At 68.3% G+C, this 229,788-nt stretch carries 215 protein-coding genes, 5 tRNA genes, 4 pseudogenes and 2 riboswitches (2 of these 226 running past the window's edge); of the genes and pseudogenes, 117 read left to right on the plus strand and 107 right to left on the minus strand.

Annotation, left to right across the window (positions count from 1 at the left end):
* Window positions 1-830 carry the 3' portion of an IS701 family transposase gene (locus KXC42_RS03040; protein ID WP_039584526.1) on the plus strand. 427 nt of this gene lie to the left of the window's left edge, so 830 of the gene's 1,257 nt are visible here — the last part of the coding sequence; its start codon lies off the left edge, out of view; the stop codon is at window positions 828-830.
* A gap of 104 nt (window positions 831-934) precedes the next feature.
* Here the strand turns inward: KXC42_RS03040 and KXC42_RS03045 are convergent, their stop codons facing one another.
* The 3 genes from KXC42_RS03045 to KXC42_RS03055 all read right to left on the minus strand — a co-directional run bounded on the left by KXC42_RS03045 (window position 935) and on the right by KXC42_RS03055 (window position 2,468).
* Window positions 935-1,765 (minus strand): ABC transporter, encoded by an 831-nt coding sequence (locus KXC42_RS03045; protein WP_219129909.1) that lies wholly within the window; start codon window positions 1,763-1,765, stop codon window positions 935-937.
* 62 nt (window positions 1,766-1,827) lie between these two features.
* A complete protein-coding gene (locus KXC42_RS03050; RefSeq protein ID WP_006551875.1) occupies window positions 1,828-2,142 on the minus strand; it encodes a multidrug efflux SMR transporter in 315 nt (104 codons plus the stop codon).
* Window positions 2,143-2,155: 13 nt separating this feature from the next.
* A riboswitch (guanidine-III (ykkC-III) riboswitch) is annotated at window positions 2,156-2,221 on the minus strand.
* A 40-nt stretch (window positions 2,222-2,261) separates the two neighbouring features.
* Entirely contained in the window at window positions 2,262-2,468 is a 207-nt protein-coding gene (locus tag KXC42_RS03055; RefSeq protein WP_006551874.1) for a hypothetical protein, read from the minus strand.
* 47 nt (window positions 2,469-2,515) lie between these two features.
* Here KXC42_RS03055 and KXC42_RS03060 point away from each other — a divergent pair, with 47 nt between their 5' ends.
* The gene (locus KXC42_RS03060) at window positions 2,516-2,839 is read left to right on the plus strand and encodes a hypothetical protein (protein ID WP_071936275.1); all 324 of its coding nucleotides are present in this window, start codon (window positions 2,516-2,518) and stop codon (window positions 2,837-2,839) included.
* Here KXC42_RS03060 and KXC42_RS03065 read toward each other — a convergent pair.
* Genes KXC42_RS03065 through KXC42_RS03080 form a run of 4 tightly spaced genes read right to left on the minus strand, consistent with a single transcriptional unit; the run spans window position 2,836 to window position 6,464 of the window.
* Window positions 2,836-4,335 carry an MDR family MFS transporter gene (locus KXC42_RS03065; protein WP_228044852.1) on the minus strand — a complete coding sequence of 500 codons (1,500 nt, stop codon included), beginning with the start codon at window positions 4,333-4,335 and terminating at the stop codon, window positions 2,836-2,838. The genes KXC42_RS03060 and KXC42_RS03065 overlap by 4 nt on opposite strands.
* A 56-nt stretch (window positions 4,336-4,391) precedes the next feature.
* On the minus strand, window positions 4,392-4,817 hold the full coding sequence (locus KXC42_RS03070) for an HIT family protein (protein WP_006551872.1): 426 nt from the start codon (window positions 4,815-4,817) through the stop codon (window positions 4,392-4,394).
* Between the two features lie 25 nt (window positions 4,818-4,842).
* The gene (locus tag KXC42_RS03075; RefSeq protein WP_019290073.1) at window positions 4,843-5,358 is read right to left on the minus strand and encodes a helix-turn-helix transcriptional regulator; all 516 of its coding nucleotides are present in this window, start codon (window positions 5,356-5,358) and stop codon (window positions 4,843-4,845) included.
* Window positions 5,355-6,464 carry a serine hydrolase gene (locus tag KXC42_RS03080; protein WP_219129910.1) on the minus strand — a complete coding sequence of 370 codons (1,110 nt, stop codon included), beginning with the start codon at window positions 6,462-6,464 and terminating at the stop codon, window positions 5,355-5,357. Before KXC42_RS03080 ends, KXC42_RS03075 begins: the two co-directional genes overlap by 4 nt.
* Before the next feature lie 131 nt (window positions 6,465-6,595).
* Between KXC42_RS03080 and KXC42_RS03085 the strand changes: the two genes are divergently transcribed.
* The 4 genes from KXC42_RS03085 (at window position 6,596) to KXC42_RS03100 (ending at window position 11,638) form a co-directional block, all read left to right on the plus strand.
* Complete coding sequence (locus tag KXC42_RS03085) at window positions 6,596-7,261, plus strand: nucleoside/nucleotide kinase family protein (RefSeq protein WP_024102972.1); 666 nt, start codon at window positions 6,596-6,598, stop codon at window positions 7,259-7,261.
* A 10-nt stretch (window positions 7,262-7,271) separates the two neighbouring features.
* Complete coding sequence (purD, locus tag KXC42_RS03090) at window positions 7,272-8,525, plus strand: phosphoribosylamine--glycine ligase (protein WP_219129911.1); 1,254 nt, start codon at window positions 7,272-7,274, stop codon at window positions 8,523-8,525.
* A gap of 84 nt (window positions 8,526-8,609) precedes the next feature.
* A complete protein-coding gene (locus KXC42_RS03095; RefSeq protein ID WP_255028486.1) occupies window positions 8,610-10,406 on the plus strand; it encodes a CocE/NonD family hydrolase in 1,797 nt (598 codons plus the stop codon).
* A gap of 32 nt (window positions 10,407-10,438) precedes the next feature.
* Entirely contained in the window at window positions 10,439-11,638 is a 1,200-nt protein-coding gene (locus KXC42_RS03100) for a pyridoxal phosphate-dependent aminotransferase (RefSeq protein WP_219129912.1), read from the plus strand.
* 27 nt (window positions 11,639-11,665) lie between these two features.
* On the opposite strand, the gene KXC42_RS03105 is transcribed toward KXC42_RS03100, so the two are convergent.
* A complete protein-coding gene (locus tag KXC42_RS03105; RefSeq protein WP_006551865.1) occupies window positions 11,666-13,309 on the minus strand; it encodes a GMC oxidoreductase in 1,644 nt (547 codons plus the stop codon).
* Between the two features lie 145 nt (window positions 13,310-13,454).
* Here KXC42_RS03105 and KXC42_RS03110 point away from each other — a divergent pair, with 145 nt between their 5' ends.
* The 9 genes from KXC42_RS03110 to KXC42_RS03150 all read left to right on the plus strand — a co-directional run bounded on the left by KXC42_RS03110 (window position 13,455) and on the right by KXC42_RS03150 (window position 20,985).
* On the plus strand, window positions 13,455-14,069 hold the full coding sequence (locus KXC42_RS03110) for a TetR/AcrR family transcriptional regulator (RefSeq protein WP_006551864.1): 615 nt from the start codon (window positions 13,455-13,457) through the stop codon (window positions 14,067-14,069).
* Window positions 14,070-14,113: 44 nt separating this feature from the next.
* Window positions 14,114-15,535, plus strand: coding sequence for an adenylosuccinate lyase (purB, locus tag KXC42_RS03115; RefSeq protein ID WP_006551863.1), 1,422 nt, complete (start codon window positions 14,114-14,116; stop codon window positions 15,533-15,535).
* Window positions 15,536-15,649: 114 nt separating this feature from the next.
* Entirely contained in the window at window positions 15,650-16,252 is a 603-nt protein-coding gene (locus KXC42_RS03120) for a TetR/AcrR family transcriptional regulator (RefSeq protein WP_033096851.1), read from the plus strand.
* Complete coding sequence (locus tag KXC42_RS03125) at window positions 16,249-16,677, plus strand: HIT family protein (protein WP_039585870.1); 429 nt, start codon at window positions 16,249-16,251, stop codon at window positions 16,675-16,677. Before KXC42_RS03120 ends, KXC42_RS03125 begins: the two co-directional genes overlap by 4 nt.
* 4 nt (window positions 16,678-16,681) lie before the next feature.
* Entirely contained in the window at window positions 16,682-18,283 is a 1,602-nt protein-coding gene (locus tag KXC42_RS03130; RefSeq protein WP_219129913.1) for an L-lactate permease, read from the plus strand.
* A gap of 76 nt (window positions 18,284-18,359) precedes the next feature.
* Complete coding sequence (locus KXC42_RS03135; protein WP_024102977.1) at window positions 18,360-19,388, plus strand: Dyp-type peroxidase; 1,029 nt, start codon at window positions 18,360-18,362, stop codon at window positions 19,386-19,388.
* Entirely contained in the window at window positions 19,385-20,203 is an 819-nt protein-coding gene (locus tag KXC42_RS03140) for a family 1 encapsulin nanocompartment shell protein (protein WP_006551857.1), read from the plus strand. Before KXC42_RS03135 ends, KXC42_RS03140 begins: the two co-directional genes overlap by 4 nt.
* 216 nt (window positions 20,204-20,419) lie before the next feature.
* Window positions 20,420-20,710: a type II toxin-antitoxin system Phd/YefM family antitoxin gene (locus KXC42_RS03145; RefSeq protein WP_006551856.1), complete on the plus strand. Its 291-nt coding sequence runs from the start codon at window positions 20,420-20,422 to the stop codon at window positions 20,708-20,710.
* A gap of 53 nt (window positions 20,711-20,763) precedes the next feature.
* Window positions 20,764-20,985 carry a type II toxin-antitoxin system RelE/ParE family toxin gene (locus KXC42_RS03150; protein WP_033096848.1) on the plus strand — a complete coding sequence of 74 codons (222 nt, stop codon included), beginning with the start codon at window positions 20,764-20,766 and terminating at the stop codon, window positions 20,983-20,985.
* Between the two features lie 56 nt (window positions 20,986-21,041).
* On the opposite strand, the gene KXC42_RS03155 is transcribed toward KXC42_RS03150, so the two are convergent.
* From KXC42_RS03155 to KXC42_RS03165, 3 genes are all read right to left on the minus strand, one after another.
* Window positions 21,042-21,521 (minus strand): MarR family winged helix-turn-helix transcriptional regulator, encoded by a 480-nt coding sequence (locus tag KXC42_RS03155; RefSeq protein ID WP_006551854.1) that lies wholly within the window; start codon window positions 21,519-21,521, stop codon window positions 21,042-21,044.
* Window positions 21,522-21,579: 58 nt separating this feature from the next.
* Window positions 21,580-22,332 (minus strand): cutinase family protein, encoded by a 753-nt coding sequence (locus KXC42_RS03160; RefSeq protein ID WP_064060432.1) that lies wholly within the window; start codon window positions 22,330-22,332, stop codon window positions 21,580-21,582.
* A gap of 149 nt (window positions 22,333-22,481) precedes the next feature.
* Entirely contained in the window at window positions 22,482-23,144 is a 663-nt protein-coding gene (locus KXC42_RS03165; protein ID WP_219129914.1) for an alpha-ketoglutarate-dependent dioxygenase AlkB, read from the minus strand.
* 120 nt (window positions 23,145-23,264) lie between these two features.
* Between KXC42_RS03165 and KXC42_RS03170 the strand changes: the two genes are divergently transcribed.
* Both KXC42_RS03170 and KXC42_RS03175 read left to right on the plus strand, forming a co-directional pair.
* Window positions 23,265-24,095, plus strand: coding sequence for an SDR family oxidoreductase (locus KXC42_RS03170; protein WP_006551851.1), 831 nt, complete (start codon window positions 23,265-23,267; stop codon window positions 24,093-24,095).
* 44 nt (window positions 24,096-24,139) lie between these two features.
* Window positions 24,140-25,111, plus strand: coding sequence for a phosphotriesterase (locus KXC42_RS03175; protein ID WP_006551850.1), 972 nt, complete (start codon window positions 24,140-24,142; stop codon window positions 25,109-25,111).
* A 36-nt stretch (window positions 25,112-25,147) separates the two neighbouring features.
* Here KXC42_RS03175 and KXC42_RS03180 read toward each other — a convergent pair whose 3' ends face one another.
* Together KXC42_RS03180 and KXC42_RS03185 are read right to left on the minus strand one after the other, a co-directional pair.
* Window positions 25,148-25,867 carry a 2OG-Fe(II) oxygenase gene (locus KXC42_RS03180; protein WP_033096970.1) on the minus strand — a complete coding sequence of 240 codons (720 nt, stop codon included), beginning with the start codon at window positions 25,865-25,867 and terminating at the stop codon, window positions 25,148-25,150.
* Between the two features lie 82 nt (window positions 25,868-25,949).
* Entirely contained in the window at window positions 25,950-26,378 is a 429-nt protein-coding gene (locus tag KXC42_RS03185; RefSeq protein ID WP_219129915.1) for a MarR family winged helix-turn-helix transcriptional regulator, read from the minus strand.
* 89 nt (window positions 26,379-26,467) lie between these two features.
* Here KXC42_RS03185 and KXC42_RS03190 point away from each other — a divergent pair, with 89 nt between their 5' ends.
* Window positions 26,468-28,366 carry an ABC transporter ATP-binding protein gene (locus tag KXC42_RS03190; protein ID WP_200359402.1) on the plus strand — a complete coding sequence of 633 codons (1,899 nt, stop codon included), beginning with the start codon at window positions 26,468-26,470 and terminating at the stop codon, window positions 28,364-28,366.
* On the opposite strand, the gene KXC42_RS03195 is transcribed toward KXC42_RS03190, so the two are convergent.
* Genes KXC42_RS03195 through KXC42_RS03205 form a run of 3 tightly spaced genes read right to left on the minus strand, consistent with a single transcriptional unit; the run spans window position 28,317 to window position 31,931 of the window.
* Window positions 28,317-29,966, minus strand: coding sequence for a (2,3-dihydroxybenzoyl)adenylate synthase (locus KXC42_RS03195; protein ID WP_071936283.1), 1,650 nt, complete (start codon window positions 29,964-29,966; stop codon window positions 28,317-28,319). The genes KXC42_RS03190 and KXC42_RS03195 overlap by 50 nt on opposite strands.
* 43 nt (window positions 29,967-30,009) lie before the next feature.
* A complete protein-coding gene (locus KXC42_RS03200) occupies window positions 30,010-30,792 on the minus strand; it encodes a 2,3-dihydro-2,3-dihydroxybenzoate dehydrogenase (RefSeq protein ID WP_006551845.1) in 783 nt (260 codons plus the stop codon).
* The gene (locus KXC42_RS03205; RefSeq protein WP_024102991.1) at window positions 30,789-31,931 is read right to left on the minus strand and encodes an isochorismate synthase MenF; all 1,143 of its coding nucleotides are present in this window, start codon (window positions 31,929-31,931) and stop codon (window positions 30,789-30,791) included. The genes KXC42_RS03200 and KXC42_RS03205 overlap by 4 nt, the downstream gene beginning before the upstream one ends.
* Before the next feature lie 178 nt (window positions 31,932-32,109).
* Here KXC42_RS03205 and KXC42_RS03210 point away from each other — a divergent pair, with 178 nt between their 5' ends.
* The 5 genes from KXC42_RS03210 (at window position 32,110) to entS (ending at window position 51,887) form a co-directional block, all read left to right on the plus strand.
* On the plus strand, window positions 32,110-39,873 hold the full coding sequence (locus KXC42_RS03210) for a non-ribosomal peptide synthetase (RefSeq protein ID WP_219129916.1): 7,764 nt from the start codon (window positions 32,110-32,112) through the stop codon (window positions 39,871-39,873).
* A gap of 94 nt (window positions 39,874-39,967) precedes the next feature.
* Window positions 39,968-40,996 (plus strand): ABC transporter substrate-binding protein, encoded by a 1,029-nt coding sequence (locus KXC42_RS03215; protein ID WP_219129917.1) that lies wholly within the window; start codon window positions 39,968-39,970, stop codon window positions 40,994-40,996.
* A 109-nt stretch (window positions 40,997-41,105) separates the two neighbouring features.
* Window positions 41,106-50,483 (plus strand): non-ribosomal peptide synthetase, encoded by a 9,378-nt coding sequence (locus tag KXC42_RS03220; protein ID WP_219129918.1) that lies wholly within the window; start codon window positions 41,106-41,108, stop codon window positions 50,481-50,483.
* A complete protein-coding gene (locus KXC42_RS03225) occupies window positions 50,405-50,626 on the plus strand; it encodes a phosphopantetheine-binding protein (RefSeq protein ID WP_006551840.1) in 222 nt (73 codons plus the stop codon). The genes KXC42_RS03220 and KXC42_RS03225 overlap by 79 nt, the downstream gene beginning before the upstream one ends.
* Window positions 50,627-50,636: 10 nt before the next feature.
* The gene (entS, locus tag KXC42_RS03230) at window positions 50,637-51,887 is read left to right on the plus strand and encodes an enterobactin transporter EntS (RefSeq protein ID WP_219129919.1); all 1,251 of its coding nucleotides are present in this window, start codon (window positions 50,637-50,639) and stop codon (window positions 51,885-51,887) included.
* A 68-nt stretch (window positions 51,888-51,955) separates the two neighbouring features.
* On the opposite strand, the gene KXC42_RS03235 is transcribed toward entS, so the two are convergent.
* On the minus strand, window positions 51,956-52,354 hold the full coding sequence (locus tag KXC42_RS03235) for a hypothetical protein (RefSeq protein WP_006551838.1): 399 nt from the start codon (window positions 52,352-52,354) through the stop codon (window positions 51,956-51,958).
* A 74-nt stretch (window positions 52,355-52,428) separates the two neighbouring features.
* Window positions 52,429-53,862: an MDR family MFS transporter gene (locus KXC42_RS03240; RefSeq protein WP_033096840.1), complete on the minus strand. Its 1,434-nt coding sequence runs from the start codon at window positions 53,860-53,862 to the stop codon at window positions 52,429-52,431.
* 108 nt (window positions 53,863-53,970) lie between these two features.
* Between KXC42_RS03240 and KXC42_RS03245 the strand changes: the two genes are divergently transcribed.
* Together KXC42_RS03245 and KXC42_RS03250 are read left to right on the plus strand one after the other, a co-directional pair.
* A complete protein-coding gene (locus tag KXC42_RS03245; protein ID WP_219129920.1) occupies window positions 53,971-54,858 on the plus strand; it encodes a phosphoribosylaminoimidazolesuccinocarboxamide synthase in 888 nt (295 codons plus the stop codon).
* A gap of 6 nt (window positions 54,859-54,864) precedes the next feature.
* A complete protein-coding gene (locus KXC42_RS03250; RefSeq protein ID WP_219129921.1) occupies window positions 54,865-57,012 on the plus strand; it encodes a S9 family peptidase in 2,148 nt (715 codons plus the stop codon).
* An 83-nt stretch (window positions 57,013-57,095) separates the two neighbouring features.
* Here KXC42_RS03250 and KXC42_RS03255 read toward each other — a convergent pair whose 3' ends face one another.
* Together KXC42_RS03255 and KXC42_RS03260 are read right to left on the minus strand one after the other, a co-directional pair.
* Window positions 57,096-57,788, minus strand: a complete 693-nt coding sequence (locus tag KXC42_RS03255; protein ID WP_006551834.1) for a response regulator — start codon at window positions 57,786-57,788, stop codon at window positions 57,096-57,098.
* Window positions 57,785-59,338: a sensor histidine kinase gene (locus KXC42_RS03260; RefSeq protein ID WP_019290037.1), complete on the minus strand. Its 1,554-nt coding sequence runs from the start codon at window positions 59,336-59,338 to the stop codon at window positions 57,785-57,787. The genes KXC42_RS03255 and KXC42_RS03260 overlap by 4 nt, the downstream gene beginning before the upstream one ends.
* A 262-nt stretch (window positions 59,339-59,600) precedes the next feature.
* On the opposite strand from KXC42_RS03260, the gene KXC42_RS03265 reads away from it, so the two are divergent.
* The 3 genes from KXC42_RS03265 to bluB all read left to right on the plus strand — a co-directional run bounded on the left by KXC42_RS03265 (window position 59,601) and on the right by bluB (window position 62,349).
* The gene (locus tag KXC42_RS03265; protein WP_039958022.1) at window positions 59,601-60,965 is read left to right on the plus strand and encodes a cation:dicarboxylate symporter family transporter; all 1,365 of its coding nucleotides are present in this window, start codon (window positions 59,601-59,603) and stop codon (window positions 60,963-60,965) included.
* Between the two features lie 228 nt (window positions 60,966-61,193).
* Entirely contained in the window at window positions 61,194-61,688 is a 495-nt protein-coding gene (locus KXC42_RS03270; protein WP_016695454.1) for a glutathione peroxidase, read from the plus strand.
* Between the two features lies 1 nt (window position 61,689).
* Window positions 61,690-62,349: a 5,6-dimethylbenzimidazole synthase gene (gene bluB / locus KXC42_RS03275; protein ID WP_219129922.1), complete on the plus strand. Its 660-nt coding sequence runs from the start codon at window positions 61,690-61,692 to the stop codon at window positions 62,347-62,349.
* An 82-nt stretch (window positions 62,350-62,431) separates the two neighbouring features.
* On the opposite strand, the gene KXC42_RS03280 is transcribed toward bluB, so the two are convergent.
* Complete coding sequence (locus KXC42_RS03280) at window positions 62,432-64,558, minus strand: FAD-dependent oxidoreductase (RefSeq protein WP_219129923.1); 2,127 nt, start codon at window positions 64,556-64,558, stop codon at window positions 62,432-62,434.
* A gap of 138 nt (window positions 64,559-64,696) precedes the next feature.
* Between KXC42_RS03280 and KXC42_RS03285 the strand changes: the two genes are divergently transcribed.
* Window positions 64,697-65,401 carry a DUF2334 domain-containing protein gene (locus KXC42_RS03285; RefSeq protein ID WP_200359420.1) on the plus strand — a complete coding sequence of 235 codons (705 nt, stop codon included), beginning with the start codon at window positions 64,697-64,699 and terminating at the stop codon, window positions 65,399-65,401.
* A gap of 58 nt (window positions 65,402-65,459) precedes the next feature.
* Entirely contained in the window at window positions 65,460-67,103 is a 1,644-nt protein-coding gene (locus tag KXC42_RS03290; protein WP_219129924.1) for an FAD-binding dehydrogenase, read from the plus strand.
* 94 nt (window positions 67,104-67,197) lie between these two features.
* Here KXC42_RS03290 and KXC42_RS03295 read toward each other — a convergent pair whose 3' ends face one another.
* Entirely contained in the window at window positions 67,198-67,842 is a 645-nt protein-coding gene (locus KXC42_RS03295) for an MBL fold metallo-hydrolase (protein WP_006551826.1), read from the minus strand.
* A 188-nt stretch (window positions 67,843-68,030) separates the two neighbouring features.
* Here KXC42_RS03295 and KXC42_RS03300 point away from each other — a divergent pair, with 188 nt between their 5' ends.
* The 12 genes from KXC42_RS03300 (at window position 68,031) to purM (ending at window position 80,309) form a co-directional block, all read left to right on the plus strand.
* The gene (locus KXC42_RS03300; protein ID WP_006551825.1) at window positions 68,031-68,426 is read left to right on the plus strand and encodes an LLM class flavin-dependent oxidoreductase; all 396 of its coding nucleotides are present in this window, start codon (window positions 68,031-68,033) and stop codon (window positions 68,424-68,426) included.
* A gap of 126 nt (window positions 68,427-68,552) precedes the next feature.
* Window positions 68,553-68,798, plus strand: coding sequence for a phosphoribosylformylglycinamidine synthase subunit PurS (gene purS / locus KXC42_RS03305; RefSeq protein WP_006551824.1), 246 nt, complete (start codon window positions 68,553-68,555; stop codon window positions 68,796-68,798).
* Window positions 68,795-69,472 carry a phosphoribosylformylglycinamidine synthase subunit PurQ gene (purQ, locus tag KXC42_RS03310; RefSeq protein WP_006551823.1) on the plus strand — a complete coding sequence of 226 codons (678 nt, stop codon included), beginning with the start codon at window positions 68,795-68,797 and terminating at the stop codon, window positions 69,470-69,472. The genes purS and purQ overlap by 4 nt, the downstream gene beginning before the upstream one ends.
* Window positions 69,473-69,820: 348 nt before the next feature.
* Entirely contained in the window at window positions 69,821-70,171 is a 351-nt protein-coding gene (locus tag KXC42_RS03315) for a VOC family protein (RefSeq protein ID WP_033096835.1), read from the plus strand.
* Between the two features lie 72 nt (window positions 70,172-70,243).
* The gene (locus KXC42_RS03320; RefSeq protein ID WP_219129925.1) at window positions 70,244-71,539 is read left to right on the plus strand and encodes a M18 family aminopeptidase; all 1,296 of its coding nucleotides are present in this window, start codon (window positions 70,244-70,246) and stop codon (window positions 71,537-71,539) included.
* A gap of 80 nt (window positions 71,540-71,619) precedes the next feature.
* Entirely contained in the window at window positions 71,620-72,210 is a 591-nt protein-coding gene (locus KXC42_RS03325) for a Uma2 family endonuclease (protein WP_006551820.1), read from the plus strand.
* A gap of 67 nt (window positions 72,211-72,277) precedes the next feature.
* Window positions 72,278-74,557: a phosphoribosylformylglycinamidine synthase subunit PurL gene (gene purL, locus KXC42_RS03330; protein WP_219129926.1), complete on the plus strand. Its 2,280-nt coding sequence runs from the start codon at window positions 72,278-72,280 to the stop codon at window positions 74,555-74,557.
* A gap of 2 nt (window positions 74,558-74,559) precedes the next feature.
* The gene (locus tag KXC42_RS03335; RefSeq protein ID WP_006551818.1) at window positions 74,560-76,335 is read left to right on the plus strand and encodes an alpha/beta-hydrolase family protein; all 1,776 of its coding nucleotides are present in this window, start codon (window positions 74,560-74,562) and stop codon (window positions 76,333-76,335) included.
* The gene (locus KXC42_RS03340) at window positions 76,332-77,018 is read left to right on the plus strand and encodes a CPBP family intramembrane glutamic endopeptidase (protein ID WP_082937734.1); all 687 of its coding nucleotides are present in this window, start codon (window positions 76,332-76,334) and stop codon (window positions 77,016-77,018) included. The genes KXC42_RS03335 and KXC42_RS03340 overlap by 4 nt, the downstream gene beginning before the upstream one ends.
* 11 nt (window positions 77,019-77,029) lie before the next feature.
* A complete protein-coding gene (locus KXC42_RS03345) occupies window positions 77,030-77,416 on the plus strand; it encodes a sterol carrier family protein (protein ID WP_024103011.1) in 387 nt (128 codons plus the stop codon).
* A gap of 98 nt (window positions 77,417-77,514) precedes the next feature.
* Window positions 77,515-79,098, plus strand: a complete 1,584-nt coding sequence (gene purF / locus KXC42_RS03350; protein ID WP_006551815.1) for an amidophosphoribosyltransferase — start codon at window positions 77,515-77,517, stop codon at window positions 79,096-79,098.
* 137 nt (window positions 79,099-79,235) lie between these two features.
* Window positions 79,236-80,309, plus strand: coding sequence for a phosphoribosylformylglycinamidine cyclo-ligase (gene purM / locus KXC42_RS03355; RefSeq protein WP_006551814.1), 1,074 nt, complete (start codon window positions 79,236-79,238; stop codon window positions 80,307-80,309).
* Window positions 80,310-80,534: 225 nt separating this feature from the next.
* On the opposite strand, the gene KXC42_RS03360 is transcribed toward purM, so the two are convergent.
* The 4 genes from KXC42_RS03360 to KXC42_RS03375 all read right to left on the minus strand — a co-directional run bounded on the left by KXC42_RS03360 (window position 80,535) and on the right by KXC42_RS03375 (window position 83,729).
* Complete coding sequence (locus KXC42_RS03360) at window positions 80,535-80,726, minus strand: DUF3073 domain-containing protein (protein WP_006551813.1); 192 nt, start codon at window positions 80,724-80,726, stop codon at window positions 80,535-80,537.
* Between the two features lie 194 nt (window positions 80,727-80,920).
* Window positions 80,921-81,901: an asparaginase gene (locus tag KXC42_RS03365; RefSeq protein ID WP_006551812.1), complete on the minus strand. Its 981-nt coding sequence runs from the start codon at window positions 81,899-81,901 to the stop codon at window positions 80,921-80,923.
* Complete coding sequence (locus KXC42_RS03370; protein WP_033096832.1) at window positions 81,898-82,602, minus strand: MOSC domain-containing protein; 705 nt, start codon at window positions 82,600-82,602, stop codon at window positions 81,898-81,900. The genes KXC42_RS03365 and KXC42_RS03370 overlap by 4 nt, the downstream gene beginning before the upstream one ends.
* Window positions 82,599-83,729, minus strand: a complete 1,131-nt coding sequence (locus KXC42_RS03375) for a folate-binding protein YgfZ (RefSeq protein ID WP_019290027.1) — start codon at window positions 83,727-83,729, stop codon at window positions 82,599-82,601. The genes KXC42_RS03370 and KXC42_RS03375 overlap by 4 nt, the downstream gene beginning before the upstream one ends.
* A 56-nt stretch (window positions 83,730-83,785) precedes the next feature.
* On the opposite strand from KXC42_RS03375, the gene KXC42_RS03380 reads away from it, so the two are divergent.
* From KXC42_RS03380 to cydC, 5 genes are all read left to right on the plus strand, one after another.
* Window positions 83,786-84,640, plus strand: a complete 855-nt coding sequence (locus KXC42_RS03380; RefSeq protein ID WP_024103013.1) for an aminodeoxychorismate lyase — start codon at window positions 83,786-83,788, stop codon at window positions 84,638-84,640.
* A gap of 240 nt (window positions 84,641-84,880) precedes the next feature.
* On the plus strand, window positions 84,881-86,380 hold the full coding sequence (locus tag KXC42_RS03385) for a cytochrome ubiquinol oxidase subunit I (protein ID WP_006551808.1): 1,500 nt from the start codon (window positions 84,881-84,883) through the stop codon (window positions 86,378-86,380).
* 12 nt (window positions 86,381-86,392) lie between these two features.
* Window positions 86,393-87,430 (plus strand): cytochrome d ubiquinol oxidase subunit II, encoded by a 1,038-nt coding sequence (cydB, locus tag KXC42_RS03390; protein WP_006551807.1) that lies wholly within the window; start codon window positions 86,393-86,395, stop codon window positions 87,428-87,430.
* Window positions 87,431-87,432: 2 nt separating this feature from the next.
* Window positions 87,433-89,160 (plus strand): thiol reductant ABC exporter subunit CydD, encoded by a 1,728-nt coding sequence (gene cydD, locus KXC42_RS03395; protein WP_019290026.1) that lies wholly within the window; start codon window positions 87,433-87,435, stop codon window positions 89,158-89,160.
* A gap of 17 nt (window positions 89,161-89,177) precedes the next feature.
* Window positions 89,178-90,824, plus strand: coding sequence for a thiol reductant ABC exporter subunit CydC (cydC, locus tag KXC42_RS03400; protein ID WP_219130430.1), 1,647 nt, complete (start codon window positions 89,178-89,180; stop codon window positions 90,822-90,824).
* Window positions 90,825-91,133: 309 nt separating this feature from the next.
* On the opposite strand, the gene KXC42_RS27045 is transcribed toward cydC, so the two are convergent.
* The gene (locus KXC42_RS27045) at window positions 91,134-91,271 is read right to left on the minus strand and encodes a hypothetical protein (protein ID WP_228045205.1); all 138 of its coding nucleotides are present in this window, start codon (window positions 91,269-91,271) and stop codon (window positions 91,134-91,136) included.
* Here KXC42_RS27045 and KXC42_RS03405 point away from each other — a divergent pair.
* On the plus strand, window positions 91,210-92,907 hold the full coding sequence (locus KXC42_RS03405; RefSeq protein WP_257606149.1) for a BCCT family transporter: 1,698 nt from the start codon (window positions 91,210-91,212) through the stop codon (window positions 92,905-92,907). The two genes, KXC42_RS27045 and KXC42_RS03405, sit on opposite strands and share 62 nt — an antisense overlap.
* Before the next feature lie 75 nt (window positions 92,908-92,982).
* On the opposite strand, the gene KXC42_RS03410 is transcribed toward KXC42_RS03405, so the two are convergent.
* The 7 genes from KXC42_RS03410 to KXC42_RS03435 all read right to left on the minus strand — a co-directional run bounded on the left by KXC42_RS03410 (window position 92,983) and on the right by KXC42_RS03435 (window position 96,990).
* Complete coding sequence (locus KXC42_RS03410; RefSeq protein ID WP_006551803.1) at window positions 92,983-93,645, minus strand: FABP family protein; 663 nt, start codon at window positions 93,643-93,645, stop codon at window positions 92,983-92,985.
* A 184-nt stretch (window positions 93,646-93,829) separates the two neighbouring features.
* Window positions 93,830-94,135, minus strand: a complete 306-nt coding sequence (locus KXC42_RS03415; RefSeq protein WP_006551801.1) for a DUF1416 domain-containing protein — start codon at window positions 94,133-94,135, stop codon at window positions 93,830-93,832.
* A gap of 2 nt (window positions 94,136-94,137) precedes the next feature.
* Entirely contained in the window at window positions 94,138-94,974 is an 837-nt protein-coding gene (locus KXC42_RS03420; RefSeq protein ID WP_006551800.1) for a sulfurtransferase, read from the minus strand.
* A 105-nt stretch (window positions 94,975-95,079) separates the two neighbouring features.
* On the minus strand, window positions 95,080-95,544 hold the full coding sequence (locus KXC42_RS03425) for a DUF4395 domain-containing protein (RefSeq protein WP_064852792.1): 465 nt from the start codon (window positions 95,542-95,544) through the stop codon (window positions 95,080-95,082).
* Between the two features lie 118 nt (window positions 95,545-95,662).
* The gene (locus tag KXC42_RS27695) at window positions 95,663-95,746 is read right to left on the minus strand and encodes a putative leader peptide (RefSeq protein WP_363887211.1); all 84 of its coding nucleotides are present in this window, start codon (window positions 95,744-95,746) and stop codon (window positions 95,663-95,665) included.
* Between the two features lie 45 nt (window positions 95,747-95,791).
* Window positions 95,792-96,211, minus strand: coding sequence for a co-chaperone YbbN (locus KXC42_RS03430; RefSeq protein ID WP_039587664.1), 420 nt, complete (start codon window positions 96,209-96,211; stop codon window positions 95,792-95,794).
* A complete protein-coding gene (locus KXC42_RS03435) occupies window positions 96,208-96,990 on the minus strand; it encodes an LmeA family phospholipid-binding protein (protein ID WP_219129928.1) in 783 nt (260 codons plus the stop codon). The genes KXC42_RS03430 and KXC42_RS03435 overlap by 4 nt, the downstream gene beginning before the upstream one ends.
* A 165-nt stretch (window positions 96,991-97,155) precedes the next feature.
* Here KXC42_RS03435 and KXC42_RS03440 point away from each other — a divergent pair, with 165 nt between their 5' ends.
* From KXC42_RS03440 to pstB, 6 genes are all read left to right on the plus strand, one after another.
* Complete coding sequence (locus KXC42_RS03440; RefSeq protein WP_033096826.1) at window positions 97,156-97,965, plus strand: response regulator transcription factor; 810 nt, start codon at window positions 97,156-97,158, stop codon at window positions 97,963-97,965.
* On the plus strand, window positions 97,962-98,873 hold the full coding sequence (gene mshD / locus KXC42_RS03445; RefSeq protein WP_033096825.1) for a mycothiol synthase: 912 nt from the start codon (window positions 97,962-97,964) through the stop codon (window positions 98,871-98,873). The genes KXC42_RS03440 and mshD overlap by 4 nt, the downstream gene beginning before the upstream one ends.
* Before the next feature lie 276 nt (window positions 98,874-99,149).
* On the plus strand, window positions 99,150-100,274 hold the full coding sequence (pstS, locus tag KXC42_RS03450; protein WP_006551794.1) for a phosphate ABC transporter substrate-binding protein PstS: 1,125 nt from the start codon (window positions 99,150-99,152) through the stop codon (window positions 100,272-100,274).
* An 88-nt stretch (window positions 100,275-100,362) separates the two neighbouring features.
* A complete protein-coding gene (pstC, locus tag KXC42_RS03455) occupies window positions 100,363-101,418 on the plus strand; it encodes a phosphate ABC transporter permease subunit PstC (RefSeq protein WP_033096963.1) in 1,056 nt (351 codons plus the stop codon).
* 3 nt (window positions 101,419-101,421) lie between these two features.
* Window positions 101,422-102,345 carry a phosphate ABC transporter permease PstA gene (gene pstA, locus KXC42_RS03460; RefSeq protein ID WP_006551792.1) on the plus strand — a complete coding sequence of 308 codons (924 nt, stop codon included), beginning with the start codon at window positions 101,422-101,424 and terminating at the stop codon, window positions 102,343-102,345.
* A 45-nt stretch (window positions 102,346-102,390) separates the two neighbouring features.
* Window positions 102,391-103,167, plus strand: a complete 777-nt coding sequence (gene pstB / locus KXC42_RS03465; protein WP_006551791.1) for a phosphate ABC transporter ATP-binding protein PstB — start codon at window positions 102,391-102,393, stop codon at window positions 103,165-103,167.
* An 88-nt stretch (window positions 103,168-103,255) separates the two neighbouring features.
* Here the strand turns inward: pstB and phoU are convergent, their stop codons facing one another.
* The 6 genes from phoU to KXC42_RS03495 all read right to left on the minus strand — a co-directional run bounded on the left by phoU (window position 103,256) and on the right by KXC42_RS03495 (window position 110,340).
* Window positions 103,256-103,978 (minus strand): phosphate signaling complex protein PhoU, encoded by a 723-nt coding sequence (phoU, locus tag KXC42_RS03470; protein ID WP_006551790.1) that lies wholly within the window; start codon window positions 103,976-103,978, stop codon window positions 103,256-103,258.
* Between the two features lie 85 nt (window positions 103,979-104,063).
* Window positions 104,064-105,926 carry an LCP family protein gene (locus KXC42_RS03475; protein WP_257606151.1) on the minus strand — a complete coding sequence of 621 codons (1,863 nt, stop codon included), beginning with the start codon at window positions 105,924-105,926 and terminating at the stop codon, window positions 104,064-104,066.
* A 770-nt stretch (window positions 105,927-106,696) separates the two neighbouring features.
* A complete protein-coding gene (dusB, locus tag KXC42_RS03480; protein ID WP_024103024.1) occupies window positions 106,697-107,839 on the minus strand; it encodes a tRNA dihydrouridine synthase DusB in 1,143 nt (380 codons plus the stop codon).
* 191 nt (window positions 107,840-108,030) lie between these two features.
* Entirely contained in the window at window positions 108,031-108,984 is a 954-nt protein-coding gene (locus tag KXC42_RS03485; RefSeq protein WP_024103025.1) for an acyl-ACP desaturase, read from the minus strand.
* Window positions 108,985-109,189: 205 nt separating this feature from the next.
* Entirely contained in the window at window positions 109,190-109,792 is a 603-nt protein-coding gene (locus tag KXC42_RS03490; protein ID WP_219129929.1) for a DUF937 domain-containing protein, read from the minus strand.
* Window positions 109,793-109,878: 86 nt separating this feature from the next.
* Window positions 109,879-110,340, minus strand: coding sequence for a hypothetical protein (locus tag KXC42_RS03495; RefSeq protein ID WP_006551784.1), 462 nt, complete (start codon window positions 110,338-110,340; stop codon window positions 109,879-109,881).
* A gap of 187 nt (window positions 110,341-110,527) precedes the next feature.
* Between KXC42_RS03495 and KXC42_RS03500 the strand changes: the two genes are divergently transcribed.
* Window positions 110,528-111,166, plus strand: a complete 639-nt coding sequence (locus KXC42_RS03500) for a hypothetical protein (RefSeq protein ID WP_024103026.1) — start codon at window positions 110,528-110,530, stop codon at window positions 111,164-111,166.
* An 84-nt stretch (window positions 111,167-111,250) separates the two neighbouring features.
* Here KXC42_RS03500 and KXC42_RS03505 read toward each other — a convergent pair.
* Window positions 111,251-111,323, minus strand: a tRNA-Lys gene (locus KXC42_RS03505).
* Between the two features lie 333 nt (window positions 111,324-111,656).
* On the opposite strand from KXC42_RS03505, the gene KXC42_RS03510 reads away from it, so the two are divergent.
* The 8 genes from KXC42_RS03510 to KXC42_RS03545 all read left to right on the plus strand — a co-directional run bounded on the left by KXC42_RS03510 (window position 111,657) and on the right by KXC42_RS03545 (window position 116,158).
* On the plus strand, window positions 111,657-112,316 hold the full coding sequence (locus KXC42_RS03510; RefSeq protein ID WP_006551782.1) for a TetR/AcrR family transcriptional regulator: 660 nt from the start codon (window positions 111,657-111,659) through the stop codon (window positions 112,314-112,316).
* Window positions 112,317-112,416: 100 nt separating this feature from the next.
* Window positions 112,417-112,489: transfer RNA gene (locus tag KXC42_RS03515), tRNA-Glu, on the plus strand.
* A 54-nt stretch (window positions 112,490-112,543) separates the two neighbouring features.
* A tRNA-Asp gene (locus KXC42_RS03520) sits at window positions 112,544-112,617 on the plus strand.
* A 39-nt stretch (window positions 112,618-112,656) separates the two neighbouring features.
* A tRNA-Phe gene (locus KXC42_RS03525) sits at window positions 112,657-112,733 on the plus strand.
* Between the two features lie 85 nt (window positions 112,734-112,818).
* Window positions 112,819-112,892, plus strand: a tRNA-Asp gene (locus tag KXC42_RS03530).
* 224 nt (window positions 112,893-113,116) lie between these two features.
* Window positions 113,117-114,355, plus strand: coding sequence for a glycosyltransferase family 4 protein (locus tag KXC42_RS03535; protein ID WP_024103027.1), 1,239 nt, complete (start codon window positions 113,117-113,119; stop codon window positions 114,353-114,355).
* Window positions 114,349-115,080: a class I SAM-dependent methyltransferase gene (locus KXC42_RS03540; protein WP_024103028.1), complete on the plus strand. Its 732-nt coding sequence runs from the start codon at window positions 114,349-114,351 to the stop codon at window positions 115,078-115,080. The genes KXC42_RS03535 and KXC42_RS03540 overlap by 7 nt, the downstream gene beginning before the upstream one ends.
* Window positions 115,067-116,158, plus strand: coding sequence for a prenyltransferase (locus KXC42_RS03545; RefSeq protein ID WP_041803549.1), 1,092 nt, complete (start codon window positions 115,067-115,069; stop codon window positions 116,156-116,158). The genes KXC42_RS03540 and KXC42_RS03545 overlap by 14 nt, the downstream gene beginning before the upstream one ends.
* 1 nt (window position 116,159) lies before the next feature.
* Here KXC42_RS03545 and KXC42_RS03550 read toward each other — a convergent pair whose 3' ends face one another.
* A complete protein-coding gene (locus KXC42_RS03550) occupies window positions 116,160-116,822 on the minus strand; it encodes a class I SAM-dependent methyltransferase (protein WP_219129930.1) in 663 nt (220 codons plus the stop codon).
* Window positions 116,797-117,030 carry a hypothetical protein gene (locus tag KXC42_RS03555; RefSeq protein ID WP_219129931.1) on the minus strand — a complete coding sequence of 78 codons (234 nt, stop codon included), beginning with the start codon at window positions 117,028-117,030 and terminating at the stop codon, window positions 116,797-116,799. Before KXC42_RS03555 ends, KXC42_RS03550 begins: the two co-directional genes overlap by 26 nt.
* 792 nt (window positions 117,031-117,822) lie before the next feature.
* Between KXC42_RS03555 and KXC42_RS03560 the strand changes: the two genes are divergently transcribed.
* Genes KXC42_RS03560 through KXC42_RS03580 form a run of 5 tightly spaced genes read left to right on the plus strand, consistent with a single transcriptional unit; the run spans window position 117,823 to window position 121,229 of the window.
* Window positions 117,823-118,221, plus strand: coding sequence for a helix-turn-helix transcriptional regulator (locus KXC42_RS03560; protein ID WP_033096821.1), 399 nt, complete (start codon window positions 117,823-117,825; stop codon window positions 118,219-118,221).
* Window positions 118,218-119,315, plus strand: a complete 1,098-nt coding sequence (arsB, locus tag KXC42_RS03565) for an ACR3 family arsenite efflux transporter (protein WP_019290010.1) — start codon at window positions 118,218-118,220, stop codon at window positions 119,313-119,315. The genes KXC42_RS03560 and arsB overlap by 4 nt, the downstream gene beginning before the upstream one ends.
* A 3-nt stretch (window positions 119,316-119,318) precedes the next feature.
* Window positions 119,319-119,732, plus strand: coding sequence for an arsenate reductase ArsC (locus KXC42_RS03570; RefSeq protein ID WP_200359439.1), 414 nt, complete (start codon window positions 119,319-119,321; stop codon window positions 119,730-119,732).
* 14 nt (window positions 119,733-119,746) lie between these two features.
* Window positions 119,747-120,808 (plus strand): ArsO family NAD(P)H-dependent flavin-containing monooxygenase, encoded by a 1,062-nt coding sequence (locus KXC42_RS03575; RefSeq protein WP_006551771.1) that lies wholly within the window; start codon window positions 119,747-119,749, stop codon window positions 120,806-120,808.
* A 13-nt stretch (window positions 120,809-120,821) separates the two neighbouring features.
* A complete protein-coding gene (locus tag KXC42_RS03580) occupies window positions 120,822-121,229 on the plus strand; it encodes a low molecular weight phosphatase family protein (RefSeq protein ID WP_217580170.1) in 408 nt (135 codons plus the stop codon).
* A 52-nt stretch (window positions 121,230-121,281) separates the two neighbouring features.
* Here the strand turns inward: KXC42_RS03580 and KXC42_RS03585 are convergent, their stop codons facing one another.
* A complete protein-coding gene (locus tag KXC42_RS03585; RefSeq protein WP_033096961.1) occupies window positions 121,282-121,773 on the minus strand; it encodes an ArsI/CadI family heavy metal resistance metalloenzyme in 492 nt (163 codons plus the stop codon).
* Window positions 121,774-121,870: 97 nt separating this feature from the next.
* On the opposite strand from KXC42_RS03585, the gene KXC42_RS03590 reads away from it, so the two are divergent.
* The gene (locus KXC42_RS03590) at window positions 121,871-122,230 is read left to right on the plus strand and encodes an Rv2640c family ArsR-like transcriptional regulator (protein WP_006551768.1); all 360 of its coding nucleotides are present in this window, start codon (window positions 121,871-121,873) and stop codon (window positions 122,228-122,230) included.
* A gap of 118 nt (window positions 122,231-122,348) precedes the next feature.
* On the opposite strand, the pseudogene KXC42_RS03595 reads toward KXC42_RS03590, so the two are convergent.
* From KXC42_RS03595 to KXC42_RS03625, 7 genes and pseudogenes are all read right to left on the minus strand, one after another.
* A pseudogene (locus KXC42_RS03595) lies at window positions 122,349-123,008 on the minus strand (LLM class flavin-dependent oxidoreductase); the annotation flags it as partial.
* Entirely contained in the window at window positions 122,918-123,286 is a 369-nt protein-coding gene (locus KXC42_RS03600) for a carboxymuconolactone decarboxylase family protein (protein WP_016693004.1), read from the minus strand. The pseudogene KXC42_RS03595 and the gene KXC42_RS03600, both read right to left, overlap by 91 nt.
* Window positions 123,283-124,182 (minus strand): NAD(P)-dependent oxidoreductase, encoded by a 900-nt coding sequence (locus tag KXC42_RS03605; RefSeq protein WP_219129932.1) that lies wholly within the window; start codon window positions 124,180-124,182, stop codon window positions 123,283-123,285. Before KXC42_RS03605 ends, KXC42_RS03600 begins: the two co-directional genes overlap by 4 nt.
* Window positions 124,179-124,928 (minus strand): SDR family oxidoreductase, encoded by a 750-nt coding sequence (locus KXC42_RS03610; RefSeq protein ID WP_219129933.1) that lies wholly within the window; start codon window positions 124,926-124,928, stop codon window positions 124,179-124,181. Before KXC42_RS03610 ends, KXC42_RS03605 begins: the two co-directional genes overlap by 4 nt.
* Before the next feature lie 26 nt (window positions 124,929-124,954).
* On the minus strand, window positions 124,955-126,424 hold the full coding sequence (locus KXC42_RS03615) for an aldehyde dehydrogenase (protein WP_219129934.1): 1,470 nt from the start codon (window positions 126,422-126,424) through the stop codon (window positions 124,955-124,957).
* Between the two features lie 160 nt (window positions 126,425-126,584).
* Entirely contained in the window at window positions 126,585-127,415 is an 831-nt protein-coding gene (locus KXC42_RS03620) for an oxygenase MpaB family protein (protein WP_219129935.1), read from the minus strand.
* Window positions 127,416-127,461: 46 nt separating this feature from the next.
* Entirely contained in the window at window positions 127,462-128,058 is a 597-nt protein-coding gene (locus tag KXC42_RS03625; RefSeq protein WP_219129936.1) for a TetR/AcrR family transcriptional regulator, read from the minus strand.
* 87 nt (window positions 128,059-128,145) lie between these two features.
* On the opposite strand from KXC42_RS03625, the gene KXC42_RS03630 reads away from it, so the two are divergent.
* The 9 genes from KXC42_RS03630 to KXC42_RS03670 all read left to right on the plus strand — a co-directional run bounded on the left by KXC42_RS03630 (window position 128,146) and on the right by KXC42_RS03670 (window position 137,057).
* On the plus strand, window positions 128,146-129,372 hold the full coding sequence (locus tag KXC42_RS03630) for a cytochrome P450 (RefSeq protein WP_219129937.1): 1,227 nt from the start codon (window positions 128,146-128,148) through the stop codon (window positions 129,370-129,372).
* Window positions 129,373-129,448: 76 nt separating this feature from the next.
* Window positions 129,449-130,009 (plus strand): TetR/AcrR family transcriptional regulator, encoded by a 561-nt coding sequence (locus KXC42_RS03635; RefSeq protein ID WP_016693012.1) that lies wholly within the window; start codon window positions 129,449-129,451, stop codon window positions 130,007-130,009.
* A gap of 75 nt (window positions 130,010-130,084) precedes the next feature.
* Window positions 130,085-131,272, plus strand: a complete 1,188-nt coding sequence (locus tag KXC42_RS03640; protein WP_219129938.1) for a cytochrome P450 — start codon at window positions 130,085-130,087, stop codon at window positions 131,270-131,272.
* Window positions 131,265-132,050, plus strand: a complete 786-nt coding sequence (locus KXC42_RS03645) for an SDR family oxidoreductase (RefSeq protein ID WP_006551757.1) — start codon at window positions 131,265-131,267, stop codon at window positions 132,048-132,050. Before KXC42_RS03640 ends, KXC42_RS03645 begins: the two co-directional genes overlap by 8 nt.
* Entirely contained in the window at window positions 132,047-133,435 is a 1,389-nt protein-coding gene (locus tag KXC42_RS03650; RefSeq protein ID WP_219129939.1) for a cytochrome P450, read from the plus strand. The genes KXC42_RS03645 and KXC42_RS03650 overlap by 4 nt, the downstream gene beginning before the upstream one ends.
* Window positions 133,436-133,442: 7 nt before the next feature.
* Window positions 133,443-133,637 (plus strand): ferredoxin, encoded by a 195-nt coding sequence (locus KXC42_RS03655; RefSeq protein WP_006551755.1) that lies wholly within the window; start codon window positions 133,443-133,445, stop codon window positions 133,635-133,637.
* Between the two features lie 15 nt (window positions 133,638-133,652).
* A complete protein-coding gene (locus tag KXC42_RS03660; RefSeq protein ID WP_219129940.1) occupies window positions 133,653-134,204 on the plus strand; it encodes a nuclear transport factor 2 family protein in 552 nt (183 codons plus the stop codon).
* The gene (locus KXC42_RS03665; RefSeq protein ID WP_006551753.1) at window positions 134,198-135,457 is read left to right on the plus strand and encodes a hypothetical protein; all 1,260 of its coding nucleotides are present in this window, start codon (window positions 134,198-134,200) and stop codon (window positions 135,455-135,457) included. The genes KXC42_RS03660 and KXC42_RS03665 overlap by 7 nt, the downstream gene beginning before the upstream one ends.
* A gap of 22 nt (window positions 135,458-135,479) precedes the next feature.
* Entirely contained in the window at window positions 135,480-137,057 is a 1,578-nt protein-coding gene (locus tag KXC42_RS03670; RefSeq protein ID WP_219129941.1) for a GMC oxidoreductase, read from the plus strand.
* Window positions 137,058-137,106: 49 nt separating this feature from the next.
* Here KXC42_RS03670 and KXC42_RS03675 read toward each other — a convergent pair whose 3' ends face one another.
* Both KXC42_RS03675 and KXC42_RS03680 read right to left on the minus strand, forming a co-directional pair.
* Window positions 137,107-138,570 carry an FAD-dependent oxidoreductase gene (locus KXC42_RS03675; RefSeq protein ID WP_219129942.1) on the minus strand — a complete coding sequence of 488 codons (1,464 nt, stop codon included), beginning with the start codon at window positions 138,568-138,570 and terminating at the stop codon, window positions 137,107-137,109.
* Window positions 138,571-138,593: 23 nt separating this feature from the next.
* On the minus strand, window positions 138,594-139,439 hold the full coding sequence (locus KXC42_RS03680; protein ID WP_024103036.1) for an LLM class F420-dependent oxidoreductase: 846 nt from the start codon (window positions 139,437-139,439) through the stop codon (window positions 138,594-138,596).
* Window positions 139,440-139,602: 163 nt separating this feature from the next.
* On the opposite strand from KXC42_RS03680, the gene KXC42_RS03685 reads away from it, so the two are divergent.
* The gene (locus KXC42_RS03685; protein WP_006551749.1) at window positions 139,603-140,286 is read left to right on the plus strand and encodes a TetR family transcriptional regulator; all 684 of its coding nucleotides are present in this window, start codon (window positions 139,603-139,605) and stop codon (window positions 140,284-140,286) included.
* Between the two features lie 47 nt (window positions 140,287-140,333).
* Here the strand turns inward: KXC42_RS03685 and KXC42_RS03690 are convergent, their stop codons facing one another.
* The 6 genes from KXC42_RS03690 to KXC42_RS03715 all read right to left on the minus strand — a co-directional run bounded on the left by KXC42_RS03690 (window position 140,334) and on the right by KXC42_RS03715 (window position 148,072).
* On the minus strand, window positions 140,334-141,161 hold the full coding sequence (locus KXC42_RS03690; RefSeq protein ID WP_037217111.1) for a hypothetical protein: 828 nt from the start codon (window positions 141,159-141,161) through the stop codon (window positions 140,334-140,336).
* Window positions 141,162-141,330: 169 nt separating this feature from the next.
* Window positions 141,331-141,438, minus strand: a complete 108-nt coding sequence (locus KXC42_RS03695) for a methionine/alanine import family NSS transporter small subunit (RefSeq protein WP_006551747.1) — start codon at window positions 141,436-141,438, stop codon at window positions 141,331-141,333.
* The gene (locus KXC42_RS03700) at window positions 141,435-143,039 is read right to left on the minus strand and encodes a sodium-dependent transporter (protein ID WP_019289992.1); all 1,605 of its coding nucleotides are present in this window, start codon (window positions 143,037-143,039) and stop codon (window positions 141,435-141,437) included. The genes KXC42_RS03695 and KXC42_RS03700 overlap by 4 nt, the downstream gene beginning before the upstream one ends.
* Before the next feature lie 84 nt (window positions 143,040-143,123).
* Complete coding sequence (locus KXC42_RS03705; protein WP_219129943.1) at window positions 143,124-144,242, minus strand: YbhN family protein; 1,119 nt, start codon at window positions 144,240-144,242, stop codon at window positions 143,124-143,126.
* Window positions 144,243-145,673, minus strand: coding sequence for an HAD-IB family hydrolase (locus tag KXC42_RS03710; protein WP_033096812.1), 1,431 nt, complete (start codon window positions 145,671-145,673; stop codon window positions 144,243-144,245).
* Window positions 145,670-148,072: a glycerol-3-phosphate 1-O-acyltransferase gene (locus KXC42_RS03715; protein ID WP_052227413.1), complete on the minus strand. Its 2,403-nt coding sequence runs from the start codon at window positions 148,070-148,072 to the stop codon at window positions 145,670-145,672. Before KXC42_RS03715 ends, KXC42_RS03710 begins: the two co-directional genes overlap by 4 nt.
* A 162-nt stretch (window positions 148,073-148,234) precedes the next feature.
* Between KXC42_RS03715 and KXC42_RS03720 the strand changes: the two genes are divergently transcribed.
* Window positions 148,235-149,746, plus strand: a complete 1,512-nt coding sequence (locus KXC42_RS03720; RefSeq protein WP_219129944.1) for a bifunctional aminoglycoside phosphotransferase/ATP-binding protein — start codon at window positions 148,235-148,237, stop codon at window positions 149,744-149,746.
* Between the two features lie 70 nt (window positions 149,747-149,816).
* Here KXC42_RS03720 and KXC42_RS03725 read toward each other — a convergent pair whose 3' ends face one another.
* Together KXC42_RS03725 and KXC42_RS03730 are read right to left on the minus strand one after the other, a co-directional pair.
* Window positions 149,817-150,710, minus strand: a complete 894-nt coding sequence (locus KXC42_RS03725) for a universal stress protein (RefSeq protein ID WP_064062131.1) — start codon at window positions 150,708-150,710, stop codon at window positions 149,817-149,819.
* A 148-nt stretch (window positions 150,711-150,858) separates the two neighbouring features.
* On the minus strand, window positions 150,859-152,391 hold the full coding sequence (locus tag KXC42_RS03730) for a CYTH and CHAD domain-containing protein (RefSeq protein ID WP_219129945.1): 1,533 nt from the start codon (window positions 152,389-152,391) through the stop codon (window positions 150,859-150,861).
* A 163-nt stretch (window positions 152,392-152,554) separates the two neighbouring features.
* Between KXC42_RS03730 and KXC42_RS03735 the strand changes: the two genes are divergently transcribed.
* Window positions 152,555-153,100 carry a flavodoxin domain-containing protein gene (locus KXC42_RS03735; RefSeq protein WP_217580163.1) on the plus strand — a complete coding sequence of 182 codons (546 nt, stop codon included), beginning with the start codon at window positions 152,555-152,557 and terminating at the stop codon, window positions 153,098-153,100.
* A gap of 46 nt (window positions 153,101-153,146) precedes the next feature.
* Here the strand turns inward: KXC42_RS03735 and KXC42_RS03740 are convergent, their stop codons facing one another.
* Together KXC42_RS03740 and KXC42_RS03745 are read right to left on the minus strand one after the other, a co-directional pair.
* Window positions 153,147-153,653, minus strand: coding sequence for an SRPBCC family protein (locus KXC42_RS03740; RefSeq protein ID WP_006551738.1), 507 nt, complete (start codon window positions 153,651-153,653; stop codon window positions 153,147-153,149).
* A 28-nt stretch (window positions 153,654-153,681) separates the two neighbouring features.
* Window positions 153,682-154,602, minus strand: coding sequence for a pseudouridine synthase (locus KXC42_RS03745; protein ID WP_219129946.1), 921 nt, complete (start codon window positions 154,600-154,602; stop codon window positions 153,682-153,684).
* 174 nt (window positions 154,603-154,776) lie between these two features.
* Here KXC42_RS03745 and KXC42_RS03750 point away from each other — a divergent pair, with 174 nt between their 5' ends.
* Together KXC42_RS03750 and KXC42_RS03755 are read left to right on the plus strand one after the other, a co-directional pair.
* Window positions 154,777-155,766 (plus strand): alpha/beta hydrolase family protein, encoded by a 990-nt coding sequence (locus KXC42_RS03750; protein WP_051121583.1) that lies wholly within the window; start codon window positions 154,777-154,779, stop codon window positions 155,764-155,766.
* Window positions 155,756-156,622 (plus strand): oxidoreductase, encoded by an 867-nt coding sequence (locus KXC42_RS03755; RefSeq protein ID WP_006551735.1) that lies wholly within the window; start codon window positions 155,756-155,758, stop codon window positions 156,620-156,622. Before KXC42_RS03750 ends, KXC42_RS03755 begins: the two co-directional genes overlap by 11 nt.
* A 50-nt stretch (window positions 156,623-156,672) precedes the next feature.
* Here KXC42_RS03755 and KXC42_RS03760 read toward each other — a convergent pair whose 3' ends face one another.
* The 5 genes and pseudogenes from KXC42_RS03760 to KXC42_RS03780 form a co-directional block, all read right to left on the minus strand.
* Window positions 156,673-157,107, minus strand: a complete 435-nt coding sequence (locus KXC42_RS03760; RefSeq protein ID WP_219129947.1) for a GNAT family N-acetyltransferase — start codon at window positions 157,105-157,107, stop codon at window positions 156,673-156,675.
* A gap of 110 nt (window positions 157,108-157,217) precedes the next feature.
* Window positions 157,218-157,889, minus strand: a complete 672-nt coding sequence (locus KXC42_RS03765) for an aspartate/glutamate racemase family protein (RefSeq protein WP_219129948.1) — start codon at window positions 157,887-157,889, stop codon at window positions 157,218-157,220.
* A 6-nt stretch (window positions 157,890-157,895) separates the two neighbouring features.
* A pseudogene (locus tag KXC42_RS03770) lies at window positions 157,896-159,244 on the minus strand (NCS1 family nucleobase:cation symporter-1).
* Window positions 159,245-159,384: 140 nt separating this feature from the next.
* Window positions 159,385-159,819, minus strand: a pseudogene (locus KXC42_RS03775) (GntR family transcriptional regulator); the annotation flags it as partial.
* Window positions 159,820-159,921: 102 nt separating this feature from the next.
* Window positions 159,922-161,097, minus strand: a complete 1,176-nt coding sequence (locus KXC42_RS03780; RefSeq protein WP_219129949.1) for an RNA polymerase sigma factor — start codon at window positions 161,095-161,097, stop codon at window positions 159,922-159,924.
* A gap of 165 nt (window positions 161,098-161,262) precedes the next feature.
* Here KXC42_RS03780 and KXC42_RS03785 point away from each other — a divergent pair, with 165 nt between their 5' ends.
* Window positions 161,263-162,150, plus strand: coding sequence for an oxidoreductase (locus tag KXC42_RS03785; RefSeq protein WP_219129950.1), 888 nt, complete (start codon window positions 161,263-161,265; stop codon window positions 162,148-162,150).
* Window positions 162,151-162,179: 29 nt separating this feature from the next.
* On the opposite strand, the gene KXC42_RS03790 is transcribed toward KXC42_RS03785, so the two are convergent.
* From KXC42_RS03790 to KXC42_RS03800, 3 genes are all read right to left on the minus strand, one after another.
* Window positions 162,180-164,480 (minus strand): RNA helicase, encoded by a 2,301-nt coding sequence (locus KXC42_RS03790; RefSeq protein WP_033096807.1) that lies wholly within the window; start codon window positions 164,478-164,480, stop codon window positions 162,180-162,182.
* Between the two features lie 103 nt (window positions 164,481-164,583).
* Window positions 164,584-165,006: an organic hydroperoxide resistance protein gene (locus KXC42_RS03795; protein ID WP_006551727.1), complete on the minus strand. Its 423-nt coding sequence runs from the start codon at window positions 165,004-165,006 to the stop codon at window positions 164,584-164,586.
* Entirely contained in the window at window positions 165,003-165,467 is a 465-nt protein-coding gene (locus KXC42_RS03800; protein WP_006551726.1) for a MarR family winged helix-turn-helix transcriptional regulator, read from the minus strand. The genes KXC42_RS03795 and KXC42_RS03800 overlap by 4 nt, the downstream gene beginning before the upstream one ends.
* Window positions 165,468-165,617: 150 nt before the next feature.
* Between KXC42_RS03800 and KXC42_RS03805 the strand changes: the two genes are divergently transcribed.
* Complete coding sequence (locus KXC42_RS03805; RefSeq protein ID WP_039587633.1) at window positions 165,618-168,047, plus strand: ATP-dependent Clp protease ATP-binding subunit; 2,430 nt, start codon at window positions 165,618-165,620, stop codon at window positions 168,045-168,047.
* A 65-nt stretch (window positions 168,048-168,112) separates the two neighbouring features.
* Here the strand turns inward: KXC42_RS03805 and KXC42_RS03810 are convergent, their stop codons facing one another.
* On the minus strand, window positions 168,113-169,447 hold the full coding sequence (locus KXC42_RS03810; RefSeq protein ID WP_228045099.1) for a phosphotransferase: 1,335 nt from the start codon (window positions 169,445-169,447) through the stop codon (window positions 168,113-168,115).
* Between the two features lie 56 nt (window positions 169,448-169,503).
* Window positions 169,504-171,327, minus strand: coding sequence for a maltose alpha-D-glucosyltransferase (gene treS / locus KXC42_RS03815; protein ID WP_033096804.1), 1,824 nt, complete (start codon window positions 171,325-171,327; stop codon window positions 169,504-169,506).
* Window positions 171,328-171,452: 125 nt separating this feature from the next.
* Here treS and KXC42_RS03820 point away from each other — a divergent pair, with 125 nt between their 5' ends.
* Together KXC42_RS03820 and KXC42_RS03825 are read left to right on the plus strand one after the other, a co-directional pair.
* Complete coding sequence (locus KXC42_RS03820; RefSeq protein ID WP_219129951.1) at window positions 171,453-172,637, plus strand: acyl-CoA dehydrogenase family protein; 1,185 nt, start codon at window positions 171,453-171,455, stop codon at window positions 172,635-172,637.
* Window positions 172,638-172,785: 148 nt separating this feature from the next.
* Window positions 172,786-172,902, plus strand: coding sequence for an ANTAR domain-containing protein (locus KXC42_RS03825; protein ID WP_019289975.1), 117 nt, complete (start codon window positions 172,786-172,788; stop codon window positions 172,900-172,902).
* A 5-nt stretch (window positions 172,903-172,907) separates the two neighbouring features.
* Here KXC42_RS03825 and KXC42_RS03830 read toward each other — a convergent pair whose 3' ends face one another.
* The gene (locus tag KXC42_RS03830) at window positions 172,908-173,369 is read right to left on the minus strand and encodes a PPOX class F420-dependent oxidoreductase (RefSeq protein WP_071934383.1); all 462 of its coding nucleotides are present in this window, start codon (window positions 173,367-173,369) and stop codon (window positions 172,908-172,910) included.
* 23 nt (window positions 173,370-173,392) lie between these two features.
* The gene (locus KXC42_RS03835) at window positions 173,393-173,797 is read right to left on the minus strand and encodes an SRPBCC family protein (RefSeq protein ID WP_219129952.1); all 405 of its coding nucleotides are present in this window, start codon (window positions 173,795-173,797) and stop codon (window positions 173,393-173,395) included.
* 591 nt (window positions 173,798-174,388) lie between these two features.
* On the opposite strand from KXC42_RS03835, the gene KXC42_RS03840 reads away from it, so the two are divergent.
* On the plus strand, window positions 174,389-175,486 hold the full coding sequence (locus KXC42_RS03840; protein ID WP_071934394.1) for an ISAs1 family transposase: 1,098 nt from the start codon (window positions 174,389-174,391) through the stop codon (window positions 175,484-175,486).
* Here the strand turns inward: KXC42_RS03840 and KXC42_RS03845 are convergent.
* Window positions 175,474-176,682, minus strand: coding sequence for a DDE-type integrase/transposase/recombinase (locus tag KXC42_RS03845; RefSeq protein WP_219129953.1), 1,209 nt, complete (start codon window positions 176,680-176,682; stop codon window positions 175,474-175,476). The two genes, KXC42_RS03840 and KXC42_RS03845, sit on opposite strands and share 13 nt — an antisense overlap.
* A gap of 317 nt (window positions 176,683-176,999) precedes the next feature.
* Here KXC42_RS03845 and KXC42_RS03850 point away from each other — a divergent pair, with 317 nt between their 5' ends.
* On the plus strand, window positions 177,000-178,097 hold the full coding sequence (locus KXC42_RS03850) for a 3-deoxy-7-phosphoheptulonate synthase (protein WP_006551720.1): 1,098 nt from the start codon (window positions 177,000-177,002) through the stop codon (window positions 178,095-178,097).
* Window positions 178,098-178,178: 81 nt separating this feature from the next.
* Window positions 178,179-179,063 (plus strand): glycosyltransferase family 2 protein, encoded by an 885-nt coding sequence (locus KXC42_RS03855; protein ID WP_071934396.1) that lies wholly within the window; start codon window positions 178,179-178,181, stop codon window positions 179,061-179,063.
* Between the two features lie 64 nt (window positions 179,064-179,127).
* On the opposite strand, the gene thpD is transcribed toward KXC42_RS03855, so the two are convergent.
* The 3 genes from thpD to KXC42_RS03870 form a co-directional block, all read right to left on the minus strand.
* Window positions 179,128-180,018: an ectoine hydroxylase gene (gene thpD / locus KXC42_RS03860; RefSeq protein ID WP_071934397.1), complete on the minus strand. Its 891-nt coding sequence runs from the start codon at window positions 180,016-180,018 to the stop codon at window positions 179,128-179,130.
* Between the two features lie 193 nt (window positions 180,019-180,211).
* Window positions 180,212-181,216, minus strand: a complete 1,005-nt coding sequence (locus KXC42_RS03865; RefSeq protein ID WP_006551717.1) for an AraC family transcriptional regulator — start codon at window positions 181,214-181,216, stop codon at window positions 180,212-180,214.
* Window positions 181,217-182,410, minus strand: coding sequence for a pyridoxal phosphate-dependent aminotransferase (locus tag KXC42_RS03870; protein WP_033096801.1), 1,194 nt, complete (start codon window positions 182,408-182,410; stop codon window positions 181,217-181,219).
* 112 nt (window positions 182,411-182,522) lie between these two features.
* Here KXC42_RS03870 and KXC42_RS03875 point away from each other — a divergent pair, with 112 nt between their 5' ends.
* Window positions 182,523-183,107: a carboxymuconolactone decarboxylase family protein gene (locus KXC42_RS03875; RefSeq protein ID WP_006551714.1), complete on the plus strand. Its 585-nt coding sequence runs from the start codon at window positions 182,523-182,525 to the stop codon at window positions 183,105-183,107.
* A gap of 3 nt (window positions 183,108-183,110) precedes the next feature.
* Here the strand turns inward: KXC42_RS03875 and KXC42_RS03880 are convergent, their stop codons facing one another.
* A complete protein-coding gene (locus tag KXC42_RS03880) occupies window positions 183,111-184,037 on the minus strand; it encodes a sigma-70 family RNA polymerase sigma factor (RefSeq protein WP_024103063.1) in 927 nt (308 codons plus the stop codon).
* Window positions 184,038-184,139: 102 nt separating this feature from the next.
* Here KXC42_RS03880 and KXC42_RS03885 point away from each other — a divergent pair, with 102 nt between their 5' ends.
* Window positions 184,140-184,781: a GyrI-like domain-containing protein gene (locus KXC42_RS03885; protein ID WP_071934398.1), complete on the plus strand. Its 642-nt coding sequence runs from the start codon at window positions 184,140-184,142 to the stop codon at window positions 184,779-184,781.
* On the plus strand, window positions 184,781-185,275 hold the full coding sequence (locus KXC42_RS03890) for an NUDIX domain-containing protein (protein ID WP_071936305.1): 495 nt from the start codon (window positions 184,781-184,783) through the stop codon (window positions 185,273-185,275). Before KXC42_RS03885 ends, KXC42_RS03890 begins: the two co-directional genes overlap by 1 nt.
* Here KXC42_RS03890 and KXC42_RS03895 read toward each other — a convergent pair.
* Window positions 185,257-185,859: a TetR/AcrR family transcriptional regulator gene (locus tag KXC42_RS03895; protein ID WP_083543549.1), complete on the minus strand. Its 603-nt coding sequence runs from the start codon at window positions 185,857-185,859 to the stop codon at window positions 185,257-185,259. The genes KXC42_RS03890 and KXC42_RS03895 overlap by 19 nt on opposite strands.
* Window positions 185,860-186,148: 289 nt before the next feature.
* Between KXC42_RS03895 and KXC42_RS03900 the strand changes: the two genes are divergently transcribed.
* Entirely contained in the window at window positions 186,149-187,261 is a 1,113-nt protein-coding gene (locus KXC42_RS03900) for an oxygenase MpaB family protein (RefSeq protein ID WP_232238027.1), read from the plus strand.
* A gap of 75 nt (window positions 187,262-187,336) precedes the next feature.
* The gene (locus tag KXC42_RS03905; protein ID WP_064257581.1) at window positions 187,337-188,530 is read left to right on the plus strand and encodes an IS110 family transposase; all 1,194 of its coding nucleotides are present in this window, start codon (window positions 187,337-187,339) and stop codon (window positions 188,528-188,530) included.
* Between the two features lie 32 nt (window positions 188,531-188,562).
* Here the strand turns inward: KXC42_RS03905 and KXC42_RS03910 are convergent, their stop codons facing one another.
* The gene (locus tag KXC42_RS03910) at window positions 188,563-189,042 is read right to left on the minus strand and encodes a GNAT family N-acetyltransferase (RefSeq protein ID WP_064257580.1); all 480 of its coding nucleotides are present in this window, start codon (window positions 189,040-189,042) and stop codon (window positions 188,563-188,565) included.
* A gap of 84 nt (window positions 189,043-189,126) precedes the next feature.
* On the opposite strand from KXC42_RS03910, the pseudogene KXC42_RS27050 reads away from it, so the two are divergent.
* Window positions 189,127-189,393: pseudogene (locus KXC42_RS27050) on the plus strand (DUF2236 domain-containing protein); the annotation flags it as partial.
* Between the two features lie 56 nt (window positions 189,394-189,449).
* Here the strand turns inward: KXC42_RS27050 and KXC42_RS03915 are convergent.
* Complete coding sequence (locus tag KXC42_RS03915; protein WP_039587618.1) at window positions 189,450-189,863, minus strand: DUF302 domain-containing protein; 414 nt, start codon at window positions 189,861-189,863, stop codon at window positions 189,450-189,452.
* Window positions 189,864-189,895: 32 nt separating this feature from the next.
* Window positions 189,896-190,165, minus strand: a complete 270-nt coding sequence (locus KXC42_RS03920; protein ID WP_016695659.1) for a metal-sensitive transcriptional regulator — start codon at window positions 190,163-190,165, stop codon at window positions 189,896-189,898.
* A gap of 196 nt (window positions 190,166-190,361) precedes the next feature.
* Here KXC42_RS03920 and KXC42_RS03925 point away from each other — a divergent pair, with 196 nt between their 5' ends.
* Window positions 190,362-191,129, plus strand: coding sequence for a hypothetical protein (locus tag KXC42_RS03925; RefSeq protein ID WP_198040593.1), 768 nt, complete (start codon window positions 190,362-190,364; stop codon window positions 191,127-191,129).
* On the plus strand, window positions 191,126-191,434 hold the full coding sequence (locus tag KXC42_RS03930; RefSeq protein WP_052227411.1) for a hypothetical protein: 309 nt from the start codon (window positions 191,126-191,128) through the stop codon (window positions 191,432-191,434). The genes KXC42_RS03925 and KXC42_RS03930 overlap by 4 nt, the downstream gene beginning before the upstream one ends.
* 21 nt (window positions 191,435-191,455) lie before the next feature.
* Here the strand turns inward: KXC42_RS03930 and KXC42_RS03935 are convergent, their stop codons facing one another.
* The 8 genes from KXC42_RS03935 to KXC42_RS03970 form a co-directional block, all read right to left on the minus strand.
* Entirely contained in the window at window positions 191,456-192,802 is a 1,347-nt protein-coding gene (locus KXC42_RS03935; protein ID WP_071934400.1) for a rhodanese-like domain-containing protein, read from the minus strand.
* Window positions 192,803-192,879: 77 nt separating this feature from the next.
* Window positions 192,880-193,653, minus strand: coding sequence for a sulfite exporter TauE/SafE family protein (locus KXC42_RS03940; protein WP_071934401.1), 774 nt, complete (start codon window positions 193,651-193,653; stop codon window positions 192,880-192,882).
* 26 nt (window positions 193,654-193,679) lie between these two features.
* On the minus strand, window positions 193,680-194,162 hold the full coding sequence (locus KXC42_RS03945; RefSeq protein WP_039587612.1) for a hypothetical protein: 483 nt from the start codon (window positions 194,160-194,162) through the stop codon (window positions 193,680-193,682).
* The gene (locus KXC42_RS03950; protein ID WP_083543719.1) at window positions 194,159-194,704 is read right to left on the minus strand and encodes a thioredoxin domain-containing protein; all 546 of its coding nucleotides are present in this window, start codon (window positions 194,702-194,704) and stop codon (window positions 194,159-194,161) included. The genes KXC42_RS03945 and KXC42_RS03950 overlap by 4 nt, the downstream gene beginning before the upstream one ends.
* Window positions 194,705-194,824: 120 nt before the next feature.
* Entirely contained in the window at window positions 194,825-195,139 is a 315-nt protein-coding gene (locus tag KXC42_RS03955) for a rhodanese-like domain-containing protein (protein ID WP_039587717.1), read from the minus strand.
* A gap of 57 nt (window positions 195,140-195,196) precedes the next feature.
* The gene (locus KXC42_RS03960) at window positions 195,197-196,075 is read right to left on the minus strand and encodes a sulfite exporter TauE/SafE family protein (protein WP_039587610.1); all 879 of its coding nucleotides are present in this window, start codon (window positions 196,073-196,075) and stop codon (window positions 195,197-195,199) included.
* 2 nt (window positions 196,076-196,077) lie between these two features.
* On the minus strand, window positions 196,078-196,677 hold the full coding sequence (locus KXC42_RS03965; RefSeq protein WP_039587607.1) for a rhodanese-like domain-containing protein: 600 nt from the start codon (window positions 196,675-196,677) through the stop codon (window positions 196,078-196,080).
* Window positions 196,678-196,793: 116 nt separating this feature from the next.
* Complete coding sequence (locus KXC42_RS03970; RefSeq protein ID WP_071934402.1) at window positions 196,794-197,063, minus strand: metal-sensitive transcriptional regulator; 270 nt, start codon at window positions 197,061-197,063, stop codon at window positions 196,794-196,796.
* Window positions 197,064-197,202: 139 nt separating this feature from the next.
* On the opposite strand from KXC42_RS03970, the gene KXC42_RS03975 reads away from it, so the two are divergent.
* From KXC42_RS03975 to KXC42_RS03990, 4 genes are all read left to right on the plus strand, one after another.
* Window positions 197,203-198,582 carry an MBL fold metallo-hydrolase gene (locus tag KXC42_RS03975; protein WP_071934403.1) on the plus strand — a complete coding sequence of 460 codons (1,380 nt, stop codon included), beginning with the start codon at window positions 197,203-197,205 and terminating at the stop codon, window positions 198,580-198,582.
* A gap of 31 nt (window positions 198,583-198,613) precedes the next feature.
* Entirely contained in the window at window positions 198,614-198,988 is a 375-nt protein-coding gene (gene trxA / locus KXC42_RS03980) for a thioredoxin (RefSeq protein WP_071934404.1), read from the plus strand.
* Between the two features lie 44 nt (window positions 198,989-199,032).
* Window positions 199,033-199,206: a hypothetical protein gene (locus tag KXC42_RS03985; protein WP_162836426.1), complete on the plus strand. Its 174-nt coding sequence runs from the start codon at window positions 199,033-199,035 to the stop codon at window positions 199,204-199,206.
* A gap of 76 nt (window positions 199,207-199,282) precedes the next feature.
* The gene (locus tag KXC42_RS03990; RefSeq protein WP_039587574.1) at window positions 199,283-200,563 is read left to right on the plus strand and encodes an MFS transporter; all 1,281 of its coding nucleotides are present in this window, start codon (window positions 199,283-199,285) and stop codon (window positions 200,561-200,563) included.
* Window positions 200,564-200,566: 3 nt separating this feature from the next.
* Here KXC42_RS03990 and KXC42_RS03995 read toward each other — a convergent pair whose 3' ends face one another.
* Window positions 200,567-201,616, minus strand: coding sequence for a patatin-like phospholipase family protein (locus KXC42_RS03995; protein WP_071936306.1), 1,050 nt, complete (start codon window positions 201,614-201,616; stop codon window positions 200,567-200,569).
* Between the two features lie 166 nt (window positions 201,617-201,782).
* On the opposite strand from KXC42_RS03995, the gene KXC42_RS04000 reads away from it, so the two are divergent.
* The gene (locus KXC42_RS04000) at window positions 201,783-202,769 is read left to right on the plus strand and encodes an LLM class F420-dependent oxidoreductase (RefSeq protein ID WP_071934405.1); all 987 of its coding nucleotides are present in this window, start codon (window positions 201,783-201,785) and stop codon (window positions 202,767-202,769) included.
* Window positions 202,770-202,850: 81 nt separating this feature from the next.
* On the opposite strand, the gene KXC42_RS04005 is transcribed toward KXC42_RS04000, so the two are convergent.
* Window positions 202,851-203,414, minus strand: a complete 564-nt coding sequence (locus KXC42_RS04005) for a GNAT family N-acetyltransferase (RefSeq protein ID WP_039587568.1) — start codon at window positions 203,412-203,414, stop codon at window positions 202,851-202,853.
* 17 nt (window positions 203,415-203,431) lie between these two features.
* The gene (locus KXC42_RS04010; protein WP_024103075.1) at window positions 203,432-204,100 is read right to left on the minus strand and encodes a DUF3239 domain-containing protein; all 669 of its coding nucleotides are present in this window, start codon (window positions 204,098-204,100) and stop codon (window positions 203,432-203,434) included.
* Between the two features lie 272 nt (window positions 204,101-204,372).
* Here KXC42_RS04010 and KXC42_RS04015 point away from each other — a divergent pair, with 272 nt between their 5' ends.
* Genes KXC42_RS04015 through KXC42_RS04025 form a run of 3 tightly spaced genes read left to right on the plus strand, consistent with a single transcriptional unit; the run spans window position 204,373 to window position 208,107 of the window.
* Window positions 204,373-205,743 (plus strand): CitMHS family transporter, encoded by a 1,371-nt coding sequence (locus KXC42_RS04015; RefSeq protein WP_024103076.1) that lies wholly within the window; start codon window positions 204,373-204,375, stop codon window positions 205,741-205,743.
* Between the two features lie 49 nt (window positions 205,744-205,792).
* Window positions 205,793-207,463, plus strand: coding sequence for a sensor histidine kinase (locus KXC42_RS04020; protein WP_219129954.1), 1,671 nt, complete (start codon window positions 205,793-205,795; stop codon window positions 207,461-207,463).
* Window positions 207,445-208,107: a response regulator gene (locus tag KXC42_RS04025; RefSeq protein WP_006551688.1), complete on the plus strand. Its 663-nt coding sequence runs from the start codon at window positions 207,445-207,447 to the stop codon at window positions 208,105-208,107. Before KXC42_RS04020 ends, KXC42_RS04025 begins: the two co-directional genes overlap by 19 nt.
* Window positions 208,108-208,147: 40 nt before the next feature.
* Here the strand turns inward: KXC42_RS04025 and KXC42_RS04030 are convergent, their stop codons facing one another.
* The 4 genes from KXC42_RS04030 to KXC42_RS04045 all read right to left on the minus strand — a co-directional run bounded on the left by KXC42_RS04030 (window position 208,148) and on the right by KXC42_RS04045 (window position 210,741).
* Window positions 208,148-209,806 carry a DNA repair helicase XPB gene (locus KXC42_RS04030; protein WP_006551687.1) on the minus strand — a complete coding sequence of 553 codons (1,659 nt, stop codon included), beginning with the start codon at window positions 209,804-209,806 and terminating at the stop codon, window positions 208,148-208,150.
* Between the two features lie 132 nt (window positions 209,807-209,938).
* Window positions 209,939-210,097: a hypothetical protein gene (locus tag KXC42_RS04035; RefSeq protein WP_019289943.1), complete on the minus strand. Its 159-nt coding sequence runs from the start codon at window positions 210,095-210,097 to the stop codon at window positions 209,939-209,941.
* Window positions 210,098-210,120: 23 nt separating this feature from the next.
* A complete protein-coding gene (locus KXC42_RS04040; protein WP_019289942.1) occupies window positions 210,121-210,288 on the minus strand; it encodes a hypothetical protein in 168 nt (55 codons plus the stop codon).
* Between the two features lie 15 nt (window positions 210,289-210,303).
* The gene (locus KXC42_RS04045) at window positions 210,304-210,741 is read right to left on the minus strand and encodes a hypothetical protein (RefSeq protein WP_144376970.1); all 438 of its coding nucleotides are present in this window, start codon (window positions 210,739-210,741) and stop codon (window positions 210,304-210,306) included.
* Between the two features lie 188 nt (window positions 210,742-210,929).
* Here KXC42_RS04045 and KXC42_RS04050 point away from each other — a divergent pair, with 188 nt between their 5' ends.
* The 4 genes from KXC42_RS04050 to KXC42_RS04065 are packed head-to-tail and all read left to right on the plus strand — an operon-like array spanning window position 210,930 to window position 214,939.
* Window positions 210,930-211,994 carry an ABC transporter substrate-binding protein gene (locus KXC42_RS04050; RefSeq protein WP_200359466.1) on the plus strand — a complete coding sequence of 355 codons (1,065 nt, stop codon included), beginning with the start codon at window positions 210,930-210,932 and terminating at the stop codon, window positions 211,992-211,994.
* The gene (locus tag KXC42_RS04055; RefSeq protein ID WP_039587562.1) at window positions 211,991-212,854 is read left to right on the plus strand and encodes an ABC transporter permease; all 864 of its coding nucleotides are present in this window, start codon (window positions 211,991-211,993) and stop codon (window positions 212,852-212,854) included. The genes KXC42_RS04050 and KXC42_RS04055 overlap by 4 nt, the downstream gene beginning before the upstream one ends.
* Window positions 212,830-213,555, plus strand: a complete 726-nt coding sequence (locus tag KXC42_RS04060) for an ABC transporter ATP-binding protein (RefSeq protein ID WP_219130432.1) — start codon at window positions 212,830-212,832, stop codon at window positions 213,553-213,555. The genes KXC42_RS04055 and KXC42_RS04060 overlap by 25 nt, the downstream gene beginning before the upstream one ends.
* Window positions 213,556-213,583: 28 nt before the next feature.
* Window positions 213,584-214,939 carry an LLM class flavin-dependent oxidoreductase gene (locus KXC42_RS04065; RefSeq protein ID WP_019289937.1) on the plus strand — a complete coding sequence of 452 codons (1,356 nt, stop codon included), beginning with the start codon at window positions 213,584-213,586 and terminating at the stop codon, window positions 214,937-214,939.
* A 70-nt stretch (window positions 214,940-215,009) separates the two neighbouring features.
* Here KXC42_RS04065 and KXC42_RS04070 read toward each other — a convergent pair whose 3' ends face one another.
* Window positions 215,010-217,289, minus strand: coding sequence for a helicase-associated domain-containing protein (locus tag KXC42_RS04070; RefSeq protein ID WP_219129955.1), 2,280 nt, complete (start codon window positions 217,287-217,289; stop codon window positions 215,010-215,012).
* Window positions 217,290-217,348: 59 nt separating this feature from the next.
* On the opposite strand from KXC42_RS04070, the gene KXC42_RS04075 reads away from it, so the two are divergent.
* The gene (locus tag KXC42_RS04075) at window positions 217,349-217,537 is read left to right on the plus strand and encodes a hypothetical protein (protein ID WP_006551681.1); all 189 of its coding nucleotides are present in this window, start codon (window positions 217,349-217,351) and stop codon (window positions 217,535-217,537) included.
* Between the two features lie 159 nt (window positions 217,538-217,696).
* Here KXC42_RS04075 and KXC42_RS04080 read toward each other — a convergent pair whose 3' ends face one another.
* The 3 genes from KXC42_RS04080 to KXC42_RS04090 all read right to left on the minus strand — a co-directional run bounded on the left by KXC42_RS04080 (window position 217,697) and on the right by KXC42_RS04090 (window position 219,382).
* Window positions 217,697-218,278: a transglycosylase family protein gene (locus tag KXC42_RS04080; protein WP_006551680.1), complete on the minus strand. Its 582-nt coding sequence runs from the start codon at window positions 218,276-218,278 to the stop codon at window positions 217,697-217,699.
* A 10-nt stretch (window positions 218,279-218,288) separates the two neighbouring features.
* Window positions 218,289-218,423, minus strand: a riboswitch (cyclic di-AMP (ydaO/yuaA leader).
* A gap of 327 nt (window positions 218,424-218,750) precedes the next feature.
* A complete protein-coding gene (locus KXC42_RS04085) occupies window positions 218,751-219,143 on the minus strand; it encodes a YccF domain-containing protein (protein ID WP_006551679.1) in 393 nt (130 codons plus the stop codon).
* Entirely contained in the window at window positions 219,140-219,382 is a 243-nt protein-coding gene (locus KXC42_RS04090) for a hypothetical protein (protein WP_024103084.1), read from the minus strand. The genes KXC42_RS04085 and KXC42_RS04090 overlap by 4 nt, the downstream gene beginning before the upstream one ends.
* Before the next feature lie 193 nt (window positions 219,383-219,575).
* On the opposite strand from KXC42_RS04090, the gene KXC42_RS04095 reads away from it, so the two are divergent.
* Entirely contained in the window at window positions 219,576-219,983 is a 408-nt protein-coding gene (locus KXC42_RS04095; RefSeq protein ID WP_006551677.1) for a cold-shock protein, read from the plus strand.
* 68 nt (window positions 219,984-220,051) lie between these two features.
* Here KXC42_RS04095 and KXC42_RS04100 read toward each other — a convergent pair whose 3' ends face one another.
* The 3 genes from KXC42_RS04100 to KXC42_RS04110 all read right to left on the minus strand — a co-directional run bounded on the left by KXC42_RS04100 (window position 220,052) and on the right by KXC42_RS04110 (window position 223,125).
* Complete coding sequence (locus KXC42_RS04100) at window positions 220,052-220,540, minus strand: DUF2771 domain-containing protein (protein WP_033096784.1); 489 nt, start codon at window positions 220,538-220,540, stop codon at window positions 220,052-220,054.
* 1 nt (window position 220,541) lies between these two features.
* Complete coding sequence (locus tag KXC42_RS04105; protein WP_219129956.1) at window positions 220,542-222,218, minus strand: MFS transporter; 1,677 nt, start codon at window positions 222,216-222,218, stop codon at window positions 220,542-220,544.
* Between the two features lie 91 nt (window positions 222,219-222,309).
* Entirely contained in the window at window positions 222,310-223,125 is an 816-nt protein-coding gene (locus KXC42_RS04110) for a glutaminyl-peptide cyclotransferase (protein WP_006551674.1), read from the minus strand.
* A gap of 135 nt (window positions 223,126-223,260) precedes the next feature.
* Here KXC42_RS04110 and KXC42_RS04115 point away from each other — a divergent pair, with 135 nt between their 5' ends.
* From KXC42_RS04115 to KXC42_RS04125, 3 genes are read left to right on the plus strand one after another with little or no spacing between them, the layout of a single operon-like run.
* Window positions 223,261-224,172: a DUF3027 domain-containing protein gene (locus KXC42_RS04115; protein ID WP_219129957.1), complete on the plus strand. Its 912-nt coding sequence runs from the start codon at window positions 223,261-223,263 to the stop codon at window positions 224,170-224,172.
* Window position 224,173: 1 nt separating this feature from the next.
* Entirely contained in the window at window positions 224,174-226,984 is a 2,811-nt protein-coding gene (locus tag KXC42_RS04120; RefSeq protein WP_219129958.1) for a sacsin N-terminal ATP-binding-like domain-containing protein, read from the plus strand.
* Window positions 226,981-227,520, plus strand: coding sequence for a phosphatase PAP2 family protein (locus KXC42_RS04125; protein ID WP_219129959.1), 540 nt, complete (start codon window positions 226,981-226,983; stop codon window positions 227,518-227,520). The genes KXC42_RS04120 and KXC42_RS04125 overlap by 4 nt, the downstream gene beginning before the upstream one ends.
* 39 nt (window positions 227,521-227,559) lie before the next feature.
* Here KXC42_RS04125 and KXC42_RS04130 read toward each other — a convergent pair whose 3' ends face one another.
* Window positions 227,560-227,811, minus strand: coding sequence for a DUF2530 domain-containing protein (locus KXC42_RS04130; protein ID WP_006551670.1), 252 nt, complete (start codon window positions 227,809-227,811; stop codon window positions 227,560-227,562).
* 80 nt (window positions 227,812-227,891) lie between these two features.
* Between KXC42_RS04130 and KXC42_RS04135 the strand changes: the two genes are divergently transcribed.
* Both KXC42_RS04135 and KXC42_RS04140 read left to right on the plus strand, forming a co-directional pair.
* Window positions 227,892-229,361 (plus strand): NCS2 family permease, encoded by a 1,470-nt coding sequence (locus KXC42_RS04135; RefSeq protein WP_219129960.1) that lies wholly within the window; start codon window positions 227,892-227,894, stop codon window positions 229,359-229,361.
* A gap of 44 nt (window positions 229,362-229,405) precedes the next feature.
* On the plus strand, window positions 229,406-229,788 hold the 5' portion of the coding sequence (locus KXC42_RS04140; RefSeq protein ID WP_006551668.1) for a MarR family winged helix-turn-helix transcriptional regulator. It continues 49 nt past the right edge of the window; the window shows 383 of its 432 coding nt (coding positions 1-383); its start codon is at window positions 229,406-229,408; its stop codon lies beyond the right edge, outside the window.

Here is a 229,788-nt window from a genome sequence, read left to right on the forward strand (position 1 = left end):
ATTGGCGGCTGTATCTGCCCGAGAGCTGGGACGATCAGCGGTGCGACGATCCGGAGACGGCCGCGGTGATCACCGCTCGCCGGCGACGCAATGCGATCCCGGACGAGGAGCGGTACCGCTCCAAGGCGGTCATGGCTCTCGAGATGCTCGACGAGCTGATCTCGTGGGGCCGGACCCCGCCGGTGATCGTCGCCGACGCCGGCTACGGTGACTCGGCCACCTTCCGTCAGGGTCTGACCGACCGCGACCTGGTCTACGTCGTGGCGGTCAAGGGCGCGACCCTCGCCCACCCGGGTGATGCGGTGCCGGTCGCCGCCGCGTATTCCGGGCGCGGGCGGCCGCCGACCCGGCGCTACCCGGCGGCGGTGACCTGCAAAGATCTCGTCTTGGGGGCAGGCGTCGAAGCACTGACCGAGATCAACTGGCGCTGCGGCACCAAGACCGGCCCGGCCAATCCGGCCGCGGCGATGCGCTCACGCTTCGTGGCGCTGCGCATACGCCCGGCCAACCGCACGATTCCCCGCGATGAGGACGGTGTGCTGCCGCAGGCCTGGCTGCTCGCCGAATGGCCGATCGGAACGGCCGCCCCTACCGACTTCTGGCTCGCCACCCTGCCTGATGACACCCCGCTGTCGGAGTTGGTGCGCCTGGCCAAGATCCGTTGGCGCATCGAACACGACTACCGGGAACTGAAAACCGGTCTCGGACTCGATCATTTCGAAGGGCGTTCCTGGCTCGGCTGGCACCATCACGTCACCCTCGTCACCGCCGCGCACCTGTTCCTGACGTCACTGCGACTGACCGACCCAAAAGCGACCGGGCGGGACTGACCCTCTACGGCATCGTGCGCGAACTCCAACGCGCACTGGCCTATTGGATCGGTACCTGCCCGACCTGCCACCACACCTTCCCGACCTAACAAAGTCCTACTAGGTCAGGGCGGCGGAAGCAGCTCGCCCTTGCCGCTGCGCAACCAGCGCCCGGGAAGCCGGCCGGCGAGGTCGCCGAGCGGACCGACGGCCCCGCGCAGCAGCTCGACCGTTTCCTGCAACATGTCGATGCTCGCGTTCATCTGCGAGATGCCGGGCGTGAGATGCGCGAGGGTCTCCGAGAGCGAGACGATCTGATCGAGCGGACCGCCCTCGGCGAGCAGTCGTTCGAGGGCGCCCCGTTCGGAGAGCAGGACGTCGAGGACGCCGCCCTGGGCGAGGGCCCGCTCGACGACCCCACCGGGCCGGATCGCCACATCGACGATGCCGCCCGGCGCGGTGAGCCGTTCCACCGCGCCGTCCTGGGCGAGCAGCCGTTCGAGCGGGCCGTCGTGCGCGGTGAGGCGATCGAGCAGACCCCCTTCCGACACGAGGCGGTCGAGGGCACCGTCGTCGGCGAGGATCCGGTCGAGGGGACCACCCGGTGCGGTGAGCCGGTCGACGGGTCCGCCCGGTTCGAGCAACCGATCGAGCAGACCACCCGGCTCGGTGAGCCGATCCACGGGACCGCCCGGCGCGAGCAGCCGGTCGAGGGGACCGCCGGGACGCAACGCGTGACCGAGTCCACGGTCCTCCGACGTGAGCTTCGAGATCTGCTGCAGCAGACCCACCGAACTGCGGGTGTCGGGCAGGCCGACCGCGCCGAGCGCGGAGTAGGTGGTGGGCGATACCGCGACCCGCACGGTGCCGACGACCGTCTCGGCGACGCTCAGGGCGACCTCTGCGGCGGTCAGACCCACACGCATTGGCATCACGAGTACGGACCCGAGGTTCATGGAACCGACTGTAACGGTCAGTGCTCGAGAACGTCAGTCCGAGAACGTGAGGCCCGAGAACGTCAGTGCACGAGTTTGAGACCGACCACGCACAGCACGATGCCCGCGATCAGTGCGAGCTTCAGCAGCGAGGCGGTCTCGGTGCCGGTGACCATCGCATATCCGACCGTGAGAGCGGCGCCGATACCCACCCAGATCGCGTAGGACGTCCCGACCGGCAGGGTGCGCAGGGCATACGCGAGCCCGGCCATGCTCAGGACGAGGGCGACGACGAACACCAGTGTCGGGGTGAGCCGGCTGAAACCGGCAGATCTGCCGAGGGCTGTAGCCCACACGGCTTCGAGCACACCGGAGAGGACGAGAACGATCCAGGCCATGACGTACAACGCTCCTGCACCGTCTTGTCGCTGGCCGGGTACGGTGCGCTCGTCCGGGAGGCCGACCGGCGGCCACCTCCGTCGAGGTTAGGAATTCCGGGCGAGTATTGGCAAATTGCTCAGGACACGCGCAGTAGCTGCGATTCCTGCGCAATCACCGTGCACGAACATCCGCCGTCCAGTTCGATGCAGTCGAGAACGAGGGTGTGCCGCACGATCTCGAAGTCGACGCAGTCGGGTTCGGTGCAGTCGACCCGAGTATCGGCGTGGAGCACGAGTGTGCCGTGGCAGTGGTCGAGGTCGTGGTTGCACTGTGAACACGTCATGCATCACTTGATAGCACTGCCGTCGGACAGGTTCTCCGAGCTCATACATGGGGATCACGGACGTGGTCGGGAAGGCCGCGCGGAACGCGTGGTCGTTGTTCGTCGCCGAGCCCGCACTCGGCCTGCTCGACGCCGTCTTCGGCGGGGTGCCCGCACCCATCGTCCGCACGGCCTACCACCTCACCGCGATCGAACGCGAGATCCAGCGTCCGTCCGGCAGCGCCGCACGCGACACCTCGTGGGTCGAACTGGACGCCTTCCTCCACGAACCGTGTGCGGACAGCAACGCGCCGGCCGCCACGCTTCCCGTCGAACAGGGAAGTCATGACGACCGGCGCGTGAGTGCCGGGCCGGTGTGTACTGCCGGCTAGTGCGTTCCGGCGGTCTCGGGGGCCGACACCTCCACCGCATCCGCCTCGGGCTCCGGGGCCCGTCGGACGAACAGGGAGCCGACGACTGCGATCACCGCGATCGCCGCGCCCCACGTGAACGCGCCGTGGACACCGTCCGCGAGCGCACCGGCGGGATCGCCCGCGCTCTCGGCGCCCGCGACGGTCGTGCGGGTCAGCACCGTGATGAACAACGCCGTACCGGCCGCACCGGCGACCTGCTGCATGGTGCTGACGATGGCGCTGCCGTGGGAGTACAACCGCCGCGGCAGCGCTCCGAGTGCCGAGGTCAGCAGCGGCGAGAACATCAACGCGAGGCCGATGTTGAGCAGCACGTGCCAGGCGATGACCGTGCCGATCGTGGTGGTCGCGTCGAAGGTCGTCATGCCCCACATCGCGACGCAGGCGATGATCGCGCCCGGTGCGACGAGCGGCCGCGGACCGAACCGGTCGAACAGGCGTCCGACGATGTAGCCGAGCAGACCCATGACCAGACCACCGGGCAGCAGCATCAGGCCGGTGGTCAGCGTCGACTGACCCAGCACGTTCTGCAGGTAGATCGGCAGCAGGATGAGGGTGCCGAACAGCGACATCATGCTTACCGAGACGAGTGCAACCGCGAGCGAGAACGCCGGGGTACGGAACGCTCGCATGTCCAGCAGGGCGCCGTCGCCGAGGCGGATCTGACGCAGGACGAAGACCGTCAGCGACGCGATGCCGACGACCAGCGGCAGCCACGGCGGCATGAGCGGATCGCCCTCGGCGGCCTCACCGAGACTGCTCAGACCGAAGACGAGACCGCTGAACCCGAGGGCCGACAACACCACCGACGGGGCGTCGAGCGGAACCGCGACCGGTTCGGTGACGCTGCGGATCCAGCTCAGGCCGAGCGCCGTCGCGACGACCGCGATCGGCAGCACCAGCCAGAACATCCACCGCCAGCTCAGCTGGTCGAGCACGACGCCACCGATGGTCGGGCCGACCGCGGGAGCGACCGCGATGACGATCGAGATCACGCCCATCGTGCGACCGCGACGATCGGCGGGAACCAGGTTGAGCACCGTCGTGAACAGCAGCGGCAACATCACCGCGGTGCCCACGGCCTGGACGACACGACCCAGCACGAGGACCGGGAAGATCGGGGCACTCGCGGCGATCAGGGTGCCGAGCAGGAAGCTGCCCATCGCGATCGCGAAGACCGTGCGCAGCGACAGCCGGGTGAGCAGGTAACCCGTGATCGGGATGACGACGGCCATGGTCAGCATGAACGCCGTGGTGAGCCATTGGGCGGTGGCTGCGCCGACGTCGAACTCGACCATCAGCTTCGGCAGCGCGACGCTCATGATCGTCTCGTTGAGGATGACGACGAATGCGGCCCCGACGAGAACGGCGATCAGAAGACCGGCGCGCGGTGCGGCAGCGGCCTGCGGCTCGGCCGTACCGGCCGGGGCTGGGGAACTCGGTGGAGTAGAAGACACGAGGAACACAACGGGATACCGGTCGGAATTGTTCCGCCGATATCCCGTCGAGCGGATCAGTCGGGGACGTGCTCGCCGTGACCCTGTTCGCGCAGGGCGTCCTTGATCTTGCGATGCGCGCGGTCGAGCGATTCGGGCGACGGATCCTTCTCTGCCGTCGCGAAATCGAAGTCGCCGAGGGAGTAGGCGGGGAAGACGTGCAGGTGCAGGTGGGGGACCTCCAGGCCGGCGATCATCAGGCCGGCGCGCGGGGCGTCGAAGGCGGCGGTGACGGCGCGACCGAGGATGCGGGCGACGTCGTTCACCTTCGCCCACAGGTCGTCGTCCACGCTCTGCCAGTGATCGACCTCCTGCCGTGGCACGACCAGCACGTGCCCCTCGGTGAAAGGGTTGATGGTCAGGAAGGAGACGACGTCGTCGTCCTGCCAGACGAAACGGCCCGGCAGTTCACCGGCGATGATCTTGCTGAACACGGAAGTCATACCGGGAGGATAAGGGACACCGGGTTCACCGGAGCTGTTCCCCGACATCGGCCGCCGCGACGGTGAGGACCAGCAGCGGCACGACCTTCTCCGGCGCGATCCGGTAGCGGTTTCGGCTTCCCTGCTCGACCACCCGCGCAGCCGACAGAGCCCGGAGATGGTGGTAGAGCCGGCCGGTCGACGTGAGGTCGGTGGCCTCCTGGAGTTCGGTGGCGGTGGCGGGCCCGCGCAGCAGAGTCCGCACGATCGCCAGCCTCGCGGGGTTGCCCAAGGCGTCGAGGACGGCGGCGACGGGAACGGGATCGAGTGCGAGGGATGCGCCCGCGTCGTACTCGATGTTCCAGCGGACGTGGCCGTGCAGGGAGACGAAGCCCCCGTAGGTCACGGACCCCGTGCTTCCTGCCACGTCCGCCACGGGACCGGTGCCACCGGGACCGTCCCCGGCGCCCCGGCGGGTCGCGTCGCCCTCGAGGATCCGCACACGGCGTTCGAGATCCGCGAGCCGGGCCTCGTACTCGTCGTTCACGTCGCCGTCGCTCACATCGCGCAGCGTATCCGCTCGAGAAAATCGGGATCGTTCGCTGCCGCGGCGAGCATCTCCTGATGGGCGAACGATTCGAGGGCTTCCGCGTAGTCGCTGTCCGACATGCCGGACGCGAGCATCACCGTGGTCGCGATCGTGTCGTCATCGCGGCGGAAGGTGACTGCGTCGGTGAGGATGCCGGGCAGGCTACCGCCCTTGAATCCGACTCCCTCGAATCCCGGAACCGTGGACGGTTGCCATTCGAGGTGGGTACGCGCGAGGTCGCCGCCGGCACCGAACGAACCGTCGGCGATCGCGCGATGCAGGGCGGTGAGCTCGGCGGCCGATCCGGTGTTGTCGAAACGCTGGACGCGGTCGACCCGGGCGAACAAATCCTCCGGCGCCGGGTGCTGCACCGCTTCGGCGCGGTAGGCGGGTTCGGAGGCGTAGCGGCGCGCGGCGTCCCAGACCGCCGACGAATCGTCGAGTGTCGGGTCGAGCAGCGCGAGCGTGTTGCCGAGCATCGTCGGCGGCGTGAAGTCGTCCCAGCCGCCCTGGGCGGCGGCCTCGCGCAGCGCGTCGTCGCCGAGGCGGTCGCGCAGGTAGTCGGGGACCGCGTTGTCGCTCTCCTGGATCATCGCCGACACCATCTCGTCGAGAGTGACGGTGTCCTCCGGGTCGTTCACACCGAGCCGTTCGAGAGCCCGGGGGTGTGCGCCGCCGTCGGTGCCCGGGAGATGCCAGCGTTCCCAGTCGGCGAGCGGTACGCGCTCGTCGGGGGAGAGTTCACCGGCTGCGACGGCGCGGGCATAGGCGGCGAGATGCACGACCTTCACAGCCGACGCGAGCGGTTGCCGCTCGTCGGGTCGTTGTTCGAAGGTCCCGCCGTTGCCGTCGTCGACCGCGATGGCGACCGTGTCGGGGTTCTCGGCGAGGTAGCCGATCCAGCCTTCGGCGGTGCTCACGTCCGCGGCGGGGGTGGGCATGCATTCACCGGCCGGGGCGGACGCGTCCGCCCCGACCGGTGCAGGGATGTCGGACTCCGGTGGAGTGCTCTGCCCGCATCCGGCCAGAGCGATCACGACGCTCGTCGCGGCGAGGGTGGTTCCGATCCTGTTCGGCATGGCGGTATCCGTCCGTGTCGGGGTGACAGTTCGAAATTCCGAACTTTCGAAATAACGATAGATCAGTCGGGTGGGCGTGTCGAGAGCTCACGGCGACTCCGACGGTCGCGGGCGGTCGTATCGTCGGGCTCATGGAAGGTGACGGGAGCGTGCGGGAGGCGCCGCTGCGCGTGCTCGTGGACGAACTCGTCACACACGTCCTCGTCGGGCTTCCCGCGGATCGGCGCACGGTCGTCGGTCTGTGCGGGCCGCCGGGTGCCGGGAAGAGTCGCGCCACGGCGCTGCTCGTCTACGCCCTCCGATGCGCGGGGGTCTCCACCGGACAGGTGCCGATGGACGGCTACCACCTGTCCAACCGGCAGCTCGACACCTTCGGCGCGCGGGACCGGAAGGGGGCGCCCGACACCTTCGACGTGGCCGGCTTCCGCGACATGCTGAGTCGGGTGCGGCAGTGCCGCGACGAGACGATCTACGCCCCGGATTTCTCCCGGCCGCTCGACGAACCGATCGCGGCGGTGCACGCTGTGCCGGCCGATGCCCGGGTGATCGTCACCGAGGGCAACTACCTGATGTTCGAGACCGGGGGATGGGAACACATCCGCCCGCTGCTCGACCTCGTCATCTACATCGACGCACCCCGCCGCACGCTCACGCGACGTCTCGTGCGCCGGCACCGCCACCACGGACGGGACGAGGACGGCGCACGCGAATGGGTGCGGACCGTCGATCTGCCCAATGCGGAAGCCGTTCAGCGCACGCGTTCCCGCGCCGATCTCGTGTGGAGACCGGTCCCGTAGTCTGTCCTGCGTGCGCGTACTCGTTATCGGCTCCGGTGCCCGTGAACATGCTCTTGCTCTCGCCCTGTCCCGCGACCCCGGCGTGACCGCCGTGCTGGCCGCGCCGGGCAACCCCGGTATCGCGAACGTCGCCGAGCTGTTCCCCGTCGATGCGGCCTCCGCCGACAACGTCGTCGCCCTCGCCACCGGGCAGAAGGCCGACCTCGTCGTCATAGGTCCCGAGGTTCCGCTCGTCCTCGGGGTCGCCGATGCCGTCCGCGCCGCGGGCATCCCCTGCTTCGGACCGTCCGCCGCCGCCGCACGCATCGAGGGATCGAAGGCGTTCGCGAAGGACGTCATGGCCGCCGCCGGTGTGCGCACCGCCCACAGCGAGGTCGTCGACACACCCGCGACCCTCGACGAGGCGCTCGACCGGTTCGGACCGACCTGGGTGGTCAAGGACGACGGTCTCGCTGCCGGTAAGGGCGTCGTCGTCACCACCGATCGCGCCGCCGCCCGCGACCACGCCGCCGAGATCCTCGAGAACGGGCACCCCGTCCTGCTGGAGTCCTTCCTCGACGGCCCCGAAGTCTCGCTGTTCTGCCTCGTCGACGGCGAGACGGTCGTGCCGCTGCTCCCGGCGCAGGACCACAAGCGCGTCGGCGAGGACGACACCGGCCCCAACACCGGTGGCATGGGTGCCTACACGCCGCTGCCGTGGTTGCCCGAGGGTAGCGTCGAGCGGATCGTCTCCGAGGTCGTGGAGCCCGTCGCGGCCGAGATGGTGCGCCGCGGATGCGGTTTCTCCGGACTGCTCTACGCGGGTCTGGCGATGGGCGCCGAGGGCCCGGCCGTGGTCGAGTTCAACTGCCGTTTCGGCGACCCGGAGACCCAGGCCGTGCTCGCTCTGCTCGAGTCCCCGCTGGGCGAGGCCCTGAAGGCGGTCGCCGCCGGCACGCTCGCCGAGCTTCCGCCGCTGCGCTGGAAGGACGGCGCCGCGGTGACCGTGGTGCTCGCCGCCGAGTACTACCCGTCCACCCCGCGCACCGGCGATGTGATCACCGGCGCCGAGGGCGACACGGTGCTGCACGCCGGCACGAAGCGTCGCGAGGACGGCGCGCTGGTCTCCGCAGGTGGGCGCGTGCTCAACGTGATCGGTGTGGGTGCCGATCTCGCGTCCGCGCGCGAGGCCGCTTATGATCGGCTCGCCGACGTCAAGCTGCCGGGCGGTCACTTCCGCCGCGACATCGGTCTGGCGGCCGTCGAGGGCCGGATCTCGGTCTAGCCTTTCACTCTCGTCCTTCACCCTTGCACCTACCGGGTGTATGTTGCACACTCGGTGCATTTCGATGCCGCCAGGGGTGACTGCATGGTTTCTCGAAGACGAACGCCGACGCCGGACCCGACACCGCTACGGCACCACCACGTCGTCGTCCACGGGTTGCCGGACGACGTCCTCGTCGAGCGCGACGTGCCCATCCGCACGGGCGACGGCACCGTACTGAGAGCCGACGTCTACCGTCCTGCCGACTCCGGTGAGCACGACCGCTGCCCCGTGCTGGTCGCCGTCACCCCCTACGGCAAGGACGCCGGCGTCGACCGGTATCCCGTCGACTTCGACGACCTCGCCGAATCCGGCAACCACGTCGGCGATCTCGAGATCAGTGACTGCACCTCCTTCGAAGCACCGGACCCCGCCTACTGGGTTCCTCGCGGCTACGTCCTCGTCGTCGCGGACATGCGCGGTCATCACGCTAGCGGCGGCCGTCCCCGCCTGCTGCTCGGCCGGGCCGCGCTCGACTGCGCGTCCGTCGTGGAATGGGCCGGTGGTCAGGAGTGGAGCAACGGCCGCGTCGGCCTCGCCGGCGCCGACTATCTCGCCACACTGCAGTGGTACACCGCCGCGCTCAACCCGCCCTGTCTCGCGGCCATCGCACCCTGGGAAGGTGTGAGCGATCCCTGCCGCGACATCCTCACCCAGGGCGGCATCCCCGAGACCCGCTACAGCGAGTTCTGGTACAGCGCGATGAACACCGGGGCCCGCTGCGGCGCCGCCTCCCTCCGGCGGTTCACTGCGTGGTTGCGGCGCCGTTTCCCCGACTTCTTCCGTCACCTCGCCCCGCCGCCCCGGCTCGAGGACGTCACCGTGCCCGCGCTCGTCGGCGTCTCGTGGTCCGATCAGGGCCCACGCGCCCGCGGGTCGGTCGAGGGTTACCGCCGCATCGCGTCGGAGCACAAGTGGCTCTACACCCACGGCCGGAAGATGTGGCAGACCTTCTACGGCAACGAGGCCCTCGACTACCAGCGACGATTCTTCGACCGCTTCCTCAAGGACGAGGACAACGGCTTCGAGGACACCCCGCGCATCCGTCTCGAGACCCGCCACGACCTGCGCACCTATTCCGAACGCTTCGAATCCGAGTGGCCGGTCCCCGACACCCGTTACGTCGCATTCCACCTCGACCACGCGAACGCCGACCTGAGCACCACCCCGTGCGAGAGCAGCCAGTTCCGCCGCACCTTCCCCGTCGCGGGCGACGAACTCGTCTTCACCCACACCTTCGACGAGGACACCGAGATCACCGGGCACGCGGCGCTGCGTTTGTGGGTGCAGGCGAAGGACGCCAACGACATGGACCTGTTCGTCGGGCTCGCCAAGCGCGACGAGCACGGCCGCGACGTGTGGTTCGAAGGCCACGGCGGCTACGAGAAGGGATTCGTCGCCCACGGGTGGATGCGGGTCTCGCGGCGGGCGCTGGACCCGGAGGCCTCCACCGCCTACCGGCCCGTCCACGACCAGACGAAGTACTGGCCGTTGCTGCCCGACCAGATCGTGCCCGTCGACATCGAGATCATGCCGCACAGCACCTTCTTCGAAGCCGGATCGAGCCTCGTGCTCGTCATCGCCGGCCACGACCTCGACGAGAACCCACGCGTCGGGCACGATCGCACCATCAACAAGGGCTTCCACATCGTGCACGCCGGCGGACAGTTCGACTCGCATCTGCTGTTGCCGGTCGTGCCGCAACCGACGCCGGAACCCGACGCGGCGGCCACCGACGCGGAGGCCACCGACGCGGAGGCCACGCAGGTGAAGGTCGTCGATCGTCAGGACTATCCGATCGCGTGGGGTGCCCTCACCCGACTTCAGCGCGTCCGGCTCTGACGAACGACGCGGGGCGTACTACCGTCGTCGACGTGCGCCCCGAATCCCAACGCTCCGGTATCGAGACGTTCCATGTCATGGATGTGTGGAAGGCGGCCGCCGAGCGGCAGCGCAGCCACGGCGACGTCCTGAGTCTCGCCGCCGGACAACCGTCGACCCCCGCACCCGCTCCCGTGCTCCGGGCCGCCAACCTGGCGATCGATGCGGAACTGCTGGGTTACACGGAGACCTTCGGCATCCTGCCGCTGCGCGAGGAGATCGCGGCGTACCACCGCCACAAGTACGGCATCGACGTCGACGCGGACGACGTCGTCGTCACCACCGGCTCGTCCGGCGCCTTCACCCTGGTGTTCCTCGCGGCCTTCGACGTCGGCGACACCGTGGTCGTCGCCCGCCCCGGCTACCCGGCCTACCGCAACACCCTCGCCGCGCTCGGTTGTCGTGTCGTCGAACTCGACTGCGGTCCGCAGACCCGCTACCAGCCCACCGTCGCGATGCTCGAGGAACTCGACGCTCCGCCTGCGGGAATCGTCGTCGCCAGCCCCGCCAACCCGACCGGCACGATGATCGAACCGTCCGAGCTCGCGGCGCTCGCGCGCTGGTGTGACGAGCACGGCAGCCTGCTCATCTCCGACGAGATCTACCACGGCATCGAGTTCGGCACCGTCCGGTCCGAGACCGGTGAGGGCACCGGATCACCGGCGACCTCGACGGCGTGGGCGACCTCGCGCGACTCGGTGGTGATCGGCTCGGTGTCGAAGTACTTCTCGATGACCGGTTGGCGGCTCGGCTGGATGCTCGCGCCCGAGACGATGCGTCCGGCTCTGCAGCGACTCGCGTCGAACATGACGGTGTGCCCGCCGTCGGTCTCGCAGTTCGCGGCGGTCGAGGCGTTCGGCACCGAGGCCCGCACCGAACTCGACGGGCACGTCTCCCGCTACGCGGTGAACCGGGAACAGCTGCTCGAAGGGCTGCCGGATCTCGGCATCACGAAACTCGCACCGGCAGACGGCGCCTTCTACGTCTACGCCGACATCGGCCATCTGCTCGACGGCGAGAACTCGACGGCGTGGTGCGCGCGGCTGCTCCACGACACCGGGCTCGCGCTCGCACCGGGCGTCGACTTCGACACCGTGCGCGGCGGCGAGACCGTGCGGCTGTCGTTCGCGGGTTCGACTGCCGACGTCACCGCGGCGCTCGACCGGCTCGCGGCCTGGCTGCCCGTCTCCTGAACGCCGTGCCGGACCGCCGCGGCCGGGTCACCGCCCGTCGGCGATGATCCGCGCGATGTTCCGTTCGGCCAGCGCCGCGATGGTCAGCGACGGGTTCGCGGTGCCGGTGCTGCCCGGGATCAGCGCGCCGTCGACGACGTAGAGACCGGGATGGCCGTGCACGCGGCCGTAACCGTCGGTCGCCTCGCCGAGCACCGCACCACCGAGTGGATGCGCAGTGAAGGTCGCGTTGACGTCCTCGGCCATCGGCGATGCGCCCGGGATCGTGCCACCGGCCTGCGCCATCGCGTTGTGCACGGCCCGCAGGGCGTCGACGCTCTCGCGTTCGCCACCGGTCGGCCAGTTCAAAACCGCCCGATCGGCACCCGGGTCGTACGCGAAGTCGGCACGGGTGGGGTCGAGGGTCATGCCGAGGGAGGCGAGCATCCCGACGTCCTTCGCGGTGCCCGCGACGAACCAATTCTCGAGGCTCAGCGGCAGACCGGACTCGTCGACGATCCGCGACGCCGACGGCGCGCCCTGGTCGCCGCCGAAACCCTCGGTGAGCGCGAACGAGCGGACGAGCACCGCGTCGCCGTTGGTGCCCCAGCCCCGGCCCACGCGCTCGTCGAGGTTCGGCAGCGAACCGGTGTGCCGCGCCTTGACGAGCAGTTCGGTCGTGCCGATCGATCCGGCGCCGAGGACGAGGCGGTCGCACGTGATCGTGGTAGTGCGCAGCACCACCCCCGTCGGGTCGACGGCCTGCACGTCGAGCCGGTAGCGGCCGTCGCCGTTCTGACCGATCGCAAGCACCCGGTGACCGTGGCACACCAGGGTGCGCCCGGTCGCCTCTGCCGCCGGGATGTAGTTCTGCGTGAGATCGAACTTCGCGCCGTTCGAGTTGCCGAGATTGCTCTCGCCCGCGACGGCCGATCGGCGGACCGAGCCGGCGAGTTCGGCGCGCACGACGTCCCAATCCCAGATGCCGTCGATGCGGTGCGGGCTGTAACCGGCGGCGCGCGCGTCGTCGTCCCATCGCCGCGAGTGCGTGAACTCGGCGGCGTTGTAGATGTCGTCGGGCATCGGGTCGAGGCGCAGCATCGAGCGCACCTTCGGGTACCAGGTGGAGGTCATCTCGTCGTAGGACAGACGGCCGCCGAAGACGTGCTCGAAGAGGTGCCGTTCGGGAGCGATCATCACTCCGGTGAACACGATCGATCCGCCACCCACCGCCGCGCCGCGCCACACCGACATGTTCGGGTAGTCGACCACATCGAGGACACCGGCGAAGTCGTCGCACACCACCGGGATGCCCGTCGGTCCGGTGAAATGGGTGCGGTGGTGGTAGCCGCGACCATCGGCGAGCAGGTCGGTCGTGAAGATCTCGCGGTGCGGGTCGCGGGGCCAGCGCATGCCGCGCTCGAGCATCGTGACCCGGTTCCCGGCCTCGGCCAGGCGCAGCGCGGCGACGCTCGCACCGAAACCGGAGCCCACCACGACGACCTCGGAATGCTCCGGCGGGGCGGGCGGCGGAACGAACAGTTCGGGCACGAGTCGGCGGTACTCGTCGACCCCGACGGGCAGCGCGTCCGCACGCGGGAGGCCGATACCGGACATGCCCGGCGCCGCGGCGCCGGCACCCGCCAGGGCGGCCCCGAGAAGCGATGCCTGCAGAAAGCGTCGACGTCTCATCCGGTACGGCTCCGATCGTTCGATGATCTACTCGCGGGGCTGCGCTCGCCGAGGACTCGACACGCGCGGGCGGGCGCAATGGTACCGGTTGGTCTCCACTTCCGTTTTCCCCTGGTGAGACGGTCGGGACTGTCACCATGAGAAGGTGTCGATTGCTGCGACTCCGAAGGGCGAACGGCGCCGTCAGGCGCTGGTCGAGGCAGCGGCCGACCTCATCCTCGAAGGGGGGATCGACGCCGTCCGCCACCGGGCCGTCGCCACCCGCGCGGGCCTGCCGCTCGCATCGACCACCTACTACTTCGAATCGCTCGACGACCTCGTCGCATGCGCGGTCGACTACAACAGCGAGCGGGAACTCGACGCGATGCGGGAGCGCGTCCGCGACATCGAGCCGCTCCCGCGCAGTCTCGAGGGCACGGCCGATCTCATCGTCGAACTGCTCATCGGACCGCGGGACTGCGACGGCGGCATCGACCGCGAACGCCTGATCTCCCGGTACGAGCGGTGCGTCGCGACAGCCCGCTATCCGGAACTGCGTGACGTGCAGGTCCGCATGCGCGAGCAGATCGACCACCTGCTCACCGACCTGCTCGAACGCTGCTGCCGATCGGTGCGGCCCCGCGAGGTGCGCCGGCTCGTGGCGGTCGTGGACGGCGCGGTCCTCGGCGGACTGGGCGAGCTCGATCCCGACCCGCGCTCGCTCGCGCGCGGCATCCTGCTCGACGTCGTCGAGACCGTCGCGCCCCCGGTCGAGGATTGAGGTCGGGGAATACGGGAGCAGACCCGGACCGTAAACTCACTTGTGTGAGCCACATCCCCAACGTCCTCGCCACCCGCTACGCCAGCCCCGAACTCCGGGACCTGTGGTCGCCCGAGTACAAGATCGTGCTCGAGCGGCAGCTGTGGCTCGCGGTGCTGCGGGCGCAGGCCGAACTCGGGATCGACGTTCCCGCCGAGGCGATCGCCGACTACGAACGCGTGATCGAGCAGGTCGACCTCGAGTCCATCGCCCAGCGCGAGCGCGTCACCCGCCACGACGTCAAGGCCCGCATCGAGGAGTTCAACGCCCTCGCCGGTCACGAGCACGTCCACAAGGGCATGACAAGCCGCGACCTCACCGAGAACGTCGAGCAACTGCAGATCCTGCGGTCGCTCGAGCACGTCCACTCCCACGGTGTCGCCGTGGCCGCACGCCTCGCCGAGCGCGCCACCGAGTACGCCTCGCTCGTCATGGCCGGTCGCTCGCACAACGTCGCGGCGCAGGCCACCACCCTCGGCAAGCGTTTCGCGTCGGCCGCCGACGAACTGCTCATCGCGCTGCAGCGCGTCCGGGAACTGATGGCCCGCTACCCCCTGCGCGGGATCAAGGGCCCGATGGGCACCGCACAGGACATGCTCGACCTGCTCGGCGGTGATTCCGCCAAGCTCGCGCAGCTCGAGCAGAAGGTCGCGCAGCATCTCGGCTTCGCGAACGTCTTCACGAGCGTCGGCCAGGTCTATCCGCGTTCGCTCGACCACGACGTGCTCTCCGCGCTCGTGCAGGTCGGCGCCGGTCCCGCGTCGTTCGCCCACACCATCAGGCTCATGGCCGGCCACGAACTCGTCACCGAGGGCTTCCAGCCCGGCCAGGTGGGGTCGTCCGCGATGCCGCACAAGATGAACACCCGCTCGTGCGAGCGCGTCGACGGCCTGCAGGTCGTCCTGCGCGGCTATGCCTCCATGGCCGCCGAGCTCGCCGGCGCGCAGTGGAACGAGGGCGACGTCTTCTGCTCCGTCGTCCGCCGTGTGGCCCTTCCCGACGCCTTCTTCGCGATCGACGGCCAGATGGAGACCTTCCTGACGGTCCTCGCCGAGTTCGGTGCCTACCCGGCGGTGATCGAGAAGGAACTCGTGCGGTACCTGCCGTTCCTCGCGACGACCAAGGTCCTCATGGCCGCGGTCCGGGCCGGGGTGGGTCGCGAGACCGCACACGAGGTCATCAAGGAGCATGCGGTCTCCGTCGCACTCGCGATGCGCGAGGAGGGTCGCGAACCCGATCTGCTCGACCGTCTCGCCGCCGACGACCGGCTGCCGCTCGACCGCGCCGCGCTCGACGCGGCACTGGCCGACCGGGAGGTCTTCGCCGGAGCTGCGGTCGCGCAGGTCGAAGCGGTCGTCGCGGCGGTGCAGGACCTCGTGACGCAGTATCCGGAAGCAGCGAAGTACACGCCGGCGCCGATTCTGTAGGAAGCCGATTCGACAGGAATCACGGGAACCGACTGCCGGGGGGAGTGTCCGATGGGGGTGGCGGTATCAGCAGGAGAGAACGAAGTGTCGGTGAAACCGGGAAATACGGGTCGGTTGCGTGACGCAGCGCGAACACGCACCGCGCTGCTCGATGCAGCGCGCGAGGTGTTCCTGCGCGACGGATACGCGGCGGCGGCCACGGAGGAGATCGTCTCGGTGGCGGGGGTGACGCGCGGTGCGCTCTACCACCACTTCGCCGACAAGCGGGATCTGTTCCGCGGTGTCATCGAACGACTCCAGTCGGAAGCGGAGAGCTCCCTGGTCCCGGCCGAACCGGTCGAGGACGCCTGGGAGGGCTTCACCCAGGCCGTGCTCGCCTCGCTCGACGCGGTCTACGACCCCGCGACCCGCCGGCTGCTGCTCATCGAAGCCCCTGCGGTCCTCGGCTGGGCCGAGGTCCGCGAGACCCACCGGCACTCCTCGCTGAAGGCCATCGAGCGCATGCTCGTCACCCTCGATCCCGAGACCTACGAGGCGTCGCCCACGCGGACGTCGGTGCTCGCGCACCTGCTCGTCGCGGCCGTCGAGGAAGCGATGCTGTGTCTCGCGCACAGCGACGACCCGGTGCGCGCCCGTCCTACGGTGCAGGGCGAACTGCTACGCCTGCTCGAAACCGCCCGCGGACCCGCACGTGCGGAGGAGTCCACGCCACAGTGACGGACTGCATCTTCTGCGCCATCGTGGCCGGGCAGTCGCCGGCCAGCGTCGTGCTCGACGAACCCGACGTGCTCGCGTTCATGGACATCCGCCCGTTCACTCCCGGGCATCTGCTCGTGATTCCGAAGCGGCACGCCTCCGGACTGGCACAACTCGATCCCGACGACGGAGCGAAGGTGTTCGCCGCCGGGCAACGGATCGCCACGGCGATGCGCGCGTCCGACCTCCCGATCGAGGGCGTGAACATGTTCCTCGCCGACGGCGTCGCCGCCGGCCAGGAGGTCTTCCACGTGCACCTGCACCTCGTGCCGCGCAGCGCCGGGGACGGCTTCGGGATCCGAGCCGATTGGCGGACACCGAACCGGACCGTGCTCGACGGCACGGCCGCCACCATCCGCACCGCCGTGCAGACACACCGGTCGTGATGCAGTGACAGGTGCATACGTTCAGCCGATCGCGCCGGTCGGCGGGTCGCTCGCGTGGTCGGCACTGGTGGCGGTACTCCCGCTGCTGACCATGCTCGTCCTGCTCGCCGTCTTCCGACTGCGGTCGCATTCGGCCGCGGGAATCGCGGTGGTCGTGGCCCTGATCGTGGGCACCGCCGTCTACGGCATGCCGGTCGGGTCCGCGCTCAGTGCCGGTGTCGAAGGTGCGGTCTTCGGTCTCTTCCCGATCATGTGGACGGTGGTCAACGCCGTCTGGGTGTACCGGCTCACCGTCGAATCCGGGCACTTCGACGTCCTCACCCGCGCCTTCGGGCGAATATCCCCGGATCCGCGGATCCTCACCATCGTCATCGCCTTCCTGTTCGGCGCGCTGCTCGAGGCGGTCGCCGGTTTCGGCACCCCCATCGTCGTCGCGACCGTCGTGCTCATCGGTGCCGGTCTGCCGCCGGTGCGTGCGGCCGCGGCGTCGCTGCTCGCCAACTCCGTCGTCACCCCGCTCGGCGTCATGGGCACACCGATCCTGACGATGTCGCGCGTCTCGGAGATCCCGATCGACGAGATCGGACCGGTCGTCGCGCGTCAGGTCTGCCTGCTCGCGGTGTTCGTTCCGCTCGTGCTGGTCGCGGTGGTCGGCGGAGGGCGCGGAGTTCGCGAGACGTGGCCGGTCGCGCTCGTCGTCGGACTTGCCTTCGGCGCCGCCCAGTTCGTGTGCGCGAGCTATCTCGCCGTGGGGCTGAGCAACATCGCCGGTGCCGTGGCCGGTCTGCTCGTGCTGCTGGTCGCGGTGAAGGTGCACCCCATGCATCGGGAGGCCCGCCGGGCCGCATCCGACCGGATCCACGACTCGCGTCGACGCGTCGTCGAGGCGTTCGCCCCCTACGCCCTGATCGTGGTCGTCTTCCTCGTCAGCCGGTTCGGTCCGGTGGCGTCGCTGTTGTCGAACGCGAGCCTGTCGTTCCCCTGGCCGGGTGTGGACGTGACTACGGCCGACGGGGACGTTCCCACCGCGGAGACCTTCACCATCGATCTGCTCACTGCCCCGGGCAGCCTCGTCTTCGTCGCCGCGCTGCTGTCGATACCGGTGCTGAAGGTCGCGGTGGCCGACGCGGTGCGATGCTTCGTCGCGGCGGTCGTGCAGTTGCGGTGGTCGTTCGCGACGGTGACGGCGGTCCTCGCCCTCGCGTACGTGATGAACCTGTCCGGGCAGACCGCCACGATCGGCGGTTTTCTCGCCGGTGCGGGCGTGGCGTTCGCGCTGTTGTCGCCGGTGCTCGGCTGGCTCGGCGTCGTGGTCACCGGCTCGAACACCGCCTCCAACGCGATGTTCGGCAGCCTGCAGGTCGCCGCGGCCCAGCAGTCGGGACTCGACCCGACCGTGCTGGTCGCCGGGAACATGGCCGGCGGCACCACCGGCACCCCGATCGCACTGCAGAACCTCGCGCTGGTGTCGTCGGTGAAGGGACTGTCCGGCAAGGACGGGCTGCTCATGCGCCGGATCTGGCCGCTGAGCATCGCCGGTCTCGCGGTGCTCGCCGTCCTCGTGTGGCTGCAGTCCACCTCGGTGCTGGGCTGGATGGTGCCTTGACGCTGCAGTTGTGCAGTGACGAACGTCGGCGTGCCGCGAACGCCTGTTTCGTGCGGGGTGCACTAGCGTTGTCGGAGTGGTTCGTGCACAACCGATACTGACCCCGCTCACCGAAGCGGCGATCTTCCTTGTCGTCACCGTCGACGAGGGCGCAGAGGACACCGTGCGGGATCTGCTCGAAGATCTCTCGGGCCTGCGCCGCTCGGTCGGTTTCCGCATCCCGGAGGGCGGCCTGTCGGTCGTCACCGGCATCGGCTCGGATATGTGGGACCGGCTGTTCGACGGCCCCCGGCCCGCCGGACTGCATCCGTTCGTCCCGCTCGACGGCGGTCGGCACCAGGCCCCCTCGACCCCCGGCGACCTGTTGTTCCACCTCCGCGCGTCGACGATGGACCTGTGCTTCGAACTCGCCGCGAAGATCAACGATAGGCTGCGCGGTGCGGCTCGGGTCGTCGACGAGACGCACGGCTTCCGCTATTTCGAACGCCGCGACCTGCTCGGCTTCGTCGACGGAACCGAGAACCCCGAGGACGACGAGGCCGTCGAGGCGGCCCTGGTCTCCGACGAGGATCCGGACTTCGCCGGCGGTAGCTACGTCGTCGTCCAGAAATACCTGCACGACCTCGCGTCGTGGAACTCGTTGACCGTCGAGGAGCAGGAGCGGGCGATCGGCCGGACCAAGCTCGACGACATCGAGCTCGACGACGAGACCAAACCCGCGAATTCGCATGTCGCACTGAACGTGATCGTCGACGAGAACGGGGTCGAGCAGCAGATCGTGCGCGCGAACATGCCGTTCGGCAGCTTCGGCGCCGACGAGTTCGGCACCTACTTCATCGGTTACTCGGCCACCCCGGAGGTGACCGAGCAGATGCTGCGCAACATGTTCCTGGGCAGCCCGCCCGGCAACACCGACCGCATCCTGGACTTCTCCACCGCGGTGACGGGATCGCTGTTCTTCTGCCCCTCGCTGGAGTTCCTCGAAGATCTTCCGCCGTCACCGGCGGAAATTCCCTCCCACGAAGATCCGAGTGCCTCGACCGCCGGCCGGCCTGCCGACGGATCACTCGGAGTTGGCGCTCTGCGAAGGAGTTCGACCCTGTGAACAATCTGTATCGCGACCTTGCCCCGATTTCCGAGGCAGCATGGACCGAGATCGAGGAGGAGGCCGCACGCACCTTCAAGCGACACGTCGCCGGGCGCACCGTCGTCGACTTCTCCGGACCGCACGGCACCGACTTCGCGGCGGTGGGTCTCGGCCGCACCCGCGAGATCGAACCCCCGGCCGCCGGAGTGCGGGCGCGTCAGCACCGCGTCGCGCCGGTCGTCGAACTGCGGGTGCCGTTCACGCTGTCGCGCGAGGAGATCGACAGCGTCGAGCGCGGTTCCCGCGACATCGACCTCGACCCCGTCAAGGAAGCGGCCCGCCAGATCGCCTTCGCCGAGGACCGCGCGATCTTCGAAGGCTACGCGGCCGCGGGTATCGAGGGCATCCGGGCGTCGTCGTCGAACCCGTCCCTGCAGCTACCCGAGGATCCCCGCGACTTCCCGGAGATCATCAGCCAGGCGCTGTCGCAGCTGCGACTGGCGGGTGTGGGTGGCCCGTACTCGATCCTGCTCGGCGCCGACGAGTACACCAAGGTCAGCGAGACGTCCGATCACGGCTACCCGATCCGCGAACAACTGCGCCGCCTCATCGACGGCGACCTCATCTGGGCCCCGGCGATCGACGGCGCGTTCGTGCTGACCACGCGCGGCGGCGACTACGACCTGCAGGTCGGCCAGGATCTGTCGATCGGCTACCTCTCGCACGACGCAGAGACGGTGAACCTGTACTTCCAGGAGTCGTTCACCTTCCTCGTCTACACCGGCGAGGCCTCGGTTCCGCTGGTGCCGACGACGCTCGAACTCCCGCACTGAGCCGGTCCCGGGGCGTCCGCGCGTGCGGCGCCCCGGGTCACCGACCGTCCGGGGCCGGATCACGACGGCGCCGGCGCGGGTTTACCTACGATCGTCCTGCTGTGCTGGGCGGCCTTCGGCCTCGTCCTGGCGTTCGTGGCCTCCCGTCGAAAGCCGGTGTCGGAACCGGCGCGAACGGAATGACCTGAGACTTCTCATAAGTAATTCGCTAGAATTATGTACATGACGACTCTTCCTGTTGCCGACGCGCGGGCGCAATTGTCACGACTGGTCGATGAGGCCGAGCGCACACACGAGCGATTCGAGATCACCCGCAACGGGCACCGCGCCGCGGTGCTTCTCGGTGCCGACGATTACGACGCGATGCAGGAGACGATCGCGGTGTTGTCGGATACGGATCTGCTGCGGGCGCACGTCGAGGGCCGAACGGAGGTCGAGTCGGGAGACGTCGTCGATGTACAGGAATTGACGCAGCTGATGCGTGATGCTCGGTCGTCCGAGGAATGAGCACTCCGGACCACCCGTATCGGCTGGTGATGGCGAGGTCGGCTGCACGCGCCATGGCGAGGTCGTTGCCGGAGAAGGTAGCAACTGCGGTATACGAGTTCGTCACAGGACCCCTTCTCGAGAATCCGAAGCGGGTGGGGAAGCCGTTGAATCCGCCTCTTGCGCCGGCGTACAGCGCCCGGCGAGGTGAATATCGCGTCCTGTATCTGATCGATGATGCGAACCGCACGGTCGAGGTCACCGCGATTTCGCACCGTGCCGATGCGTATCGATAGAAGACGGTCGGACAGTGCTGCCGCGAGCCGTCGGGGTTGCGGCAGCTACCGAGCTGTCAGAGTGCTCCGGCCTTCAACGCCGCCGCGTTGACGCGCACGAGCGCGGCGTGCAGGTCCTGGAGTTCGTCGAGCCCGACACCGAGGGCATCGACGACCTGTCCCGGCACCGACTCGGCCTCGGCACGCAGCGCCCGGCCGGCGTCGGTGAGCTCGAGGACGAGTTGCCGTTCGTCGGCCGCGCTGCGCGCGCGGGTGATCAGGCCCAGCGCCTCGAGTCGCTTGAGCAGGGGAGACAGCGTGGGGGAGTCGAGCTGGAGTAACTGCCCCACTTCCTTGCTCGTCAGCGGCGAGCGTTCCCACAGGGCGAGCATCACCAGGTACTGCGGGTGGGTCAGTCCCAGCCTGTCGAGGATCGGTCGATAGACCGCGAGCACGGCGCGGTTCGCCACGGCGAGAGCGAAACACACCTGCCGCTCCAGCGCGAGAGGATCATCACCGGAAGCAGGGAGGTGGGTGGCCGGGGACTCGACGCTCATGAACCGACGATACCGAACCGGTATATCCCGGCCAGGGTTCTCCCGGGTGCGACGATCCTCACGGGTCGTAGTCGGGATAGGTCGTGTGCAGCCTCAGGTAGCCGGTGACGTTCTCGCCCAACCACCCTTCGCTCTCCTCCGGTGTCACGCCGTCGCAGACCGCGTCGCCCTCGATGCAGATCCGTTCGACGGCGATCGTGCCGAAGTCGTCGCGACCGCCACCGAGCGTGATGCCCGGGACGACCTCGCCCGGGAACAGCGTTTCGACTCCCCGGGTGTCACGCGGGTCGGAGTACAGCACACCGCTGATCCGCTCCGGCGGCACCGAACCGTCGGCCGCGATCTCGGCGAGGACGTCGCCGGCGATCGACGCGCCCTGCGAGTAACCGAGGACGACGAGCTCGCTGTCGGGGCACGAACCGTGCCGGACGGTGATCGTCTCGCGCAGGCGCTGATGCCCGATCCTCTTGGACTCGTCGTACGCGAGTCGCCCCGATCCCTCGCTCGACCCGGACTCCGGCACCGGAACCACGACGGCGGGATAGCGGATGTGCTCGACCACCGTGCCGGGTGCCGCGTACCGCGCCGAGATCTTCGCGAGGGGTGAATCGGGATCGATCGAATCCGGGGTGTCGATGTTGCGGGTTCCGTCGACCGCGATGACGAACCGCTCCGGGCACGGACGGAAGGTCTCCGCGCCGGCGGTGGGCGCGGTGCCGTCAGTGGCGGCGGCGGCGACGACGGGTCCGGTCAGGCCGAGGGCGAGTCCTGCGATGATCGCCAGGACACGACGACAAGCGAAGTCGGGCATGGCAGTCTCCTGTGATCGACCCCGACACCGATGACTACCGCACGAGAATATCGTCCGATTTGACGTATTTCTCGCCGGCGAAACGCTACTCCGAGTGTAGTTGGTTACAAAGTCACAGACCGAACGTTCGGAATTTTCGAGCGGTTCGATCAAGCAAGTCCGGTACTCCGCAGGGTGATGTTGAGGCGCCCCGCGGTGAGTCCGCAGCGGGAACTGCCGGTGTCCGGATACACGACCGGCACCCCGTGATAGGCGAACCGCGACGGACCGCCGAAGACGAACAGATCGCCGGACTCGAGACGCACGTCGGTGTACGGCCGGCCGCGCGACTGGGTGTTGCCGAACCGGAACAAGCAGGCATCCCCGAGACTGAGCGACACGATCGGCGCGCTCACCCGCTCGTCCTTGTCCTGATGCATCCCCATCCGCGCGTCGCGGTCGTAGAAATTGATCAGAGCGGTATCGGGCTCGTACCCGCTCCCGGCCGCCGGATCGTCGTAGGCATCGGCGACGGCACGCCGCCCGAGTTCGACGAGCCGGTCGGGAAGCGGCGGAACGGGAGCGTCGTCGACATCGACCGCGGTGCGGGTGTAGCGGTACGGCGACCAGTGCCATCCGAGGCACACCGTGCTCACCGACATCCGTCCGCCACCCGGAAGCAGGGTGTGCCGCATCGGCGCCGGCGGGCGCGCCCAATCACGACACAGCTCGACGAGCTCGCGCTGTTCGCCCGGGTCGAGCCAGTCGGGCACATGCACGGCGCCCGGCGCGATCTCGCGTCGCGGACGGGAGACGGAGAACAATTCGTCCATCCCGGGTGCTCGACCTCCGTGCGTGTGAGCGGTACCTACAGCCGGTGATACGTGTAGACAGGTTCAGTACCAACTGTGCCGCACGGGACGGCACTGCGATTCGACGGGGAGGTATCAGCGATGAAGGTCGAAGGCAGAGTGGCCGTCGTGACAGGCGGGGGCGGCGGAATCGGCGGCGCCATCGCTGCCGGCCTCGTCGAGCGAGGTGCACGAGTGGTGGTCGCCGACCTCGACGAACACGCGGCGCAGCGCGTCGTCGCGACGCTCGAGGAGGAGACGCCGGGGAGCGCCGTCGCGGTGGCGGCGGACGTCTCCGACGACGAACACATCCGCGGCCTCGTCGAGCGCGCCGAAGCGGAGTTCGGTCCCGTGGACCTGTACTTCGCCAACGCGGGTGTCACCGGTGTGCCCGGCCTGGAGATCGAGGACTCGGTCTGGGAGCAGTCCTTCGACGTCAACCTGCGCGCACACATCCGTGCGGCGCGACTGCTGGTACCCCGATGGGTCGAACGTGGCGAGGGCTATTTCGTCAGCACGGCGTCGGCGGCCGGCCTGCTCACACAGATCGGCTCGGCCACCTACTCGGTCACCAAGCACGCGGCCGTCGGTTTCGCCGAGTGGCTGTCGGTGACCTACGGCGACAAGGGTGTGAGGGTGAGCTGCCTGTGCCCGATGGGCGTCAACACACCTCTGCTGTACTCGGGGGACGCATCCGGGCACGCACTCGGTGAACTCGCCACCCGGGCCGTCACGACCGCCGGTGCGGTGCTCGAACCCGTCGACGTCGCGGAGACGGTGTTCGCGGCAATGGAGGAGGAGCACTTCCTGATCCTTCCGCACCCGGAGGTCCTCGAGATGTACCGGAACAAGGGCGCCGACTACGACCGGTGGCTGCGCGGCATGCGTCGCTACCGTCAGGCCCTCGAGGAGTCGACTCCCACCGATTCGTGAAACCGATTGCCCCTGCCCACGTTGGTGTCCTAGCGTCACCGGTCATGACATCCGTCGACACCGTTCGCGGTCCTCTCGACACGGGCCGTCTGGGCAGAGTCCTCATGCACGAGCACGTCTTCGTACTCGGCGAGGAGATCCGCACCAACTTTCCCGACTACCCGAGCCCGTGGGACGAGGACGAACGCGTCGACGACGCGGTCGCGAAGTTGAAGGCGTTGTCGGAGCGCGGCATCGACACGATCGTCGATCCCACGGTGGTCGGTCTCGGCCGGTACATTCCGCGCATCCAGCGCGTCGCCGAACGGGTGGACATCTCCATCGTCGTCGCGACGGGCCTGTACACCTACAACGACCTGCCGTTCCAGTTCCACAACGTCGGGCCGGGGTTGCTGGTGGACGGACCGGAGCCGCTCACCGAACTGTTCGTGAAAGACATCCGCGAGGGCATCGCCGGCACGGGGGTGCGTGCAGGAATGCTCAAGTGCGCCATTGAGATTCCGGGACTCACGCCGGGCGTCGAGCGCGTGATGCGAGCGGTGGGGCAGGCGCACGTCGAGACCGGTGTGCCGATCACGGTGCACACCAATCCGCATACCGGGTCGGGGCAGGTGGCGCAGCGGGTGCTCGCGGAGGAAGGTGTCGACCTCACCAAGGTGGTGATCGGGCACAGCGGTGATTCGACCGATCTGGACTACCTGCGTCGCATTGCCGACGCCGGTTCGATTCTCGGGATGGACCGCTTCGGCCTCGATCTGCTGTTGCCGTTCGAGCAGCGCGTCGACACGGTGGTCGCGCTCGTGGAGGCCGGTTACACCGAGCGCATGGTGCTCTCGCACGATGCGTCGTGCTTCATCGACTGGTTCCCGCACGACGTGAAGCAGACCGCCGTGCCCAACTGGAACTACAACCACATCAGCGACGAGGTGCTGCCGGCCCTGCGCGAACGGGGCGTGACCGACGAGCAGATCACCACGATGCTCGTGGACAATCCGAGGCGGATCTTCGAACGCTGAAGCGGCGTAGGTCGCGTCGGGTAGCACCGAGGACGCTCAGGCGGCGTCGTGCAGTACCAAGCCGAGCGTGCGACGCAGGCCCGATCGGACGGTGCTCACGCCGTGCCGGACCGGCGCCCGCGACCATCCGCGCGCCGACCGGATCGGTCGGTCGCGGGTGGTGAAGATCAGCGCGTGGCCTTGCTCGAGCACGGTGACGGTGCCCCGCGACTGCGCGCGGGGCCGTTGTTCGACCAACAGGAACTCGCCGCCGGTGTAGTCGACGCCCGCCCGGTCGAGCCCGATCACGACCTGCAGTGGGAACACGAGGTCGCCGTAGAGATCGCGATGCAGGGCGTTCCAGTCGCCGGTGGTGTAGCGCAGCATCAGCGGGGTGGGGTCGGTCTGGCCGGCCGCGTGGCACATGTCGAGCCAGTCGTCGAAGTCGTCGGGCCAGGGTGCCGGATCGCCGAGGCGTTCGGCCCACGAGCGCGCGACGGGGAGCAGCTGCCGGTAGAACGCCGAGCGCAGGTGTGCGACGGCGTCGGGGACGGGTGAGCCGAAGTACTTGTAGGTGCCGTGCCCGTACCCGTAGCGGCTCATGTCGACCGTGGTGCGGAAGCGGGCGTCGTCGTCCCACAGGGCCGCGAGTTCGGTGCATTCGTCGTCGCTCAACAGCGGCCCGGTGAGGGCGCAGCCGTTCTCGTCGAGCTCGCTCGTCAGCTCGGGCAGGTTCAGTGCGTCGACGCGCGACTGCAGACTGTCGATGGTCTTCACAGGGCTCTCCTCGATCGGCACGGACACTCGTAGGGAAGACGTCGCTGCCGTCGGGAATGTGAGTACCCGGAACCGGAAGGGATCAGCGCGGCCGGTCGTCGACGAGTTTGTGCAGCAGATCGGACAGTCGTGCGCGTTCCTCGGCGTCGAGCCGGTCGAACATCTCGACGGCGTCGGCATCGCGGGCCGAGGCCAGCTCGGCCCGGATCCTGCGGCCCTCGTCGGTCAGCCGCACGCAGACCGCGCGTCGGTCGGCGGGATCGGGGAGTCGCTCGGTGAGACCCCGCGACTCCAGGCGGTCGACGACCTCGGTGGCCGAGCGGGGGACGATGCGCAGTTCCTTGGCCACGACGCCGAGGCGGATGGCGTCGTCGGCGCGTCCGATGACGTCGAGCGCCCGGTACTCGTGGGGTGACAATCCCCACGGTTGGAGGAGGTCGTGCCAGCGTCGGCGCAGCGTACGCGTGGTGGTGAGGAGGAGATCGCGCAGTGCGACGGGTGAATCCGGCATGGTGGTCACATTACCTCACTTGACGGTTGACACTTAATGAGGCAACCTCAACAAGTACGAGTCACGAACCACGAATCGAGGTGGCGCGCATGATGCAGCCCCCACTCACTCTCGGCGGCAAGCCGGGCAGCCGCGGCAGGATCGACAAGAAGGATCTCGAGCAGCTCCGCGAGGCACCAGTGAGCCTGCGCCGTATCGGCGCCCTGTTCGCGCCCTATCGGTGGAAGATCACCCTCGTCGTCGCGCTCATCATCGCCTCGTCGGTGATCTCCCTCGCGACGCCCTTCCTCGTCCGCGCCGTCATCGACGACGCCATCCCGCACCAGAACGTGAGCCTGCTGTTGTGGGCCGTCGGCGGCATGCTGGCCGTCACCGTCGCGAGCTCGCTCCTGTCGGTCGTCCAGACCTGGATCTCCACGACCGTCGGCCAGAACGTCATGCACGGTCTGCGTACCCGGGTCTTCTCCCACCTGCAGCGACAGTCGCTGAATTTCTTCACCCGCACCCGCGGCGGTGAGATCCAGTCGCGGCTGACCAACGACATCGGTGGCATGCAGTCCGTGGTCACCAACACCGCGACCTCACTGGCGTCCAACGTCACCACCGTCGTCGGCACGGCGATCGCCATGGCGGTCCTCAGCTGGCGACTGGCTCTGCTCTCCCTGATCGTGCTCCCGCCGGCCATCTGGCTCACGCGCCGGGTCGCGCTCATGCGCCGCGCCGTCACCGCCCGTCAGCAACGGCGCCTCGCCGACATGCAGTCGCAGATCGACGAAGGACTGTCGGTCAGCGGCGTGCTGCTCGTCAAGACGCTGGGCACCGGCCCGGCACTGTCCGACAAGTTCGCCCGCACGTCGGAGGAACTCGCCGATCTCGAGGTGCACGCGCAGTTGTCCGGCCGCTGGCGCATGGCCACGATGAACATCGTCTTCGCGGCGATCCCCGCCGTCCTCTATCTCGTCGCCGGTCTGCCGGCCACCTCGGGCGGCATGACGATCGGCACCCTGGTGGCCTTCACCGGCTTGCAGGGCGCGCTGTTCCGGCCGCTGATGAGCCTGCTCGACGTCGGTGTCTCCGTCACCAGTTCGCTGGCCCTGTTCAGCCGCATCTTCGAATACCTCGACCTTCCGGTCGACATCGACGACCCGCGCGATCCGGTGCCCGTCGACCCTGCGACCGTCGCCGGCCGGGTGCGGTTCGAGAACGTGAGCTTCCGCTACGAAGGAGCGCACCGCAACGCCCTCGACGGCATCGATCTCGACGTCCCGGCGGGGGCGCAGGTCGCGCTCGTCGGCGAGACCGGCTCGGGCAAGACCACGCTCGGCTCGCTCGTCGCACGACTGTACGACCCGGTCGAGGGACGCGTGAGCATCGACGGTGTCGACCTGCGCGACATGAGGCTCGCCGATCTCGCCGGACTGGTCGGCGTGGTGTCGCAGGAGACCTACCTCCTCCACGCGACCGTCCGGGAGAACCTGCGCTACGCGAAGCCGGACGCGACCGACGACGAGATCGAGGCCGCGGCCCGCGCCGCACACATCCACGACCTGATCGTCTCGCTGCCGGACGGCTACGACACCGTCGTCGGCGCCCGCGGATACCGCTTCTCGGGTGGTGAGAAACAGCGACTGGCGATCGCCCGCACGCTCCTGCGCGACCCGCGTGTCCTCGTGCTCGACGAGGCGACCAGCGCCCTCGACAACGACACCGAGCACGCCGTGCAGCAGGCCCTCGACGCCGCGCGCAGCGGACGCACGACCATCACCATCGCGCACCGGCTCTCGACCGTGCGGAACGCCGACGAGATCGTGGTCCTCGACCGGGGCCACATCGTCGAACGCGGAACGCACGACGACCTCGTCGCCCGCGGTGGCCGCTACGCAATCCTCGCCGCTCGAGCCGAACGGGGTGAAGTCATCCCGTCGTCGCGGAGCGAGATCAGTCCTTCAGAGTGGCCGCGAGGGCGCGCCGCAGTTCGTTCCGGCTGATCTTGCCCACTCCCGTGACCGGGAAGGCGTCGACGAACTGCACCTTGTCGGGGATCTTGTACTCGGCCAGCCCTCGCTCCCTCAGGAACTTCTTGAGCGCGAGGGCCTTCGGCGCTTCCCCCTCGGTGACGACGAAGGCGCAGGTGCGCTCGCCGAGATACTTGTCGGGCATCGACACCACCGCCGCGTCGAGCACGGCCGGGTGCGCGATCAGATGATTCTCGACCTCCTCGGCCGCGATCTTCTCGCCACCGCGATTGATCTGGTCCTTCGCGCGTCCCTCGACGACGATGTAGCCGTGCTCGGTGAGCCGGACGATGTCGCCGGTGCGGTAGAAGCCGTCCGGGGTGAATGCCATCGAATTGTGTTCCGGCGCATTGTAGTAGCCCCGGATCGTGTACGGGCCGCGGGTGAGCAGGTGGCCGGTGGTGCCCGCGGCGACGGGCTCGTCCGTATCGTCGACGACGCGGATCTCGTCGTCGGGGCTGATCGGCCGGCCCTGGGTGGTGACAATGGTGTCCTCGTCGTCGTCGAGCCGGGTGTAGTTGACGAGACCCTCCGCCATACCGAAGACCTGCTGCAGCGTGCAGCCGAGTTCGGGGCGAACGCGTTTGGCGGCCTCGGCCGGGAACTTCGCACCACCGACCTGCAGCACCTCGAGCGACGACAGGTCGCGTTCGGTGCGGGCCCGCGCCGACAGCCACGCCTGCGCGAGGGGCGGGACGAGCGACGCCATCGTCACGCCCTCGCTCTCGATGAGGGCGAACGCGGTGTCGGGGCTCGGATCCGGAGCGAGGACGACGGTGCCGCCGGCGTGCAGCACACCGAGAATGCCCGGCGAGCTCATCGGGAAGTTGTGCGCCGCCGGCAGCGCGACCAGCATGCGGGTGTTCTCGTCCACTCCGCAGATCACCGCGGATTCGCGCACGGAGTACAGGTAATCGGCGTGGGTGCGGGGGATGAGCTTCGACGTTCCGGTCGTGCCACCCGACAGCTGCAGGAAGGCAACGTTTCCGGCGTCGTTCTCCGTGATCGGCGCCGCTTCGCGGTCGCGCAACGACCCGAGCGCAGTGAATTCCTCGGCCTCACCGGCGACCACGACCACCGGCGGATTCTCCATCTCGGAGGCGACCTGCCGGGCGAGCACGCGGTAGTCGAATCCGCCGTGTTCGGCGGCGATCACGTACGCTGCGGCGTCGCTGAACCGGCAGAAGTAGCCGATCTCCGACGCGCGGTGCGCGGGCAGGGAGAAGACGGGGAGCGCACCGAGGCGGAAGACCGCGAAGAGCACTTCGGTGTACTCGACGATGTTCGGCAACTGCAGGACTACTCGGTCGCCCTTCCGGACCCCGAGGTCGGCGAGACCGGCGGCGACGCGGGCCGAGGCGTCGTCGAGTTCGCGGTAGGTGATGCGCCGCCAGGTGCCCGTCGCGTCGTGTCCGACGACGGCGATGCGACCGGCGAACCGGGCGGCGCGGGCCGGGAGGAATTCGCCGAAGGTCTCGTTCGTCCAGTAACCGGCTGCGCGATACCGCTCGGCGAACTCCTCGGGGTAGCGGGCGGTGTCGGCGAGCGGCGTGCGCTCGAAACCGGTTGTCACGGAACGTTTCCTTTCGGGATCAGGGTCGATGCAGGTCTGTCGGTCAGGCGCGGAGGGTGGCGCCGCCGTCGATGTAGAGCGCCTGCATGGTGATGTGACGAGCACGATCGGACAGCAGGAACTCGATGGCCTCGGCGATGTCGGCGGGCTCGGCGATGCGGCCGAGGGGGATGCCGACCTTGAACTGCGACAGGTCACCTTCGATGGCGCTGCGTGCGCCGGCGTCGTCGTTGGGGTCCTCCCACAGCGAGCGCTGCATGGCGGTGTCGGTGGAACCCGGCGCGACGATGTTGGCGCGGATCCCGTATTGCGCCAGCTCGAGTCCGAGGATCCGGACGATCATCGTGGACGCGGCCTTGGACGATCCGTAGGCGCCCATGCCCATGCGTGGCACGCCCGCGGAGTTCGATCCGACGACGACGATCGAACCCGACCTCCGCTCCCGCATGGCCCGTCCGACCGAACGCAGGACCGACAGCAGGCCGGTGACGTTGACGTCGTACATGTGCTGCCAGTCCTCGGGATCGGAGTCGAGCACCGAGCCCGTGGTGAAGACACCTGCGACGTGCGCGAGATGCTCGATCGGTCCGTGCTCGGATTCGATGTTCTCGACGAGGTAGGCGACGGCGTCGTGGTCGCGGATGTCGACGGGGTAGGTGGGGACGGAGCCGCCGAGCAGCGCGACAGTCTTGCGCAGTCCTTCGGCGTTGCGGTCGGCGAGCACGAGACGGTGACCGGCACGCGCCAGGGCCTCGGCGGTCGCGCGGCCGATACCCTGCGCGGCTCCGACGACGAGCGTGACGGGGGATGGTGCGGCCTCGGTCATCGGAGTACTCCCAGTGCATCGAGGACGGTGCCGAACTTGACGGTCGTCTCGGCCAGTTCGTCGGCAGGGTCGGAGTCGGCGACGATACCGCCCCCGGCGTAGGCCGTGAGCCCGACACCGTCGGCATCGAGGACGGCGCAGCGGATCGTGACCAACCATTCGCCGTCGCCCGCGGCGTCGCACCATCCGAGGGCACCGGCGTAGAAGCCCCGGTCACCCTCGGTCGCGAGGATCAGATCGCGGGCGGCCGCGGTCGGCGTGCCGCAGATCGCGGGGGTGGGGTGCACCGCGAGTGCGAGATCGAGGGCCGTGACACCCGGATCGTGCAGGCGACCCTCGATGGGAGTGCCGAGATGCCACAGCTGGCGCGTGCTCGTCACGGTCGGCTGCTCGGGGATGTCGAGGTCGACACACAACGGTTCGAGCGCGGCGCGGATCGCATCGATCACGTGCGCGTGCTCGGCGAGGTTCTTCGCGGAGCCGGCGAGCCTGTCGGCCGTCGCCCGATCGATCCCGGGGTCGCAATGCCGCGGTGCGGATCCGGCGAGGGGGTGAGCGGTGACCCGATCTCCGCGACGGCGCACGAGCACCTCCGGGCTCGACCCAACCAGGTGACGTCCCGTCCACACGCCACCGGCTGCTGTGAGGTCGACGAGGAAGCCGTTGTGCAGCGGATCGTTTCGCGTGAGAGCGACGAGGAGGTCGTGCGGGGTGACGGGCCGGTCGGCGCGCAGGGCGAGTGCCCGGGCCAGGACCACCTTGAGAAGGTCGTTGTCGTCCGAGCGGAGCAGGCGCAGTACGGTCTCGACCCGATCGATGTGCTCGCCTTCCGACGGCAATGCGCCCGTGATCGTGATCGGGGGCAGGTCGGCGGCCGGTGCGTCGTAGTGCGCGGGGGAGTGATGGAGTGTGTTCGGAGCGGTCAGTGCGGCCGGACCGTCGGGTGCGAAGGGCAGTGCTCCGACGATCGCGGCGACCTGTCCGGTGCGCAGGGCGTCGGCGGCGGCGGACGCGCGGTCGAAGTGTTCGCTCACGCCTTCGGCGATCACCGTGCCGTGCGGGCGGGACAGGACGAACGGGTGCGCGACGGGCCGCTCGGCCCGGTCGGTAGCGGTTGCGCCGAGGACCGGCACTTGCATTCTCGTACCTTCCGGTTGAGGAGGTCTGCTGGCAGGACCGCGCCACAGGACACACGATCACTGAGCAACATATACGGTAAGCCTAACCTTTGGTACTGTGCCCTCCGGCGCCGCAGCGCGCACATCAGCGGATTCCGTTCCCAGCCAATCGTTTCGATCGAAGGAAAGAGGATCTCCAGTGCCCCTAGCCGGACCGGACGCCTCACGGCTCGCTCTGTCGCGCGCACAGTCGGGCGTATGGTTCGCCCAGCAACTGAACCCCGACAACCCGCTGTTCAACACCTCGGAATGCATCGAACTGCGAGGCGCGGTCGACGAGGAAGCGCTGGTCACAGCGGTTTCCAAGGCGGCATCCGAGGCCGAGGTGCTGGTCGCGGGGTTCGAGACCCTCGCCGACGGTACAGTCGTCCGGATTCCCGGTGCGCGCACACTCGATCTCGCCCCGACCGTCGACTTCACCTCCGCGGCGGACCCCTGGCAGGCGGCCCACGAGTGGATGGCGCGCGACCTCGAGCGGCCCGTCGACCTGTCGGTGGATCCGTGCGTCCGGGCCGCGGTCCTGCGACTCGCCGACGATCACGTCCTGCTCTACCTGCGTGCCCATCACATCGTCCTCGACGCCTTCGGGTTCTCGCTGTTCAACCGGCGCATCGCCGAGCGCTACAGCGCCGCGGTCGCCGGTACGGAAGTTGCTGCCGCACGGTTCGATTCGGTCGAATCGGTGATACGGGAAGAATCGGACTATCGCGACTCGGCCGACTTCGACGCAGACCGTGACTTCTGGAACGCGTACCTCGACGGCGTGGACGAAGCGGTCGCCCTGCGGCCCGGCCCGGGTGGCATCGCGCGGCGCTCCCGTGGCACGCGCTTCACCCTCGACGCCGACCGGCAGCGCGGTCTGGTGGCTCTCGGCAAGGAGGTCGGCGCGAGTTGGGGTGACGCGGTCACCGCGCTCGTCGCCGCCTACCTGCGCGGAGTTACCGGCCGCGAGGACCTCACGCTCGGTTTCCCCGTCATGAACCGGCTCGGCAGCGCCGCACTGCGGGTGCCGATCACCGCGGTCAATGTCGTTCCGCTGCGCCTGAATCCGACCGCATCGGCCACGCTCGTCGAGCTCGTCGCGCAGGTGCGCGACGGAGTGGCGCTGTGCCGCAACCACTATCGTTACCGCACCGAGGACATACAGCGCGACCTGCGACTACCGACCGGATCCCGCGGCGTCATCGGCCCGTCGGTCAACGTCAAACCGTTCGGCGACTCGCTCCGGTTCGGCGACATGCGTGCGGCCGTGCACTCGGTCGCCCGAGGACCCCTGCAGGACTTCATGGTCACCGTGCGGCCCCTCGACGGCAGTGCCGGACTCGAAGTGTTCGTCGACGTCGACGCCGACGTCTACAGCGAGGCGGATCTGACGATCCACACCGAGCGGCTGGAGATGCTGTTCGGTTCGGTGGCCGAGCGGGATCTGCACACCCCGCTCGCGCAGGTGTCCGTCCTGACCGCCGACGAGCGACGGACGATCCTCGACGACTGGAGCCGCAGCCCGGACATCCCGTTCGACCCCGGCCTGACCCTCGTCGACCTGCTGCGGGAGAGGATCGAGGCGGCCCCCGACGCACCGGCAGCGGCGGACGCCCATGTGACGCTCACCTACGCACAGTTCGGCGCGCGGGTGCACCGCCTGGCCCGCCACCTCGTCTCGAGCTTCGATCTCGGCCGGCCGCACGCGCGGGTGGCCCTCGCGCTGCCCCGCACCGTCGACGCGCTGATCGCGATCCACGCCGTCCTCGAGACCGGCGCCGCCTACGTCCCGCTCGACGTCGATCAGCCCCTCGAACGCCTCGCCCACATCCTCGGCTCCACCGACCCCGTCTGCATCCTCACCACCCGCACGACCGACGACCGGGTCGCCGAGGTGACGGGGGTGCCGAAGCGCGTCGTGCTCGAGGATCTCGACCTCGACGCCGTGTCCGACGCTCCGCTCGACGACTCGGAGCGCGGCCCGCTGACACCCGACTCGATCGCCTACGTGATCCATACGTCCGGCTCCACCGGCAGACCGAAGGGCGTCGTCGTACCCCACCGTGGGCTGGTCAACCTGTTCCACAGCCACCGCGCCCAGGTGTTCACCCGTGCCGCCCGCGAGGCCGGCCGCGAATCCGTCCGCCTCGGACTGGCCTGGTCGCTCGCATTCGACGCGTCGTGGCAGCCGTTGCTGTGGATGCTCGCCGGGCACACCGTCGACATCGTCGACGAGGCGACTCAGCGCGACCCGGCGGCACTCGCACGCCGCGCCCTCGACGAGGGATGGGATTTCGTCGAGTTCTCACCGAGCCGGCTCGAGCAGTTCGTCGACGACGGCCTGTTCCCGGACGGCACCGTGCCCACCCTCGGTTTCGGCGGCGACGCCGTCTCCGAGCGGTTGTGGAGCCGCCTGCGCGAACGCCGGGGTGCGGCCTTCAACTTCTACGGCCCCACCGAGTGCAGCGTAGACGTCCTCGTCGCGGAGGTCGCCGACGCCGAGACACCGGTCGTCGGCCGTCCCGTCGCCAACCTGCGCGTCCACGTCCTCGACGCGGGACTCGCACCCGTGCCCGCCGGAACCGAAGGTGAGCTGTACGTGGCCGGACCGGGCGTGGTCCGGGGATATCTCGACGCACCCGCCCTCACCGCCACGAGGTTCGTCGCGAATCCGTACTCGGCGGACTCCTCGGGTCCGTACGCCCGCCTGTACCGCACCGGCGACCTCGTGCAGTGGACCGAGGACGGCCGCATCGTCTACCGCGGCCGGGTCGACAACCAGGTCAAGGTCCGAGGATTCCGCATCGAACTCGGCGAGGTCGACACCGCTCTGCTGCGCATCCCCGGTGTCTCCCGCGCCGCGACCGTGGTGCGCACCGATCCCTCCGATACCGCGCAGCTCGTCGGTTATCTCGTCGGACAAGACGTGCCCGAACCGGTCGAGGCCCGCCGTCTCGTCGCCGAGTTCCTGCCCGGGTACATGGTTCCCGCGGCCCTCGTCGTCCTCGACGAGATGCCGTTGACCTCCAACGGCAAGCTCGACCGCACGGCGCTGCCCGAACCGGACTTCTCCTCGATGGTCTCGTCCCGCGTCGCGGAGACCGAGACCGAACGGACGCTGTGCCGGATCTACGCCGACATCCTGGGTCTCGACACGGTGGGCGCGGACGACGACTTCTTCGCGCTGGGCGGGCACTCGCTCAGCGCCGCGACACTGCTCGCCCGCATCCGTGACGAGCTCGGTGTGGAGTTGCCGATCCGGACGGTCTTCGATCATCCGCAGGTCGTCGCGCTCGCCGCGCACTGTGGAGACCACCCGACCGCCGCTCCGGCCGGACCGGCGCTCGTCCCGCGCGGTGAGAACGATCCGGCGGCCCTGTCCCTTGCACCACTGTCGTATGCGCAGCAGCGGCTGTGGTTCATGTACCGCATGGAAGGGCCCAGTCCGACCTACAACGTCCCCATCACGGTGGACCTGCACGGACCGGTCGACCCGGATGCTTTGCGGCAGGCGGTCTCCGACGTGCTCGCGCGCCACGAGAGTCTGCGCACCGTTCTCGTCGAACGCGACGGCGTGGGGATGCAGCAGGTGCGCGGGGTGGAAGAAGTTGCCGGGGTCGCCGTTCCCTTCGCGGTCGAGGCCGTCGACCGCGACGCGCTCACCGGGCGCCTGCATTCCGAGGCCCGGCACGCGTTCGATCTCGAACGCGAGATCCCGTTGCGGATCCGGTTGTTCACGATGGCGCCCGACGAGCACGTGATGCTCGTGCTCGCCCACCACATCGCGAGCGACGAATTGTCCACGCCGCCGCTGCTGCGCGATCTCGGCACCTTCTACTCCGCGCACGTACGTGGCGACTCCCGCGAGCCTGCACCGTTGCCCGTGCAGTACGCCGACTACGCGATCTGGCAACGGGAACTCCTCGGCGAACAGGACGACGAGAACTCGCTCGCCGCACGACAACTCGCGTTCTGGCGCAAGGAGCTCGACGGTCTCCCGGCCGAACTCGACCTCCCCGTCGACCGCCCGCGCCCGACCGTGGCCTCCTACGCGGGTGGCGGTGTCGAGCACCGGATCCCCGCCGACCGCGCAGCGACGATCCGGGAGGCCGCGCGCACGACCGGCACCACGATGTTCATGATGGTGCACGCGGCGGTGGCGGTCGCACTGTCGCACAGCGGCGCGGGCGAGGACATCCCGCTCGGATCGCCCACCGCGGGACGGCCCGCACCCGAACTCGAGGACCTCGTCGGCTTCTTCGTCAACATGGTGGTGCTGCGCACCGACCTCTCGGGCGACCCCACGGTGCGGGAGCTGCTCGCCCGGATCAAGGACACCGACGTCGCGGCGTACTCGCACCAGGACGTCCCGTTCGACCGCGTCGTGGAGACCCTCAACCCCGAGCGCAGCGCGGCCCGGCACCCCCTGTTCCAGGTGATGGTGCAGTACCAGAGCCCGCCGGCGATCACGGGATTCGACGGCCTGACGCCTACACCCTCGTTCGTCGCGAACGACACCGCGATGTTCGACCTCACCTTCGGCGTCATCGAGGAATCCGACGGTGGTTTGTGCGTGCGCGTCGAGTACGCCCGCGACCTGTTCGACGAGTCGTCCGCCGAGGCCTTCGCCGCGCGGGTCGAGCGGGCCTTCGCCGCGGTGTGCGCCGATCGGGACGCGAGGCTCTCGCAGCTCGCTCTGCTCACCGCCTCCGAGCGTGAGGTGTTGCGCGCCGGTGATGCGACCGCGCTCCCGGATCGCTCCGGACCGCGGAGCCTGCCCGCACTGTTCGCTCGCACCGTGGAGCGCTACGGCGAGGAGACCGCGCTGGTCACGTCGTCGAGCCGTCTGACCTTCCGTGACCTGGATGCGTGGTCCGACCGGATCGCCCGTCACCTCGTCGCGAACGGGATCGGTCCCGAAGACGTCGTGGGACTGAGTCTTCCGCGCGAATCCGTGCTGGTCGCGGCGATCCTCGGCGTGTGGAAGTCGGGAGCGGCCTATCTGGTGCTCGACCCGGAGCAACCGGCCGACCGGAACGAGTTCATGCTCCGCGACGCGGGTGTGGGCGTCGTGCTCGACGTCGACGCGGCCGGATCGATCACCGGCCCCGGCCCGGACGTGCACCTGCCGGACGTGCACCCGGACACCACCGCCTATCTCGTCTACACCTCCGGATCCACCGGCACCCCGAAGGGTGTGGTGGTACCGCACCGCGGTGTCGTGAACCTGTGGGAGACGGTGCGCACCCGTACCGTCGGCGATCCCGCGACGCGCCGACGCACCGTGCTGCTGAGCTACACCTTCGCGTTCGACTCGTCCGTCGAGCCTCTCCTCGCGATGCTGGGCGGCCACACCGTGCACGTGCTCGCCGAGGACCTCATGGCCGATGCCGAGGGGATCGTCCGGTACGTCCGGAGGCACCGCATCGACGCACTCGACTGCGGTCCGGTGCTCGCCGGTCGCCTGCTCACCGAGGGGCTCCTCGACCCCGCCGCGCCGCACCGTCCCGAGTCCATGGTGCTCGGCGGCGAGGCGGTACCGGGTGAGCTGTGGTCGCAGCTCGCTGCGGAAACCGATGTGCGCGTGAGCAACATGTACGGTCCGACGGAATGCACCGTCGACGCGACCGGCGTCGTACTCACCCCGGGCAGCACCCCGAACATCGGAACGCCGATCCACGGCGGCCGGGTGTACGTCCTCGACGCGCACCTGCGGCAGGTGCCCCCGGGCGTGCCCGGCGAACTGTACGTCGGCGGCCCGCACGTCACCCGCGGCTATCTCGGCCGGAGCGCGCAGACCGCGGGACGGTTCGTGGCCGACCCCTTCGGCACCGGCGGCGAGCGCCTGTACCGCACCGGCGATCTGGTGCGCTGGAGGATCTCCGGCACCGACGGCCCGGTGCTCGACTACCTCGGCCGCGCCGACGACCAGGTGAAGATCCGCGGCTTCCGCATCGAACTCGGTGAGATCGAGACCGTGCTCGGCGGCCATCCCGCGGTGAGTGCCGCGGCGGTCGTGGTCCGCGAGGACGAACCGGGTCGAAAGCGGCTCGTCGCCTACGCGGCCGGAACGACGGACCCCGACACCCTCCGGATGTACGTCGCCGACCGGCTGCCCGACCACATGGTCCCCGCCGTCACGGTCGTGCTCGACGAGCTCCCGGTCACCCGCAACGGAAAGATCGACCGCAGAGCACTTCCCGAGCCGGTCTTCACGCCGGCCACCGAGAGTCGCCTGCCGGCGGACGAACTCGAACAACGCCTGTGCGAGCTGACGGCGTCGGTGCTCGGACTCGATGCCGTGGGCCCCGACGACGACTTCTTCGCTCTCGGTGGCGATTCGATCGTGTCCATCCAGCTGGTGTCCGCGGCGCGCGCCGCCGGGATCCGGTTCACCGCGCGGCACGTCTTCGAACACCGCAGCCCGGCGGGACTCGCCCGCGTCGCGGAGATCGAGGACGGGCCCGGGACGGTCGACGTCGAGGCGGCACTCGGGGACGTCCCGGCGACTCCGATCGTCCACGACATGCTCGACCGTGGTGGACCGTACGCCCGCTACGCGCAGTCGCGGCTGCTCCTCGCGCCCGTAGGGCTGACGCTCGACCGGCTGACCGACGGCGTCCAGGCCCTGCTCGACACGCACGACGCGTTGCGGGCCGTCTTCGATCCGCAGGCACGGGTGCTCGACGTCCGCCCGGTCGGTTCCGTCGACGCCGCCGATGTCGTGACCCGCGTGGACGTCTCGGACTCGGTCGACCTGCAGGAGGCGATCGTCGCCGCGACCGGGATCGCCTATGCCGAACTCGATCCCGCCGCCGGCGCGCTCGTGCGCGTGATCTTCTTCGACGCCGGTCCCGACGCGCCGGGACGGGTGTTCGTCGCGGTGCACCACCTCGTCGTCGACGGTGTGTCGTGGCGCATCCTGGTGCCCGATCTCGCCGGTGCGGTCGACGGTGTCGCCCCGGTGCGCGCAGGCACGTCGCTGCGCCGCTGGGCGCGGGGACTGCTCGACGGAGTGCCGGCGCGCAGATCCGAATTGTCGTTGTGGCGGCGCATCCTCGCCCCGGCGGGACGCGTGCGTCTGGCGTCCGGTGATCCGGATCCCACGCGGCACACCATGGCAGAAACCGCGAGGGTGCAGGTCGAGGTTCCTTCCGAGCTCACCGACGCGCTGCTCACGACCGTTCCCGAGCGGTTCCACGCCGGCGTCGAGGACGTCCTGCTCACAGCATTGGCGCTGGCGTCCGCGCGGGTGTGCGGCGAAGGGGCGGTCGCGGTCGACCTCGAAGGGCACGGCCGTGAGGAACAGGCCGTTCCGGGGGCGGATCTGTCGCGCACGGTGGGGTGGTTCACCACGCTCTATCCGGTGCGCCTGGACGTCGCGGGACTCGATGTCGCCGACGCGTATGCCGGCGGAGCGAGCACGGGTGACGCTCTGAAACGCGTGAAGGAACAGCTGCGGGAGATCCCCGACAGTGGAATCGGATTCGGGATGCTGCGGCATCTCGACCCAGTGGGCGGCCCGGAACTCGCGAGCGTCGGCGCTGTGGACATCGGATTCAACTACCTCGGCCGGTTCACGCTGGGCGAGACCGAAGGGCAGGCGTGGGCCGGTGCTCCGGAGGGTTCGGCGCTCGGTGGGGCCACCGAAGCCGACATGCCCGTGGCGCACGCCGTCGAGATCGGTGTGCTCACCGACGATTCCGGTGCCGAGCCGGTGCTGCGCGGGATGTTCGGGTACAGTCCCGATCTCGTTCCTGCGGAGAGAGTGTCGGCGTTGGCCGACGAGTGGATCGCGGCGCTGCGTGCGCTCGCCGGGCACGCGTCGGACGAGGACGCGGGCGGGTTCACACCGTCCGACCTCACGCTCGACGACCTCGACCAGTCGGAGATCGACGATTTCGCGCTCGAATTCGGCTGAGGACGGAGCGCTTGGCGGGGCGGTCTCTTTCGGTTAGCCTAACCAATCATGACCGGGGCAACACGCCCCGGCGGGAGACTCTGGGAGAACAACGATGCGCGTTCTGGAACGCAAGCGCGCGCGGGGCGCCGCGGCGCTCGGCGCGGCAGCCCTGCTGGCCGTCGGACTTGTGGGATGTTCGAGCGACGGCGACAGCAGCAGCGCGGAGAGCGGCACCGACTCCGCCGCGACGCGCACCTTCGAAGCGCAGAACGGCAGCATCGAGATCCCGGCCGACCCCCAGCGGATCGTGTCCTGCGGCTACGCAACCCTCCCGCTCATCCAGGCCGGCGCGAACCTCGCCGCCGTATGCGAGTGGAGCCGCGAGCTCGACAACATGGACGAGGAGACCCTGGCCGCCTACGAGGCGCTGCCGAAAGTCGCTCCCGACGGCGCCGTCTCGGAGCTCAACTACGAGGCAGTCACCGCCGCAGATCCCGACCTCATCATCATGGGCGTCCCGGCCCGCGTGCAGGAGCAGGTCGACGTGGCCAAGCTCGAGGCGCTCGCCCCGGTGGTCTTCGTCGGGCTCACGGTTCCGGGCGAGTGGCGCGAACTCGGTGAGCAGTACGCCGATGCCGCGAACGTCAGCGACTCCTACGGGGAGTTCAAGGAGGAGTACGAGGCTCGCGCTGTCGAGATCGCCGACAAGTACGCCGACTCGCTCGGGGGCCTGAAGTTCGCCGGCGTCTGCGGTGTGTGCGGTACCGAGCCCGGTGAGTTCTCCCGCGAATACGCCTCGTCGTACACCACCAACCTGTTCGACGATCTCGGGTTCGACTTCTTCGGTGAGCCGACCGATCCCGAGGGAGTTCACGCCGAGTACCTGTCGGTCGAGCAGTTGCCCGAGAACCTCGGCGAGGCCGACGTGATCGTCTACGGTGTCGAGGCCGACGGTTCGTTGCCGCCCGAGCTGGAGGAACTGTTCGCCTCCCCGCTGTGGCAGGATCTTCCCGCCGTGAAGGCCGGCAACCTCGTCGCCGTCAAGCACTCCAGTGCAGCGACCTACGAAACCGCTCTGCTGGCACTCGATTCCATCGATGCCGAGTTGGCGAAACTTCCGGCCAACCAGAACCAGGAGTAGTCGCTGTTGCGGGCCGCCCCGCACCACCGACCGAACGGCCCCCGACGTCCCGGCGCGGGGGCCGTTCGTCGTCCGTGCCCGAAATGACCGTCCATACCGAAAGCGACAGATGACCCGTTCCACTGCGCTCGAAGACATCGTTCCGCTCTCGCCGCTGCAACAGGGCCTGCTCTACCTGAGTACCGTTGCGGCGCCGACCGGCTCGACATCCGACGACACGGCTGCGGCCGATCCCGACGCCTACACGGTGCAATCGGTGGTGCGACTCTCGGGGGCGGTCGACGAGGAGCGGATGGCGGCCTCCGCGCAGGCGCTGCTCGACCGTCATCCGGCGCTGCGCACGTGCTTCCGTCCCCGTAAGGACGGCCGTACGGCGGGTCTCGTCGTGTCGGGTGTGGAGAATCCCTGGCGCAGCGAGGATCTGTCCGGTCTCGAACGCGCCGAGGCGGAACGTCGGCTCCTGAGGATCGTCGAGGACGACCTGCACGACTGGTTCGACCTGACGCAACCGCCGCTCGTTCGCTGGACCTTCGTGCGGTTCGGCGCCGACGAGGTGCGCCTGCTGCTCACCGCCCACCACATCGTCGTCGACGGCTGGTCGTCCCCGATCCTCGTGCGCGAGCTGCTCGAGATCTACGCCGCCGGGGGATCGGCGTCGGGCCTGCCGTCCGTGCGCCCCTACCGCGACTACCTCGCGTGGCTCGGGCGCCAGGACCACGAGGCCGCCCGGTCGCTGTGGCAGGAGGCGCTCGACGGTGTGAGCGAGCCGTCGCTCGTGGCACCGCCGGGAGCGACCCGCTCGTCGGAACGCTGCGGCGAACTCGAGGTTCCGGTCCCCGACGGGCTCGGCGCGAAGCTCGCGGAGCTCACCCGCGCGAGCGGCGTCACGCTCAACACGGTGCTGCAGACCGCGTGGGCGATGCTCCTGTCCGGTCTGCTCGGCCGCGACGACATCGTCTTCGGCGCGACGGTCTCGGGCCGCCCTCCGGAACTCGTCGGCGTGGAATCGATGGTCGGGCTGTTCATCAACACCGTTCCGGTGCGGGTGCGGCTCGATCCCGCCGCGACCGTCACCGAACTGCTGCGACGCGTACAGCTCGAGCAGTCGCGCACCGTCGATCACCAGTACCTGGGCCTGTCCGAGGTGCAGCGCGCCGTCGGGATCGGTGAACTGTTCGACACCCTCACCGTCTTCGAGAGTTATCCCGTCGACCGCGACGCCCTCGAGCGAGCGCAACGCGCCGGGGGAGTGACGATCACCGGCGTCGACGGACGCGACGCCACCAACTATCCGCTGGTCCTCACGGCCGGCATGTCCGATCGGCTCGTCGTCAAGCTCGACCACCGCCCGTCGCTGATCGACGCGGACGAGGCCGCCGCCCTGGGCGCCCGCCTCGTCGCGATCCTCGAGGCCCTGTGTGCCCGGCCCGATGCGCCTGTCGCCGACCTCGACGTCCTGCCGTCCTCGGAACGGGGGCGTGTACTGGGCACCTGGTCCACCGCACCCGCCGCACCGTCGAGCGGCACCGTCGCCGACCTGCTCGCGCACCGGTTCACCACCGGCACCGACCGACCCGCAGTGGTGTGCGGTGAGCAGGAATCGTCGTTCGGTGAACTCGGCGCGGCCTCGGCGCGACTGGCGAGGCTGCTCGTCGACCGCGGCGTGCGACCCGACGACCGGGTCGGTCTCGCGCTTTCCCGGACCGGCGCCATGGTCGACGCGATCGTTGCCGTCCTCACCGCCGGAGGCGCCTACCTGCCGCTCGACCCGTCCTATCCCGCCGACCGGTTGAAGCACATGATCACCGATGCCGCACCGCGTCTGGTGATCACCACCGAGGCCGTGCGCGCGGGTCTCGGTGAGGTGCTCGACGGGGTCGACGTGCTGGTCCTCGACGACCCGGATGTCGAGTCCACACTGTCGGCGCTGTCGTCGGCTCCGCTCACGGACGCGGACCGGCGCGCTCCGCTCCGCCCGGATCATCTGGCCTACGTCGTCTACACCTCCGGCTCCACGGGTCTGCCGAAGGGCGTGGCCGTCACGCACGCCAATCTCGCCGACCTGCACGCCGCACAGGCCGCCGGGCCCATGCACGCCGCCGGTCGTGCGCCGCGCGACGGGCAGTGGCACGTCCTGCTCACCTACCCGTTCGCCTTCGACTCGGCGGTCGCCGCGCTCACCTGGCTCTTCGAAGGCCATGTGCTGCATGTGCTTCCCGACGACAACCGTGCCGACGTCGACCGCATCGTCGACTACGTGCGCACCCACGGCATCGACTACGTCGACACCGTGCCCGTGCTCATGAACCGCCTGCTCGACGCCGGTCTCCTCGAACCGGGTGGGCACGTTCCCGCGATCGTCACCGTGGGCGGCGAAGCGGTGAGCACCGCGCTGTGGCAGCGACTCGCCGCGAGCGACGTGGTGGCGACGAACTGCTACGGACCCACCGAATGCACCGTCGACGCGACTTCCGCGCACATCGCGGGGGACACCGTGACGATCGGCGGTCCCACTCCCGGGACGAGCGTGCGGGTCCTGGACCACTGGCTGCGTCCCGTGCCCATCGGAGTGGCCGGTGAACTGTACGTCTCCGGAAACGGTGTCACCCGTGGCTATCTCGGCCGCCACGACCTGACCTCGGCACGCTTCGTCGCCGATCCCTACGGGGTCGCGGGTGCCCGCATGTACCGCACGGGTGATGTCGTGCGCTGGACGGACGACGGCACACTCGAATACGTCGGCCGCGACGACGACCAGGTCAAGATCCGCGGATTCCGAGTGGAACCCGGCGAGATCGAGACCGCGCTCACCGCGCATCCGGCCGTGCGGAACGCCGTGGTGGTCGCACACACCGACCACCGGGGGACCACCCGCCTCGTCGGGTACATCGTCGGCGACGGACCCGACACCGCTGAGGTACGGGCCGCGCTCGCCGACCGGTTGCCCGACTACATGGTCCCGGCGGTGCTCGTCGCTCTTCCCGTCCTTCCGATCACGGCCAACGGCAAGGTCGACCGGACGGCGTTGCCCGAACCGGACTTCTCGTCCCTGGCGGGTGCCGGCGAACCGCGCACCGAGACCGAGCGGACGCTGTGCGCCACCGTCGCCGACGTCCTCGGCCTCGACCGCGTGGGTGTCCACGACGACTTCTTCACCCTCGGGGGCGATTCGATCGTCTCCATCCAACTCGTGTCGCGTCTACGCGCGGCCGGCCTGCGCGTGACCGCCCGTCAGGTCTTCGAACTGCGCACCGCAGCCGCACTCGCCGCAGCGTGCGAGGCACCCGCCGAGGAACCCCGACGAGCCCGGACGGCGGCGACCGGCCCGGTGCCCGTCACGCCGATCGTGCACGAATCCCTCGCGTCCGGATCGTTCGACTCGCTGCGCCGATTCACCCAGTCCCGGACGCTCGTCGCCCCCGTCGGCCTGCGGGAGATGGATCTGGTCACGGGTGTGCGGGCGCTGCTCGCGGCCCACCCCATGCTGCGCTCGCGGTTCACCGTCGGCGACTCGGAACCGTCGGGGCGTACTCGTCGCGGTGCGACATGGATCGTGCCCGAGGACATCCCGGAGGCCGCGACGCTCGTCCGGCGAGTGGATCACTCGACCACGGAACAAATTTCGTGGAACGACCTCATCGCCGAAGCGTCGGCGGAGGCTGTCGACGCACTCGACCCCGAAGCCGGGGTGATGCTCCGCGTGGTTTTCCTCGACCCGGGACCGCAGCAGGCCGGACGGATCGTCGTCGTCGCGCACCACCTCGTCGTCGACGGCGTGTCGTGGCGGATCCTGGTGCCCGACCTCGCCGGTGCCGTCTCCGCGGCCACCCGCGGGGAGACGCCAGCACCGGAGGACACCGGGACGTCCTTCCGGGAGTGGGCGGAATCGCTCGTCGAAGCGGCCTCGTCCGAGCGGATCACCGGATCGTGGCCGCTCTGGGAATCCGCCCTCGCCGCCGAGAGTTCGCCCGCGGTGGGAAGCCGCGCCCTGGACCCGCAGCGCGACATCGTGTCGACCTCGGCGTCCGTCGAGATCGACGTACCGGTCGACGTCACCGAACGCATCCTCACCACGGTGCCGTCCGCCCTCGGTATCGGCACCGGCGACGTGCTGCTCGCGGCCCTCGCACTCGCCGTCACCGACGTCTGCGGTGGATCCGCCCTGCGAGTGCATCTCGAGGGTCACGGACGCGAGGAACAGATCGTGCCTGGTGCCGACCTGTCGCGTACCGTCGGGTGGTTCACCTCCCTGTACCCCGTGACGGTCGAACTCGGCGGAGACCGTGCACTCGACGGCGGTGCTCCGCTCCGGGCCGTCGCCCACGCGACCGAATCGCTGAAACGCATTCCCGACAACGGAATCTCCTTCGGTCTCCTGCGTTTCCTCGGCGACGACCGCGACCGCTTCGATGGCTACCGGACCCCGGAGGTGATGTTCAACTACCTCGGCCGGATGACCCTCGGCGATACCGCCGACTCCGCGTGGTCGGCCGCACCCGAGGCGGCCGCGCTCGGTGGTTCCGTCGATCCGGCCATGCCCCTCGACCACGTCCTCGACGTCAACGCGATCACGGAGGACGGACCGGACGGACCCGCTCTCTCGGCGGTGTTCACCTACGCCACCGGTGCTCTCGACGCCGATCGGGCCCGCCGGATCGGGCAGCGCTGGCTCGCGGCACTGCACCTTCTCACCGACACGGTGTCCGGCGGTGCCGTGGGCGTCCCCGTGCCGTCGGTGCTCACGGCGTCCGGGTTGTCCGTCGACGAGGTGCTCGCACTGCACGCCGAGAATCCGGACGGCATCGAGGACGTCGTGCCGCTGACACCCCTGCAGCGCGGCATGTACTTCCTGGCCGGACTGGACGAGCCGTCGGGATCGGGCAGTGTCGCCGAGGGTGTCGATGTCTACACGATGCAGACCGACCTCGCCCTCGACGGCCGCGTCGACGCCGGCACGATGCAGCGCTCGGTGCGTGCACTCGTCGACCGGCACGCCGTTCTGCGCACCGGCTATCGACTCGGCGCAGCGGGCGAACCGATCGGTGTCGTCCGTCTTACCGCCGAACCGCACTGGGAGGTCGTCGATCTCGGGACCGTCGAGCCCGGCGACCTCGACACGCGGGTGGCGGAACTGCTCGCCGCCGACCGCACCCGCAGATTCGATCTCGCGGCCGCACCCCTGGTGCGCTTCACGCTGGTGGTCGCGGGACCGACGCGTGCGCGACTGCTGTTCACGATGCACCACCTCGTCTCCGACGGTTGGTCCACCCCGCTGCTCGTGCAGGAACTCCTGCAGATCTACGCCGCCGGGGGTTCCGCCGCCGGACTCGCGCCGGTCGTGCCGTTCTCCGACTACCTCGACTGGCTCGGCGAACAGGACGTCGCGGCCGGTGTCGAAGTGTGGCGCGAGTTGCTCGACGGCGTGGACGAACCCACCCTCGTCACACCGTCCGGTACGGCGCTGCGACCGCAGTTTCCCGCCGAACTGACGGTCGCCGTGCCCGACGGGCTGTCGCGGCGGCTCGTCGAAGCGAGCCGCGCACAGGGCGTCACGGTCAACGGACTCGTGCAGACCGCCTGGGGCCTTCTCGTCGGGTCGCTCACCGGCAGAAACGATGTCGTCTTCGGTGCGATCGTCTCCGGGCGCGTCCCCGACGTGCCGGGCGTGGAATCGATGATCGGCCTGTTCATCAACACCGTCCCGGTACGCGTCCGCACGCAGGCGGGGGAGTCGATCACCGATCTCGTCACTCGCACGCACGGCACCCAGAACCGCGTGATGGACCACCAGTACGTCGGTCTCGCCGACATCCGACGTGCCGTCGGGATCGGCGAACTGTTCGATACCCTCCTCGTCTTCGAGAACTACCCCGTCGACCGCGACGCCCTCGACGCGGCGCAACGGGACGGCGGCGTGCGGGTCGGGTCGGTCGGGGGTTCGGACGCCACGAACTTCCCGCTCGTGCTGGTCGCGGGACTGGAGGACGAACTGCACCTCGGCCTCGAGTACCGGACCGATCTGTTCACCGAGGACGACGCCACCGCACTGGGGGAGCGCCTCGTCCGCATCCTCGACCAGCTCGTCGCCGAGAACCCCGGCACCGTGGCGCAACTCGATGTGCTCACGACCGCCGAGCGGGCCGGTCTGCGCAGCGACCGGTCGACGACCCCCGCGGCCCCGTCGAGCGGAGCGGCGACCGTCGCCGATCTCCTGGCGCGGCAGATCGCTCGCACCCCGCACGCACCTGCGGTGGTCGCCGACGGCACGACACTGTCGTTCGCGGAACTGGGCGGGCGCTCCGCGCGACTCGCGCGGCTCCTCGTCGACGCCGGAGTCGGACCGGAGACGGTCGTGGGACTCGCGCTGCCGCGGTCCGAGCACATGGTCGTCGCGATCGCGGCGGCGATCTCGTCGGGTGGCGTGTACGTGCCGATGGACCCGTCCTATCCGCAGGATCGACTGGCGCACATGGTGTCCGACTCTCGACCACAGGTGATCGTCACGGTCGCCTCGGTTCTCGACGGTATCGTCCCCATCGCAGGCGACACGAGGATCGTGGTGCTCGACGACCCCGACCTGCAACTCGGCGAATTCTCCACCGCCCCACTGACGGATGCCGACCGCCGCGGTGCGCTGCGCCCGCACAACGGCGTGTACGTCATCTACACCTCCGGCTCGACCGGACTGCCGAAGGGTGTCGCGGTCACGCACGCGAACCTGCTCAACCTGTTCGAGAGCCACCGCGCGGATCTCTACGTCCCGACCGTAGCGGCGTCCGGACGCGATTCCGTCGGCGTCGGGCACGCGTGGTCGTTCGGTTTCGACGCCTCGTGGCAGCCGACCCTGTGGCTGCTCGACGGACACACGGTGCACGTCTTCGACGAGGACACCATGCGTGATCCCGAACGGATGGTCGCATACACGCTCGAGCACGAACTCGACTTCCTCGAGGTCACCCCGTCCTTCCTCGACCGCATGCTCGCTGCCGGACTGTACGAGAGCGGACACCGCCCCGCCTCCGTCGGATTCGGTGGCGAGGCAGTCAATCCGGCGTCGTGGCAGCGACTGCGGGAGCTGACCGACGGGCGCGCCTTCAACCTCTACGGACCGACCGAATGCACCGTGGACTCGCTCATCGGGGCCGTCACCGACGCCGACACACCGTGCCTCGGCCGGGCCGTGCACGGCGCCGGCGCGTACGTCCTCGACGCGATGCTCCGGCCCGTCCCGATGGGTGTGGTCGGCGAACTGTACGTCTCCGGTGCCGGTGTCGCCCGCGGATATCTCGGCCGACCCGACCTCACGACGGTGCGGTTCGTGCCGAATCCTTTCGCCGACGACGGCACCCGTATGTACCGCACCGGCGACCTCGTCCGGCGGGTGCGTGGTGCCGACGGCCGGCCCGTGCTCGAATTCCTCGGCCGCGGCGACGATCAGGTCAAGATCCGCGGCTTCCGGGTCGAACTCGGTGAGGTGGAGGCCGCGCTGACCGCGGTGCGCGGGGTGCGGGACGCGGTCGTGGACGCGCACACCGACAGTCGTGGAGTGACGCGTCTGGTCGGCTACGTGACCCCGGACGGTGCCGTCGATCCGGCGGTCGTCCGTGCCGCCGTTGCCGAGCGTCTGCCCGACTACATGGTGCCCGCCGTGGTGCTCGTACTCGACGCCTTCCCCGTCACTGCCAACGGCAAGGTCGACCGGAAGGCGTTGCCCGAGCCGGACTTCTCGTCGCTGGTCGGGGCGCGTGCACCGCGTACCGACACCGAGCGGGTCCTGGCGGGACTCGTCGCGGACGTGCTCGGACTCGAACGGGTGGGGATCGACGACGATTTCTTCTCCCTCGGTGGCGACTCGATCGTCTCGATCCAGCTCGTGTCGAAGGTCCGGGCGGCCGGGCTGTGGATCACCACGCGTCAGGTGATCGAACTGCGCACCGTCGAGGCACTCGCGGCCGCGATCGACAGTGGCGGCGGACAGACCCGTCCGGCAGCCGTCGGCGACGTGGCAGGCGAGGTGACCGTCACGCCGATCGTGTGGGACACCCTCGAGCAGTGGACGGGGTTGTCCCGGTTCTCGCAGGCGCGACTGCTCGTCGCGCCGGTCGGGCTCACGCTCGACACCCTGCGTACCGCGGTCGAGGCACTCGTGGCCGCCCATCCGATGCTGCGCTCGACCTTCCGTGTCGACGACGAAGGCCGGCCGTCGTGGACGGTCCCCGAGACCGTTCCCGACCTCACCGCAGCCGTGCGGCGCGTCGACGCCACGGGCCGGGACTGGGACGAGTTGTTCGACGAGGAGCGTGAGAACGCGTACGCCGCACTCGATCCCGAGAACGGGACGATGGTGCAGATCGTGTGGTTCGACTTCGGGCCGCAGCAGGCCGGACGCGTCCTGATCGTCGTGAACCACCTCGTGGTGGACGGCGTGTCGTGGCGGATCCTCGTCCCCGACCTCGCCGACGCCGTCGAACAGGCCGAACGCGGGGAGACGGTGACCCTGTCGTCGAGCGGCACACCCTTCCGGGTGTGGGCGGACGAACTCGCGAAAGCGGCACGCTCGGAGCGGATCACCGCGTCGTGGTCGGCCTGGCAGCGTGCCGTCGACGCCGACGAACCGATGCTCGGTTCGCGCCCGCTCGACCCGGCACGCGACACCGTCCTCTCGACCCGGTCGACCCGCGTGCAGCTGCCCGTCGACGTCACCGAGCGGGTCCTGGCCGCGAACGTCGTCGACGACATCCTGCTCTCGGCCCTCGCCGTCGCGGTGGCGTCGGTCCGGGGTGGCGACCAGGTCCGCATCGACCTCGAGGGACACGGCCGGGAGGAGCAGGTGGTCCCCGGTGCCGACCTGTCGCGCACGGTCGGCTGGTTCACGTCGATGTATCCGGTGACGGTGGATCTGGCGGAGGTCGACGTGGCGTCCGCGTCCCGGGACACCGACGCCGCGGGCGCGGTGCTGCGTGCGGTGGCCCGCGCGTCGCGGGAACGACCCGACAACGGCATCGGCTTCGGCCTGCTGCGTCGACTGAACCCGGACTTCGGCGACCGCTTCGCCCGGTACGTGCCGCCGGCCGTCGTCTTCAACTACCTCGGTCGGCTCACGCTCGGCGAGGCGTCGGGCAGCCCGTGGTCGGGTGCACCGGGCGCCGCTGCGATCGGGGGTTCGGTGGATCCGGACATGCCGCTCGACCACGTCCTGCAGGTGGACGCGATCACCGAGGACACCCCGGACGGCGCGGTTCTGGGATGCGAGTTCGCCGCCGCAGCGGACGTGGTCGACGCGGACACGCTCGCCGAGATCGCGCGGATCTGGCAGGAGACGGTGCAGGTCGTCGTCGCCGCGAAAGAACTCACCGGCACCGCTTACCAGGGCACAGCGCCTGCACACATCGAAACAAGGAGAACACCATGCTCGATCGCACTACCGTCCTCGCCGACACCGCCCGGATCCTGGACATCGACGTCGACGAACTCGACCCCTCGGTGAGCCTCGTCGACCAGGGACTCGACTCCGTCCGGCTGATGGCCCTCGTGGAACAGTGGCGTAGCGCCGGCGTCGAGGTCGACTTCGTGGACCTCGCCTCCGCCCCCGACCTCGAGCAGTGGATCGCGCTGCTCACCCGCGGATGAGCGGGTGATCGTGGCCGTCTTCGAGAAGCTCCTCATCGACCTCGACCCGCTGCGGACCAGCCGCGAGTTCCGGTACCTGTTCACCGCACGCGTCGTGTCGCTGTTCGGTCTCGGTTTCCTCATCGTGGCCGTGCCCGTGCAGGTGTACCAGCTCACCGGCTCGACGGCGCAGGTCGCCGCCGTCTCCGCGGTGATCGGTGTGACCACCTTCGGGGCCACCTTCGCGGGCGGGGTGCTCGCCGACCGGTACGACCGGCGGAACGTCATCGCTCTCGCCCGCGGCACCGCGGGCGTCGCCTTCGCGCTGCTGGCGATCAACGCGTTCCTGCCCGAACCGCAGATGTGGGCGATCTACGTGCTCGCCGTCGTCGACGGCATCGCGGGCGGGATCTCGTCGACCGCGCTCATGGCGGTAACCCCCAGCCTGATCCCGCGCGACAAGCTCGCCGCGGCCGGCGCGCTCATGGCGCTGACCGCCGACCTCGGCTCCATGATCGGCCCGGCGCTCGGCGGTGTCGTCATCGCCGCCGGTGGTGTGGGTGTGGCCTACGCGCTCGCGGCGTTCACCACGGCGATCACCACCTTCTGCATCACCCGCCTGCCGTCGCTGCCGCCGACGCACGTGGCGGAGGAATCACCGCTGAAGTCGGTGGTGTCGGGTTTCCGGTACGCGGTACACAACCGCGTGGTGGGGCAGGTGCTGATCGTCGGATTCCTCGCAATGCTGCTGTCCGGCTGGGCCGTGCTGATCCCGGAGTTCGCCGACGAGGTGCTCGGCGTCGGACCGTCGGTGGTCGGCCTGCTCTACACCGCACCCGCCGTCGGAGCCGTGGTCGGCTCGCTGACCAGCGGCTGGACCGGCTCGATCCGCCGGTACGGGCTGGTGGTGTACCTGCTCATGGCGGTCTCCGCCGCCGGTCTGGTGGGTGCCGGCGCGACCGGCGTCCTCGCCGTCGTGCTGCTCGGTCTGGCCGCGCACGGTTTCGGCGACTCGCTCGCGGACGTCGTGCGGTACGCGACCGTCCAGCGCAACACCTCCGACGAGTACCGCGGACGGATCGCGGCCGTGTGGGGCGCGCAGGTGACGGCCGGTACCTCCGTCGGCGCGGTCGCGGCGGGCGTCGTGGCCTCGCTGGTGCCGATCTCGATGGCCCTGACCATCTACGGCGTGGCCGGTGTGGTGATCATCGCGATCATGTTCGTTGCGACCCCGACGCTGCGGCGGTTCGAGGACACGGGCGATCTCGAAGCTGTGGGCTGACCTGCGGGTCGACGAGCGGGGCCGGGGTGATCCCCGGCCCCGCCTTCGCGTCGATCAGCGCTTTCGCGTCATACCCGTCCGTCGCGCGCCCAGGCCTCCACGGCCGAATACCCTTCGCTGACGCCCTGGGTGTAAGCGACGAGCGCGCCGTACAACCGGGATCCCTCGGTGGCGAGCTCGATGGTGCCCACCCAGTCGGCAGCGCGTGCCATGACGTGCGCGCAGATGTCCTGCCGGTCGCGTGTCGCGGACGACACGATCCGGAACGCCTCGTCGGCGATCCGGAAGGTCTCGGCGACACCGCGCCAGAAGTACTCCGCGTCCATGGCAGAGCGCAGCGACTCGTAATCCGTCGTGTCCTGCATCGCCGTAGCGTGTGCCAGTCGCTGCAGAGCATGCTCCGCAGCTCCGACGGGGAAGTACGTCACGTCGTCGATGGTGTCCTTGCCGCCGCTTGTCGTTCTCACCGCAGAGATGGTGCCCGATCTCGAGCGAATACGAAACAGCTCGTAGGTAACGGTATAGGCACGCGGCGTGTCGCCTACCCGGCCGCCGCCGGACGGTTCGGGATCAGGCACACGCACGACACCAGCAGGACGGCGCAGACCAGAACGGCGACGAACACCGGCGCCACCGAGTCCGCCAACTGCGCCGCACCGGGAGTTCCGGTGACGGTCTCGTCCGCCGCTGCGCCCCCGAGGGCTGCATTGGCCAGCGCACCGAACACCGCCACGCCCACCGCGCTGCCGATCGCACGTGCGAAGGCGTTCGCGCCCGTGACGACGCCCCGCTCGGACCAGTCGACGCTGGACTGCGCCGCGATCAGCGCGGGACTGGCGATCAACCCCATCCCGAGTCCCACGAGCACGCAGCAGAGCGCCACCTCCCCGGGAGCCGAATCCACCCCGACCTGCGTCAACAGCGCCGCGCCGCACAACAGCGGCACCGCACCCACCAGACCGGTGTTGCGAAAACCGATCCGCAGATAGAGCCGGCCCGACTGCGCCGCCGCGATCGGCCAGCCGATCGTCATCGTCGCCAGCGTGAACCCCGCGACGAGCGCCGTGGTCCCCAGCGAACCTTGCACGAACGACGGAACGTACGAGGTCAGACCCAGCACGACCGCGCCCACCAGGCACGACACCGCGCTGGTGGTGACCAGCACACGTCGCGTGAACAGCCGGATCGGCAGAATCGGCTCGGCGGCGCGGGACTCGATCCACACGAACACCGCGATCAGGGCTGCACCGGCGGCGAAGATGCCGATCCCGGTCGCCGACGTCCACGCCCATGACTGCCCGCCCTCGAGCAGGCCGAGGATCAGCAGGGCGGCGCCTACCGCGAGTGTCGCCGCGCCGGCCCAGTCCACGCGCGGTCGCGGTCCCGACGGCGTGTCCTCGCGGAAGTTGCGGACGAGCACCCACGCCGCGAGGGCACACAACGGCAGGTTGATCCAGAAGATCCACCGCCACGACAGGAAGTCTGCGAAGACACCGCCCACGGCCGGGCCGATCACCGCCGACATGCCCCACACACTGGCGAGATAGCCCTGCGCCTTGGCGCGCTCGGCGACCGTGTAGATGTCCCCGGCGATCGTCTGTGCCATCGGCAGCACCGCACCGGCGCCGAGTCCCTGCACCGCGCGGAACGCGATCAGCGCCGGCATGCTCCACGCCACCGCGCACAGCACCGAACCCGCCGCGAACACCCCGATCCCGAACAACAACAGCGGAGTGCGGCCGAAGACGTCGGAGAGTTTGCCGTAGACCGGGACGAGCACCGCCTGCGTGAGCAGATAGGCGGAGAACAACCACGGGAACTGCGTGAAGCCGCCCAGGTCCGCGACGATTGTCGGGATCGCGGTCGCCAGGATGGTGCTCTCGAGCGCCACGAGGGAGGTGGCGAGCATCAGAGCGATGAGGATCGGGCCCCGCTCGGACCCGAACCCGACGTCCACTCGCGACGATGCGGCCATGCCACTCCTGTTCCCACTCGTACGTTCGTTGTTCCACCCGGCTGTGAACGAGTGGGATATCCGCCACGGGGTGCGGTACGCCCACTCGATGAGCACTAGGGTGTCAGCGTGCGTCCTTCACTCGAGTCCTACCAACACCTCGCCGGCGGCAAGGTGCGTGATCTGTACGTGATCGACGACGAGCACCTGCTCCTCGTCGCCAGTGACCGGATCTCGGCCTACGATCACGTGCTCGAGACCCCGATCCCCTACAAGGGGCGGGTCCTCACTGCGATGAGCGTGTTCTTCTTCAAGCTGCTCGACGCCACCAACAACCACCTCGCGGGAGAACCCGACGACGAGCGTATCCCCGAGGAGGTCCTCGGCCGCGCACTCGTGGTCAAGCGCCTCGAGATGGTGCCCGTCGAGTGCGTCGCCCGAGGCTTCCTCACCGGCTCCGGCCTGCTCGACTACCAAGCCACGGGCTCCGTCTGCGGTGTCACCCTGCCCCAGGGGCTCGTCGAGGCCAGCAGACTGCCCGAACCGATCTTCACCCCGGCCAGCAAGGCTGCGCTCGGCGACCACGACGAGAACATCTCCTTCGACGACGTCGTCGAGAAGGTCGGTCTGAACCTGGCGATGAAGCTGCGCCAGGACACGCTCGATATCTACGACCGCGCCGCCATGTACGCGTCCGACCGCGGCATCCTGCTCGCCGACACCAAGTTGGAGTTCGGTCTCGACAAGGCCGGCAATCTGGTGCTCGCCGACGAGGTCCTCACCCCGGATTCGTCCCGCTACTGGGACGCGAACGAGTACGAGGAGGGCAAGGTTCAGCCCAGCTTCGACAAGCAGATCGTCCGGAACTGGCTCACCGGACCCGAATCGGGCTGGGACCGCGCCTCCGACACCCCGCCCCCGCCGCTGCCGCAGCACGTCGTCGACAAGACGCGAGCTCGCTACATCGAGGCGTACGAACGTATTTCGGGACTGTCCTTCGACGATTGGATCGGCTGACCGCATATGACCTCCTCGAAGATCACTCCGCCGGTCGCGAAGAAGGTGCCGCTCGAGCGCACCCATCACGGGCACACCTTCGTCGACGACTACGAATGGCTGCGCGACAAGAACGACCCCGAGGTCGTCGCGTACCTGGATGCGGAGAACTCGTACACCGAGGCGCAGACGGAACATCTCGCTCCGCTGCGTGAGGCGATCTTCGAGGAGATCAGGTCGCGCACCCAGGAGACCGACATGTCGGTCCCCACCCGGATGGGTGACTGGTGGTACTACGCCCGCACCGTCGAGGGCAAGCAGTACGCGATCCAGTGCCGGTGCCCGATCGCCGACGCCGACGACTGGACACCGCCCGACGTCACGCCTGGTGTGGAACTCCCCGGCGAGCAGGTGCTCCTCGACGGCAACGTCGAGTCGGAAGGGCACGAGTTCTTCTCGCTCGGGGCGTTCTCGATCAGCCACGACGGCACGCTGCTCGCGTACTCGACCGACGTCGTGGGCGACGAGCGCTACACCCTGCGCATCAAGGACCTCACCACCGGTGAGATGCGGGCGGACGAGATCCCCGGCACCGCACCGGGAGCGACGTGGGCGCTCGACCACAGCCACGTCTTCTACCAGACGGTCGACGAGTCGTGGCGGCCCGACACCGTCTGGCGGCACAAGCTCGGCACCTCTGTCGACGAGGACGTGAAGGTCTTCCACGAACCCGACGAGCGGTACTGGGTGTCGATCGGTTCGACCCGCAGCGAGAAGTACCTCATGATATGGGTCGGCTCGAAGATCACCACCGAGGGATGGGTGCTCGAATCCGAGAACCCCACAGGCGAATTCCGTGTGATCCTGCCGCGCCGCGAAGGTGTCGAGTACGGTGCCGAGCACGCCGTGATCTCCGGTGAGGACCGCTTCCTGATCCTGCACAACGACGTCGACCCCGAGACGGGGAAGAAGGCCGAGAACTTCGTCCTCGCCGAGGCTCCCGCCGACGACCCGTCCGCGCTGCGCACCCTGATCGAGCACCGGCACGACGTGCGCCTCGAGGACGTCGACGCGTTCGAGGGACACCTCGTGCTCGGCTACCGCCGCGAAGCCCTCACCCGACTCGCGGTGTGGCCGTTGACCGACGAGGGTTACGGCAAGCTCACCGAACTCGAGTTCGACGAGGAACTCTTCGCCGTCGGACCGGGCGCGAACCCCGAATGGACCCAGCCCACACTGCGTCTGGGCTACACGTCGTTCATCACCCCGAGCCGGGTCTACGACTATACCGTGAGCACCGGTGAGCTGAAGCTGCTCAAGTCGCAGCCGGTGCTCGGCGAGTTCGACCCGACGCTCTACGAGCAGCGCCGCGAGTGGGCGACCGCCGAGGACGGCACGAAGATCCCGCTGTCGATCGTCGCGCGCAAGGGCACCCCCGAGAACGCGCCCACGCTGCTGTACGGCTACGGCTCGTACGAAGCGAGCATCGACCCGGCCTTCTCCGTCGCACGCCTGTCGCTGCTCGACCGGGGCATGGTCTTCGCGGTCGCGCACGTGCGCGGCGGCGGCGAGATGGGCCGGCACTGGTACGAGAACGGCAAGTCGCTGACGAAGAAGAACACCTTCACCGACTTCGTGGCGTGCGCGCGGCACCTGATCGACGCCGGCGTCACGAGCCCGGAGAAGCTGGTCGCCGACGGCGGCAGTGCCGGTGGCCTGCTCATGGGTGCGGTCGCGAACATCGCACCCGAGCTGTTCGCGGGCATCCTCGCGAACGTCCCGTTCGTCGACCCGCTCACGTCGATCCTCGATCCGTCCTTGCCGCTCACGGTGATCGAATGGGACGAGTGGGGCAACCCGCTCGAGAACCCAGAGGTGTACGAGTACATGCGCTCGTACAGCCCCTACGAGAACGTCGAGGCCAAGGATTACCCGGCGATCCTCGCGATCACCAGCATCAACGACACGCGCGTGCTCTACGTCGAACCCGCCAAGTGGGTCGCCAAGCTGCGCGCGACGAAGACCGGCGATGCGCCGTTGCTGCTCAAGACGGAGATGAGCGCGGGACACGGCGGTGTGTCGGGCCGGTACGAGAAGTGGCGCGAGGTCGCGTTCGAGTTCGCGTGGGTGCTCGAGACGTCGGGCGCCTGCCGCGCGGAGACCGCTGCGGGCTGAGCTCGGTATCCGCTCGCGTTCTCGCTATTCGCCGCAGCAATTGCCGACGCGAATGACGAACTGTGTAGCCGATAGCAGATCGCTCACCTGCGCAGTTCGTACCGGACCTGAGGCCGGCCGGCGCGGCCGTACTCGGTGATGCGGGTCGCGGCTCCGTCGTCGGCGAGCCGTTCGAGGTAACGCCACGCCGTCACGCGTGAGACCCCCACGGCCGATCCGACTTCCGCAGCGGTTCGCGGCCCGTCGGCGTGATGAAGGAAATCGGTGATCTTCGACAGCGTGTCGGGGGAGATGCCCTTGGGTGTGGACGGACGGGAACTGCTCGTGCGCAGAGCCGACATGGCGCGATCGATATCGTGCTGGCCCGCCGCGGTCTCGGCGTCGCGCAACGCCGAGCGGTAGGCCACGTACTGTTCGAGCTTGTCCTGCAGTGCCGCGAAGGTGAACGGCTTGAGCAGATACAGCACCACACCCCGCGCGACCGCCGTCCGCACGACCTCCAGATCGCGGTTCGACGTGACGGCGATGATGTCGGGACTCGGACGACCGGCGCTCAGGCGTGCAGCCACTTCGAGGCCGCTCGTGTCGGGGAGCCCGATGTCGAGCAGCACCAGATCCACCGGTGTGCCCACCCGCGCAGCCGACGCGACCGCCCGCACGGCGTCGCTACCCGTGTGCGCGACACCTACCACCTCGAACCCGTCCACCCTCCCGACGTATTCGCGGTGGGCCTCGGCGATGAGAGGTTCGTCCTCGACGACGAGCACCCGGATCACGACCGGCTCTCCAAGGGGATCACGGCGACGATCATCGAACCCAGCGACGGTTCGGTGCGCAGAGTTCCCCCGTGACGCGCCACGACCTGGGCGACGAGTGCGAGTCCGAGGCCGCGCTGCTCGGACTTGGTGGAGTAGCCGCGCTGCATGGCCTGGGCCAGCACCTCCGGCGACATCCCCGGCCCGCTGTCGGCGACCTCGACGATCATCGACGAATCGTCCCGACGCACAGTCACCTCCACCCATGGGTCGTCCGACGCATGGGAGGCGTCGATGGCGTTGTCGATGAGATTCCCGACGAGGGTGACGATATCGCGCGCCGGGATGGACGGAACCGGGCCCAGTTCCGTGTCGTCGGTGACGGTCAGTTCCACACCTCGCTCGGCCGCCTCGTCGATCTTGCCGAGCAGCAACGCCGACAGCGCCGGCTCGTGGATGGCACTTGTCAACCTGTCGATCAGGTGCTGGGAGACCGCCAGTTCCTGCGTCGCGAACGCGACCGCCTCCTCCGTCCGGCCGAGTTCGACCATCGTGACGATGGTGTGCAGACGGTTCGCCGACTCGTGGGCCTGCGCCCGCAGCGACTCGGCGAATCCGCGGACCGAGTCGAGTTCACCGAGGACACCGCGCAACTCGGTGTGGTCGCGGAGGGTGACGACGGTGCCGATGCGGCGCTCGTTCCAGTTCACCGCGTCGCTGTTGACGACGAGGGTGCGGTCGCGCGTCAGGTGCACCTCGTCGCGTGCCTCGCCGGTGGTTGCGAGTTCGCGCAGTGTCTCGGGCAGGGCGTCGAAGGGGACCGGCCCGGTCGGGGGAAGGCCGAGCAGGCGGCGTGCCTCGTCGTTGACGACGTCGACCTGCGGTGAGGCGCCGGGTGCTCCACCGAACACCAGCAGCCCTTCGCCGATCGAGTGCAGGACGGCGTCGTGGTGTTCGTACATGCGCCGCAGCTGGTCGGGATCGAGCCCGAGGGTCTGACGGCGCAGGCGCCGCGCGATCAGGTATCCGCCCGCCGCGGTGACCACGAGCCCGGCCGCCACCAGGCCGACGATGCCCGGAAGGCTCCGCACGAAGTTCTCGGCGATCCTCTCCCGTGTCACCCCGACCGACACGAATCCGACGAGCGTGCCGTCGTCGTAGACCGGCGCGATGGTGCGGATCGACGATCCGAGGCTGCCCGTGTACGTCTCGGTGAACGGCGTGCCCGAACGGGCCTCATCGGTGTGGCCCGTGTACGGCAACCCGATCTGCTCCGGCACCGGATGTGTCACGCGGATGCCCTCGGGGTCCACGACGACGACGAAGTCCACCCCTGTCGCCTCGCGGATCTGCTCGGCGCGGGGCTGGAGCGCTGCGGTCGGATCGGGGGAGAGCAACCCGTCCGCGACCTCCGGGAAGAGCGCGGCTGTCACTGCGATATCCGTCACGGTGCGGCGCGTGGCCTCGTCGGCGTCGCGGCGTTCGTCGACGACGATGAGCGCACCCGCCACGATCGCTATCACCGTGAACACCACCAGCTGGAGGATGAGCAGCTGGCCCGCCACGCTCATCGGCGGTCTCGACTGGCGACGGTTCACCGTTCACCTCCCGTGAACACTATGTACACAAACTTCTCCCGCGGCGACCCGGCCACCACCATGTCCTTATGTGGACGTGATGCCGGTCACCACCCGGGCGCGGAGCGGCCCCTACCAGGGTCCCGTAGTACCCGACCGAACCACGGTCGATTCCCGAGTCCTCGCCGGTGCGTCACCGCATCCCGTTATCCGTGAACATCGCGCGACGAGCCCGCGCATGATCGAAGGGCACTCCATGAGCACCACAACCGTGCGGGGCGAGAAACGCCGCGACCGTACCCACTGGCTGTACATCGGCGTCATCATCGCCGTCGTCGCCGGTATCGCCGTCGGATGGCTGGCCCCCGAGACGGGCAAGTCGCTCGGTGTCCTCGGCACCATGTTCGTCGACCTGATCAAGATGATGATCAGCCCGGTGATCTTCTGCACCATCGTGCTCGGCATCGGGTCGGTCCGGGCAGCGGCGAGCGTCGGCCGGATCGGTGGACTCGCGCTGATCTACTTCGTGGGCATGTCGACCGTGGCCCTCGCGATCGGCCTGGGTGTGGGCAACCTGCTCGACCCGGGTTCGGGGCTCACCCTCGATCCGGCCAACGCCGGATCGGGTGCCGAACTCGCCGAGAAGGCACACGCGGCCGGCGGCACCGTCGACTTCATCGCGTCGATCATTCCGACCTCCCTGCTCTCCGCACTCACTGCCGGCAGCGTCCTGCAGACCCTGTTCGTGGCGCTGCTCGTCGGCTTCGCGATCCAGGGCATCGGCAAGTCGGGTGAACCGATCCTCCGTGGCATCGCCCACCTGCAGAAGCTCGTCTTCCGCATCCTGACGATGATCCTGTGGCTCGCCCCGATCGGTGCATTCGGCGCCATCGCCAACGTCGTCGGCCAGACCGGACTGAGCGCGGTCCTGCAGCTCGGTGTGCTGATGATCGCCTTCTACCTCACGTGCGTCGTGTTCGTCTTCGGCGTCCTCGGATCGCTGCTGCGGGCCGTCGCCGGTGTCTCGGTGTTCAAGCTCGTGAAGTACCTCGCCCGCGAGTACCTCCTCATCTTCGCGACGTCGTCGTCGGAGTCCGCGCTGCCGCGTCTGATCGCCAAGATGGAGCACCTCGGTGTCCAGCGCACCACCGTCGGCGTGGTCGTGCCCACCGGTTACTCGTTCAACCTGGACGGCACCGCGATCTACCTGACGATGGCCGCCCTGTTCGTGTCCGACGCGATGGGCAGTCCCCTGAACATGGGTGAGCAGATCTCGCTCCTGCTGTTCATGATCGTCGCCTCGAAGGGTGCGGCCGGGGTCACCGGTGCCGGTCTGGCGACGCTGGCCGGCGGTCTGCAGAGCCACCGCCCCGACCTGCTCGACGGTGTCGGCCTGATCGTCGGTGTCGACCGGTTCATGTCCGAGGCGCGTGCCGTCACCAACTTCTCCGGCAACGCCATCGCGACCCTGCTCATCGGCACGTGGACCAAGTCGGTGGACCGTGACCGCGTCGACGAGGTGCTCAGCGGACGGCTGCCGTTCGACGAAAGCATGATGGTCGACGATCACGAGCCCGCTCCCGAGCGCGAACCGGCGAAGCTGGAGAAGGTGTCCGTCTGATCCGGCATCCGCTACGACAATGGCTGTCCGCTACGGAAATTTTCCGTAGCGGACAGCTATTTCTGTAGCGACTACGCGCCGGCGGCGTTATCACGACATCCGCCGGCTCGAGGACCTCGACGAGGAGAAGGTCCGGAAGTGGGTGAGACAGGCCGCCGCGCTGCCGGGGGAGAAGATGTAGCACGCCGATGTTCGGGGGAGTGATCGGGCACACGATAGTTTGGGTGCATGACCACGCCTCTCCAGGACATCCCGATCAACACCCTCTCGGGTGAACCCACGAATCTCGGCGCGTACGAGGGCCACGCGGTACTCGTCGTGAACGTCGCGTCCAAGTGCGGCCTGACCCCGCAGTACACGGCACTCGAGAAGCTCGCGCAGGAATATCGCGACCGCGGACTGTTCGTCGTGGGCGTGCCGTGTAACCAGTTCATGGGTCAGGAGCCCGGAACGCCGGAGGAGATCCAGGAGTTCTGCTCCGCCACCTACGGCGTGACCTTCCCGCTGCTCGAGAAGATCGAGGTCAACGGCGAGAACCGGCATCCGCTCTACGCCGAGCTCACCAAGCACCCGGATGCCTCCGGCGAGGCCGGCGACATCCAGTGGAACTTCGAGAAGTTCCTCATCGCTCCCGACGGCACGGTCGCCGCGCGCTTCCGTCCCCGCACGGAACCGGATGCGCCCGAGATCCTCGACGCCCTCGAAGAGATCCTGCCGGCCTGACATGTTCGGCACAGAAGCGCGGGACGCGCTGTACGACATCATCCGCATGCGTCGCGACGTCCGTGCAGAATTCAGCGGGGAACGGCTCGACGAGGACACGCTGATGCGCATCCTGCGGGCCGCCCATCACGCACCCAGTGTCGGCAACACCCAGCCCTGGGACTTCGTCGTCGTACAGGACGAACAGCGGCTGAAGGAGTTCGCCGAGCACGTCGCCGGTTGCCGGCAGGCGTTCGCCGACTCGCTCCCCGAGGACCGGAAGAGCACCTTCGACCCCATCAAGATCGAAGGCATCGTCGAATCGGGGACCGGCGTCGTCGTCACCTACGACCCCGAACGCGGCGGCAAGCACATCCTCGGCCGTCACACCATCGACGAATCCGGCCTGTTCTCGGCCGTGCTGGCGATCCAGAACCTGTGGCTCGCCGCGACCGCCGAGGGCCTCGGCGTGGGATGGGTGTCGTTCTACGAGGAGGACTTCCTCGCCCACTTCGTCGGAGTGAGCGCACCCGTGCGTCCCATCGCGTGGCTGTGTGTCGGGCCGGTCACGCGGCTCCAGGAGATACCCGACCTCGAACGGTTCGGCTGGCGCAAGGGGCGCCGGCTCGAGGAGGCCGTGCACCGCGACAGGTTCGCGGCGCCGGGTGACCGGGAAGCCTGATCCGACGGGTGGCGACCGGTTCGTGAGTGCGCGAGCCGGCCGCCACCCGCTGTTTCACAGATCGGTCGTCACCTGCCTGTTTTCAGAGTTCGGTCGCGACCTTCCAGGCACTGTGGATGGCGCCCTCGATGTAGTCGACCCGACCCGCGTCCCCGACGACGCGGACATCGATGTCCGAGCCGGCCAGTTCGTCGGCGAGCGGTGCTGCCGCCGACACACCGGACGCGACCACGACCATGCGGGCGCGTACCGATTTCGTCTCGCCACCCACGGTGAACTCCACCGTCTTCGGGGTGATGCGCTGAACCGTCGCACCACGATGCACCTCGAGGCCGACCTCGCGCGCGTGCTTGACGGCGGTCCACCGGCGCGGCATCGCCATCGGCACCCCGAGCTGCTTCCCCTCGGCGAGCAGCGTCACCCGGCTTCCCCGCTCGGCCATGAACTCCGCGAGTTCGAGCCCGACGAGCGACCCGCCGATCACGACGACGTCCTTCGCCATCGGCAGGAAACGCAGGAACCGCCGGCTCAGATCACGGATCCTCCGAGGGCTCGTGGTGATACCGGCGAGCCTGCCCACCCGGCCCATCACCCGCAGCACCGGGGACTGATCGGAGACGTCGCCCGCACCCGTCATGAGCGCACGCATGCTGTCGCCGGTGTGCACGTGCGGCAAGTCCCCGCCCGGCACGGTGGGACGTTCCCGCACGGCGCCCGTCGCGACGACCACCACGTCCGGCTTCAGGGCGCGGATCGATGCGGAGGTGGCCTCGGCGCCGAGCCGCACGTCGATGCCGAGGCGGGTGACCTCGGCCGTCAGCCATTTCAGCAGCCGCTCGTTGTCGGGGGTGGTGAGGGTCGAGAACCACAGGGTCCCGCCCAGCCGGTCGGTCTTGTCCAGGACGGTGACGCGGTGCCCGCGCTCGGTGGCGACCCGCGCAGTCTCGAGGCCGCCCGGCCCGGCACCCACCACGACGACGTGCTTCGGCGCCGCAGTGCGGACGAACGGCACGAGTGTCTCGTTGCCCAGCGCCGGATTGACCGCACAGATGGGCGTGGCATCCCAGAAGTTCTCCTGCACGCACACATAGCAGTTGATGCACGGGCGGATCTGCTCGCTGCGGCCCTGCTTCAGCTTGGCGACGAGCGCGGGATCGGCCAGCAACTGACGTCCCATCGCGACGAAGTCGGTGACGCCCTCGGCGATCATTCGCTCGCTGACCTCCGGCAGCATGCGGCCGACGGTGATGACGGGGATCGACACCGCACGCTTGATGACCGCCGCGTTGTGGGTGTAGTAGCCGACCTTGTCCGGCAACGGGCCGTCGGTGAAATTCGCGAACGCGTTCAGCGCGGTGCCAGTGACGTGGAGTGCATCGGCACCGGCCTGCTCGAACAGCACTGCGGCAGCAGCGGATTCCTCGACGGTCAGGCCGTCCGTCTCACCGTATTCCTGCCCTGCCAGCCGCACGATGACGGCGAGGCGGTCGCCGACCTCGGCCTTGACCGCGCGGATCACCTCGCAGGTCAGCCGGGCCCGGTTCTCCAGCGACCCGCCGTATCCGTCGGTGCGCTGGTTCGTGTAGCGGCTGAGGAAGGCGCCGAGCACGTAGTTGTGGGCGGCGTGGATCTCGACGGCGTCCGCTCCGGCGGCGGCGACCCGGCCCGCGGCCTCGGCGAACATCCGGATCAACCATTCGATGTCGCTCTCGGAGGCCTCGTTGTAGGTGGCCTGCGCGCCACCCTGGATCGATGCCATGCGCTGCAGTTCCGCGGGCGTGCAGTCGGCCATGGCGCTCATGTCGCTCGGCGGCTTCGGGATGCTCGGCACGAGCTGCGGCCGGCCCTGCAGGGTGTCGATACGGGCGACCTTGCCGTGGTGCACCATCTGCACGCACAGTTTGCTGCCGGCCTCGTGGACGGCGTCGGTCAGTGCGCGGAGGCCGGGGATGAACCGGTCCTCGGACAGGCCGGGTTCCTTCGTGCTGGTGCATCCCGCCGGATAGGCGACCGCGCAGCATCCGGTGACGATCAGCCCGGTGCCTCCGGCCGCGCGGGCGACGAAATGATCGATGTCGCCCTGCTCGATCTCCCCGTCCTCGCAGAGGTTCATGTCCATGGCGGGCATCACCACGCGGTTGTCCAGGGTGATCGGCCCGATGGTGCCGGGGGAGAGAAGGCGCGTATAGGTCTGGTTCGGGACTGCCACGCCCGGACGGTATGCCCGGCTCCGTGTGGCCGTCGACACTGTCCCGATGAACGGGATGCGGATCGCCGGCCCGAGTCTTCATCCGGACTTCCCGGTCGGGCAGGACGCCGTTCACCCGAGTGCAGCAGGCTCGGGGGCATGAGCGGACGGATGATCGTGTCGGTGTCGGGGATCCGGGACGTCACGCGCGACCTCGTGGACGCCTTCGCCCGTGAGACGGACGCGCGTGGAGTGCCGTTGTCGCTGTTCGTCGCACCCCGCCTGAAAGACCACTACCGCCTCGTGCGGGATCCGGCGACGCAGGAGTGGCTGCTCGAGCGACGCGAGGGCGGCGACGCGATCGTGCTGCACGGTTACGACCAGGCGGCGACGAAGCGACGTCGCGCCGAGTTCGCGACGCTGCCCGAGCACGAAGCACGGTTGCGCCTGCTCGCCGCCGACCGTGTGCTCGAGGAGACCGGACTGCGCACCCGGCTGTTCACACCACCGCGATGGCGCGCGTCGCCGGGCGCAGTGACAGCACTTCCGCAGGTCGGTTTCCGGATGATGGCGGACAACGCGGGGATCCACGATCTGGTGGCGGGCACCGTGACGAAGACGCGGCTGTACGCGCTCGGTGACGGTGCGGGGTCGGACGTGTGGCGCTGCCGCGCGATGGTGATGGGCGCGTCGCGGACGGCGCGGCGCGGGGAGCTGCTGCGTCTGGCGATCGCCGCTCCCCGGCTCGCCGAGTCCGGACCCCGGCAGGCGATCCTCGACGCCGTCGACCTCGCGCTGCACCACGGTGCCGAACCGACCGTCCACGCCTGGCGGCCGCGTCCGTCGAACAGCCGCGTGGCGTGATCCCGCCTGGCCCGCCGGTGCTCCCGGTCGCCGCATCCGCTCGGTAATGTTGGCGGCCATGGATGCTGACGTGATCGTGGTGGGGGCGGGACTCGCGGGGCTCGTGGCGGTCGGTGAACTGATCGACGCCGGTCGCAAGGTTCTGCTGGTCGATCAGGAGAACTCGAACAACATTGGTGGGCAGGCCTTCTGGTCGTTCGGTGGGTTGTTCTTCGTCGACAGTCCCGAACAGCGACGACTCGGGATCAAGGATTCCTACGAACTCGCCTTGCAGGACTGGATGGGGACCGCCGGCTTCGACCGCGAGATCGAGGACCGCTGGCCGCGGCGCTGGGCCCAGGCCTACGTCGAGTTCGCCGCGGGGGAGAAGCACGCCTGGCTCGAGCAGCGCGGGCTGAAGATCTTCCCGATGGTCAACTGGGCCGAACGCGGCGGATACGACGCTGCAGGGCACGGCAACTCGGTCCCGCGATTCCACATCACCTGGGGTACCGGTCCGGGCCTCGTCGAGATCTTCGAGCGCAAGCTCCGCGAAGGCGTCGAACGCGGTCTCGTCGCGCTGAAGCACCGCCACCGGGTCGACGAACTCGTCGTCACCGACGGCGCTGCCACCGGTGTGCGCGGAGCGATCCTCGAGCCCACCGACGCGGCGCGCGGCGTGGCGTCCTCCCGCACCGTCGTCGGGGACTTCGAGTTCTCCGCCGGAGCCGTGATCGTCACCTCCGGCGGGATCGGCGGCAACTACGACCTCGTGAAGAAGAACTGGCCGAAGCGGATGGGGGAGCCGCCGAAGCACATGCTCAGCGGTGTGCCCGCGCACGTCGACGGCCGGATGCTCGAGATCACCGAGAAGGCCGGCGGGAACATCGTCAACCGCGACCGCATGTGGCACTACACCGAGGGCATCACCAACTACGACCCGGTGTGGCCCGATCACGGCATCCGCATCCTGCCCGGCCCGTCGTCGCTGTGGCTCGACGCCACCGGCAAGCGGTTGCCGGTGCCGTTGTTCCCCGGCTTCGACACGCTCGGCACCCTCGAGTACATCGTGAGCACGGGTTACGACCACACCTGGTTCGTGCTCGACCAGAAGATCATCGAGAAGGAGTTCGGGCTCTCCGGCTCCGAGCAGAATCCCGACCTCACCGGGCGCAGCCTCCGCCTGCTGCTGCAGCGGGTCAGGTCGGGTGCCCCCGGACCGGTCGAGGCCTTCAAGGAACGCGGTGTCGACTTCGTCGTCCGCGACACGCTCGCCGATCTCGTCGCGGGCATGAACGAACTCACCCCCGAGGCGCCGCTCGACTACGAGCAGGTGCGTTCGGTGGTCGAGGCCCGGGACCGCGAGATGGACAACAAGTACACCAAAGACCTGCAGGTCGCGGCGGTGCGCTCGGCACGGGCCTACGCACCCGATCGCGTCGTCCGCATCGCGGCGCCGCACCGGATCCTCGACCCCAAGGCCGGACCGCTCATCGCGGTCAAGTTGCACCTGCTCACCCGCAAGACGCTCGGCGGGCTCGAGACCGACCTGTCCTCGCGCGTGCTGCGGTCGGACGGGTCGGTCTTCGACGGACTCTTCGCCGCCGGTGAGGTCGCCGGCTTCGGTGGTGGCGGCGTCCACGGCTACCGGTCGCTCGAGGGCACCTTCCTCGGCGGTTGCATCTTCTCGGGACGGGCGGCGGGTCGCGCCGCCGCCCGCTGAACCTCCCGTCGGCGTCGACTGGGACAGCAGAGCGCAAAACGGTCGTAGGAGCGCGAAACATCCCGCGCCGACGACCGTTTCGCGCTCCGCAGCGTCAGACCTCGACGCCGTCTTCGTGCGGCAGCACGCGGAATTCGGTGCCCTCCGGCGCCATCTCGCTGTACCGGCCGTAGAAGATGCCGCGACCGTTGTCGTTGACGATGCCCTGGTGGATCGGCACGGCGACCCGCGGATTCACCGCGCGCAGGTAGTCGATCGCCTCCCAGATCTTGAGCCACGGCGCGGTCGACGGCAGGGCCAGCACGTCGACGCGCTCGTGCGGGATGTACAGCGAGTCGCCGGGGTGCAGCAGCCGCGACGGATTCTCGTCGTCGCCCACGAGGAAGGCCGTGTTGTCGATGACGGGCATGTCGGGGTGGATCACCGCGTGCCGTCCGCCGGTGCCGCGTACGGTCAGCGAACCCACCGAGAAGGAGTCGCCGGGACGCACCGCGGTCCAGTCGCCGTCGAGCAGGTTCGCCGACTGCGGGTCGGAGAACAACTGCGCTCCGGGGTTGGCCTCGAGGAGCGCGGGCAGCCGGGTGGTATCGGCGTGGTCGGGATGCTGGTGGGTCACGAGGATCGCGTCGAGTCCGGTGATGCCCTCGAACCCGTGGGAGAAATTTCCGGGGTCGAAAAGGAGCTTCGCGCCGAGGTGTTCGACGAGGATGCAGGAATGGCCGAAATGGGTCAGTTGCATGTCGTCGAGTATGCCGTCGGGAGGAGCCCGATGACCGACTCACGGACAGGAACTCCGCTTCGGCAGCTTCCTCACGCCGTCCGCTGCCGATCCGGCGGGCGTCGTCGACCTCGCCGTGGTGTCGGAGAGCGCCTGGACCGCATCGCAGCCCCGGCGAAGCGGTCGACGCACTGATCGAGGCGATCGGGGTGATCCGTGCTCTGTGGTCGGACGAGAAGGGCGCGGCCGGGATCGACGGCACGTACTACCGGCTGACCGGCGCGAAGCGGGGCCCGTTCCCCGCGCACGCTCTCGGCATCTGGCTCGGCGCCTACGGCAAGCGGATGCTCGACGTCACCGGCCGCTTCGCCGGCGGATGGCTGCCGAGTTCGTTCGCCGCCGGGCCCGAGAAGCTGGGGGAGATGAGCGCTCGCGTCGACGAGGGCGCGCACCGTGCCGGGCGTGATCCCGCCGCGATCCGCCGGCTCTACAACATCTCCGGCACCTTCGCGGAGACCGCGGACGGGTCGCGGTCCGACCTCGAACGTTTCGCCGGTGAGGTCGCGCCCCGCGTGCGCGAACTCGTTGCTGCCGAGCGGCGTTGAACGGGGGTGACGGGTCTCGCACGAGCGGGACCTCGGCCGATGCCCTTCCCGGTGGCCACGGCCGGTAAACTGCTGGATGTCCGGTGTCCGTCCCCGGGCGCCAGCACTACTACCGAGGAGCAGCACGTGGCGCGTGTCGTCGTCGAAGTCATGCCCAAAGCCGAGATTCTCGACCCCCAGGGTCAGGCCATCACCGGGGCGCTGTCGCGGCTGGGCTTCGCGGGCGTGACCGACGTCCGTCAGGGTAAGCGTTTCGAGCTCGAAGTCGACGGCAGCGTCGGCGACGAGGAGCTCGAGAAGATCGCCGAGTCGTTGCTCGCCAACACGGTGATCGAGGACTGGGCCATCCGGCGGATCGACGGTGACGCATGAGCGCACGCATCGGAGTCATCACCTTCCCGGGCACGCTCGACGACGTCGACGCCTCCCGCGCGGTGAAGCTCGCCGGTGGTGAGGCCGTGAGCCTGTGGCACGGGGACGCCGATCTCAAGGGGGTCGACGCGGTGATCGTGCCCGGCGGCTTCTCCTACGGCGACTACCTGCGCTGCGGTGCCATCGCACGGTTCGCACCGGTGATGGGCAAGGTCGTCGAGGCCGCGCAGAAGGGCATGCCCGTCCTCGGCATCTGCAACGGCTTCCAGGTGCTGTGCGAGGCGGGTCTGCTGCCCGGCGCGCTCACCCGCAACGCCGGTCTGCACTTCGTCTGCCGCGACGAGTGGCTGAAGGTCGAGTCGAACACCACCGCGTGGACCTCGCGCTACGAGGCCGGCGCCGAGATCCTCATCCCGCTCAAGTCGGGTGAGGGCCGCTACCAGGCATCGGAGAAGGTGCTCGACGAGCTCGAGGGTGAAGGTCGCGTGGTGTTCCGCTTCGCGGGCGACAACCCGAACGGTTCGCAGCGCGGCATCGCCGGCATCTCGTCGGCGAACGGCCGGGTCGTCGGTCTCATGCCGCACCCCGAGCACGCCACCGAGGCGCTCACCGGCCCCAGCGATGACGGACTCGGCATGTTCTACAGCGTGCTGGACGCGGTCGTCAACGCGTGACCGCCTGACCGGAATTTTCCGGCGAAGCCCCCATCGACCCTCCCGGGTCGTGGGGGCGTCGCTCGTTCCGGCGGGCTCGAGGAATCCTTCGAACCGAAGTTCCGGAACAGGAGAGACGGAACGAGGGACCCCGCCACCGTCCCGATCGGCTGCGGAATCCCTCGTCCCTACAACCCGGAGCTCGACCCCCCGATCAAGTCCCGGGCGCGATGTCGTCGTCATCCCCCATGCGCGACATCGCGGATCAGTCTGCCGGAGCCGAATCGTCCTGTCCTGAGTAGGACTACCCAAATCGGGCCTGTCCGTCGACGGGCGTTGCGTGTCGGTCCCCGGCGGTACCGTCGCGCCATGACAGCGACCATTGCGATGATCACCTTCGACACGACCGATCCGGCTCCGATCGCGAGATGGTGGGCCGGGCGTACGGGCGGCCGCATCGAGCAGGAGAACGACGGCTGGTTCTTCATCGTCGCCCTGCCACAGGGCATCAGGCTGGGCTTCCAGAAGGTGTCCGATCCGACACCCGGGAAGAACCGCGTGCACCTCGACCTCGCCGCCCCCGACCTCGACGCCGAGGTCGAGCGCTTCGTGCAGGCCGGCGCGAAGGAGGTCCACCGCGAGGACATGGGCGACGACTTCCGCTGGGTGACGCTCGCCGACCCCGAGGGCAACCTGTTCTGCGTCGCCGAGGGGCACTGACACTCGGTACGAGGAGAGCGGGCCGGCGCTTTCGGTCGGCGCTCCCGCTGTCCGTGATGCGAAGATGCAGTCATGTCTTCCACGCGTGCCGATGCTCGGGGTCTCTGTAGTTTCGTCGACCTGTCGCCGTCGCCGTTCCACGTCTGCGCCACCGTCGCCGCGGCGCTGACCGAGGCGGGCTTCGTCGAACTGCACGAGCAGCAGGCCTGGCCCTCCGAACCGGGACGCTTCTTCCTGATACGCGGCGGGTCGCTGATCGCATGGAGCACCGAGGGTGTCGCCGACGATCCGGCCGCACCCTTCCGCATCGTCGGCGGGCACACCGACAGCCCCAACCTGCGCGTCAAACAGCATCCCGACCTCACATCGGCGGGCTGGCGGATGGTGGGACTCGAACCGTACGGCGGTGCGTGGCTCAACTCGTGGCTCGACCGCGACCTCGGCATCTCCGGCCGCTTCACCGTGCGCGCGGCGGAGACGACCGAGGACGTCCTCGTCCGAGTCGACGCGCCGGTCCTGCGTGTCCCGCAGCTCGCCATCCACCTGTCCGAGGACCGCAAGGGCGTCCAGCTCGATCCGCAGCGCCACGTCAACGGCGTCTGGGGAGTCGGCACCGAACCGCGCTCGTTCATCGCGTGGGTCGCCGAGCAGCACGGAATCGACCCGGGCGCGGTGCTCGGCTGGGAACTGATGACCCACGACCTCGCACCGAGCGCGGTCGTCGGGCCGGGCCGCGACCTGGTCAGCGCACCGCGTCTCGACAACCAGGGCACCTGCTACGCCGGACTGCACGCCCTTCTCGCCGCCGCGGAACACGTCGCAGCGCACGGTGGCCCGATGCCGCTCCTCGCCCTGTTCGACCATGAGGAGGTCGGCAGCATGTCCGACCGCGGCGCCTTCTCGGAACTGCTCGACACCGTCCTCGAACGGATCGTCCTGCTCCGGGGTGGCGGCCGGGAGGAGTTCCTCCGCGCCCGCGCCGGCTCGATCGTCGCGTCCGGCGACATGGCGCACGCCACGCACCCCAACTACCCCGAGCGGCACGAACCCGCCCACCGCATCGCGGTCAACGGCGGACCGGTCCTGAAGGTGAACCAGAACCTGCGCTACGCGAGCGACGCGACCGGCGCCGGAGCCTTCGTGCTGGCCTGCGAGCAGGCGGGGGTCCCGCTGCAGCGGTACGTGCACCGCGCCGACCTGCCGTGCGGCTCGACGATCGGCCCGATCACCGCGTCGAGGACCGGCATCACGACCGTCGACGTCGGCGCCCCGCAGCTCGCCATGCACTCGGCGCGCGAGTTCATGGGCGCGGACGACGTGGCGAGCTATGCGCAGGCCCTGACCGCTTTCCTGACCCCGGCATCGTGACCGCGTTCGCCCGCCCCGAAGCACCCGCCGGTGACACACTGAAGACGGTCGTGTCCGGTCGGAGAGAACGGGGGAATGCAGTGGACGTCCCGTCCTACCCCGATCATCTGCTGTCCCTCGACGAGTGGGCGGCCCTGCCCGAATCCGACGGGCACCATGTGGAGGTGTGCGAGGGCGTGCTCCTCGCCGCGCCCGCGCCGGGGGCGGCGCACGATCATGCCGCGGTGACCCTGGCGTTGCTCCTCGACGAGAAGCTGCCCGACGAATGGTGCGCGCTCGGAGGCGTCGAGGTGCTGGTCGCGGAGAAGCCGCTGACGGTGCGGTGCCCCGACGTGATCGTCGTGGGACGCTCCCTCGTCGACGCCGATCCCGATCGGGCGCCGATCTCCGAGGTGAAGCTGGTCGTGGAGGTCACCGTCGACGGCACGGCCCGCACCGACCGCGTCACGAAGTTCTCCGAATACGCGGAGGCCGGCGTCCCGCAGTACTGGATCGTCGATCTCGGCGGACCGCCGGTGATCGCGACCTTCACGCTCGTCGACGGGTGGTACCGATTCGACGGGGAGCACTCGGGCACCGTCACCCTCGATGCGCTGGGCACCGAGGTGGCCGTCACACCGTCGGGGTTCGTGCCCGCACCGGTGAACCCCGTCGCGCCTGCACAACGATAGACTGATCCGCGGCAGTTCCCGCCCGGCCTGCCGTTTTCGATCCCAGAGTGAAGGGACCCGACGCCCAGTGTCACCGCACGTGGATACCGTCTCCCACGCCGCCGAAACCCCCGACGCCGCTCAGCCCTATCGGGAGCTGGGTCTGAAGGAAGACGAGTACACCCGGATCAAGGAGATCCTGGGCCGTCGCCCCACCGACGCCGAACTCGCCATGTACTCGGTGATGTGGTCCGAGCACTGCTCGTACAAGTCGTCGAAGGTGCACCTGCGCTATTTCGGCGAGACCACCACCGACGAGATGCGTGAGTCGATGCTCGCGGGCATCGGTGAGAACGCCGGCGTCGTCGACATCGGCGACGGCTGGGCCGTCACCTTCAAGGTCGAGTCGCACAACCACCCGTCCTACATCGAGCCGTACCAGGGCGCCGCGACCGGCGTGGGCGGCATCGTCCGCGACATCATGGCCATGGGCGCCCGCCCGATCGCCGTGATGGACCAGCTCCGCTTCGGCGCCGCCGATCACCCCGACACCCGTCGCGTCGTCGACGGTGTCGTGCGCGGTGTCGGCGGCTACGGCAACTCCCTGGGCCTGCCCAACGTCGGTGGCGAGACCGTCTTCGACGCCTCCTACCAGGGCAACCCGCTCGTGAACGCGCTGTGCGCGGGTGCGATGCGCGTGGAGGACCTGCACCTCGCCCACGCTTCCGGCACGGGCAACAAGGTCATCCTGTTCGGCGCCCGCACCGGCCTCGACGGCATCGGCGGCGTATCCGTCCTCGCCTCCGAGACCTTCGACGACAGCGCCGGCGGCCGCCCCAAGAAGCTCCCGAGCGTGCAGGTGGGCGACCCCTTCACCGAGAAGGTGCTCATCGAGTGCTGCCTCGACCTCTACCGCGAGAAGCTCGTCGTCGGCATCCAGGACCTCGGCGGTGCCGGTCTGTCCTGCGCGACCTCCGAGCTCGCCGCCGCCGGCGACGGTGGCATGCACATCAACCTCGAGCGTGTCCCGACGCGCGCGAAGGGCATGACCCCGGCCGAGGTGCTGTCCTCGGAGTCGCAGGAACGCATGTGCGCGGTCGTCACGCCCGACAACGTCGATGCCTTCATGGACGTCTGCAAGAAGTGGGACGTCCTGGCCACCGTCATCGGTGAGGTCACCGACGGCGACCGCCTCGTCATCGACTGGCACGGCGAGACCGTCGTCGACGTGCCGCCGCGCACGGTCGCGCACGAGGGCCCGGTCTACGAGCGCCCCGTCGAGCGCCCGGCCTCGCAGGACGAGCTGATCGCGAACACCACCGCCGGCCTGAAGCGTCCGGAGACCGCCGACGAGCTGCGCGAGACGCTGCTGAAGATGCTCGCGTCGCCGGCGCTGTGCAGCCGCAAGTGGATCACCGAGCAGTACGACCGCTACGTGCGCGGCAACACGGTGCTCGCCGAGAACGCCGACGCCGGTGTGGTCCGTATCGACGAGGAGACCGGCCGCGGCATCGCGCTCGCGACCGACGCTTCGGGCCGCTACACGCAGCTCGATCCGTACACGGGCGCCCAGCTCGCCCTCGCCGAGGCCTACCGCAACGTCGCCGTCACCGGTTCGACGCCGAAGGCCGTCTCGAACTGCCTGAACTTCGGTTCGCCCGAGGACCCCGGCGTGATGTGGCAGTTCCAGCAGGCCGTGCGCGGCCTCGCGGACGGCTGCGCGAAGCTCGGCATCCCCGTCACCGGTGGCAACGTCAGCTTCTACAACCAGACCGGCGCCACCGCGATCCTGCCGACCCCGGTCGTCGCGGTGCTCGGTGTAATCGACGATGTGCACCGTCGCATCCCCACCGGCGTCGGCCTCGAGCCGGGCGAGACGCTGATCCTGCTCGGCGAGACCCGCGACGAGTTCGACGGCTCCATCTGGGCGCAGGTCGAACACGACCACCTCGGTGGTGTCCCGCCGAAGGTCGATCTCGACCGTGAGCGGCTGCTGTCGGAGATCCTCACCGCCGGTTCGCGCGACGGCCTGATCTCCGCCGCACACGACCTGTCCGAGGGTGGTCTCGCGCAGGCCGTCGTCGAGGCCGCACTCGCGGGCGAGACCGGCTGCCGCGTGCTGCTCCCCGAGGCCGCCGATCCGTTCGTGACGTTGTTCTCCGAATCTGCCGGCCGCGTGCTCGTGGCCGTGCCGCGCACCGAGGAATCGCGCTTCACGGGCATGTGCACCGCACGCAACATGCCGTGGGTGCGCATCGGCGTCGTCGACGAGGGATCCGACTCCGTCGAGATCCAGGGCCTGTTCTCGATCCCCATGACCGAGCTGCGCGAGGTGTGGGAAGGGACCCTGCCTGCCCTGTTCGGGTAACCGTGCCGGCCACCCAGGTCGATCGACTGGCGGCGTTCGAGGCCCGGCAGGGCCGGATCATCGCCGCGGTCACCGACTTCGGTGAGCGCCACCCCCTCACCGCGCGGGTGTGGGGGTGGCTCGGCCTGGACTTCACGGGCGTCGCCTTCGCCGCGCTGTTCTTCTGCTGGTCGCTGACGCCGTCGCTGCTTCCGCGCGACTGGCTCTTCCAGGGCCTGATCGGCGGCATCAACGCCACGATCGGGTACGGCGTCGGATGCGTCGTCGGCTGGCCCGTGGCCCGCTTCCTGCTCCCCGCGTGGCGATGGTGGCCGCCGCCGCTGCCTGTGCTGCGTGCCATCAAGGTCGCGGTTCCGGTCGCGGCCGTTCTCGCGTCGCTCGTCGCGCTCGTGCTCTCCGCCGGCGAGCAACGCCAGCTCGCCGCCCTGATGGGTGTCGAGGGCACCACGACCTCGGGATATCTGCGCACCATCGTGCTGAGCGTCGCGGTCGCTGCCGCCCTCATCGCTCTGTGGCGCGGGTTGCGCGACATCGTCCGCTGGGTGTCGATGCTGCTCATGCGCCGTACCCGGATGCCGCTCGGTCTCGCCCGCACGCTCGGCGTTCTCGTCGTCGTGTTGGCGACCTTCATGCTCATCGACGGCGTGCTCGTCCGAGGCTCCTACGCGATCGTCAATCAGGCGTTCGGCCTGGAGGACGACACCACTCGTCCCGGGGCGATCCAACCGGTCGACCCCGCAAAGTCCGGCAGTCCCGAGTCCCTCGCGGCCTGGGAGACGCTCGGATTCGAGGGTCGCAACTTCGTCTCGCGAGGACTCGACGCCGAGGAACTGACCGCCGTCAACGGCAGTCCCGCACCGGAACCGATCCGCGTGTACGTCGGTCTCGACACCGCACCCACCCCGGAAGAACGCATCGACCTCGTCCTCGCGGAACTCGAGCGGACCGGTGCCTTCGACCGCTCGACGCTCGTCCTGATCCCCACCACCGGCACCGGCTGGGTCAATCCCACCGCGGCCCGCGCGATGGAGCTCGTGCACAACGGCGACCTGGCGATGGTGGCCTGGCAGTACTCCTACCTCCCGAGCTGGATCTCCTTCCTCGCCGACCGTGAGAAGGCTGCGGCCGCAGGCAAGATGCTGATCGAGCGGGTACACGAACGCTGGTCGCAGCTGCCCGAGGACGACCGCCCCGATCTGTTCCTCTACGGCGAGAGCCTCGGCACGCAGTCGGGGGAGGGTGCCTTCGACAGCCTTGCCGAGATCCGCGCCCAGATGGACGGGGTGTTGTGGGTGGGCCCGCCCAACTCCAACCGTCTGTGGCGGCAGCTCGTCGAGCGCCGCGATCCCGGCACGACCGAGGTGCAACCGGTGTACGCGGACGGTCTCGTCGTGCGCTTCGCAGACAGCCGGGAGGCGATCCACGAGCCCGACACACCGTGGCTGTCGCCGCGCGTGCTCTACATCCAGCACGCCTCGGATCCCGTCGTCTGGTGGTCGCCGGACCTGTTGTTCTCCCGCCCCGACTGGCTGTCGGAGCCGCCCGGACGCGACCGGCTGCCGCAGATGCGGTGGTTCCCCTTCGTCACCTTCTGGCAGGTCTCCGCAGACCTCACCAACGCTGCCGGCGTCCCCGACGGACACGGCCACAACTACGGGTCGGCGGTGCTCGAGGGATGGATCGAGATCACCCAGCCCGAGGGCTGGACCGAGAACGACACCGAGCGGGTGCGCATCGCCCTCGAGGCGTTCGCGGAGGACGACGGGCCCGAGAAATGACATCGCGAGTCGCTGCAGTGACCGGTACCGCCATGAGCTGCACCGCTGCGGGATGTGCCGCCGCGCTGGTCGCGTGGAACAACCTCGTCCTCCCGGCGATGGATCTCGGTCCGCGCGGCCGGGCCGCAGCGAACGTCGGATTCGGTGTCGCGCTCGCCGCGGCGACCCGCGCGGCCGGGGTCTCCGCAACCGAGCTCGGCTGGCGCGGGGCAGGGAAGGGCCTGCGGTGGGGGACCGCGTCGGTGGTCCTGCCCGTCGCGGCCTACACGGTGATGCTCGCCGTCCCACCCGTACGACGGCGGATGGCCGCCGGAGCGCGACGCGCCGACCACACCGAGTGGGTCTTCGTGCACATCCCCTTCGGGACGGTCCTGGCCGAGGAGCTGCTGTTCCGATCGGTTCTGTACGCCCTGACCCGCCGCGAGTCACGGAGGTGGCACCGGGTGCTGACCTCGGTAGCCTTCGGGCTCTGGCACGTCGCCCCCGCCCGGCACGCCGGGGACTCGGTGCCCGGAACCGTCGCGCTCACCGCCCTGAGCGGGGTGGTGTTCGACGAACTGCGACGACGGACCGGCAGCGTCGTCGCGCCGATGCTCCTGCACCTGGCGATCAACGCCGGCGGGGCCGTCGCCGTGGGCATCGCGACGAGGCTGCGTACTTCCGAGCGCGACGCGCGTCGCTAGGGTGTGCTGCCATGGCACCCCGGAGACCCGTCGACCCCGCCGAACTGCGCGCAGCTCTCGAACGGGTGGGTCCGTGGATGAGGGGGGAGAGCGACGAGAAACCGCCGCGCTCCGATCTCGCCGCCGCTGTGCGGCTCAGTGCCCGCAGCCTCGAGCAGATAGCCCCTGGGTCGAGTGTGGAGGTTAGGGTGCCGCCTTTCGTGGCCGTCCAGTGCATCGAAGGCCCGCGTCACACGCGGGGGACACCACCGAACGTTGTCGAGACCGATCCGCGGACGTGGCTGCGTCTGGTGGTCGGCAGCATCGATTTCGCCGGGGCCGTCGACTCGGGTGCGGTAGAGGCGTCGGGTGGGCGCGCAGCGGAGATCGGACGGCTGCTCCCGATCGCCCGACTCTGACGTTTGCCGGGGTTCACGCCGGGCGTCCGGGAAGAAGCACCCCGCGCTGCCCGTAGAATGGGGGGAGCCCCGCTTGTCCAGCCTCAGGGAGCACGTCCGTGACCAGTGCCGATCTGTCGGTCCACACACGTAATCTTCTCGCCTCCACCGAACCCGAGAACGAACCCCGCGAAGAGTGCGGAGTGTTCGGAGTGTGGGCTCCCGGCGAGGACGTGTCGAAGCTCACTTACTACGGTCTCTATGCGCTGCAGCACCGAGGGCAGGAAGCTGCGGGCATCGCCGTGGCCGACGGTTCGCAGGTGCTCGTGTTCAAGGATCTCGGTCTCGTCAGCCAGGTCTTCGACGAGCAGACGCTCGCCGCGATGACCGGCCACATCGCCATCGGCCACTGCCGTTATTCCACAACCGGGTCGACGACCTGGGAGAACGCGCAGCCGATCTTCCGCACCACCGCCGCCGGCTCGGGCGTCGCGCTCGGCCACAACGGCAACCTCGTCAACACCGCCGAACTCGCCGAACGCGGACGTCGTCTCGGCGTGCTCGATCCCACACGGCCCGGTGCGGCGAACTCCGACTCCGACACCGTCGGTGCGTTGCTCGCTCACGGCGCGAAGGACAGCACGATCGAAGAGGCCGCGATGAAGCTGCTCCCGCAGCTGCGCGGCGCGTTCTGCCTGACCTTCATGGACGAGCACACCCTCTACGCGGCCCGCGACCCCTGGGGTATCCGCCCGCTGTGCCTCGGACGCCTCGACCGCGGCTGGGTCGTCGCCAGCGAGACCGCCGCCCTCGACATCGTCGGTGCCTCCTTCGTTCGCGACATCGAGCCCGGCGAACTGCTCGCGATCGACGCGGACGGTGTGCGCTCGTCGCGCTTCGCGAACCCCGAACCCAAGGGCTGCGTCTTCGAGTACGTCTACCTCGCGCGCCCCGACTCGACCATCGCCGGTCGCTCCGTCCACGCGACCCGCGTGGAGATCGGCCGCCGGCTCGCGAAGGAACACCCGATCGACGGCGATCTGGTCATCCCGGTACCCGAGTCGGGCACCCCGGCCGCCGTCGGTTACGCGCAGGGCTCGGGGATCCCGTACGGCCAGGGCCTGATGAAGAACGCCTACGTCGGCCGCACCTTCATCCAGCCCAGCCAGACCATCCGCCAGCTCGGTATCCGGCTCAAGCTCAACCCGCTGCGCGAGGTGATCCGCGGTAAGCGCCTCGTCGTCGTCGACGACTCGATCGTGCGTGGCAACACCCAGCGCGCCCTGATCCGCATGCTGCGCGAGGCCGGTGCTCTCGAGATCCACGTGCGCATCGCCTCGCCGCCGGTCAAGTGGCCCTGCTTCTACGGCATCGACTTCGCGTCGCCGGCCGAGCTGATCGCCAACGGTGCAGGTACCCGCGACACCGTCGAGGAGGGGCACGACTACGACGAGATGGTCGAGATGGTGCGCAGGTCGATCGGTGCCGACTCGCTCGGCTACATCTCGATCGACGGCATGATCGGCGCCACCGAGCAGCCCGCATCCCGTTTGTGCGCTGCATGTTTCGACGGCCACTACCCGATCGCCCTCCCCAGCGAACATCAGGCGGGCAAGGACGTCCTCGCCGGCGTCGTCGACACCGATTCGGCCACCCCGACCGTGTTGGACAACGACAACGCGGACGTTCTCAGTCGGCCGTAGAAGCTGGTCGGGTACCGTAAGTGCCGCGGTCGGCACGGTTCGGCGTGCGTTTCGCATGCCCGGACGCAGGTGTGCCTGCCCGCATGTAGCCAGATATTTCACGACAAGACACAACTCGAGGCTGGAGCCGACAACTCATGACCGAGGACGCAACCCCCGGAGCTTCCTACGCCGCGGCGGGCGTGGACATCGAGGCCGGTGACCGAGCCGTCGAACTGTTCGCCCCGCACGCGAAGAGGGCCACCCGCCCGGAGGTCATGGGCGGCCTGGGTGGGTTCGCCGGTCTGTTCGCGCTCAAGGACGGATACAAGGAGCCGCTGCTCGCGGCGTCCACCGACGGTGTCGGCACCAAGCTCGCGGTGGCGCAGGCACTCGACAAGCACGACACGGTCGGTCTCGACCTCGTCGCCATGGTCGTCGACGACCTTGTGGTCTGCGGCGCCGAGCCGCTCTTCCTGCAGGACTACATCGCCGTCGGCCGCGTGGTGCCCGAGCGGGTCGCGGAGATCGTCGCCGGCATCGCCGAGGGCTGCGTCCAGGCCGGTTGCGCGCTGCTCGGTGGCGAGACCGCCGAGCACCCGGGCGTCATGGCCGCCGACGACTACGACCTGTCCGCGACCGGCGTGGGTGTCGTCGAGGCCCAGAAGCTGCTCGGACCCGACCGCGTGCGCCCCGGCGACGTCGTCATCGCGATGGGCGCCTCGGGTCTGCACTCGAACGGCTACTCGCTCGCCCGCAAGGTGCTGCTCGACATCGGCAAGATGAGCCTGACGGCGCACGTCGACGAGTTCGGTCGCACCCTCGGCGAGGAGCTGCTCGAGCCCACCCGTATCTACGCCAAGGACTGCCTCGCGCTCGCCGCCGAGACCGAGGTGCGTACCTTCTGCCACGTCACCGGTGGTGGTCTCGCCGCGAACCTCGCGCGCGTGATGCCCAAGGGGCTCGTCGCAGAGCTCGACCGCACCACCTGGAGCCCGGCTCCGGTCTTCGGCCTCATCGCGCAGCGCGGACGGGTCGAGCGGGTCGAGATGGAAAAGACCTTCAACATGGGCGTCGGCATGGTGGCCATCGTGGCCCCCGAGGACGTCGACCGGGCTCTGGCGGTGCTCACCGCCCGGCACATCGACTGCTGGACGCTCGGCACGGTCCGCAAGGCGCAGGACGGCGCCGACGAGCGCGCGGTGCTGCTCGGAGACCACCCGCGCTTCTGACGGGCGCGCGTCGCCCGACGCGAACACGACGAAAGGCCGGTTCCCCCAGGATGAATGGGGGAACCGGCCTCTCGGCTACTGCCGTGTTGTGAACTCGGAAGTCACAGGCTCGAAGGCTGCGGACGGTGACGAGCGCCGTCCGGCCTCGCGTCGAACGCCGACCACACCACCGACGGAGGGGGAGCCGAAAGTCGGCCTCCCCCTCCGTCGGAGAGTGATATCAGGTCAGCGACGCCAGTCGTCGTCGTAGTCGTCGTCCCAACCGGAACGTTGCTCGGCGAAGACTTCGTCCCGCTGCGAGTTGGTTGCTCCGCCAGACAGCTCTCGCTGGAGGCTCTCGAAGTCGGTGGACGGCGAGCTGTACTTGAGTTGCCGTGCAACCTTGGTCTGCTTTGCCTTAGCCCGGCCGCGGCCCATGGCCAACCCCCTCGCGCTTTGACGGGGCGGCCTGGGGAAAAGTGGCGGCCCCGGTGTGTTGAGTATTTTCCTGACGCCCACTTTAGCGTGGAAACTTCGGTTGCGCCTCCACACACCCGGCTGGGCCGGTGTCCGTTACGCCTCATAACGACCCGACCTGCATGAATGCTGTTGAAATGTGATAGAGATGCCCTTCAGAACACCCCCGGGACGGCCCGGACGGTGCCGACTCGCACGCCACCACCGAAGACCGGTGCCGACGAGAGCACCGCCAGCCGTTCGGAATCGAAGGTCGCGGCGTTCGCGGCGGCACCCGCTCCGAGGCGGTGGAGCAGGGCCGCGGTGAGCGGGAGGCGTGCCCGCTCGTGCCCGTCGTCGATCTTGAAGGCGAAGGATGTGCCGTCCGGCAGCGCGCCGGCGTGGATCCCGTCGGCGCCCGCCTTGCACAGCAGACCGCCCACCGCGCGCATGAGCTTCAGATCGTCCTTGCCGGTGCCGGAGATCAGGAACGGATGCTCGCGCACCGCGTCGGCGACGGCGCGCTCGGGCGTGCCGACCTCCGCCGTCGCGAGCCGCGAGTAGGCGCGGGCGAGATTGAACAGGGGGACGGGCACGATCGGCAGACCACAGCCGTCGATTCCGAGATCGGTGTCCTCGATGTCGCCGGTCAGTTCGAGGATCGTCTCGGTCACCAGCTGCTGCAGCGGGTGGCCGGCGTCGGTGTAGCCGTCGGTGTCCCAGCCGTTCGCCGCGCACGCCGCGAGCATCGCCGCGTGCTTGCCCGAGCAGTTCATGTAGATCGACCGCGGCGTGCGTCCGGCGGCGAGCACCTCGGCGCGGGTGAGTTCGTTGCCGGGCAGATCCGTCGGGCAGCGCAGGTCCTTCTCGGTGAAACCGGCACCGGACAGGATCCGCTCGACGGCCTCCACGTGGTCGGCCTCACCTTCGTGCGACGCCGTGGCGATCGCGAGTTCGGCGGAGTCGCGGGGGACGAAGCCGGCGCGCAGCAGCGCGACCGCCTGCATCGGCTTGTTCGACGACCGCGGATAGATCGGCGTGTGCACCTCGCCCAGCGAGACGAGGACCTCGCCGTCCGGGTCCAGAACGATCAGCGAGCCGCGGTGGATGCACTCCCGGAAGCCCGAGCGCACCACCTCGACCAGTTCGACGCTCAACGACTCTCTCCCTTCCGTGCCCGCCCCTCCTGTGGTCGTCCGGCGAGGCGGCGAGCCTTGTCGGCGACGCTGGGAGCGATGTCGGCCTGCTGCTCGAGCATCGCGGCGACCCGCTCGTGGCCCTGCCCGGTGAACAGATCGCGCACCGTGGCCGCGTGGGAGGGGACGTGCTCGACGACGATGCGGTCGCCCGCGGCCACCGGTCCCTCGGAGATCACCTTCAGGTACGCGCCGCAATCGCCGCGAGCGACGAACCGGGTGGCCCAGTCGACTTCCTCCGAACGGATCGCGAAGGTGCGGCAAGGGGTACGGGGGCCGGTCACCTCGAGGAGCAGACCGCCGTCGCCGACGCGCCACCGCTCGCCGATGACGGCGTCGGTGGGGGAGAACCCGGCGACGTGCAGATTCTCGCCGAACCAGCCGATGGGCAGTTCCCGGTCGAGTTCGGTGCCCCAGCGGCGCGACTCGTCCTGCGAGAAGGCGTAGACGGCCTTGTGGACGCCGCCGTGGTTGGCGGTGTCGCACTGGCGGTCGCCGGTCAAGCCGAGCTCGCCGACGTGCACCGGCCCGTCGACGGGACGCTTGTCGATCGCGGTGACGGGATTACGCCGCAGTCCGGTCTCGTGCAGCGTGTGCACGACGCAGACCGCTGCGACGGTCCCCGAGGTCGCCGGCCGCGTGCCGGCCGTCTCGGCGGTCACCGGCCGCGCAATCGGTCGACCGCCGCCCTTCCTGCCTGGATGCCGTCGTCGGGAGGGATGGAGTCGGGGTCGATGGACGCCGCGCACGGTCCTGCGACGAGGGCCGTGTCGGGCGTGATGGTGCGCTTGACGAGCGCGAGCGCGATCGGCCCGAGTTCGTGATGGTCGACGATCGTGCCGATGCGTCCGACCGCGCGACCTCCGGCGGTGATGTCGTCGCCCGTCTCGGGTCGTCCGTCGGCCGAGCCGTCGAGATGGAGAAGGACGAGATGTCGCGGGGGCTTGCCGAGGTTGTGGACCCGCGCGACGGTCTCCTGACCGCGGTAGCAGCCCTTGTCGAGGTGGACGGCGCCGTACTGCTCGGGTCCGCCGACCCAGCGGGCCTCGTGGGGGATGGTGCGCTCGTCGGTATCGACACCGATCCGGGGACGGACCGCTTCGACGCGCAGGGCCTCGAACGCCCAGCTGCCGGCCGGACGCGCGCCGGCGTCCCGCAGGGCGGTGAAGATCGCGGTGAGCGACTCGCGTGGCACCAGGAGGTCGAAGGAGTGCTCGGTGGGCCACGGCATGCGGCGGACGAAGCCACCGGCGGGCAGGGCGACGGCGGCATAGTGTTCGGCCGGCAGCGCGTCGATCCCGAGCACGGCGAGCACGGCGGGGCTGCCGGCATCCGGCCCGAGGAGGCTCAGGACCGCGAGTTCGTTGCCGTCGCGGGGTTCTGCCTTCGCCCAGAACACCATCTTCTTCAGGAAGGCCAGCAGGTCGGGTCCGCGGTCGGCTTCGGTGTCGATCCACGTCACGCCGTCGAGGTCGGTCTGCACGAAGTGGTGTTCGACGCGGCCGTTCGCGTCGAGGCTCAGGTTCTCGGCGGAGGTGCCGTTCGGGAGCGACGCGATGTGCTGGCTGGAAATGGTGTGCAGCCAGCTCAGGCGTTCGTCGCCCGGAACAGCGAGGACGAAGCGGGTGGAACGGTCGACCACGGCGGCGGACGTGGCGGCGGCACGTTGCTCGCCGAGCGGGTCGCCGTAATGCCAGGGAAGTCCGGCATCGGGCCCGCCGGAAGGCGAGGCGACTGCGCCGGGAAGTGCGAGAAGGGCGCTTTCGGACACGATCGGAGACTCGGTCACGACACCAGTCTATGGGGAACCGGCCGACAGGTCTGCCAGTGGCTAGGCTGAGCGCCATGGCTGAGCGGGTGCTGGTGACGCTGGACGGCGAGGTGAGGGATGCGGACGCACCCCTTCTGCACGCCGACGATTTCGGTGTTCTTCGTGGCGACGGGGTGTTCGAGACGTTGCTCGTGCGAGGCGGCCGGGCGCGTGCGCTCGAACTGCATCTCGCCCGGCTCGCGGCGTCCGCGGCCGCCGCACAGTTGCCCGAACCCGATCGCGACGACTGGCGGCTCGCCGTCGACGTGGCACTCGAACAGTGGGGCGCCGAGCAGGAGGGCGTGCTGCGCCTGGTCTACACGCGTGGTCGTGAGGGCGCCGACACGCCGACGGCCTTCCTGCTCGTGACGCCGGTGGCCGAGCGTGTCGGCATCGCACGGCGCGACGGCGTGTCCGTGGTGACCCTCGAACGGGGTTTTTCGACCGATCTGGCGCAGAAGGCGCCGTGGCAGCTCCTCGGTGCCAAGACGCTGTCGTACGCGACGAACATGGCGGCACTGCGTCACGCCGAGTCGGTCGGCGCCGACGACGTGATCTTCGTCAGTGCCGAGGGCTACGTGCTCGAGGGTCCGCGGTCGACGGTGCTCGTCGCGCGTGGCCGGACATTGCTCACTCCGCCGCCGGAGCAGGGGATCCTCCCCGGCACCACGCAGCAGGCACTGTTCGACCTGGCGGGGGAGCGGGACTTCACGGTCCGGTACGAGCCGCTGCGCCCGGCGGATCTCGTCGTCGCCGACGGTCTCTGGCTGATCTCCAGCGTGGCGCTCGCGGTGCGGGTGCACACCCTCAACGGGCACGCGCTGGTCTCGCGGGTCCAGGAGGGCGAGATCGAAGGCCTCGTCGACGAGGCGGTCGACGCCGCTTCGTGAGCGAATCGGTCGATGCAGTTTCCTGAGTGGCGGCGGGTGTGCCCCGCGGGTGATCCGTATCCGATGTGACGTGAGTCCGATGTGTCGGGCGACACGAACCTGTCCCACTTCGCGCAATCGCTACTACATTCGGTAGTAGCAAGGCCGGAGCAGTACTACCGGCGTGTCTTCGCGAACGAGAACCGCAGCGTCGGCCCCGCTCTGGATCTCCGTATCGACCGGGCCTCACTCGGAGTGGCAATGGACGTCTTGGATCTGTCCCGGTGGCAGTTCGGGATCACGACGGTGTATCACTTCATCCTCGTGCCGTTGACGATCGGCCTCGCGCCGCTCGTCGCGATCATGCAGACGATGTGGGTGGTCACCGGCAAGGATCACTGGTACCGCCTCACGAAGTTCTTCGGGAAGATGTTCCTGATCAACTTCGCGCTCGGTGTCGCGACCGGCATCGTGCAGGAATTCCAATTCGGCATGAACTGGAGCGAGTACTCCCGCTTCGTCGGCGACGTCTTCGGCGCACCCCTCGCCCTCGAAGGTCTCGTCGCCTTCTTCATGGAGTCGACCTTCCTCGGCCTGTGGATCTTCGGCTGGACGCGCCTGCCGAAACTCGTGCACCTCGCGACCATCTGGCTCGTCGCGATCGGCGTGAACGCCTCCGCCTTCTTCATCATCGCGGCGAACTCGTTCATGCAGCATCCCGTCGGGGCCACCTACAACCCCGAGACCGGCCGCGCCGAGCTGACGAGCATCTGGGAACTGCTCACCAACAACACCGCGCTCGCAGCCTTCCCCCACGCGGTCGCCGGCGGATTCCTCACCGCCGCAACCTTCGTCGCCGGCATCGGTGGCTGGTGGATGGTCCGCAACATGCGACGCGCCGCCGAGATCCGCACCTCGGAACCCGAGGAGGCCCAGCGCCTCGAGAACGACGCCCGCGGACTGTTCCGCCCCGCGACCCGCCTCGGCCTGATGGTCATGATCATCTCGGGCATCGGGTTGTTCGTCACCGGTGACGTCCAGGCCAAGCTCATGTTCGAGCAGCAACCGATGAAGATGGCCTCGGCCGAGTCGCTGTGCCACACCGAGACCGACCCCAACTTCTCGATCCTCACGATCGGCACGCACAACGACTGCGACGGCGTGATCCACGTCCTCGACGTGCCCTACGTGCTGTCCTTCCTCGCGCAGGGCGAGTTCAGCGGCGTGACCCTCCAGGGCGTCGAGGACCTGCAGGCGCAGTACGAACAGCAATTCGGCCCCGGCAACTACAAGCCCAACCTGTTCGTCACCTACTGGTCGTTCCGCGCGATGATCGGCCTCGCCGCCGGTTCCGCGGCCCTGGCCCTGGCCGGGCTGTGGGTCACCCGCGGCGGCCGGGTGCCCGACCAGAGGTGGTTCTCGACGCTGTCGCTCGTCGCGATCCCCACGCCCTTCCTCGCCAACAGTGCGGGCTGGATCTTCACCGAGATGGGCCGGCAGCCCTGGGTGGTGCATCCGAATCCCACGGGCGTGGACATGATCCGGCTCACCGTCGACCAGGGTGTCTCCGATCATGCGGCAGGAACGGTGCTCACCTCGCTGATCGCCTTCACCCTCGTCTACGCAGCGCTCGGCGTGGTGTGGTTCTGGCTCATCCGCAAGTACGCGATGGAAGGCCCGCAGGAGCACGACGCGCAACCGCCGGGCTCCGACGACGACACCGACGACACGCAGCCGAAACAGCTGTCCTTCGCGTACTAGGAGTGGGCGGACATGGGACTTCAGGAAATCTGGTTCATTCTCATCGCAGTATTGTTCACCGGCTACTTCGTCCTCGAGGGGTTCGACTTCGGTGTGGGCATGCACTTCCCGGTGCTCGGCCGCGGTAGGACCGTCGAGGCGGACACCCGGCGCCGGGTGCTGCTCAACACGATCGGTCCGGTCTGGGACGGCAACGAGGTCTGGCTCATCACCGCGGGTGGTGCGCTGTTCGCGGCGTTCCCCGAGTGGTACGCGACCCTCTTCTCGGGCTTCTATCTCCCGCTGCTGCTGATCCTGCTCGCCCTGATCGTGAGGGTGTGCGCCATCGAGTGGCGCGGCAAGGTCGACGATCCGACCTGGCGTCGCCGCTGCGACTGGGGGATCATCTTCGGCTCGTGGGTGCCCGCCGTGCTGTGGGGTGTGGCGTTCGCGAACATCGTGCGCGGCGTGGCGATCGACGCCGACAAGCAGTACGTCGGCGGATTCTTCGACCTGCTGAACCCGTACGCCCTGCTCGGCGGTGCGACGACGGCGCTGGTCTTCGCGCTGCACGGCGCGGTGTTCATCGCGCTCAAGACCGAGGGACAGGTCCGGACGGATGCCGTGGCGATGTCGCGGAAGCTGGCCGTGCCCGCCGTCCTCGTGGCCGGTGCGTTCGTGGTGTGGACCCAACTCGCCTACGGCAAGGGCTGGACGATCGCGCTCGTCGCCGTGGCGGCGATCTCCCTGCTCGCGGTGGTCGCGCTGACCATCGTCGCGCGTGAGGGCTGGGCGTTCGTGTTCACCACCGTCGCGATCGCCGCGACCTCGGTGTTGCTGTTCGCGTCGCTGTTCCCGAACGTCATGCCGTCGACCCTCGACCCGTCCTGGTCGCTGACGATCGAGAACGCGTCGTCGAGCCCGTACACACTGAAGGTCATGACGTGGGCCGCAGCGTTCATGACCCCGGTCGTCCTCGCCTACCAGGGCTGGACGTACTGGGTGTTCCGTCAGCGTCTGTCGACCGACCACATCCCGCACTCGATCGGTCTGAAGATCGGCTCGAAGTGAGCATGACGCAGTCCGCAGCCCCCGCCGACGCGCCCGCGCGTCGGCGGGGGCCGGTGGACCCGCGGTTGTGGCGCTACTCGGCCGCAGCCCGCGGATATCTCGTCCTGACCGTGGTCACCTCGGTGGTCGATGTCGTGATGGTCGTCGTCACCGCACTCATGATCGGACGGGTCCTCGCGGGCGTCATCACCACCGACGCCCGGTCCGTCGGCGACTGGACGACCGAACTGGCGATCCTCGCGGTGGCGATCGTCGTGCGGGTCGCGGTGACGTGGCTGCAGTCGCGGTACGCGCACCGGTCCGCGACCCGCGTGGTCGCCGAACTCGAACACGAGGTCCTCGATTCCGCGGCGAATCTGCCCCCGCGCGAACTCGACCCGCGACGCGACGAGATCGCGGTGGTTCTCACCCGCGGACTCGACGGGCTGAAGGAATATCTCACCGGCTATCTGCCGGCGCTGCTGCTGGCCGTGATCCTCACCCCGGTGACGATCGTCGTGATCGCCCTGCACGACCTCACCTCGGCGGTCATCGTCGTGATCACGCTGCCGCTCATCCCGATCTTCATGATCCTCATCGGCCTGCTCACCAAAGGCAAGGCCGACCGCACCCTGCGCGCGATGACGACATTGTCGTCACAACTGCTCGACCTCCTCGCGGGTCTTCCCACACTGCGCGCCCTCGGTCGTGAGAAGGGGCCCGCCGATCGCGTGCGCGAACTCGGCGACGAGCATCGCGCGACTACGATGTCGGCCCTGCGCGTGGCCTTCCTGTCCGGCACGGTCCTCGAATTCCTCGCGACGCTGTCCGTCGCCCTCGTCGCCGTGAGCATCGGTATGCGCCTCGTCTACGGATCCATGCCCCTCGAAGCCGGCATCATCGCGTTGATCCTCGCGCCGGAGGCCTACCTCCCGCTGCGCACCGTCGGCAGCAAGTTCCACGCCGCCGAGGACGGGATGGCGGCGGCCGACAAGGCATTCGCCGTGCTCGACTCGGTGCCGGACGCCGCCTCCTCTCGCCGCGCCTCCTCGCGTCGCACCTCCACGGACACGATCGGCACCGACCGGGTCGCGAACTGCGAGATCGTCTTCGACGGCGTCTCCGTGCCCGGCCGCGACGGTTGCGCCCCGCACCGGCTCGACGCGATCTGCCGTCCCGGCCGGATCACCGCGTTCACCGGCGCCAACGGGGCCGGCAAGTCCACCGCCCTGCTGGCGCTGCTCGGGCTCGCCGAGCCGAGCGAGGGGACCGTCACCGTCGACGGACGTCCCGTCGCGGGCGACGAGAACTGGTGGTCGCAGATGGCGTGGCTTCCGCAGCGGCCGGTGCTGCTGCCCGGCACGCTCGCCGACAATCTGCGACTCACCGGTGTCGACCCGGAGGCCACCGAACTCGACGACGTCTGCGCCGCCACCGGCTTCGACAGCGTGCTCGCCGAACTCCCGGACGGCTGGCGGACCGTCGTGGGGGCCGGCGGCACGGGCCTGTCGCTCGGCCAACGTCAGCGACTGGCGCTCACCCGCACCCTCGCCTCCCCGCGCCCGGTCCTGCTGCTCGACGAACCCACGGCCCACCTCGACGAGGACACCGAGGCCACCGTCCTGTCCACGCTGCGCGGGCTCGCCGCGGCCGGCCGCACCGTGGTGGTCGTGGCGCATCGCCCCACCCTGCTCGCCATCGCGGACGAGGTCGTCACCGTCCACGCAGCACCGACGGAGGTGTCCCGGTGAAGGATCTGCGCCGGGCGATGACCCTGCTCGAGCTCGAGCCGCGCCGAGTGCTGCTCGCCGTCCTCGCCGGTGTCGCGACCCTCGGCAGTGCCCTGCTGCTCGCCGGTCTCTCGGCGTGGCTGATCGTGCGGGCATGGGAGATGCCGCCCGTCCTGGACCTGACCGTCGCGGTCGTCGCGGTGCGGGCGCTGGGAATCTCCCGCGGGTTGTTCCGCTACTTCGAACGACTCGCAACGCACGAGACCGCGCTGCGCGGCACCACCTCGGCCCGCGCGAATCTCTACCGGCGACTCGCGGACGGCGACCCGGCCGCCGCCCTGGGCGTGGGACGCGGCGACCTGCTCGCGCGCACCGGTGCCGACGTCGACGCTCTCGGCGACGTCGTGGTGCGCGCACTCGTGCCCATCGCCGTCGCGGCCGTGCTCTCCCTCGCGGCGGTCGTGACCCTCACCGTCATCGCTCCCGCTGCCGGCGCGGTCCTCGCCGCGGCGCTGCTCGTTGCCGGACTGTTCGCACCGTGGCTGTCCGCCCGCGCCGCGGCCCGTGCGGACGCCGATGCGAACGCCGCACGGACCCGGTTCACCGAGGACGCGGTCACGGTGCTGGACCACGCGGCGGAACTGCGGGTCGCGGGACGGCTCGACACGCTCACCCGGCGGGCCCGCGCCGCGAACGTCGCCTCCGTCCGTGCCACCGACCGTTCCGCGGTCCCCGCGGCGTTCGCCGACGCGGCCGCACCCCTCGCGGTCGGCGCGAGTGTGCTCGGTGCGCTCCTCGTCGGTATCGCCGTCTTCGGCTCCGGTCCGGCGGCCATGAGCCCGACGACACTCGGCATCCTCGTCCTGCTGCCGCTGTCGGCGTTCGAGGCCACCGCCGTCCTCCCGGCAGCCGCGCAGACCCTCAACCGCGCACGCCTGGCGGCCGGTCGCATCACGGAGATGCTCGACCGCGCCGACAGGACGGTGCCGCACGGCATCGAACCGGCCGACGGACCCGGCCGGCTACGTGCGGTGGGTCTGCGAGGCGGATGGCCCGGCGGACCGTCCACGGAACCGGTCGACCTCGACCTGAGGCCGGGCTGTCGCGTCGCGATCGTGGGCGGCAGCGGCAGCGGCAAGACCACCGTGCTCATGACGCTCGCGGGTCTGCTCGCCCCACGCGGAGGCGCAGTGACGCTCGACGGTGTCGACCTCGCGGACATCGATCCCGCGGCCCTGCGCCGCAAGATCGGCTTCTTCGCGGAGGACGCCCACCTGTTCGACACGTCGATCCTCGAGAACCTGCGTGTCGCGCGGGGCGACGTGGACGAGGACGAGGCACTGGCCGCCCTCGGCGCCGTGGGGCTGGGGGAGTGGGTGGACGGACTCCCGCAGGGAGTCCACACCGTCCTGGGGGCCGGAGCCCGCACGGTCTCCGGTGGGCAGCGCCGTCGCCTCCTGCTGGCCCGGGCCCTGCTGTCGCCCGCACGGATCCTGCTGCTCGACGAACCCACGGAACATCTCGACGACGAGAGCGCCGACCTGATGCAGCGACTCCTCCTGGACCGCGACGCACGCTTGGTCGGCCCCGAGCGCACCGTCGTGGTGGTCACCCACCGCCTGCCCGCGGATACCGCCGCCGACCTGGTCGTTCGCGTCGAGAAAAATGCGTTGCCCGCCTCGTGAACGAAGCGTAGTTTCGCTGGTACACGAGGAAGGAGGTGGTCTGGAAGTGATTGATATTCGGACGCGTGAGGTGGCTACCCGCTAGCTGCTCGAGACGACGGAATTCACCGACCGCGCGCGGCTGGCGAATCCCAGGTAGTCACCCGGCCCCCGAGCTCCCGGTCCGTCCGATCGGGACCGCCGGTCCACGGAGCGATCCGTGCGGCGGTGCGGCTCGGGGGCTGTTCGCATTCGTGCAAAATCGGCGTTTCGGGTGTACAAGTTCGCCCGTTCTGGGTACACCGGTTTGGTGCCGATACTTCAAAAAGCTCACGATTCGTTAAGATTGCGCACGTCACCGGGGGTTTTCTTCTCTTCTGCGCTCATCGCGCTGCTCTTCGTCGTCGTGACGATCGCGTTCACCGACGGCGTCGATTCCATCTTCAGTACCGCGTCCAACTGGATCATGACGAACCTCGGATGGTTCTACATCCTGGGCGTCACGACCTTCCTGCTCTTCCTCGTCGGAATCGCCTTCACCCATTACGGCCGGGTCCGGCTCGGCGGCGACGACGAACGGCCCGAGCACTCGACCCTGGCGTGGTTCGCCATGTTGTTCGCCGCCGGTATCGGCACGATCCTCATGTTCTGGGGCGTCGCCGAGCCGATCTCCCACTTCGCGAACCCGCCCATGCAAGATGTCGAGCCGCAGTCCGTGGAGGCCGCGGAAGAGGCCATGGGCTTCGCGCTCTACCACTTCGGACTGCACACCTGGACGATCTTCGCCCTGCCCGGCCTGGGCTTCGGTTACTTCATCTACAAGCGGCACCTGCCGCCGCGCGTCAGCTCGATCTTCGCGCCCCTGCTCGGAGGTCGCATCTACGGCCCGATCGGCAAGACCATCGACGTCGTCGCGATCATCGGCACCATCTTCGGTGTCGCGACCTCGGTCGGCCTGGGCACCCTGCAGATCAACGCCGGTCTCGCGCAGCTGTTCGACATCCAGGAATCCGGGATCGTCCAGATCGCCCTCATCGCGATCGTGACGGTGATGGCCGGCATCTCGGTCGCTCTCGGTCTCGACAAGGGCATCAAGCGCCTGTCGAACATCAACATCGGCATGGCCGTGATGTTGCTGGTCTTCGTGCTCGTCACCGGACCGAGTCTGTTCCTGCTCAAGGGCATGATCGAGTCGGCCGGTATCTACGCCGAGGCCCTGCCGCGCCTGGCGTTCTGGAACGACACCTTCGCCGACTCCGGCTGGCAGAACACCTGGACGGTCTTCTACTGGGCGTGGACCATCACGTGGTCGCCCTTCGTCGGCATCTTCATCGCGCGCATCTCGCGAGGCCGCACCATCCGCGAGTTCGTCGGCGGTGTCCTCGGTCTGCCCGTGCTGTTCTCGGTGATCTGGTTCAGCATCTTCGGGATGGGCTCGTTCCACATCGAACTCGAGGGCAACGGTGGTCTCGTCGAGCGGGTCGTGGGCGACGGGGACATCCCGGGTGCGTTGTTCGAATTCCTCGGCAACTTCCCCCTCACCGGCCTGGTGTCCGGCATCGCGATCATCCTGGTGGTGATCTTCTTCGTCACCTCGGTGGACTCGACCGCGATGGTGCTCGACATGATGGCGTCCGGTCACGAGGGGAAGGCGCCCATCCATCAGCGCTTGTTCTGGGCGGTGCTCATGGGCCTGGTCGCAGCGACCATGCTCGTCGCGACCGGTAAGGACGGGCTCGACGCCCTGCAACAGGTCATCACCGTGGTGGGTCTGCCGTTCTTCGTGATGGGCTTCATCATGATGTACAGCCTGGTGCGCGGTATCCGCGAGGACCTGGGCGAGCGGCCGGAGCCGATCACCCGTCAGTGGCCCGAGGTGCGGTCGGCCGAGGAACTCGAGGCTGCTCAGGAACTACCCGCACCCGAGGTCGTCATCCACACGCGGGCCATCCCGGACGAGTGCGAGGACGGCGAGAACGCAGCCGAGGACGCCGGAATCCACCGGGTCCATGCCGGCGAACCCGATGCGCTCCGTGTACGAGGCGACGGTGAACATGCCGACAAGAAGAGTGCCACCGGCACGTCGGTCGTCGAGGAGAACTGAGAAAAACGGTCCGGGTCTGTTCCCTCACAGGGGAACAGACCCGGACCGTTCGAGTCTCGGAAGAAAGAGGCCTGGTCAGCCGATGTGGCGTGACAGGCGGGCGGACATCCGGGGCTTCAGTTCGCCGTCGGCGGTGACGCGCTCCTCGACGTAGGCGAGGTCGCCGCCGTCGACGATGCCGTAGAGGCGCTTGGCGCCACCGACGACCTCACCGGACTTGGTGCGGATCACGACGTCGGTCGCGAGCTCCCACGAGGACTGGGTGAGTGCGGTGCCGTAGTACAGCTCGACGACGCCGGAGCTGTGCGTCAGCAGCAGTTCGAGCGTCTCGGGATCGTCGCTGTCGGGCGCGCCCGTTCCGGACACGCGCCAGAAGCCGCTCTCGCGCCGATCCTCGCCCACGTATTCACCCGAGTCGTCGAGACGCCACGTGCGCGACTCCCACACCAGATACGCGCCGCCGTTGTGCGCGACGGTGATCTGCTGACCGAACGGATAGTCGCCGGTCTCGGGATCGTTGGCCTCACCCTCGCCGCGCCACACACCGACCAAGGGAAGGACGGCGAGCAGGGCAGGGCTCAGGTCGGGGCCGAGCCGCAGGTTCGCGGTGTCCTCGGCGCCCGGCAGCCCGGCCAGGACGGGAAGGTTCAGCTCGGCGGTGGCGCGAGCGCGCTCGGCGGCCCGGGCGATCGCCTCGTCGCCGCTACGCCGCTGGGCGTCCGATCCGTCGTTCGTCACGATCCGTCGGAGACCACGCGGTAGATGGTGTACAGCGCGAACCAGGTGATGAGGAGCGCCGCGGCGACCAGCAGGATTTCGAAGAAGATGACCACGCGGTCATTCTAGACAACCCCTTTTCCGGTACGACGAAGGGCTCCGCTCCTGGTGGAGCAGAGCCCTTCGGCGGGGTGTTCCGGCCGGATTACTTGGCGACCGTCACGTCCACGTTGTGCACGCCGGGAGCGGTGGGGCTCACGGTGGAGGTGCCATTGCCGGAGCTCGACAGGGCGCGGATCTTCCAGTCGCCGGGGGCGGCGAAAAAACGGAAGTCGCCGGTCGCCGAGGCGACGACCTCGGCGGTGAACTCGTCGGTGCCGTCGAGCAGGCGCACGAACGCACCGCCCACGGGCTCGCCGTCGGCGTTCAGGACACGGCCGGTGATGACCGTCTCCTTCTCGGTGTCCACGCCGGCGGGCAGGGTCTGGGTTTGGACAGGGGCGCCGCACATGATCAGTTGACCTCCAGTTCGATGGGTGCACCGACGAGCGAGCCGTACTCGACCCAGCTGCCGTCGTAGTTCTTGACGTTCTTCTTGCCGAGGATCTCCTGGAGCACGAACCAGGTGTGGCTCGAGCGCTCACCGATACGGCAGTAGGCGATGGTCTCCTTGCTGTCGTCGAAGCCCTTCTCGGCGTACAGCTTCTCGAGGTCCTCGTCGGACTTGAAGGTGCCGTCCTCGTTGGCGGTGGTGCTCCACGGGATGTTGATGGCGCCGGGGACGTGGCCGCGCTGCTGCGCCTGCTCCTGCGGCAGGTGCGCCGGGGCGAGGATCTTGCCGGAGAACTCGTCGGGCGAACGCACGTCGACGATGTTCTTGGTGCCGATCGAGTCGATGACCTCGTCGCGGAAGGCGCGGATGGAGTAGTCGGGCTCGGCGGCCTTGTACTCGGTGGCCGGGCGGGTGACCTCGTCCTTCGACAGCGGACGGCCGTCGAGCTCCCACTTCTTGCGGCCGCCGTCGATGAGCTTGACGTCCTGGTGGCCGTAGAGCTTGAAGTACCAGTAGGCGTAGGCGGCGAACCAGTTGTTGTTGCCGCCGTAAAGCACGACCGTGTCGTCGTTGGCGATGCCCTTGCGTGAGAGGAGCTCGGAGAACTGCTCACGGTTCAGGAAGTCGCGACGGACGGCGTCCTGCAGGTCCTTGCGCCAGTCGAGCTTGACGGCACCTTCGACGTGGCCGCCGTCGTAGGCGGAGGTGTCCTCGTCGACCTCGACGAAGACGGTCTTCGGCGCAGTGAGGTTCTGCTCTGCCCAGTCGGCGGAGACCAGGACGTCGGAGCGAGCCATGGGTGTTCCTTTCGGTGAGGGAATCCGGGAGGTTTCCGTGACCGGAACCCGTGCGAGGGTCCGTGCCAGGGTGAGGTGTGGGATGTCGAGTTCGGTGACCGCCGGTCAGGCGGGCACGCGACGCATTCGAGCGACCAGCGGGTGGATCCGGCAGCCGAGACACACGCCGAAGGCGGCGTTGAGCAGCGCCGCGAACAGCGCGAAGCCTGCGGCCACCGAGCCCACGACGATGGCGCCGGCGAAGAACGCGACCGTTCCGACGAGGGCGAAGACGAATCCGACGAGCTGCGCGAACCGCAGCGGCTCCACCGGCTCGGTCTCGATCGGAGCACCGAGGCGGGGAGCGACGAGCCTCGCGAACAGCGCACCGTACGGGCTGCGTCGCGGGCCGAGTGCCGCTCCGAGAGCGAACACGATCGTCTGCAGGGCCAGGATCACGGCCGCTGCGACGGGAGAGAAGGTGGCGACGACCAGGGCGAGGACGAGGACGCCGGTGGTGATCCACGCCGCGAAACGCGGGCCACGGACGTCGACCTGCCGACCGGACGTGCGGGGAGTGGATACGGACATGGGGAATCTCCTGCTGGATTCTGATTCGCTGGGCGGAGGGTATTCATACGACCGCGGGGCGACGCATCGGTTCGGCGGCATCGGTGCCGCAAGGATCGGGGCCAGCTCGTCGATGCGTTCAGCAGGGACAACAACAGCCACCGAGGCGGCACAGATCGACTGCGCGGCGTCGGGTGAGCATCAGCTCGTGGCGGTTCTGCACGCGAGGGAGTTTAACGCACGTCCCCTCGGGGGTGGACCCCCGGGATCACAACGACGACAGGGCTGTGCGCAGGTCGTCGACGGACGGAACGCCGGACGCGCGGAACCGTTCGCGCCCCTCGCCGTCGAAGACGAAGGTAGTGGGCAGCGACAGCACCCCGAGTTTCCGTGCCAGGACCGGATTTTCGTCGAGATCCAGCTCGACCTCGCGTGCCCGACCGGGATCGCGGTCGAGAACCTGCACGACGACCCGTCGCACGGCCGCGCACGGTCCGCACCACGGCGCGGAGAAATGCAGGATCACCGGTACGCCGTCACCGACACCCGCTGTGGCCAGCGCGGGATGGAGTTCGTGGGTGCCCGCCGAGGCGCCGGTGGTGCGGAGCTTGCCGGAACGGGTGCGCAGGGCCGTTCCCACCGCCAGTGTGGCGACTATCACGACCACGAGGACGATTACTGCGATCATGCGGGCGTCTGCACTTCCTGCAGATCGATGACGACGTCGCGGGCCTCGCCCTCGATGACGATCCGGGAGCCCCGCGCCTCGACGAAGGTGGGCCGCACGCCGAACGGCAGATTCTGCGGCTCGATCGTCGTCGTGAACAGTCCGAGCACCGCCGGCTTCAGGACGTCGGGAACCGAGAAGTCGGCGCGTCCCTCGGGGCCGAAGTAGAGATCCGACGCGACGATGTGGACGCGGTCGCCGTCGAGCACCAGATCGGCCTGGACACTCACCGTCGCCTCCACCGGTCCGACCGGCACCGTCCCCGTGAGGACGACCCCGCCGGCGGTCGTCGGACCGGACCCGCCGGATCCGCCCGTCCCGTCGGACTTGCTCGCCGGGGGAGCGGAAACCTGCAGGTCGGGGATGCCGTAGAGCTGTCCGAGCTCGGTGGCGTCGAGCATGACGCGGCCGTACAGCAGGTCGACGGGCACCGACCGGATCGACCCGTCGAGCAGCTCACCGGCCTCGGCGTGCGCACCGATCAGATTGGCCTCGACCGTGATGTCCCCGAGCAGATCGGTGTGGACGTTGTCGGCCACGATCTCGACGTTCTCGTAGTGACCGTCGCGGGCCTGGATGAGGAAGGGGAAGCCGTGGATGGTCACCGCCGGATCGGATTCGAGAACGCCACCCTCCCGCAGCGCACGCGAGACGCGGTATTCCGACCACGCCGCCGCGCCGAAGTCGGCGAGGACTGCGAGTCCGAGCAGGACTACGAGACCGAAGATCAGTTTGCGCACGCCCACCATTGTGTCGGACGCGCCGTCGGTCGGGCCGCGCCCGTCCGTTCCGAGGCCGTCCACGGAATTCTCGTGCTTACATAGCGGTAACAATCGGGGCGTTAGTCTGTTGCACGACGTTTACGACACCTATCCGCGCTGGTCGCGCGAAGAACTGGAGGCCCGGTGGAGCTGCTCCTTCTGACCTCCGACCCGAATCCGGATGCGGTCCTGCCGTCCTTGGCGCTGCTCCCGCATTCGGTCAGGCCGGCTCCTACAGAAGTTTCGTCGCTGCTCGAGGCGGGTTCGGCGGATGTCGCCATCGTCGATGCCCGCTCCGATCTCGCGGCCGCGCGAGGACTGTGCCGACTGCTCGGCAGCACCGGGTCGGCATTGCCCGTCGTCGCCGTGCTCACCGAAGGCGGACTCGTGGCCGTCAACCCCGAATGGGGACTCGACGACATCCTGCTGTCCAGCACCGGACCGGCCGAGCTCGACGCGCGCCTGCGCCTGCTCATGGGCCGCTCGGGTGTCGCGGTGGGACCGGAGAACACCGGCAAGATCACTCTCGGGGAACTCACGATCGACGAGGGCACCTACACCGCCCGCCTGCGCGGACGTCCCCTCGACCTCACCTACAAGGAGTTCGAACTCCTCAAGTACCTCGCCCAGCACGCGGGTCGGGTGTTCACCCGCGCCCAGCTGCTGCAGGAGGTCTGGGGTTACGACTTCTTCGGTGGTACCCGCACCGTCGACGTCCACGTCCGACGTCTGCGAGCGAAACTCGGCCCCGAGCACGAAGCGCTGATCGGAACGGTCCGCAACGTCGGCTACAAGGCGGTGCGTCCCTCCAACCGCGTGGGCAAGGGTGGCAATGCCACTCCCGATGTCGACGACGACGATGTGGACGACACGCTTCTCGACGACCCCCGTGCGGAGGAATCCGGCGCGGGTGACTCGGGCGCAGGGGAGTCCGGGGCACAATTCGTTCCGTGAGCACCGATACGGAATTCGTCGACCACCCGTCCACCGACCACGCCGAAGCCGTACGCGCCGTGGTGTCGCGGGCGACGCAGACCGACGGCACCGCGCCGATCTCCGAACAGGCGGTGCACTCCCTCGGACGGGAGGGCGCGGCCCGGCATCTCGTCGCGTTCGGAGAGGACGGTGAGGTCGCGGGCTACGCGAACGTCGTGCCTGCCCAGGACGGTCATCCGGCGATGGCAGAGGTGGTCGTCGACCCGCCGCAGCGCGGGCACGGACTCGGCCGCGAACTCGTCGAGCGTGCACTCACCGAGGGCGGCGACGGCACCCGCGTGTGGGCACACGGCGACCTGCCCGCCGCGCAGGCGGTGGCGCGCCGTCTCGGTCTGACCGGTGTCCGCGAACTCCTGCAGTTGCGTCGATCCCTCGAGCAGGACGATCTTCCCGCCCTCGAGGTGCCCGACTCGGTGCTGCTGCGCACCTACGGCGGCCCGCAGGACGACGCCGAACTGCTCCGCGTCAACGCGGCGGCCTTCGAGTGGCATCCCGAGCAGGGGCGTTGGACGGCCGCCGACGTGGAGGAACGCCGACGCGAGTCGTGGTTCGATCCCGAAGGCCTGTTCCTCGCGTTCGATCCCGCCGAGCCCGACAAGCTGCTCGGATTCCACTGGACCAAGGTGCACCCGGCCACGGCGTCCGACCCGCAGCTCGGCGAGGTCTACGTCGTGGGTATCGACTCGTCCGCGCAGGGCAGAGGGCTCGGTCGCCTGCTCACCCTCGCGGGTCTGCACTATCTGCGCGATCGGGGTCTGCCCGGTGTCCTGCTCTACGTCGAGGGCGACAACACCGCGGCGTTGAACACCTACGGCAAACTCGGCTTCGAGCGGTTCCACGTGGACGTCGCCTACGCCCGGGCGTGACCCTCTCCGATCGGGTGGACGAACGGCGTGAAGGGTGGACTCTGCCACCCGACACGCCGATCGCGGTCAGGATTCGAGTGATGGTCGTAACACCATCGCCAGGTGTATCCGGCGTGTTCATCCGGCGTTAACCTTCGGTAGTCCGAGTGTCCACCGTCTCCTCCTAACTTCACTAGCGGGTCGAGTGCCGCAGACCCGGCGCCGGCGTCGCCCGCGCCTCGATGCCGCCGCCGCTCGGCGCCGCGGTCGTGTGAAGTTACTTCCGGAGGAGAACAGGTGAACCTCAAGCGCAATGGCGCCCTGCTCGGTGTTGTGGCCGCTGGAGCCCTCACGCTCGCCGCGTGCGGTACCGACAACAATGCCGGGTCGGTCGACGTCGATGCGTCCGCGTCCGCTGCAGCCTGCGACGGCAAGTCCAACCTCTCGGGTGCCGGCTCGTCGGCCCAGAAGAACGCGATGGACCAGTTCGTCTCCACCTACATCGCGGTGTGCTCCGAGAAGGGCACGAACGTCAACGTCGCGTACAACCCCACCGGTTCCGGTGACGGCCGCACGCAGTTCATCGCGAACCAGATCGATTTCGCCGGCTCGGACTCGGCCATCAAGGACGAGCAGGCGGCACAGGCCGCCGAGCGTTGCGCCGGCAATCCCGCATGGAACCTGCCGCTGGTCTTCGGCCCGGTCGCACTGGCCTACAACGTCGAGGGTGTCGACGAGCTCGTGCTGAACGCCGAGACGGCCGCGAAGATCTTCAACGGCTCGATCACCACGTGGAACGATCCGGCCATCGCCGCTCTCAACGAGGGCGCTGAGCTGCCCGACGCGAACATCACCCCGATCGTGCGCTCGGACTCGTCGGGTACCACCGACAACTTCCAGCAGTACCTCGAGACCGCGTCGAACGGCGCATGGACCTCCGGTGCCGGTTCGGACTTCACCGGCGGTGTCGGTGAGGGCGCGAAGGGTTCTGCGGGTGTCGCGCAGGCCGTCTCCGGCTCGCCGAACTCCATCACCTACGTCGAGAAGTCCTTCGCCGACCAGAACGGTTTGAGCATCGCGCAGATCGACAACGGCTCCGGACCCGTCGAACTGACCGAGGAGACCGCCGGCAAGGCCATCGAGGGCGCCGAGTTCGTCCCGGCCTCCGAGGGGGATCTCACGCTCGACCTGTCGTCGATCTTCGGCAGCTCCGAAGAGGGTGCCTACCCGCTGGTGCTGGCCACCTACGAGATCGTGTGCTCGGCCGGCTACGACGCCGACACCGCCGCGGCCGTCAAGTCGTTCCTGATCTCCGCCGCCAACGAGGGCCAGGAAGGCCTGTCCGAGCAGGGCTACGTCCCGCTGCCCGACGCCTTCAAGACCCGCCTCACCGAGTCGATCGACGCCATCGCCGCCGGATGACCCGCCGATCCCTCGGTCCGGTGAGTAACCGAGGGATCATCGACCCGCCCGTTCCTGAGGAATACGCTGAGAAGGATTGCGAGCGCACATGAGTGACGCGCACAACACGTCGGTCTCTACCGCGACCGACGAACCGACCCGCTCAGGAACGGGCGGTGCAACCGGCATCACGGAGGACACGATCAGCACCCCACCCCCATCCCCGGACAGGGCACGCAAGACAGTCGTGCGGCCGGGAGACAGAATCTTCGGCTCGCTCGCCTCCGGCTCCGCCGTCCTGATCTCCGTGATCATCGGCGCGATCGCAGTCTTCCTCGTCTGGCGTGCCGTCCCGGCGCTGCAGCGCAACCAGGTCAACTTCCTCACCAGCCGTGACTGGATCACGCAGGACATCACCGACATGGCCTTCGGTGTCCTCGACCTGTTCCAGGTGACGGTGCTCGTCTCCTTCTTCGCGCTGTTCCTCGCCATGCCGGTCGCGCTGGGCATCGCGATCTTCCTCACCTCGTACTGCCCCGACCGGCTCCGGAAACCGCTGGCGTATGTCATCGACCTGCTCGCCGCGGTCCCGTCGATCGTCTACGGCCTGTGGGGCATGCTCGTCCTCGCCCCGTTCCTGCGCCCCGTCGCGGAATGGCTCAATACCACCCTCGCCTGGTTCCCGCTCTTCGCCACCGGCAGCGGGTCCATCGTGGGCGGCGGAACGATCTTCACCGCCGGCATCGTCCTCGCCGTGATGATCCTGCCGACCATCGCCGCGGTGAGCCGCGAGGTGTTCGTGCAGACCCCGACGGCCCACATCGAGGGCGCGCTCGCACTCGGCGCGACCCGCTGGGAGGTCGTGCGGACCACCGTCATCCCGTTCGGCAAGTCCGGCTACATCAGCGGTTCGATGCTCGGTCTCGGCCGCGCGCTCGGCGAGACGATGGCGCTGTACCTCATCCTGCGCACCACCTCGCAGGCGTTCTCCTGGTCGCTGTTCGACGGCGGCGCGACCATCGCGTCCAAGATTGCGCTGGGATACGCCGAATTCAACAACGACATCCAGGCGGGCGCCTACATCGCCGCCGGTCTCGTGCTCTTCGTGCTCACCTTCGTGGTCAACGCCGCCGCGCGCATGATCGTCGCAGGAAAGAAGGACTGATCCATGTCGACCACCACCACGTCGACCACCGCGCTCTCCTCGCCGGTCAAGCCTCCGGCCTTCCAGCGGGTCAGCGGGCGTCGCCGCATCAAGGACACCGCAGCCACCGTGCTCGTCACGCTGTCGGTCGTCGTCGCGCTGATTCCCCTGGCCTGGGTGCTGTTCACCGTAGTCGCCAAGGGCCTGCCGGCCCTGACCTCGCCGACCTGGTTCACGCACTCGCTGAGCGGACTGACGTCCTCGTCGATGGGCGGCGGCATCTACCACGCCCTCGTCGGCACCCTCCTGCAGGGACTCGTCTGCGCGATCATCTCCATCCCGCTCGGCGTCTTCGTTGCGATCTACCTCGTCGAGTACGCCGGCCGGTCGCGGCTCGGCCGGATCACGACGTTCATGGTCGACATCCTCAGCGGTGTCCCATCGATCGTCGCGGCACTGTTCATCTACGCACTGTGGGTGTCGACCTTCGGGATGCCCAAGTCGGGCTTCGCGGTGTCGCTCGCGCTCGTTCTGCTCATGGTGCCGGTGGTCGTGCGCAGCACCGAGGAGATGCTGCGCATCGTCCCGCAGGACCTGCGCGAAGCGTCCTACGCCCTCGGTGTCCCCAAGTGGAAGACCATCGCGCGCATCGTGCTGCCCACCTCGCTCGCCGGCATCATCACCGGCATCATGCTCGCCCTGGCCCGCGTCATGGGCGAGACGGCGCCGCTGCTGATCCTCGTCGGCTACGCGCCCTTCATCAATCTCGACCTGTTCGGCGGTGAGCAAGGCACCCTCCCGGGCGTCATGGTCGCCGAGATGAACAACCCGACCGACGCCGGTTCGCAGCGCATCTGGGGCGCCGCGCTCACCCTGATCCTGGTCATCGCGGTCCTCAACATCGCGGCCAAGTTGATCAGCCGGTACTCGCAGGTCGGCAAGAAGTAACCCACAGACCTCTTCTCACATCGATACACCAGTAGGGAGCCGGTAATGGCTAAGCGTCTGGATCTCAAGGACGTCAACATCTACTACGGCAAGTTCCACGCCGTGGCCGACGTGACGCTGTCCGTGCCGCCGCGGAACGTCACCGCCTTCATCGGCCCGTCCGGTTGCGGCAAGTCCACCGTGCTCCGGTCGATCAACCGCATGCACGAGGTGACGCCCGGCGCCCGTGTCGAGGGATCCATCCTCCTCGACGGCGAGGACATCTACGATCAGAACGTCGACCCGGTCGGTGTGCGCAAGACGATCGGCATGGTCTTCCAGCGTCCCAACCCGTTCCCCACGATGTCGATCCGCGACAACGTCGTCGCCGGCCTCAAGCTGCAGGGTGTGCGCGACCGGAAGACCCTCGACGAGATCGCCGAGAAGTCGCTGCGCGGCGCCAACCTGTGGAACGAGGTCAAGGACCGTCTCGACAAGCCGGGCGGTGGCCTCTCCGGTGGTCAGCAGCAGCGTCTGTGCATCGCCCGCGCCATCGCGGTCCAGCCCGACGTGCTGCTCATGGACGAGCCGTGCTCGGCCCTCGACCCCATCTCGACGCTGGCCATCGAGGACCTGATCGGTGAGCTGAAGAAGGACTTCACCATCGTCATCGTCACGCACAACATGCAGCAGGCCGCGCGCGTGAGCGACCAGACGGCCTTCTTCAACCTCGAGGCGACCGGCCGCCCGGGTGGTCTGGTGGAGATCGACGACACCGAGAAGATCTTCTCGAACCCGAGCAAGAAGGCCACCGAGGACTACATCTCCGGCCGCTTCGGCTGAGCCGCCACTACCTACACGAGACCCCGACCGGATCCGTCCGGTCGGGGTCTCGTCGTTCGTGTGCTTACTGCACTCGACAGTCGTGGGCTCAGGGGTTCTGCGCTCGGTGGTGCTCCGGGTAGACGGTGAGACTGTCCACCTTCTCCACGAGCTGACGGATCTCCTCCTCGGTGGGGAGCTTGCCGGTCACGAGGAAGATGACGCGGCGGCCCACCTCGACGGCGTGATCGGCGAACCGCTCGTAGAAGCGGCCGAGCAGGGCGACGTCGACGGCGGCTGCGACGCCGTGCGCCCATTCGCGGTCCATGAGCACGGTGAAAAGATGTCGGTGCAGATCGTCCATCGCCTCGTCCTCGTGGTGGAGGCGGGCGGCCCGGGCGGGATCACGGGTCTCGAGAATCTCCCGTGTGGCGGCACCGAGGGCGACCGCGATCCGTCCCATCTCGGCGAAGTAGCCCTTCACCTCGTCGGGGAGCACGTGCTTGGGATGACGTCGGCGGGTCGCCTTCGCGATGTGCAGTGCGAGCGCACCCATGCGGTCGATGTCGGCCACGATCTGGATGCCGCTGACGACGGCACGCAGATCGCCGGCGACCGGACCCTGCAGGGCGAGCAGCTGGAACGCCTTCTCCTCGCAGATCGTGACGAGTTCGGTGATCTTCTCGTGCTCGTCGATCACCTGCTCGGCGAGAGCGAGATCGGCTTCGAGAAGAGCTCTGGTGGACCGCTCCATCGCGGTCCCGGCGAGCCCGGCCATCTCCCCGAGGAGATCGCCGAGTTCGCCCATCTGTTCGTTGTAGACGACGCGCATAGTGGCACAGCCTACGACCTCGAGCGGTCCGAACGGCGAGCATCGGATGAACCAGAGGTGAACGTCGACGGCCGAACAGTGGTGTCTACGTGCACAGATCGTCGGCGGCGTTGGTGATCGCGAGATCGGCGGGGAGCTCGACCGACGACTCCGACCGGGTCCGGATCTGCATCGGGGCGAGCGGCGTGCCCGCGGGGGTGGGAGCGACGACTGTGCCGTCGAAGCTGGTACCCAGGACGATCTCCACGATGCTGCCCAGCTGGGCCGAGGGCGGAGCCTCCTGCAGCACCGCACCGGGGAAGGCCGAGGCCACCGTCGCAGCGTCGGTCTCCTGTCCTTCGCTGAAGCGGATCACGGTCTGCTTGCTCGTCCCGGAGGCATAGTTGCCGATCGAGTAGACCGGAAAGCCGTAGGCGGCGACCTCCTCGGCGGTGCCGGCCGCCAGCCCGGACAGACCCGACGCGTTCGAGACCTGCACCGACACCGTCGACGGATCGACAGCGAGCTGCGCGGGCAGCGGTTCGGCCGGGGGAGCGGACGCGACCTCCGTCGGGTCCTCCCCCCGCTTCTCACCCGGCAGAGGGAGATCGTCGATGATCGCGGTGAAGATCGCCTTGATGTCGTCCGTGCGCGGGATCTCGTTGCCCCAGTCGTTGGTACCGGCCGTGGGGATGGTCAGGAAGGACACCGCACCCGCCTCGACGTTCTGCATCGAACGCCCGAGTTTGACGAGCGACTCGGCGTTGACGTTCTCGACGAAGGTCGCGCGGGTGAAGGCGCTGATGAAGCCGTTGAGCTTCACGGGATCGAACAGCACCTTGTTCGACAACGTCGAGCGCAGCAGCGACGACAGGAACTTCTGCTGCCGGCTGATCCGGCCGTAGTCGCTGTTGCCCTCCTGGTCGATCTTGCGGGCGCGGACGTAGTCGAGTGCCCGCTTGCCGTCGAGCGTGTGGGTGCCGGGAGTCTCGATCAGGGGACCGAGTTCGTTGTCGTACAACGGTATGGAGGTGCACACCTCGACGCCGCCGATCTCGTCGACCATCGATTCGAAGCCGGCGAAGTCGATGCCCACGAAATGGCCGATCCTCAATCCGGACATCTTCTGGATCACCTTTACCAGGCACTTCGGTCCGCCGAGGGCGTAGGTCGCGTTGAGCTTGTCGCCTTCGGCGGCCGGATAGAGCTCGGAATCGTATTCGCCGGTCGTACTGTCCCATCCGCGACAGACCGGTCGATCGACGTCCAGATCGCGGGGGAACGACACCGCGACCACGCGGCTGCGATCGGCGGGGATGTTGACGAGGATGACGGTGTCGGCACGAGCGCCCTCGGCGTCGTCGGCCGTCCCGGCGCCGATCTCACCGCTCGCACCGGCGCGGGTGTCGGTGCCGATGATCAGATAGGTCTCGTCGCCGGTCTGACCGACCGGGTCGACGATGTCCTCCGACTCGGTGTCCAGCGCGGCGATCTGGGAGAAGCCGGCCTCCGTGGACCGGACGTATCCCCACACCGCACCGTTACAGAGGAGCGCGAGGACCGAGACGAACGCCACCGCCGCTCTCGTCGCGAACCTCAGACGCTTCCGCTTGCGCTGTTTGCTCTGCGCGAGCCGGCCGAGAGTCGCGTTGCCCACCGTGCGGGGCCGAGCGGAGCCGTGCGCCTTCTCGTCCGTCGTCCGGTCGTCGTTCTCGTCCTCGGCGGGCGTCGCAGCGCCCTCGGGGGACACCGCATCGATCTTGACGGTCGGCTGTTCGTCCGCGATCGGCGGTTGCTGTCGAGGAGGCGTCTGCGGCGGTCTGACGGTCTGCGGCGACCCGGCGGGAGGCACCGGGCGCGAGTCCGCGGGAGGCACCGGGCGCGAGTCCGCGGGAGGCACTGCTCGAGGGGGCTGCGCCGAGGTCGGGGGAGTCGGTACCGGGGGCGGAACGGACGGGAGGCCCGCCATCCGATCGGGAGCCTGGATGTGCGGCGGGGCGGGCTTCTCCGGCGGCCGGGGCCGGGACGGTCCCGGGGGCACCCGGGGAGCACCGGGCTGCACCGGGGGGGCGACCGTGGTCGGCGGTCCCGAAGAAGCCGGCGGCACCGGAGGGCTGGGAGGTCCCGACGGAGTCGGCGGCGCAGCCGGAGGCGGCGTCCTGCGCGGGAGTTCCGCTCGACCGGCATCGTCCTCGGTCGCGACGTGCCGGGCGGATTCCGGGTCGCGGGGACGGGCCGGGGGCAACGACGAGGTGGACGTGTGCGGCGGATCGGCCGGGGGCGGATCCGACCGGGGGGACGGATCGGATCGTCGTCCCATCTTGTCGAGCAGTTCGGCGACCGTGAGCTGCTCCGGATCGTCCGAGTCCGCGGCCCGGCGGTTGCGTGCACTCTCGTGGCGACGCGAATCGGGATCGGTGTCGTCGGAGCGGTGCACCCCACCCGAGCGGCTGCGGCGGGACGAGCGGGATTCGCGGTAGCTGCTGTCGGCGATCGGCCGTTCCCAGGGAGCGCGAGGATCCGGGGATCCTGTCTCGTGCTCCTCGTCCACCGATACCTGCTCTTTCCGCGGTCGCACCGCCTCGGATCCGTCGTCGTCCACGTGATCGCTCACCGGCGACCGTCGCGAGGACTCCGCAATGATACTGATCGTCTGTTTCATGTGACGGTGACGCGGCTGTGTCGCACGACATCCACCGGTCGATCCGTCTATCGTCCGGGACTACATGCCGGGACGGGTTACCCGCCCGAGTGCATCATGTCGGCGCCCTCGGGCACGCAGGTGTCCTCGGGATCGTCGAGCCAGCCGTCGGGCAGAGCGACGCTGCTCGGGGAGCCCTGACGTCCCCGCGGGCCTTCGGCATCGGCGGGGAAGGGTACGTCGTGGTCGAGTTTGCCCAGCAGGTCGTCGAGTTCGGCGAGCGTCGACACGCGGGCGAGGCCGTTGCGGATCTCCGAACCCGCAGGGAAACCACGCAGATACCAGGCGATGTGCTTGCGCATGTCGCGCAGACCGCGATCCTCGCCGTGGTGATCGGCGAGCAGTTCGGCGTGCCGCCGCATGATCTGCGTCACCTCACCGAGATTCGGCGGGGTGGGGATCGGGCGACCGCCGAGCGCGGCGCTCAGTTCGGCGAACAACCACGGACGTCCGAGGCAACCGCGACCGACGACGACGCCGTCGCAACCGGTCTGCGCCATCATCTTCTCGGCGTCGGAGGCGTCGAAGATGTCGCCGTTGCCGAGCACGGGCACGTCGGTGACGTGCTCCTTCAGCCGCGCGATTTCGTCCCAGTCGGCCGCTCCGGAGTACCGCTGCGCAGCGGTCCGGGCGTGGAGGGCAACGGCCGCGGCACCCTCGGCGGCCGCGATGCGACCGGCGTCGAGATGTGTGTGGTGCTCGTCGTCGATCCCGATGCGGAACTTGACCGTGACCGGGATGTCGGTGCCCTCGGTCGCGCGGACGGCGGCCGCGACGATCTGCCCGAACAACCGGCGCTTGTAAGGGAGGGCCGACCCTCCGCCCTTGCGGGTCACCTTCGGGACCGGGCATCCGAAGTTCATGTCGATGTGGTCGGCGAGGTTCTCGTCGACGATCATCTTCGCCGCCGCGTAGGTCGTGCCGGGATCGACGGTGTAGAGCTGCAGCGACCGCGGCGTCTCGGTGGGGCCGAAGGTCGTCATGTGCATGGTGACCGGGTGCCGCTCGACGAGGGCGCGGGCGGTGACCATCTCGCAGACGTACAGGCCCGACGTGCTGCCGGCCCGTTCGAGTTCGAGTTCGCGGCACAGCGTGCGGAATGCGACATTCGTCACTCCCGCCATCGGCGCCAGCACGACCGGGCTGTTCAGTTCGAGCGGGCCGATACGGAGGGAAGACATGGGTACCTCTGGAAAACGTTGTGTGACAAAGAAATAGCGTGCCCGTCAGTGATGGGCCGCGGAAACGACTGTGCCCGGCACCGAAAACGGCACCGGGCACAGGATAACCTCCGCCGGACTCGGGCGGCTGTGTGCATCCGGACTCGGGCGGCTGTGTGCATCCGGACTCGGGCGGCTGTGTGCATCCGGACTCAGGCGTGCGCGCCCACCTTCTCGCGCTTGGCAGCCTCGCGGGCGAGGGAGCGATCGCGCATCTCCTCGAACCGCCCCGCCTGACGTTCCAGTTCGTCGAGGAAGTTGCCGAGCTTGTCGAGATCCTGCTGCGCCTCGCTGCCGAGATCTCGCTCGAAGATCCTCCACTTGCGCAGCACCGGCATCACGACGTCGTCGAGGTGCTGACGCAGGTCGTAGATGCCGTGCTTGGCCATCAACACACCGTTGCGACGGAAGTTCGGCATGCCGGCACCCGGCATCTGGAAGTTCTCGAGCACCTCGACGATCGCGGCGAGCGTCTGGGCCGGAGCGATGTCGATCGCCGCGTCGCAGATGTTCCGGTAGAAGATCATGTGCAGGTTCTCGTCGGCGGCGATGCGCTGGAGCATCTTGTCGGCGATCGAGTCGTCGCAGGCACGACCGGTGTTGCGGTGCGACACGCGGGTCGCGAGCTCCTGGAAGGTCACGTAGGCGACGGAGTGGAGCATGCCAGTCGAGTTGGGGGACGCGAAGCCGTTCGTCATGTGCTCCATGCGGGCGTTCTCGAGTGCGACGGGATCGACACCGCGCGTGACGACCAGGTAGTCGCGCATGACGATGCCGTGGCGGTTCTCCTCCGCGGTCCACCGGCCGACCCAGGTGCCCCAGGCGCCGTCGCGCGAGAAGCTCTCGGCGATCTCCCGGTGGTAGGAGGGCAGGTTGTCCTCGGTGAGGAGGTTGGTGATCATGGCAGCCTTGGCGACCTCGTCGAGCTTCGACTGCTCGGGTTCCCAGTCGACACCGCCCATCGCGGCGAAGTTCCGGCCCTCGTCCCACGGCACGTAGTCGTGGGGGTGCCAGTCCTTCGCCATCGAGAGATGCCGGTTGAGGTTCGCCTCGGCCACAGGCTCCAGCTCTCGCAGCAGCTCCAGTTGAGTCAGGACTCGCGTCATACTCTTCTACCCCTCACATCGTGTCCGTGTATTCCGCCGGCCTACGGAGGAGGGGAGCCCGGCCGTTCGTCGCCGCGGCACGCGGTGCACCGGTGGCCCCCCACATTCGCCCGGATCACGGTACAGGTCCGAGCGGCTCGAGGACAGTACCGTCCCGCTCGTGCCGTATCACACGGACGAGCGGAACGTGCGGTTCCGGAGGGTTTCAGCGCTTGCCTCCACCGAGAAGTCCCCCGAGGAGACCGCCGAGTCCACCACCCGAACTGCCGCCGAGCACGCTGCCGAGGACGTCGCCGATCCCACCGCCGGAGCCGACCGATCCACCACCGGCGTTCTTCAGCAGACCCCCGAGGAGATCGGCGAGACCTCCGCCCTGCGGAGCGCTCGCGGTGTTCGTTCCCGCACCGCCACCGATCTGCTTGGCGAGATAGGACAGCACGATGGGGGCGATGATCGGCAGGACCTTGGCGATCAGATCGTTCCCACCGGCGCCGTTCACGGAACCGAGGGTCGAGATCACCTGATCCTTCTTGTCGCCGAAGACATTGGAGACGATCCTGTCGCCGTCCTCGGTGTCGATCCCGTCGACGTCGACCTGACCCTCGGCCAGGTTCGACTCGGAGTGCTTGCCCAGCGCGGAGAGCAGCGAGGCCGCCCCGGTCGGATTCTGGGCGTTGGCGTCGAGACCACCGACGAGGGTGGGGAGTGCGGCGCGGACGGCCGTCTCCGCCGTCGCGTTGTCGACATCGAGTCGCTGCGCCACCTGGTCGACGGGAATGCGGGACATCAGATCGTCGAGACTTGCCATCGTTCCTGCCTTGACTCGTGGGTGCCCCGAAGTGGCCACCCGGTGCCGAGAGGGTATCGGGACGAAGCCCGTTGCAGCGGGAGGCGTCAGTCGAGCGAGGCGGCGCTCGTCGGCGAACGGCGCAACGCGATCAGGCAACACAGCAGTGCGACGAGCGTGCCGCTGAGCAGGAGCACCGTCCCGTTCTGATTGGTCAGGGTCGTACTGCGATTGAGTTCGACGTACTCGCCGTGGGTCTGGAACAGACGCGTCCAGAACACCGCGGCCGTCGCGACACCGATCAGCGTCCCGGCCCAGCCGACGGCCACCGAGTCGAACAGTGCGGCAGCGAGGAGCAGGATCGCGGCCACGACCAGCGGTACCGCGAGGGACTCGTACAGCGGTAGACCCGGGACCGCGACACCGGCGAGATCGCCCTCGGGGAAACCGTCGCGCAGCGCCGACAGGGGAATCTCGGTGGGCCGTATTCCGCCGACCACCGGCAACACCGACCCGATTCCCAGAGCGACGGCGGCCAGGAACAGGCCCAGGTCCACGAAACTGCGCATGTTCCTCCCCGGACGATGAACATTCGATTACCCCTGCGGCTCACCGTATACAAAGACGGGCAACCGCACCGGGTGAAATTCGCAGTGCGAAGAGACCTGCCCGAATGCACTGCTCCGAACGCGGTGGTCCGTAGGGTGAGATGCGCACGGCAGGTGCACATGGACCGATCGGCCAGGAAGGTTCGAAATGACGGACATGAATGTCGATGAGACCGGTTCGCGGAAAGGCTTGCCGCCGTGGGCGAAGAAGACCATCGCCGTGGTCGTGGCGCTGATCGTGCTCGTCATCGCCTACTACACCCTGGCGGCGTTCGTTCCTCGCTGGTGGGCGCAGCGGATCGCAAACCTCGCCGAGGGCGGCTTCGCGCGCGGAGTGCTGTGGGGTCTGCTCTTCGGCATCCTGTGCACGGCGATCCCCATCGCGCTGCTCGCGTGGATCTGGCAGGTCCGCAACTGGCGGTACAGCCGCGGGCTGCAGATCACCTTCGGCGTGCTCGCGCTGGTGGTCGCCCTGCCGAACCTCATGACCCTGGCGGTCGTGCTGGGTACGGGGAACGGTGCGCACGCGGGGGAGCGGATCCTCGACGTGGACGCGCCCGGCTTCCGCGGCGCCACGCTGATCGGCGCGATCGTCGGAGCTCTGTTCGCGGTGATCTTCGTCGTCGCGCTCACCCGCTACCGCAAGCGCGGACGTGATCTGAAGCAGGCCCGCACGGATCTCGAGCAGCGCCGGATCGAGCAGGAGCGCCTCGAGGCGCGCCGTGAGGCGGAGAAGGAACTCGGCCGGAACACCGACGACGTCCCGCCCGGCTCCCACCGTCTCTGACGAAGGACCCGGACTCCGACGAAGGACCGTGGGACGTTCCGGAACGACGAACGCCGGCGTCGTGTACGACGCCGGCGTTGCCGGTGCCCCCAGTAGGGCTCGAACCTACGACCTGCGGATTAAAAGTCCGTAGCTCTACCAACTGAGCTATAGGGGCATGGGCGCACAGTGTAACCACACCGCAGTGATCAGACCGCATGGTCCGGTGACCACATCACAGGGTGAGCCACGCTGCGCGATCGATGATATCGGACATCCGGCGGTGCGGACGCCACCCGTGACGAATGGAAAGAGGCTCGGGTGCCCACCCCCTGCTCCGCACCCGAGCCGGACAAAGCGTACCACTCGGTGTGTTCTGTGGAAACCCGGGTGTCGGGGGTGGAGTTTCACATTTCACCCGGTGGAACACGGCCTGGAAGCGGGGTTGTGAGGGGGCAGACTAGAGTTGTCTCGTGGGGGAACACAGGAACGTGGAAGGCCGAATTTCCCCATGCCTCGTCAACAGGAGCGTGCGCGTCGTACGCGGGCTGCGATCGTCCGATCGGCAGCCACCGAATTCGCGCGGCGAGGTTTCGCCGCAGCATCGATCAACGCCATCCTCGAGCAGTCGAACGCCACCAAGGGTGCGATGTACTTTCACTTCGCGTCCAAGGAGGATCTGGCCCGGGCGGTGCTCGACGAAGGACTCGAGCACTACCGTGCCATCGTCGGCAGGTGGATGGACGTCCCCGATCTCGACCCCTTCGAGCGGCTGCACGGTCTCGTCGGTGATCTCGGTGCGGCTCTGCACGACGACGTGGTCATCGCCGCGGAGTTCCGTCTGGTCACCGAACCCGAGTTCGCGGAGGAGGTCAGGCTGCGCGGCAGCGTCCTGTGGGGGCGGGCCGGCTACCAGCTGGCGCGCGAAGCGCAGGAGAAGGGCCTGTTCCGGCCCGATGTCGACCTCCAGCGTTTCGTCGAGGCCATCGCGTCGTCACTCGCCGGTCAACGCTATCTCGCCGACCTCACGTCGCCGGAGACCGACGTCCGCGCCCGTTTCGAGGCCTGCGTGGAGGTGCCGCTCGAGGCGATGGCATCGGAGCAGTGGCTCGCGCAGTGGCGGGAGAAGGGCTGGCCGAGCAGGCCCAACAACGACGAATCAGCCACTTGACCTGCTGATTTGTGATTCGCGAATGCCGTGGCATAAGCTGTCCAAGCTCCCAACGGAACGCCAAACCCGTTGAGGGTGCGGTTCGGAGAAATCCGATCGGGCCCCCTTCGTCTAGCGGCCTAGGACGCCGCCCTTTCAAGGCGGTAGCGCGGGTTCGAATCCCGTAGGGGGTACGCTTCGACCTCGTCGAAGTGTGCAGTATCTTGGTGTGAGAAGTGAATATATATGGCCCTGTGGCGCAGTTGGTTAGCGCGCCGCCCTGTCACGGCGGAGGTCGCGGGTTCGAGTCCCGTCAGGGTCGCTCCAGAGTTTCGATCGGCATTCGGTTCGGGTGCCGTCCGGCCAGGTAGCTCAGTTGGTACGAGCGTCCGCCTGAAAAGCGGAAGGTCGCCGGTTCGATCCCGGCCCTGGCCACCACGGTTGTCCGGCGAACAACCATCAATTTCATATCTTCGACCCACCGGTTGCGGTGGGTCGAGCTGTGGGAACTCCGGTTCCTCATGGCCCTGTGGCGCAGTTGGTTAGCGCGCCGCCCTGTCACGGCGGAGGTCGCGGGTTCGAGTCCCGTCAGGGTCGCTCCAGGCGAAGCCCCGGCATCACATCGATACCGGGGCTTCGTCGTCGTCACCTGTTCGCGGTCCGGTGTCTGCGTCGTGGTCCCACTCGTACCGCCGATCCGCACCGGGTGCGGTCCGGCTCGCTATCGTGAGGACACAAAACATGTTCTAGTGTGTGCCCTACACAACTAGTGGACATCTGTCCGAGTGACCTGGCCCTCCGAGCGAACCCCGAGGTGGAATGTGCGCGTAGCTCTGTTGTCGTACCGGAGCAAGCCGCATTGTGGGGGTCAGGGGGTCTACGTCCGCCATCTCAGTCGCGAACTCGTCGCCCAGGGGCACACCGTCGAGGTGTTCTCCGGGCAGCCGTACCCCGAGCTCGACCCCGGCGTGACGCTCACGAAGGTGCCCAGTCTCGATCTCTACCGCGACGACGATCCGTTCCGCACCCCGAAGCTGGGTGAATACCGCGACTGGATCGACGTCCTCGAGGTCGCCACCATGTGGACCGCCGGTTTCCCCGAACCACGCACCTTCGGTCTGCGCGCCGCACGACTGCTGCGCGACCGCCTCGGCGACTTCGACGTCGTGCACGACAACCAGTCGCTCGCGTCCGGCTTGCTGCGCATCGCCGAGGACCTTCCTCTCGTCGCGACGATCCACCATCCGATCACCCGCGACCGCGAACTCGATCTCGCCTCCGCGACCACCCTCAGCCGTAAGGTCACGCTCCGGCGCTGGTACGGATTCCTGCGCATGCAGGAGAAGGTGGCCCAGCAGATTCCCACGCTGCTCACGGTGTCGGAGAACTCGGCCGACGACATCCGCACCGCCTTCGGGATCGAATCCGAACGCATCCACACGATCCCACTCGGCGTGAACACGGAGGTGTTCGCGCCGCGGAAGGACGAGCGAGTTCCCGGTCGGATCGTCTGCGTCGCGAGCGCCGACGCCCCGCTCAAGGGTGTTCCCACCCTGCTCGAGGCGGTCGCGAAGCTGCGCACCGAACGCGAGATCGAACTGGTCCTCGTCTCGAAGCTCGCCCCGGGCGGCGCCACCGAGAAGCTCATCGACGAACTCGCGATCGGCGACGTCGTGCGCACCGTCTCCGGGATCGACGACACCGAACTCGCCGACCTGCTCGCCTCCGCCGAGATCGCGGCGGTGCCGTCGCTGTACGAGGGATTCTCGCTGCCGGCCATCGAGGCGATGTCGTGCGGAACACCGCTCGTCGCGAGCCGCGCCGGGGCCATCCCCGAGGTCGTCGGGGACGCCGGTCGGCTGGTGCCTCCGGGCGACGCCGAACAGCTTGCAGCAGGGCTCGCGGGCCTGTTCGACGACCCGGCCGAGCGTCGGCGTCTCGGCACGAAGGGCCGCGAGCGTGTGCTCGAACGCTACAGCTGGGCGGCCGTGGCCGCGCAGACCGCCGCGATCTACGACAAGGCGATCGCCGCGCATCGAGAGGGGAAGAACGGATGCTGACCGTCGACTTCGACCGCCTGGGCGTCGTACCGGGGATACGCGCTCTCGACATCGGGGCCGGCGCGGGGCGCCACTCCTTCGAGCTGTACCGCCGCGGCGCGGATGTCGTCGCCTTCGACCAGAACGCCGACGACATGAAGGCCGTCGCCGACATGTTCGTCGCGATGGAACTCGAAGGCGAGGTCCCCGAGGGTGCGCTGGCCCGGGCCGAGGTCGGCGACGCGCTCGCGCTGCCGTACGACGACGCGACCTTCGATCTCGTGCTCATCTCCGAGGTGCTCGAGCACGTGCCGGAGGACGAGCGGGCCATCGCCGAACTCGTCCGGGTCCTCAAACCCGGTGGTGTCGCGGCCGTGACCGTGCCGCGCTGGCTGCCGGAAAAGATCTGCTGGGCCCTGTCGGACGCCTACCACGAGGTGGAGGGCGGGCACATCCGCATCTACAAGGCCGACGAACTCGCCGCGAAACTCGCCTCAGCCGGTCTGACGGTCTCGGGCACCGACCACGCCCACGCACTGCACGCACCGTACTGGTGGCTCAAGTGCGCCGTCGGCGTCGACAACGACGACAATCCGCTGACGAAGGCGTACCACCGGCTGCTGGTCTGGGATCTTATGAAGGCCCCGTGGATCACTCGCACGGCCGAGAAGATCCTCGATCCCGTCATCGGGAAGAGTGTCGTGTTCTACCTCGAGAAGCCGGGAAACGCCGGTGCGGCGCGGTGAATCCGCGCGCGTGACGGTGCCGTCGGTGCCGGGTGTGCTGTCGCCGGAACAGAGCCTGGCGACGGGCCGGGCCATCGCGCGGATGCAGGAGCCCTCGGGCGCCGTCCCGTGGTTCCCCGGTGGGCACATCGACCCGTGGGATCACATCGAATCCGCGATGGCGTTGACCGTCATCGGTTTACGCGAAGAGGCGGACGCCGCCTTCGAGTGGTCGCGGCGGACGCAGCGCGCCGACGGGTCGTGGCCCATCCAGTTCCGGGGCGACATCGTCGAGAACCACGACACCGACAGCAATTTCACGGCCTACATCGCCGTTGGCGTATGGCACCACCATCTCGTGACGGGTGATCGCGGGTTCGTCGAGCACATGTGGCCGACGGTGCGGGCAGCGCTCGACCTCGTGGTCGACATGCAGTTGCCGGGCGGCCAGATCTCCTGGGCGCGAGGCGACGGCGGGATGTTCGACGAAGCGCTGCTCACAGGCTGTTCGAGTATCCACCAGAGCCTGTGGTGCGGTCTGCGGATCGCCGATCTGATCGGTGAGGCGCAACCCGAATGGGAGGTCGCGCTGATCCGTCTCGGCCACGCTCTGCGTCGGCATCCCGAGGCGTTCACGCCCAAGCCCGAGTACTCGATGGACTGGTACTACCCGATCCTCGGGGGAGCGGTGCGCGGCACCGATGCGCACGAACGGATCCGCGAACGCTGGTCGGATTTCGTCGTCGACGGTCTCGGGATCCGGTGCGTCGACCATCGTCCGTGGGTCACCGGAGCCGAGACGTGCGAACTGGTCCTGGCGCTCGACGCACTCGGACACGCCGGGCGTGCCCGCGAATTGTTCGCGGCCATGCAGCATCTGCGCGACCCGGACGGTTCGTACTGGACCGGTCTGGTCTACGCCGACGGCAAGCGCTGGCCGGTGGAGGTCAGTTCCTGGACCAGCGCAGCGGTGATCCTCGCCGCCGACGCGCTCTCGCGCACGACGGGAGGAAACGCGATCTTCCGGGATGCGGCGGCACCCGCCGACCAGGTGGGCGCCGACCGCTGCACCGAGCGTTGCCCGGTGCTCGTCCGGTAGTTCAGCTGCCGGGCCGTGATCCGACCGTGCCGGCGGTGCGTTGGAGAACCCGCAGCGAGGACGTCACCGACTTCTCGAGGAACTCCCCGCTCTCCAGTGCGAGACAGTAGATCTCGTACGGAGGCCGGCCGCCGTCCTTCGGGTCGGGGAAGACGTCGTGGATGATCAGGGCGCCGCCGATGCGCACCCATCTCGCCCAGCCGTCGTAGTCCGCCCGGGCCGCCTCGCTGCTGTGTCCGCCGTCGATGAACACGAACGAGGCGGGGGTGCGCCAGAACGACGCCACCACAGGAGAATTGCCGACCACCGCGACGACATGCGATTCGAGGTCGCCGTCGGCGAGAGTGTGCCGCAGTGCGCCGACCGTGTCGAGGCGGCCGGTGTGCGGGTCGACCAGCGACGGATCGTGGTAATCCCAGCCGGGCTGATGCTCCTCCGAACCGTGGTGGTGGTCGACGGTGACGATGGTGCCGCCGGTCGCCTTGGCCGCAGCGCCGAGATACACGGTCGAGCGGCCGCAGTAGGTGCCGATCTCGACGCCGACGCCGTCACCGAGATACTGCACCGCAGCCTCGTGCAGTGCGGTTCCCTCGTCCTGGGGCATGAAACCCGGTGTCACCTCAGCGAGTTCGATCGCCTCACGGGGCAGGGTGGTGCGGGACATCGGATGGATCTCCGTTCTTCTCGCGTGATGCGGTGTATCCCGAGCACCCTACCGACCGGTCGCGGCGTCCGATGCTCTCGGACACGACGGTGAGACTGTCGAGATCGCGGATCGCAGTGCACGACCGCTCGACCATCACCGCGAACGTGCGGTCGCCGCGCTCGGTCCTCGTGGCGATCCGGCCCGTTCCGATCCGCTCGACCTGCACGTGCGTACCGTGCCACTGAGCACGGCCGAGAGTCGTTCGGGAGTCAGGTCGTCCACCGACAACTACAGATCGGTCATCGTGCGCTCCGGCCGGGGTTTGCGGGTAGAGGTGCGAAACGCTCGGGGTCGCGGGTCGTCCGCCACGCGGTGGCGACCGGGGCGAGCTCGGTGGGCTTGGCGCCGTTTCGGTGGGCGCCGCGTCGATCGGTCCGGAATGAGCACGGACCTGCGCGTCGTCCCTGAAACGGTGCAGTACCTGAGGATCCCAGCTGTTCGCACGCACGAGCACGTCACCACAGCCCTGCAGGTAGGTCGCGAGCCGTCCGGTCAGCTTCCGCGAACGAAAGATCCTCGGGCGTCGACTCGTCGACGGTCGCGAGGACCGACCAGATGCGATCTGTCGACCGGGCTACGACGGGACACGCCGTGCCGCCGCCACCGGACTCGTTGTACGGGGGACTGACGGAGATCACCGCGAATCTCCCACCTCGGCGAGCCAATGCGCGGTGATCGCTGTTTCATAGGCCATGACCACGGCTGTGGTCAGTGGATGTTCGGTATCCCGCGGTCGGCACAACGATTGGGGTCTCGGTTCAAGAACCGATTCCATCCGTTCCACAGTTCGTCGATGAGCTCGAGGAGCCGTTCACGAGAAGGCGTGAACTGGGTACTGGTTGTCATGGGCGGTGATCCTAGGAATGTGAACCGTCAGGTTCTGTGGGAGGAGGTTCTGCCCTGACCGGATGTGGCAAGACGATTTGCCGGCTGATTCGATCAGTGTCAATATTGATGGGTGTCGATTCAAACTGATAGTGGTGACCTCTGCTGCGCACCACTGGTACGGGAACCTCTGACGGAGGACTGGGCCGCAGACCTGGCCCGGATGTTCAAGGCGATCGGAGACCCGGTACGCCTACGGCTGCTCAGCCTGATCGCCAGCCATGAGGGCGGCGAAAGCTGTGTCTGCGACATCAGCCCGGCCTTCGACCTGTCCCAGCCGACCATCTCGCATCACCTCAAGGTGCTGCGCGAGGCCGGCCTGCTCGACTGCGAACGCCGTGGCACCTGGGTGTACTACCGGGTGATCCCGTCAGCCCTGGCGCAGTTGTCGGCCGTGCTCTCCGCCGAGGTAGGGGTGTTGCCGGGTTCGGGCTGTGCCCCGGCCAGCGATGCCGTGGAGTCGGCCCGATGACCGCGACGAACACCGAACACCCGGCTGTCGTCGGGAAGATGTCAACCCTCGACCGGTATCTGGCCGTGTGGATCGGCGCCGCCATCGTGGTGGGTCTGTTGCTCGGCCGCCTGATCCCCGGACTGGGTGAAGCGTTGAGTTTCATCGAGATCGACGGCATCTCCCTGCCGATCGCCCTCGGTCTGCTGATCATGATGTACCCGGTGCTGGCGAAGGTGCGCTACGACCGCCTCGACACCGTCACCGGCGACCGCAAACTGCTGGTCTCGTCGCTGATCCTCAACTGGATCCTCGGACCCGCACTGATGTTCGCACTCGCCTGGCTGATGCTGCCGGATCTGCCCGAGTACCGCACCGGCCTGATCATCGTCGGTCTCGCCCGGTGCATCGCCATGGTCATCATCTGGAACGACCTCGCCTGCGGCGACCGGGAAGCCGCGGCGGTGCTGGTGGCGATCAACTCGGTGTTCCAGGTGATCATGTTCGCCGTGCTCGGCTGGTTCTACCTGTCGGTGCTCCCCGGCTGGCTCGGCCTCGAACAGGCCGCCCTGGACGTATCGCCATGGCAGATCGCCAAATCGGTGCTGATCTTCCTCGGCATTCCCCTGGTCGCAGGGTTCCTCACCCGACACTTCGGCGAGAAGGCCAAGGGCCGCACCTGGTACGAGGACACCTTCCTGCCGAAGATCGGACCGTGGGCCCTGTACGGGTTGCTGTTCACCATCGTGATCCTGTTCGCCTTGCAGGGCGAGCAGATCACCTCCCGCCCGCTGGACGTGGTGAGGATCGCGCTGCCGCTGCTGGCGTACTTCGCGATCATGTGGGTCGGCGGATACCTGTTCGGCGCCGCGATCGGCCTCGGCTACGAACGCACCACCACCCTCGCGTTCACCGCGGCGGGTAACAACTTCGAGCTCGCCATCGCCGTGGCGATCGGCACCTTCGGCGTGACCTCCGGGCAGGCCCTGGCCGGGGTGGTCGGACCGCTCATCGAGGTTCCCGTCCTGGTCGCCCTGGTCTACGTCTCCCTCGCCCTACGGAAGCGCTTCACCCGTCACGAGTCGGCGCAGGTGCCGGCGCCACGAAAGGTCTGATCCGTGAGCACACCGAGTGTGTTGTTCGTCTGTGTCCACAACGCCGGCCGCTCGCAGATGGCCGCCGGGTTCCTCACCGCTCTGGCCGGGGACCGGATCGAGGTGCGTTCGGCCGGCAGCGCCCCGGCCGAGCAGGTGAACCCGGCCGCGTTCGCGGCGATGGCCGAGGTCGGCATCGATATCTCGACCGAGAACCCGAAGATCCTCACCACCGAGGCGGTGCAGGCATCGGATGTGGTGATCACGATGGGCTGCGGGGACACCTGCCCGGTCTTTCCCGGCAAGTCCTACCGCGACTGGGTGGTCGACGACCCGGCTGGGCAGGGCCTCGAGGCGGTGCGTCCGATCCGCGATGAGATCCGCGCCAAGGTCGAAGCCCTCATCGCCGAGCTGACCGCCCCGCCCACCCCGCGCTGACGCGAGGCTCTCCGATGACGACGAACGTCGATGTCGTGGTGATCGGCGGTGGGCAGGCGGGTCTGGCTGCCGGCTACTATCTGCGCCGGGCGGGGCACCGCTTCGTGATCCTCGACGACCAGGAACGGCCGGGTGGGGCGTGGCCGCACATGTGGTCCTCGCTGCATCTGTTCTCCCCGGCGGAATTCGCGTCCCTGCCCGGGTGGCCGATGCCCCGCTGGCCGGACGGATTCCCGCCGGCACGGCATGTCGTCGACTATCTCACCGCCTACGAAACCCGTTACGGCCTGCCGATCGAGCGGCCGGTGCGGGTGCAGGCGGTACGCCGCGACGGCCCTGATCTGCTGGTTGACACCGACCGCGGGCAGTGGCGGGCGCGGCGGGTGATCAGCGCCACCGGTACCTGGCAGCGACCGTTTCTGCCGAGCTATCCGGGCATAAATGTGTTCACCGGGCGGCAGTTGCACACCGTCGACTACCGTAGCGCGGCCGAGTTCACCGGCTCGGACGTCGTAGTGGTCGGGGGTGGCAACTCCGCGGCTCAACTCGTCGCCGAGATCTCCACCACCGCGAGAACCATCTGGGTCACCAACCGGCCCCCGCGGTTCCTGCCGGATGGCGTCGACGGCCGGGCCTTGTTCGAGCTCGCCTCCCGCCGTGCAGTGGCCCTGGCTGCCGGACGGACTGATCCCGGCGGCATCGCCGCCCTGGGGGACATCGTGATGGTCCCGGAGGTGCTTGCCGCCCGTGAGCGCGGCGTCTTGACCGCGCTGCCGATGTTCGATCGGCTCACCGTCGACGGCATCGCCTGGGGTGAGCGTCACCAGCGGGCTGATGTCGTGGTGTGGGCGACGGGATTTCGGCCCGCCCTCGCACACCTGCGCCCGTTGCGGCTGCGCGATCACACCGGCACGGTGCCGGTCGCCGGCACCCGCGCACTCAAGGAACCGCGCCTGCACCTGCTCGGCTACGGCGACTGGACCGGACCCGGTTCGGCCACCCTCCTCGGCGTCGGCCGCACCGCCAAGGCCGCTGTCGCCGACCTCGACCTCGACCTCGACACCCGACCTGCGTGAAAGGACCTCGACCGTGAGCACACCCTCGGTGCTGTTCGTCTGTGTGAAGAACGGCGGAAAATCCCAGATGGCCGCCGGCCTGATGCGGGCCGCCGCCGGCGACACCGTCGCGGTGCACTCCGCCGGTACGAAGCCCGGCACCAGTATCAATGCCCTGGCGGCCGAAGTGCTCCTCGAAGTCGGTGTCGACATCGCGGGCGAGACTCCGACACTGGTCGACCCCCAGCTGGTTCGGGACGTCGATCTCGTGGTCACCCTCGGCCGCGAAGCCCGTCTCGATCCGGTGCCCGGGACACAGTTCGAGAACTGGGACACCGACGAGCCGTCCGAGCGCGGCATCGACGGCATCGAACGGATGCGGCTGGTCCGCGACGACATCGCCGCTCGTGTCACCGACCTCGCCGACCGGCTCCGTCGCTGAAGACACCGATGTCGGCCATCCGAATCCGGTGGCCGACATCGAGGGGTGTTGTTCAGCAGCAGGACGGTGCGGCTGGCGCCTCCTGCTTGTCCTCGGTCGGGGCGGCGGCGGTGCCGCAGCACACGCCGCCCTCGGTGGCGGCCGAATCGTCGAGGTGCTGTGGGCTCGAGCCGAAGGTCTCCGAATCGGCGAGGACGGTGTAGACCTCCCACTTCTCCCCGGCCGGCCCGGTGACCCACACCTTGTCCTGGGTAGCGAAGCAGCAGGTGGTGCCGATCTCCTCATCGGTGAACAGCCCTTCGCCGGTCAGGCGGGCAATCTCGGCATGGACCTTCTCGCTCGATTCCACCTCCACGCCCAGGTGGTTGATGGTGCCGCCCTTGCCGGGGTTCTCCAGCAGCACGAGCTTGAGCGGCGGCTCGGCGATCGCGAAGTTCGCGTAGCCCGGCTTGACCTTGGCCGGTTCGGTGCCGAACAGCTTCGAGTAGAAGGCGACCGCTTCTTGCAGGTCGTCGACGTTGAGGGCGAGTTGTGCGCGGGACATGACATCCTCCACTTGTGTGACATATGTCGAAACTCTGGACGGGTACAGGATGCGCCACCTTTTCGACATATGTCAAGTAAGTGGATAAGCTCGAACCATGCCGAAAGCTCTGCCTGTGATCGACGTCAGCGCCCCGATCTGCTGCGAACCGGTTTCGGCCGCGCCGATGAGCGACAACGCAGCTCTCGAACTCGCCCTGCGGCTGAAGGCGCTGGCGGACCCGGTCCGCATCAAGCTCATGTCGATCCTGCTCACCGCCGACGACGGCGAAGTGTGCACCTGCGATCTCGCCACCGGCGTCGACCTGACCGAATCCACCGTCAGTCACCACCTCGGGCAACTGCGCAAGGCCGGCATGGTCGTATCCGAACGCCGCGGGATGAACGTCTTCTACCGCCCTCGCGCCGAGTCTCTCGAAGCCCTGCGGATGGTGCTGGACCCGAACTGTTGTCGCTGATCCCGACGTGGTGTCGATTACCTGCCATATGGCCCGGAAGGACGTACATCGAGCAGAAAATCGGGGGTTGGGCGCGCAGCGGCCTTGGTTGGGTCGCTGGTCCGGTGAAGACTGTGTGCAGGACGACGGCGTCGGCCACGCGTCCCGCCAGGTCGAGCGTGCGCTCGCCGAGCGCGACCATGAGGATCGGGATGCGGTCGACGTCCTCGGCGGTGCGTCGCAGATACGGGAAGTCGCCGGCTGGGCCGTGCCGGTCGACGACCGCGTCACCGCGCCACAGCGTCCGGAGCAGATCGACGGTGTCCTTGAGCCGCGCCGACGTCACGCGAGGCAGCCCCATGAGATCGAACAGCACGTCGAAGCCGCGGCCGAGCCCGAGGGCGTAGCGGCCGCGGCTCAACCGGTGCAGGGTGGTCGCCATCGTCGCCGTGACGAGGGGATGGCGGGTGTGCGGATTGGTCGCCGCGGTGCCGATCCCGAGCGTGCGGCTCGTCGCGGCTGCCGCACCGGCGAGCGCTGCCGCGTCCTTGGTGTCGAACCGTTCCGACAGGAAGACCGAGCCGAGACCGATGCGTTCGGCGACGGCGATCTCGTCGAGCAGTGCCCTCGGGTCGTCGGTGTGCCCGGCGAGGCCGTAGAACCCGAGTTCCGGACAGTCCGGCTCCGGTGCGGACCCGCCGGGGATGCTCACGAGCGGGCCGCCGCCTTCCGTCGCTGCAGCACGCTGCCCACTGCGTTGTCGAGCTTCGAGCCCAGCGGCCAGCCCACGTAGTGGCACAGGAACAGGGCGATCTCACGGAGCTGCTGCTCGTCGAGTTCGTCGTTCTTCAGCGCCGCCTCGATCTGGATCTCGGCGATGTCGGGGGCCCCCTGCGCGGTGAGTGCCCCGAGCAACAGCAGTCGCCGATCGCGAATGGTCAGTCCGGGCCGGGTCCAGATGTTCGCGAACAGGTGGTCGGCGGTGACGGCGAAGTGCTCGCCGGGACCGTCCTGCATCTCCCAGCCGTAGACCTTGGACATCATCTCCAGGCCGCGGCGGCGGGTCTCGTCGGTCATGCGTGCTCCTTCCGGGAACGGGTCCGTGCGATCTCTCCCGTGCCGACTCCGAGCCCGGGGCCGAGTTCGGACAGCGCCCGGGCGCCGAGCGGCAGGTCGACTCCGAGGCGATCGCCGAGGTCCAGTGCCAGCGCGAGATCCTTCTCGCCCAGGGCGCGCACGCGCGAGAAGATCGGGAACCAGGAGTCGTCCTCCGCGAGGGGAGATGTGGTGTCGCGCCACATGATCGAACCGGCGCCGCCGGTGATCGCGTCGGTGTGCCGGACGACCTTGCCGAGCTCGGTGATGTCGATGCCCGCGGTCTCGGCGAGTCGCTGTGCCTCCGTCGCCGCGGTGAACGCGATGAAGTGGAGCAGGTTGCGGGCGAGCTTCATCCGGGTTCCCGCCCCGACGGGACCCGCGTGCACGACCAGCGACGCGAAGGTGCCGAACGGTTCTTCGATCTTGGCGAAGCCGTCGTCGGTCGCGCCGACCATCACGGCGAGAGTGCCGTTCTTCGCACCGCCGGCGCCACCACTGACGGGTGCGTCGACGAAGTCGACTCCCTTCTCGGCGCACTTCGCGGCGAGGTCGACGGCGGTGGTGTCGGAGATCGTCGAGTGCACCGCGACGACCGTGCCGGGCCGGGCCGTCGCGAGCAGTCCGTCCGGACCGGTCACGACGTCGCGGACCTGGGCGTCGTCGAGGACGGTCACGCACACGAGATCGCAGCCGGCGGCCAACTCCGCCGGGCTCGACGCCGCGGCGGCACCCTTGTCGGTGAACGGGCTCATCGCTTCGGGCACCACGTCGAGCACGGTGAGGCCGCCGGGTCGGGTGAGCAGCCGCTCGGCCATCGGTGCCCCCATGTTGCCCAGCCCGATGTAACCGACCCGGCCGATCGCGGAGCCGGTCACGAGCGGATCACCTGCCCGCCGTCGACGTTGAAGATCTGCCCCGTGACCCAGGCGGCCTCGTCGGAGAGCAGGAACAGGCACATGCCGACGAGATCGTCGGGAGTGCCCATGCGCTTGAGCGGCAACTGCTTCACCATATCGGCGACCATGTTCGCGGGGGTGGTGGTGCGGGTCGCCTCGGTGTCGATGGGGCCGGGGGCGATCGCGTTGATGCGGATGTTCGACCCGCCGAGCTCGACGGCGAGTTGCTGTGTGAGACCGTTGATCCCGACCTTCGCGAGCCCGTAGAAACCCGAGTACAGCCAGGCCGCCGTCGACGACTGGTTGACGATCGACCCGCCGTTCTTCGTCATGTGCGGCCACACCGCGCGGGTGACGTTGAGGGCGCCGTCGAGGTTCACGCTCATGAACTTCTTGTAGTAGTCCCACGGAACCGTCAGCAGCAGATCGAGTTTCATGCCGCCGTAGATGGCGGCATTGTTGACCACGTGGTCGATGCCGCCGTAGATCTCGACGGTCGACGCGGCGAGCGCCTCGGCGGAGGCGGGGTCGGAGACATCGACCGAGGTGAAACTCGCGACGCCCCCGTCGGCGACGATCTGTTTGGCGACCTGCTCGCCGAGTTCGGCGTTGAGGTCGGCGACCACTACGTTCGCGCCCTCGGCGGCGAGCGCACGCGCGTACGCCTCGCCGATCCCCTGGGCGGCGCCGGTGACGATCGCGGTGCGACCGGTGAAACGTGCCATCGGAAAAGTCCTTTCGGAAGTTCGGGTCAGCTCGCGGGTTCGGCGACGAGCTTGGTCTCCAGGTACTCCTCGAAACCGGCCACACCCATCTCGCGGCCGATCCCGGACTGCTTGTAACCCCCGAACGGGGCGTCGGCGGCGTACCAGATGCCGCCGTTGACGCCCAGCGTGCCGGTCCGTACACCTGCGACGACCCGCGCGATGCGGTCCGGATCGGTGCCGTACACCGAACCCGAGAGGCCGTAGGGGGAGTCGTTGGCGATGCGGATCGCGTCGTCGTCGCCGTCGTGAGGGATGATCACGAGCACCGGGCCGAAGATCTCCTCCTGCGCTGTACGCGCGGAGTTGTCGAGGCCGGCGATGAGGGTGGGTTCGACGAAGAATCCCCGCTCGTGTTCGGCGGGACGTCCGCCGCCGGTGACGATCGTGCCGCCTTCCTCGACGGCGAGGCGGATGTAGCCCTCCACCCGCTGTCGCTGCTTCTCGGAGATGAGCGGCCCGCACACCGTGCCGGGATCGCGCGGGTCGCCGGGCCGGATGCCGCTCATGGACTTCGCGGTCAGGGCCACCGCTTCGTCGTACCGTTCGCGGGGAACGAGCAGACGCGTGGTGATCGCGCAGCCCTGGCCGGCATGCGTGCACACGGTGAAGGCCGCCATCGAGCAGGCGCCGCGCAGGTCGGCGTCGTCGAGGACGATGAACGCCGACTTGCCGCCGAGTTCGAGGAAGACCTTCTTGAGGTTCTCTGAGGCCGCGCGCATCACGGCCCGGCCGGTCGCGGTGGAACCGGTGAACGAGATCAGGTCGACGCGCGGATCCTCGCTCAGCTGTGCGCCGAGCCTGTGGTCGCTCGAGGTGACGATGTTCAGCACTCCCGGCGGGATGTCGGTCTCCTCGGCCGCGATCCGCCCGACCAGGGCCGCACACCACGGGGTGTCTGGGGCGGGCTTGAGCACCACGGTGTTCCCGGCGGCGAGAGCGGGCCCGAGCTTGGCGAAGTTGATCTGGTGCGGGAAGTTCCACGGCGTGATCGCGCCGACGACCCCGACCGCCTCCTTGAGCAGATAGCGGTGGGTGGGGATACCCATGGGGGAGGCGTTGCCGAGATCCTGCGTCCACGCGTAACTTTCGGCGAGGTCGGCGAAGTAGAGCAGATCGTCGATGGGGCCTTCGAGATGCGCGGCGCTCGTGAGGAATCGGGGAGCGCCGACCTCGGCGATGGTGATCTCCCGCAGTTCCTCGATGTGCTCGCGCAGAGCGTCGCGCAACTGACGGAGGCAGCGGGCCCGGAAGGCGTGGTCGCGTGACCAGTCGGTGTCGTCGAAGGCGCGACGCGCGGCCGCGATCGCGGCGTCCATGTCGGTGGCGGTGCCCTTGGCCGCGTGGCCGAGCAGTTCTTCGGTGCTCGGATCGGTGATCGCGAAGGTGCCTCCGCTGCCGGGTACGAGCTTGCCGTCGATCAGAAGGGTGGAGCTGTCGGTAGGGCGAAGTGTCATCAGACGTTCCCTCGGTTCTGGACAGGTGTCTGGACTATAGTTCGGCGACGCGATCGAATGCAACGGTTCGTCCGAAACGGACGAAACCGGTGTCGTGTGCGAGGAATTCGACGAATCTCGCACACAACACCGGTCTCGACGAGGGTCCGGTGGTCTCCGGTCAGAACACGCGCAGTCCGAGGTGTCGCCGCGTGCGCAGATCGAGCAGATATGCCTTCCACAGCAACGGCCACGCCCACGGCGTGACGCGGTGCAGGCGCCGGACCGCCACGAGATAGCGGTCGAAACGCCGCTGGTCGTCGGCGGTCCACGGGTAGTGCATGAGGTTGCGGAACTCCGGCGGCAGCGCACCGCGCGTGATCAGTTCGAACGACCTGCCGAGCACCCGGTGGATCCCGCGGCCCAGTCGTCCGAGACGCACCTCGAGGAACGCGAGATTGCAGAGTTCGGTGAGGTACTCGCGCACCTGCTCGTTCATGGAGATGTCGGTGACGCCGGCCTTCCACAGTTCCTCGTACTCCTCGCGGGTCGTGGGCCACGACTCCGGTCGGACGTTCAGTGTCGTCGCGAGGGTTGCGCCGTCGCGAAGGATGCGGGCGTACTGCTCCTCGGTGAGCGGGCCGTACAGGAATTCGTGCTGGTCGATGAAGTACTCGAGCAGGCAGACCGCTACCCACAACTGCAGGGCGGGGGAGTTGGCGCTGTAGCGGACCTCCGCGCCGGGTGACGACGTGACCCGCGCGTGGATCTTCCGCACCGACTCGCGGACGAAATCGCGGTCGGCGTCGTTACCGAACACCGCGACCGCCAGATAGGTGCCGGTCGTGCGGGCCCGCTTGACCGGATGGAGATCGGCGCGGCCGGTATCGACCGTGCTGTCGACGACGCCCTGGCCGACGCCGGGATGGGCGAGCTGCATGATGACGTTGGCGGCGTTGATCGTGCCACCGAGCGGTGAGACGAGATCGCCGAGAGTGTCGATCGTCCGCATGACCCCTCCATCTGAAGACGGACGTGTTCAGTTGATGCGTGCCACTCTAGCGTGTCTTCGTGGGGTCGAGGGAGGCGCCGGCCAGAACTCCGCGCACGACCGCTTCGTAGATGCGGTCGAGATCGAGCTCGTCGCCCAGGAAGCCGCTGCTCTGGAGAACCGCGAAACCGTGCAGGGCGGCGAACATGCCGACCGCGGCCTCGAGCGTCTCCTCCTCCGGAACGCCGCAGGATGCGAGCATCGTTCGCAGAGCGACGTTGGCGTCCAGTGCGGCGGCGAGCAGACCGTCGCGATCGACCGGTGCAGTGGTCAATGCTTCGTAGCGGCGGGGATGTTCGACGGCCCAGATGTGGTGGGCGTCGATCAGCGCGCGCAACCCGTCGACGCTGCTGCGGCCCATCGCGACCTCCCGCAGATGCGCTCCGAGATCGCTCATCGCGCGGATCTGCACGGTCGCCCGCACATCGTCGAGATTGCGGACGTGGTTGTACAGCGAGGCCGTGACGATTCCCAAGCGCGACGAGAGGGTGCTCATCGTGAGCTGTTCCCATCCCAGCTCGTCGACGATCCCGAGCGCGGCTGCGACGACCTTGTCGCGGGTCAGTGTCCGCCGACGCACGGGTCGGGAGTTGTCGTCTGCCATGAAAGCAGTCTAAGGGGCTTCCATTCCAAACGAATGTGAGTAGTTTGTAAACGAATGCCATTCGTACAATCCCACGAGAGCGGCTTCATGACGACTTCACCTACAGATCTCAAGAACCCCGACGTCTTCGCCCAGGGGGTCCCGCACGACTACTTCTCCGAACTCCGGCGCACCTGTCCGGTCCACCGCCAACCCGAGGAGGGCGGCGCGGGCTTCTGGGCCGTCACCCGGCACGCCGACGTCATCGCGGTCTCCCGCGACAGCACGACTTTCTCCTCGGCCCTCGGGACCACCCAGATCGACGATTTCGACGAGGAGACACGCCTGAAACAGGCGTCCATGCTGCTCAACCTCGATCCGCCGGAGCACACCCGCCTTCGGCAACTCGTGAGCCGTGGCTTCACCCCGCGCATGGTGAAGACGCTCGAGGAGCGCATCCGGCGGACGTGCGAACGCACCGTCGACGCCGCGATCGAGGCCGCACGCGACGGCACGGTGATCGACTTCGTCCCGGCGATCTCGGCACCACTGCCGCTGGAGGTGATCGCAGCGCTGCTCGGCGCACCGGCCGAGGACGTCGGCAAGCTCTATGACTGGTCGAACCGCATGATCGGCTGGGACGACCCCGAATACGGCACCACCCAGGAGGACGGCGAGCTCGCCGCCGCCGAGATCTTCCTGTACGCCAACGAGATCGCCGCGCAACGACGCATCGAACCGCGCGACGACATCGTCTCGAAGCTGGTGTGTCCCGACGAGAACGGCGACACGCTCTCCGAGATGGAGTTCGACATGTTCTTCGTCCTGCTCGTCATCGCGGGCAACGAGACGACGCGCAACGCGATCTCGGGCGGGATGCAGGCCTTCGTCGATCATCCCGAACAATGGCGCCGGCTGCAGGACGATCCCGGTCTGATCGACAGCGCCGTGGAGGAGATCCTGCGCTGGGTCACGCCCGTGGTCGGCTTCCGCCGCACGCCCACCTGTCCGGCCGCGATCGGCGACCAGCAGGTCGAACGGGGCGACAAGGTGATCGTCTACTACCCGAGCGCGAACCGCGACGAGGAGGTATTCGACGACGCGCACGTCTTCGACATCGGGCGCGAGCACAATCCGCACGTCGCCTTCGGTGGGACGGGTGTGCACTTCTGCCTCGGGGCACATCTGGCGCGACTCGAACTGCGGATCATGTTCGAGACCCTCGCCGCCCGGATCGACCGGGTCGAGCCGGCGGGTGAACCGCGGCGGTTGCGATCGAATTTCATCAACGGCATCAAGTCCATGCCCGTCCGTATCCACCCCCGAGAGCGCTGAATTCGCCGAATGAACGCGCTGCGGGCATTGCCGACCCCCTCCAACCGTAGTAATGTCCAGACACGTGTCCAGAAACGTGAATCTCGAATCGACCCGTCGCCGCCTGACCGAGAAGCAGGCCGACACGGTTGCGAGGCTCACGCAGGCCGCGGTCGAGGTGCTCCGCGAGGAGGGATTCACGGGGTTGACGGTGCGTATGGTCGCCGCCCGCGCCGGTGTCGCCCCGGCCACCGCCTACACCTACTTCTCGTCGAAGGAACACCTCGTCGCCGAGGTGTTCTGGCGTCGCTTGGCCAACGCTCCCACGGCCGACGCCGAGAGCACGAGCCGTGCCGATCGGGTGGTCGCGGTGCTGCGGGGAATCGCGCTGTTGCTGGCCGACGAACCGGAACTCGCCGCCGCCGTCACCAGTGCACTGCTCGGTCACGACCCCGATGTCGAACACCTGCGTGCGCGCATCGGACTCGACATCCGTCACCGGATCTCGGCAGCGCTCGGCGCCGACTCCGATCCCGACGAACTCGAAGCACTCGAACTGCTCTACGCCGGCGCGCTGGTCCGGGCCGGCATGGGCTACGGCACCTACGAGAAACTCGCCGACAGGCTGGAGACATCCGCCCGACTTCTATTGGAGTGAGCCATGATCCAGGCATCCCCGGGCTCCGCGTCGCACGCAGGGCCCGCTTCGCCCGATCCACCGACGCTCGGCCCCGTGATCTTCAACCCGTACGACTACGCCTTCCACGAAGATCCGTATCCCACCTACCGCCGCCTCCGTGAAGAGGCGCCGGTCTACCACAACCCCGACCTCGAGTTCTGGGCCCTGTCCCGTCACGCCGACGTCGTCGCGGCCTTCCGCGACAACACGCGGCTCTCGAGTGCGAACGGTGTCTCGCTCGATCCGTCCGCCTACGGGCCCAACGCCCACAAGGTGATGTCCTTCCTCGCGATGGACGACCCGCGCCACATGCGCATGCGCCGGCTCGTCTCCAAGGGATTCACTCCGCGGCGCGTCGCCGACCTCGAGGAACGCATCCTCGAACTGACCATGCGCTATCTCGAACCCGCTGCAGAAGCAGGGGAATTCGACTGGATCTCGGAGTTCGCAGGCAAGCTGCCCATGGACGTGATCTCCGAACTCATGGGCGTGCCCGAATCCGACCGCAGCGAGATCCGCCGTCTGGCCGACCTCGTCGTCCACCGCGAGGAGGGCGTGCTCGACGTGCCGGTCGCCGCGATGGAGGCATCGCTGCACCTCGTCGGCTACTACGCCGACATGCTCGCCGAACGCCGGAAGAAGGAGACCTCCGACCTCACGTCGGCGTTGCTGGCAGCCGAGATCGACGGCGACCGGCTCACCGACGACGAGATCATCGGGTTCATGTTCCTCATGGTGGTCGCGGGCAACGAGACCACCACGAAACTCCTCGGTAACGCCCTCTACTGGGGCGCGCACAACAAATCCGAGGTGGCGCAGGTCCTCCGCGATCCGGCTCGCGCACCGCAGTGGGTGGAGGAGACCCTCCGCTACGACACCTCGAGCCAGATCGTCGCCCGCACCGCCGTCGCCGATATCGAACTGCACGACGCCACCATCCGGTCCGGCGACAAGGTGCTGCTGCTCATCGGATCCGCCAACCGCGATTCCGACGTATTCGACACCGCCGACGACTTCCGCATCGGACGCGACAGCTCCCAGAAGATCGCCAGTTTCGGTGGGGGAGTGCATTTCTGCCTCGGTGCACATCTGGCCCGCCTCGAGGCGAACATCGCGCTCGAACAGTTCGCCCGGCGCGTCGCCGACTACGAGATCGACGAGGACCGCTGCGAACGTGTCCATTCCACCAATGTCCGAGGCTTCGCGGCCCTTCCTGTAGAGGTCACCGAACGACATGCCTAGATTCGAACCCCATCCCGAACGCCGTCCCGCGCTGGTCGCCGGAGCCTCCTCCGGAATCGGTACCGCCACCGCCTACGCGCTCGCCGAGGCCGGGCACCCCGTCGCGCTCGGGGCGCGCCGCGTGGAGGAGTGCGCGGCGATCGCGGAGAAGATCCGCGGTGAGGGCGGCGAGGCCTTCGCCCACTTCCTCGACGTGTCGTCCACCGAATCCGTCGACGAGTTCGTCACCGCAGCGGAAGAGGCTCTCGGCGCCGCGGAGATCGTCGTCTCGGGAGCGGGCGACATGGATTTCGCGCTGCCTCACGAGATGGACCCCGACCGGTTCGCCTTCCAGGTCAACGTGCACCTGATGGGCACCCAACGCCTGGCCCATCGCGTGCTCCCCGGCATGATCGAACGCAAGCGCGGCGACTTCGTCGTGATCGGATCCGACTGTGCCGTGCTTCCCCGGCCCTGGATGGGTGCCTACAACGCCGCCAAGACCGGCCTCGAAGCGCTCGTCCGCGAGATGCGGATGGAACTCGAGGGTACGGGTGTCCGCGCGTCGGTCGTGCGCCCCGGACCGACGCAGACCGGTGCCGGCATGACCGCGCCGGCGGAGGTGCTCGAACCGATGCTCGAAGACTGGGGCACATGGGGTTTCGCCCGACACCCCTACTTCCTTCGCGCATCCGACATCGCCGCGGCCGCGCTCTCGGTCGTCTCGGCCCCCCGCGGCGCCCACATCGTGCTCATCGAGGTTCAACCCGAAGCACCCCTGCGGAAGGACAATCCATGACCACACTCGTCGAGCCCCGGCGTGTGTCCGGCGGCGAACACGAACACGGCCACCTCGAGGAACTGCGCACCGATCCCATTGCGCTCATGCGCCGGGTGCGCGAGGAGTGCGGCGACGTCGGGGTCTTCCAGCTCGCCGACAAGAAGGTCGTACTCCTCTCCGGTGCGGAGGCCAACGAGTTCTTCTTCCGTGCCGCGGACGAGGATCTCGATCAGCAGGCCGCCTATCCGTTCATGAAGCCGGTCTTCGGTGAGGGTGTCGTCTTCGACGCCAGCCCCGAACGCCGCAAGGAGATGCTGCACAATTCGGCGCTGCGCGGCGAACAGATGCGCGGTCACGCGGCGACCATCGACCGCGAAGTGCAGGACATGGTCGCCCGGTGGGGCGACGAAGGCGAGATCGACCTGCTCGAATTCTTCGCCGAGCTGACCATCTACACGTCGTCGGCCTGCCTGATCGGCAAGAAGTTCCGCGACCAGCTCGACGGACGGTTCGCCCACCTCTACCACGACCTCGAGAAGGGCACCGACGCACTGGCATTCGTCGATCCCTACGCGCCGATCGAGAGTTTCCGGCGACGCGACGAGGCCCGCCGCGGGCTTGTGGAGCTCGTGCAGGAGATCATGGACGGACGCATCGCGAACCCGCCGCAGGGCAAGGAGGACCGCGACATGCTCGACGTCCTCGTCTCGATCAAGGACGAGGACGGCAAGGAGCGGTTCAGCGCCGACGAGATCACCGGCATCTTCATCTCGATGATGTTCGCCGGCCACCACACCACCTCCGGCACGGCGGCCTGGGCGCTCATCGAACTGCTGCGCAACCCCGAGTACATGCAGCAGGTCACGGCAGAACTCGACGTCCTGTACTCCGACGGCGAGAGCGTGAGCTTCCATGCACTGCGGCAGATCCCGGTACTCGAGGCGGTGCTCAAGGAGACGCTGCGCCTGCACCCGCCGCTGATCCTGCTTCTTCGGGTCGCGCGCGACGACTTCGAGGTCGCCGGATACCGGATCTCGGAGGGCGATCTCGTGGGTGCGACACCGGCGATCTCCAACCGGATCCCGGAGGACTTCCCGGATCCCGACGCCTTCGATCCCGGCCGCTACATCGACCCGAACCAGGAGGACATCGTCAACCGGTGGACCTGGATCCCGTTCGGGGCGGGCCGGCACCGCTGTGTGGGAGCGGCGTTCGCGCTCATGCAGCTGAAGGCGATATTCTCGGTTCTGCTGCGCGACTTCGAGTTCGAACTGTCCCAGCCGCCCGAGACCTACCGCAACGATCACTCGAAGATGGTGGTCCAGCTCGAACAGCCGTGTGCTGTGCGGTACCGGCGTCGCACCCGCGCGGCGTCCGGCACCGGCACGGCAACGCAGGAGTGAGGTTCGGATGAGGATCGAAGCAGATCTCGATCTGTGTCAAGGACACGCGATGTGCTCGATGGAAGCCCCGGACGCCTTCACGGTCGCCAAACGGGGTGAGGTGGAGATCCTCCTCGACCCCGTGCCGGAGGAGATGCACGCCGACGTACGAGCAGCTGTGAAGTACTGCCCCACCCAAGCCCTTCGCATCGTCGAAGACTGAGGACCAGGAGACAGGATGGCCACGTTCGATCGTGCCGAGCTCGACGAGATGATCACCCGCTGGGTCGACGCCAACAAACGCGCCGAGGCCGAAGGCGACTGGAAGCCTTTGGCCGACCTGTACACCGAGGACGCCACCTACGGCTGGAACTACGGTCCGAAGGACGAGTTCATGGCCGTGGGCCGCGAGGAGATCCGCGACCTCGCATTGGGCCAGGAGATGGACGGGCTCGAAGGCTGGCAGTATCCCTACCAGCAGTTCGTCGTCGACGAACGCTCCGGCGACGTGATCGGGTTCTGGAAGCAGATCGCCGACGCGACCCGCGAGAACGGCGAGCACTACTCCGTGCACGGCATCGGCGGGAGCTGGTTCCGGTACGGCGGCAACTTCCAGTGGTCGTGGCAGCGCGACTTCTTCGACTTCGGCAACGTCTCGCACCTGTTCCTCGAGATGATCACGGCGGATGCGCTGTCCGACGGCATGCAGAAGCGGATCGAGCGATCGACGGGGAAGAAGCGTCTTCCCGGCTGGTACCGGATCGGCGAGTCGCCGGTTCCGTTGTGGTGACCGGCGTGGACACCGGCGGATCGTTCGCCGCGCTCTCCCGCACCGACCTCGCCGCGCTCGTCCCCGAACTGTTGCTGTGCGGTCAGCTCATCGACCGTTCGGGGATGGCGCATCTGATCTCGGCGTTCGGTCGGGAGGGCATGGCGGAGGTGGCCATCGAGGAATGGCAGGCGTCGTCGCCGTGGTACACGCGCCGCATGCAGCGTGCCCTGAAGTTCGAGGGCGACGACGTCGTCACCATCTTCAAGGGCATGCAACTCGATATCGGGGCGCCCCCGCAGTTCATGGACTTCCGCTATCGCGTCGACGACCGCGACCACGGCGAGTTCTCGCTCGACCATTGCGGGGCGCTGATGGACGTCGAGCCCCTCGGCGACGCCTACGTGACCGCGATGTGCCACGACATCGAGGACCCGACCTTCGACGCCACCGCGCTCGCCACCAATCCGCACGCCCGGGTGCGGCCGATCCATCGGCCGCCCCGCGCGCCGGCCGATCGGCACCCGCACTGCGCGTGGACGGTCACCATCGACCCCTCGTACGAACCACCGGCTGTCGCACCTCACACCGAAGCGCTCGGCCGGTCCGCGGCCGTGGCACTCGAGCTGAGCCCGATCGACCGCGACGGCGAAGGGAGACACGACTATTCGGGTCCCCTCCTCGCAGACCTCCGGTTCGACGAGTTCTCGAAGTCGGCCCTGGTACGCATCGCCGAGGAGGTGTGCCTGCAGCATCACCTGCTCGCTCTGGGCTTCCTCATGAGTGTGCGCAAGCGAACCGACGAGCAGTCCGCGATCGAGCTGACCCGCAAGCAGCTCACGGGTATCGCCGGCATCACGTCCGAGCGCATCCGTACCGCGCTGGGATTGCCGCGCTCGTTCGCCGGCCTGTCCGCGGTGCTCGACGTACACCCGATGCTGGCACCGGACCGGTATGTCGATCGGGTGATCTGTTTCGACGACGACGCGCTGGGTCTCCGGATCAACCGGCGAGGTGGCGCCTTCGACGACGGGTCCTGGCCCACCTTGATCGACCCCGAACACCTCGGTCCGCTCGACGCTCTGGTGCGCGGTGTGGACCCGCACTTCACCACCCGCCTGGTCTCCGCGACCGAAGAGGCTCTCGTCGTCGAGGTGTTCCGTGCCGAATCCCCGGCGAACGAGTGCGACGAGGTCGCCATCACGCGCTTCAGCACGGGTTCGTCCTTCGTCTTCGAAGATCGGGGAATCCCACTCCCGCTCACGGTTGTCTGACTACGCTCCAGGAGAGCCCTTCGTGAATATTGCGCTGTCCCGCCGTACCTTCCTGCGGGGAACCGTCGTCGGCGGTGCGGCCGTTGCCGCGTTGTCGTTGTCCCCGATCCCACGCGCACGCGCCGAGGTCACCGAGGAGCGCCATCGGGCGGTCGTCGTGGGCAGCGGATTCGGCGGTGCGATCACCGCGTTGCATCTCGGCCGGGCCGGTGTGCAGACCCTGGTCCTCGAACGGGGCATCCGCTGGCCCACGGGACCGAATGCCGAGACGTTCCCTCACATGCTGCAACCGGACCGGCGGATGTCGTGGTTGTCGTCCGCCCCGGTGATGACCGGTACTCCGCCGATCCCGACCGAACCGTTCACCGGGCTCATCGAACGGGTTCCGGGGAACGGCATGGACGTCATGTGCGGCGCGGGGGTCGGCGGGAGTTCGCTGGCCTATCACGGCATGACCGTGCAGCCCGACGGGCAGCGATTCTCCGATTCGGTGTCCTCGCGTATCGACTACGACCTGCTGGCCTCCGACCACTACCGGCGGGTGGCGCGGATGCTACAGGTCGCGACCATCCCGGACGATCTGCTCGACCACGATCGGTACCGGTCCTCACGACAGTTCCTGGACCGTGCAGGCTCGGAGGGCTACGACACGTTCAGGGTGCCGATGTGCATCGACTGGGACTTCGCGCGACGGGAGCTGACCGGGGAACTGAAACCGTCCTACACGACGGGCGACGTCATCTACGGAGTCAACAACGGCGGTAAGTTCTCGGTCGACGTCACCTATCTCGCCGAAGCCGAACGCACGGGGCACGTCACGGTCGCGCCGCTGCATCGGGTCGGCGACATCGAGCGCGCTCCGGACGGCACCTGGATCGTGCACGTCGACCGGATCCACACGGATGGGAAGGTTCTCGAACGCAAGCGGATCCTCGCACAGTCGCTGTTCCTCGGTGCCGGATCGGCCGGCACGACCCGTCTCCTCGTGAAGGCGAAGGCGAAGGGGTTCGTCCCCGATCTTCCCGACGGCGTCGGAACGGGATGGGGCAACAACGGCGACCGAGTGTTCGCCGTGACGAGTCCGCTCGTCAGCCCCGGCGACCATCAGGGCGGCCCCGCCTGTGTGGGTATGCGCGACTACACCGATCCCGCCGGACCGTTGATGATCGTCACCGGCCCGGTGCCGTTCCCCGTCGATGTGGGAACGACCACGATGATCGGTCTGGGGATCGTCGACGGCCGAGGAGTCTGGCACTACGACGCCGGCCGCGACGATGCGGTCCTGAACTGGGATCAGGCCTACGACCGGGAACTCACCCGCGCGATCGAGGCCCGCATCCGGCGGATCGCGGGACCGGCCTCGATCGTCATCGACGTCAACGCCGTCGACATCAACACCTTCCATCCGCTCGGGGGTGCGCCGTTCGGGGCGGTGTGCGACGACGCCGGTCGCGTGCACGGCCAGCCCGGCCTGTATGTGGTGGACGGCGCGAAGATCCCGGGATCGACCGGGGCGTGCAATCCGTCGATGACGATCGCGGCACTCGCCGAGTACGGCGCCGATCGGATCGTCTCACGCGACCTGGATCGCGTGTTCTGACCTGACGGGTGGTTCCGGTGGCTCGGCCGCCGGAACCACCCGTTCGGTCTCAGCCCTTCGCGGCCGACAGACCGGCGCGGCGACCGAAGAAGCTTCCGTCTCCCAGCGACGTGCCGCTCGCATAACCCCACGCGCACACGCCCGACGTGCAGCGACCGGCGGCGAACAGGCCGGGGATCGGATCGCCGGACACGTGCAGCACTTCCGAGTTCACCGACGTGCGCAGACCGCCGAGCGTGAAACCTGCTGTGCAGTTACGGAGATCGAGCGCGGCGATCGGGCTGCCGATGGGCTTGACCCACTCGCTCTTCTTGCCCAGCACCGGATCGCTGCCGTTCTTCGCGTGCCTGTTGTAGACCTCGACGGTCGCCTGCAACGTCCCGGCAGGCAGTTCCATGTCGGATTCGAGTTCGGCGACGGTCTCCGCGACCCACTTCGGACGGAACCGGAAGAAGGGCGTCGAACTCGTTGCCGCACAACCCTCCTCGTACGCCTGTTCGTCGATGATCAGATAGGCCTGGTTGTCGTTCTTCAGCAGCGTGAGCTGACCGATACGGCCCGGATAGGTGTCCTCGGGGACGTACCGCTGACCGCGGCCGTTGACGAGGATGCCGCGGGCCATCAACTGCGGGTCGCCGAAGAAGGCGACCTCGGTGGCGTCCATGTGCGCGAGATCGGCGCCGAGCGCCTGCGCCATGCGGATCGCACGGCCGTCGTGCTCCTCGATCGCCGCACCCGGGCGACCGCTGAGCTGCGGCGCGTACGACTCGACCATCTCCTGGTTGTACGCGAAACTGCCGGTCGCGAGGACGACGCCGCGGCGGGCCCGGATGTGGACGTCCTTGCCGTACTGCTTGGCCGTCAGGCCAACGACGCGTCCGTCGCCGTCGACGATCAACCGCTGCACCCGCACGTCGTATTCGGCACGCACACCGAGGCTTTCGGCGACCTGGGAGAGCGGCTGCATGAGCATGTACCCGCCACCCTTCTCGCCGGTCCGCTTGTCGGTCATCTGCGGAACGTGGCCGCGCGGGGCGGGCGTCGCGATCTCGTTGAAGGGCGCGGAGTTCTCGCCGCCGGAGTACATCAGGCCGTCGTCACCGGGGATCTCCCACCCGGGTTCGCCCCAGAAGCTCTCCTTGAACACCACGCCGTTGTCCACGAGCCACTCGTAGTGTTCGACGCTGCCCTCGCAGTACTCGATGATCTTCGCTTCGTCGGTGCCCGGCCCGAGCGCGGCGAGCATGAACGCCTTCATGTTCTCGGGCGTGTCGTCGAATCCGAGGGCCTTCTGCAGCGGCGTGCCGCCGCCGAGGTAGACGATGCCGCCCGACAGTGAGGCCGCACCGCCCCAACCGCCGGTCCGCTCGAGCACGAGCACGTCGGCACCCGCGCGGGCGGCCTCGATGGACGCCGAGACACCGGCGATGCCGTAACCGGCGACGACGACGTCGGCTTCGTGGTCCCAGGTGGAGACGCTGCCGGCGGGAAGGGGGTGGAGATCGGTGCTCATCGGGGTCCGTTCGGGGTCGGTGATCAGTGGTCGAGTTTCGAGGCGAGTCGGCCGATGTACGCGACGACGTCGTCCTGGGCGCGGTCGGGCAGACCGAAGATCACCTCGGTGACCCCGGCGTCCTCCCAGATCTTCAGTTGCTCGGCGTCGTGACGGCCTGCCAGAGCGAGGATCTCGGGAGTTCCGGCACGACCGGCGTCGGCCCAGGCCTTGTGGAGACGGGCGACGTTGTCGACGACGTTGTTCTCCGTGGGGGTGGTGATCCAGCCGTCGGCGTGGCGGACGATCCAGTCGAAGTTGCGGTCGGTGGAACCGGCGCCGAGGAAGATCGGGGGCCGTGGTTGCTGCACGGGTTTCGGCCACGCCCAGCTCGGCCCGAATGCGACGAAGTCTCCCTCGTAGGAGGCTTCTTCCTCGGTCCACAGCGCCTGCATCGCTTCGAGATACTGGCGCATGGCGGTGCGCTTCTTCTTCGGCGGTACGCCGTGGTCGGCGAGTTCTTCTGCGTTCCAACCGAATCCGACACCGAAGTTCACCCGGCCGCCGGAGAGGTGATCGAGGCTCGCGATGGTCTTGGCGAGCGTGATGGGGTCGTGCTCGAGGGGCAGTGCGACGGAGGTGCCCAGTTTGATCGTCGACGTCACCGCGGCTGCGAGCCCCAGCGCCACCCACGGATCGAGGGTGCGCATGTAACGGTCGTCGGGAAGGGTCTCGTTGCCCGTTCCCGGATGCGCGGATTCGCGGCGGATCGGGATGTGGGTGTGTTCGGGCACGTAGAAACTGTCGAAACCGCGACTCTCCGCGGTCGAGGCAGCGACTTCGGGCCGGATTCCCCGGTCGCTCGTGAACAGGGTGATTCCGTGGCGCACAACAGCCCCTCTCCAGACGGTGACGGAGAAAATGTAACGCGTTCTACATCCGGAGGGAAGAGATTTCCGGACACCTGTCCGGTTGCGGCCGGTCGGCCGTACGAAAAGGCAGTCGTCCCACGCTGAACTATCCTCGAAACGGGCATGAACGGAAGGTGGCGTGATGACGGAGCAGTCGACGACGGAGACCGCGGGCGAGGAGTCGGCGTCGACGCAGACCTCGCGGCCGGCCCTCGGGTCCACCCGGTCGCCCGGTGCGGGCCTGCGACCGGCACAGCGGGCGCGGTACATGCGGATCATCGCCTCCGCCGAGGAGCTCGCCTCCGAGGGTGGATACGACGCCGTGCAGATGCGGGCGGTCGCAGACCGATCCGGTGTCGCTCTCGGCACGGTCTACCGCTACTTCCCCTCGAAGAACCACCTGCTCGTCGTGGCGCTCGTACTCGAATTCGAGACCGCCGCCGAAGCCGTGACCACCGTGGAGATCCCTGGCGACAGTGCCGCCGAGCGCCTGATGGGCGTCCTGCGCGGAGTGATGCCGCGTCTGTCCGAGAATCCGCTGCGCTACGACGCGCTCATCCGGGCGGCGATGTTCGCCGACGCGTCCTCGGCGCCCGAACTCGACCGTCTCGGTGAGGTGCTCACCCGACTGTTCGCGCAGGCGGCAGGCATCGACATCGTCACCGAAGAGGTGCTCAACGCCGTGCGGATCATCGCCGACGTGTGGATGTCGGCGCTGGTCGCCTGGGTGGCGGGCCGGCAGTCGGTCGACGATGTGCTCGCGCACATGGACACCGCCGTCACGCTCGTGTTCGACCGGCTGAACCGACTGCAGCGGGCGAGCTGACGCCCACCCGCTGCAGTTCTGGGCTCCGCTCGGGAGCTCTGGTTCGATCAGGCCGGCACGTCCACGATGCCGATCGTGGGCAGGAAGAAGCACTGCGTGTCGCCGTTGCGCACGTTGCCGAAGACGGCCGAGAGCACGGTGCCCGACCCCGTCTCGACCGGCGCGACCCGCACGCCACCCAGCGGCAGGGTGTCGGCGATGAAGGTCGTGATGGCCTGCTCGACGATGCCGCGGGCCTGGACGGGAAGGCCGGCCGGAATGGCTCCCGCCGCGGTCTCCTCCGGCGTGCCCATCGGGACGAAGCCACCCTGGAAGGTGTTGACGTTGAACCACGCGAGCTGGATGCCCGAGGTGTCGGCGTCCTCCTCGAGGCCGACGGGGACGAACGCGAAGAGCGTCTCACCGGGCGAGACGACGTTCAGGGTGCCCGGCAGCGGCGACAGGCTGCGGTTCGGCCATGGCCCGGGCAGAGCACCCGCAACGGCGGGCACGGTGCCCAGCGGCAGGTCGCCGTCGGCCGTGCAGAACGGTGCGCCGGTGGGGTAGAGGAACGGTTCGACGCCGAGGCGACGCAGGAACTCCATGCCGTCCTCGTAGGCGCCGAGCGGTGTCGCTTCGGCCGCGTCGACAGCGCTTCCGCGTGCGTTCGCGATCGCTTCGGCGGCAGCGAGAGTCGTGGGATCGACGCCGGGCAGCGCGCGGAGAGCCTCGAGCGAGCTCACGAGCGGGCTCGTGGCGGGCGCTTCCGCCGGTGCTGCCGGGTCCGTGGGTGCGGGTTCGGCGCCGGCGATGGTGGGAAGCGCCAGACCTGCGGCGACGGTCAGGGCTGCGGCGGCCGAGATGCGACGCATCCGATTGCGGTGTCTGCGGCTCATATGGGGTTCTCCTCCTGTGGGTCGTGACACCCGGACGGGCTTTACCTAACTCTAAACTAGAGGTTTAGAGTATGACCGCTCCAGGAGACCACAAGGGCGGCGCTCCGGCCAGAGCGTCGCCCCGTGGTGTTACCGAACCGACACCCATGTGAGTCGGTGGTGCGGATGATCAGTCCGGATCGTCCGGATGCTTACGCAGATGCAGGATGCTCAGCAGGAGACCGCCCCACAGCGTGACGAGGGCGAGAATCATCATGGCGACGGCCGCTGTGCTCATCGGGTACCTCCTGTGGACGAGTCGGGTCCGGGTAAGGGAGCACCGGACGAAGCAGGCGCCTGGGCGGATGCGGGCGGACGGTTCTCGTCCAGCTCGTATTCCTCGTCGATTCCCCTGCGCCAGGGGATGAACGTCAGGAGGACGGCGAGGATGATCACGCCGGCCTGCACGCTCCAGCCGAAGGCCGTGACCAGGCTGTCGGGAAGACCGCCGTAGCCGTCGCGGACACGGTCGCGGATCTCGCTGAACAGCATGTAGCCGAGGACGAGCGGGGTGATGATGCCCGTGAACACCATCCAGCCCGTGCCGACCTTGAACGACGACACCGAGTTGAGGTGGTCGCGGAGTTCGGGCAGACGACGATAGATCCACGCGACCACCACGAGCGCCACGAAGGCGACACCCACGATGCCGAACTGGTTCGCGAAGCGGTCCACCACGTCGAGAGTGTTCAGGCCGGTGGTGGTGGGGAAGAGCAGCAGCGACACGATTGCCGACACACCACCGATGGCGAGTACCGCCGGCACCCGGCCGAGGCCCGTCTTGTCCTGGAAGGCCGAGACGGTCACCTGGATGATGCTGATCATCGACGTGAACCCGGCGAAGACCAGCGAACCGAAGAACAGCACACCGAAGAGCGGGCCGCCGGGCATCTCCGAGACGATCGTGGGGAAAGCGATGAAGGCGAGGCCGATACCGCCCGCGACCACCTCACCGACCTCGACACCCTGCGCCTGGGCCATGAAGCCGAGAGCGGAGAAGACGCCGATGCCGGCGAGCACCTCGAAGCTCGAGTTCGAGAACCCGACCACGAGACCCGAACCGGTGAGGTTCGTCTTGCGCTTCAGGTACGACGCGTAGGTCACCATGATGCCGAAGGCGACGGACAGCGAGAAGAAGATCTGCGCGTACGCCGCGATCCACACCCCGGTGTCGGTCAGCGCCGACCAGTTCGGGGTGAAGAACGCATCGAGACCGGCGGTCGCGCCGTCGAGGGTCAGCGACCGGACGACGAGCGCACCGAACAGCAGGACCAGCAACGGCACGAAGAACCGATTGGCGTTGCCGATACCGCGCTGGACGCCGAGAGCGAGCACCGCGAGCGTCGCGATCCAGACCAGCAGCAGCGTCCACGCGACGCCCGGCACGAAGCTCAGGCCGAAGGTCGCATCGGTGTCCTGGTTCAGGAACGAACTCATGAAGAAGCCTTCGGGGTCGTCGCCCCAGGCCTCGGTGATCGAGAAGAAGGTGTACCGCGCGGCCCAGGCCACGATCACCGCGTAGTACACGCCGATGACGAAGCACACCAGCACCTGCCACCAGCCGATGAATTCGGCGCCGCGGCGCAGTCTGCGGAAGGCCAGCGGCGGCGATCCGCGGAACTTGTGCCCGATCGCGTAGTCGACCAGGAGAAGGGGGATACCCGCGGTCAGCAGCGCGACCAGATACGGGATCAGGAATGCGCCACCACCGTTCTCGTAAGCGATGTACGGGAAGCGCCAGATGTTGCCGAGTCCGACCGCCGAGCCGATCGCGGCCATGATGAACACCGACCGGCCCGACCAGACTTCCCGTTTACGTGTGACCTCGTGCTGTGCCACGAACCTCGTCCCTCCATTCATCCGGATGGAGGACAACGCTAGCGCCCCGACCGGCGCGCGGGCGATCTTTTCGGGTCGGCGCCTTCAGCCGTCGTCCCAGAGCCGCAGGTCCGGGGGAGTTTCGTCCTCGTCCCCCTCCTCGCCGACGTTCCGGTAGCGGAATGCGAAGACGATCCAGCCGACCGCGGCGACGAGCACGAAACTGATCAACCGGTAGACGACCACCGCCGACAGGGCCTGCGCGCCGGTCATGCCGGATGCGGTGAGCGCCGGCACGAGCACGGCGTCCATGACACCCAGACCGGCGGGGAGCAGCGGGATGGCACGGCTGGTGGCGGTTCCGGCCGCGTAGGCGACCGCGATACCGGCCAGGCTCGGCGCGCCACCGACCGCGTATGCGGCGAACGCCAGGCACGCACCGTCGCATACCCAGTTGCTCAGCGACCAGCCGAACGCGCGGGCCGCATGAGGACGATCGAGTTGCACCGCGCTCAGCTGGCCGACGATCTTCCGCCACGCTCGCGCACCCGCCTGCTCCGGCTTCTTCCGCAACCGGTTCAGGCTCCGCAGGGCGATCAGGCCGATCGATTCGAACGAACCAGGATTGCCGGCCGCGTACTGGATGAGCACGACCAGCAGCAGCAGACCGCCGAGCGAGAAGATCAGCGAGAACGGGTTGTTGCTGGCGCCGACGAGCAGAGCGCCGACGATGCCGAGCAGTGCGAGTCCGGCGGCCTGGAGGAGCCCGGCCATGACCAGCTGCCAGGTCGCCACCACCGGGGGTGCGCCCCAGCGCCGCATCTGTCGGTAGGTGAAGGTCGTCCCGACCACCGGTCCGCCCGGCAGGGTCACGCTCATGGAGTTCGCCGCGAGGGCCACCGAAAGCGATTGCCATTGCGAGACCTTCACACCCGCCGCGGACAGTAGCGCCCGCTGCACCCGTGCGAAGGTCGACATCTCCGCCATCGAGGCGAACACCGCTGCCGCGACCCAGCCCCAGTGAAGATGCCCGAGGCCGCGGACGCTGTCGGACAGTTCCGGCCACACGAGCACGATTTCGACGGTGAGCACCACGACGAGCAGAGCACCGACGATCCACTTGAGATACCGGCGTCGCTTCGGGGTGAGCGGCCCGCTCTCACCGTGCGGGCTCTCGTCGGCTCCGTCGTCCGGCTCCTCGGGTGTCACGGTCTCGTTCGTCATCTAGTCAGTGGGCCAGCTCGACAGCGTGCGGCGGTAGAGGTCCTCGACTTCGGCGATGTGCTCACCGAGGTCCTCCCGCGACCAGCCGCTCACGTCGATCGGTTCGAGCACCGCCACATCGACGGTGCCCGACCGCAGCAGGGTCGAGTGCTTCCACAGGATCTCGCCGGCGTTGCGGATCACGACCGGCACGATCGGGACACCGGCCTGCATCGCGATGTGGAAGGCGCCCTTCTTGAACCTGCCGATCGCCGGGGTCAGCGAGCGTGTGCCCTCGGGGGCGATGACGATCGACGTCCCCTCGCGGAGGGTGTCGACGACGGGTCCGAGCGCCGCAACCGCCCGCTCGGTGTTCGTGCGGTCGACAAAGGTGGCGCCGACGAACCGCAGAAGCGGCCCGAACAACGGGTCGTTGGCCATCTCCTTCTTCGTCACGCCCGTGAAGTCCTGCCTCAGGACCTTGGCCAGCACCACCGGGTCGAGCTGACTCTGGTGGTTGAAGATGAACACCGCCGGCCGGGCGGCCCACGCATTCGCTTCCCCGACGATGCGTACGTTCACTCCGGCGAGGGCCAGGGAGACCTCGGTGCCGATGCTGATGATCGAGTCCAGCGCGGTCTTGCGGCTGCGGTTGATCAGACCGAGACCGAGACCCGTCCACACCGAGCCGAACATCCCGCCGTAGGCGGCGGCGGTGCGGACGAGTTCGCGGGCGCCCGGCGTACCGCGCGGCCGGAACCGCATGATCGGCCAGTCGCGTTCGATGGCGAATCGGGTGAGAGTGCGATCGGGGTTCGTGGCCGTGGGGTTGCCGGCGACGGCCAGGAACTCCACGTCCTCACCACCGTTGGAATAGGTGTAGCTGGCCTCGGCGTCGATGCCGTGTGTCTCGACGAAATTGCGTGCCGCCTCCGCTTTGCCGCTGCGCCACAACGATTTCCCGTCGACCCGTCCGGTGAGCACACCGTTCTCGACCTCGAGTGGGGTGAACAGGATGTGCTCGACGCCCAGCGCGTCCCCGGCGGCCTGGATCTGGTAGCGGGACGCCGACGAGGCGATCACCACCGTGTGGCCCGCGTTCTGGTGCGCGCCGATGAGTTGCCACGCCTCCGGATAGAGGTGTCCGGCGATCGTCGTCATGAACAGCCGGCGGCCGATCTCGTAGAGCTCGTCCTCGGTGTGACCGCGCCACGCCTTGAAGGCGATCGCGACGAAGCGTTCGAAGTCCTCCTCGGTCTCCGTCCCGCGGATCCCGTTGATCATCGTCGCGGCCAGTTCGGATGCGGAGACCTTCCCGGCGAGCACCCGGTCGCGGAAGAAGTGGACACCGGAGAAGCCGTGCACGATGGTGCCGTCGAAATCGAAGAAGGCCGCCACCTCGGGTCCCTGCGGACCCGTACGCACCCGTTCGAGGGCCTGCTCGAGGTTCACCGTTCCACCTTTCTGTTCGACACGTCGAGCGACTCGGCCAGCGCGACCCGCTGGGCCAACTCGGACAGCTCCGCTGCGAATGCCTTCCTGCGCTCGCGGACGGTCTCGGGGTCCTCGTCGTGGTCGAGCAATCCTCGATTGCGCGCCAGGTCGAGCGCGGACGCGAACAACTCCGACGACACCGATTCCGGCCCGTACAGGCGGCGCTGCAGCAGCATCTGCCGGCCCACCGCCACACACTCGGACAGGAAGGCGGCGCGGTCGACCTCGAGCTCCGGATCCCGGACGGCGAGGCGCTCGGCGACGACGAGCTGCGCGTCGAAGAACGACCGCAGCGTGCGGTGCGACATGAAGAAGCCGGTCTCGACGAGACCGGTCAGCGCTTCGTCCTTCGTCGGCAGCGTGTCGCCCCAGGACGGGACGAGCAAGGCGAGCTCGTCGCGCATCTGGGTCTCGTAGGTGTCTCGGTCGGGGAAGAAGAACTCGAACTTCAGCAGGTCGCGCAGGTTCTTCGCCTCCTCCCACGCCACCCGGACAGGATCGTCACCGAGATTGGCGTGCGCGTAGAGGATGGCCAGCTCCATGATCGACCGGTTGACGAACCAGTGCACGCCGCTGTTGCGGTAGAACGCCGCGACGAGATGCTGACCCGGCTGGATCGAGTAGACCGGTTCCTCCCCGCCGGCGTAGGTGGTGACCACCCCCGCGTGGGTGAGCGACGAGAGCACGTCCTCGAGCCCACCTTCGACGTCGAGGATGTGGAGCCCGCCCTGCGGGACACCGCGGCGATCGAGATAACGGCGGACAGGTGCGATCACGGCCCGCACCTCCTCGAGCGTCAGCGAGCGGTCGCGCACACCGAGCAGGGCCAGGGTGACCAGGCAGTTCACCGTCACCGGAGTGTTGCAGTTGATGCCGACCGCGACTTCGAAGGCGACCTTCTGCAGCGCCTTGCGGCGCAGCACCCGTATCTCCTCGGAATCCGTCGGCGCCGCGGACGGGTCGGCTGCCGGCGCCGGTGCGGTCAGGTCCGGATCCCCACCGGCGACCAGCAGTTCGCGCATCGACACGGGATCGCCGAACCGCACGTACACGTTCCCGGCCCGCTTGCGCTGATTGCGGGCGTAGCGCACCAGCCACCCCAGGCCTTCGGTTTTCTTCGTCGCGCCGGTCTGTTCGGCGGCGACCGCCGCGACCTCGGCGAGTCCCTCGTAGGTGATCGAGACCGGCACCAGCATCGCGTCCTCGACGCGTCCGCCGCGGATCGCGTTGGCGACGTAGCTGAGCAATCCGTAGCGCGGGGCCCGGAGCTTGCCGGTGCGGGTCCGGCCGCCCTCGAAGTACCACTCGAGGTTGAACCGCTTGCTCAGCAGGAACGCGAAGTACTCCTCGAGCGCGGCCTTGTAGACGTCGTCGTCTGCGAAGCTGCGCCGGATGAACACCGTGCCGGTGCGGCGGGCGACGGGACCGATCGGCCAGAAGGTGAGGTTGGCCCCGCCCATGATGTGGTTGCCGGGAAAATCGTTCGCCGCCAGGATGTCGCCCAGCACGAAGGCATCGGCGTAGGACCGGTGCGAGGGGAGGAAGACCAGGGCGTACCGGCGGTTGGACTCGCGCAGTGCGCGCAGACCGGCCTCGTCGGCGTGCACGGTCCATGCCGACGCGTGCAACGGCCGCATCGCCTGCGTGAACAGGTCGGTGACCAATCGTGACTGCACGGCCACGAGTTCGTCGAGGGAACTGCGCGCCCGCGACTCGACCTCGGCGCGCGAGAGGCCGTGCTCGGCGGCGATCTCGTCGAGACGGCGCCGGAAGATCGGCGAGTCCATGATCTGGGCGGCGACGAGCCGCGGGACCTTGTAGCGGTCGCCGATCACCGCTCGCTCCGCGCGTTCGAGCGCGACGACGGCGCGACGGGTCACGTACCGCGCGAGTGCCCCGTCGTCACCGTCACCGCCCTCCGCCCTGAGCGCGTCCCGCAGTTCGGACAGGCGGGCCGGTTTCGCGACGACGATCCGGTAGCGGTCGGCACCCTTGCGCACGAGCCATTTCTGCAGCAGCAGATTCGGATTGCGTGGGTTCGTGAGGGCGAGGACGTCGGCGAACCGGATACGCCGCGCACCGTCGCGCTCCGCCGGGAGCCACACGATCCGCAAGGGCAGGATCAGCGGATCGTCGGTGCGGGTCACGAGCTCCTCGGTGAGCACCCGTGAGTCGAGGTCGAGCGACTCGGGGCGGGTCGGCGTGCGGTACTCGGCGGGAAGCTCGTCCGAGCGCAGCCAATCCTCGATCATCGTTCGTTCGAGAGCCGTCGTGTACGCGAGGACCGCCACCGTGGGTCCGTCGTCCGCCCGCACGGTGTCGTCTCCTCGTACCCGGCTCTGTTGATCGTTTCTCATCTCACCCCGTCCAGAAGTCACCTCGGTGTGAAAGCTACCTGTCGCGGCCGGTTCGTTCGGGCGATCCGGAGGAGAACACACACTGTGCGGATGCACCGGTGGGCGCTGTGCAGATGCACCGGGGGAGTGTCTGAACGACAATATGGTGGACGAGAGGACTCGGTGGGAGCCGCCGACGACAGGGAGGGCGCAGTGACCACAGGTGCCGGACCGGAGGGTGTCGGCTACGCGGGGGTGAGGGAGACGCATTCGTCGGTGGTCTTCTTCGTCGGCGAGCGCGTGCACAAACTGAAGAAGCCGCTCGACCTGGGCTTCCTCGACAACCGCACGCGTGAGGCCCGTGAACGGATCTGCCACCGGGAGGTGGAGCTCAACCGGCGTCTCGCACCGGACGTCTATCTGGGCGTCGCGGACGTCCACGGCCCGGACGGACAGTTGTGCGAGCACCTCGTCGAAATGGTGCGGCTGCCCGACGACCGGCGCCTGGCCGCCGCGGTCCGCCGAGGTGAGGACGTGTCGGTGGTGATCGACGAGGTGGCACAGCAGGTCGCCGCACTGCACGCCTCCTCGCCGCACGGTCCCGAGATCGACCGGTGTGCCTCCGCGGATTTCGTCGCCGAGCTGTGGGATCTCAGTCTCGACCATCTCGGCCGGCTGGAGGTAGGGGCGGATCGTGCCGGGGCGTTGACGCGGATCCGGGAGTCCGTGCACCGTTACCTCGCCGGCCGGGCGGTGCTGTTCGACGAACGCATCGCGGCGGGCCGGGCCGTGGACGGACACGGCGACCTGCTCGCCGACGACATCTTCTGTCTCGACGACGGTCCGCGCATCATCGACTGCCTCGAGTTCGACGACGAGTTGCGCTACGGCGACGCAGTACTCGATCTCGCCTTCCTCGCAATGGATCTCGAACGTCTCGGTGCCGAACCCGCAGCACGGCGGTTGCTCGAGCAATATGGTGAGGTCTCGGGCGATCACCCGCCCTCCTCTCTCGTGCACCACTACATCGCCTATCGAGCGTTGGTGCGCGCGAAGGTGACCGCCCTACGCTACGAGCAGGGTGATGCAGCGGCGCGGGAAACGGCGACCGGTCTCGTCGAGTTGCTCGAGGGACATCTCGACCGGGGACGCGTGCGCATGGTGCTCGTCGGTGGTGTCTCCGCGACCGGCAAGACGACACTGTCGCGCACGGTCGGTGCGCATCTCGGAGCGGACGTAGTGCGCAGCGACATCGTCCGCAAGGAGTTGGCGGGTCTGCAACCCACCGACCGCACCGGCGACGGTACGGATGCCGGTCTGTACGCACCGACGCATTCGGAGGCGACCTACCGCGAACTGCTGCGCCGTGCCGAGACCGCTCTGGCCCGGGGACGATCCGTCGTGCTGGACGCGACCTGGTTGTCGTCCGGGCAGCGCGACGCGGCCCGCAAGGTCGCGGACGGTGCTTCCGTGGATGTGATCGAGATCGAGTGCCGTGCAGACAAGGGAATCCTGTTGCAACGGATGGCATCCCGAGCCGAGCGCGGCGACGATGCCTCCGATGCGACCCCTGCCGTGCTCGAACAGCAACTCCGCCGGCGGGATCCGTGGCCGGAGGCAGCGGCGATCGATACGGGTGTCGAGACCGTCGACGCGGCGCGACTGGAGAGCATGCTCGGTCCAGCGCCCTGGTGATCGCGCCCCGAGAACAGTGAACGGGGATCGCTTCGTCGAAGCGATCCCCGTCGGACCGGAACGATCGGTTCTAGACCTTGCGGGCGATGAGCACCGAGCACGGAGCCTTGTGCAGCAGGTTCTGGCTCGTGGATCCGAGCAGGGCGGCGCGGAACTGGCCACGTCCGTGGCTTCCGACTGCGACGAGTTGGGCGTCGTCGAGGTGCGCGAGCAGGACCTTCGAGGCCGGGCCCCGGTCGATCACACGCTCGACGGTGACCTCGGGGTGGCGATCACTCCAGCCGGCCAGCGTCTCGGCGAGAACCGCGGTCTCCGAGGTCTCCACGGCATCCCAATCGACCAGCGCGGCCGTGGCGCCGACACCGAGTGCGGCGTCACCGAGCCAGGAGTGCACTGCCCGCAGCGGAACCCCGAGGGCCGACGCGAGATAGAACGCGTGAGTGACTGCGGCAGAGGACAATTCGCTACCGTCCACACCGACGACGATCGGCCGGGAATCGGGCAGCGGAGAATCGGTGTTGCCGCGCCACACGACCACCGGGCAGGGCGCATGGTTCGCGACGCGCAGAACGGTGGAGCCGAGGAGGAAGTTCTCCAGCGCACCCGCGCCGGTGGCGCCCATGACGACCAGGCGTGCGTCCTCGGCGGCCTCGAGCAGCGACTTGGCTGCGGGACCGGGACCGATGAAGCTGCTGATCTCGAGCTCGGGGTGATCTGCGCGGACTCGCTCGGCGGCGTCGGCGAGGAGCTTCTTGCCGTCCTCCTCGAGCTGCTGGATCATCTGCGACTGCACGAGCACTGCGGCCTCGCTGTAGAAGATGCCCTCCGGGGGCATCGAGTGCACGAGGTGGAGGGGTGCTCCGATGCGCGACGCGACGGCACCGGCCCACCGCGCTGCCGCTACAGCCGTTTCGGAGCCGTCGACGCCTGCGACGACTGCCTTGCGGGTGCTCGGTGTGCTCATGGATGTCTCCTTCTCGTTGCGACGCGCGGCTTCCCGCGCGCAGGTCGGCCCGAGGCCACGTTACCGCCACGACGCGGCCGTGACCCGGTGTCGACGATCTTCATGATCCCCGATCGGGGAGGCCCCGACCAGAGCCTTCCGGCCTCGATCAGGTCCACAATCGGCGAGCGGCGCGGTATGCCTTCTGCCATCCGCTGTCCAGATGTGCGGCCTGCGCGTCGCCGATCTCGGTCTCGATCCGGAACAGGATCCCGAGCCCGAAACTGGTCTCGGCGGTGTGGCCCTGCTCGGAGAGCATGTCCAGGAGGTGTTCCCGCGCCACGACGGAGTCCTGGAATTCACCGAGCAGATCCTGGAAGTCGTCGAATCGGTCGAGGATCCGCCCGGAACGCTTCGGATGCAGCGGCGCGATCACCTCGATGGCATACCGCATCCGTTTGGCGCCCTTGCGTGCCCGGTGCATCAGCGCGTCGCGCTCCGCCGGGTTCTCGGCGTCGCCGACCCTGTCGACGCGGCGCGAGACCTTTTTCGACAGCGCTGCGACCGCGCGCAACAGTTCCTTCCGTGCCACTTTCGGCCGTGCCCCCGCCGCTTCTGTGGCGGGCGCTATGTCGGTGATCGCCGCGTCGAGGCGGGTGAGCAGCCCGACGTACCGGTCCGAGTCCAGTGTGTCGACTGCTTCGAGGCGGGCGGCCTCCGACCGTGCCGAGAAGTACTCGTCGATACGGGCTCTCGTCGCTTCCCGGTGCGATTCGACCGGGATGTCGGCCACGCGATCCGTGAGCCGTTCCCATTGGACCTCGAGATCACGTGACGGGCTGAGACGTCTTCCGAGCCAACGGAGTTCGTCGACGAGATCGGGATCCACGACGATCTCGTCGGAATAGGTCTGCAGTGCGCTGCGCAGACGCCGCGCGGCCTTGCGCATGCTGTGCACCGCGTCGCGTGCGTCGCGGCGGACGGCGATGTCGGACAAACCCAGGGTGTGCAGTTCGCTCGAGAGATAGTCGCGTACCGGGATCAGGCCCTTCGCGATCGGCGGGCGGGCGGGGAGCAGGTCGCCGAGCACGCGGTGGAGCTTCGACGGGCTCTCCGAACGGGTGATCCCGACGGCCGCGAAGCGTTCCTCGAGTGCTGTGAGGAATCGGCCGATCGTCTCGTCGCCGAGGGTGGAATTCCACTCGACCTCGATCTCCTTCCAGCGGATCTCGGATCCGTCGGCGCTGCGCACGGCGTCGACGTCGTCGACCACCACCTCCGCGACGAAGCCGCCGTCGGACGACCGGAGCCGGTGCCGATGTCGTCGGGTCACGAGCAGAGCGGCCAGGCTCAACGGGGCGCCACGGCGGATGCCGCGCAACAGGGATCCGAGGTCTGCGGGAACGTCCTCGGCCGAGTCGTCGCCGAGGGGGAAGTGCAGTTCGGTGCGGGTGTCGACACCGGAGGGCAGTTTGAGATGCCATCCCGCGTCGTCGCCGCCCTCGCGCCTGCGGAGCGTGATCTTCGAGCGCAGCAGGCACAGGTCGGCGGTGTCGTAGTACTGGGCCGACAATTCGAACCGGTCGACGTCGATCGCATCGACGGACGGCAGTCCCGTCAGGTCCGGAAGCGGCCGGTCGCCGGTGGCGGAGTACTTGCGTTCCGCCTCCTCCGCGACGGTCGCCGACGATGTGCTGGGCATCCATCTGCTCCTCTCGGTGCGCGTTGCCTCCACCTTGCCACGCGGTCCGATATGAGGGGATTCGTCCGACTGTGATCTGCCGATACCGGGCAAAGGGCACTTCGGCCCTGGTCAAGGCCCGGTTTCGGGGTGATCATGGTTCGACGCGGGTCCGGAGGTAGTGATGAAGGTTCTTGTTTCGGTGGCCAGTCGGCACGGTTCGACCGCGGAGATCGCGACTGCGCTGGCCGCGTCGATGCGCCACCACGGCGCGCAGGTCGACGTGAACGCGCCCGAGGACGTCGACGAGGTCGACGCGTACGACGTCGTGGTGCTCGGCAGCGCCGTCTACCGCAGTCGCTGGCTGCGCAGCGCGCGGGAGTTCTCCGACCGGCACGCGGCCGAGCTGCGCGAACGCGACGTCTACCTGTTCTCGTCGGGTCCCGTCGCCTCGGGCGGGAGGTCGGTGAACACGTGCTACGACGCGTGCGCCGTCGCCGAACGCATCGAGGCCGTCGAACATCGCACCTTCCCGGGGAAGCTGGATCCGGCGGTGCTCGGCACCGGCGAACGGATGGTCGTCAGGATGGTCGGCGCCCCTTCCGGTGACTTCCGGGACTGGGACGCGATCGGTGCTTGGGGTGCGCGCATCGTGGCGCGCACGACCGCGCGGGAGCGCGACCTCGACGGCATCGGTTCGGCTCCCGCGCGACGTGGGGCGCGCCGCTAGGCGGATATTCCACCCGGGTGATCGGCCCGAGTCCCGAGCCGGTCGATCAGCCCGAGCTGCCCTGGTAGTGCGTGCTCAGTTCGGCTGCGCGGTCCCAGATCGACCAGTCGACCGGGCGTTCCTCCAATTGGGCCTCGACCACCTCGAACCCGGCGTGCCAGGCGGCGCCGTGTGCGAGGGCGTCCTCCTCGTCGTCGGTGGTGTGGGTGAGGGTGAGCCAGCACCCGCCGGAGCCGTCCGGAGTGAGTTCCCAGTGCAGAACGTCGGTGTCCCAGAGGTATTCCAGGATCCGTGCGGGCCGCACCGTGAGGACACTGCCCATGCTGGTGTGCCCTTCGGGCAGGCCGAAACGGCGGGTCTGTTCCTGCGTCGAGCGGAATTCGAGTGTGGCGCCGGGTGTGAGCGCGAACTCGACGTCGGCAGGGAACCAGGCGCGGAGATGTTGCGGATCGGTCAGGACCCGCCACACCTTCTCCGGCGGGTGGGGGAACGAGCGTTCGAACCGCAGGGCCACCCGCCCGTCATAGGTACGCGAGATGCTGCCGATTTCCATGGAAACCTCCAAGACGAGAACTCGCCGGTCAGCGGGGTCCTGGTGTGCTGTTACTCCATGCTGCCAGGTTTCGTCGGCTTACGAAGCGGGTCGGCCGACCTGTGATCGGATCGTGGAACGACAAGGATCTGGCCAGAAGCTGCAGCGGATTCGAATAATCCTGTGGCTCGAGCTCGTACACCTCCGGATAGAGGTTGTCGCCGAGAATGGGGATTCCGAGCGAGTTCATGTGTACCCGGAGTTGATGCGTCCGGCCGGTCTCGGGACGCAGACGGTAACGCGCACGGTCGTCGGCCGTGTCCACCAATTCGATCGAGGTCACGGCGTTGACGGGACCGTCGACCTCGCGGGCCTGCAGCACGCCGCGCTCCTTGACGATGCGGCTGCGGACCTCGCGAGGGAAGTCGAGGCGCGGCGCGGCCGGGGCGATCGCCTCGTACTCCTTCTCGACGAGACGCCGGTCGAACAGCGTCTGGTACGCGCGTCGCGCCTCGCGCCGGACGGTGAACACCAGGACGCCCGCCGTGAGCCGATCGAGCCGATGAACGGGGGACAGTTCGGGCAGGTCCAGATCCTTGCGCAACCGGACCACGGCGGTCTCCGTCACCCAGGAACCACGCGGGGTGGTCGCCAGGAAGTGCGGCTTGTCCACGACGAGTAGGTTCTCGTCACGGTGGAGGACGTCGATCTCGAAGGGGACGCGCGGTTCGGCGGGCGGATCACGGTAGAGATACACGAATTCGCGTGGGACGTACGGGGTCGAAAATGTGACCGCTGTGCCGTCCTGTACGACCACTTCGCCGGATTCGATCTTCTCCGCGATGCGCGCCGCATCGTTCGGGAAGCGTGTGAGCAGGAACTCCGCTATGGTCTCCCGGCTGGGATTTTCCGGCAGTCGCAGGCGGGTGGGGTTCAGGCCGTCGCGAACGGGGAGGGGAGCTTCGGGCACGGGTCGGAGGTTAGCGGTGCGCCCGGAATGCGAGCGCCGAAGGCCCGACGATAACGCTGCCGGACTTTCCACGATAACGATTGTGTGCAAGCCTGCTTAAGGTTTCTGCACCGTCGATACCCTGGGACGGAAGTGAAGAATGTTACTGGAGTGCAAGGGGAGCATGTTGTGACGATGTCGGCGAAAACCGGAACACGTCGGCGGGGGGGACGCGCTCTCGTGCGGCTGCTGGTGGCGGCACTGGTCCTTCCGCTGGCGCTCGCGTTCAGTGGGCTCGGCGCCGGCACGGCTGCGGCCGATCCGTACGATCGCTTCCACGAGGACATGGTCGCCGCCCCGGGTGGGGTCGGGGCGATCAAGGTACGCATCTGGCGGGCGAACAACGGCAGCAACAAAGCCGTCTATCTGCTCGACGGTCTGCGCGCCACCGACGATGTGAGCGGCTGGGAACACGAGACAAACGCGGCGTGGCTCGCCGATCACGGCGTCAACGTGATCATGCCGGTGGGCGGACAGTCGAGCTTCTACGCCGACTGGTACGCGCCGAGCAATTTCAACGGCCAGCCCTACACCTACAAGTGGGAGTCCTTCCTCACCCAGAACCTCCCCGACCATCTCGCGAACGTCTACGGCATCGACCGCAACAACAACGCGGTGGTCGGCCTGTCGATGGGCGGTAACGCGGCGCTGATCCTGGCCGCCTACCACCGCGACCAGTTCAAGTTCGCCGGCTCCCTCTCGGGTTACCTCAACCTCTCGGCCCCCGGTATGCGCGAGGCCATCCGTCTCGCCATGCTCGACGCCGGCGGATACAACGCCGACGCGATGTGGGGACCGCCCTGGGACTCGGCGTGGCTGCGTCACGACCCGTTCGTCGCGGCGCCGCAGATGCGCGGACTGCCGATGTGGGTCTCCGCGGCGAGCGGTCTGCCCGGCCAGTACGACCGGCCGAACTCGCTCGTGGGCAGCTTCAACACGACCAACGCCATGGGTCTCGAAGCGCTCGCCCGCACGCAGAACCGCGCCTTCCAGGTGCGCCTGCTGACCCTGGGTATCGATACCGCACACTTCTCGTTCCCGATCGTCGGTACCCATTCGTGGGGTTACTGGCAGGACGAGCTGTGGGCGATGCTCCCGATGCTCAAGTCCTCGATTGGCGCCTGACGCCACCACATCGCTGGTCGGCCGCACCGTCGTCGTGACGGGGGCCACCAGCGGTGTGGGCGAAGCGACGGCCCGCGCCCTCGGGGCTGCCGGCGCCACCGTCGTCCTCGCCGGTCGCAACGTCGACCGGGGCAAGCGCATCGCCGACGAGATCGGCCCCCGGGCCGAGATGATGTCGCTCGATCTCGCCGACCTCTCGGCGATCCGTGCCTTCGCAGACGCCTTCGCCGATCGCCGGATCGATGTCCTGGTCAACAACGCCGGGGTCATGGCGGTGCCGCTGGGTCGCACCGCCGACGGGTTCGAGATGCAGATCGGAACGAACCATCTCGGACACTTCGCCCTGACCGGACTGCTGTTGCCGCGTATCACCGGCCGCATCGTCACGGTGTCGAGCGCCGCCCACCTGATAGGCCGGATCGATCTCGACGACCTCAACTGGGAGCGCCGCCCGTACAACCGCGCCGCGGGGTACGCACAGTCGAAGCTCGCGAACCTGTTGTTCGCGCTCGAGCTCGAACGACGCCTCGCCGCCGCCCGCTCACCGCTGCGCGCCGTCGCGGCCCATCCGGGCTACGCGGCCACCGAGGTGGGCAGCCACACGGGGACGTGGTTCGACCGGTTGTTCGGTTTCGGCAAGACGATCCTGCAGCGCACCCCGGATCAGGGAGCCGAATCGGTCGTGCTCGCCGCTTCCGATCCGGGCATTGCGGGCGGCTACATCGGTCCGAGTCTCCTGCTCTACGGAGCGCCCGGTGTCGCCACCGTGGGGCGTCGGGCCCGCGACCGCGAGACCGCGACGCGGCTGTGGGAATTGTCGGAGAAGCTCACCGGAGTGCACTTCGAGATCGGCTGATAGCGTCGTCGCCCGCACCCCGTGACCGCCGCCCGACGGGCGCCCCGCGGTCACGGGGTGCGGCGCATCGGCACGTGGTCGATCCCCGCCTCGAGGTAGTTCGCTCCGGTGCGCACGAACCCGAATCGCGCGTACCAGTGCTCCAGGTACGCCTGCGCCGAGATGTCGACCACCCCCGGGCAGGTCCCGAGCGCCGCCTCGATCAGCTCCGCGGCGAGGCCGCGCCCGCGTGCGTGCCGGGCGGTGGCGACACGGCCGATGTGGGCGACGTCCCCGTCGTCGTGGAGCACGCGCAGCGTCGCGAGGACCTCGTCACCCTCCCGCGTCCAGAACAGTTCGGTGGTCGGGTCGAGATCGCGGCCGTCGAGTTCCGGTTCGCTGGTGATGCCCTGCTCGAAGACGAACACATCGGTCCGCAGAGCGACGATCCGATACAGACTCTCGGGGCCGGTCTTCCTCAACGGGGCATGGTGGATGGACAGCACGTCCCGATCGTAGGGGGCGGGCTTCACCCGGCTGTGACGGTGGGGCGGGGCTTCACCCGGCTGTGACGGTGGGGCGGGGCTTCACCCGGCTGTGACGGTGGGGCGGGGCTTCACCCGCCCGTCGTGAACCCGTCGAGCAGTCCCGCATAGCGCTTCGGCGGGGGCGTCGCGAACTCTCCTCGCTTGCCGGTCGCCAGGCCCATCGTGAACAGCGACGGCACGGTCAGCGTCGCGGCCGCGACACCATCGACCACCGGCACCCCGATCTCCGCGGAGATGTGGGCGCACAGGTCGGCCATCCCGGCGCAGCCGAGCACAACGGTGTCGGAACCGTTTTCGCTCAGGGCGTCGAGGCACGCCTCGGTGACGATCCTGCGTGCGTCGGGATCGCTGTCGAGGGCCAGCACCGGCAGGTCGCACGCGTGCACGCCCCGGCACGCGTCGCGCATACCGTAGCGGTGCGCGAGGTCCCACGCGCGTCCGGTCGTGCGAGCCAGCGTCGTGACGACGGAGAAGCCGCGCCCCAGGACCGCGGCGGCACGCATGGCGGCCTCGGCGATGCCGACGACGGGCCCACCGGCGAGCTCGCGCGCCGCGTCCAGTCCGGGATCGCCGAAGCACGCGATGACATAGCCGTCGACGCTGTCGCGTTCGCCCTTCTCGATCTCGGTGAGGATGCCCGGCACGGCGAGCGCCTCGTCGTAGTGGCTCTCGATCGAGGGTGGGCCCATCGTGGCGGTCATCGACCACGTGGTGTTCGGGTTGACGACCTCGATGAACATGGAGGATCAGACTGCTTCCTGTGCGACCCGGTCGGGGAGACGGACTGCGAGGCGGGTGCGGGTCGCGAGCAGGTGGTAGACGACGAAACCGAGACCGCAGCCGATGAACCAGCTGTACTGGGCGGCGGTTCCCATGCCGGGCGCATCGTTGAACAGCACAGGGATCATCGCTACCACGGCGCCGACGACGGTCGCGATCACCGCGGCCGGGTTGTAGCCCTTGCGGTAGAAGTACGCGCCCTTCTCCGACATCGTGAACAGGTCGTCGACGATCACCTTCTGCTTGCGCACGAGGTAGTAGTCGGCGATGAGGATGCCGAACAGCGGACCGATGAACGCGCCCAGGGTTTCAGGGTGTAGTGGATGACCTCGGGGTTGTCGTACAGATTCCACGGGGTGATCAGTTCGCCGTAGACGGGCAGCGTGAGCGACGCGGTGATCACCACGAGCAGCGAGAAGACCAGGAAGTTCACCGGCAGACCGAGGAAGTTGCCCTTCTTGACGGCGGCGTAGGACATCCCGTACCGGGAGAAGTCGCCGAAGTTGAGTATCGGGCCGGAGAAGTACGAGACCACCAAGACGATCGCGCCGAGCATGACCGGCACCGACGCCCATCCGGTGTGCGTGACCTCACCGAGGGTCAGATCGATTGCGCTCCAACCGGCCTGGGAGATCAGATAACCGCACAGCAGGAGCATCACGACGTAGGCGGCCGGCCCGCAGAAGTCGATGAACCGCCGGATCGACTCCATGCCGCGCCAGAACACGCAGGCCTGCAGCACCCAGAGCGTCAGGAAGCTGGCCCATCCGAGTGCGGACAGGCCGGCGAACCCGTAGTCCTCGACCACCGCATAGGGTGCGAGCGAAGGGAACAGCTTGATCAGCACCACGTCGAGTGCCGCCGAGGCGAGGAAGGTCTGGATCCCGTACCACGCCACCGCGATCAGACCGCGGATGATCGCGGGGATGTTCGCACCGAGGACGCCGAAGACGCTGCGGCAGATCACCGGAGAGGGCGCACCCGTGACCTGGCTGGGCTAGTGCGTTCCGGCGGTCTCGGGGGCCGACACCTTGGCGACGAGATTGCAGAAGAAGTAGACGATCGTGATGCCCACGAGCAGGGCCACGAGGACCTGCCAGCTGGCCAGACCGAGAGCGAACAGGCTTCCGGCGGTGACGTACCCGCCCACGCTGTGGACGTCGGACATCCAGAACGCGAAGATGTTGTACGAACCCCACCGCTGGTTCTTCAGCGGAGCGAGGTCGTCGTTGGTCAACCGCGGGTCGTATCCGGTCGCGGGCGGCGGGGCTGCGGCGGGGACGTTGCCGGCGCTCGGTGTCAGCACTTCGGTCATGCCTGCTCCTGTGCGAGGGGGAGCCGCCCGTGTCCCGGTGCGAGCCCGGTGGGCGGAGTCGAATCGATCGACGGAACATCAACGGCGGTGGTGAATTCCGATGTGCAGACCGTAACGGAGCGATATTGCCGGAGAGTTACCCGGCTCTCGCGGCGATAGCCACGCGAGTCGCCTTCCTGCACAGCGCATTCGAGAAGACGGTGCGACTCTTCGACGCGCCGGTCGTCCTCCTCGGTGGCGTTGCGCACGGCCGCCGTGAGCGACGCCGATTCGAGAGTCTCACGGACTGAATACATCTCGCGCAGCTCCACGATCGTCAGCTGGGCGACGATGTATCCATGGTTCTGCCGGTGGGTCACGAGACCTTCGCCGATGAGGGTCTCGAGTGCTTCCCGGACCGGGATGCGACTCACCCCGAACAGCTCCGCGACCTCCCCGACGGGGATCGGTGTGCCCGGGGGTGCGGCTCCGGAGAGGAAGGCGCGGCGCAACTCTTCGAGGATCACGTCCTGCGGGCGGCCCGGTACGTCGACGCGGAGCTCGTCCAGCAACGCGGATCTACGGCGTGGTGCCACGACCGGGTCCTCCTTCGTCACCGGAATGCGAGTGCTCGACTCCGCGAAGGTAGTCCCGTCGTGCTACGTCCTCGTCTCCGCCGTGTGACGGGGATGACCACCTCATACCCCGCCGCGCGGAGGGAAGGTCGGCAGCGTCGGCATCGGCCGCGGTGAGGTGGGCGTACCCGTGGTGGGGCGAGGCGTCCCGGTGTTCGGCGTGTCGCTCTCCTCGGTGTCCCGGCGCGGGCGGTCCTCGTCCGGCTCGGTCCCGCGACCCGGTCCGCCGCGCCTGGTGAAGCCACCGGCGGTCGACGTCGCCGTGGTGGCGGAAGCGGCGGTGGATTCCGCAGCGGGCTCGGCGGTCGCTGCCGAGGTGGGGGTCACCACCGGTGCCTCGAACTCGGGTTCCCCCGTCGTCGTCTCCGCGGGCTCGGTGGTCGTGGTCTCGGTCGTCGCTGGGGTCGTGCTCGTCGCCACCGGCGACCCGATGTCGAGCGTCGGCTCGGCCGCAGGACGCAGGACCTGCCGCTCGACGGGCTCGGCCTGCGGGAACACGAACAACGCACCGACGCCCAGCACCGCGAACACCGCCACCGACGCCGCGATGACGGGAACGGTGCGCTTCGCCCGACGATCGCGACGGGGGAAGCCCTCCCGGTCCAGCGGTTCGAGCCGGCGCCCGAGATCGAGCAGTTCCGCCTCCGAGGGCTGCACCGTGAGCAGCCGTCCACGCAGGTGCGCGGGCAGAGGGGTGAAGGGGAGAAGCGAGAACGTTCCGAGCGCATTCGGCACGCGGGGCACCGCACGGTCGACGAAGTCCTGCGCATGGGCGAGGACACGTCCGTCGCCGGCGGAACCGAGCAACGCCTCGATCTCGTGGGACGAGAAGTGATGCCGGACCGTGAGGTCGACGACCTCACGCGCGGTGCCGTCGAGCAGGTGGACCGCCTCACGGACGTCGAGCACGTCGGAAGCGGCCTGATAGGCGGGGTCGGCCGCGGGGAGATATTCGAGGGCGGAGCCGGTGCGCTCGAGCACGCGGATGCATTCGGCACGGACCACGGCGTAGAGCCAGGCCCGCAGGAGACTCTCGTCGCGCAGCGACCGGATCCGCGCGGTCGCCGTCCAGACCGCGTCGTATACCACGTCCGAGGCCGATGACACGGCGACGAAGCCGCACGCGTACGCGTACAGGCCGGGGGCGAAACGGTCGAAGACCGCTGCCGTGGCGTCCGGCTCCCCGTTCCGCAACGCTGCGGCGAGTTCGCGGTCCGGACGTCCGGGGTGGTGCCCCATCGATGGAACCTCCCTGTCGTGCATGCGCCCCCGCGCGCCTGCGGTCGTGAGTTCCGGGGAAGTCTACGAGCAGGTGCGCCCCACGGCGAGGATGCGATCCATCGGGACCGTCGACGCCGGAAACGGGAGTGTCGCCACGCGGCGCGCGTCCGTAGGGTGGCGGGCATGGGGTGGACCACGAACGATATTCCGGATCTGTCGGGCCGCACGATGATCGTGACGGGGGCCAACAGCGGACTCGGTGCAGAGACCGCCCGGGCGCTGGCGCACGCCGGTGCCGAGGTGGTGCTCGCGTGCCGCGATGTCGCCAAGGGTGAGTCGGTCGCGGCCGATCTCGGCGACCGCGCCACCGTGCGCCGTCTGGACCTGGCGGATCTCTCGTCGATCCGTGCGTTCGCCGACGAGGTGCGTGCCGAGCACGCGCGTATCGACGTCCTGGTCAACAACGCCGGCGTCATGGCGGTACCGCTGCGGCGGACGGCCGACGGTTTCGAGATGCAGATCGGTACCAATCACTTCGGCCACTTCGCGCTCACCGGGTTGCTGCTCGACCGCATCACCGACCGGGTGGTGACGGTCAGCAGCACGATGCACCGCATCGGCAGCATCGATCTCGACGACATCGATTGGGAACGTCGCCGCTACGAGCGGTGGCTCGCCTACGGGCAGTCGAAGCTCGCGAACCTGTTGTTCGCGTACGAACTGCAGCGACGCCTGACCGCAGCCGGATCGAGCGTGAGTTCGCTTGCCGCGCATCCGGGTTATTCGTCGACGAATCTGCAGTACCGCAGCGAGTCCTGGCACGGGAAGATCGTCGAACTCGTCACCCCGATCATCGGGCAGTCCCCGCAGCAGGGTGCGCTCCCGACGCTCTACGCGGCGACCTCACCGAATGCGGAGCCGGGTGGCTACTACGGGCCGGATTCCTTCTTCGAGATGCGCGGCCGGCCGAAGCGGGTGCAGTCCACCTCGCGGTCACGCGACGAGATCCTGGCGCGGAGGTTGTGGGAACTGTCGGAGCGGGTGTGCTCCGTCGAGTACTCGATGCCCTAGATCTTTCGATACCGTAGATCCTGCAGTTCTCAGGTCAGGGTGAACGAGACCGGCGGCAGATCGTCGCGTCGGCACAGTCCGGTCTGATCCACGAGGTCGAGGGTGCGCAGATAACGCCGGACCAGATCGCCTGCCGAGAGCCCCGCATCCGATGCGGTGCGCAGGGCGGCGGCGAGTCCGTCCCCGCGTGCCCAGCGGTGGATCGCGGCGACGGCGATCGGATCCGGATCCGGCCCCACTTCCAGGCCGAGACGCTCTTCGCGTCCGGCGAGTTCGCTCCACAGCCGTGAGGTGGCGCGCAGCGCCTCGTCGATCGCCGGGGTGGTGCGTCCCGGGACTCCGACGGTGCGGCGCCGGGTCTCGCCCAGAGCGCTCGAGGCGACGGCGGCGAGCTCGGCCGGTGTCAGCCCCGACCACGCGCCCGTCCGCACGCATTCGGCGACGAGAAGGTCGTTCGCGCAGTAGATCCGGCCCAGACGACGACCGTCGTCGGTGACGTAGGCCGACCCGCCCATCGGGTCGCGGAGCAGATAACCCCGCTCCTCGAGCAGATCCAGTGTGCGATCGAAGGTCTCGACGAGGCGTCCGGTGACCGTGTCGATCTGCGACCGCATCCGTTCGGTGTCGCCGTGCACCGCGGCGCGTCGCGCAGAGAGGGCGAGGAGGCGCTCCCTATCGCCGCGTCGATGCGCAGGATGCGACCGCACCGCCCGTGCCAGCGACGTCACCAGCTCGGCCGAACCGGAGCGTCGTGCCTCGGCGAGCCGGTCGCACAAGTGCCGGTACTCGGTGAAGCCCTCGGCGTCCCCGAGTTCGGTGTCGAGATCACGCAGCGCCGTCGTGTTCGCGCGGACGGCGTCGGTGAGCGCCGCGACGGATCGTTCGGCCTGGAACTGGGCGAACGAGCGTCGCAGGAACTCGCGGGAGCCGGGGATGCCGCGACCGGCGACCAGGTTGACCGCGGTGTTGTAGCCGACGCGCAGCGAACTGTGGAGCGGGTACGAGCGTGCGCCGGCGAGGCCGGCGACGGTCGCGGGGGCGGCCTCGGGACTCCACAGCACGACGGCGTGTCCTTCGACATCGATGCCGCGCCGACCGGCGCGACCGGTGAGCTGGGTGTACTCGCCGGGGGAGAGGCGCACCGGTCCGTCGGCGGTGGGTTTGACGAGGCGTTCGAGGACGACGGTGCGCGCCGGCATGTTCACCCCCACGGCGAGGGTCTCAGTGGCGAACACGACCCGCACGAGACCGCGGGCGAACAACTCCTCGACGGTGTGACGGAAGGCCGGGATCAGACCGGCGTGGTGCGCGGCGAAACCGCGTTCGAGTCCTTCGAGCCACTCGGCGTGACCGACGGCGTCGAGATCTGCGGGCGGCAGCGCTGCGGTGTGCCGGTCGGCGACCGCGCGGATCTCGGCGACGTCGGCCGCCTCGGTGAGCCGAACCGACGATTCGAGGCATTCGGCGACGGCGCCGTCGCACCCGTTGCGGCTGAACCGGAACCAGATGGCCGGCAACAGTTGTTCGGCCTCGAGCCGGGCGACGACCTCGGGCAGGTCGGCACCGGCCGGTCCGGGTGCTCCGCGCGCACGTCGCCGTCGTCGTCCACGGCCGGTCGCGGGGCCGGGCGCGGCCTCGACGAGCTGGCGGTGGGCGATGTACCGCTCGAGGGTCTCGTCGACGGTGCCGGACGGGGACAACAGGTCGAACAGCCGCCCGCCGGCGAGCATGTGCTGGGTGAGCGGGACGGGCCGGGTCTCCTCGACGACGACCGCGAGGTCGCCACGGACGCCGCGCAGCCAGCCGCCGAACTCCTCGGCGTTGCTCACCGTGGCCGACAGGCTGGTCAGCCGCACGTCACCGGGAAGGGAGAGGATCGCTTCCTCCCACACCGCACCGCGCTCGCGGTCGGCGAGATAGTGCACCTCGTCCATGACGACGTGGGTGAGTCCGTGCAGGAGCGGGGAGCCGCCGTGCAGCATGCTGCGCAGCACTTCGGTGGTCATGACGACCACGGGCGCGTGCGGGTCCAGCGAGATGTCGCCGGTGAGCAGACCGACGCGGTCGTCGCCGAAGCGACGCGACAGGTCGAAGTACTTCTGGTTGCTCAGCGCCTTGATGGGGGTGGTGTAGAAGCAGCGTCCGCCCGCTGCGAGCGCGAGACGGGCGGCGAATTCACCGACGACGGTCTTGCCCGCCCCGGTGGGGGCGCACACCAGGACGTCGCGGTCGTCCTCGAGGGCTCGGCAGGCCTCGACCTGGAAGTCGTCGAGGGGGAAATCGAGTTCGGTCGCGAACAGCGCGAGCTGCGACCGGTCCTGCGTGCGCACGTGTCCACGCTACGGGTCGGCGCGGACATGTGCGCAGCGCAGGGCGACTCAGTCCTCCGTCACCTTCGAGGGTGACTCAGTCCTCCGTCACCTCGAGGGTGACTCAGTCCTCCGTCACCTCGAGGGTGACGTCGATGTTGCCGCGGGTCGCGTTGGAGTACGGGCACACCTGATGGGCCTTCTCGGTGAGCTCGAGCGCCTGCTCGCGGGGGAGGTTCGGAAGAGTCACCTCGAGGGTGACGGCGAGACCGAATCCGCCGCCGTCGGTCGGGCCGATGCCGACGCGGGCGCCGACCGCGGAGTCGCTGACGTCCGCCTTCTCCTGTCGGGCGATCATCTGCAGTGCCGAGTGGAAGCACGCGGCGTACCCGGCGGCGAAGAGTTGTTCGGGGTTGGTGCCCTTCCCGCTGCCGCCCATCTCGGTGGGGATGGACAGGTCGAGGTCGAGCTTGCCGTCGCTGGTGCGGGCGTGGCCGTCGCGGCCTGCTCCGGTGGCGAGTGCTTCGGCGGTGTAGATGATGTTCACGATGTCCTGCCTTTCTTCGAGAGTGCGCCGGGTGCTTCCTGCAACGCGGCGGTCAGGCGGTGGAGCGTCTCGCGCAGCGCGACCAGTTCGTCGACGTCGAACCGGCTGTCCCGCGTCACGCAGCCGGGGATGTCCGTGGCCTCTGTCCGGAGTGCATCTCCCGCTTCGGTGAGGTGGACGACGACACGACGTTCGTCGGTCTGCTGCCGGCGTCGTTCGACGTATCCGGCGGCCTCGAGCCGTTTGAGCAGGGGGGAGAGTGTGCCTGTGTCGAGATCGAGCGAGTCGCACAGATCCTGCACGCCTCGCGCATCGCGTTCCCACAGCGCCAGGAGCACCAGGTACTGCGGGTAGGTGATGCCCAGCCGATCGAGATGTGGCCGATATGCGGCCGTGATGGTGCGGGAGGCGCGGTAGAGCGCGAAGCACACCTGCTGGTCGAGTTCGAGTGGAGACGGCACGGGAATGAATGTAGCGCCCCGTTTTGTTGTGCACAACATTAATGGCCACAACTCGATACGTGTTCCGGATCACTTCCATGTGGGAATTGAGAGTGCTCTGGGCACGTTAGTTGAGTGAGAATGGCTCAAGTTCGACAGAAAGGCTTCGGAATGCCGGCATTCTTCGGGCCTGGTGACCCCGGCCGAATCGACATCACTCGTTTCATGAGCCGCGGTACCCAGGACCTCCTCGCCCACGCAGCGCGCTACGCCACCGACCGTGGTGACGCGGAACTCGACGTGCTGCACCTCCTCCGCGCGATGGCGGAGCAGGATCCGTCCCGCACGGTCATGACGCGCGCCGGAGCCGACCCCGCCGACGTCGCTGCCGCCGTCGACCAGCGGCTGCCGCAGAGCCGCCCCGGTGAGGCCGTCTCCGCACCCGCACTGACCGGTGCCGTGAAGACCGCACTCCTCGAAGCGCACCAGCTCTCGCGTGCGCTCGGCTCCACCTACATCGACCCCGAGCACCTGTTCTTCACGCTCGCGGCCGACCAGACCCGCGCTCCCGGACGCCTGCTGGCGTCCCTGGGCGTGACCCCGCAGGCGTTGCAGACCGCACTGCAGCCCACCCCCGCAGCTCCCGCCGCGGAGGAGACCCCGACGCCGACGCTCGACAAATTCGGCGTCGACCTCACCGAGCGGGCGCGCGGCGGCGGCATCGACCCCGTCATCGGCCGTACCGACGAGATCGAGCAGACGATCGAGATCCTCGCGCGACGCACCAAGAACAACCCGGTGCTCGTCGGTGAGGCCGGCGTCGGCAAGACCGCCATCGTCGAAGGACTCGCCCAGCGCATCGTCGACGGGGACGTCCCGGACATCCTGCAGGACAAGCGGATCGTCCAGCTCGACCTGACGGCGATGGTCGCCGGAACCCGATACCGGGGCGACTTCGAGGAACGTCTCACCACAGCGCTCGACGAGATCACCGCCCAGCAGGGCAAGATCATCGTCTTCATCGACGAGATCCACACCGTCGTCGGCGCAGGCGCCGGCAACGAGGGCGCGATGGACGCGGCGAACATCCTCAAGCCGAAGCTCGCCCGCGGTGAACTGCATGTCGTCGGTGCGACCACCCTCGACGAGTACCGCAAGCACATCGAGAAGGATCCGGCGCTCGAACGCCGTTTCCAGCCCGTCACGGTCGACGAGCCAGCACGCGACGACGCCGTCGCGATCCTGAAGGGTCTCGCCGATCGGTACGCCGAGTTCCACAAGGTCCGGTACACCGACGAAGCGCTCGAAGCGGCCGTCGACCTGTCGATGCGGTACCTGCCCGACCGGCACCTGCCGGACAAGGCGATCGACCTCGTCGACCAGGCCGGTGCACGACTGCGCCTGCGGGTGCCGCGCACCGACGTGACCGAACTGCGTTCGAGGCTGGACGAACTCGAAGCGGAGAAGGATCGCGCCGTCGAGGCCGAACAGTACGAGGATGCCTCGCGCATCCGCGACGAGATCCTTCGCGTCCAGGCTCGGATCGACGGTGGCGACAGCGAGGGCAACGGAGAGGGAACTCCGACCGTCGACCCGGAGCTGATCGCCGAGATCGTCTCGCGGGCCACCGGAGTCCCCGCATCGCGGATGACCCGCGCCGAGAAGGAGAGGCTGCGCACTCTCGAGGACGAGCTGCACAAGCGCGTCGTCGGACAGGACGAAGCCGTCCACGCCGTGGCACGTGCCGTGCGGCGCAGCCGCTCCGGCATGAGCGACCCGCGTCGTCCGGTGGGCAGCTTCCTGTTCCTCGGTCCCACCGGCGTCGGCAAGACCGAGCTCGCGAAGGCCCTCGCCGAGGTGCTCTTCGGTGACGAGCGCACCATGCTGCGCATCGATATGAGCGAGTTCGGCGAACGCCACACCGTGAGCCGTCTCGTCGGCGCCCCTCCCGGTTACGTCGGTTACGGCGAGGCCGGACAGCTCACCGAACAGGTGCGTCGCCACCCCTACTCGGTGGTGCTGCTCGACGAGATCGAGAAGGCGCACCCGGACGTGTTCAACACACTGCTGCAGGTCCTCGACGACGGTCGCCTCACTGACGGTGAGGGACGCACGGTGGACTTCACCAATACCGTCGTCATCATGACCAGCAACCTCGGTTCGGACATCATCTCGAGCCGCGGAGGCGCGCTCGGCTTCACCACCGGTGACGCCGAGGCGGCCGAGAAGCCGCTGCGTGACCGGGTCATGGGACGGCTGCGCGAATCGATGCGGCCGGAGTTCCTCAACCGCATCGACGAGATCGTGATGTTCCGCAAGCTCGACGACGACCAGCTGCACCGGATCACCGAGCTGCTGCTCGACGACAGCCGGAAGCGGCTGCAGAGCAGGGGGATCGACCTCGAGTTCACCGCCGACGCGGTGGCGTGGATCGCCCGCAACGGTCACCAGCCCGAGTTCGGTGCCCGTCCGTTGCGCCGCTCGATCTCCCGGGTGGTCGACGACCGCATCGCCGACATGCTGCTCGACGACGCGCTCGCCGAGGGCAACCGGGTCACGGCGGACGTCGTGGAAGACGAACTGCTGCTCCAGGTGAGCTGACCCGCACGACGAGGAAGGGGAGAGATGCCACGGCATCTCTCCCCTTCCCGCGTTCGGGGGGGTGGTCAGCGGGCGGTGAGACGACGGATCGCCTCGAGCGGCAGATGAAGCCACGAGGGACGGTGCCGAGCCTCGTAGACCACCTCGTAGACCGCCTTGTCGAGCTCGTAACCACGCAGCAGGACGTCGGAGCCCCGTGGATCCGTGCCCGAGGCAGCTGCGTAGCCGTCGCAGAAGGCGGCACAGTTGCGTTCGGCCCACTCCCGGGCCCGGAACTCCCGCTGCGACTCCACCGCCGTGCCTTGTTCGGATTCACGGATCGAATGATGCGCGGCGTAGTCGAACGACCGCAGCATTCCCGCCACGTCCCGGAACGGACTGTCGGGCTTGCGGCGCTCCTCGAGCGACTTCGCGGGTTCGCCCTCGAAGTCGATGAGCAACCAGCGCTCGGGGGTACGCAGCACCTGCCCGAGATGCAGGTCGCCGTGGATGCGGTGCACCGGAACCTGACCCAGCGCCGCAACCTCATCGAACCGGGCCCGGACCGCGTCGGTGAGTTCGGCGAGCTCGGGGACCTCGGCCGCCGCACCCTCGAGCCGGCGGATCATGCCCTCGGCCAGTTCGGCGGCGGCGCGCTCGTCGGTGCCGAGCGCGGAGCCGAGATGGGCGTGCACATCCGCCACGGCCGCACCGATGCGATGGGATTCCCCGGCGAAGTCGGTGCCCACCTCGTCGGCGCGCAGGTCTCCTTCCAGGAGCAGGTCCCGGACACTGCCGAGTGCCATCGACCAGCCGTCGGCCGAGTTCGCCGCGAAGTCCTGCACCATCGCCAGCGTGGTGCGGACCCCGTCGACCTCCGCTTCGATCCATGCCCGGATCGGGGCGATCGACCGACATCCGTCCTCGCCGAGCGCGAGCGGCAGTTCGACGTCCGGATTGATGCCGAGCGTGAGCCGACGAAACATCTTGAGCAGCAACTTCTCTCCGAGGACCACGGAGGTGTTGGACTGCTCCGCGCTCAGCGCACGCCCACGCAGGCCCGGTTCGATGACCGCACCCGGCACGGTGTGGAGGTCCACCGGGCCGGCGGGGGTGCCGCTCGCCAGATTGCGCGAATACCGGTCGAGGATCTCCTGATCGCGGAGGCCGTCGTAGACGTGCAGGCCGTGGTCGTGGGAGTCGTCGGGGCCGACCACGCTCCACGACTGCAGTTCCTCGGGGAGATGGGAACGGAAACCGAGGGGCACTTGATAGATCTGGTCCGCGGTCGAGTCGAACGAGACCTTCACGATCAGATGGTCGGCCCCGAAACCGGACTCCTCCACGAGCGGATGACGCAGGACGACACCGATCCCGGTGATGGTGTGGCCCTTGGCCGCGAACCATCGCTGGTGCGGCATCCATTCGCGCAGATCCTCGACGAGCCGTTCGTCCGGGTAGAGCTCGTTGTTGGTCGTCACGGCTGCACCGCCGCTTCCGCTTCGCTGCTCACCGGGTGTTCGCCCGGTCCCTCCTTGGACGGATCGGGTTGCAGGGCGAACCAGAAGAATCCGTGACCGGGCAGGGTGATCATGTAACCCTCCTCCGTGATCGTCGGGAACGGGACGGACCCGGTCAGCTCCACCGGGATCCACCCGGCGAAGCGCGACAGATCGAGGACGACCGCCTGCGGATAGCGCGACAGGTTGTTCACGCACAGGATGACGTCGCTGTAGTTGCGTTCCGGGCCGGGCGACATCTCGCGCAGATAGGACAGGATCGCGGGATTCGCGCTGCCGAGTTCGGTGAACGAGGCCTCACCGAAGGCCGGATGCTGCTTGCGGACCTGGATCATCCGCCGCGTCCAGTGCAACAGCGAGTTCGTCGAGTTCATCTGCGATTCGACGTTCACCGCCTGGTACCCGTAGGTGGGATCCATGATCACCGGCAGGTACAACCGGCCCGGATCGGCGCGGGAGAAGCCCGCGTTGCGGTCGGGGGTCCACTGCATCGGGGTCCGCACCGCGTCGCGGTCGCCGAGCCAGATGTTGTCGCCCATGCCGATCTCGTCGCCGTAGTACAGGACGGGGGAACCCGGCAGGCTCAGCAACAGAGCGGTGAAGAGCTCGAGCTGGTTGCGGTCGTTCTCCAGCAACGGCGCCAGACGACGGCGGATGCCGATGTTCGCGCGCATCCGCGGGTCGGTGACGTACTCGGCGTACATGTAGTCGCGTTCCTCGTCCGTCACCATCTCGAGGGTCAGCTCGTCGTGGTTGCGGAGGAAGATGCCCCACTGGGCGGTCTTCGGGATCGGCGGGGTCTGGGCGAGGATCTCCGAGATCGGGAAACGGTTCTGTCGCCGCACCGCCATGAAGATGCGCGGCATCAGCGGGAAGTGGAAAGCCATGTGGCACTCGTCGCCGATCTCGGGTTCGCCGAAGTACTCGACGACGTCGGTGGGCCACTGGTTCGCCTCCGCCAGCATCACCCGGCCGGGATATTCGGCATCCATCACCGCACGGCACTTCTTGAGGAAGGCGTGCGTCTCGGGGAGGTTCTCGCAGTTGGTCCCCTCACGCTCGAACAGATAGGGGACCGCGTCGAGGCGGAACCCGTCGATGCCGAGATCGAGCCAGAACCGCAGGACGTCGAGCATCGCGTCCTGTACTTCGGGGTTGTCGTAGTTCAGGTCGGGCTGGTGCGAGAAGAACCGGTGCCAGTAGTACTGCTTGCGCACCGGATCCCACGTCCAGTTGGACGTCTCGGTGTCGACGAAGATGATGCGGGCTTCCTGGTATCGGTCGTCGACATCCGACCACACGTAGAAGTCGCCGTACGGCCCGTCGGGGTCGCTCCGGGATTCCTGGAACCACGCGTGCGTGTCGGACGTGTGGTTCATGACGAGGTCGGTGATGACGCGGATACCGCGTTTGTGCGCCTCGTCGAGGAAGGTGACGAAGTCCTCGACCGTGCCGAATTCCGGTAGCACCGCCCGGAAGTCGCGGATGTCGTAGCCGCCGTCGCGGAGCGGTGAATCGTAGAAGGGCGGCAGCCAGATGCAGTCGGCGCCGAGCCACGCGATGTAGTCGAGTTTCTCGGTCAGCCCCCGCAGGTCGCCGGTGCCGTCGTTGTTCGAGTCGTTGAAAGCGCGGGCGAGAACCTCGTAGAACACCGCGGTCTTGAACCAGTCCGGGTCGACGGGCAGGCTGCGCGCATGGGCGAAGTCCTCCGCCCGGCTCTCGACGAGATGACCGTCTTCGGTGTGTTCGTATTCGGGTACTCGGTCGGACGGATCCGGCATGGCACCTCCGTGCTCGTCGCGTCGCAGGATGGACTCGCCCCAGAATGCCCCGGCGGACGGATTTCCACACCCGGACAGGACGGAACGCTATGTGAGTGCACGTGTGCGCCGATAGATTGGCGGGCATGACTGCGAACCGGCCCGAAGGGCGGGTGGCCGAGCTGTGCTCCCGCATGCGTTCGTTCATCGACGACGAGGTGATTCCTCTCGAACCCGTCCTGAGCCGTCACGACGACAAGGCCGCCGAGGCGCTCGTCGGGCTGAAGGCCAGGGCGAAGGAACTCGGGCTGTGGGCTCTGGGGCATCCCGAGGAGATGGGAGGGGGCGGGGTTCCCTTCCTCGACTTCGTCTACCTCAACGAGATCATCGGCCGCTCCGAGTACGGTCAGCTCGCGGTGGGATCGGTGTCCATGCAGGACGCCCTGATGATCCAGCGGCACGGCACCGCCGAACAACGCGAGCGCTGGATCCCAGGGCTCGTCTCCGGCGACATCCTGCCCTCTGTCGGCATGACCGAGCCGGAGGTGGCGGGATCCGACCCCGTGCTCGTGCAGACCACCGCCCGGCTCGAGAACGGCGAATGGGTGATCGACGGGCACAAGTGGTTCACCACCGGCGCCGCGCAGGCCGGCTACTGCACGGTCTTCGCCCGGACCGAACCCGAGTCGACTCCGCTGCACCGCAGCATCAGCGCGATCATCGTGCCCATCGACACCCCCGGACTCGAGATCGTGCGGGCGATCCCCACGATGGGGCACGACCCGAGCGATCACTACGAGGTGCGGTACGACGGTGCGCGCGTTCCCGAGGAGAACGTGCTCGGTGAACGCGGCAACGGCTTCGTCGTCGCGCAGGACCGGCTCGGGCCGGGACGGATCTTCCACTGCATGCGGTGGCTCGGCCAGGCCCAACGGGCCTTCGAACTCATGTGTGCGCGCGCCAACTCCCGCTTCGCCCACGGATCGCTGCTCGCCGAGAAGGGTGAGCTCCAGCGCTACATCGCCGAATCCGCCGCCGACATCCAGGCCGCCCGTCTGATGACGCTGGACGCCGCGCGGGTGATGGATGCGGGGGAGGACGCCCGGGTCCGGATCGGGCTCATCAAGTTCCGCGGCGCGCAGATGCTGCACGATGTCGTCGACCGTGCGATCCAGGTGTACGGGGCGCTCGGTCTCACCGCCGACACGCCGCTCGAGGGGATGTACCGGCGGGCGCGCTACGCCCGTATCTACGACGGCCCCGACGAGGTGCACCGGATGTCCACGGCACGGCGGATGCTGCGCGACCCGGAACGCGTGCCGTGGCGGTAGACCGCCGGCCGCTCGTGACCAATGCGACCTGCTCTTCGCACTAGGGTTCTTCGGCACGCCGGGAGGTCGATGCAAGTATGTGGCGTGGCATCGGGGGAGGTCGGCAACAGGGAGCGGTCGAGCGGCGCGCGGTCCGAAGGGTGATCTCATGGAACGCTTCGCGGTGGGTGCCGACGATGCGTTCGTCCTGCTCCGGAAGTTGTCCGAGGAACGCAACGTGCCCCTGCGACGGATCGCGGGGGCACGTGGTCGACGCGGGCGGTGAGGTATCTATGCCAGTTCGGGTGGGAAGCCTCCCGTGGCCACCGGGCTCCAGCGGGTCGGGGTGATCCGGATCAGCGACTTGCGCTGATCGCGCATGGCCTGCCGGTACTCGTCCCAGTCCGAGTGTTCCCCGGCGATGTTGCGGAAGTACTCGGCGAGCGGTTCGACGTCGTCGTGGGCATCGATCACCTCCGCGGTTCCGTCGACCTGCACCCACGCGTCGTTCCAGTCGTCGGACAGCACGACGACACCGACCTCGGGCCGGCTGCGGGCGTTGCGGGTCTTGGCGCGCCGGGGATAGGTCGCGATCACGATGCGTCCGCGGTCGTCGACGCCGCCGGTGACGGGGGAGGCCTGCGGTGTGCCGTCGTCGCGTTGCGTCATGAGGATCATTCGGTGCCGGGGCCGGACGAAGTCCAGCAGTTCCTGCAGGCCGACTGCGGTGTTGGTGGCGATCTTGCGGGCCATTCACGTTCTCCTGTTCCGAAGGGTCACGACTCGAGGAGCGCCGCGAGTCGCGCGAGGTCCTCTTCCACCATGCGCGTGTCGCGGTCGAACTCGTCGTCGGTCAGTTCGATCTGCCGGACGGTGAGGACGACTTCGGCACCGTCCGGATGGGGGAGTACCCGCATCGGGTTGTGCACCGTCGTACCCGACGGCAGTGTCACCTTGTGGTCGAGCACCCCGTAATCGTTGGCGCCGACGAACCGCACGGTGACCTCGCCCATCGGGGAGTCCGCGACGAGGGCGTCGCCGATCCGCCGCACCTCGCTTTGTGCCAGACCGGCCGCCCACTTCGGCAGGTTGTCGGGATCCGCGGCGAACTCGTAGACCCGGCGCGGTGGGCATCGGACGACCCGAGCGACATGGCGGCTGCGGACGACGTGCGTGCTCATGCTCGCCACATTAGAAGTTCGGGAGGTCGATCGCCGCCGGAATGTGGGAGTTCCTGAAGCGCAACGTCTTCGGAGCGACGGCGTTCAGCCGGTACCCGGATCTGCGCGGCCCCCTTCGTCACCTTCTCGGTACTCCTCGCCGTCTTCGTCTTCGTCTTCCTCGCCCTCGGAGCGCTACTGGAGCAGACCGGTCCGACGAGGGTCGGGGGTTATTTCGGGCTCGCCGCTGCCGGGGTGCTGAGCACGACCTTCGGGCGTGTCGTCCTGCCCACGGGCCCACCCTGACGGGGCACCTCTTCGTTCCCGTGCGGGGGCGGTCCTATTGCCTCATGTCAAGATGCGCGCGAGGTTTGCTTCGTTGCCTCATCCGATGATGCGCGCGTGGAGACTGCCGTGACGGCGGGGACGCGGGCCGGACCCAGGGCCTCGGCAAAGTCGTAAGTAAGACCAGCTGACCTGCGGTTTCAAGGTGGGATGGCGCACGATCAGGGACGTGGATTGGGGCGGGCACGACCGTCTCGGTGATGATTCAAGTTCCTACACAATCGTCACAACCAGGAACGAGTCGTGCCCGCAGCTCCATCTTCGCCCATGTCTGTTCCGGTGTCGGACACCGGGATCCTCGAGGTGCTCGATCTGGTCCCCGATCCGCGAGCGCGTCGCGGGGTTCGGCACCGGTTGACGGTGATCCTGGCGGTCGCGTTGGCCGCGGTGTGCGCCGGCGCGAGATCGTTCACCGCGGTCGCCGAATGGGTGCACGACGCCCCGAACGATGTCCGGAGCCGACTCGGCATCGAGGGCCGGCCACGGTCGGAATCGACGATCCGCCGCACCCTCGGACGCCTCGACGCAGGCGTGTTCGACCAGGTCATCGGGATATGGGCCTGGATGCGGACCCGGGTCGTCGACGGGCGCCGGGTGATCGCGGGCGACGGAAAGACACTGCGCGGGGCGAAGGATGCAGCCGGGCATCTGACGCACCTGTTGGCGGCCATGGACCACAACAGTGGGGTGGTCCTCGGGCAGGTCGAGGTCGGTGCGAAAACGAACGAGATCCCGCTGATCGTCGACCTCCTGGCCGGGCTTGACCTCACCGATGTGGTCGTGACCGCAGATGCGTTGCACTGTCAGCGGGTCACCGCCGAGTACATCGCCTCACGGGGCGGGCACTACGTGTTCACCGTCAAGAACAACCAGAGATCCCTGCGGAACTTGCTGAAGTCGTTGCCCTGGAACGATATTCCGGTCTCATCAACGATCAGGGGTCGTGGTCACGGACGACGGGAGTGCCGCACGATCAAGGCCACCGAGGTCGATGCCGGTCTCGGTTTCCCGCACGCCACGCAGGTTCTGCAGGTCCGCCGGACCGTCACCAGAAACGGCCGCAAGAGTGTCGAGGTCGTCTATCTGATCACTTCGATGCCGATGACCTGCGCGGCTCCAGCCCAGGTCGCGGCATGGATTCGTGGGCATTGGGGCATCGAGAACCGGCTGCACTGGGTTCGTGATGTCACGTTCGACGAGGACCGCTGCGCCATCCGCACCGGCAGTGGGCCGCAGGTCATGGCCACCATTCGAAACACGGTCGTCGGTATCCTCCGACTCGCCGGCCACGCCAGCATCGCTACCGCCCTACGGCATCACAGTCGTGATCCACACCGGCCGATCGAGCTACTTCACACCATCTGACATGCAATTACACGACTTTGCCGGGGCCCTGGGGCCGGACCGGCCTTGGCGATGGTCAGGGTCAGCAGCTCGGCGGTCAACGCCTGGATCTGCCGCTGGATCGCCGCCGGGTTCAGGCGCACGTAGGTGTCGGCGAGGATCGCCTTGTCCTCGACGGTGACCGTCTCGTGCTGCTCGGCGCGGCGTTTCGGGGTGGTAGCCGTGTCGTACTTCTTGATCACCTTCGCCCCGTCCCGCACCTTCGAGATCAGTTTCTGCTGCGGACAGAAGTAGTTCGACAGACTCGACTGCAGAACCCAGATCCTGTTCAGTAGCAACAACTCTGCCGGGGTGTCGTAACGGTGGTAGCCGACGACGGTCCGCACGATCGCCCAGTTCTTCTGCTCGACGTGCGCGCCGTCGTTGGAGTTGCCGGGTCGGGACCGGGTGAAGGTGATCTGCCGCTGCTCGCACCAGGCGAGCAGGTGGTGGTTGATGAATTCGCTGCCGTTGTCGGAGTCGACACCGCGGATCGGGAACGGCAGGATGCCGGCAATCTCCTCGAGCGCGGCGAGCACCCACTTACGGGCCTTGTTCGGCACCGACCGATTCTCGGTCCAGCCAGTGGCGATGTCGGTCACCGTCAGGGTGTAGGCGTGGTCGCCGACCGCGTTGCCGCCTTCGTGTCCGACCAGGTCGATCTCCACGAACCCGGGTGCCGCGTCGTCCCACTGCGCCCAGGTACGGATCGGGATCTGCGACTTGAGCAGCGACCCCGGCTTGGTGTGTGCCCGGCCCTTCGGATCGAGCCTGCGCCGGTCTTCGGCCAGCCGACGGTCGATGGTCGCCGCCGACATCGACACCAACAACTCCGCAGTGGCGTCGTCGATGCTCAACTCGCCGAACCTGCGCAGCGTCGGCACCAGCTCCGGCAGCACCGCCGCGAGCCGTTTACCGGCCGGCGCACCGAGCACCGCCCAGCAGAACCGCAGTGCCGCAATCACGTCGGGACCGTACTTCGGTGGTCTCGGCGTGCGCGGCTTGACCGGTGTGGGCCGCAGCGCCTGCGTCAACGCCTTACGGGCGTGATTGCGATGCCATCCCGTCATCGCGCACAGCTCGTCGAGGATGACACCCTTGGCGGCCTTGTCGGCCCGGGTGTACCGCGTCGCGATCGTCTTGGTCACGGCCTTGCGTTGACTCATCGACAGCCCCATCGTTCGGACCTACCGCCCGGCCCGAGCCGGACACGGCAGGCGCACCGCACGCGCGCATTCTCAGTTGAGGCAACGACTACCTCTATGCGCGCATTTTGGATGAGTCAACGCGGCGGTTTGACAGGCGCATCGGCCGTCCTGGTACAGTCTGGGGCTATGCAGCGTGCATATTTCTGGTTTAGCAGGCCGGCCCGGGGTGGGTCGGTCGGCGTGACCGCGCGCTGACTTCTTCACCTACGAGCCGGATCCAGACCGGCTCGTCGGAATCTCAGGTTCTCTCGGGTCGGAATCCGAACCACCGAGAACAGGAACCATCGATGAGCCCCAGCACCGGAACCGCGACCACCGGAATCTCCACGTCGAATCTCGACGAACAGCGCACCGTCAAGGTCAGCCCTCTCGTCGCACCCTCCGAGATCCGTGCCGAGTACGCACCCGACGCCGTCGTCGCAGCGACCGTCCGTTCGGGCCGCGCCGGCACCGTCGACATCCTGAACGGCACCGACGACCGTCTCGTCGTCGTGGTCGGCCCCTGCTCCGTGCACGACCCCGCCGCCGCGATGGACTACGCGCGCCGTCTGGCCGCCAAGGCCGAGGAGCTGCGCGACGACCTGCACGTCGTGATGCGTGTGTACTTCGAGAAGCCGCGCACCACGCTCGGGTGGAAGGGCCTGCTCAACGACCCGCACCTCGACGGCACCTTCGATATCAACACCGGTCTGCGCATCGGCCGTAAGCTGCTGCTCGACGTCTCCGGTCTCGGCCTGCCCGTCGGCTGCGAGTTCCTCGACCCGATCCTTCCGCAGTACTACGCCGACCTGGTCACCTACGGAGCCATCGGCGCCCGCACCGCCGCGAGTCAGGTTCACCGCCAGCTGTGCAGCGCGCTGTCCATGCCCGTCGGCATCAAGAACTCCACCGAAGGTGACGTGCAGGTCGCGGTCGACGGCACCCGTGCCGCAGCGGCCAGCCACGTCTTCCCCGGCACCGACCTCGACGGTCAGGCCGCGCTGATCGAGACCGTAGGCAACCCGGACTGCCACGTCATCCTGCGCGGTGGCAGCGCGGGGCCGAACTACGACGCCGAGACCGTGGCCGACACGATGGCCCGCCTGCGCAAGGCCGGTCTGCCCGAGCGTGTCGTCATCGACGCAAGCCACGGCAACAGCCGCAAGGACCACAACAAGCAGGTCGACGTCGTCACCGATGTCGCCGAGCGCATCGAGGCCGGCGAGAAGGGCATAGTCGGACTGATGCTCGAGAGCTTCATCGAGGCGGGACGTCAGGACCTGACCCTCGGCGAGGCCGACAAGCTCGACTACGGCAAGTCGATCACCGACGCGTGCATCGACTGGGACACCACCGCCGCGCAGCTCGACCGCCTCGCGCAGGCCGTGCGCACCCGTCGCGGCTGAACGGTCTGCGGCGCGAAGGGCCGGCGGAGTCGTCAGCGATGACGAACCGCCGGCCCTCGTCGGTCCGGTAGCGTCGTTTCCATGACTTCGGACAGGTTGTCGATCGTCGTGCCGGCCCACAACGAGGAGCGTTACATCGCGAAATGCCTTGCGGCGCTGCTCGCCCAGAAGTCGGAGATCCACGAAATCCTGGTCGTTGACAACAATTCGACCGATCGCACCGCGCAGATCATCGAAGCCATCGCCGCCGGCGAGCCCCTCGTGCGACGGATCGTCGAGCCAAGACCGGGTGTCGCATTCGCGCGCAATGCCGGATACGACGCGGCCACAGGAGATCTCATCGGACGGATCGATGCGGACACGCGGGTTCGTCCCGATTGGGCGCACACCGTCCGCAGTTTTTTCGCCCGCGACGACACCGCCGAGGTGGGAGCGATCAGCGGACTCAGCAACTCCTACGATTCCCCCTACCGCAGGCTCAAACAGTGGTACATCGACAAACGGGTCGCGCAAGGAACATTCGGCGGGGAACGGCGGATCGACAATCTGCACGGCGCGAACATGGCACTGCGACGCTCGGCGTGGGAGCGTGTCCGGGACGTCGTCAGTACGGACCCGAGAATCCACGAGGATCTGGATCTGGCACTGTGTCTGCGTGAGGTGGACATCGAGATCGCCCAGCTGACCGATCTGTACGCCGACCTGTCGCCGCGTCGGGCCTACACCCCGCCCCGTGAGTACGCGGCCTATATCCAGTCGGGAATCGACACCTTCGAACTGCACGGCCGCCTGACGCCGGAGATCCTCAGGCTCATCCGTCTACAGTCACGTCTCCACGTTCTCGTGTATGCGGCATACCGGCCCTACGACCCCGACCTGGGCAGATTCACCCTCCGGCGAGCGATCTTCGGCTCCGGCGGACGTGCGATGCCGATCGACACGAAGGGCCGCACGCCGTCCCCCTGACGACGGGTGGCCGGGACGCCGCAGGACCGTCCCGGCCATCATCGTGGGATCTTCTCGCCTCAGGTCACCTCAGCGGCGTGAAATCGCGGCTGCCGAGATAGGGAGGACGCGGCCTCGAGGCGGCGAACGGCTCGACGAGCGTGTTCTCGACGCTGTTGAACACGACGAACAGATTCGAGCGCGGGAACGGAGTGATGTTCCCGTTGGAACCGTGCATGCAGTTCGAATCGAAGACCGTCGCCGACCCCGCCGGGCCGGTGAAGGTCGCGATACCGTGCTCGGCGGCCAAACGGGTGAGGGTGTCCTCGTCGGGCGAACCTGTCGGCGGAACGTGGGTGACCAGCGACTCCCGGTAGTAGTCGTCGGGCGTCTCACCGGCACACGAAACATACGTCTTGTGCGAACCCGGCATGATCATCAGACCGCCGTTGTAGCCGTAATTCTCGGTGAGGGCGATCGAGATGCTCAGAGCACGCGGCTTGGGCATGCCGTCCTCTGCGTGCCACGTCTCGAAGTCCGAATGCCAGTAGAACGGTCCACCGCGGAAGCCGGGCTTGACGTTGAGCCGCGACTGGTGGACGTACACCTCGGATCCCAGCAGTTGCCGTGCGATTCCGGCGATTTCGGGCCTGCGGACGATCGAGTCCACAAGATCGCTGAGCCGGTGCACGTCGAAGACCGAGCGGACGTCGCCGCTGCCCTTTTCGCGGACCACACGGTCGTCGTCGCCGAGTTCCCGGCCGAGTCGTGAGGTCTCCTCCAGAAGGTTCCCGACGTCGTGGGCGGCGAGAAGTCCTTCGGCGGTGTGGAACCCGCGGCGGTCGTACTCGATCACGGCCTCGGTGTCGAGCGGCCCGCCGGCAGCCGAACCCCAGACGACGGGATCCTTCCTCTCGACGGACTCGCAGGCGGTGCGACCGCGGGTTGGATAGTCGTCGCGAACGGTCGTGCGCATAGCTCGTAGATCACCCTCTCGAAAGTCGATGACGGTTCGCTTCCGACGTTCCCACTGAAAATGCAGGAATGCAAGCCGGGCCCCGACATGTCCGCGTACCGACTCCTCGCCCATAACTCCTGGTCGAATCGAGTTTCGTTCCGGAACCGGCCGGGTATCCGGCGGCGTCGCGACGGTCGGCAGCCGATGCGCGTCAGCGGTGCTCTCGGTATGCGCGAGGGGTGTTTCCGGTCCACCTCTTGAACGCACGGCGGAAGGCGCTCGGCTCGGAGAAACCGAGCCGGGACGACAGATCGTCGACCGCTTCACCGCGTCTCAGGCCCGCGATCGCGAGGTCGCGGAGGACCTCCTCGCGCAACTGCCCCAGCGACGTGCCCTCCTGGCGGAGCAGGCGTCGCAGATGGGGAGGGCTCACCGCGAGCCTGCCGGCGATGTCCTCGGCGGTCGCCGTCCGGCCGTCGATGCCCGATTCGAAGATCCGCCGCACCTGGGACGACACCGTCGACTCGTATTCACGTTCGGAGAGAATGAGATTCGGAGAATCCCGCAGGTACTCCTCGAGTGATTCCTCGGTCTGCACGAGTGGCGACTTCAGTGCAGCATTGTCGATCTCGAGCGCGGCCCGCCCCGCACCGAAGGTCACCGGCACGCCGAAGATCGCGTCGTAACTGCGGGCCAGGACGGGATCGGGTTCGGTGTACGGCAGGAACACCGACCCGAGGGGGACACGCCCACCCACCAGCCACGCGGCGAAGCGGTGCAGCAGCATGAGAAGGAAATCCACCACCACGCGGGTCTTGTCGTCCACGACCTCCGGCAGTTCCACGTCCAGGAAGGTGGTGGACGCACCCGGGGTCAGGCTCAACTGCGGCAGGGACCGGATGACATGGTTCACCTCGATCATCCGTTGCAGAGCGTGGTCGAGATCGGGTCGGTGGATGAGGGTCAGGCACATAACCCGGAAGGTGCCGCGGGGCACGGGAGCCGCTGCGATGCCGAAGAGTTCGTCGTCGGTGATCTGCCAGACCACCTGCGTGAAACGACTGACCTGGGCGGGCGTGAGCCGGGCATGGGGATGGGTGAGCACCGCGCGGCTGATGCGTGCTGCCTCGAGGGCCGGTTGCAGATCGATGCCCTCCTCGGCTCCCACCTGTACCGCTCGCGACACGAAGTCCGACGGGATGGTCGGTCGCAACATCTAGCGCGCCTCCTGCAATCCGTTCAGACGTGCCACCGCTTCGGTGAGCACCTCGTCCCGTTTGCAGAACGCGAAGCGCACCAGATGGTTCCATGACGCGGTGTCGTCCACGAAGACGCTCACCGGTACCGCGGCCACTCCGACGCGGCCCGGAAGTTCCCGGCAGAAGGCCACCGCGTCGGTCCGGCCGAGGGGTGTCAGATCGGCGCACACGAAATACGTTCCGGTGGAGCCGAACACTTTCAGGCCGGCCTCGGAGAGTGCGTGGGACAGGAACGTTCGCTTGCGCTCGAGGTCGGCGCGCATCGACGCGATCCATTCCTGTTCGTGCGTCAACGCATGTGCGACCGCCGGTTGGAAGGGCGCCCCACCGACGAACGTCATGAACTGTTTCGCGGCGCGCACCCCGTCGATCAGCTCGCGCGGGCCCATCGCCCACCCGATCTTCCATCCGGTGACGTTGAAGGTCTTGGCGGCACTCGAGACCGTGATCGTCCGTTCGGCCATGCCGGGCAACGATGCGAGCGGGATGTGCGTGCGGCCGTCGAAGACCAGATGCTCGTACACCTCGTCGGACAGCACCAGCAGTTCGCGTTCGCAGGCGAGCTCGGCCAGGGCGGTCAGCGCTTCACGGTCGTAGACGGTGCCGGTGGGATTGTGCGGGCTGTTGACGACCAGCATCCGTGTCCGGTCGGTGACGGCGGCGCGCAGGGCGTCGACGTCGAGCACGAAACCGTTCCCGGAACGGGTCAGCGGCACGGTCCGTCGCGTCGCGCCGGCGAGCGCCACCGAGGCCGCATACGAGTCGTAGTACGGCTCCGTGAGGAGCACCTCCTCTCCGGGTTCGACGAGCCCGAGGATGGCGGCGCTGATCGCCTCGGTGGCACCGACGGTGACGAGCACCTCGGATTCGGGGTCGTGGTGCAGGCCGTACCGTGCGGCACGGTCGGCGGCGATCGCCTCGCGCAGGACCGGCATGCCGGACCCGGGCGGGTACTGGTTGACCCCCTCGGTGATGGCGCGGCGGGCGATCTCGAGCATTGCGGGCGGGCCGTCGACGTCGGGAAATCCCTGCCCGAGGTTGATCGCGCCGTGCCGGACAGCGAGTTCGGTCATCTCGGCGAAGATCGTCGAGGCGAACGGTCGTAACCGGGAGACCGTACGAACTCGTCCCGAAGTCGTCGAATCAGCCATTCCTGCAGCGTAGCGCCCGCGGTGTCACATCCGTGAGGTCTGCCTCGTCTCCATGATGTAGGCCACCTCGAACCGGCGGAGTATCCGTCGGTCGCACCGGAAGGACACCGTCATGGCACGACTCGAAGCCGTCGCTCCCGACCGCACCGGTCCGATGACCCGTGCGATGTATGCGCTCGCCCGCCGCAGGTTCGGTTCGGTCCCCGAACCCTTCGCGGTGGCCGCGCACCATCCGCGGTTGATGCGTACGAGCGGAGTCCACGAGATGCTCGCCCAACGCGCCTCCACCGTCCTGCCCGCCGCGGTCCGGGAGATCGCCGTCTACCGCGTGGCGTGGACCGTCGGATGCTCGTGGTGCATCGACTTCGGGACGATGCTGCAGCGACTGGACGGACTCGACACCGAACGACTCGCCCACATCGCCGAGTACGAGACCTCCGATCTCTACAGCGACGACGAGAAAGCCGCGATCGCCTATGCCGATGCGATGACCGGCGACGTGGCGAAGGAGGTCACCGACGAACAGGTCGCCGACCTCGAGCGTCGTTTCGGGCCGGCGGGCGTCGTCGAACTCACCTATCAGATCGCGCTCGAGAACATGCGTGCGCGCATGAACTCGGCGCTGGGCATCCACGATCAGGGATTCAGCACGGACGCCTGCCGGGTACCCTGGGCCGACGAAGCCGGGAACGCATGACGCCTAGTCGAAGATGCTGTCGGGCAGGAGCACTCCGCGTCCGAGCTTCTCGGGGTTCGCGATGTCGTAGGCCGCCCAGATCCGTCCGTCCCGCACGGTCCACGCCGTCACGCGCGGAGGGAAGCCCGGCCGACCGTCCTCGGCCGGGCGACCGCGGTTCAACAGACCCATCTCGCCGTTGACGAGGACCGGTTCGAAGGCCGTCAACGCCTCGGCTCCGTAGAGCCGCAGCAGTCCGAGGATGAACCGCGCGACCTTCTCGGCTCCGACCACGACGTTCAGCGCCGTACGGGTCGTGCCGCCGGCGTCGCCGATCATGCGGGCGTCGGGATGGAGCGCGGCGACGACGGCGTCGAGGTCGGCGCCCGCGAAGGCCGCGACGAGCCGCCCGACGGCCTCCTCGTGTTCGGCCGGTGAACTCGGCGGTGGAACGGCCGAGACCGTACGGCGGGCGCGGGAGGCCAGCTGGCGGGCGGTCGGGGTGGCGACGCCGAGGATGCGGGCGATGTCGTCGAACGAGATGTCGAACGCGTCGTGGAGCACGAACGCCACGCGCTGTGCCGGTGTCAGGCTGTCGAGGACGACGAGCGCGGCCAGGCGGTTGTCCTCGTCGCGCACGATCTCGTCGAGCGGGTCCGGGGGAGCGAGGGAGCCGAGGGGCGCCACGACGGGTTCGGGCAGCCACTGGCCCACGTAGGTCTCGCGGCGCACCGCGGCCGAGCGCAGTCTGTCGAGGCACAACCGTCCTACGACTGTCGTCAGCCAGGCACGCAGGTCGCGCACCTCGGAGACATCCGCGCCCACGAGTCGCAGCCATGCGTCCTGCACGGCGTCCTCGGCGTCGGCGATGCTGCCGGTGAGGCGGTACGCCACCGACAGCAGGTGGGTGCGGTTCTCCTCGAATGTCTTCTGGGTGCTCTCGTCGAGCATGGGGACGATGCTAGACGCGATCGGCTGCGGGGCGAAGGGGTGTCGATCGCGCGTACGGATGCTGTCGGGCGCTTATTCTCGTCCTCGAACGGAAGGGGCGCCGTGGACAAATACGACATCAAGCGTGAGCACCGCGAGCTGTACTCGTGCTCGGCCGAGGATTTCGCCGAGGTGCACGCTCCCGAGTTCGACTACCTCGCCGTGGACGGCAAGGGTGATCCGAACGGTTCCGAGGAGTACGCCGATGCCGTCGAGGCCCTCTACTCGGTGGCGTACACCCTGAAGTTCACCTCCAAGAAGGAACTCGGGCGGGATTTCGTCGTCGGACCTCTCGAAGGCCTGTGGTGGAGTGAGGACATGACCACCTTCCTCACGCGGGACAAGGACTCCTGGTCGTGGCGCATGCTCATCGCGCAGCCGCCCTGGATCACCGACGACATGATGAACGACGCGATCGAGACGGCGGGCGACAAGGCCCGGGCGAAGAAGAATCCGCTCCCGTCCCTGCCGCGTGTGCGGCCGTTCCGGCTGGCGGAGGGCAGGGCGCTGCAGATCCTGCACATCGGACCGTACGACGACGAAGGCCCCGTCCTGCAGCGCCTGCACACGCAGGTGATGCCCGAACGAGGGTTGGCATTCGCCGGCGACCACCACGAGATCTACCTGTCCGACCCTCGCCGCACGGCCCCCGAGAAACTGAAAACGATTCTGCGTCAACCTGTCACAGGCATACAGGAGCGATGATGGCCGCCACCAGTGCAGGTCTGCTGTTCTACCGCATCGACGAGACCGGTCTGCTCAGCGTGTGGCTCGTCCACCCCGGTGGTCCGTTCTGGAAGGGGAAGGACGAAGCGGCCTGGTCGGTGCCGAAGGGGGAGTACGACCCGGAGGAGGATCCCCGGGAGGTCGCCCTGCGCGAGTTCACAGAGGAATGCGGGATCGAGCCCCCGGATGTGCCGTTGTCGTTGCTGGGTCGCTACCGGCAGTCGTCCGGCAAGATCGTCAGCATCTACGCAGGAGAGACGACGGACGAGCTGGAATTCGTCGAAAGCAACACGTGCGAGGTCGAATGGCCGCCGAAGTCCGGTAAGCGGATCACGATCCCGGAGGTCGACGATGCGCGCTGGATCGTCGCGGCGGACGCCGAGACGAAACTGATCAAGGGGCAGCGGCCGGTGTTGGAAGCACTGCGGGCGCGATTGGACGAAGAAGGGCGGTACTACCGCGTCGACCCGTAGCCCGGCAGCACCATCGGAACGAGGAACTGCCGCGCGATCGACGCCAGGGCGTCGTCGTCGTCGATGTCGACGACCTGACTCGGTGTGGTGAGGAACGATGCCGAGATGCGGACGATCATCTCCGCCACCAGATCGGTGTTCAGATCGGCGGCGACCGTTCCCGCGCGTTGCTCTCGCTGCAACTGCCCCGCGACGAACCGGCGGACAGCGGCGAGCATCGTTCCGTCGTCGCCTCCGATCGCACCGGCGAACAGCACCGGTTCGGTCTCGAGCAGATTGCCGATCAGCCTGTTCGTGCGGATGACGCGCAGCGCGCTGACGAATCCGAGGACCACCCTGTCGGCCACGGTGTCGGCCTGGGCGATGTCCTCGAGGAAACGCAGGAAGTAGCGGCGGAACTCGCGCATGATGACCTCGTCGACGAGGGCATCCTTCGATTCGAACTTACGGTACACGGTGATTCGCGACAGTTTCGCGCGGCGGGCGATCTCCTCCATCGAGGAGCGCTGGATGCCGGTTCGGCAGAACTGTTCGTAAGCGGCATCGAGCAGGCGCACGCGGGTCTCGTCGATCTCGGTACCCATGACGGATTCGTCCGGGAGTAGAAGTGCGTCCTGAAAGGCACGTTCCAGCAACGACGCCGATTCGGCAGGGGGCGGTAGGGAGGCGGGTGAGACCGCTCGGGAAATCGGCGACGCAGAATCCACATGTCCTCCTCGAAGTCCAGAGTTTACCGTTCCGGTCCCGGCGCGGACCATGCCGAGCAGTGATATTTCACGATTCATTGTGACCCGAGCCACAGTGTGGTTCGATGCTACAGAGAAACGCTGAATGTTTCATTGCTACATCCGCGAGTCGTAGGGGAGCGGCAGTATGGATAATCCGAGCAGGCGCGACGTTCTGAAAACCGGTGGTCTCCTGGGTGCCTTGGGGGCGTTCGCGGTGGCAGCGCCGGCCCAGGCCCGGCCCTGGAAGTGGTCACCGTCAGGATCGATACCGGGTGCGGGGAGCGGTGCCGACCCGCGACAGGTATGGGACAACGAGGCCGACCCGCTCGTCGCTTCATTGCTCGAGCGGGGCGACGTACCGAGGGTCAACGAGCTGCTGCGCACCTGGAAGAAGAACTCCCAGCCGTTACCCGAAGGACTTCCGAACGACCTGCGCGACTTCATGGAACACGCCCGGCAGCTTCCGCCCTGGGCCGATCCGGCGAAACTCGAGACGGCCGTCCGCTTCAACGAGAAGCGCGGGTTGTACCTCGGTGTGCTGTACGGATTCGTGAGCGGGATGATGAGCACGGTCATCCCGAAAGAGGCGCTGGCCGTCTACTACTCCAAGGGCGGCGCGAACATGAAGGGCCGCATCTCGAAGACTGCAAAATTGGGCTACGACATCGGTTCTCGCAACGCGTATCTGGGCGACGGCGAAATGATCGTCACAGCCGTGAAGACCAGGCTCGTCCATGCCGGCGTGCGTCATCTGCTTCCGCAGTCCTCGCACTGGTCCAACATGGCACCGGAGGACGTGCCGATCAGCCAGCACGACATGATGGTCACCTGGCACAGCCTGCCCACCAGCGTGATGCGCACGTTGAAGGAGTGGAAGGTTCCCATCCCGGCCGCGGAGGCCGACGGATTCCTGCACTCGTGGCAGGTCAGTGCGCACATGCTCGGCATCGAAGACCAGTACATCCCGGCCACCTGGGACGACGCCGAATCCCAGGCGCAGGAGGCGCTCGATCCGATCCTGGCGCCCACACCCGAGGGCGTGAAGCTCGCCGATATGCTCCTCGATCTCGGTAAGGGTCTCGACTTCTCGCTGTTGTCCCCCGTTACCTTCTTCGTAGTCCCGCACCGCGGGACCACGGTCGCCAAGTTCGGTATGACTTCTTGCCCCTGTCTCTCGAATGATCCGGGGGGTGGTGTCGCCGAACCTGGTGACGTCGATGGACCGCTGATAGGGACACGGCCACCGGATTTGCGGTAGGTCTCTTCGTAACGTGGGTGCCGGGTATCGACGTCGGATCGGTGACCGTCCGGAGCGGAACGAAAGGCACGCTTCATGGACCCGACCTACGCCGTGTTCTGCGGCATCGACGTGGGCAAAGGCGAACACCACGCCGTCGGACTCGACCCTTCGGGCACTCGACTGTTCGACAAAGCCCTGCCCAACGACGAAACCAAACTGCGGACTGTGTTCGACCGTCTCGCCGAACACGGCCCGGTACTGGTGATCGTCGACCAACCGAACACGATCGGCGCTCTGCCGGTCACCGTGGCCCGAGCCTGCGGCCACGCCGTGGCGTACCTGCCGGGATTGACGATGCGCCGCGTCGCCGACCTCTACCCGGGTCAGGCCAAAACCGACGCCCGAGATGCGTTCATCATCGCCGACACCGCCCGCACGATGCCGCACACGCTGCGCCGGGTCGATGTCGGTGACGAGGCCCTGGCCGAACTCGGGGTACTCGTCGGATTCGACGACGATCTCGCCGGTGAGGCCACCCGCATCAGCAACCGCATCCGCGGATTGCTCACCGGAATCCACCCCGCTCTCGAACGCGTCCTGGGCCCCAGGATCGCGCATCCGGCCGTGCTCGAAATCCTGTCGCGCTGCGGTGGACCGGTCGGTATCCGCAAGGCCGGCAAGCGCCGGCTCACCACACTCGCAACCAAGCACGCTCCGCGAATGGGCACCCGTCTCGCCGAGGAGATCCTCGCCGCCCTGGATGCGCAATCTGTGACGGTGCCGGGCAGTGCCGCCGCCGAGATCGTTCTGCCGAAACTTGCAGATTCTCTGAAAGAAGTTCTGCAGCAGCGCAAGAGCATTGCCGAGGATGTCGAGAGGATGCTCGACGACCACCCTCTTTCCCAGGTCCTGATGTCGATGCCCGGCGTCGGCATCAGGACTGCAGCCCGCGTCCTCCTCGAGGTCGGTGACGGTTCCGCGTTCGCGTCTGCGGCACACCTGGCGGCCTATGCCGGTATCGCCCCGGTGACTCATCGTTCCGGGTCGTCGATCCGTGGGGAGCACCCCGCCCGATCAGGCAACCGCAAGCTCAAACGGGCGTTGTTCCTGTCCGCATTCGCCGCGTTACACGATCCGACCAGCCGCGCCTACTACGACCGCAAACGCGCCGAGGGCAAGAAGCACAACGCCGCCCTGATCTGCCTTGCGCGGCGGCGCTGCGACGTCCTCTACGCCATGCTCAAGAACAAGACCTTCTACCGGTCCCCAATCGCAGAAGCAGCATGAGCACAGACCACGAGTTGGGGCTTGACCCGTTGTTAGCGCACTTGCTTCGCCAGATGGATCAGCGCATAGCCGCCCGGAGTCGGAGTGCGGTGCGTTTCCTGATACCCGAATCGGGAGTAGAGCCGCAGGTTGCCGAGGCTGCGCTCACCTGTGAACAACTGCAGATCAGTGATCTGCTCAGGTAGTCGCTCTTCCACCAGTTCGAGCAGTCGACTGCCCCGGCCCTGGCCTTGCATGTCCGGGGCCACGACCAGCCTTCCCAACTCGGCGGTATGAGGCTCCGTCGGAGAGAGATACACGCGCACGGCGGCGACGAGACGTTGGGAGTCATCGCGCAACCCGAACGCGAGCACGTCGGGCTGCGTCAGCTCACTCACCAACTCGTCGAGGGATTGCATCAACGGGGGAAGGTTCACGTCGTCGTGGGCCTGCGCCTCAGTCACATATGCAGCACGCTGCAACGTCAGCAGCTCACCCGCGTCCCCACCTGACAGTGTCACAACGGATTCCATGCATGTCGATTATTCCAGCCCCTACCGGACCGCACTTCAGTGGCATCCCCGGTCGGTTGACATCAACATAGGGACACCCCCCCGATCCTCGGTGCGCTCACCCGCTTCGCTCTCGGCGACGAGGTCGCCAACTGGCTCAATATTCCGCGCGAACCGGTCTGGGGCACACTGCTCGACGTCGCGTGGGGTCCGTTCATCGCGGTACGCGAAGGCCTGCTGCCGCTTCCGCTGGCGCCGGATGCCTACTGGACGTTCGACGAACTGCTGCGCCAGTTCGTCCTGCTGTACATGTCGGAACTGCGCCCGATCAGCATCGAGATCCCCGAATACAACAATCCCAACTATCCCTGACCCGTTCGGGGCGAGGGGCCGGCACAGTCGCTGTGCCGGCCCCTCGTGGTGTCGATTCAGTTCTGTGCCGTATCCGCCTTCAAGGAATCGATGGCGGCCTGCAGAGCGGTGGTGGCGTCGTCGGCGACCTCCGCGAGTCCCGGCTGATCGGCGACCTGCACCATCATCTGTGGGTTCATTGCGTCGACCACCACGGTGTCGGGATCCTCGGGGTCGGTGCGGACCACGACGTTGCAGGGGAGCAAGAGCCCGATCTGCCGATCGACCGTCACCGCCCGGTGGGCGAGCGGCGGATTGCACGCACCGAGGATCACGTAATCCTCCAGGTCCTCACCGAGCTTGGCCTTCAGGGTGGCCTTCATGTCGATCTCGGTGAGAATGCCGAATCCCTGCCCGGCCAGTGCCTTGCGGGTGCGTTCGACCGCATCGTCGAACGAGGTGTGGAGGGTGGTCGAGAGTGCGAGTGTCATGGGTGTCCTGCTTTCTCTCGGAAGGGGAGGTGTCAAGCCAGGGCGAGGAAGAGCTTCTCGAGTTCGGCCTCGGTCATCGGCTCCTTGCCGTCCTGGGCCGTCTCGGTGAGGCATTCCCGCAAACCGCTCGCCACAATCTTGAATCCGGCACGGTCCAGAGCGCGGGAGACCGCGGCGAGCTGGGTTACGACATCCTTACAGTCACGACCCTGTTCGATCATCGCGATCACTCCGCCGAGCTGACCCTGCGCGCGGCGCAGCCGGTTGAGTACCAGTGCGATGCTGTCTTCGTCGCCGACCATGGAGGCGTCCTTTCCTAGTTCTGTAGACCATTGTACCCCCGGGGGTATCTGGTCGGAGTGTGAGTTGTGCGACCGATCTTCACCTTGTCGACCACGAGTGTGACAGCTACGCCGTGCGGGTATGAGGGCGACGATTGCTGCGACGCCCTGCGCTGCCGTGGTGCTTCGGTCTGCGCAGTCGGAGGGAGAACAGCGCGTGAGTGAGTTCGTCACTTCGTCTCGTGATTCAGGGCTCGCTCGCTTGGTCGACAGTTCCGGGCGAGAGCACGTTCCCGAGCGACTGCGCATCGCTGCGACCTTGGCGGTTGTGGCGTCGGTGCACGTCCTGGGCTTCGGTCTGCTGGCGTGGGCCCAATGGACGTCGGCCGCCGACGCGGTGAGTGTGAGCGTCGCACTGACCGCATACGCGTTGGGGCTGCGGCATGCTCTCGACGCCGATCACATCACCGGTATCGACAACGCGACGCGCAAGTTTGTCGGCGAAGGCCGCCGGCCCATGAGCGTGGGCCTGGCGTTCAGCCTGGGGCATTCGACAGTGGTGTTCGTGGTGACGGTCCTGGTGGCAGCCGGGGTCGGCACCGCAACGCGGTTGTTGTCCGACGACGAACCGGCGACGGCGGTGCTGGCGACGGTCGGCGCGGTGGTCGCCGGAGGTTTCCTCGTCCTCATCGCCGCCGTCAACGCCGTGGCCTGGGTGCGCTTGCGCGCCCTGCATCGCGAGCGTGAGCCGGACGCCGTGGCCGTGGAGCAGGCGCTGTCGCGGACGGCGGCGGCACGGGTGTTGCAGGCGCCCCTGCGCAGGGTGCGTCATCCCCGGCACATCTACGTGATCGGCGTCCTGTTCGGTCTGGGGTTCGATACTGCGATGACCATCGGGGTCGTCGCCGTCGCGGTCGCGACGACCCTCCCGGCGCCTCGGTGTGGTTGGTGCTGGCACTACCTTTGTGTTTCGCCGCGGGGATGACACTGGTCGACGCGATCGACGGCATCGCAATGACCAAACTCTATTCCGGTGAGGGTCTGGCACCCGGAACGAAGATCTTCTTCACGTTGATCACCACGGGTGTGTCGGTCGTCGCCGCAGCCGTGCTGGGAACCATCATTCTGGTGTCCACGGCGCGCGAGGTGTTCGCCTTGACCGACCCGTGGACCGGGTGGATCGCGGCTCTGAACCTGGAGTACGTCGGCCTGGCGCTGGCGGCGACATTTGCCGTGCTGTGGATGGGGGCGGCGCTGATCACCCGGCAGCGTTACCGAACTGCCGGGTGATCCGTTGGCTGAGGGACCGTCTCAGCCGGTGAGTCCGAGTTCGCGAGCACGGTCGAATTCGTCGTTGACGAGAACGACGTTGCGTTCGGGTGCATCGATCATCGATGCCGCGATCGACGAGCGGTAGCCGGACGCGCAGTGCACCCAGACTTCCCCCTGGGGGACCTCGTCGAGACGATCGGCGAGTTCGTGCAGTGCGATGTTGACGGCGCCGTCGATGTGCGATTCGTCGAACTCGTTCGCCTGCCGCACATCGAGGACGGTGACCTGCTGCTCGTCGCGTCTGCGGGCGAGAGCGGGGAAATCGGCGACACGATAGGAACGCAGTTCGGTGCCGGCGACGAGGGTGTGGATCTCGCCCACTGCGGCACCTTCGAGATCGTCGATGCCGATGCGGACGAGTTCGCGACGCGCGTCGAGTACCTGCTCCTCGCTCTCTCCGATCAGGGTCAACGGCGCTCCCCAGGTGTAGAGCCAGCCCAGATAGGTTACGAACGAACCGGATAGTTCGAACCCGAGGGTGCCGCCGAGGTGTCCGGCGGCGAAAGCAGTGCGTTCGCGGAGGTCGACGACCCATTCGCCGGAATCGATCCTCCGGCGCAGCTCCTCCGGATCGACGCGCTCGGGCATCGACAGGTCCACCGGCGCAGGTCCGGCGCGGTTGATCACTCCCATATGGGCGTAATAGGCAGGGTAGGCGGCCAGCCCCGCGAGCAGTTCGTCGACGTATGCCTGTTCGTCCTGGGTCAGGGCCGGGTTCGACGTACGTTCGCGGCCGATGGTGGACTCGTCGCCGCTGGCGGGTGTGGCGGCGCAGAAACTGCCGAAGCCGTGCGTGGGGTACACCTTCGTCTCCGCAGGCAGTTCCTCGGCGAGGCGGCGCACCGAGTGGTACTGCGCGTGGGTGAGTTCGTCGGTGTGCTCCTCGCCGACGAGATCGGTCCGTCCGGTCGTGCCGAAGAGCATCGAACCGCCAGTGAACACTCCGACGGCAGTGTCGTCGGGATCGCGCAGCACATAGCTGACGTGATGATGCGTGTGGCCGGGAGTGTGCATGACCTGGAATCGGAATGCTCCGGCGTCGACGATGTCGCCGTCGACCACCGCGCGCCGCTGGTAGCCGAGATCGTCGCCGGCCGGAACGACGTATTCGGCGTTCACTGCCCTGGACAGTTCGAGACCGCCGGTGACGTAGTCGTTGTGGATGTGCGTTTCGAGCACGTGGGTGATGCGTACTCCGCGTTCGGCCGCCAGCTTCAGTACTCGGTCGATGTCGCGTTGCGGGTCCACCACGGCACCGATGTCGCCCGCGCTGATCAGGTAGCTGCGATCGCCGAGGCCGGAGGTTTCGATGATCGACACGTCCATCGGGGACTCCTTCATTCGGGGGATGTACGGGACGAATACCCGTACCCGTATGGGTGAAACGGTGGATGCGGTAGCGGTCACCGTAGGAAGATCGCGTCGACGAGCACGTAGGCGGCCACGGCGAACACCAGATAGGCGAACCAGCGTTGAAGCCGGTCGGTGTCGATGCGGGTCCCGAACTGCCCCGCGACGAGCGACCCGACGATCGCTGTGCCGGCGAAGGCGGCGGTGATCGCCCAGTCGATGCTCGTGCCGCTCAGATGCGAGATCAGACCCGCGGCGGAATTGGCGACGATGATCACCAGCGAGGTGCCCACGGCAACCGGCATCTCGATGCCGAGCATGAGGACGAGCGCAGGGATGATCAGAAATCCGCCGCCGACACCGAACAGGCCGGTGAGAAAGCCGACCGTGAGGCCGGCCGCGATCGACCGAGGAGCGCAACGGCGCCAGTTGATTCGGGATCCTTCGGTCGAGCACGCTGTTCCGGTATCGCCACGATCGGCGAGCATCCTCGCTCCTGCCAAGACCATCACCACCGCGAACCCGATCAGAAGAGCGCGTTCCGGAAGCAACCGTCCCACGGCGCTGCCCGCGAAGGTGGCCGGAATGCCGGTGGCGGCGAAGATACCTGCCAGACGCCACTCGACCTGGCGAGCGCGTACCTTCGGAAGCACCCCCACCGCCGACGCCACGCCGACGACGATCAGTGAGATCGGGATGGCCTGCGCCATGCTCAACCCCAGGCCGAAGACCAGAGCCGGGACCGCGAGGATCGATCCGCCTCCGCCGAGCAGGCCGAGCAGCACGCCGATGACGGCACCGAAGCCCAGCGCGAGCACCAACGTCATCTCGCTCCTTTCGGTCGCATCCTCTTTCAGTGGTACCCGGGTCGATGTTGACGCCGTTGCCGAATCACGCGGACTGCGACCGCGGCGAACGCGATGACAGCGACTGTCAGGAGTAGGCCGGGACCGTGCATGTCCGTGGCCCATTGTCCGAGTGCAACTTGCAGGTCGAGCTGCTCGTCGACGCCCATGAGGCCGGTGAGATTCGCGGTGCCGTCGGTGACGAGAAACAGCACGCCGATGCCGATGAACAGCAGACCCGAGATGAGGGAGGCGGTATGAGTTCGCAATGGAGCCTGCTGAGTCAGGAGCGCACCGACCAATCCGAGTCCGGCGCCCAGAGGCGCGAGCACCGAGGTCAATCCGGCATAGAAGAGTGCGGTGCGTGCTGCAAGACGTCCCGCGCCGTCGAAGGCATACGCGAAGAAGGAGGGCAGTAGCAGCGCCGAGCACGGACTGAGCAGGGAAAGCAGGTCGCCGAGCAGGGCGCCGAGCAGACCGATCTCGGTCACGGCGCCGACCCGGCTGCTGCCTCGATGACCTGCTCGAAGACCCCGAGCGGTTGTGCGCCCAGAATCGGGGTGCCGTTGATCACGAACGACGGTGTACTTGCCACGCCGATGGTGTTCGCCTCGAGCATGTCGGCGTAGATGTCCTGGTCCACGGACGGGTCGGCGGCCTGCCGGTCGAATCGGTCCTGGTCGGGCACTCCGGCCGCAGCTGCGAAGCTGCGCAGAGCCTCCGATGTCAGGTCGGGATGACCACGATCGGGGGAGGAGGCGTAGACGGCCGTACCGAACTCCCAGAACTTCCCCTGTGCGGCAGCGGCGTGGCCGGCAAGATCTTCGGCCATCGACTGCTCGCCGAAAATCGGCAGGTCGCGCCATTCGATGCGCAGAATTCCCTCGTCCACGTACTTGTCGATCAAGGCCGCTTCGACGTCCCGGCTGAACTTGGCACAGAACGGGCAGCGGTAGTCGGAGTACGCGACCATCACCACGGGAGCGTCCACCGCGCCGATCGCCAACGGGTCGCCGTCGATGCGTCGGGACATGTCTCCGACCGGTCCCACTCCTACCGTTCGGGCGAAGCCCGGCACGGTTCCACTCTACGGCCTGCACACCGTCGTCGACGGCGGCGTGCAGGCCGCTGGTGAAGAAGTTCGGCCCGATGCTCAGGCGGTGGGGCCGCGCCGGACCTCTCGGCCCGCGGACACCCACGCTCTCGTCCCGCCGGCAACGGATACCGCGGGCCGTCCGGCCGATTCGAGGATCTCGGCTCCGCGCTTGCTCCGGTTTCCGGATGCGCAGATGACGTAGACGGTCTCTCCCGGAGCTACCTCGCTCACACGGGCGGACAGTTCGGGGAGGGGGATCAATTGGGCGCCGGGAACGTGGCCCTGGATGTACTCGTAGTCCTCGCGGACATCGAGCACCGGAGCTCCGGACTCCCACGCCTGGATCAGAGCGGCAGTGTCGACTTCGTGCATGGTGAACTCCTCGGTTCGGGTCTGTCGAGAATGGGTGAGCACTTCCGAGTTCTCCGCTCAGCCCGCCGCCACGGCGGCGCGAGAGCGTCCTCCGAGTCGTTGCAGCGGGCAGTGCTCCCTGCGGTTGCAGGCATAGATAGCGCCGGCGGCAACGACGGTGAGTGCCGCCGCGGCGATGCCGACGCCGGGATGGATCTCCTGCGCGAGGATGACGGAGGACATGATCAGGACGAACCAGCCGAAGCTCTTGCGCAGGGTGTCCGGATCGACCAGTGAGGTCAGGCGGCCGCCGATGAGGCTGCCCACGACGGCGGCACCGGTGACCATCGCCGCCAGACGCCAGTCGATCTGCACTGTGGACAGGTAGCCGCCGAGTCCGGCGAAGGACTTCATGGCGATCACGATCAGCGAGGTACCGACCGCGACCGGCATCGGCAGACCACCGAGCAGCGCCAGAGCCGGGACGACGAGGAAGCCGCCGCCGGCGCCGACGAGGCCTGTGACCAGACCGACGACCACACCGTCGAGCAGGATCTTGCCCACGGGCATGGCCTGGTCGCCGTCGTCGGCCGCGGCCTTGTTCTTACGGCCGCGGAGCATGGCGATCGCTGTTGCGATCATCATTACGGCGAAGCCGAGCAGCAGGACGGTGCCGGGTATGAAGCGCGAGAGCAGACCCCCGCCGTAGGCGCCGACCATGCCGGCCAGACCGAACAGGATTCCGGTGCGCCACTGCACGCGGCCGGCGCGTGCATGGGAAATCGCGCCGACCGCGCTGGTGACACCCACGACCAGCAGCGAAGTGGCAATCGCTTCCTTTGCGTCCATACCTGCCACGTAAGCGAGCAGCGGGACGGTGAGAATCGAGCCCCCGCCACCGAGCAGTCCGAGGGTGACACCGACGAGGACTGCCAGAGCTACGGTCAACGCGATCATGATCAGTTCCTCTCGGCGCTTTCGGTATTCGACTGGACAAGCTGCGCGACGATGCTCTGGGCGTCGCACGAGGCGCCGCGGTTGTAGGGCAGCTTGGACAGCAGCATGCCCATTGCGCAGGTGTTCGACAGTGCGGCGAAGGTCAACCCACCGCCGATTCCGGCGGCGAGCCACTTGAGCTTCGGCACGGCGATGCTGCCGAGAACCGAGCTCAGCACGAGCGAACCGGCGACGAGCCGGACCTGGCGTTCGAGGTCCCAGCGTTCGGCGCCGCGGTTGACGGGCAGGCCGGCCGCTTCCCAGCCGAGCATGCCGCCCTCGAGGATGTGGAGGTTGAACAATCCTGCGTCGCGCAGGGTCTCTTCGGCTTGACCGGCACGCTGTCCGGAGCGACACACCAGGACGACGTTCTCGTCGAAATGAGCGCAGAACTCGTCGCGGTGCTCGCGCAACAGGTCCAGGGGGACGTTGTAGGCGCCGGGGATGTGCACGGACTCGAACTCGCCCGGAGTCCGGACGTCGATGATCCGCACGTTCTTGCCGGAGTCGATCGACTCGTGCAAGGAGTTCGGGTCGACGGTGACAGCGGGGGACTCGGTCATGGGGGGGCCTTTCGATCGGGGAATCGGATGGGGCTGATAAAAGTGCCCCAGGGGGTATTCTTCGACCATCGTACACATACCCCTGGGGGTATATGCAAGGAGCTTGTTGGGTGAGCTCAGGCGAGGCCGAGGAACAACTTCTCGAGTTCCTTCTCGGTGATGCGGTCGTCGCAGGCGGCGTCCTGTTCGTCGAGGATGCATCGGCGGAGCCGGTCCGAGATGATCTTGAATCCGGCGCGATGCAGCGCGTGGGATGTCGCTGCGAGCTGAATGACCACCTCGCGCAGATCGCGGTCGGTTTCGAGCATCGTGATAACCGCGGTGAGCTGGCCTTGTGCTCGGCGCAGGCGTCGCAGGGCGGCGGTATCGGCTTCCGGATTCTCCATCGGTAACTCCCTGCTCGATCCTGCGCTGCCGGGAAATCGGACCCGGATACCCCAGGGGGTACTTGACATACCCTAGGGGGTATATGCCACGATGTCTACATCACCGGAACATCACCCGGATCCAGCAACGGAGGAATCCATGATTCTCGAGCAGTACTACATCGAGTGCCTCTCCCACGCGTCCTACCTCATCGGTGACGAGAGCACGGGCAGGGCGGTCGTGGTCGACCCCCGCCGCGACATCACCGAATACCTCTCCGACGCAAAGAAGTACGGACTGACCATCGAAGGGGTGATCAACACCCACTTCCACGCGGACTTCGTCTCGGGTCACCTCGAACTGGTCGACGCCACGGGTGCGTGGATCGGATTCGGTGAAGCCGCCGAGACCGACTACCCGATCCGCCGGCTGCGCGACGGCGAGAAGCTGTCCCTCGGTGAGGTCGAACTCGAAATTCTCTCCACCCCGGGCCACACCTGGGAATCGATCTCGGTGCTGGTGCGCGAACACCCCGATGCCGTCCCGTCGGCGGTGCTCACCGGCGACTCGCTGTTCATCGGCGATGTCGGCCGCCCCGACCTGGTCAACCTCGGCGACGGATCCACCAGCGATCTGGCGCGAGCGATGTATCACACCGTGCACGAGAAGCTGCTGACCTTGCCCGACCAGGTCGTGGTCATGCCCGCTCACGGTGCCGGTTCGTCCTGCGGGAAGAACCTGTCGACCGAACTCACCTCGACCATCGGGGAGCAGCGCGCCACCAACCCGTCCGTGCAACCGATGAGCGAGGACGACTTCGTCGCCCTGGTCACCGAAGGGCAGCCGGCCGCCCCGTCGTACTTCTCGGTCGACGCCGCGATGAACAAGCGGATGCACCCGCTTCTGCTGCAGGACCGCACCATTCCCGAGCTGAGCCCCGAGCAGGTGAAGGCCGAACTCGAGGCCGGCACGCGTGTTCTCGATGCGAGAAGCGTCGACGATTTCGCCGCCGGGCATCTGCGCGGATCGGTCAACGTCGGGTTCGACGGGCGTTTCGCCGAGACCGGCGGCATGGTCGCCGAGGTCGGCGAGAAGATCGTGCTGATCACCTATCCCGGTGAGGAGCAGGACGCCGCGGTGCGCCTGGCGCGAATCGGATCCGACGGTGCCGCAGGTTATCTGAACGTCGATCGGGACGGGGTGTTCCCGGCGGAACTGGCCGATCTGGTCGAGACCGCATCCAGGACATCGGTCGACGAACTCGACCGGTTGCTCGCCGCCGACGCGGTCACCCTCGTCGACATCCGCAATCCCGGTGAGCGCGAGTTCGGAACCATTCCGGGTGCGATGCCGATCCCGCTGGCCCAGTTGCGTACCCGCTTGGACCAGGTCCCGTCCGGCAAGCCGATCGTCGTGCACTGTGCCGGTGGATGGCGTTCGAGCGTGGCGGCTTCGCTGCTGCGGGCCCAGGGCTTCGAGAACGTCACGGATCTGCTCGGCGGCTACAACGCGTGGGCCGAATCTCACGTCCCTGCCTAATCATTCCGGCCCGGAGAAAGGAACGGAAACGATGACGACGAAGAACCTCACGATGGCGGACTTCGAATCCACCATCGTCGGCAACGACATCGTTCTCGTCGACTTCTGGGCGTCGTGGTGCGGCCCGTGCCGTGCCTTCGCCCCGGTCTTCGACAAGTCGTCGCAGGCACACCCCGAGATCGTGCATGCCAAGGTCGACACCGAGGCCGAGCAGCAGCTCGCCGCCATGGCGAACATCCGCTCGATTCCGACGATCATGGCATTCCGAGAAGGTGTGCTCGTCTACTCACAGCCCGGCGCGTTGCCGGCACCGGCTCTCGAGGACCTGATCACCCGGATCGAGGCCCTCGACATGACCGAGATCCACGACCAGGTTGCCGGACAACGCGCAGCCTCCCGCTCCTGACCCTTCGCCGGGTCCGTAGCGCACTCTCATCGAGGAGGACTCTCATGTGTTACCCCGTCGCCTGCCCGAACTGCGCAAAGACCGGATGGGGCGGATGCGGACAGCATGTCGACGCCGTCATGCGTTCGGTGCCCGCCGCCGATCGCTGCACCTGCGGTCAGGACACCGTCCCGGCCCGCGCCGAGCGTCGAAGCGTGCGGTCGCTCTTCCGTCGCTGACCTCGGTCGCAACCATGGAGACGGCGTACGAACCGGAACCGGCCGTAGCCGTCGGCCCCGACCCGGAGGCCGGGACGTGAGCCCCAGGGCCACGCCCCGGCCTCCGGTGCTGGGTCTGCGGGCCAACGCCGCCCAGTTCACCCTGCTGGTGGCGGTCAACGCCCTGGTGGGAGGCATGGTCGGTCAGCAACAGACCGTTCTTCCGCTGCTTGCCGAGAACGAATTCGGGCTGAGCGGTTACACATTCATCTTCACCTACGTGGCAGCCTTCGGGATCACCAAGGCTGCCGCAAACTACTTCGCCGGGACCTTCTCCGACCGCTACGGGCGCAAACCGGTGCTGCTGGTGGGATGGTTGTTCGCCCTGCCGGTACCTCTCATGCTGATTCTCGCCACCGACTGGTGGTGGGTGGTAGCCGCGAACGTACTGTTGGGTATCAACCAGGGGCTCACCTGGTCGACGACCGTGGTGATGAAGATCGATCTGGTCGGTCCGGCCCGGCGCGGTCTGGCCATGGGACTCAACGAAGCTGCAGGTTACGGCGCTGTCGCGGTGACATCGCTGTTCGCCGGTTATCTGGCCGAGCATTTCGGTCTGCGCCCCGCACCCTTCCTGCTGGGGCTCGCGTACACCGCCCTGGCGTTGGTGTTGTCGGGTTTCTTCGTGAAGGAGACCCGGGATCACGCGTTGCTCGACGCCGGGCAACATGTGGCCCGCGCCGACGGAATCCACGATCACCTTCACGCCGACCTGACCGACCGTGAGATCGTGGTCCAGACCAGTCTTCGGGAACCCGCTCTGTCCTCGGCGAGTCAGGCGGGATTGGTCAACAACCTCAATTTCGGTCTCTCGTGGGGGTTGTTCCCCCTGTTGTTCGCCACCGCGGACCTCACCGTTGCACAGATCGGCCTGCTGTTCGCCCTTTATCCAGGAGTGTGGGGCGCGGGACAATTGGTCACCGGAGCCCTTTCGGACCGGATCGGCCGGAAGCACCTGATCACCGCGGGAATGGCCACGCAGGCGGTCGCCCTGGCGGTCATCGCGCTGAGCGACGCATTCGCGGGCTGGGCGACCGGCACCGTACTGCTGGGTGCGGGCACCGCCATGGTCTATCCCACCCTGCTGGCCGTGATCGGCGACGTCGCCCATCCGGTCTGGCGAGGCCGGGCCGTCGGCGTCTACCGCGTCTGGCGCGATCTGGGCTACGCGGTCGGGGCAGTCCTCGGCGGGATCGTCGCCGACCTGATGGGTCTGCACGCCGCGGTCGGAGTCGCTGCGGCCGTCAGCGCAACCTCCGCGCTGATCGTCGCTCTCCGGATGTACGAAACACACCGGCCGATGGACGCTGCTCGGTAGCAGTCAGGGCGAGCCGGGCACGTCCGATGACGAGTCGGCAGAGATCTCGGGCCCCGAACCGGTGGGGGCGGAGGCCGCGATACCGGCACGGTCGAGGGCGTCTTCGGTCAGTGAGCGACCCAGCGCGATCATGTCCGCAGCCTTGTGGAAGTCGAGGCTTCGACACGCGGTTCGTGGCACCTCGACGAGGATGTCGGGCGGATAGGCCGCCAACTGGAACCGGGACAGCGCCGACTGCATGATGTCGAGCGACCGGTTCATCACCGCGACGCGTCCGAACTTCGGGACGAGCGCATCGTCGGTGTCGACATCTCCGGCGTCCTCGGCAGCCACCTCCGGTGGCTCGTCGCTCGCCGCACCGGTCGAGAACCGGTTGACCACCGACCGCACGATGTCGGTGTCGAGCATCTGGTTGGCGCTGCGCCGGAAACGTGCCTTCCATTCCTCGATGGGACGTGCTTCCGAGCTTGCGTTCTCGGGTGAGTGCGCCGCGCCGTGTTCCTCCCCACCGAGACTGACCCCGATCGTGAGGTCGGCGGGCATGCCGACCGTCGGTGCGATCGGCAGAGGCGACAGGGTGCCGCCGTCGGTGAGGACACGGCCGTTGAGTATCACCGGCGTGATGACGCCGGGTATCGCGATGGACGCCCGGATCGCCGAGTGGACGGGACCTCGCTGGAACCAGACAGCGCGACCTGCGGCGAGATCGGTGGCGACCGCGGTGAAGGGAATCGGAAGTTCTTCGATCACCGCGTCGCCGAGGATCTCCCGCATCTTGGACAGGATCCGCTCCGCGCGGATCGCGCCGGGAGCCGAGACGGACAGGTCGAGCAGGCGCACGACATCCATCTGGGACAGGCCGGTGGCCCATTCGGTGTACGGGTCCATCGCGCCTGCCGCATAGACACCACCGACCAGCGCACCCATCGAAGCGCCTGAGACTCCGACGATTTCGAGACCGCGTTCCTCGATCGCCCGGATGGCGCCGATGTGGGCGTACCCGCGGGCGCCGCCACTGCCGAGGGCGAGCGCCACGCGTGTCCGTCCGGCCATGGGTCCGATGGTACGCAGCACCCTCGTCGATATCCGACGGGAACGCAGTCGTCGTGTCGCACACGGTGCCGGACTTCGGGAGGAATGTTCGGCGGTCGCACCGCACACTGGAACCCGTGGGGTGGATGGACGACATCGTGCCCGTACCTACCAGCGAAGGAGTCGCATGCGTTTCGGACTGTTCGTTCCTCAAGGTTGGCGCCTGGACCTCGTCGACATCGATCCCTCCGACCATTGGCGGGTGATGCGCGATCTCGCCGTCCGTGCCGACGCCGGGCCGTGGGAATCGATCTGGGTGTACGACCACTTCCACACCGTCCCTGCGCCCACCGATGAGGCCACCCACGAGGCATGGGGCCTCGTGTCGGCCTTCGCTGCCGTCACCGAGCGGGTGCGCATCGGCCAGATGTGCACCGCCATGGCCTACCGCAACCCCGCCTATCTCGCGAAGGTCGCCGCCACCGCCGACATCATCTCCGGTGGGCGCATCGAGATGGGGATCGGTGGCGGATGGTACGAGCACGAATGGCGTGCATACGGTTACGGTTTCCCGTCGGCGGGTGAGCGACTCCGCCGGCTCGACGAGGGCGTGCAGATCTTCCGCCAGGCCTGGACCACGGGTTCCGCGACACTCTCGGGCAGGCACTACACCGTCGACGGAGCCATCGTCCGTCCGCTTCCGCTGCAGGAGGGCGGCATTCCGCTGTGGATCGCCGGTGGCGGCGAGAAGGTGACCCTGAAGATCGCCGCGAAGTACGCGCAGTACACCAACTTCGACGGCACACCCGAAGGATTCGCGCGCAAGTCCGAGATCCTGCGCGAGCACTGCGCCGAGGTCGGCACCGACTTCGGCGCCATCGTGCGATCGGCCAACTACAACGTGGCGATCGGCCGCACCGAAGCCGAGGTGCAGGACCGGCTCGAGGCACTGCGGGCCCGTCTCGAACCGATCGTCGGAGCGGAGAAGGCCGACGGGGCGCTCGACGCCTTCCGGGGGATGCCCGCCGTCGGCACTCCCGAGCAGATCGTCGAGAACCTCACCGCACTGAAGAAGCAGGGGCTCGAGTACGCGATCTTCTACCTTCCCGAGGCCGCCTACGACACCTCGGGGCTGGAACTGCTCGAGAAGGAAGTGCTCCCGCACCTCGCGTGATCCCCACGGCCCCCGAGGGCCACAGCGCTGAGAACTACAGCGCCCGAGGACTACAGCGCCCGAGGACTACAGCGCTGAGAACTACAGGGGCCAGCCGTCCACGGGTCCGGGTGGGTCGTCGGCCGACAGTCCGGCGACCCACACGTCCCGCAGCACGCCCCGCTGGAGCAGGCCGTTGCGGGCAATGCCCTCGTACCGGAACCCGACCCGTCGCGCGACGAGCGCCGAGGCGTCGTTCCCGACGAATGCGCGCCAGGCGACCCGCGGGACGTTCATGCCGTCCTGCGCGAAGGCGAAGCCACATGCCAGTCGCACCGCGGCCGTCGCCGTACCCCGGCCTCGGGCCGTCGGTGCGATCCAGTAGCCGATCTCCGGATCGGCACTCTCACGCGGGACGAATCCGACCATGCCGCAGAACATCCCATCCGCGGAGCTTCGTACGGCCCAATCGGGGAAACCGTTCGCCCACTTGGCCGGAACGACGTCCTCGACGAAGTGCAGTGCGTCGGCCCGGGTGTAGGGGGAGGGCACGGTGGTCCACCGGGCGATCAGAGGATCCCGGCACGCCTCGGTGATGGCGTCGACGTCGGCCGGACCCGGTGGCGAGAGCACCACCGCACCGTCGGTCAGCGTGCGTACTTCCATGTCACCGCAGTCCTGTGTCACCGCAGCTCGGGCGGCAGTTCCTTGCTCGCCAGTTCGAGGCGACGCTCGTCGGTGGCGTCGACCTGGTCCACCATCTTCAGCTTGTCCTTCAGCACGCGCCACTCCACTTCGGGGATCTGCGCGACCGCGTCGGCGATGACCTTCTGATCACGGGTACCCCAGGCGATCGGCATGGGGCCGACCATCTGCCACACCCCCGAGTCGTTGCGGGTCGTGCGGTCGGAAAGGACCGCGGCACACGGCACGCGCTCACCGATCGCGATCCGGTGACCCGGCACCGCCTCCACGTTGCGGGTGACCAGGGCGAAGTGCCGGCCGGACGTCTCGGGTTTGGCGATGTCGACGAGCGCGAGCAGCGTCAGCCCGCGGGCACGCTCGGCGGCGACGACGGCCGGGACGAGAGGGCTGTCGCGGTAGAGCTGTTCGATGGTCCCCACCTTGCGCGGCGCCCACAGCGCCACCCACACCGACGTCGCGGCCGCGACCGCCAGCACGGCGGCGACGATGTACGCCCAGGCTTCGCCGAGCAGGAACAGACCCACCGCACCCGCGACGCACACCAGGCCGACGAATATCGCCGACCACCGCAGACGACGGACATCCGCGAGGGTCTGGTTCACGGCCTTGGCATGGGGCAGGTCCACAGGGAAGTCGAAGCGGCGCACGCCACCAGCTTATTGGAGCCCTTGGGCCGACCACTGTCGGCCTCCGGCGGCGAGCCCGACCACGACGGGCTCGAGCAGAATGCGCACAACGGCGCTTTCGCGCGCAACGGTGACTCGGTGAGGGACGTGGCCACACACTCTGCTGTAGCAGAGATCACACAACCCTCACGGCTTCGAGCCGGACCCCCACACCAGACCTCCGGTCGCGCCCGCGACCCGTGGTCGACGTGTGCCCGGACCGGCCCCGATCACGTCAGAAAGTGGGCACCGCCATGCTCGTCGTCCTCGGCTTCCTGATGGTCGCCACGTTCATGTACCTGATCATGTCGAAACGGGCCACCCCGGTCGTCGGCCTGATCCTGATCCCGGTCGCGTTCGGCCTGATCGCCGGAGCCGGCACCGACATCGGCGACATGATCGTCGACGGCGTCGAAAGTCTCGCCCCCACAGCGGCGCTGCTGTTCTTCGCGATCATCTTCTTCGGCATCATGATCGACGTCGGCCTGTTCGACCCCCTCGTGCGGCTCATCCTGCGGCTCGTGCGCGACGACCCGGCACGACTGGTGATCGGAACCGCTGTGCTGGCGATGGTCGTCTCCCTCGACGGGGACGGGTCCACGACGTTCATCATCACCACCTCCGCACTGTTGCCGCTCTACCTGAAACTGAAGGTCAGCCCGGTCGTCCTCACCGTCGTCGCGGGCCTGGCGAACGCCACGATGAACATCATCCCGTGGGGCGGGCCGACGGTCCGTGCAGCCAGCGCGCTCGGGTTGTCCCCGTCCGACGTGTTCGTCCCGATGATCCCGTCGCTCGTCGTCGGACTCGTGGTCGTGCTGGGCTTCGCTGCTCACCTGGGCTTCGTCGAACGTCGCCGTCTCGGAAAGCTCACGTGGAAGCCCGACCTGATGCCGCTCGGCGCTGGTCCGTCCGGAGTGGGTACGACGGTCGGAAAGGGCACCGATACGACCGACGGGGAGGTCGGTCGGTTGGCTGCCGGACTCGACCCCGACCGTCCGACCCTGCGTCCGCGTCTGCTGCCCTTCAACGCGATCCTCACGGTGGCGCTGCTCGTCGTCCTCGGCCTCGACATCCTGCCGATCCCCGTGCTGTTCATGATCGCCGCCGGTATCGCGCTGGCCGTGAATTTCCCTCGCGTCGTCGATCAGTCCGCCGCGATCGCACGCCATTCGTCGAGCATCGTGTCGGTCGTCGCGATGGTGTTCGCCGCCGCCGTCCTGACCGGCGTGTTCCAAGGCACCGGCATGGTCGAATCGATGGCGTTGTGGCTCACCGGCGTCGTCCCCGACGCACTCGGCCCGTTCCTCGCCGTCATCACCGGCCTGCTCAGCATCCCGATGACCTTCTTCATGACCAACGACGCCTTCTACTTCGGGGTGCTCCCGGTGCTGGCGGAGACGGCAGCGCAGTACGGCATCGAACCGGTCGAGATGGCGCGCGCATCGATCACCGGACAGCCCGTCCACATGCAGAGCCCGCTGGTCCCGGCGATTCTGCTGCTGGTGACCCTCGCCGGGGTGCCACTGGCCGACCATCACCGCAAGGTGCTGTGGCGCGCCGGAGTGGTGTCGGTCGTGATGCTCGTCGTCGGGGTGGTACTCGGGCAGATTCCGTTCGGATGAGATCGGCCCCGGGCCACACTGGACGGATGGGACGAACGGGAGCGACGCCGTGAAACTTCGCACCCAGGTACTTCTGCTCCAGTCCGCGGTGGTGGCGGTGGCACTCGGCATCGGATTCACGGTGTTCGCCACCACCACCGAGGACCGAGTCACCGACGAGCACGGTCAGCGGGCGCTCGCGATCGCACGGTCGGTGTCCGCGGACCCGACCGTGCGGGACGAGGTCGCACGCTATTCGGCCGCCGACGACGGGGTGGTTTCTCCGGACAACCCGGAACTCGCATCCGGTGCGGTGCAGGAGGCCGCCGAGGCCGTCCGCACCGCCACCGGAGCGTTGTTCGTCGTGGTCACCGACGACCAGGGACTCCGGCTCGCGCATCCCGATCCGGAGCAGCTCGGCCGCAGGGTGAGCACCGACCCCACCGAGGCACTCGCCGGACGGGAGGTCGTGACCAGCGAGTCGGGCACGCTCGGCGATTCGGTCCGGGCCAAGGTGCCGGTGAGCGATCCCGTCTCGGGCAGGGTGGTCGGGGAGGTGAGCGTCGGCATCGCCACCGACCGGGTGCGCGCCGACCTGCGCAGCGACCTCGCCGATGCCGTCCTGATCGCGCTCGCAGCACTCGTGTGCGGTGCTGTCGGATCGTTGCTGCTCGCCAACCGCTGGAAGCGGCTCACTCTGGGACTCGAACCCGAGCAGCTCACCGAGCTGGTCCGCGAACAGGAGGTCGTGCTGCACGGGATCTCCGACGGGGTCGTCGGCACCGACGCCCGCGGTATCGTCACCGTCGTCAACGCCGAGGCGCGTCGTCTGCTCGATCTCGACGACGGAATCGGTCGCAGTGTCGACACCCTCGGAATGACCCCGCGGTTGCTCGACGTGCTGCGCTCCGCGGAGGGCATCCCGGTCGCGGCGACCACCGGCGACCGGGTCGTCGTCGCTGTCTCGCGGCGTGTGGTGCGCGACGGCCGGGATCTCGGCACGGTGATGTCGGTGCGGGACCGGACCGACATCGAGACGCTCACGCGCGAACTCGACGCGGTCAAGGCGATGAGTACGGCACTGCGGGCCCAACGGCACGAGTTCGCGAACCGGCTCCACCTGCTCGACGGACTGCTCCGCCGGGGGCATGCGGAGCAGGCGCTCGAGTACATCGAACAGATCCTCGGTTCGGGTCCGCTCGGTGAACAGCTCGAGGGCATCGACGCGATCACCGACCCGTACCTGCACGCCTTCCTCGTCGCGAAGGCCGCGCATGCGCGCGAGCAGGGAGTCACGCTCGTGCTCGGCGAGAACACGTGGGCGCACGCCACCGTGCGGGCACCCGTCGACGTCACGACGGTGCTCGGCAACCTGCTCGACAACGCGATCGAGGCGGCACGCACGAGCGGGCGCGCTCCGGCCGAGGTCGAGGTGGAACTGATGGAGGACGGTGCCGACCTGCACGTGAGTGTCGCGGACACCGGTGACGGCGTCGATCCCGCGCTGCCCGACGTCTTCGCCGAGGGCGCAACGACCCGCAGCGATCCGACGGTGCCCGGTGGCCGGGGAATGGGGCTGGCGCTGGCACGGCGCATCGCGCGGCTGCACGGCGGCGACGTCGTGCTGGCGGACCGTGGCGGGCAGCGCACGCCGGAGAATCCGACCGGGGGTGCGGTCTTCCTGGCGACGCTGCCCGGGATGCTCGACGAAAGGGACACGGGATGGGCGGAACGGATCTGAAGGTCCTCGTCGTCGACGACGACTTCCGGGTCGCCGAACTCCACGCCTCGGTGGTCTCGGGTGTGGCGGGATTCGAGGTCTGCGCGGTCGCCGGGAGCATCGCGGCGGCCCGGGACGCCGTTCGGGCGGGTCCCGTCGATCTCGCCCTCGTGGACGTGTACCTACCGGACGGCTCCGGGATCGACCTGATCCGGAGCCTCGAATGCGACAGTTTCGTGCTCGGTGCCGCCGGCGAGGGCACGACGGTGCGCGCGGCACTCACCGCCGGTGCGCTGGTGTATCTGGTCAAGCCGTTCGCAAGCACCGAACTGGCCCGGCGGCTGGCGGCCTACGCGCAGTACCGCAGGGTCGTCGCGGGGGAGGAGCTCACCCAGACCGAGATCGACACGGCGCTGGCCGCACTGCGGCCGGTGTTGCCGGCCGCCCGCCCGGCACCCTCGCGTTCGATGACCGAAGAGCTCGTGATGCAGGCGCTCCGGGAATCACCGGAACCGATGTCGGCTGGGGAGGTGGCCGTGACGATCGGGGTGTCGCGCGCGACCGCACAGCGCTATCTCGCGGCGCTCGTCGCGAAGAAACGCCTGCGGATGCAGTTGCGCTACGGCACCACCGGCCGCCCCGAACAGGAATACCGGCCGCAGTGACACGAAGTCCCTGTGACGCGTCGCGCAGGGACGCTCCGCGTCAGCCGATCTGCGGTCCGAGCAGGTCGTCGGCGTCGGTGATCCGGTACGCGTAACCCTGCTCGGCGAGGAACCGCTGGCGATGCGCGGCGTATTCGGCGTCGAGGGTGTCGCGCGAGACCACGGAGTAGAAGTGGGCCTGCCCGCCGTCGTGCTTCGGACGCAGCAGCCGCCCGAGACGCTGGGCCTCCTCCTGACGCGAGCCGAAGGTGCCCGACACCTGGATCGCGACCGAGGCCTCCGGCAGGTCGATGGAGAAGTTCGCGACCTTCGACACGACGAGCACCTTCAGCTCGCCCGACCGGAACCGGTCGAACAGCGCCTCGCGTTCCTTCGTCTTCGTCGAACCCTTGATGACCGGGGCGTCGAGCGCTTCACCGAGCTCGTCGAGCTGATCGATGTAGGCACCGATGATCAGTGTCGGGGCGTCCTGGTGCTGCTCGAGGATCGACTTCACGACCGGGATCTTGGTGCGCGCGGTCGAGCACAGCTTGTACCGTTCCTCGGGCTCGGCGACCGCGTACGCCATGCGCTCGGCGTCGGTGAGGGTCACGCGGACCTCCACGCAGTCGGCGGGGGCGATCCAGCCCTGGGCTTCGATGTCCTTCCACGGCGCGTCGAACCGCTTCGGGCCGATGAGCGAGAAGACGTCGCCTTCGCGTCCGTCCTCGCGCACGAGGGTCGCGGTGAGACCGAGGCGGCGGCGGGACTGCAGGTCTGCGGTCATACGGAAGACCGGCGCCGGCAGCAGGTGCACCTCGTCGTAGATCATCAGCCCCCAGTCGCGGGAGTCGAACAACTCGAGATTGCGGTATTCACCCTTCGACTTGCGGGTGATCACCTGGTAGGTGGCGATGGTGACCGGGCGGATCTCCTTCTTCTCGCCCGAGTACTCGCCGATCTCGTCCTCGGTGAGGGAGGTGCGGGCGATCAGCTCGCGCTTCCACTGGCGCCCGGCGACCGTGTTCGTCACGAGGATGAGCGTCGTCGCGCCGGCCTTCGCCATCGCGGCCGCGCCGACCATCGTCTTACCGGCACCGCACGGCAGCACCACGACACCCGAGCCGCCCGACCAGAACGAGTCGGCGGCCAGTTCCTGGTAGTCGCGCAGGTGCCAGGGGTTCGTCTCGAAGTCCAGCGAGATCGAATGGGCCTCGCCGTCGACGTACCCCGCGAGGTCCTCGGCCGGCCAGCCGATCTTCAGCAGCATCTGCTTGACGCGTCCGCGCTCGCTCGGATGCACGATCACGGTGTCGTCGTCGATGCGCGCACCGAGCATCGGGGCGATCTTCTTGTTTCTCAGGACCTCGGCGAGCACCGCCCGGTCGAGGCTGACCAGGGTCAGGCCGTGGGCGGGGTTCTTGACCAGCTGGAGGCGCCCGTAGCGGCTCATGGTGTCGACGATGTCGACGAGCAGCGCCTGCGGGACGGCGAACCGGGAATGCGAGACCAGCGCGTCGACGACCTGCTCGGCGTCGTGACCGGCGGCACGGGCGTTCCACAATGCCAGCGGCGTCACCCGGTAGGTGTGGATGTGCTCGGGGGCGCGTTCGAGCTCGGCGAACGGTGCGATCGCCTGCCGCGCCTCGTTCGCCCGGTCGTGATCGACCTCGAGGAGCACGGTCTTGTCGGACTGGACGATGAGCGGTCCGTCGGCCACGAGTGCCTCCTGTGGATGGAAAGTAGAACTTTCCCATTCTCCAGGTTCGGGCCGTACCGCGCCACCACGACGGTGTACGGCCGTGCGTTCCCCCGTGGCGGGAACGCACGGCCGACCGGTTTCACGGCGTACTCACCGTGCGAGCGACTGCCGCACCTCCATCACGCACACCAGCGCCTCGGAGATACCGGACCGGTAGCCGGCGTCTTTCTCGGAGGTGGGAGGTCTCGAATCCAGTTCCGATTCGAGTCGTTCCTGGATCTTGTCCAGGGCATGCAGCGTCCGCTTCATTCCAGTACCGATTTTCTCTTTTCTCAGGCCGGCTGTTTCATCGCGCCGGCACGCTCGTCGAGAACGAACACCCGTGCACGCGCCAAGGCGGCGCGATATCCGTGCCGCTGTGCGTCGGTGCCCGTTTCCCGACCGGACAATCCACTTATCTTGTCGTACAGCGCTTCGAGCGCTGCGATTTCGAGATCCATGGCCTGCAACCGGATTCAGCTCCGCTTCCGCTTACGAATGAACTCGCCGGCTTCGGCGGCCTTCTGCCGCTTCTCCTGACGACGTTCCTTCAGGGACTTCGCTGGCTTCTTCGAATTCTTGCCCTTGTCGGCCATTGTCACTCCATCTTCGATGAACAACCACTCGACAAGACCACACCATACGTCATTTCCCGGAAAAAGCCAGTCGCTCGAATTATTCTGTGCGCCATCCGAACACGGCGCTGAAATGTTCCGTACTCCGGTGTCCGGAGTTGATTTCACCGTGCGCTGATCCCTGTCGGGAAGTTCCGCGCGGCCGATACCGTCACCGGCGATGCTGTGCAGACAGAGGACGTCCACAGCCCGGGCGGACGGGGGAGAGCGATGGGCCGGACCGTGATCGCAGGCCGCAGTGCCTCGCGTCGCGAACACCGTGCGTGTCGTGTCGTCCACCGATCGCGGTTCCGTGGCTGTCCGCACTGTCGCTGTTCTCCGTACCGTGACCGCTGATTTCGGGACTGCGGTTTCCAGGACTGCTGTCCTCGCGGTCGGGCCCGCGCTCGGGTTCCCGCTCGTCTTCCGGTGGCGCACGTCGGCGTATTCGCGCGATGTCGCGCCCCTCACTTTCGCAAGGAGTTCTCATGATCGTGTCCTCACTCGTGCGCTCTCGAAGATTGCGCGCTCCGATCGTCGTCGCGGCCGCACTGAGCGTCGTGCTCACCGGGTGCGCCGGCGGTTCGACCGGGGGATTGTCCGCCGACGCCGAAATCCCCGAGGAGATTCCACCGGGGACGTCGTTGAGCATTGCCGTCAAGCCCACCCGTATCCAGCTCGAAGCGACCGGTCGTATCGACGAGTTGCCGTTCACGGTGTCGGACTGGCCCGACGTCTCGGCCGGTCCCGACGTCATCCAGGCGTTCCGCGGCGACGCCGTCGACCTCGCGGTCAATGCGGCGATTCCTCCCATCCAGGCCCGTGCCACCGGGCTCGACGCCAGGATCGTCGCCGTACGCGAGAAGGATTCGCCGCAGTACTCGCTCGCGACGGCACCCGGTACAGACATCGATTCGTTGGACGACCTGCGCGGCAGGAAGATCGCGTTGTCGCCGGGGCAGGCCCAGGGTGTCGTCGTGCTCCGGACGCTGAAGTCGGCCGGAATCGGTCTCGACGAGGTGGAATTCGTCGAACTACCGAGCACGCAGTTCCTCACGGCGCTCCAGGCGAAGCAGGTCGACGTCGCACCGCTGGCGGAACCTACCCTCACGAAGTACCTGAACCAGTACGAAACCGAGGGTGCGCGAGGGGTGTTCACGCCCGAGGTCGACGCGTTGAGTGTTCTGTGGGCTCCGGTGTCCGTGCTCGAGGATCCCGCGAAGGTCGCGGAGATCAAGGAATTCATCCCTTTGTGGGCACAGGGTGACGTCTGGGCGTGGGAGAACCGGGACGAGTGGATTCGGAAGTACTACGTCGAGAGCGAGGGGGTGTCGTACGAGGACGGCAGGCGGATCGTCGAAACCGTCGGCCAGAAACCGGCATATCCCACCGACTGGGACTCCGCGATCGAATGGACGCAGGAGACCTCGGAACTGCTCGATGAGGCCGGATGGTTCGACGAGTTCGACGTCGAGCAGATCTTCGATCGCAGATTCGAAACGATTGCCGCGGAGTCGGTTCCGCAGGAGTACCGGAAGGGGTCGGATTCGTGACCGGCACACTGACACGGCCGGTGGAGGTCGGCGCCCGCCCACCGGACCCCACCGATCAGCCACCGACGGAGGGGATCAGGCCGCTCCGGCGGCTCGGTCTCCGCAAGGCCGTCCCGTTCTCGCGCATGACCGGCGTGGTTCTGCTGCTCGTCGTGTGGGCGATCGGGTCAGGTGCCGGATGGATCGACGACCGCAAGCTCTCCGCTCCCTGGACCGTGGTGACCAGCGCGGTCGAACTCGTCGCGGAAGGAACTCTGCAACAACACATCCTGGCATCGTTGAGCCGTGCCGTGCTGGGCTTCGTGATCGGATGTGTCATCGGCACCGCGCTCGCGCTCGCATCCGGCCTGACGCGCACCGGTGAAGCACTGATCGACGGCCCTGTGCAGTTCAAGCGTGCGATCCCGACGCTGGGTCTCATCCCGCTGCTGATCCTGTGGCTCGGCATCGGCGAGACCTTCAAGATCACGGTGATCGCACTCGGGACGGTCGTGACCATCTACATCCAGACGCACAACGCTCTCACGGCCCTCGAACAGCGCTACGTCGAACTCGCCGAGGTCCTCGCTCTCACTCGCGCACAGTTCGTGTGGAAGGTGGTGCTGCGAGGAGCGCTGCCCGGATTCTTCCTCGGTCTGCGCCTGGCGGTGACCGGTGCGTGGCTCACCCTGATCGTGGTCGAGAGCATCAACGCCGTGAGCGGCCTGGGCAAGATGATGTTCAACGCCCAGAACTACGGTCAGCCGGACGTCATCCTCGTCGGATTGCTCGTCTACGGCATCTTCGGTCTGGCATCCGACGCCGGTCTCCGGTTGGTCGAGCGTCGGGCGCTCGTCTGGCGGAAGACGCTGGGCGGATGAGCGCCGTACGCATCCGCGGCCTGATCCGCGGCTTCGGCGACCGGAACGTGCTCGACGGGCTCGACCTCGAGATCCCCGACGGACAGTTCGTCGCCCTGCTCGGCAGGAGCGGATCCGGGAAGTCCACCCTGCTGCGTGCGCTCGCCGGCCTCGACTACGACGTGGAGATCCGGGGCGGCGCCCTCGCGGTACCGGAGAAGGTCTCCGTCGCCTTCCAGGACTCCCGCCTGCTGCCCTGGCTGCGCGTGCTCGACAACGTCACGCTCGGGCTCGACAGGCAGGGCAGGAGCCGGGGATCCGAGATGCTGGCCGAGGTCGGCCTGGCCGGGCGCGAGGACGCCTGGCCGCTCGAACTCTCGGGCGGGGAGCAACAGCGTGTCGCGCTGGCCCGGGCCCTGGTGCGGGAGCCGCAGTTGCTGCTCGCCGACGAGCCGTTCGGCGCGCTCGACGCCCTGACCCGCATCAGGATGCACGGACTGCTCGACGACCTCGTCCGCGCGCACCGTCCCACCGTGCTGCTCGTGACTCACGACGTCGACGAGGCGATAGTGCTCGCCGACCGGATCGTCGTGCTGGACGAAGGGCGCCTCGCCGTCGACTGCCACGTGGATCTCGACAAGCCCCGTTCCATCACGGATCCCGGTTTCCGGGACATCCGTGAAGACCTCCTCACCGCCCTCGGTGTCATCACGCAACTGTGACGAAAGACCTTTCACGACAGGAGAAGACATGACCGATCGTCGATTGCACCTCAACGCCTTCCTCATGCCCGTCGGCCATCACGAAGCGGCCTGGCGTCTGCCGGAGAGCGACCCGAACGCGAATCTCGACATCCAGCACTACATCTCGCTCGCCCGCACCGCCGAGCGTGGCAGGTTCGATTCGGTGTTCCTCGCCGACAGCCCCGTGCTGTTCGCGAATCCCGAACGGCGTCCGAGCGGCAAGCTCGAACCCACGATCATCCTCACCGCGATCGCGACGGCCACCGAGCGGATCGGTCTCATCGGGACCGCGTCGACGACCTACAACGAGCCCTACAACCTCGCGCGTCGATTCGCATCGCTGGATTTCGTCAGCGGGGGACGGGCCGGCTGGAACATCGTCACTACCGCCGGTGACGACGCCGCTCGCAATTTCGGTCTCGACGGCGTGCCGGCGCACAAGAGCCGCTACGCGCGGGCCGCCGAGTTCGTCGAGGTGTCGACCAAGCTGTGGGACAGCTGGGAGGACGACGCGATCGTCGCCGACAAGGAGGCGGCGATCCACGCCGACTCCGCGAAGGTCCACACCTTCGAACACGAGGGAGAGTTCTTCTCGGTGGCCGGGCCGCTCAACGTGCCGCGGTCGCCGCAGGGCTATCCGCTGCTCGTGCAGGCGGGCTCGTCGGAGAACGGCAAGGACTTCGCCGCGCTGTACGCCGAGGCGATCTTCACTGCTCAGCCCACCTTCGAGGAGGGCAAGGCGTTCTACGACGACGTGAAGGATCGGGTCGGCAAGGTCGGCCGCGACCCGCGGCAGGTGCTGATCCTCCCGGGCATCGTGCCCGTCATCGGCGATACGGAGAATGAGGCACGCGAACTCGAGGCCGAACTGGCCCGGCTGATCTCGCCCGAGTACGCGCGCCACCAGCTCGCCGACCGGTTCGGGTTGCGGCCGGAGCAGCTTCCGCTCGACGAGCCGCTGCCGGAGAACCTGCCGTCCGAGGACGAGATCGAGGGAGCCAAGAGCCGGTACACGCTCATCGTGCAGCTCGCGCGACGGGAGAACCTCACGGTGCGGCAGCTCATCGAACGACTCGGCGGCGGTCGCGGCCATCGAACCTTCGCGGGCACGGCCGAGCAGGTGGCCGACACGATCGAGCACTGGTTCCACAGCGCCGCGGCCGACGGCTTCAACATCATGCCCGCCGTGCTGCCGTCGGGGCTCGAGAAGTTCGTCGACGGTGTGGTGCCGATCCTGCAGGAGCGCGGTCTGTTCCGCACCGAGTACACCGAATCCACCCTGCGTGGGCACTACGGGCTCCCACGGCCGGAGAACCAGTTCACCGTCGGCGGGGCGTTCGTGGGGTTCGCGACGCAGCGCTGAGCCTCTCCGCCCACGGGCCGGTGGTGGGCGGTTCCAGGCGATGCTCGATCAACCGCACCCGGGTCCGTCGTCAGTCGACCAGCGCCACCGACGTGACGCGGTGCAGGACGAAGCTGCGCACCGAGCCGGTCGCCGGGTCGAAGGCCTGCACCTGCCCGCCGCCCACCGACACCGGGTCGACGATGCGGCGCGTCGCCACACCCTGAGCGTCGACGTAGCCGAGGGTGACGCTGCGCTTGCCGTGCACGGCCAGTTGCAGCAGCGCGAGCGTCGCCGCACCGCCGGACCGGCTGCCGTCACCACGTGCCGAGGCCGTCGGTGTCGCGGACTCCGCACGGTCGCCGGCGCGCAGCGTGCGCACGAGGGTGTCGAGCTGCTCGTCGCTCGGCGCGGTGGGCCCGGCATAGCGGGCCCGGGCACGCGGCATCGCGACGCGGGCACCCCGGGGCCGTAGATCCACGATCGCTCCCGATGCGTCCTCCCCGGCGGGAGCGAAACCAGCGGCGCGCAGCTCGGTGAGCACCTCGGCAAGAGGCGCCTGCGAGATCGCGACGGTCGGGGCGACCGCGCGCAGGGCGAGCGTGGCGGCGACCGGGGCGGACAGTACCTCGGTGAGCAGAGCCGGATCGTCGGCGCGGACGAAGGACGTCGCCACACCGGCCCGCAGGCGTCCGTGGCGACGCGCGACGTCGTCGATCAGGTAGGTGAGCGACTGCGGCACCGGGGTGCGCGAATGCGTCGCGAACAGGCCGTGCAGGTCGCTCGCGCCGAGCCCGGCGTCGAGCGCGCGCCGGATACTGCTCTCGCCGATCCGGTAGACGGTCGCGGCACCGGCCGATTCGACGTCGGCGACGAGCGCGATCCGCTCGCCGAGTTCGGGGACGAGCGGTCCGGGGGCGACGACCGTGAGGTCGGCCTGGACGAGCACGTAGTCGACGGGTTCGGGGAGCACCGCTGCCATCTCGGCCTCGGCGTCGCCGCCGTGCAGCAGCGCCTTGCCCGGCGACGCGAGCATGCCGTGCGCGACGAGACCGAGTGTCGTCGCCTCGCGCACGGTCTCCACGACGCTCGTCGTGTCGAAGCGACTCGCCCAGCGAGGACGACGCCACGCCGCAGCGGTACGCAGGTCGGCGACGTCCGTGCCCGCCGCCGGCACGTCGGAGAGGGCGTCGAGCAGCAACCGTCGGTCGCGGGCGGCAGTAGGGGACTTCACCTCGTCGGACAGCGCGGCGACCGGCTTGTCGTTCTGGTCGCGCCGGCCGATCAGCCAGGGCCGGCGCGGCAGATCGAGCCAGGCACCGGCGAGCACGGCCCAGCGGTAGGCGGGGGAGGACGCGAGCCACGCGTCGGTGGCGGTGGTCGGTGCCCAGTGATCGTCGTCCCCCGGTGTCGGCGGATCGGGGAGGCCCCGCGCGATCAGGCCGGCACCCGCGAGGACCTCGACGACGAGCGCCGTCTCGTCGTCGTCGAGTCCGACCGCCTTCCCGATGCGATGCAGTTCGCGGACACCGAGCCCACCGGCCTTGAGGACGGGGGCGGCTTGCGCACCGAGGGTGTCGAGAACGTCTTCGCAGTGCCGCAGCAGTTCGAGGGCGGCGCCGCCTGCGGTCGCATTGACGTCGGCGGTCGATCGGGTGGGTTTCGGTGCGCGCGGGGGAGCGAGCGCCGCCGGATCGAAGGGAGCGTCGTCGCGCAGTGCCTGGCCCACCCGGTGGGGGAGTTCGACGGTCTCGTCGTCGATGCGGAAGAGCAGTCCGGCGGCGAGCAGTTTCTGCACGGGCCGGTCGGCGGGGGTGTCCGGTGCGGCGTCGCGGGTCCGACCGATCGGGGACGTACGCGACAGGGTGTCGAGGATGCTGCGCTGCTCGGGCGGAAGAGCCGCGAGGAGGTCGTCGAGCTCCTGCCGGGACGGTCCGGTGACGTCGCCGGTGCGTCCGACGCGCCACGGAACGGCGTCCACGGCGGCGGCGACGAGACGCAGTTCGTCGGTGGGCCCCCACACGAGCAGCAGCGAGCGCAGGGTGGACAGGATCCGGTCGAGATTCCTCGCGCTGATGCGGCCGGAGACCTCGTCGAGCACGGCGGCGCGGGAGACGGGGGTGTCCACCGCTCCGAGACGGGCCAGCACCTCGATGATCCCGAAGGCGGCGGTGTCGAGTTCGTCGGCCGCACGGAACACCGAGGCGCGTTGCTGAGCCCGGCTCGCGAGCACGTTCATGCTCGCCGGTGGCGGCACTACGAGATCCGGACGGGCGCGCAGCGTGGCGGCCAGATCCGTGTCGCGTCGACCTGCCAGCCAGCGGGCGAGGGAGTCCGAGGCGGTGTCGGGAGCGGGCGTGGTCGGGGACATCCCCTCCAGATTAGAGACCTGCGGTAGCAGGCCCCGAACTCACCTGCCAAAATGAGCGCATGGCTACCTCTTCGAAAAAGCATTACGTCGACCACGGATGGCCCGAGCTGGCCGACGGTGAGCACGCTGTCACCGAACTGTCGTCCACGCGTTCCGGTCCGCTCTCCCCGTACGGTGAGGACACCGTGTTCCCGTTGCCGGTCGAGGACCTGCCCTACACGCATCCGAAGACGGTGATCAACCGCTGATCCGATCGCGGATCACCGAACAGACTCTTCCGTACGGCGCCCGGTCCCTTCGTGGGGGCCGGGCGTCGTCGTGTGTGAGGGATGAACGAAGGTCGTCCGCATATGCGGAAGGGCCTCGCACCGTGAACGGTGCGAGGCCCTTCCGGGATGTTCGGGGTGTTACTGCGGGAGCACCGCGCGAACGGCGTCCAGGATGTTCGGGTCGAGCTCGACACCGGCGTCCTGGAGTGCGGTGACGCCCTGCTCGAAGCCGGCCAGGATGCCCTGGACCTCGGCGGGGACAGCGGGGGTCTCCGGAAGCTGCGGGACAGCGTTCTGGATGGCCGGCGCAGGGGTCTCGGCGGGCGCTGCGTCGACGGAGCGCTGCGTGGGCGCGCTCGACAGGCCGAGGCTCGACGAGCAGGAGGGCCATGCGCCCCAGCCCTGGCCGGCGAGGACACGCTCGGCGACGGCGATCTGCTGCTCGCGGCTGGCCTGGCTGGCCGAGGCGGCGTATTCCTGGCCGCCGTAGGCGTTCCAGGTGCTCGGCGAGAACTGCAGGCCACCGTGGTAGCCGTTGCCGGTGTTGATTCCCCAGTTGCCGCCGGACTCGCACTGTGCGAGGCGGTCCCAGTCGGAGTCGGGGGCGGCAGCGGCCGTGCCGCTGAACGCGACACCCGTGACGCCGAGGACTGCGCCCGTCAGCGCGAACTTCGCGACGGTACGACCGGTATTGGTGGGCTTGCGATGGCGTCCGCTCATGTCGGTTCCGTGTTCCTCTCCGTACGCACCTACGAGGTCAGCTGTCGGGTTCGGGCTGAAGAGGTCGCCCGGCCGTGTCGCTCCGTTGGGAGCGCCTTCGGCTTCACCCCGAGGACCGTCGCGCTTGCGTCGGCCCGGGCCTCCTGGACACCGTCCGGCTGTGGGCCGATCGGTTCCTGGGAGACCGGTGGGTCCCCCGTTTCCTGTCCCCTGTGGATCGTTCGTCGGGACTTCCGGAACCACGGGACAGGAATTTGGCGCGGCGGTTCCGGACCGGTCGAGCCAGGCGGTTCGACCGGACATGACGGTAACGGTTCCGAGGGCGAAGTGTCACCAATTGATAACGCGCCGATTCGTGTGGCGACAGACGTGTGTGGCGCGGACCGGGGAATGAAGTCCCAGGTAGTGGGGTCCGGGTACCCGAAATTTCGTTTCGAGTCCTGCTCGTTATCGGCTCGTTATGTGAGAAAGATCACATGTAACTCGGGCGGGCATCCACATGAACGATCTCCTTCCCCAGGGGCATCAGGGAGATCGGGATCATCTTCAGGTTGGCGACGGCGAGCGGGATGCCGATGATCGTGACGGCCATGGCGAGCGCGGTGGCGATGTGGCCGAGGGCCAGCCAGATACCGGCCACCAGGATCCAGATGACGTTGCCGATCAGCGACATGGTGCCGGCCGTCGGCTTGTCGACCGTCGTCTTGCCGAACGGCCAGAGCGCGTAGATACCGATCCGGAACGACGCGATGCCGAACGGGATGGTGATGATGAGGATGCAGCAGATCAGACCTGCCGCGAAGTAGCCGAGCGCGAGCCACAGCCCGCCGAAGATCAACCAGATGATGTTGAGCAGGATCCTCATGTCCGGTCTCCGTTCCGAGCGCGCCGGCCCGAGCGCAGCGCGAAGGCGATGGCGAGGGCGAAACCCAACGGCCATGCGAGGGTCAACAGATACAGCGCGAGTCCGGGCGTGCCGTCGGTGACCGCCGGAATGAGGAAGATGGCGACGACCGCCACCACACCGACGACGAAGCAGGCGATCGCGGCCTTCAGGAGGCCGTTACGCGGGGCGGCAGACGAATCCGAAGATGAAGTACCCACGTGACCACGGTAGTCGCCGCAAGGACGGACGGTGACGTCCGGGAGCGGGAAGACGATTCGGGGGCGGACCCACCTCTGCGGGTACACTGACAGGTGTCTACGCGTCCCGCTCGACCGAGCGGGGCGCGTTGTTTTGCATGGTAAACGGGTTGCCCCACTGTGGGGCACAGCTTTCGAGGAGCAGGTGAGCGCGGTGCCGACCGGCAAGGTGAAGTGGTACGACGTCGAGAAGGGCTTCGGCTTCCTGTCCCAGGACGAGGGTGAGGACGTCTACGTCCGCGCCTCGGCACTGCCGGAGGGAGTGGAAGCGCTCAAGCCCGGTCAGCGCGTCGAGTTCGGTATGGCGGTGGGCCGCCGGGGTCCGCAGGCGCTGAAGGTCGAGCTCCTCGAGCAGCCCACGTTGCGGCAGGGTCGCCGCGAGGCTCCCGCCCAGCAGAAGCGCCGCGCGCCGGACGAACTGCACGGCATGGTCGAGGACATGATCAAGCTGCTCGAAGCAGCGGTCCAGCCCGATCTGCGGCGCGGGCGTTACCCCGACCGCAAGACCGGGCAGCGCATCTCCGAGGTCATGCGGGCGATCGCGCGCGAGCTCGATCACTAGGGACGAACCACGACGGGCCGTCCTCGCCGTGTGCGAGGACGGCCCGTCGTCGTATGCGGGGTCGGGACTCAGAACGTCTTGACGGCCCACACGGCGTGCGCGATCGGTTCACCGGCCTCGTCGACGACGGCCGACGGCAGCTGGATCTCCACTCCGAGCAACTGCAGCTCCGGGGAGCTCTCCACGGTGAGGGTGCGGCGTGCACCGGCCTCGAACATCGCGCCGTCGATGTAGGTCTGCCCGGTCTGCGTGTCGCCGTAGACGGTGAGGATGCGCCACGGAGCATCGGCGATCTCGTTCGGAAGCGACAGCTGCAGCGGGTAGCCGGCCGGCACGTCGAGCTGACCGATCGGGTTCTCCACGCAGTCCTCGAGATAGAGATTGCAGTGCTGCGCGGGATCGACCGTCACGGTCTTTCCCCGTGCGTACGCGGTGATGGTGGGGAGCGTGGGCTCGGCCGAATCGACCAGTTTCCACACCGTGGCGGCGACTCCCGCTACCACGACCACCAGGGCCACCAGCAGCAGCGCGAGAATCTTCTTCGTCCGGGCCTGCAACTCAACTGTTCCAATCTTCGGTGGGGGATCCACCGGCGCGCCTCCGCCCGGCAGCCGTCTCGGTGGAGACGCGTTCGGGTCGACGGCCGCCGAATCCCGGCAGCAATGTCCCCCCACGGTATGTCAGCACCGTCTGCGCGAATCCGAGAACCAGCACGACGGAGACCACAGCGAACCCGAGCCACAGTTCGGTCGGCAACAGCACACCCATCGCTCCGCCGAACACCCAGCTGAGCTGGAGAACCGTCTCGGACCTGCCGAATCCGGACGCGATGGACTCCTCGGGAAGGTCCTGCTGGAGCGATGCGTCGAGCGAGACCTTGGCCAGCGCGCTGGCGCACGCCGCCACGAACGCCGCCAGCGCGGCGGCCAGGACGTTGCCGGTCGCAGCGACGACGGCGGACACGACGACGACCGCGGCGGTGCACCGCACGACGATGAGAGCGGGCCGTCCGAGCGCGAGTCGCGCTCCGGTCGCGTTGCCCGCGAAGTTGCCGACCGCGGCGGCGGCACCGACACCACCGAGCATCGCGGCCTGCATGAGCGGATCCTGTCCGGTGGTGTTCTTCGCGACGAACGCCATGAACAAGGTCAGGAAGCCGGTGAGGATGCGGATCGTGCCGTTGCCCCACAGTCCGGTCACCACCGCCCGTCCCAGCGGCTGCTTCCGTTTCCCGGACTTGGTGACGATCACCTCGGTCACGGTGTCGGCGTTCAGCACCTCGGTGCGCGCGTCGGAGCGGTGGTACGACAGCGTCGCCGGCACCTCACCCTCGGTGACCTCGACCCAGGCGGGGATACGCATGCTCAGATAGGCGCCGAATGCGGTAATCCCGGCGCACAGCCACAGTGCGCCCGACGAACCGAATGCCCATGCCGCGGCCGCCGCGATCGCGCCGGCACCGATCGTGCCGCCGACCAGGCCGAAGACCGTCAACCGGGAGTTCACCCGCACCAGATCGATCTCCGGTGGCAGGACTCTGGGTGTCACCGCGGATTTGAGCACCGCGAACGATTTGCTCAGCACCATCATGCCGAGCGCCGCCGGATACAACAGCCAGCTGTCGAAGTTGAACACCAGCACTACCGCGAGCACCGTGCGCAGTGCGAAGGACGTCGCCAGCGCGACGCGACGACCGTGCTGCAACCTGTCGAGCAGCGGCCCGATGAGCGGGGCGATGATCGCGAACGGCGCGATCGTGATGAGCAGATACAGCGCGACCTTCGTCCTGTCCTCACCGGTGGCCGCCGAGAAGAACAGGGTGTTCGCGAGCGCGACGGCGATGGCCGCGTCGGAGGCGAAGTTCGCCATCGTCGCGTAGGTGAGCGCCGTCAGGCCCGACTTGTCGGCGCCGTCGGCCGTGGCCGCTCGGCGGAAGGTCGCGATGCCCTTCGAGGTGAGTTCGCGGCTGCGCAGGGCCGCGACCCGCGTCACCGTCAGTTTCCGCGGCATGCGCGGAGCGCGCGGTGAGTCGGTCTCGGACGAGGACTCCGCCCGACCGGCCGCCGACGCACCCGGCGGTCGGCGCGGATGGTCGACGGGATGCAGGGGCGGCAGGGGAGTGCGACGGCCCGAGACGCGGCGCGGAGGCGGATAGTTGCTGTACCCCGGATGCTGCGAACCCGGGACACGGCCGTCCGCTCCCTCGGGGGCGGGTCGCTCGTCCGGTTCGGTCACGTCTTCGATTCTTCCCCACGCGATAGCGGCTGTAACACAAGGGCGGCACGTGGCCCGAGTGACGCGTGCCGCGATCGGTATGCCACCCGGATCACTCCACGAAACGCACTTCGAACAGCGTCGGCCAGTACTTGCCCGTCACCAGGAACCGATCGGTCCCGGGGATCCGTGCGATGCCGTTGAGGACGTCCACATCGGCTCCCGCGGGCAGCCGATCACGCAGCGGAGCCGCGTCGACCCGGGCCTCCACACGGCCCGAGGCCGGATCGATCAGCACGATCTCGTCCGTCTGCCACACGTTCGCCCAGACCCTGCCGTCCTCGGCGCACTCGAGTTCGTTGAGCTTCGACACGGCACGTCCGTCCCGGTGCACGGTGACGCGCCCGAGTTCGTCGAAGGTGACGGGGTCGCGGAAGATCAGCTCGGCCGAGCCGTCGCTCATCACCAGACGGCCGGGTTGCGCGCACAGCCCCCAGCCCTCGCCGTCGTAGTCGACCCGGCGCTTCTCGAGCAGGGTGTCGCGATCGCGGAGGACGGCCGTGCCGTCCTTCCAGGTCAGCTGCCACACCTCGTCGCCGACCACGGTGATGCCCTCACCGAAGAGGTCGTCGAGGACGGGTTCGCGGGTGCGCTCGGTCTCGGCGAGGGTGACGGTCCCGCCGTCGAGGTCGACCTCTCGGGCCGACACCCACGAGCGCCCGGCCCGGCCGGTGCCTTCGAGCAGTTCGCCCTCGTCGATCTCGAGGCCCTGGGTGAACGCCTCCGGATCGTGGGGGTGCGTGGCGACTACTTCCACACCGAGTTCGGTGGCGGGTGGACCGGGTTCGGCGACGAGATCGTCGCCGCATCCGGCGGTGGTGACGCAGACGACCGTCGCGACCGCGGCCGAGAGGAGAAGACGGGGCACGCGCCCATCCTGCACCTCGCGTGTGAGCGGTGCCTGTACGACCTTCCGCGACCCGCAGGCGCCGGAGCAGACAGGTCAGGCAGAATGGGGGTCGTGAGTGTTGCCTCTGCTTCCACTTCCCGAGGAACGAACCCCGTGGTCGATCCGGCGGTGCGTTCCGTGCTCGCCGACGCCGTCGACCTCGCTCGGGCCGCACTCGACGAACTCGGAGACGGTGGAGTCGGCGCCTATCTGGGCGTGACGCGCGAGGACGAGTGCTCGGCCACCCATCGTTTCGCCTCGGAGCTGCCGGGTTACCGCGGTTGGCAGTGGGCCGTCGTCGTGGCCGCCGCCCCGGATTCGGATCGGGTGACTGTGAGCGAACTCGTGCTCCTGCCCGGTCCCGACGCGCTCGTCGCCCCCGCGTGGGTGCCGTGGAGCGAGCGGATCCGTCCCGGCGATCTGGGTCCCGGCGACCTGCTGGCTCCCGCTCCCGACGACGTGCGCCTGGTTCCCGGCTACATGCTGTCCGGCGACCCCGAGGTCGATGAGACCGCCCTCGAGATCGGGCTGGGCCGCAAGCAGGTCATGAGTCTGGAAGGTCGCCTCGAGGCAGCGCAGCGCTGGTTCGACAGCGAATACGGTCCCGACTCGGAGATGGCGAAGGCCGCTCCGTCCTCGTGCCGCCTGTGTGGTTTCTATCTTCCGCTCGCCGGATCGCTGCGTGCGGCCTTCGGCGTCTGCGGCAACGAGTTCGCCGCCGACGGTCACGTCGTGCACGCCGAGTACGGATGCGGCGCGCATTCCGACACGACCCTGCCCACCGGCGCCGGTTCGCCGATCTACGAGGCGTTCGACGATTCGGCAGTGGAGGTCGTCGAGGTCGGACCGGCCGGCTCGGCGCCTGCGGAGTCCGCGACCACCGAGGTCGTGAGCACCGAGGTCGTGAGCACCGAGTCCACGCCGACCGATTCCACGGACGAGCTCGCCCCCGAGTCGTCTGCCCCCGAGTCGTCTGCCCCCGAGTCGTCCGAGCCGTCCCCGTCCGAGTCGGAACAGACCGACTGACGTGACCCGGCCGGACCCCGCGGATCCGTTCGGGACCGCGGCGTTACGCGAAGGGATCCTCGCGGCCTGGTCGTCGTCGCCCACCCGCCTGCGCGAGGACGCGGCGACCGAGGCCGATCATGTCCGCGCGGGTTACCGCGACCGCGTGTTGACCGAGCTCGCCCAGAACGCCGCCGACGCCGCCGCGCGTGCCGATGTACCGGGTGAGCTGCGTGTCTGGTTCGCCGACGGCCGTCTCCACGTCGCGAACATCGGTGAGCCGCTCCACGAGGGCGGTGTCCACGCGCTGACCGCACTGCGCTCGTCGAACAAGACCGGCGCCGGATCCACCGTGGGACGGTTCGGTGTCGGCTTCACGGCGGTGCTGTCGGTCTCCGACGACATCGAGGTGCGTTCGCGCACCGGTTCGCTCCACTTCTCGGCCGAGCGCACCCGCGCGGTGCTGGCCGAGCGGAACCTGCCCGAGCCGGAGTCGGGTGTCCCGGCGCTGCGCCTCGTGTGGCCGACGGAGGCCCCGCCGGCGACCGGCAGCGACACCGAGGTCGTGCTGACCCTGCGCCCCGGGGTGGACCCGGTCGCACTGCTCGACGCCTTCCGATCCGAGGCCCACGACATCCTGCTCGAACTCCCGGGCTTGCACACCGTCCTCGTCGCCGACGACGAATTCACCCGTCACCGGCGCGAACTCGACAGCGGCCTGTGGGAGGTGCGGATCGGCGATCGCACCTGGTGGGAGTTCACCGGAGCGTCGGCGCGATGGCTGGTGCCCGTCGTCGACGGGCGGGTCGACCCGGTCCGCAGCGATGTCCTGCGTGCCCCCACCCGCTCCGACGAGGAGCTGTCACTTCCCGCGGTCGTCGTCGCCGACGTCGCCATGCAACCCGACCGGAGGCGCGTGCTTCCCGGAGCCCACGTCGAGAACGTCGCCCGCGGATACGCGCGGTTCGTCGCGGCTCTGCCCGCCGAGCAGCGACTCGACCTCGTGCCCCTGCCGGGTTTCGCGCGCAGCGAGGTCGACGAACGCATCCGCGAGGCGATCCTCGACGAGTTGGCTGCCGGCGCGTGGCTTCCCGCCGCCGACCGCAGCGCCGATCTGGTGCCCGACCGGGCCGTCGCACTTCCCGGTCTCACCGACGACCTCGCCGACGTCCTCGGCGAGGTGGTCCCGGGGCTCGTGATCCCCGAGTTGTGCGGGCCGCGACATGCGTCCGCGCTGTCCGCCGTCGGCGTGCACCGGCTCGGTCTCGCGCGACTGGCCGAACTGCTCTCCGGGCACGAACGCGATCCGAAGTGGTGGAACCGCCTGTACGAGGCGCTCACTCCGCTCGTCGTCGACGCGGTCGCGGCCGAGGAACTCGCATCGCTGCCGGTTCCGCTGTCGGACGGACGGACCGTGACCGGCCCGCGTACGGCCGTTCTCGCAACGCAACTGCAGGATATCGGCCCGGTGTCCATGCCCTGGGTGCGTCTCGTCCATCCCGACGCCGCGCATCCGCTGCTCGCCCGGCTCGGAGCCGGCACCGTGACGGTCGAGGACCTGCTCGCCGACCCGGCGCTCGTCGCGGCCGTCGAGGACACCGATCCCGACGACCTCCACCCGGAGGGCGACCTCCCGGCCGGTGAGCTCGCCGACGTCGTGCTGCGACTGGTGCCGCTCGTGTCGCCCGCGGCCGTGCCCCGCGAACTCGGGGCACTGCTGCTACCCGACACCCACGGCGACCTCGTCCCCGCCGACGAACTCCTGCTTCCCGGTGCACCACTCGCAGAAGTACTCGTCGAGGACGCGCCCTTCGGCACCGTCGACCCGTCCGTCGTCGACCGGTACGGGGCCGACGCCCTGCGGGCGATCGGTGTGGGCTGGGGATTCACGGTCCTGCGTGCGGAACTGCCGACCGGCCCCGACCACGATCTGCCCGACGAACACCTGTGGTGGGAGCGGCTCGACGACGATCCCGAGGTGCTCGTCGCGGTGCGCGACCTCGATCTCGTCGACGATCGCCGCTGGTCGCGGGCGTTGACCCTGCTGGCCGCCGAGCCCGCGACGGCCGAAGCGATCGCCGACCCCGCCGGATATACGGCGTGGTATCTGCGCACCCGCGCGTCGCTCGACGGCCGGCCTCTGGGCCACTACCGGTTCGCCGACGACACCCTCTTCGAAGGTCTGCTCGATCCCTGTACCCACCCCGACGCATCGGCCTTCCGCAGCGCCCTCGCCGGAACGCGGATCGACGACATCGAACTGGCACAGACACTGCTCGACCGGCTCGCGGACGACAGCAGGTCGCCGGGGCCGGCCGCGATCGTCGCCGCGCACGACGCGCTCGCCGCGGCGTTCTCGTCGGGTGGTCTCGGTCCCGAGTCGGTCACTCTGCCCGACGGGGTGCGCAGCCTGTCGGGTGTCGTCGTCGACGCAGCCGACGCTCTCGTACCCGACCGTCCGTGGTTCGCGGCCGCGATCCCGCACGACCGCCTAGTCACCGGCGGCAGGGGAACCGCCCACGCGCTCGCGGACGTGCTCGACATCGCCGTGGCGTCCGCGGTGGTCGACGCCGAACCCGTCGAGCAGGGGAGGAGTTCGACGTGGGAGCGCGAACCGGCCGCCGTCCTGGCCGGAATCGTCGCCGGGGTGCCGCTTCCGCGCGGCGTACTTGCGCTGCACGACCGACTCGTCCTCCGCTGCTCCGGAGCCCTGACCGGTGAGGTCGAGGTCCCGTGGTGGGTCGACGCGGCCGGCACCGTCCACAGCACACCGATCGGCCTGGCCGCGGCACTCACCGCGCTCACGGCTCCGGACGTGAGAACCGAACCGTGACGCTCGATGCCGCGGTGCTCGACTGGATGGTGTCGCTCCGCGAGCCGTGGCTGACCACCGCGGTGACCGCACTCACCCACACGGGCGGGGGAGTCGCGACGAGCCTGATCGCCGCGGCGACGACGCTGCTGCTGGTGCGGGCCGATCGTCTGTCCGACGCCGTCCTCGTCGCCGGAGCGGTCCTCACGGGCTGGCCGTTGATGGTGTTGCTCAAAAATCTGTTCGGCCGTGTCCGGCCACCGGAACCCGAACGGCTCCTGGCCCTGCGCACCGAGTCGTTCCCGTCCGGACACGCGATGACCAGCGCAGTTCTGGCCACGGTGCTCGTCGCGGTCGTCGTGCGCACGTGGCCGCGCGGCGATCGCCGCCGGACCGCCGCGACGACCGCACTCGCCGGTTACACCCTCGTGATCGGGCTCTCTCGCATCTACCTCGCGGCGCACTGGTTCACCGATGTCGTCGCAGGCTGGATCTTCGGGATCACATGGGCCCTGCTGTGGGTGTGGTTGATCACTCGGGTGCGAATCCGTCGCTGACACCGCTGTGGGCTTGTCGCGGACGGCCGTGGGTGAGGGTCAGTCCAGCCCCGCCTGGGCACCCCGGTCACCGCGTCGGGCGGCGCGACGCTGCAACAGGAAGAGCGCAGTTCCCAGCAGCCCCACCACGATTCCCGCCACGCAGACCGGAAGCACATCGTCCCGGAGTTCGCCGCCCACCACCGCCACGACGACGGTTGCCACCACCCACAGACCGGTTCCCACGGCAAGCGCGGGGCGAGGGTCGGCGAGGCGTCGGATGCGGGCTGCGACGAGCTGGGCGGGTTCCACGGTTTGCAGATTAGTTCCTTCGCGCTGCAATAATCGGTTCCCGTTGCGACGCCCCGTACTCGACGAGCGGATTTGTGGACATGGCCGTAGGCACCGACTCCAAGCGAACGTCCTTCCTGGACACCTATTTCAAGATCACCGAACGCGGTTCCACCGTGTCCCGAGAGGTGCGTGGCGGCATCGTCACGTTCTTCGCGATGTCGTACATCGTGGTCCTCAACCCGCTGATCCTCGGTAGCTTCTCCGCCGAGGACGCGAGCGCGAAGATCGACGTGATGGGCAACATCCTGCCCATCAACCAGGTCGCCGCCGTCACCGCGCTGGTCGCCGGCTTCATGAGCATCGTCTTCGGTGTGGTCGCCAACTATCCGTTCGCCATCGCCGCCGGCCTCGGCATCAACAGCCTGCTGGCGGTGACCATCGCGCCGCAGGTCACCTGGCCCGAAGCGATGGGCCTGGTGGTCATCGACGGCATCATCATCGTCGTGCTGGCCCTGACCGGTTTCCGCACCGCGGTCTTCAACGCGATCCCGGCAGAACTCAAGGCCGCCATCGCTGCCGGTATCGGCGCCTTCATCGCCATGATCGGCCTCGTCGACGCCGGCTTCGTCCGCCGCATCCCCGACGCCGCCGGCACCACCGTCCCTGTCGGCCTGGGCATCGACGGCTCCATCGCGTCGTGGCCGACCTTCGTCTTCGTCGTCGGTGTGCTGCTCATGGGTGTGCTCGTCGCACGCAAGGTGCGCGGCGGACTGCTGATCGGCATCGTCGCCACGACGATCCTGTCGATGATCATCGAGGCCATCGCCGACGTCGGCCCGTCGCTGGGCACCAACCCCAAGGGCTGGAACCTCAGCACCCCCGACGCCCCCGACTCCTTCTTCGGCGTCCCGAACCTGAGCCTCGTCGGCAACGTCGACCTGTTCGGCGCGTTCACCCGCATCGGCGTGATCGCCGCGACCCTGCTCGTGTTCACGCTCGTCCTCGCGAACTTCTTCGACGCCATGGGCACCATGACCGGCCTCGGCAAGGAAGCCGGCCTGGCCGACAAGAACGGCACCCTGCCCGGCATCGGCAAGGCCCTCGTCGTCGAGGGCACCGGCGCCATCGTCGGTGGTGGCGCTTCCGCCTCGTCGAACACGGTGTTCGTCGAATCGGCCTCGGGTATCGCGGAAGGAGCCCGCACGGGCCTGGCCAACGTGGTCACCGGTGTGATGTTCCTGCTCGCGATGTTCCTGACCCCGCTGTACGAGGTGGTCCCGATCGAAGCGGCCGCTCCGGCTCTCGTCGTGGTCGGTGCCCTGATGATCGGCCAGGTCCGCGACATCGACTTCTCGGTGTTCGCTGTGGCGCTGCCGGCCTTCCTGACCATCATGGTCATGCCGTTCACCTACTCGATCGCCAACGGCATCGGCGTCGGCTTCATCACCTGGGTGATCCTGCACGCCGCGAGCGGCAAAATCCGCAACATCCATCCGCTGATGTGGATCGTCGCAGTGCTGTTCGCCCTGTACTTCTCGGTCGATCCGCTCACGGAACTGCTCACCTAGGCAGCCGACGCGTGTTTCGGGCGATGTGACGTATTCTGCACGCCATGATCTCGGATACACGCGCACTCGCCGGTGACCTCTCACTCGCCGTTGTGCGTCTGACGCGTCATCTGCGGGGGAGACGCACCGATTCCCGAGTTTCTCTGACCCAGATCTCGGCAATGGCCACCCTCGCGCAGGAAGGTGCGATGACCCCGGGGGCACTGGCAGCGCGCGAACGCGTCCAACCACCCTCGATGACCAGGGTCATCGCGTCTCTGCACGAACTCGGTCTCGTCGAGCGGACGCCGCACCCGACGGACGGACGACAGATCATCGTGACACTGTCCGAAGCCGGGAGGGAATTGCTCGCCGACGAGGCGCAGGCACGCGAAGTGTGGCTGACCGAACGGCTCGACAAACTCGATCCCGACTCGCTCGCCACATT

This window comes from Rhodococcus sp. LW-XY12 (assembly GCF_019317345.1).
GTDB lineage: Bacteria > Actinomycetota > Actinomycetes > Mycobacteriales > Mycobacteriaceae > Rhodococcus > Rhodococcus pyridinivorans.

Coding starts and splice junctions, on each gene's coding strand:
- KXC42_RS03045 (WP_219129909.1), bottom strand. CDS start 1,765: ATGAACCTCGGGTCCGTACTCGTGATGCCAATGCGTGTGGGTCTGACC.
- KXC42_RS03050 (WP_006551875.1), bottom strand. CDS start 2,142: ATGGCCTGGATCGTTCTCGTCCTCTCCGGTGTGCTCGAAGCCGTGTGG.
- KXC42_RS03055 (WP_006551874.1), bottom strand. CDS start 2,468: ATGACGTGTTCACAGTGCAACCACGACCTCGACCACTGCCACGGCACA.
- KXC42_RS03060 (WP_071936275.1), top strand. CDS start 2,516: ATGGGGATCACGGACGTGGTCGGGAAGGCCGCGCGGAACGCGTGGTCG.
- KXC42_RS03070 (WP_006551872.1), bottom strand. CDS start 4,817: ATGACTTCCGTGTTCAGCAAGATCATCGCCGGTGAACTGCCGGGCCGT.
- KXC42_RS03080 (WP_219129910.1), bottom strand. CDS start 6,464: ATGCCGAACAGGATCGGAACCACCCTCGCCGCGACGAGCGTCGTGATC.
- KXC42_RS03085 (WP_024102972.1), top strand. CDS start 6,596: ATGGAAGGTGACGGGAGCGTGCGGGAGGCGCCGCTGCGCGTGCTCGTG.
- KXC42_RS03095 (WP_255028486.1), top strand. CDS start 8,610: ATGGTTTCTCGAAGACGAACGCCGACGCCGGACCCGACACCGCTACGG.
- KXC42_RS03105 (WP_006551865.1), bottom strand. CDS start 13,309: ATGAGACGTCGACGCTTTCTGCAGGCATCGCTTCTCGGGGCCGCCCTG.
- KXC42_RS03145 (WP_006551856.1), top strand. CDS start 20,420: ATGTACATGACGACTCTTCCTGTTGCCGACGCGCGGGCGCAATTGTCA.
- KXC42_RS03150 (WP_033096848.1), top strand. CDS start 20,764: ATGGCGAGGTCGTTGCCGGAGAAGGTAGCAACTGCGGTATACGAGTTC.
- KXC42_RS03155 (WP_006551854.1), bottom strand. CDS start 21,521: ATGAGCGTCGAGTCCCCGGCCACCCACCTCCCTGCTTCCGGTGATGAT.
- KXC42_RS03160 (WP_064060432.1), bottom strand. CDS start 22,332: ATGCCCGACTTCGCTTGTCGTCGTGTCCTGGCGATCATCGCAGGACTC.
- KXC42_RS03165 (WP_219129914.1), bottom strand. CDS start 23,144: ATGGACGAATTGTTCTCCGTCTCCCGTCCGCGACGCGAGATCGCGCCG.
- KXC42_RS03170 (WP_006551851.1), top strand. CDS start 23,265: ATGAAGGTCGAAGGCAGAGTGGCCGTCGTGACAGGCGGGGGCGGCGGA.
- KXC42_RS03175 (WP_006551850.1), top strand. CDS start 24,140: ATGACATCCGTCGACACCGTTCGCGGTCCTCTCGACACGGGCCGTCTG.
- KXC42_RS03185 (WP_219129915.1), bottom strand. CDS start 26,378: ATGCCGGATTCACCCGTCGCACTGCGCGATCTCCTCCTCACCACCACG.
- KXC42_RS03190 (WP_200359402.1), top strand. CDS start 26,468: ATGATGCAGCCCCCACTCACTCTCGGCGGCAAGCCGGGCAGCCGCGGC.
- KXC42_RS03200 (WP_006551845.1), bottom strand. CDS start 30,792: ATGACCGAGGCCGCACCATCCCCCGTCACGCTCGTCGTCGGAGCCGCG.
- KXC42_RS03205 (WP_024102991.1), bottom strand. CDS start 31,931: ATGCAAGTGCCGGTCCTCGGCGCAACCGCTACCGACCGGGCCGAGCGG.
- KXC42_RS03215 (WP_219129917.1), top strand. CDS start 39,968: ATGCGCGTTCTGGAACGCAAGCGCGCGCGGGGCGCCGCGGCGCTCGGC.
- KXC42_RS03220 (WP_219129918.1), top strand. CDS start 41,106: ATGACCCGTTCCACTGCGCTCGAAGACATCGTTCCGCTCTCGCCGCTG.
- KXC42_RS03225 (WP_006551840.1), top strand. CDS start 50,405: ATGCTCGATCGCACTACCGTCCTCGCCGACACCGCCCGGATCCTGGAC.
- KXC42_RS03240 (WP_033096840.1), bottom strand. CDS start 53,862: ATGGCCGCATCGTCGCGAGTGGACGTCGGGTTCGGGTCCGAGCGGGGC.
- KXC42_RS03250 (WP_219129921.1), top strand. CDS start 54,865: ATGACCTCCTCGAAGATCACTCCGCCGGTCGCGAAGAAGGTGCCGCTC.
- KXC42_RS03260 (WP_019290037.1), bottom strand. CDS start 59,338: ATGAGCGTGGCGGGCCAGCTGCTCATCCTCCAGCTGGTGGTGTTCACG.
- KXC42_RS03265 (WP_039958022.1), top strand. CDS start 59,601: ATGAGCACCACAACCGTGCGGGGCGAGAAACGCCGCGACCGTACCCAC.
- KXC42_RS03270 (WP_016695454.1), top strand. CDS start 61,194: ATGACCACGCCTCTCCAGGACATCCCGATCAACACCCTCTCGGGTGAA.
- bluB (WP_219129922.1), top strand. CDS start 61,690: ATGTTCGGCACAGAAGCGCGGGACGCGCTGTACGACATCATCCGCATG.
- KXC42_RS03285 (WP_200359420.1), top strand. CDS start 64,697: ATGAGCGGACGGATGATCGTGTCGGTGTCGGGGATCCGGGACGTCACG.
- KXC42_RS03290 (WP_219129924.1), top strand. CDS start 65,460: ATGGATGCTGACGTGATCGTGGTGGGGGCGGGACTCGCGGGGCTCGTG.
- KXC42_RS03295 (WP_006551826.1), bottom strand. CDS start 67,842: ATGCAACTGACCCATTTCGGCCATTCCTGCATCCTCGTCGAACACCTC.
- purQ (WP_006551823.1), top strand. CDS start 68,795: ATGAGCGCACGCATCGGAGTCATCACCTTCCCGGGCACGCTCGACGAC.
- KXC42_RS03315 (WP_033096835.1), top strand. CDS start 69,821: ATGACAGCGACCATTGCGATGATCACCTTCGACACGACCGATCCGGCT.
- KXC42_RS03320 (WP_219129925.1), top strand. CDS start 70,244: ATGTCTTCCACGCGTGCCGATGCTCGGGGTCTCTGTAGTTTCGTCGAC.
- KXC42_RS03340 (WP_082937734.1), top strand. CDS start 76,332: ATGACATCGCGAGTCGCTGCAGTGACCGGTACCGCCATGAGCTGCACC.
- KXC42_RS03345 (WP_024103011.1), top strand. CDS start 77,030: ATGGCACCCCGGAGACCCGTCGACCCCGCCGAACTGCGCGCAGCTCTC.
- purM (WP_006551814.1), top strand. CDS start 79,236: ATGACCGAGGACGCAACCCCCGGAGCTTCCTACGCCGCGGCGGGCGTG.
- KXC42_RS03360 (WP_006551813.1), bottom strand. CDS start 80,726: ATGGGCCGCGGCCGGGCTAAGGCAAAGCAGACCAAGGTTGCACGGCAA.
- KXC42_RS03380 (WP_024103013.1), top strand. CDS start 83,786: ATGGCTGAGCGGGTGCTGGTGACGCTGGACGGCGAGGTGAGGGATGCG.
- KXC42_RS03385 (WP_006551808.1), top strand. CDS start 84,881: ATGGACGTCTTGGATCTGTCCCGGTGGCAGTTCGGGATCACGACGGTG.
- cydB (WP_006551807.1), top strand. CDS start 86,393: ATGGGACTTCAGGAAATCTGGTTCATTCTCATCGCAGTATTGTTCACC.
- cydD (WP_019290026.1), top strand. CDS start 87,433: ATGACGCAGTCCGCAGCCCCCGCCGACGCGCCCGCGCGTCGGCGGGGG.
- cydC (WP_219130430.1), top strand. CDS start 89,178: ATGACCCTGCTCGAGCTCGAGCCGCGCCGAGTGCTGCTCGCCGTCCTC.
- KXC42_RS27045 (WP_228045205.1), bottom strand. CDS start 91,271: ATGATCCAGTTGGACGCGGTACTGAAGATGGAATCGACGCCGTCGGTG.
- KXC42_RS03415 (WP_006551801.1), bottom strand. CDS start 94,135: ATGTGCGGCGCCCCTGTCCAAACCCAGACCCTGCCCGCCGGCGTGGAC.
- KXC42_RS03420 (WP_006551800.1), bottom strand. CDS start 94,974: ATGGCTCGCTCCGACGTCCTGGTCTCCGCCGACTGGGCAGAGCAGAAC.
- KXC42_RS03425 (WP_064852792.1), bottom strand. CDS start 95,544: ATGTCCGTATCCACTCCCCGCACGTCCGGTCGGCAGGTCGACGTCCGT.
- KXC42_RS03430 (WP_039587664.1), bottom strand. CDS start 96,211: ATGATCGCAGTAATCGTCCTCGTGGTCGTGATAGTCGCCACACTGGCG.
- pstC (WP_033096963.1), top strand. CDS start 100,363: ATGAGTGACGCGCACAACACGTCGGTCTCTACCGCGACCGACGAACCG.
- pstA (WP_006551792.1), top strand. CDS start 101,422: ATGTCGACCACCACCACGTCGACCACCGCGCTCTCCTCGCCGGTCAAG.
- pstB (WP_006551791.1), top strand. CDS start 102,391: ATGGCTAAGCGTCTGGATCTCAAGGACGTCAACATCTACTACGGCAAG.
- phoU (WP_006551790.1), bottom strand. CDS start 103,978: ATGCGCGTCGTCTACAACGAACAGATGGGCGAACTCGGCGATCTCCTC.
- KXC42_RS03475 (WP_257606151.1), bottom strand. CDS start 105,926: ATGGCGGGCCTCCCGTCCGTTCCGCCCCCGGTACCGACTCCCCCGACC.
- dusB (WP_024103024.1), bottom strand. CDS start 107,839: ATGTCTTCCCTCCGTATCGGCCCGCTCGAACTGAACAGCCCGGTCGTG.
- KXC42_RS03485 (WP_024103025.1), bottom strand. CDS start 108,984: ATGACGCGAGTCCTGACTCAACTGGAGCTGCTGCGAGAGCTGGAGCCT.
- KXC42_RS03490 (WP_219129929.1), bottom strand. CDS start 109,792: ATGGCAAGTCTCGACGATCTGATGTCCCGCATTCCCGTCGACCAGGTG.
- KXC42_RS03495 (WP_006551784.1), bottom strand. CDS start 110,340: ATGCGCAGTTTCGTGGACCTGGGCCTGTTCCTGGCCGCCGTCGCTCTG.
- KXC42_RS03500 (WP_024103026.1), top strand. CDS start 110,528: ATGACGGACATGAATGTCGATGAGACCGGTTCGCGGAAAGGCTTGCCG.
- KXC42_RS03510 (WP_006551782.1), top strand. CDS start 111,657: ATGCCTCGTCAACAGGAGCGTGCGCGTCGTACGCGGGCTGCGATCGTC.
- KXC42_RS03540 (WP_024103028.1), top strand. CDS start 114,349: ATGCTGACCGTCGACTTCGACCGCCTGGGCGTCGTACCGGGGATACGC.
- KXC42_RS03550 (WP_219129930.1), bottom strand. CDS start 116,822: ATGTCCCGCACCACCCTGCCCCGTGAGGCGATCGAACTCGCTGAGGTG.
- arsB (WP_019290010.1), top strand. CDS start 118,218: ATGACCGCGACGAACACCGAACACCCGGCTGTCGTCGGGAAGATGTCA.
- KXC42_RS03575 (WP_006551771.1), top strand. CDS start 119,747: ATGACGACGAACGTCGATGTCGTGGTGATCGGCGGTGGGCAGGCGGGT.
- KXC42_RS03585 (WP_033096961.1), bottom strand. CDS start 121,773: ATGTCCCGCGCACAACTCGCCCTCAACGTCGACGACCTGCAAGAAGCG.
- KXC42_RS03590 (WP_006551768.1), top strand. CDS start 121,871: ATGCCGAAAGCTCTGCCTGTGATCGACGTCAGCGCCCCGATCTGCTGC.
- KXC42_RS03600 (WP_016693004.1), bottom strand. CDS start 123,286: ATGACCGACGAGACCCGCCGCCGCGGCCTGGAGATGATGTCCAAGGTC.
- KXC42_RS03610 (WP_219129933.1), bottom strand. CDS start 124,928: ATGGCACGTTTCACCGGTCGCACCGCGATCGTCACCGGCGCCGCCCAG.
- KXC42_RS03615 (WP_219129934.1), bottom strand. CDS start 126,424: ATGACACTTCGCCCTACCGACAGCTCCACCCTTCTGATCGACGGCAAG.
- KXC42_RS03620 (WP_219129935.1), bottom strand. CDS start 127,415: ATGCGGACGATCGACACTCTCGGCGATCTCGTCTCACCGCTCGGTGGC.
- KXC42_RS03625 (WP_219129936.1), bottom strand. CDS start 128,058: ATGGCAGACGACAACTCCCGACCCGTGCGTCGGCGGACACTGACCCGC.
- KXC42_RS03630 (WP_219129937.1), top strand. CDS start 128,146: ATGACGACTTCACCTACAGATCTCAAGAACCCCGACGTCTTCGCCCAG.
- KXC42_RS03645 (WP_006551757.1), top strand. CDS start 131,265: ATGCCTAGATTCGAACCCCATCCCGAACGCCGTCCCGCGCTGGTCGCC.
- KXC42_RS03650 (WP_219129939.1), top strand. CDS start 132,047: ATGACCACACTCGTCGAGCCCCGGCGTGTGTCCGGCGGCGAACACGAA.
- KXC42_RS03655 (WP_006551755.1), top strand. CDS start 133,443: ATGAGGATCGAAGCAGATCTCGATCTGTGTCAAGGACACGCGATGTGC.
- KXC42_RS03660 (WP_219129940.1), top strand. CDS start 133,653: ATGGCCACGTTCGATCGTGCCGAGCTCGACGAGATGATCACCCGCTGG.
- KXC42_RS03675 (WP_219129942.1), bottom strand. CDS start 138,570: ATGAGCACCGATCTCCACCCCCTTCCCGCCGGCAGCGTCTCCACCTGG.
- KXC42_RS03685 (WP_006551749.1), top strand. CDS start 139,603: ATGACGGAGCAGTCGACGACGGAGACCGCGGGCGAGGAGTCGGCGTCG.
- KXC42_RS03690 (WP_037217111.1), bottom strand. CDS start 141,161: ATGAGCCGCAGACACCGCAATCGGATGCGTCGCATCTCGGCCGCCGCA.
- KXC42_RS03695 (WP_006551747.1), bottom strand. CDS start 141,438: ATGAGCACAGCGGCCGTCGCCATGATGATTCTCGCCCTCGTCACGCTG.
- KXC42_RS03705 (WP_219129943.1), bottom strand. CDS start 144,242: ATGACGAACGAGACCGTGACACCCGAGGAGCCGGACGACGGAGCCGAC.
- KXC42_RS03715 (WP_052227413.1), bottom strand. CDS start 148,072: ATGAGAAACGATCAACAGAGCCGGGTACGAGGAGACGACACCGTGCGG.
- KXC42_RS03725 (WP_064062131.1), bottom strand. CDS start 150,710: ATGAGCACACCGAGCACCCGCAAGGCAGTCGTCGCAGGCGTCGACGGC.
- KXC42_RS03730 (WP_219129945.1), bottom strand. CDS start 152,391: ATGCCCAGCACATCGTCGGCGACCGTCGCGGAGGAGGCGGAACGCAAG.
- KXC42_RS03735 (WP_217580163.1), top strand. CDS start 152,555: ATGAAGGTTCTTGTTTCGGTGGCCAGTCGGCACGGTTCGACCGCGGAG.
- KXC42_RS03740 (WP_006551738.1), bottom strand. CDS start 153,653: ATGGAAATCGGCAGCATCTCGCGTACCTATGACGGGCGGGTGGCCCTG.
- KXC42_RS03750 (WP_051121583.1), top strand. CDS start 154,777: ATGTCGGCGAAAACCGGAACACGTCGGCGGGGGGGACGCGCTCTCGTG.
- KXC42_RS03765 (WP_219129948.1), bottom strand. CDS start 157,889: ATGTTCATCGAGGTCGTCAACCCGAACACCACGTGGTCGATGACCGCC.
- KXC42_RS03780 (WP_219129949.1), bottom strand. CDS start 161,097: ATGGGGCACCACCCCGGACGTCCGGACCGCGAACTCGCCGCAGCGTTG.
- KXC42_RS03785 (WP_219129950.1), top strand. CDS start 161,263: ATGGGGTGGACCACGAACGATATTCCGGATCTGTCGGGCCGCACGATG.
- KXC42_RS03805 (WP_039587633.1), top strand. CDS start 165,618: ATGCCGGCATTCTTCGGGCCTGGTGACCCCGGCCGAATCGACATCACT.
- KXC42_RS03810 (WP_228045099.1), bottom strand. CDS start 169,447: ATGCCGCACCAGCGATGGTTCGCGGCCAAGGGCCACACCATCACCGGG.
- treS (WP_033096804.1), bottom strand. CDS start 171,327: ATGCCGGATCCGTCCGACCGAGTACCCGAATACGAACACACCGAAGAC.
- KXC42_RS03820 (WP_219129951.1), top strand. CDS start 171,453: ATGACTGCGAACCGGCCCGAAGGGCGGGTGGCCGAGCTGTGCTCCCGC.
- KXC42_RS03825 (WP_019289975.1), top strand. CDS start 172,786: ATGGAACGCTTCGCGGTGGGTGCCGACGATGCGTTCGTCCTGCTCCGG.
- KXC42_RS03830 (WP_071934383.1), bottom strand. CDS start 173,369: ATGGCCCGCAAGATCGCCACCAACACCGCAGTCGGCCTGCAGGAACTG.
- KXC42_RS03835 (WP_219129952.1), bottom strand. CDS start 173,797: ATGAGCACGCACGTCGTCCGCAGCCGCCATGTCGCTCGGGTCGTCCGA.
- KXC42_RS03840 (WP_071934394.1), top strand. CDS start 174,389: ATGTCTGTTCCGGTGTCGGACACCGGGATCCTCGAGGTGCTCGATCTG.
- KXC42_RS03845 (WP_219129953.1), bottom strand. CDS start 176,682: ATGGGGCTGTCGATGAGTCAACGCAAGGCCGTGACCAAGACGATCGCG.
- KXC42_RS03850 (WP_006551720.1), top strand. CDS start 177,000: ATGAGCCCCAGCACCGGAACCGCGACCACCGGAATCTCCACGTCGAAT.
- KXC42_RS03855 (WP_071934396.1), top strand. CDS start 178,179: ATGACTTCGGACAGGTTGTCGATCGTCGTGCCGGCCCACAACGAGGAG.
- thpD (WP_071934397.1), bottom strand. CDS start 180,018: ATGCGCACGACCGTTCGCGACGACTATCCAACCCGCGGTCGCACCGCC.
- KXC42_RS03865 (WP_006551717.1), bottom strand. CDS start 181,216: ATGTTGCGACCGACCATCCCGTCGGACTTCGTGTCGCGAGCGGTACAG.
- KXC42_RS03870 (WP_033096801.1), bottom strand. CDS start 182,410: ATGGCTGATTCGACGACTTCGGGACGAGTTCGTACGGTCTCCCGGTTA.
- KXC42_RS03875 (WP_006551714.1), top strand. CDS start 182,523: ATGGCACGACTCGAAGCCGTCGCTCCCGACCGCACCGGTCCGATGACC.
- KXC42_RS03880 (WP_024103063.1), bottom strand. CDS start 184,037: ATGCTCGACGAGAGCACCCAGAAGACATTCGAGGAGAACCGCACCCAC.
- KXC42_RS03890 (WP_071936305.1), top strand. CDS start 184,781: ATGGCCGCCACCAGTGCAGGTCTGCTGTTCTACCGCATCGACGAGACC.
- KXC42_RS03895 (WP_083543549.1), bottom strand. CDS start 185,859: ATGGGTACCGAGATCGACGAGACCCGCGTGCGCCTGCTCGATGCCGCT.
- KXC42_RS03900 (WP_232238027.1), top strand. CDS start 186,149: ATGGATAATCCGAGCAGGCGCGACGTTCTGAAAACCGGTGGTCTCCTG.
- KXC42_RS03905 (WP_064257581.1), top strand. CDS start 187,337: ATGGACCCGACCTACGCCGTGTTCTGCGGCATCGACGTGGGCAAAGGC.
- KXC42_RS03910 (WP_064257580.1), bottom strand. CDS start 189,042: ATGGAATCCGTTGTGACACTGTCAGGTGGGGACGCGGGTGAGCTGCTG.
- KXC42_RS03915 (WP_039587618.1), bottom strand. CDS start 189,863: ATGACACTCGCACTCTCGACCACCCTCCACACCTCGTTCGACGATGCG.
- KXC42_RS03920 (WP_016695659.1), bottom strand. CDS start 190,165: ATGGTCGGCGACGAAGACAGCATCGCACTGGTACTCAACCGGCTGCGC.
- KXC42_RS03930 (WP_052227411.1), top strand. CDS start 191,126: ATGACACTGGTCGACGCGATCGACGGCATCGCAATGACCAAACTCTAT.
- KXC42_RS03935 (WP_071934400.1), bottom strand. CDS start 192,802: ATGGACGTGTCGATCATCGAAACCTCCGGCCTCGGCGATCGCAGCTAC.
- KXC42_RS03940 (WP_071934401.1), bottom strand. CDS start 193,653: ATGACGTTGGTGCTCGCGCTGGGCTTCGGTGCCGTCATCGGCGTGCTG.
- KXC42_RS03950 (WP_083543719.1), bottom strand. CDS start 194,704: ATGTCCCGACGCATCGACGGCGACCCGTTGGCGATCGGCGCGGTGGAC.
- KXC42_RS03955 (WP_039587717.1), bottom strand. CDS start 195,139: ATGCACGAAGTCGACACTGCCGCTCTGATCCAGGCGTGGGAGTCCGGA.
- KXC42_RS03960 (WP_039587610.1), bottom strand. CDS start 196,075: ATGATCGCGTTGACCGTAGCTCTGGCAGTCCTCGTCGGTGTCACCCTC.
- KXC42_RS03965 (WP_039587607.1), bottom strand. CDS start 196,677: ATGACCGAGTCCCCCGCTGTCACCGTCGACCCGAACTCCTTGCACGAG.
- KXC42_RS03970 (WP_071934402.1), bottom strand. CDS start 197,063: ATGGAGAATCCGGAAGCCGATACCGCCGCCCTGCGACGCCTGCGCCGA.
- KXC42_RS03975 (WP_071934403.1), top strand. CDS start 197,203: ATGATTCTCGAGCAGTACTACATCGAGTGCCTCTCCCACGCGTCCTAC.
- trxA (WP_071934404.1), top strand. CDS start 198,614: ATGACGACGAAGAACCTCACGATGGCGGACTTCGAATCCACCATCGTC.
- KXC42_RS03985 (WP_162836426.1), top strand. CDS start 199,033: ATGTGTTACCCCGTCGCCTGCCCGAACTGCGCAAAGACCGGATGGGGC.
- KXC42_RS03995 (WP_071936306.1), bottom strand. CDS start 201,616: ATGGCCGGACGGACACGCGTGGCGCTCGCCCTCGGCAGTGGCGGCGCC.
- KXC42_RS04000 (WP_071934405.1), top strand. CDS start 201,783: ATGCGTTTCGGACTGTTCGTTCCTCAAGGTTGGCGCCTGGACCTCGTC.
- KXC42_RS04005 (WP_039587568.1), bottom strand. CDS start 203,414: ATGGAAGTACGCACGCTGACCGACGGTGCGGTGGTGCTCTCGCCACCG.
- KXC42_RS04015 (WP_024103076.1), top strand. CDS start 204,373: ATGCTCGTCGTCCTCGGCTTCCTGATGGTCGCCACGTTCATGTACCTG.
- KXC42_RS04025 (WP_006551688.1), top strand. CDS start 207,445: ATGGGCGGAACGGATCTGAAGGTCCTCGTCGTCGACGACGACTTCCGG.
- KXC42_RS04035 (WP_019289943.1), bottom strand. CDS start 210,097: ATGAAGCGGACGCTGCATGCCCTGGACAAGATCCAGGAACGACTCGAA.
- KXC42_RS04040 (WP_019289942.1), bottom strand. CDS start 210,288: ATGGATCTCGAAATCGCAGCGCTCGAAGCGCTGTACGACAAGATAAGT.
- KXC42_RS04050 (WP_200359466.1), top strand. CDS start 210,930: ATGATCGTGTCCTCACTCGTGCGCTCTCGAAGATTGCGCGCTCCGATC.
- KXC42_RS04065 (WP_019289937.1), top strand. CDS start 213,584: ATGACCGATCGTCGATTGCACCTCAACGCCTTCCTCATGCCCGTCGGC.
- KXC42_RS04070 (WP_219129955.1), bottom strand. CDS start 217,289: ATGTCCCCGACCACGCCCGCTCCCGACACCGCCTCGGACTCCCTCGCC.
- KXC42_RS04075 (WP_006551681.1), top strand. CDS start 217,349: ATGGCTACCTCTTCGAAAAAGCATTACGTCGACCACGGATGGCCCGAG.
- KXC42_RS04080 (WP_006551680.1), bottom strand. CDS start 218,278: ATGAGCGGACGCCATCGCAAGCCCACCAATACCGGTCGTACCGTCGCG.
- KXC42_RS04085 (WP_006551679.1), bottom strand. CDS start 219,143: ATGAGGATCCTGCTCAACATCATCTGGTTGATCTTCGGCGGGCTGTGG.
- KXC42_RS04135 (WP_219129960.1), top strand. CDS start 227,892: ATGGCCGTAGGCACCGACTCCAAGCGAACGTCCTTCCTGGACACCTAT.